Annotated in this window: 208 protein-coding genes, 1 tRNA gene and 3 pseudogenes (2 of these 212 running past the window's edge); 90 read left to right on the plus strand and 122 right to left on the minus strand. The window is 63.5% G+C overall.

All coding sequences use genetic code 11. The features are described 5' to 3' along the window. Window positions 1-714, plus strand: the 3' portion of a protein-coding gene (locus FAZ95_RS16745) for a porin (protein ID WP_137333470.1). It extends 435 nt beyond the left edge of the window; 714 of the gene's 1149 nt are visible here — the last part of the coding sequence; the start codon falls outside the window, past its left edge; it ends in the stop codon at window positions 712-714. A gap of 139 nt (window positions 715-853) precedes the next feature. Here FAZ95_RS16745 and FAZ95_RS16750 read toward each other — a convergent pair whose 3' ends face one another. Further along, entirely contained in the window at window positions 854-2095 is a 1242-nt protein-coding gene (locus FAZ95_RS16750) for a Bcr/CflA family multidrug efflux MFS transporter (RefSeq protein WP_137333471.1), read from the minus strand. 249 nt (window positions 2096-2344) lie between these two features. Here FAZ95_RS16750 and hemL point away from each other — a divergent pair, with 249 nt between their 5' ends. The 3 genes from hemL to FAZ95_RS16765 are packed head-to-tail and all read left to right on the plus strand — an operon-like array spanning window position 2345 to window position 5443. Beyond that, window positions 2345-3628 carry a glutamate-1-semialdehyde 2,1-aminomutase gene (gene hemL, locus FAZ95_RS16755; RefSeq protein ID WP_137333472.1) on the plus strand — a complete coding sequence of 428 codons (1284 nt, stop codon included), beginning with the start codon at window positions 2345-2347 and terminating at the stop codon, window positions 3626-3628. A gap of 33 nt (window positions 3629-3661) precedes the next feature. Further along, window positions 3662-4795, plus strand: coding sequence for a bifunctional diaminohydroxyphosphoribosylaminopyrimidine deaminase/5-amino-6-(5-phosphoribosylamino)uracil reductase RibD (ribD, locus tag FAZ95_RS16760; protein WP_137333473.1), 1134 nt, complete (start codon window positions 3662-3664; stop codon window positions 4793-4795). A gap of 18 nt (window positions 4796-4813) precedes the next feature. Then, the gene (locus FAZ95_RS16765) at window positions 4814-5443 is read left to right on the plus strand and encodes a riboflavin synthase (protein ID WP_137333474.1); all 630 of its coding nucleotides are present in this window, start codon (window positions 4814-4816) and stop codon (window positions 5441-5443) included. A 151-nt stretch (window positions 5444-5594) separates the two neighbouring features. Here FAZ95_RS16765 and FAZ95_RS16770 read toward each other — a convergent pair whose 3' ends face one another. Beyond that, window positions 5595-6065: a DUF6933 domain-containing protein gene (locus tag FAZ95_RS16770; protein WP_254699731.1), complete on the minus strand. Its 471-nt coding sequence runs from the start codon at window positions 6063-6065 to the stop codon at window positions 5595-5597. Window positions 6066-6219: 154 nt separating this feature from the next. Here FAZ95_RS16770 and FAZ95_RS16775 point away from each other — a divergent pair, with 154 nt between their 5' ends. From FAZ95_RS16775 to FAZ95_RS16785, 3 genes are all read left to right on the plus strand, one after another. Continuing rightward, window positions 6220-6564 carry a type II toxin-antitoxin system RelE/ParE family toxin gene (locus FAZ95_RS16775; RefSeq protein ID WP_137333475.1) on the plus strand — a complete coding sequence of 115 codons (345 nt, stop codon included), beginning with the start codon at window positions 6220-6222 and terminating at the stop codon, window positions 6562-6564. Then, window positions 6561-6875 (plus strand): helix-turn-helix domain-containing protein, encoded by a 315-nt coding sequence (locus tag FAZ95_RS16780; protein WP_137333476.1) that lies wholly within the window; start codon window positions 6561-6563, stop codon window positions 6873-6875. Before FAZ95_RS16775 ends, FAZ95_RS16780 begins: the two co-directional genes overlap by 4 nt. Before the next feature lie 391 nt (window positions 6876-7266). After that, window positions 7267-7458, plus strand: a complete 192-nt coding sequence (locus FAZ95_RS16785) for a hypothetical protein (RefSeq protein WP_137334596.1) — start codon at window positions 7267-7269, stop codon at window positions 7456-7458. 60 nt (window positions 7459-7518) lie between these two features. On the opposite strand, the gene FAZ95_RS16790 is transcribed toward FAZ95_RS16785, so the two are convergent. Beyond that, window positions 7519-8268, minus strand: coding sequence for a creatininase family protein (locus FAZ95_RS16790; protein WP_137333477.1), 750 nt, complete (start codon window positions 8266-8268; stop codon window positions 7519-7521). Window positions 8269-8426: 158 nt separating this feature from the next. Beyond that, entirely contained in the window at window positions 8427-9362 is a 936-nt protein-coding gene (locus tag FAZ95_RS16795) for a LysR family transcriptional regulator (protein ID WP_137333478.1), read from the minus strand. A 137-nt stretch (window positions 9363-9499) separates the two neighbouring features. On the opposite strand from FAZ95_RS16795, the gene FAZ95_RS16800 reads away from it, so the two are divergent. Further along, entirely contained in the window at window positions 9500-10804 is a 1305-nt protein-coding gene (locus FAZ95_RS16800) for an MFS transporter (protein ID WP_137333479.1), read from the plus strand. 141 nt (window positions 10805-10945) lie between these two features. Beyond that, window positions 10946-11377, plus strand: a complete 432-nt coding sequence (locus FAZ95_RS16805) for a hypothetical protein (RefSeq protein WP_137333480.1) — start codon at window positions 10946-10948, stop codon at window positions 11375-11377. Window positions 11378-11471: 94 nt separating this feature from the next. Here the strand turns inward: FAZ95_RS16805 and FAZ95_RS16810 are convergent, their stop codons facing one another. From FAZ95_RS16810 to FAZ95_RS16830, 5 genes are all read right to left on the minus strand, one after another. Beyond that, on the minus strand, window positions 11472-12761 hold the full coding sequence (locus FAZ95_RS16810; protein ID WP_137333481.1) for an HlyD family secretion protein: 1290 nt from the start codon (window positions 12759-12761) through the stop codon (window positions 11472-11474). A 34-nt stretch (window positions 12762-12795) separates the two neighbouring features. Beyond that, on the minus strand, window positions 12796-14304 hold the full coding sequence (locus FAZ95_RS16815; RefSeq protein WP_137333482.1) for an efflux transporter outer membrane subunit: 1509 nt from the start codon (window positions 14302-14304) through the stop codon (window positions 12796-12798). A gap of 51 nt (window positions 14305-14355) precedes the next feature. Beyond that, window positions 14356-14793 (minus strand): MarR family winged helix-turn-helix transcriptional regulator, encoded by a 438-nt coding sequence (locus FAZ95_RS16820; RefSeq protein ID WP_137333483.1) that lies wholly within the window; start codon window positions 14791-14793, stop codon window positions 14356-14358. A 107-nt stretch (window positions 14794-14900) separates the two neighbouring features. Then, entirely contained in the window at window positions 14901-16463 is a 1563-nt protein-coding gene (locus tag FAZ95_RS16825) for a DHA2 family efflux MFS transporter permease subunit (RefSeq protein ID WP_137333484.1), read from the minus strand. 89 nt (window positions 16464-16552) lie between these two features. Next, entirely contained in the window at window positions 16553-16990 is a 438-nt protein-coding gene (locus tag FAZ95_RS16830; protein WP_137333485.1) for a MarR family winged helix-turn-helix transcriptional regulator, read from the minus strand. A gap of 118 nt (window positions 16991-17108) precedes the next feature. Here FAZ95_RS16830 and FAZ95_RS16835 point away from each other — a divergent pair, with 118 nt between their 5' ends. Then, on the plus strand, window positions 17109-18365 hold the full coding sequence (locus FAZ95_RS16835; protein WP_137333486.1) for an aconitase X: 1257 nt from the start codon (window positions 17109-17111) through the stop codon (window positions 18363-18365). Next, complete coding sequence (locus FAZ95_RS16840) at window positions 18349-18834, plus strand: aconitase X swivel domain-containing protein (RefSeq protein ID WP_137333487.1); 486 nt, start codon at window positions 18349-18351, stop codon at window positions 18832-18834. Before FAZ95_RS16835 ends, FAZ95_RS16840 begins: the two co-directional genes overlap by 17 nt. Here FAZ95_RS16840 and FAZ95_RS16845 read toward each other — a convergent pair. From FAZ95_RS16845 to FAZ95_RS16865, 5 genes are all read right to left on the minus strand, one after another. Beyond that, on the minus strand, window positions 18818-20206 hold the full coding sequence (locus tag FAZ95_RS16845; protein ID WP_137333488.1) for a pyridoxal phosphate-dependent decarboxylase family protein: 1389 nt from the start codon (window positions 20204-20206) through the stop codon (window positions 18818-18820). The genes FAZ95_RS16840 and FAZ95_RS16845 overlap by 17 nt on opposite strands. Before the next feature lie 188 nt (window positions 20207-20394). Then, window positions 20395-21183 carry an SDR family NAD(P)-dependent oxidoreductase gene (locus FAZ95_RS16850; RefSeq protein ID WP_137333489.1) on the minus strand — a complete coding sequence of 263 codons (789 nt, stop codon included), beginning with the start codon at window positions 21181-21183 and terminating at the stop codon, window positions 20395-20397. Window positions 21184-21319: 136 nt separating this feature from the next. Beyond that, entirely contained in the window at window positions 21320-22057 is a 738-nt protein-coding gene (locus FAZ95_RS16855) for a PepSY-associated TM helix domain-containing protein (protein WP_437437707.1), read from the minus strand. Next, window positions 22054-22737 (minus strand): Fe2+-dependent dioxygenase, encoded by a 684-nt coding sequence (locus FAZ95_RS16860; RefSeq protein WP_137333490.1) that lies wholly within the window; start codon window positions 22735-22737, stop codon window positions 22054-22056. The genes FAZ95_RS16855 and FAZ95_RS16860 overlap by 4 nt, the downstream gene beginning before the upstream one ends. Before the next feature lie 84 nt (window positions 22738-22821). Next, window positions 22822-25008 (minus strand): TonB-dependent receptor, encoded by a 2187-nt coding sequence (locus tag FAZ95_RS16865; RefSeq protein ID WP_137333491.1) that lies wholly within the window; start codon window positions 25006-25008, stop codon window positions 22822-22824. Window positions 25009-25379: 371 nt separating this feature from the next. Between FAZ95_RS16865 and ribBA the strand changes: the two genes are divergently transcribed. From ribBA to FAZ95_RS16885, 4 genes are all read left to right on the plus strand, one after another. After that, a complete protein-coding gene (gene ribBA, locus FAZ95_RS16870; RefSeq protein ID WP_137333492.1) occupies window positions 25380-26540 on the plus strand; it encodes a bifunctional 3,4-dihydroxy-2-butanone-4-phosphate synthase/GTP cyclohydrolase II in 1161 nt (386 codons plus the stop codon). Window positions 26541-26615: 75 nt separating this feature from the next. Further along, window positions 26616-27131 carry a 6,7-dimethyl-8-ribityllumazine synthase gene (gene ribH / locus FAZ95_RS16875; protein ID WP_137333493.1) on the plus strand — a complete coding sequence of 172 codons (516 nt, stop codon included), beginning with the start codon at window positions 26616-26618 and terminating at the stop codon, window positions 27129-27131. Next, window positions 27128-27562 carry a transcription antitermination factor NusB gene (gene nusB / locus FAZ95_RS16880; protein ID WP_137333494.1) on the plus strand — a complete coding sequence of 145 codons (435 nt, stop codon included), beginning with the start codon at window positions 27128-27130 and terminating at the stop codon, window positions 27560-27562. The genes ribH and nusB overlap by 4 nt, the downstream gene beginning before the upstream one ends. Before the next feature lie 144 nt (window positions 27563-27706). Further along, window positions 27707-28903, plus strand: coding sequence for a pyridoxal phosphate-dependent aminotransferase (locus FAZ95_RS16885; RefSeq protein WP_137333495.1), 1197 nt, complete (start codon window positions 27707-27709; stop codon window positions 28901-28903). Between the two features lie 71 nt (window positions 28904-28974). Here the strand turns inward: FAZ95_RS16885 and FAZ95_RS16890 are convergent, their stop codons facing one another. Beyond that, complete coding sequence (locus FAZ95_RS16890) at window positions 28975-30111, minus strand: lytic transglycosylase domain-containing protein (RefSeq protein ID WP_137333496.1); 1137 nt, start codon at window positions 30109-30111, stop codon at window positions 28975-28977. A gap of 642 nt (window positions 30112-30753) precedes the next feature. Between FAZ95_RS16890 and FAZ95_RS16895 the strand changes: the two genes are divergently transcribed. From FAZ95_RS16895 to FAZ95_RS16910, 4 genes and pseudogenes are all read left to right on the plus strand, one after another. Then, a complete protein-coding gene (locus FAZ95_RS16895; protein ID WP_137333497.1) occupies window positions 30754-32337 on the plus strand; it encodes a UbiD family decarboxylase in 1584 nt (527 codons plus the stop codon). 40 nt (window positions 32338-32377) lie between these two features. Next, window positions 32378-33436, plus strand: a complete 1059-nt coding sequence (locus tag FAZ95_RS16900; protein WP_137333498.1) for an asparaginase — start codon at window positions 32378-32380, stop codon at window positions 33434-33436. A 19-nt stretch (window positions 33437-33455) separates the two neighbouring features. After that, window positions 33456-34133, plus strand: coding sequence for a LysE family translocator (locus FAZ95_RS16905; RefSeq protein WP_137333499.1), 678 nt, complete (start codon window positions 33456-33458; stop codon window positions 34131-34133). A gap of 356 nt (window positions 34134-34489) precedes the next feature. Continuing rightward, a pseudogene (locus FAZ95_RS16910) lies at window positions 34490-35610 on the plus strand (carbohydrate-binding protein). Between the two features lie 85 nt (window positions 35611-35695). Here the strand turns inward: FAZ95_RS16910 and FAZ95_RS16915 are convergent. The 3 genes from FAZ95_RS16915 to FAZ95_RS39360 all read right to left on the minus strand — a co-directional run bounded on the left by FAZ95_RS16915 (window position 35696) and on the right by FAZ95_RS39360 (window position 37696). Then, window positions 35696-36661, minus strand: a complete 966-nt coding sequence (locus tag FAZ95_RS16915) for a threo-3-hydroxy-L-aspartate ammonia-lyase (RefSeq protein WP_137333500.1) — start codon at window positions 36659-36661, stop codon at window positions 35696-35698. Window positions 36662-36822: 161 nt separating this feature from the next. Further along, window positions 36823-37119, minus strand: a complete 297-nt coding sequence (locus tag FAZ95_RS16920) for a hypothetical protein (RefSeq protein WP_137333501.1) — start codon at window positions 37117-37119, stop codon at window positions 36823-36825. Window positions 37120-37534: 415 nt separating this feature from the next. Continuing rightward, complete coding sequence (locus tag FAZ95_RS39360) at window positions 37535-37696, minus strand: hypothetical protein (RefSeq protein ID WP_175425631.1); 162 nt, start codon at window positions 37694-37696, stop codon at window positions 37535-37537. Window positions 37697-38065: 369 nt separating this feature from the next. On the opposite strand from FAZ95_RS39360, the gene FAZ95_RS16925 reads away from it, so the two are divergent. From FAZ95_RS16925 to FAZ95_RS16935, 3 genes are all read left to right on the plus strand, one after another. Continuing rightward, the gene (locus FAZ95_RS16925; protein ID WP_137333502.1) at window positions 38066-38992 is read left to right on the plus strand and encodes a Rossmann-like and DUF2520 domain-containing protein; all 927 of its coding nucleotides are present in this window, start codon (window positions 38066-38068) and stop codon (window positions 38990-38992) included. Between the two features lie 125 nt (window positions 38993-39117). After that, window positions 39118-39438 carry an EthD family reductase gene (locus tag FAZ95_RS16930; RefSeq protein WP_137333503.1) on the plus strand — a complete coding sequence of 107 codons (321 nt, stop codon included), beginning with the start codon at window positions 39118-39120 and terminating at the stop codon, window positions 39436-39438. A gap of 117 nt (window positions 39439-39555) precedes the next feature. Beyond that, window positions 39556-40119, plus strand: coding sequence for a YggT family protein (locus FAZ95_RS16935; RefSeq protein ID WP_137333504.1), 564 nt, complete (start codon window positions 39556-39558; stop codon window positions 40117-40119). A 124-nt stretch (window positions 40120-40243) separates the two neighbouring features. Here FAZ95_RS16935 and FAZ95_RS16940 read toward each other — a convergent pair whose 3' ends face one another. The 12 genes from FAZ95_RS16940 to FAZ95_RS16995 all read right to left on the minus strand — a co-directional run bounded on the left by FAZ95_RS16940 (window position 40244) and on the right by FAZ95_RS16995 (window position 52093). Beyond that, complete coding sequence (locus FAZ95_RS16940; protein WP_137333505.1) at window positions 40244-40699, minus strand: MaoC/PaaZ C-terminal domain-containing protein; 456 nt, start codon at window positions 40697-40699, stop codon at window positions 40244-40246. Between the two features lie 47 nt (window positions 40700-40746). After that, window positions 40747-42393: an AMP-binding protein gene (locus tag FAZ95_RS16945; protein WP_137333506.1), complete on the minus strand. Its 1647-nt coding sequence runs from the start codon at window positions 42391-42393 to the stop codon at window positions 40747-40749. Then, window positions 42393-43106 (minus strand): ABC transporter ATP-binding protein, encoded by a 714-nt coding sequence (locus FAZ95_RS16950; RefSeq protein WP_137333507.1) that lies wholly within the window; start codon window positions 43104-43106, stop codon window positions 42393-42395. The genes FAZ95_RS16945 and FAZ95_RS16950 overlap by 1 nt, the downstream gene beginning before the upstream one ends. Next, complete coding sequence (locus FAZ95_RS16955) at window positions 43103-43891, minus strand: ABC transporter ATP-binding protein (protein WP_137333508.1); 789 nt, start codon at window positions 43889-43891, stop codon at window positions 43103-43105. Before FAZ95_RS16955 ends, FAZ95_RS16950 begins: the two co-directional genes overlap by 4 nt. Next, entirely contained in the window at window positions 43888-44832 is a 945-nt protein-coding gene (locus tag FAZ95_RS16960) for a branched-chain amino acid ABC transporter permease (protein WP_137333509.1), read from the minus strand. The genes FAZ95_RS16955 and FAZ95_RS16960 overlap by 4 nt, the downstream gene beginning before the upstream one ends. A 24-nt stretch (window positions 44833-44856) precedes the next feature. Continuing rightward, the gene (locus tag FAZ95_RS16965; RefSeq protein WP_137333510.1) at window positions 44857-45729 is read right to left on the minus strand and encodes a branched-chain amino acid ABC transporter permease; all 873 of its coding nucleotides are present in this window, start codon (window positions 45727-45729) and stop codon (window positions 44857-44859) included. Window positions 45730-45742: 13 nt separating this feature from the next. Next, window positions 45743-46891 (minus strand): ABC transporter substrate-binding protein, encoded by a 1149-nt coding sequence (locus FAZ95_RS16970; RefSeq protein ID WP_254699732.1) that lies wholly within the window; start codon window positions 46889-46891, stop codon window positions 45743-45745. A gap of 34 nt (window positions 46892-46925) precedes the next feature. Beyond that, window positions 46926-47795: a MaoC/PaaZ C-terminal domain-containing protein gene (locus FAZ95_RS16975; protein WP_175425698.1), complete on the minus strand. Its 870-nt coding sequence runs from the start codon at window positions 47793-47795 to the stop codon at window positions 46926-46928. 4 nt (window positions 47796-47799) lie between these two features. After that, a complete protein-coding gene (locus FAZ95_RS16980; protein ID WP_137333512.1) occupies window positions 47800-48579 on the minus strand; it encodes an enoyl-CoA hydratase/isomerase family protein in 780 nt (259 codons plus the stop codon). Window positions 48580-48628: 49 nt separating this feature from the next. After that, window positions 48629-49828: an acetyl-CoA C-acetyltransferase gene (locus tag FAZ95_RS16985; RefSeq protein WP_137334599.1), complete on the minus strand. Its 1200-nt coding sequence runs from the start codon at window positions 49826-49828 to the stop codon at window positions 48629-48631. A gap of 67 nt (window positions 49829-49895) precedes the next feature. After that, window positions 49896-51203: an acetyl-CoA hydrolase/transferase family protein gene (locus FAZ95_RS16990; RefSeq protein WP_254699733.1), complete on the minus strand. Its 1308-nt coding sequence runs from the start codon at window positions 51201-51203 to the stop codon at window positions 49896-49898. Next, a complete protein-coding gene (locus FAZ95_RS16995; RefSeq protein WP_137334601.1) occupies window positions 51188-52093 on the minus strand; it encodes an SDR family NAD(P)-dependent oxidoreductase in 906 nt (301 codons plus the stop codon). The genes FAZ95_RS16990 and FAZ95_RS16995 overlap by 16 nt, the downstream gene beginning before the upstream one ends. Window positions 52094-52301: 208 nt before the next feature. Between FAZ95_RS16995 and FAZ95_RS17000 the strand changes: the two genes are divergently transcribed. The 3 genes from FAZ95_RS17000 (at window position 52302) to trmB (ending at window position 53762) form a co-directional block, all read left to right on the plus strand. Then, window positions 52302-52592, plus strand: a complete 291-nt coding sequence (locus FAZ95_RS17000) for a LysR substrate-binding domain-containing protein (RefSeq protein WP_254699734.1) — start codon at window positions 52302-52304, stop codon at window positions 52590-52592. Between the two features lie 155 nt (window positions 52593-52747). Beyond that, a tRNA-Gly gene (locus tag FAZ95_RS17005) sits at window positions 52748-52821 on the plus strand. Between the two features lie 164 nt (window positions 52822-52985). Next, complete coding sequence (gene trmB / locus FAZ95_RS17010) at window positions 52986-53762, plus strand: tRNA (guanosine(46)-N7)-methyltransferase TrmB (RefSeq protein WP_137333513.1); 777 nt, start codon at window positions 52986-52988, stop codon at window positions 53760-53762. Between the two features lie 54 nt (window positions 53763-53816). On the opposite strand, the gene FAZ95_RS17015 is transcribed toward trmB, so the two are convergent. The 3 genes from FAZ95_RS17015 to FAZ95_RS17025 all read right to left on the minus strand — a co-directional run bounded on the left by FAZ95_RS17015 (window position 53817) and on the right by FAZ95_RS17025 (window position 55737). Continuing rightward, window positions 53817-54650: an undecaprenyl-diphosphate phosphatase gene (locus FAZ95_RS17015; RefSeq protein WP_137333514.1), complete on the minus strand. Its 834-nt coding sequence runs from the start codon at window positions 54648-54650 to the stop codon at window positions 53817-53819. A gap of 96 nt (window positions 54651-54746) precedes the next feature. Next, entirely contained in the window at window positions 54747-55331 is a 585-nt protein-coding gene (locus tag FAZ95_RS17020) for a DUF1439 domain-containing protein (RefSeq protein WP_137333515.1), read from the minus strand. 109 nt (window positions 55332-55440) lie between these two features. Next, on the minus strand, window positions 55441-55737 hold the full coding sequence (locus tag FAZ95_RS17025; protein WP_137333516.1) for a YkgJ family cysteine cluster protein: 297 nt from the start codon (window positions 55735-55737) through the stop codon (window positions 55441-55443). Between the two features lie 199 nt (window positions 55738-55936). On the opposite strand from FAZ95_RS17025, the gene hemN reads away from it, so the two are divergent. The 4 genes from hemN (at window position 55937) to FAZ95_RS17045 (ending at window position 58963) form a co-directional block, all read left to right on the plus strand. Next, window positions 55937-57322 (plus strand): oxygen-independent coproporphyrinogen III oxidase, encoded by a 1386-nt coding sequence (gene hemN, locus FAZ95_RS17030; protein ID WP_137333517.1) that lies wholly within the window; start codon window positions 55937-55939, stop codon window positions 57320-57322. Window positions 57323-57442: 120 nt separating this feature from the next. Further along, window positions 57443-57700, plus strand: a complete 258-nt coding sequence (locus FAZ95_RS17035) for a hypothetical protein (protein WP_137333518.1) — start codon at window positions 57443-57445, stop codon at window positions 57698-57700. A gap of 195 nt (window positions 57701-57895) precedes the next feature. Next, on the plus strand, window positions 57896-58549 hold the full coding sequence (locus FAZ95_RS17040; protein WP_137333519.1) for a protein-L-isoaspartate O-methyltransferase family protein: 654 nt from the start codon (window positions 57896-57898) through the stop codon (window positions 58547-58549). 90 nt (window positions 58550-58639) lie between these two features. Next, window positions 58640-58963 carry a rhodanese-like domain-containing protein gene (locus tag FAZ95_RS17045; RefSeq protein ID WP_137333520.1) on the plus strand — a complete coding sequence of 108 codons (324 nt, stop codon included), beginning with the start codon at window positions 58640-58642 and terminating at the stop codon, window positions 58961-58963. Between the two features lie 27 nt (window positions 58964-58990). On the opposite strand, the gene aptA is transcribed toward FAZ95_RS17045, so the two are convergent. Then, the gene (aptA, locus tag FAZ95_RS17050) at window positions 58991-60325 is read right to left on the minus strand and encodes an omega-aminotransferase AptA (RefSeq protein WP_137333521.1); all 1335 of its coding nucleotides are present in this window, start codon (window positions 60323-60325) and stop codon (window positions 58991-58993) included. Between the two features lie 443 nt (window positions 60326-60768). Here aptA and urtA point away from each other — a divergent pair, with 443 nt between their 5' ends. The 12 genes from urtA (at window position 60769) to ureG (ending at window position 72332) form a co-directional block, all read left to right on the plus strand. Beyond that, window positions 60769-62064 carry an urea ABC transporter substrate-binding protein gene (urtA, locus tag FAZ95_RS17055; protein WP_137333522.1) on the plus strand — a complete coding sequence of 432 codons (1296 nt, stop codon included), beginning with the start codon at window positions 60769-60771 and terminating at the stop codon, window positions 62062-62064. A gap of 118 nt (window positions 62065-62182) precedes the next feature. Beyond that, the gene (urtB, locus tag FAZ95_RS17060; RefSeq protein ID WP_137333523.1) at window positions 62183-63817 is read left to right on the plus strand and encodes an urea ABC transporter permease subunit UrtB; all 1635 of its coding nucleotides are present in this window, start codon (window positions 62183-62185) and stop codon (window positions 63815-63817) included. A gap of 121 nt (window positions 63818-63938) precedes the next feature. Beyond that, complete coding sequence (gene urtC, locus FAZ95_RS17065; RefSeq protein ID WP_137333524.1) at window positions 63939-65141, plus strand: urea ABC transporter permease subunit UrtC; 1203 nt, start codon at window positions 63939-63941, stop codon at window positions 65139-65141. Further along, the gene (urtD, locus tag FAZ95_RS17070; RefSeq protein ID WP_137333525.1) at window positions 65138-65998 is read left to right on the plus strand and encodes an urea ABC transporter ATP-binding protein UrtD; all 861 of its coding nucleotides are present in this window, start codon (window positions 65138-65140) and stop codon (window positions 65996-65998) included. Before urtC ends, urtD begins: the two co-directional genes overlap by 4 nt. A 63-nt stretch (window positions 65999-66061) precedes the next feature. Beyond that, window positions 66062-66754, plus strand: coding sequence for an urea ABC transporter ATP-binding subunit UrtE (gene urtE, locus FAZ95_RS17075; protein ID WP_137333526.1), 693 nt, complete (start codon window positions 66062-66064; stop codon window positions 66752-66754). Between the two features lie 49 nt (window positions 66755-66803). Beyond that, the gene (locus FAZ95_RS17080; RefSeq protein WP_137333527.1) at window positions 66804-67676 is read left to right on the plus strand and encodes an urease accessory protein UreD; all 873 of its coding nucleotides are present in this window, start codon (window positions 66804-66806) and stop codon (window positions 67674-67676) included. Window positions 67677-67952: 276 nt separating this feature from the next. Then, entirely contained in the window at window positions 67953-68255 is a 303-nt protein-coding gene (ureA, locus tag FAZ95_RS17085) for an urease subunit gamma (protein ID WP_137333528.1), read from the plus strand. A 10-nt stretch (window positions 68256-68265) separates the two neighbouring features. Then, complete coding sequence (locus FAZ95_RS17090; RefSeq protein WP_137333529.1) at window positions 68266-68571, plus strand: urease subunit beta; 306 nt, start codon at window positions 68266-68268, stop codon at window positions 68569-68571. A gap of 22 nt (window positions 68572-68593) precedes the next feature. Continuing rightward, window positions 68594-70300 (plus strand): urease subunit alpha, encoded by a 1707-nt coding sequence (gene ureC, locus FAZ95_RS17095; protein WP_137333530.1) that lies wholly within the window; start codon window positions 68594-68596, stop codon window positions 70298-70300. A 37-nt stretch (window positions 70301-70337) separates the two neighbouring features. Continuing rightward, complete coding sequence (gene ureE / locus FAZ95_RS17100; protein WP_137333531.1) at window positions 70338-71000, plus strand: urease accessory protein UreE; 663 nt, start codon at window positions 70338-70340, stop codon at window positions 70998-71000. Continuing rightward, window positions 70987-71667, plus strand: a complete 681-nt coding sequence (locus tag FAZ95_RS17105; protein ID WP_137334603.1) for an urease accessory protein UreF — start codon at window positions 70987-70989, stop codon at window positions 71665-71667. The genes ureE and FAZ95_RS17105 overlap by 14 nt, the downstream gene beginning before the upstream one ends. Window positions 71668-71681: 14 nt before the next feature. Then, the gene (ureG, locus tag FAZ95_RS17110) at window positions 71682-72332 is read left to right on the plus strand and encodes an urease accessory protein UreG (RefSeq protein WP_137333532.1); all 651 of its coding nucleotides are present in this window, start codon (window positions 71682-71684) and stop codon (window positions 72330-72332) included. A 20-nt stretch (window positions 72333-72352) separates the two neighbouring features. On the opposite strand, the gene FAZ95_RS17115 is transcribed toward ureG, so the two are convergent. From FAZ95_RS17115 to waaC, 7 genes are all read right to left on the minus strand, one after another. Then, window positions 72353-73327, minus strand: coding sequence for a cysteine synthase A (locus FAZ95_RS17115; RefSeq protein ID WP_137333533.1), 975 nt, complete (start codon window positions 73325-73327; stop codon window positions 72353-72355). Window positions 73328-73472: 145 nt separating this feature from the next. Then, complete coding sequence (locus FAZ95_RS17120) at window positions 73473-73670, minus strand: hypothetical protein (RefSeq protein ID WP_137333534.1); 198 nt, start codon at window positions 73668-73670, stop codon at window positions 73473-73475. A gap of 89 nt (window positions 73671-73759) precedes the next feature. Then, entirely contained in the window at window positions 73760-74983 is a 1224-nt protein-coding gene (locus tag FAZ95_RS17125; protein ID WP_137333535.1) for a type II toxin-antitoxin system HipA family toxin, read from the minus strand. Further along, a complete protein-coding gene (locus FAZ95_RS17130; RefSeq protein ID WP_137333536.1) occupies window positions 74980-75288 on the minus strand; it encodes a helix-turn-helix domain-containing protein in 309 nt (102 codons plus the stop codon). The genes FAZ95_RS17125 and FAZ95_RS17130 overlap by 4 nt, the downstream gene beginning before the upstream one ends. 157 nt (window positions 75289-75445) lie before the next feature. Further along, window positions 75446-76750 carry a lipid IV(A) 3-deoxy-D-manno-octulosonic acid transferase gene (waaA, locus tag FAZ95_RS17135; RefSeq protein ID WP_137333537.1) on the minus strand — a complete coding sequence of 435 codons (1305 nt, stop codon included), beginning with the start codon at window positions 76748-76750 and terminating at the stop codon, window positions 75446-75448. A gap of 73 nt (window positions 76751-76823) precedes the next feature. Beyond that, the gene (gene kdoO / locus FAZ95_RS17140; protein ID WP_137333538.1) at window positions 76824-77708 is read right to left on the minus strand and encodes a Kdo hydroxylase KdoO; all 885 of its coding nucleotides are present in this window, start codon (window positions 77706-77708) and stop codon (window positions 76824-76826) included. Window positions 77709-77733: 25 nt separating this feature from the next. Then, window positions 77734-78735, minus strand: coding sequence for a lipopolysaccharide heptosyltransferase I (waaC, locus tag FAZ95_RS17145; protein ID WP_137333539.1), 1002 nt, complete (start codon window positions 78733-78735; stop codon window positions 77734-77736). Window positions 78736-79077: 342 nt separating this feature from the next. Between waaC and FAZ95_RS17150 the strand changes: the two genes are divergently transcribed. Next, window positions 79078-79842: a DUF2242 domain-containing protein gene (locus tag FAZ95_RS17150; RefSeq protein ID WP_137333540.1), complete on the plus strand. Its 765-nt coding sequence runs from the start codon at window positions 79078-79080 to the stop codon at window positions 79840-79842. 65 nt (window positions 79843-79907) lie between these two features. Here FAZ95_RS17150 and FAZ95_RS17155 read toward each other — a convergent pair whose 3' ends face one another. Further along, window positions 79908-81302: a phosphomannomutase/phosphoglucomutase gene (locus FAZ95_RS17155; protein ID WP_137333541.1), complete on the minus strand. Its 1395-nt coding sequence runs from the start codon at window positions 81300-81302 to the stop codon at window positions 79908-79910. A gap of 268 nt (window positions 81303-81570) precedes the next feature. On the opposite strand from FAZ95_RS17155, the gene FAZ95_RS17160 reads away from it, so the two are divergent. The 4 genes from FAZ95_RS17160 to galE are packed head-to-tail and all read left to right on the plus strand — an operon-like array spanning window position 81571 to window position 85892. After that, window positions 81571-82827 (plus strand): oligosaccharide flippase family protein, encoded by a 1257-nt coding sequence (locus FAZ95_RS17160; protein ID WP_137333542.1) that lies wholly within the window; start codon window positions 81571-81573, stop codon window positions 82825-82827. Beyond that, a complete protein-coding gene (locus FAZ95_RS17165; protein WP_137333543.1) occupies window positions 82824-83657 on the plus strand; it encodes a glycosyltransferase in 834 nt (277 codons plus the stop codon). The genes FAZ95_RS17160 and FAZ95_RS17165 overlap by 4 nt, the downstream gene beginning before the upstream one ends. Window positions 83658-83710: 53 nt before the next feature. Further along, a complete protein-coding gene (locus FAZ95_RS17170) occupies window positions 83711-84853 on the plus strand; it encodes a glycosyltransferase family 4 protein (RefSeq protein ID WP_137333544.1) in 1143 nt (380 codons plus the stop codon). Window positions 84854-84869: 16 nt separating this feature from the next. Next, window positions 84870-85892 (plus strand): UDP-glucose 4-epimerase GalE, encoded by a 1023-nt coding sequence (galE, locus tag FAZ95_RS17175; protein WP_137333545.1) that lies wholly within the window; start codon window positions 84870-84872, stop codon window positions 85890-85892. A gap of 805 nt (window positions 85893-86697) precedes the next feature. Here the strand turns inward: galE and FAZ95_RS17180 are convergent. The 5 genes and pseudogenes from FAZ95_RS17180 to FAZ95_RS17200 all read right to left on the minus strand — a co-directional run bounded on the left by FAZ95_RS17180 (window position 86698) and on the right by FAZ95_RS17200 (window position 92720). Next, window positions 86698-87823: pseudogene (locus tag FAZ95_RS17180) on the minus strand (IS110 family RNA-guided transposase). Between the two features lie 390 nt (window positions 87824-88213). After that, the gene (locus tag FAZ95_RS17185; protein WP_137333546.1) at window positions 88214-89050 is read right to left on the minus strand and encodes an ABC transporter permease; all 837 of its coding nucleotides are present in this window, start codon (window positions 89048-89050) and stop codon (window positions 88214-88216) included. Between the two features lie 31 nt (window positions 89051-89081). Next, entirely contained in the window at window positions 89082-90353 is a 1272-nt protein-coding gene (locus FAZ95_RS17190; RefSeq protein ID WP_437437708.1) for an ABC transporter permease, read from the minus strand. A 130-nt stretch (window positions 90354-90483) separates the two neighbouring features. After that, window positions 90484-91530 carry an ABC transporter substrate-binding protein gene (locus FAZ95_RS17195; RefSeq protein ID WP_137333548.1) on the minus strand — a complete coding sequence of 349 codons (1047 nt, stop codon included), beginning with the start codon at window positions 91528-91530 and terminating at the stop codon, window positions 90484-90486. Window positions 91531-91613: 83 nt separating this feature from the next. Continuing rightward, on the minus strand, window positions 91614-92720 hold the full coding sequence (locus tag FAZ95_RS17200; RefSeq protein WP_137333549.1) for an ABC transporter ATP-binding protein: 1107 nt from the start codon (window positions 92718-92720) through the stop codon (window positions 91614-91616). 152 nt (window positions 92721-92872) lie between these two features. Between FAZ95_RS17200 and pdxR the strand changes: the two genes are divergently transcribed. Further along, window positions 92873-94423, plus strand: coding sequence for a MocR-like pyridoxine biosynthesis transcription factor PdxR (gene pdxR / locus FAZ95_RS17205; RefSeq protein ID WP_137333550.1), 1551 nt, complete (start codon window positions 92873-92875; stop codon window positions 94421-94423). Window position 94424: 1 nt separating this feature from the next. On the opposite strand, the gene FAZ95_RS17210 is transcribed toward pdxR, so the two are convergent. Further along, a complete protein-coding gene (locus FAZ95_RS17210; protein ID WP_137333551.1) occupies window positions 94425-94652 on the minus strand; it encodes a hypothetical protein in 228 nt (75 codons plus the stop codon). An 87-nt stretch (window positions 94653-94739) separates the two neighbouring features. Beyond that, window positions 94740-95000, minus strand: a complete 261-nt coding sequence (locus FAZ95_RS17215; RefSeq protein WP_137333552.1) for a DUF1488 family protein — start codon at window positions 94998-95000, stop codon at window positions 94740-94742. A gap of 254 nt (window positions 95001-95254) precedes the next feature. Between FAZ95_RS17215 and amrS the strand changes: the two genes are divergently transcribed. Further along, on the plus strand, window positions 95255-96331 hold the full coding sequence (amrS, locus tag FAZ95_RS17220) for an AmmeMemoRadiSam system radical SAM enzyme (RefSeq protein ID WP_137333553.1): 1077 nt from the start codon (window positions 95255-95257) through the stop codon (window positions 96329-96331). 41 nt (window positions 96332-96372) lie between these two features. Continuing rightward, window positions 96373-97254 (plus strand): M20/M25/M40 family metallo-hydrolase, encoded by an 882-nt coding sequence (locus FAZ95_RS17225; RefSeq protein ID WP_137334604.1) that lies wholly within the window; start codon window positions 96373-96375, stop codon window positions 97252-97254. Window positions 97255-97308: 54 nt separating this feature from the next. Here the strand turns inward: FAZ95_RS17225 and FAZ95_RS17230 are convergent, their stop codons facing one another. Beyond that, window positions 97309-97629 carry a hypothetical protein gene (locus tag FAZ95_RS17230; protein WP_137333554.1) on the minus strand — a complete coding sequence of 107 codons (321 nt, stop codon included), beginning with the start codon at window positions 97627-97629 and terminating at the stop codon, window positions 97309-97311. Between the two features lie 13 nt (window positions 97630-97642). Further along, entirely contained in the window at window positions 97643-98680 is a 1038-nt protein-coding gene (locus FAZ95_RS17235; RefSeq protein WP_137333555.1) for a ribonuclease Z, read from the minus strand. A 272-nt stretch (window positions 98681-98952) separates the two neighbouring features. On the opposite strand from FAZ95_RS17235, the gene FAZ95_RS17240 reads away from it, so the two are divergent. Further along, window positions 98953-100869, plus strand: coding sequence for an SMP-30/gluconolactonase/LRE family protein (locus tag FAZ95_RS17240; RefSeq protein ID WP_437437744.1), 1917 nt, complete (start codon window positions 98953-98955; stop codon window positions 100867-100869). A gap of 17 nt (window positions 100870-100886) precedes the next feature. On the opposite strand, the gene FAZ95_RS17245 is transcribed toward FAZ95_RS17240, so the two are convergent. After that, a complete protein-coding gene (locus tag FAZ95_RS17245) occupies window positions 100887-101792 on the minus strand; it encodes a LysR family transcriptional regulator (RefSeq protein ID WP_137333557.1) in 906 nt (301 codons plus the stop codon). 144 nt (window positions 101793-101936) lie between these two features. Between FAZ95_RS17245 and FAZ95_RS17250 the strand changes: the two genes are divergently transcribed. The 4 genes from FAZ95_RS17250 to FAZ95_RS17265 all read left to right on the plus strand — a co-directional run bounded on the left by FAZ95_RS17250 (window position 101937) and on the right by FAZ95_RS17265 (window position 107026). Then, window positions 101937-103391 carry a M20 family metallopeptidase gene (locus FAZ95_RS17250; RefSeq protein ID WP_137333558.1) on the plus strand — a complete coding sequence of 485 codons (1455 nt, stop codon included), beginning with the start codon at window positions 101937-101939 and terminating at the stop codon, window positions 103389-103391. Beyond that, window positions 103381-104673 carry an MFS transporter gene (locus FAZ95_RS17255; protein ID WP_137333559.1) on the plus strand — a complete coding sequence of 431 codons (1293 nt, stop codon included), beginning with the start codon at window positions 103381-103383 and terminating at the stop codon, window positions 104671-104673. The genes FAZ95_RS17250 and FAZ95_RS17255 overlap by 11 nt, the downstream gene beginning before the upstream one ends. Window positions 104674-104699: 26 nt before the next feature. Further along, window positions 104700-105770 carry a serine hydrolase domain-containing protein gene (locus FAZ95_RS17260; RefSeq protein ID WP_137333560.1) on the plus strand — a complete coding sequence of 357 codons (1071 nt, stop codon included), beginning with the start codon at window positions 104700-104702 and terminating at the stop codon, window positions 105768-105770. 146 nt (window positions 105771-105916) lie between these two features. Beyond that, a complete protein-coding gene (locus tag FAZ95_RS17265; RefSeq protein ID WP_137333561.1) occupies window positions 105917-107026 on the plus strand; it encodes an MraY family glycosyltransferase in 1110 nt (369 codons plus the stop codon). A 63-nt stretch (window positions 107027-107089) separates the two neighbouring features. Here the strand turns inward: FAZ95_RS17265 and FAZ95_RS17270 are convergent, their stop codons facing one another. The 5 genes from FAZ95_RS17270 to FAZ95_RS17290 are packed head-to-tail and all read right to left on the minus strand — an operon-like array spanning window position 107090 to window position 112980. Continuing rightward, complete coding sequence (locus FAZ95_RS17270; protein ID WP_217497411.1) at window positions 107090-108235, minus strand: glycosyltransferase family 4 protein; 1146 nt, start codon at window positions 108233-108235, stop codon at window positions 107090-107092. Window positions 108236-108254: 19 nt separating this feature from the next. Further along, window positions 108255-110129 (minus strand): polysaccharide biosynthesis protein, encoded by a 1875-nt coding sequence (locus FAZ95_RS17275; protein WP_137333562.1) that lies wholly within the window; start codon window positions 110127-110129, stop codon window positions 108255-108257. A 5-nt stretch (window positions 110130-110134) separates the two neighbouring features. Continuing rightward, window positions 110135-111166: an MraY family glycosyltransferase gene (locus tag FAZ95_RS17280; protein ID WP_137333563.1), complete on the minus strand. Its 1032-nt coding sequence runs from the start codon at window positions 111164-111166 to the stop codon at window positions 110135-110137. 15 nt (window positions 111167-111181) lie between these two features. Next, window positions 111182-112138 (minus strand): UDP-glucose 4-epimerase family protein, encoded by a 957-nt coding sequence (locus tag FAZ95_RS17285; protein ID WP_137333564.1) that lies wholly within the window; start codon window positions 112136-112138, stop codon window positions 111182-111184. Next, window positions 112135-112980, minus strand: coding sequence for a glycosyltransferase (locus FAZ95_RS17290; RefSeq protein WP_137333565.1), 846 nt, complete (start codon window positions 112978-112980; stop codon window positions 112135-112137). The genes FAZ95_RS17285 and FAZ95_RS17290 overlap by 4 nt, the downstream gene beginning before the upstream one ends. 665 nt (window positions 112981-113645) lie before the next feature. Here FAZ95_RS17290 and FAZ95_RS17295 point away from each other — a divergent pair. The 10 genes from FAZ95_RS17295 to FAZ95_RS40700 all read left to right on the plus strand — a co-directional run bounded on the left by FAZ95_RS17295 (window position 113646) and on the right by FAZ95_RS40700 (window position 124984). Continuing rightward, entirely contained in the window at window positions 113646-115394 is a 1749-nt protein-coding gene (locus FAZ95_RS17295) for an HAD-IIIC family phosphatase (protein WP_175425633.1), read from the plus strand. A 42-nt stretch (window positions 115395-115436) separates the two neighbouring features. Continuing rightward, the gene (locus FAZ95_RS17300; protein ID WP_137333567.1) at window positions 115437-115682 is read left to right on the plus strand and encodes an acyl carrier protein; all 246 of its coding nucleotides are present in this window, start codon (window positions 115437-115439) and stop codon (window positions 115680-115682) included. A gap of 14 nt (window positions 115683-115696) precedes the next feature. Beyond that, window positions 115697-117115, plus strand: a complete 1419-nt coding sequence (locus FAZ95_RS17305) for an MBOAT family O-acyltransferase (RefSeq protein WP_137333568.1) — start codon at window positions 115697-115699, stop codon at window positions 117113-117115. A gap of 3 nt (window positions 117116-117118) precedes the next feature. Then, window positions 117119-118225 (plus strand): hypothetical protein, encoded by a 1107-nt coding sequence (locus FAZ95_RS17310; RefSeq protein ID WP_137333569.1) that lies wholly within the window; start codon window positions 117119-117121, stop codon window positions 118223-118225. Between the two features lie 221 nt (window positions 118226-118446). Then, the gene (locus FAZ95_RS17315) at window positions 118447-119895 is read left to right on the plus strand and encodes a hypothetical protein (RefSeq protein ID WP_137333570.1); all 1449 of its coding nucleotides are present in this window, start codon (window positions 118447-118449) and stop codon (window positions 119893-119895) included. Between the two features lie 17 nt (window positions 119896-119912). Beyond that, entirely contained in the window at window positions 119913-120698 is a 786-nt protein-coding gene (locus tag FAZ95_RS17320; protein ID WP_137333571.1) for a transketolase, read from the plus strand. Continuing rightward, complete coding sequence (locus FAZ95_RS17325) at window positions 120695-121600, plus strand: transketolase family protein (protein ID WP_137333572.1); 906 nt, start codon at window positions 120695-120697, stop codon at window positions 121598-121600. The genes FAZ95_RS17320 and FAZ95_RS17325 overlap by 4 nt, the downstream gene beginning before the upstream one ends. A 21-nt stretch (window positions 121601-121621) precedes the next feature. Then, on the plus strand, window positions 121622-123586 hold the full coding sequence (locus FAZ95_RS17330) for an NAD-dependent epimerase/dehydratase family protein (RefSeq protein WP_137333573.1): 1965 nt from the start codon (window positions 121622-121624) through the stop codon (window positions 123584-123586). Between the two features lie 74 nt (window positions 123587-123660). Then, the gene (locus FAZ95_RS17335; RefSeq protein WP_137333574.1) at window positions 123661-124587 is read left to right on the plus strand and encodes a class I SAM-dependent methyltransferase; all 927 of its coding nucleotides are present in this window, start codon (window positions 123661-123663) and stop codon (window positions 124585-124587) included. Then, window positions 124535-124984, plus strand: coding sequence for a GtrA family protein (locus FAZ95_RS40700; protein WP_137333575.1), 450 nt, complete (start codon window positions 124535-124537; stop codon window positions 124982-124984). Before FAZ95_RS17335 ends, FAZ95_RS40700 begins: the two co-directional genes overlap by 53 nt. Window positions 124985-125115: 131 nt before the next feature. On the opposite strand, the gene FAZ95_RS17345 is transcribed toward FAZ95_RS40700, so the two are convergent. Further along, window positions 125116-126915 carry a tetratricopeptide repeat protein gene (locus tag FAZ95_RS17345; protein WP_137333576.1) on the minus strand — a complete coding sequence of 600 codons (1800 nt, stop codon included), beginning with the start codon at window positions 126913-126915 and terminating at the stop codon, window positions 125116-125118. A gap of 443 nt (window positions 126916-127358) precedes the next feature. Between FAZ95_RS17345 and FAZ95_RS17350 the strand changes: the two genes are divergently transcribed. Then, complete coding sequence (locus tag FAZ95_RS17350; RefSeq protein ID WP_137333577.1) at window positions 127359-128123, plus strand: class I SAM-dependent methyltransferase; 765 nt, start codon at window positions 127359-127361, stop codon at window positions 128121-128123. Between the two features lie 123 nt (window positions 128124-128246). Here the strand turns inward: FAZ95_RS17350 and FAZ95_RS17355 are convergent, their stop codons facing one another. From FAZ95_RS17355 to rfbB, 13 genes are all read right to left on the minus strand, one after another. Further along, window positions 128247-128930: a class I SAM-dependent methyltransferase gene (locus tag FAZ95_RS17355; protein ID WP_137333578.1), complete on the minus strand. Its 684-nt coding sequence runs from the start codon at window positions 128928-128930 to the stop codon at window positions 128247-128249. A 67-nt stretch (window positions 128931-128997) separates the two neighbouring features. After that, window positions 128998-129549 carry a D-glycero-alpha-D-manno-heptose-1,7-bisphosphate 7-phosphatase gene (locus FAZ95_RS17360; protein ID WP_137333579.1) on the minus strand — a complete coding sequence of 184 codons (552 nt, stop codon included), beginning with the start codon at window positions 129547-129549 and terminating at the stop codon, window positions 128998-129000. Window positions 129550-129551: 2 nt separating this feature from the next. Then, complete coding sequence (locus tag FAZ95_RS17365) at window positions 129552-130259, minus strand: nucleotidyltransferase family protein (protein ID WP_137333580.1); 708 nt, start codon at window positions 130257-130259, stop codon at window positions 129552-129554. After that, on the minus strand, window positions 130256-130837 hold the full coding sequence (locus FAZ95_RS17370) for a D-sedoheptulose-7-phosphate isomerase (RefSeq protein WP_137333581.1): 582 nt from the start codon (window positions 130835-130837) through the stop codon (window positions 130256-130258). The genes FAZ95_RS17365 and FAZ95_RS17370 overlap by 4 nt, the downstream gene beginning before the upstream one ends. After that, entirely contained in the window at window positions 130837-131859 is a 1023-nt protein-coding gene (locus FAZ95_RS17375; protein ID WP_137333582.1) for a GHMP family kinase ATP-binding protein, read from the minus strand. The genes FAZ95_RS17370 and FAZ95_RS17375 overlap by 1 nt, the downstream gene beginning before the upstream one ends. Then, complete coding sequence (locus tag FAZ95_RS17380; protein ID WP_137333583.1) at window positions 131856-132818, minus strand: GDP-mannose 4,6-dehydratase; 963 nt, start codon at window positions 132816-132818, stop codon at window positions 131856-131858. The genes FAZ95_RS17375 and FAZ95_RS17380 overlap by 4 nt, the downstream gene beginning before the upstream one ends. Window positions 132819-132822: 4 nt before the next feature. After that, complete coding sequence (locus FAZ95_RS17385; protein ID WP_254699934.1) at window positions 132823-136071, minus strand: glycosyltransferase; 3249 nt, start codon at window positions 136069-136071, stop codon at window positions 132823-132825. Continuing rightward, window positions 136071-137453, minus strand: a complete 1383-nt coding sequence (locus FAZ95_RS17390; protein WP_137333584.1) for an ABC transporter ATP-binding protein — start codon at window positions 137451-137453, stop codon at window positions 136071-136073. The genes FAZ95_RS17385 and FAZ95_RS17390 overlap by 1 nt, the downstream gene beginning before the upstream one ends. Next, window positions 137443-138267 carry an ABC transporter permease gene (locus tag FAZ95_RS17395; RefSeq protein WP_137333585.1) on the minus strand — a complete coding sequence of 275 codons (825 nt, stop codon included), beginning with the start codon at window positions 138265-138267 and terminating at the stop codon, window positions 137443-137445. Before FAZ95_RS17395 ends, FAZ95_RS17390 begins: the two co-directional genes overlap by 11 nt. A gap of 30 nt (window positions 138268-138297) precedes the next feature. Continuing rightward, window positions 138298-139191, minus strand: coding sequence for a dTDP-4-dehydrorhamnose reductase (rfbD, locus tag FAZ95_RS17400; protein ID WP_137333586.1), 894 nt, complete (start codon window positions 139189-139191; stop codon window positions 138298-138300). Beyond that, a complete protein-coding gene (rfbC, locus tag FAZ95_RS17405; RefSeq protein WP_137333587.1) occupies window positions 139188-139739 on the minus strand; it encodes a dTDP-4-dehydrorhamnose 3,5-epimerase in 552 nt (183 codons plus the stop codon). Before rfbC ends, rfbD begins: the two co-directional genes overlap by 4 nt. Continuing rightward, on the minus strand, window positions 139724-140617 hold the full coding sequence (rfbA, locus tag FAZ95_RS17410; RefSeq protein WP_137333588.1) for a glucose-1-phosphate thymidylyltransferase RfbA: 894 nt from the start codon (window positions 140615-140617) through the stop codon (window positions 139724-139726). The genes rfbC and rfbA overlap by 16 nt, the downstream gene beginning before the upstream one ends. A 9-nt stretch (window positions 140618-140626) precedes the next feature. Beyond that, window positions 140627-141688 carry a dTDP-glucose 4,6-dehydratase gene (gene rfbB, locus FAZ95_RS17415; RefSeq protein WP_137333589.1) on the minus strand — a complete coding sequence of 354 codons (1062 nt, stop codon included), beginning with the start codon at window positions 141686-141688 and terminating at the stop codon, window positions 140627-140629. Between the two features lie 354 nt (window positions 141689-142042). Here rfbB and FAZ95_RS17420 point away from each other — a divergent pair, with 354 nt between their 5' ends. Further along, on the plus strand, window positions 142043-142888 hold the full coding sequence (locus tag FAZ95_RS17420) for a symmetrical bis(5'-nucleosyl)-tetraphosphatase (protein ID WP_137333590.1): 846 nt from the start codon (window positions 142043-142045) through the stop codon (window positions 142886-142888). A 281-nt stretch (window positions 142889-143169) separates the two neighbouring features. Further along, window positions 143170-143781 (plus strand): adenylyl-sulfate kinase, encoded by a 612-nt coding sequence (cysC, locus tag FAZ95_RS17425; protein WP_254699736.1) that lies wholly within the window; start codon window positions 143170-143172, stop codon window positions 143779-143781. On the opposite strand, the gene FAZ95_RS17430 is transcribed toward cysC, so the two are convergent. From FAZ95_RS17430 to FAZ95_RS17465, 8 genes are all read right to left on the minus strand, one after another. Next, entirely contained in the window at window positions 143731-144534 is an 804-nt protein-coding gene (locus FAZ95_RS17430) for a lysophospholipid acyltransferase family protein (protein WP_137333591.1), read from the minus strand. The genes cysC and FAZ95_RS17430 overlap by 51 nt on opposite strands. A gap of 24 nt (window positions 144535-144558) precedes the next feature. Continuing rightward, window positions 144559-145836: a dihydroorotase gene (locus FAZ95_RS17435; RefSeq protein ID WP_137333592.1), complete on the minus strand. Its 1278-nt coding sequence runs from the start codon at window positions 145834-145836 to the stop codon at window positions 144559-144561. Window positions 145837-145893: 57 nt separating this feature from the next. Continuing rightward, window positions 145894-146925: an aspartate carbamoyltransferase catalytic subunit gene (locus tag FAZ95_RS17440; protein WP_137333593.1), complete on the minus strand. Its 1032-nt coding sequence runs from the start codon at window positions 146923-146925 to the stop codon at window positions 145894-145896. Window positions 146926-147071: 146 nt separating this feature from the next. Then, on the minus strand, window positions 147072-147596 hold the full coding sequence (pyrR, locus tag FAZ95_RS17445; protein WP_137333594.1) for a bifunctional pyr operon transcriptional regulator/uracil phosphoribosyltransferase PyrR: 525 nt from the start codon (window positions 147594-147596) through the stop codon (window positions 147072-147074). Beyond that, window positions 147583-148023: a Holliday junction resolvase RuvX gene (gene ruvX / locus FAZ95_RS17450; protein ID WP_137333595.1), complete on the minus strand. Its 441-nt coding sequence runs from the start codon at window positions 148021-148023 to the stop codon at window positions 147583-147585. Before ruvX ends, pyrR begins: the two co-directional genes overlap by 14 nt. Beyond that, a complete protein-coding gene (locus FAZ95_RS17455; protein ID WP_137333596.1) occupies window positions 148020-148598 on the minus strand; it encodes a YqgE/AlgH family protein in 579 nt (192 codons plus the stop codon). The genes ruvX and FAZ95_RS17455 overlap by 4 nt, the downstream gene beginning before the upstream one ends. A 214-nt stretch (window positions 148599-148812) precedes the next feature. After that, on the minus strand, window positions 148813-150198 hold the full coding sequence (locus tag FAZ95_RS17460; protein WP_137334608.1) for a hypothetical protein: 1386 nt from the start codon (window positions 150196-150198) through the stop codon (window positions 148813-148815). Window positions 150199-150419: 221 nt separating this feature from the next. Further along, on the minus strand, window positions 150420-150590 hold the full coding sequence (locus tag FAZ95_RS17465; RefSeq protein WP_025527884.1) for a rubredoxin: 171 nt from the start codon (window positions 150588-150590) through the stop codon (window positions 150420-150422). Between the two features lie 240 nt (window positions 150591-150830). On the opposite strand from FAZ95_RS17465, the gene FAZ95_RS17470 reads away from it, so the two are divergent. Further along, window positions 150831-151694 carry a hydroxymethylpyrimidine/phosphomethylpyrimidine kinase gene (locus tag FAZ95_RS17470; RefSeq protein ID WP_137333597.1) on the plus strand — a complete coding sequence of 288 codons (864 nt, stop codon included), beginning with the start codon at window positions 150831-150833 and terminating at the stop codon, window positions 151692-151694. Window positions 151695-151825: 131 nt separating this feature from the next. Here FAZ95_RS17470 and groL read toward each other — a convergent pair whose 3' ends face one another. Continuing rightward, complete coding sequence (groL, locus tag FAZ95_RS17475) at window positions 151826-153466, minus strand: chaperonin GroEL (protein WP_137333598.1); 1641 nt, start codon at window positions 153464-153466, stop codon at window positions 151826-151828. 44 nt (window positions 153467-153510) lie between these two features. Further along, window positions 153511-153801 carry a co-chaperone GroES gene (groES, locus tag FAZ95_RS17480; protein ID WP_137333599.1) on the minus strand — a complete coding sequence of 97 codons (291 nt, stop codon included), beginning with the start codon at window positions 153799-153801 and terminating at the stop codon, window positions 153511-153513. 745 nt (window positions 153802-154546) lie between these two features. Between groES and FAZ95_RS17485 the strand changes: the two genes are divergently transcribed. Beyond that, the gene (locus tag FAZ95_RS17485) at window positions 154547-155707 is read left to right on the plus strand and encodes an NHL repeat-containing protein (protein ID WP_254699737.1); all 1161 of its coding nucleotides are present in this window, start codon (window positions 154547-154549) and stop codon (window positions 155705-155707) included. Window positions 155708-156172: 465 nt separating this feature from the next. Here FAZ95_RS17485 and FAZ95_RS17490 read toward each other — a convergent pair whose 3' ends face one another. From FAZ95_RS17490 to FAZ95_RS39365, 4 genes are all read right to left on the minus strand, one after another. Further along, the gene (locus tag FAZ95_RS17490; RefSeq protein ID WP_137333600.1) at window positions 156173-156682 is read right to left on the minus strand and encodes a glycine zipper family protein; all 510 of its coding nucleotides are present in this window, start codon (window positions 156680-156682) and stop codon (window positions 156173-156175) included. A 526-nt stretch (window positions 156683-157208) separates the two neighbouring features. Further along, a complete protein-coding gene (locus FAZ95_RS17500) occupies window positions 157209-157769 on the minus strand; it encodes a hypothetical protein (protein ID WP_137333601.1) in 561 nt (186 codons plus the stop codon). A 225-nt stretch (window positions 157770-157994) separates the two neighbouring features. Next, the gene (locus tag FAZ95_RS17505; RefSeq protein WP_137333602.1) at window positions 157995-158426 is read right to left on the minus strand and encodes a hypothetical protein; all 432 of its coding nucleotides are present in this window, start codon (window positions 158424-158426) and stop codon (window positions 157995-157997) included. A gap of 277 nt (window positions 158427-158703) precedes the next feature. Further along, window positions 158704-158847, minus strand: a complete 144-nt coding sequence (locus FAZ95_RS39365) for a hypothetical protein (RefSeq protein ID WP_175425634.1) — start codon at window positions 158845-158847, stop codon at window positions 158704-158706. A gap of 544 nt (window positions 158848-159391) precedes the next feature. On the opposite strand from FAZ95_RS39365, the gene FAZ95_RS17510 reads away from it, so the two are divergent. The 4 genes and pseudogenes from FAZ95_RS17510 to FAZ95_RS17525 all read left to right on the plus strand — a co-directional run. Further along, window positions 159392-160372, plus strand: coding sequence for a chromate resistance protein ChrB domain-containing protein (locus FAZ95_RS17510; RefSeq protein WP_137333603.1), 981 nt, complete (start codon window positions 159392-159394; stop codon window positions 160370-160372). Then, window positions 160369-161553, plus strand: coding sequence for a chromate transporter (locus FAZ95_RS17515; RefSeq protein WP_137333604.1), 1185 nt, complete (start codon window positions 160369-160371; stop codon window positions 161551-161553). Before FAZ95_RS17510 ends, FAZ95_RS17515 begins: the two co-directional genes overlap by 4 nt. Window positions 161554-161723: 170 nt before the next feature. Then, the gene (locus FAZ95_RS17520) at window positions 161724-162965 is read left to right on the plus strand and encodes an MFS transporter (RefSeq protein WP_137333605.1); all 1242 of its coding nucleotides are present in this window, start codon (window positions 161724-161726) and stop codon (window positions 162963-162965) included. 9 nt (window positions 162966-162974) lie between these two features. Next, a pseudogene (locus FAZ95_RS17525) lies at window positions 162975-163508 on the plus strand (YncE family protein); the annotation flags it as partial. A gap of 63 nt (window positions 163509-163571) precedes the next feature. On the opposite strand, the gene FAZ95_RS17530 reads toward FAZ95_RS17525, so the two are convergent. Then, window positions 163572-165050, minus strand: coding sequence for a YncE family protein (locus FAZ95_RS17530; RefSeq protein ID WP_137333606.1), 1479 nt, complete (start codon window positions 165048-165050; stop codon window positions 163572-163574). Then, window positions 165050-165544, minus strand: coding sequence for a DUF305 domain-containing protein (locus FAZ95_RS17535; RefSeq protein WP_137333607.1), 495 nt, complete (start codon window positions 165542-165544; stop codon window positions 165050-165052). Before FAZ95_RS17535 ends, FAZ95_RS17530 begins: the two co-directional genes overlap by 1 nt. A 320-nt stretch (window positions 165545-165864) precedes the next feature. Here FAZ95_RS17535 and FAZ95_RS17540 point away from each other — a divergent pair, with 320 nt between their 5' ends. Next, window positions 165865-166155, plus strand: coding sequence for a cytochrome c4 (locus tag FAZ95_RS17540; protein WP_175425481.1), 291 nt, complete (start codon window positions 165865-165867; stop codon window positions 166153-166155). Window positions 166156-166287: 132 nt separating this feature from the next. Here FAZ95_RS17540 and FAZ95_RS17545 read toward each other — a convergent pair whose 3' ends face one another. Continuing rightward, a complete protein-coding gene (locus FAZ95_RS17545) occupies window positions 166288-167370 on the minus strand; it encodes a TIGR03118 family protein (protein WP_137333608.1) in 1083 nt (360 codons plus the stop codon). Window positions 167371-167836: 466 nt separating this feature from the next. Here FAZ95_RS17545 and FAZ95_RS17550 point away from each other — a divergent pair, with 466 nt between their 5' ends. Continuing rightward, window positions 167837-168253 carry a plastocyanin/azurin family copper-binding protein gene (locus FAZ95_RS17550; RefSeq protein ID WP_137334611.1) on the plus strand — a complete coding sequence of 139 codons (417 nt, stop codon included), beginning with the start codon at window positions 167837-167839 and terminating at the stop codon, window positions 168251-168253. 37 nt (window positions 168254-168290) lie between these two features. Here the strand turns inward: FAZ95_RS17550 and FAZ95_RS17555 are convergent, their stop codons facing one another. Further along, complete coding sequence (locus FAZ95_RS17555) at window positions 168291-168938, minus strand: helix-turn-helix domain-containing protein (RefSeq protein ID WP_137333609.1); 648 nt, start codon at window positions 168936-168938, stop codon at window positions 168291-168293. Window positions 168939-169041: 103 nt separating this feature from the next. Between FAZ95_RS17555 and FAZ95_RS17560 the strand changes: the two genes are divergently transcribed. From FAZ95_RS17560 to nudC, 4 genes are all read left to right on the plus strand, one after another. Beyond that, window positions 169042-170328 carry an MFS transporter gene (locus FAZ95_RS17560; RefSeq protein ID WP_137333610.1) on the plus strand — a complete coding sequence of 429 codons (1287 nt, stop codon included), beginning with the start codon at window positions 169042-169044 and terminating at the stop codon, window positions 170326-170328. A gap of 15 nt (window positions 170329-170343) precedes the next feature. Continuing rightward, window positions 170344-171876, plus strand: a complete 1533-nt coding sequence (locus FAZ95_RS17565) for an amidase (protein WP_137333611.1) — start codon at window positions 170344-170346, stop codon at window positions 171874-171876. Between the two features lie 67 nt (window positions 171877-171943). Continuing rightward, window positions 171944-173191, plus strand: coding sequence for an NAD(P)/FAD-dependent oxidoreductase (locus FAZ95_RS17570; protein WP_137334612.1), 1248 nt, complete (start codon window positions 171944-171946; stop codon window positions 173189-173191). A gap of 104 nt (window positions 173192-173295) precedes the next feature. Continuing rightward, entirely contained in the window at window positions 173296-174240 is a 945-nt protein-coding gene (nudC, locus tag FAZ95_RS17575; protein WP_137333612.1) for an NAD(+) diphosphatase, read from the plus strand. A 69-nt stretch (window positions 174241-174309) separates the two neighbouring features. Here nudC and FAZ95_RS17580 read toward each other — a convergent pair whose 3' ends face one another. Then, window positions 174310-175071, minus strand: a complete 762-nt coding sequence (locus FAZ95_RS17580; RefSeq protein WP_137333613.1) for a glycosyltransferase family 2 protein — start codon at window positions 175069-175071, stop codon at window positions 174310-174312. 478 nt (window positions 175072-175549) lie between these two features. Between FAZ95_RS17580 and FAZ95_RS17585 the strand changes: the two genes are divergently transcribed. After that, the gene (locus FAZ95_RS17585; RefSeq protein ID WP_137333614.1) at window positions 175550-176041 is read left to right on the plus strand and encodes a YajG family lipoprotein; all 492 of its coding nucleotides are present in this window, start codon (window positions 175550-175552) and stop codon (window positions 176039-176041) included. Between the two features lie 96 nt (window positions 176042-176137). Here the strand turns inward: FAZ95_RS17585 and FAZ95_RS17590 are convergent, their stop codons facing one another. The 7 genes from FAZ95_RS17590 to FAZ95_RS17620 all read right to left on the minus strand — a co-directional run bounded on the left by FAZ95_RS17590 (window position 176138) and on the right by FAZ95_RS17620 (window position 187130). Continuing rightward, window positions 176138-177619, minus strand: coding sequence for a hybrid sensor histidine kinase/response regulator (locus tag FAZ95_RS17590; protein ID WP_137333615.1), 1482 nt, complete (start codon window positions 177617-177619; stop codon window positions 176138-176140). Beyond that, entirely contained in the window at window positions 177616-178068 is a 453-nt protein-coding gene (locus FAZ95_RS17595; protein WP_137333616.1) for a response regulator, read from the minus strand. Before FAZ95_RS17595 ends, FAZ95_RS17590 begins: the two co-directional genes overlap by 4 nt. A 33-nt stretch (window positions 178069-178101) precedes the next feature. Beyond that, a complete protein-coding gene (locus tag FAZ95_RS17600) occupies window positions 178102-180243 on the minus strand; it encodes a sensor histidine kinase (protein ID WP_137333617.1) in 2142 nt (713 codons plus the stop codon). Between the two features lie 148 nt (window positions 180244-180391). Further along, window positions 180392-181624, minus strand: coding sequence for an EAL domain-containing response regulator (locus FAZ95_RS17605; protein WP_137333618.1), 1233 nt, complete (start codon window positions 181622-181624; stop codon window positions 180392-180394). After that, window positions 181621-182889 (minus strand): response regulator, encoded by a 1269-nt coding sequence (locus FAZ95_RS17610; protein ID WP_137333619.1) that lies wholly within the window; start codon window positions 182887-182889, stop codon window positions 181621-181623. The genes FAZ95_RS17605 and FAZ95_RS17610 overlap by 4 nt, the downstream gene beginning before the upstream one ends. Window positions 182890-182891: 2 nt before the next feature. Beyond that, the gene (locus tag FAZ95_RS17615; protein ID WP_137333620.1) at window positions 182892-186581 is read right to left on the minus strand and encodes a PAS domain S-box protein; all 3690 of its coding nucleotides are present in this window, start codon (window positions 186579-186581) and stop codon (window positions 182892-182894) included. 234 nt (window positions 186582-186815) lie between these two features. Then, window positions 186816-187130, minus strand: coding sequence for a hypothetical protein (locus tag FAZ95_RS17620; protein ID WP_137333621.1), 315 nt, complete (start codon window positions 187128-187130; stop codon window positions 186816-186818). Window positions 187131-187651: 521 nt separating this feature from the next. Between FAZ95_RS17620 and FAZ95_RS17625 the strand changes: the two genes are divergently transcribed. From FAZ95_RS17625 to FAZ95_RS17635, 3 genes are all read left to right on the plus strand, one after another. Further along, a complete protein-coding gene (locus tag FAZ95_RS17625; RefSeq protein WP_137333622.1) occupies window positions 187652-188692 on the plus strand; it encodes an ABC transporter substrate-binding protein in 1041 nt (346 codons plus the stop codon). 28 nt (window positions 188693-188720) lie between these two features. Further along, complete coding sequence (locus FAZ95_RS17630; protein ID WP_137334613.1) at window positions 188721-189701, plus strand: ABC transporter permease; 981 nt, start codon at window positions 188721-188723, stop codon at window positions 189699-189701. 72 nt (window positions 189702-189773) lie between these two features. Continuing rightward, window positions 189774-190595, plus strand: a complete 822-nt coding sequence (locus FAZ95_RS17635) for a quaternary amine ABC transporter ATP-binding protein (protein ID WP_137333623.1) — start codon at window positions 189774-189776, stop codon at window positions 190593-190595. Window positions 190596-190800: 205 nt separating this feature from the next. Here the strand turns inward: FAZ95_RS17635 and FAZ95_RS17640 are convergent, their stop codons facing one another. After that, on the minus strand, window positions 190801-191895 hold the full coding sequence (locus FAZ95_RS17640; RefSeq protein WP_137333624.1) for a fimbrial protein: 1095 nt from the start codon (window positions 191893-191895) through the stop codon (window positions 190801-190803). Between the two features lie 528 nt (window positions 191896-192423). After that, window positions 192424-192855 (minus strand): rubredoxin, encoded by a 432-nt coding sequence (locus FAZ95_RS40525; protein ID WP_302674737.1) that lies wholly within the window; start codon window positions 192853-192855, stop codon window positions 192424-192426. 95 nt (window positions 192856-192950) lie between these two features. On the opposite strand from FAZ95_RS40525, the gene FAZ95_RS17650 reads away from it, so the two are divergent. Both FAZ95_RS17650 and FAZ95_RS17655 read left to right on the plus strand, forming a co-directional pair. Beyond that, a complete protein-coding gene (locus tag FAZ95_RS17650) occupies window positions 192951-193316 on the plus strand; it encodes a helix-turn-helix transcriptional regulator (protein WP_137333625.1) in 366 nt (121 codons plus the stop codon). Continuing rightward, the gene (locus FAZ95_RS17655) at window positions 193316-194674 is read left to right on the plus strand and encodes a type II toxin-antitoxin system HipA family toxin (protein WP_137333626.1); all 1359 of its coding nucleotides are present in this window, start codon (window positions 193316-193318) and stop codon (window positions 194672-194674) included. The genes FAZ95_RS17650 and FAZ95_RS17655 overlap by 1 nt, the downstream gene beginning before the upstream one ends. Before the next feature lie 26 nt (window positions 194675-194700). Here the strand turns inward: FAZ95_RS17655 and FAZ95_RS17660 are convergent, their stop codons facing one another. The 6 genes from FAZ95_RS17660 to FAZ95_RS17685 form a co-directional block, all read right to left on the minus strand. After that, on the minus strand, window positions 194701-195954 hold the full coding sequence (locus FAZ95_RS17660) for an MFS transporter (protein ID WP_137333627.1): 1254 nt from the start codon (window positions 195952-195954) through the stop codon (window positions 194701-194703). A gap of 7 nt (window positions 195955-195961) precedes the next feature. After that, entirely contained in the window at window positions 195962-196990 is a 1029-nt protein-coding gene (locus tag FAZ95_RS17665) for an aldo/keto reductase (protein ID WP_137333628.1), read from the minus strand. A gap of 130 nt (window positions 196991-197120) precedes the next feature. Continuing rightward, the gene (locus tag FAZ95_RS17670) at window positions 197121-198446 is read right to left on the minus strand and encodes a hypothetical protein (protein ID WP_254699738.1); all 1326 of its coding nucleotides are present in this window, start codon (window positions 198444-198446) and stop codon (window positions 197121-197123) included. A 9-nt stretch (window positions 198447-198455) separates the two neighbouring features. Further along, complete coding sequence (locus tag FAZ95_RS17675; protein WP_137333629.1) at window positions 198456-199241, minus strand: outer membrane lipoprotein-sorting protein; 786 nt, start codon at window positions 199239-199241, stop codon at window positions 198456-198458. 47 nt (window positions 199242-199288) lie between these two features. Then, window positions 199289-200734, minus strand: a complete 1446-nt coding sequence (locus FAZ95_RS17680; RefSeq protein WP_137333630.1) for an ABC transporter permease — start codon at window positions 200732-200734, stop codon at window positions 199289-199291. Further along, on the minus strand, window positions 200731-201438 hold the full coding sequence (locus FAZ95_RS17685; RefSeq protein WP_437437709.1) for an ABC transporter ATP-binding protein: 708 nt from the start codon (window positions 201436-201438) through the stop codon (window positions 200731-200733). The genes FAZ95_RS17680 and FAZ95_RS17685 overlap by 4 nt, the downstream gene beginning before the upstream one ends. Window positions 201439-201641: 203 nt before the next feature. On the opposite strand from FAZ95_RS17685, the gene FAZ95_RS17690 reads away from it, so the two are divergent. Continuing rightward, window positions 201642-202292 (plus strand): VC0807 family protein, encoded by a 651-nt coding sequence (locus FAZ95_RS17690; protein ID WP_137333631.1) that lies wholly within the window; start codon window positions 201642-201644, stop codon window positions 202290-202292. A 12-nt stretch (window positions 202293-202304) separates the two neighbouring features. On the opposite strand, the gene FAZ95_RS17695 is transcribed toward FAZ95_RS17690, so the two are convergent. From FAZ95_RS17695 to FAZ95_RS17730, 8 genes are all read right to left on the minus strand, one after another. Further along, window positions 202305-204416, minus strand: a complete 2112-nt coding sequence (locus FAZ95_RS17695; RefSeq protein WP_137333632.1) for a site-2 protease family protein — start codon at window positions 204414-204416, stop codon at window positions 202305-202307. Between the two features lie 10 nt (window positions 204417-204426). Beyond that, window positions 204427-205893: an efflux RND transporter periplasmic adaptor subunit gene (locus FAZ95_RS17700; RefSeq protein ID WP_137333633.1), complete on the minus strand. Its 1467-nt coding sequence runs from the start codon at window positions 205891-205893 to the stop codon at window positions 204427-204429. A gap of 10 nt (window positions 205894-205903) precedes the next feature. Continuing rightward, on the minus strand, window positions 205904-206578 hold the full coding sequence (locus FAZ95_RS17705; protein WP_367871521.1) for an efflux RND transporter periplasmic adaptor subunit: 675 nt from the start codon (window positions 206576-206578) through the stop codon (window positions 205904-205906). A gap of 176 nt (window positions 206579-206754) precedes the next feature. Beyond that, window positions 206755-208347 carry a TolC family protein gene (locus tag FAZ95_RS17710; protein WP_137333635.1) on the minus strand — a complete coding sequence of 531 codons (1593 nt, stop codon included), beginning with the start codon at window positions 208345-208347 and terminating at the stop codon, window positions 206755-206757. Next, window positions 208344-214631, minus strand: a complete 6288-nt coding sequence (locus tag FAZ95_RS17715; protein WP_175425636.1) for a DUF4347 domain-containing protein — start codon at window positions 214629-214631, stop codon at window positions 208344-208346. Before FAZ95_RS17715 ends, FAZ95_RS17710 begins: the two co-directional genes overlap by 4 nt. A 73-nt stretch (window positions 214632-214704) precedes the next feature. Then, window positions 214705-215325, minus strand: a complete 621-nt coding sequence (locus tag FAZ95_RS17720; protein ID WP_137333637.1) for a phage tail protein — start codon at window positions 215323-215325, stop codon at window positions 214705-214707. Window positions 215326-215364: 39 nt separating this feature from the next. Then, window positions 215365-215706: a DUF6916 family protein gene (locus FAZ95_RS17725; protein ID WP_137333638.1), complete on the minus strand. Its 342-nt coding sequence runs from the start codon at window positions 215704-215706 to the stop codon at window positions 215365-215367. Between the two features lie 115 nt (window positions 215707-215821). Next, window positions 215822-216313, minus strand: coding sequence for a GNAT family N-acetyltransferase (locus FAZ95_RS17730; protein WP_437437710.1), 492 nt, complete (start codon window positions 216311-216313; stop codon window positions 215822-215824). A 576-nt stretch (window positions 216314-216889) separates the two neighbouring features. Here FAZ95_RS17730 and FAZ95_RS17735 point away from each other — a divergent pair. Further along, window positions 216890-217654, plus strand: a complete 765-nt coding sequence (locus FAZ95_RS17735; protein WP_137333640.1) for a bestrophin-like domain — start codon at window positions 216890-216892, stop codon at window positions 217652-217654. A gap of 161 nt (window positions 217655-217815) precedes the next feature. On the opposite strand, the gene FAZ95_RS17740 is transcribed toward FAZ95_RS17735, so the two are convergent. The 7 genes from FAZ95_RS17740 to FAZ95_RS17770 all read right to left on the minus strand — a co-directional run bounded on the left by FAZ95_RS17740 (window position 217816) and on the right by FAZ95_RS17770 (window position 222665). After that, window positions 217816-218979 (minus strand): DUF1501 domain-containing protein, encoded by a 1164-nt coding sequence (locus FAZ95_RS17740; RefSeq protein ID WP_137333641.1) that lies wholly within the window; start codon window positions 218977-218979, stop codon window positions 217816-217818. Continuing rightward, the gene (locus FAZ95_RS17745; protein WP_137333642.1) at window positions 218976-220388 is read right to left on the minus strand and encodes a DUF1800 domain-containing protein; all 1413 of its coding nucleotides are present in this window, start codon (window positions 220386-220388) and stop codon (window positions 218976-218978) included. Before FAZ95_RS17745 ends, FAZ95_RS17740 begins: the two co-directional genes overlap by 4 nt. Before the next feature lie 93 nt (window positions 220389-220481). Continuing rightward, window positions 220482-220967, minus strand: a complete 486-nt coding sequence (locus FAZ95_RS17750) for a periplasmic heavy metal sensor (RefSeq protein WP_137333643.1) — start codon at window positions 220965-220967, stop codon at window positions 220482-220484. Continuing rightward, the gene (locus FAZ95_RS17755; protein ID WP_137333644.1) at window positions 220964-221401 is read right to left on the minus strand and encodes a hypothetical protein; all 438 of its coding nucleotides are present in this window, start codon (window positions 221399-221401) and stop codon (window positions 220964-220966) included. Before FAZ95_RS17755 ends, FAZ95_RS17750 begins: the two co-directional genes overlap by 4 nt. After that, window positions 221398-221964: an RNA polymerase sigma factor gene (locus FAZ95_RS17760; RefSeq protein WP_254699740.1), complete on the minus strand. Its 567-nt coding sequence runs from the start codon at window positions 221962-221964 to the stop codon at window positions 221398-221400. Before FAZ95_RS17760 ends, FAZ95_RS17755 begins: the two co-directional genes overlap by 4 nt. Before the next feature lie 29 nt (window positions 221965-221993). Continuing rightward, a complete protein-coding gene (locus tag FAZ95_RS17765; RefSeq protein WP_137333646.1) occupies window positions 221994-222290 on the minus strand; it encodes a YXWGXW repeat-containing protein in 297 nt (98 codons plus the stop codon). Window positions 222291-222452: 162 nt separating this feature from the next. Continuing rightward, the gene (locus FAZ95_RS17770; RefSeq protein ID WP_137333647.1) at window positions 222453-222665 is read right to left on the minus strand and encodes a DUF3820 family protein; all 213 of its coding nucleotides are present in this window, start codon (window positions 222663-222665) and stop codon (window positions 222453-222455) included. A gap of 217 nt (window positions 222666-222882) precedes the next feature. On the opposite strand from FAZ95_RS17770, the gene FAZ95_RS17775 reads away from it, so the two are divergent. From FAZ95_RS17775 to FAZ95_RS17785, 3 genes are all read left to right on the plus strand, one after another. Continuing rightward, the gene (locus FAZ95_RS17775) at window positions 222883-223098 is read left to right on the plus strand and encodes a DUF3311 domain-containing protein (protein ID WP_137333648.1); all 216 of its coding nucleotides are present in this window, start codon (window positions 222883-222885) and stop codon (window positions 223096-223098) included. Then, window positions 223095-224573: a sodium:solute symporter family protein gene (locus tag FAZ95_RS17780; RefSeq protein ID WP_137333649.1), complete on the plus strand. Its 1479-nt coding sequence runs from the start codon at window positions 223095-223097 to the stop codon at window positions 224571-224573. Before FAZ95_RS17775 ends, FAZ95_RS17780 begins: the two co-directional genes overlap by 4 nt. A gap of 139 nt (window positions 224574-224712) precedes the next feature. Continuing rightward, window positions 224713-227106, plus strand: a complete 2394-nt coding sequence (locus FAZ95_RS17785; RefSeq protein ID WP_137333650.1) for a ricin-type beta-trefoil lectin domain protein — start codon at window positions 224713-224715, stop codon at window positions 227104-227106. A 43-nt stretch (window positions 227107-227149) separates the two neighbouring features. On the opposite strand, the gene FAZ95_RS17790 is transcribed toward FAZ95_RS17785, so the two are convergent. Then, window positions 227150-228007: a hypothetical protein gene (locus tag FAZ95_RS17790; RefSeq protein WP_137333651.1), complete on the minus strand. Its 858-nt coding sequence runs from the start codon at window positions 228005-228007 to the stop codon at window positions 227150-227152. Between the two features lie 141 nt (window positions 228008-228148). Continuing rightward, window positions 228149-228236 carry the final stretch of a ShlB/FhaC/HecB family hemolysin secretion/activation protein gene (locus FAZ95_RS17795; RefSeq protein ID WP_137333652.1) on the minus strand. 1667 nt of this gene lie beyond the right edge of the window, so only the last 88 of its 1755 coding nucleotides appear in the window; the start codon falls outside the window, past its right edge — the gene reads right to left on this strand; its stop codon occupies window positions 228149-228151.

A 228236-nucleotide genomic window follows, 5' to 3' on the forward strand; every position in this document is an offset into this window, starting at 1 on the left:
GACAACGGCTTCCGTATCAACAACGCGGTCAAGTACGTCTCGCCGCGCTTCTACGGCGTGCAAGCCGAAGGCATGTACGCGTTCGGCGGCCAGGCTGGCAGCTTCAGCACGAACAGCACGGTCGGCGGCGGCCTGAACTACTCGGCCGGTCCGCTGTACATCGGCGCAGGCTACTTCTTCGCGAAGAACCCGGGTACCCAGTTCAACGACGGCAACTTCATCGCGAACCAGGCTCATCCCGCGACCCCCAACCCGCTCAACGGTATTTGGGGCCTGGTCGGCCAACCCACCAGCGAGCAAAGCATCAGCGTTGGTGGCACGTACACGATCGGCGCGGCGCAGCTCGGCCTCAACTGGTCGAACGTGCGCTTCGAGAACTCGAACGGCGTGGCGGGCAACACCGTGTACTTCAACAGCGCCGAAATCTGGGGCAACTACCACATTTCGCCGGCTTTGACGGGCGGTCTCGGCTACACGTACACGCAAGGCAAGGTCGACCTCACGGACAAGAAGCCGAAGTACGGTCAACTCAATGCGATCATCGACTATGCGCTGTCGAAGCGCACCGACGTCTCCCTGATGGGCATTTACCAGCACGCGATGAGCGGCGGCGTCACGGCCGACATCTACGCGGCGCAGTTCGCTGGCTCGGCAGGCGCGAGCTCGAACACGAACCAAGTCGCCGTCCGCGTCGGCATCCGCCACAAGTTCTAAAAGCAGTATCTGTTCGGCAAGATCCGGCGGCGCACGCGTTTGCCGGCTCCGGTTCCGATTGCAAAAGCCCCGCATTGCGCGGGGCTTTTTTTATGGCACGCGACAAGTAGCGAAAACGCCGCTCCCGCTCGACGCGCGACTACGCATCCCCCGCCGGTTTAACCGTGCCTACCGTCCGCACCGGCCACCCATGCCAGCGCACGACGAGCACCCGTCCGACGAAGCAAAGCGCGCCCGTCACCGCGATCGTCGTCCCCATGCCCCTCGGCGAGCCGTCATGAAATGCGCCGACCGCGATGCTCGCGAGCGCGCCGAGCGCGAGCTGCATCGCGCCGAACACGGCCGCGGCAGCGCCCGCGTTGTGCGGATAGCGATGCATCAAATCGGTCGTGCAATTGGCCGACAACAGCCCCACGACGCCCACCACGAAGAACAGGCACACGACGATCGACCACAGCCCGCCCCACCCCGTCAGGCACGCTAGCGCGACCGCAAACGACGCGGCGCAACTGACGAGCGCCGCCGCCTTGATGATCGCGAGCGATCCGAAGCGGCCGATCAGACGCGTATTCAAGAAGTTCGCGAGCATGATGCCGACGACGTTCAGGCCGAACAGAAAGCCGTAGTGCTGCGGCTTCACGTGGAAGTAGTCGATATAGACGAAGGGCGTCGCCGTGATGTAAGCGAACATCGAAGCGAACGCCATGCCGCCGCAGAGGACGTGGCCGAGCGCAACGGGATCGGTGATCAGGTGCCCGTACACCGCGAACGACTTCAGCACCGCGGCGCTCTTGCGCTTCTCTTTCGGCCACGTCTCGGGCACGCGGTAGAACGCGAGCGCGGCGCAAAGGGCGCCGAATAGCGTCAAAAACACGAAGACCGCGCGCCAGCCGCCGAAGAGCAACACTTGCCCGCCAACGAGCGGCGCGAGAAGCGGCCCGATCGCCGTGACGATCGCGACCATCGACAGCACGCGCGCGGCGTCGGTCGGCTCGTGCGCGTCGCGCGCAATGGCCCGCGCCAGCACCGACGCCGCCCCCGCGCCAAGCGCCTGCAGAAAGCGCACGGCGACGAGCACATCGATCGACCACGACACGACGCAGCCGATGCTCGCGAGCGTGAAAAGCGCAATGCCGCCGAGCAGCACGGGCCGCCGCCCCCAGGTGTCCGAGAGCGGCCCGTAGAGCAGCATGCCGAGCGAGAAGCCGAACATGAAGCTCGTGAGCGTGGCCTGCGCGGCCGACGCACCGACCGCGAACGACTGCGCGATCGACGGCAGGCTCGGCAGATACATGTCGGTGGAAATCGGCCCGCACGCGGCAAGCGCGCCGAGCAATAGGATCAGCCGGCCATCGGGCCGGCGCTTGACGACGTGAGACATGGGAAATCCGAAAGATGCGGCCCGGCAGCGGGCCTTGCGAAACGCTGACAACCAGCCGGCATTGTACTCGACGGTATAAATTACCCGACGGCGGCGCGGAAGGTGCGCTTGAGGGCGCTGACCGGCCAAACGGCCGAGCCCGGCAAGCCGGCACGACTCCGGTACAATTTGAGCCATCTTTTCGCGCGAGAAGCACCTCTTTGGGGCCGCTTGCGAGCGCTCCGCCTCTCATCCAGCAGATTTCATCCCATGTCCAAGAATCAAGCTCTGTTCGAACGCGCCCAGCTCACCATCCCCGGCGGCGTGAACTCGCCGGTGCGCGCCTTCCGTTCGGTCGGCGGCACGCCGCGCTTCGTCGAGCGCGCACAAGGCCCGTACTTCTGGGATGCCGACGGCACCCGCTATATCGACTACATCGGCTCCTGGGGCCCGATGATTCTCGGCCACGTGCACCCCGAAGTGCTCGAAGCGGTGCAGCGCGTGCTCGCGAACGGCTTCTCGTTCGGCGCACCGACCGAAGCCGAAATCGAAATCGCCGAGGAAATCTGCAAGCTCGTGCCGTCGATCGAACAAGTGCGGCTCGTGTCGAGCGGCACCGAGGCGACGATGAGCGCGCTGCGTCTCGCGCGCGGCTTCACGAACCGCAGCCGCATCGTGAAGTTCGAGGGCTGCTATCACGGCCACGCCGACAGCCTGCTCGTGAAGGCCGGCTCGGGCCTGCTCACGTTCGGCAACCCGACGTCGGCGGGCGTGCCTACCGACATCGCTAAGCACACCACCGTGCTCGAATACAACAACGTCGCGGCACTCGAAGAAGCGTTCGCGGCGTTCGGCGGCGAGATCGCGTCGGTGATCGTCGAGCCCGTCGCAGGCAACATGAATCTCGTGCGCGCTACGCCCGAGTTCCTGCAGGCGCTGCGGCGCCTGTGCACGCAGCACGGCGCCGTGCTGATCTTCGATGAAGTGATGTGCGGCTTTCGCGTCGCACTCGGCGGCGCGCAGACGCTCTACGGCATCACGCCCGACCTCACGTGTCTCGGCAAGGTGATCGGCGGCGGCATGCCGGCAGCCGCGTTCGGCGGACGGCGCGACATCATGGCCCATCTCGCGCCTCTGGGCGGCGTGTATCAGGCGGGCACGCTGTCGGGCAATCCGATCGCCGTCGCCGCAGGGTTGAAGACGCTGCAATTGATCCAGGCGCCGGGCTTCTATGAAAGCCTCGCCACGCAAACCACGCGCCTCGTGAACGGCCTCACCGCCGCGGCGCGCGAAGCCAAAGTGCCGTTCGTGGCCGATGCGATCGGCGGCATGTTCGGCCTCTACTTCACCGAGCAAATCCCCGCGAGCTTCGCCGACGTCACGCGCTGCGACATCGCGCGCTTCAACGCGTTCTTCCACAAGATGCTCGATGCGGGCGTGTACTTCGCGCCGTCCGCGTACGAAGCGGGCTTCGTGTCGATCGCGCACGACGACGCCGTGATCGACGCCACCATCGATGCCGCACGCGACGCGTTCGCTGCGCTGTCGGCTTAAAACAAACCTACATCAATCGAGGCACACGCCGCGATGTTTTCCGAAACCGACTTCATCCATATGCAGCGCGCGCTCGCCCTCGCGGCGCGCGGCATGTACACCACGACGCCGAATCCGCGCGTCGGCTGCGTGCTCGTGAAAGGCGGCGTCGTGATCGGCGAAGGCTTCACGCAGCCCGCCGGCCAGGACCACGCCGAAGTGCGCGCGCTCAAGGATGCCCGCGCGCGCGGCAACGATCCGCGCGGCGCGACCGCCTACGTGACGCTCGAGCCGTGCAGCCACTTCGGCCGCACGCCGCCGTGCGTGAACGCGCTGATCGACGCGCAGGTCGAGCGCGTGATCGCCGCGATGGAAGATCCGAACCCGCAAGTGTCGGGGCGCGGCCTCGCGATGCTGCGCGAAGCCGGCATCGACGTGCGCTGCGGCCTGCTCGCGAACGAAGCGCATGAGATGAACATCGGCTTCGTATCGCGCATGACGCGCGGCCGGCCGTGGGTGCGCATGAAGATCGCGAGCTCGCTCGACGGCCGCACCGCCCTGCCCTCGGGCGAAAGCCAGTGGATCACGGGCGACGCCGCACGCGCCGACGGCCACGGCTGGCGCGCCCGCGCGTGCGCGATCCTGACCGGCATCGGCACCGTGCGCGAGGACGATCCGCAGTTGACCGTGCGCGCGGTCGCGACGACACGCCAGCCGCAGCGCGTGCTGATCGACAGCCGCCTCGAAGTGCCGCTGACGGCGCGCATCCTCGAAGGCGCGCCGCCGCTCATCTTCTGCGCGGCGATCGACCAGGACAACGCCGATCACGCCGTCTCGCTCGCCGCGCGCGGCGCGGAGATCGTGCCGATCGCGAATGCGCACGGCAAGGTCGATCTGCCGGGGATGCTCAAGATTCTCGGCGCTCGCGGCATCAACGAATTGCATGTCGAGGCGGGCCACAAGCTGAACGGGTCGCTGTTGCGCGAAGGGTGCGTCGACGAATTGCTCGTCTATGTCGCACCGAGCCTGCTCGGCGCCGAATCGGCGGGGATGTTCGACCTGGCCGCACCCGCAACGCTCGACGCGCGCAAGCGCCTCTCTTTCCACTCGCTCGAGCGAATCGGCGATGACTTGCGCGTGCTCGCGCGCTTCGTGACCGCCGACGCTTCGCGCGACGCCACTCGCTAACTTTCAGGAATCCAATCGATGTTTACAGGTATCGTCGCGGCGGTCGGCCGCATCGAATCGATCCAGCCGCTCGGCGGCGCACCGGACGCGGGTGTGCGACTGACGGTGAACGCCGGCTCGCTCGGCCTCGAAGACGTCGCGCTCGGCGACAGCATCGCGATCCAGGGCGCGTGCATGACGGTGATCGCGAAAACGGCGCAGACGTTCGACGTCGACGTGTCGCGCGAAAGCCTCGATTGCACGGTGGGTCTCGCGCAGACGGGCGACGTGAATCTCGAGAAGGCGATGCGCGCGCATGATCGGCTCGGCGGACACATCGTGTCGGGGCACGTGGACGGGCTCGGCACGGTCACGCATTTCGCGCCGGTCGGCGAGTCGCACGAGTTGCGCGTGCTCGCGCCGCGCGAGATCGGCCGCTATCTCGCGTACAAGGGTTCGATTACCGTGAACGGCGTGAGCCTCACGGTGAACTCGGTGAACGATCGCGACGACGGCTGCGAGTTCTCGATCAACCTGATCCCGCACACCGTCGAAGTGACCACGCTCCAGCATCTCGCGCCGGGCGTGAAGGTCAATCTCGAGATCGATTTGATCGCGCGGTATGTCGAAAGGATGTTGTCGACGGCGTCGCCGATACAGGGTAGCTAACCGCTGCGGTCAGCCTCGCTGCACGACTTGTTCCGCTCCGCGACAAGTCGTCCATCGAGCACCTCTGTAATCCGGATGCGCTTTGCATCCGGCCGGTCGAGCATCAGCCCTCCGGCCCACTCACACAGGACTATGACGCGGCAAATCGCAATCAGGCGGCCGCTCCATGGTTCGTCAACTCTTTCAACGCCCGCTCGGGAGACACCGGTCCCTTGTAAAGCGGGCTACATGGCGTGCGCGCCAGTTTTAGCGACAGCTCGACGAGTTCGGTCGGTTTGTCGTGGACGCGGTAGCCTTCGGCGAGGCGTGCGAACTCCGTCATGATGCCGACAACGCTGCGACTTTGCGTCTTCCCGTATTTGACGACCTGCATTTCGCGTACTTCGGAGTCGATAAACGAACGCGGCACTCCGTGGGCGGCCAGTATATCTGTCAGAGCCGCCGGAAACCTAACCGCCAGGCTAGCCGCCGGAGCCAATGGTATCAGCACAGGCAATAGCGTTCGCTCATTTACAAGCATCGCAACCTGCGGCCGCCACGGCAAAACAGTTGCGTACCAGTTGCCAAGCTTCGCGGTGCTGCTTACGGTCTCGAGCACGTCGGGATTCAGGCGTTTGAGCAACTTGTGAGTGCAGTAAAGACACAGCATAGAAAAAGGGAACAATCCTGTACCAAGAGAAGGTGTACGTCCAGCGAACAAGCGTGGCTCGGCCCAGCCCAGCCCGTTCGCCGACGCATGCCCTTGCGATTATACGCAAATAGCGTATAATTCGACGATGCAAGCGACCTTCATCGAACTGCCGCCATTTTCCCGTGAACGCGAAAACTACCTCGCGGATGACGAGTACGCCGTCCTTCAGAAAGAGCTGCTGGCCAATCCCGAGGCTGGTGACTTGATCAAGGGAACCGGCGGTCTGCGGAAGTTGAGGTTCGCTGACAAACGCCGCCAGAAAGGCAAACGCGGTGGCCTACGAGTGATCTATTACTACTGGGTCAGCGGTTATCAATTCTGGTTGTTCACACTGTACGACAAGGATGAGATGGCAGACCTAACCAGTGACGAGCGGAAAGCCTTCGCGAAGCTACTGGAAAGAGAGGTCACGATACGGAGCAAGCAATGAAGAAGCGAAACCTGTTTGCTGAATTGACCGAGGGTCTCGACGCCCTTGCTGCCGAGCGCGAAGAGAAAATCACGCTGCGCAAGATCAAGGCCGAAGTGCCCGATGCGCTCGACATCTCGCCGGCCGAAATCAAGGCCGTACGCGAAGCCTCTCACGCGTCTCAAGCCGTCATGGCCCGAAGCCTGCGCATCAACGTGCGCACGTATCAGAATTGGGAACAAGGCAAGGCCAAGCCCAATGCGCAGGCTGCCACGCTGATCCGACTGGTCGCCAAGCACCCCGAAACGCTTCAGATGCTGGAAACGCTCTAAATGATGTCCGATTGCGGGCACCGTCCAGCATCGCATATCGTCTCTCGCTACGAGCAGCGGGACACCACGGTATTTGTGACGGCATACGGCCATTTTTTTAGTTCGGTATGTGGAGCGGATGCTATCGACGTCTCAGGACGGCCATAACCCGTTGAAATAATTCGGTCTTGGCGAACCGGCTGTCTACCGGCGTCTCGCCAAAACCAGCCAAATCCACGGTTCGGCGACGGTATACTTGACCGTATACCGTCACACCTCCCGAATTCGCCCTCTTCAACGTACCCAAATCGGCGGCCTGCCGCGCCATCATTGGCTTTGAGCGAGATTCAGTAAGACCGCTCCAGTGCGTTCGACACGACACCCACGATCCCCCTCAGCCTTGCTCAAGACCATGGACTACCGAGTCAGTTACGAACACAGCCTGAAGAGCGCCCCCGCCGCTTTCATCGTTCAGGTGCCATCGCAGCTCGTGCAGGACGTGCCTGCTGATATCCCGCGTGAGTTGCTGCCCGAGTACATCACGGACCTCATCCTCCAGCGCTCGCCGACGATCGGGCGAATTCGAAACCTTCGCATTCTCTGAAGAGAGCGTTTCTTCGGCGGACACGTCGCATGGTGGCCAATCTGGCGGAACTCGCCACGCTCACTTCGGCATCGCCTCGTCGCTGAACGCAGCCAATTCCCGCACCAGGCTCTGCGCCGCCAGCTTGACCAGTTCCCCACCCTTGTCCGGGCTCGCCTGCGCCGGGTCCGAACCGATGCGTCCATCCGGGTAGCGGGCACGGAACTCGAGCGCCTCGCGGATCGGGCCCGTCGGCGCAATTTGCGGCGTGTAGTCGGCCGATTTGATCGAGCCGGGCAGCGCCCACTGGGTGATGGCGATCTCGGACGGCGTGGCGTGAGAGCCATGACCGGTCGGAAACTGCTCGCGCGCCAGTTCGCCGACGCCTTCCAGGTCCCACCAGTTGCACAGCTTCATCGCAAATCCGGCCCGGCGCCCGGCGAAGCTGGCTTCGGCGTAGACCTCGGAGAAGGCCGCCTCGATCGACGCGATGTTGCCGCCGTGGCCGTTGAGAAACAGGATCTTCTCGAAGCCGTGGCCCGCCAGCGATCGGATCCAGTCGCCTATCGCCGCGATGAAGGTGGACGGGCGCAATGAAATCGTCCCCGGAAAGGCCAGATGATGTTGGGCCATGCCGATGTTGAATGTCGGCGCGACCAGAATATCGGCGGTCTTCTCCGCCTCGCGCGCGATGATCTCGGGACACAGCCAGTCAGTGCCCAGCAGGCCGGTCGGACCGTGCTGCTCGTTCGAGCCGATCGGAACCACGATAGTGCGGCTGCGCTTCAGAAACTGCGCGACCTCGGCCCAAGTCGAGAGGTGCAAAAGCATGGTGAACTCCTTTGTTTGGCCGGCTCCTGCGGGGACGCGAAGCGATAGCCGGTTTCGGTTTTCCGATGGTGTCAGCGTCCAGCGTATCGAGCAACAGCAACTAAGCTCACGTTCCGTTGCCCGGTGAGCAACGGTATCGGGCCACTGCGTTCAGCAGTCTAGCGGCCTTGCTCCGGATCGGCGGCATCGGCGAACATCGTCATGCGGCGCAGGATCCACTCGAGCAATTCGTGCGCGGCCGCGACGAGCGGCCTGCCCGATTTGACGATCACCTTCGCCTTGATGCCTCGAAACAGCGGATGATCGATCGGCACGACTGCAAGCTCGCCGGCCGCAATTTCCGTATAGGCCGCGAATTCCCCGATGAGCGTCACGAAGTTTTCCGATGCGACGAGGCGCTTCAACGCCATGAGCGAATTGGTGGTCACCGCCGGGCGGATCGCGACGTTCTCTGCGAACTCGAGGAGCTTGGCCGCGTGGCCGATGCCGTAAGTCGCGGGCATCAAGGCAAGCGGAAAGGCGAGCATGTCGTCGACGCTGGCGGGGCCCCCTCGCAGCGCCAGCGGATGGTCGCGCCGGACCAGCAGCACGATCGGCTGCGGCGAGCTTGCGCGAGATTCGATGGACGGATGCGGCGGCGGGTTGTAGGCGAGCCCGATGTGCGCGCGGCTTTCGGCGACCTCCGTCAGCAAGTCGTCGACAGGAAGCGCCTCCACGCCGATCTCCACCTTCGGATACCGCTTCCAGAACGGGATCAGCACTTCGTCGACCAAGGGATCGACATAGCCTTCGCTGACGGCCAGCTCGACGCGCCCCTGCTGAAGCCCCTTCAACGCAAGAAGCCGGTCTTCGAGTTTTTCCTGTTGCGACCGGTAGCCCCTCCAGAACTCCAACAGATGCGCCGCGGCCTCGGTCGGCTTGACGCCGCGCGCCTGGCGCTCGAAGAGCGTCGCGCCAAGCTCGTCCTCCAGCAGCTTGATCTGCCGCGTGATCACCGACGGCGACGTATTGAGACTGTCGGCGGCGCCGCGGATCGTGCCGTGCGTCAGCACCTCGTGGAAGTACCTCAGACGTTGCTGATTGATCTCCCGCATGCCAAATCCTCCCGATCCATGTCGTTGCCTTTACGGCAACGATACGTGAACTTAGTTGCTGTTGCTCGATACATCGAACGTCGCCACCATGGATTCACGCAAAAAGCGGAACGACACATCAACATCTGGAGACACGCATGTCAGCAATACCCAACGTCGCGGTAGGAGACGCCACGGCGGCGCTCTACAACCGGATCAATTGGCGGCTGCTGCCGTTCCTGCTGATCTGCTACCTCTTTGCTTATCTGGATCGCGTCAACGTCGGCTTTGCCAAGCTGCAAATGCAAAGCCACCTCGGACTCTCCGATGCGGCGTACGGCGTGGGGGCTGGCATCTTCTTCCTCGGCTACGTGCTGTTCGAGCTGCCGAGCAATCTGCTGTTGCCGCGAGTCGGCGCAAGAAAAACGTTCGGCCGCATTCTGGTGCTGTGGGGTATCACGTCGGCGTGCATGCTCTTCGTGCGCAACGTGCCGACGTTCTATGGCATGCGCTTCCTGCTCGGAGTCTTCGAAGCCGGTTTCGCGCCGGGGATGATCTATTACCTGTCGTGCTGGTACGGTCCTGCAGGAATGGCGCGGGCGATCGCGATCGTCTTTGTCGCGGGCCCGCTCGGCGGGATCGCGGGCGGGCCGATTTCGGCGTGGCTGATCACGGTGTTCGACGGCACCGCCGGCCTCGCCGGATGGCAGTGGATGTTTCTAGCCGAGGGTCTGCCATGCATCGCGCTCGGCATTCTCACGCTCTTCGTGCTGCCCGATCGGCCCCAAGACGCGCGCTGGCTGGACGAACAGGAAAAGCGCCTGCTCGCGGCGGAGCTCACCGTGGGCGCAGCACGTTCCCACTCGTTCAAGACCGTGCTTCGCGACGGCCGAGTTTATGTGCTTGCGCTCGCTTACTTCTGCATCATCGCGTCGATCTACGCGATCAGCTTCTGGCTTCCGACCGTGCTGAAAGCGCAGGGCGTCGCCGACACGATCGCGCTCGGCTGGTACTCGGCCATTCCGTATCTCGCCGCCGCCATCGGCATGGTCGCGATAGGCCGCCGGTCGGACCGGCTCGGCGAACGACGCTATCACTGCGCGCTGCCGGCGATCGCCGCTGCGCTGCTTCTGGCTTCATCGGTGCTGTCCGACGGCAACCTCGCCGTCTCGCTCGTTCTGCTGACGCTAGCCACAGCGGGGCTCTGGATGGCCTACACGGTGTTCTGGGCGATGCCTTCCGAATACATCAAGGGGCCCGCGGCAGCGGGCGGCATCGCCCTCATCAATACGATCGGATTGTCGGGCGGATTCTGGGGACCGGCGATCATCGGCTGGACGAAGACCGCGACCGGCAATTTGCATCTCGGGCTCCTGGTCATGGCGTGCTTGCCGATGCTCGCGTCGGTCCTGATTCTTGCGGTGCGGAAGGCGGACGCTGTCGCCGTTCCCGCGCGGCCGTGATGCCCCAATTGACCAATCCGCAAATCGACCGGCGACGTGAAGTTGTTCGACGTGTCGACCGAAGTTGACGACAATGTTCCAAGATGAACGAATGCGGGTCGTGCTCCTTCGCAGGAAGCGCCGCTGAATCTAAAAGGAAACATGAACCGACTTTTCTTCGCCGCGCTCGCTGCCACCTCTTTCGTGACTTGCGCTCATGCGCAAAGCAACGCATCTGGCCCGCTCGCCACACCCTCGGGTCAAGTGCAATTCGAGCGCTCTGATCACGATTTCGTCGGAATGCTCGACAAGAACGTTTTCGATCGCTTCAGCGCAAACGCGCTCACGCATTTCGATGACGTTGACGGCGCGAATGACAACGTCACGCGGATGCTCGTGCAGACTGATTCCGGCCCGGTGCTGTACGACTTTCGCCACCGTCCGCCACTTGTGCAACGCACGGGCAAGCGCATGACCGTGCGGCGCGTGTTCTGGCAAGGCGATGAGGCCGTAATGCAAAGCTCGCAAGGCTGGTTCCGGTTCAAAGGCGGCGAGCTGACGAAGCTGCAATCGTCTACCACGACGTACCATTGAGCGAGCGCGCACCAGCACACACAGTTGAATCCAAATGACCTAGACCGTGCTGGATCAGTGGCCGCTCGCACGCGGGCGGCCACTGCGCACCCGTTCAACCCTGCTTCGCTGCCTTCTTCGCCGATGACGCCGCAACCTTCGCCTGCTGCGCGGCCGTCTCGTTCTGCTCGATGATCTTCGCGATCTCGGCATCCGCTTGCGCGCCGTATTGCGCAAACACATCGGTGCGATACGTCGTGTTCACGGCCGCCGCGAGCTGCGTGCCCGAATCGTCGCGCGTGTCGGCGTCGACCGTCATCGACAGCCCGATGCGCAGCGGATGCGCTTCCAATTCCTTCGGGTCGAGTTGCACACGCACCGGCAGCCGCTGCACGATCTTGATCCAGTTGCCGGTCGCGTTCTGCGCCGGCAGCGTTGCGAACGCGCTGCCCGTGCCCGCCGAGAAGCCGATCACGCGGCCGTGGTACTTCACGCTCGAACCGTAGACATCCGCCGTCATCGTGACCGGCTGGCCGATCCGCATCCGGCGCAATTGCACTTCCTTGAAGTTCGCGTCGACCCACACGCCGTCGAGCGGCACGATCGACATCAGCGGCGTGCCCGGGCCCACGCGTTCGCCCACTTGCACCGAGCGTTGCGCCACGTAGCCCGTCACCGGCGCGGGCAGCGTGTTGCGCGCGTAGTCGAGGTAGGCGTCGCGAACCTTCGCGGCGGCGGCTTGCACGTCCGGGTGCCGCTCGATCGAGGTGCGGTCGGTCAGGGCGTGGTTCGATTGCGCCTGCTGGCGGGCGGCGTCGAGCGAAGCCTGCGCGGCGGCCACGGCGTCGCGGGCGTGCGAGACGTCTTCGGCCGACACCGCGCCGGTGTTCTCCACCGCAACGCGGCGCTTCAAATCGTCCTGCGCCTTGGAGAGATCCGACTCTCGCTGCGCGACGTTCGCCGCGTAGTAGTCGTTGTTCACGTAGAGCGTGCTCACTTGGCGCACGGCCTGCCCGAGCGCCGCCTCGGCGTTCAGGAGCGCGATTCTCGAATCGGCCGGGTCCAGCGTGACGACCGGGTCGCCTTCTTTCACGATCTGCGTGTCGTCCGCGTTGACGGCGTTCACCGTGCCCGTCACCTGCGGCGTGAGCTGCACGAGGTTGCCGTTGACGTAGGCGTCGTCGGTCGACTCGTGGTATTGCCCGTACGTGAAGTAGTACGCGCCGTAGGCCGCACCTGCCACCACGACGCCGATGCTCAGCAGCGCGAGCCACAGCTTGCGCTTGCCCGAGGCTTGCGGCGGCGTTGCCTTCGGCGCCGCGCCGGCGGGCGCATCGTGGGCACCGTTGCTGTTCGGTTGGGCCGATTCCGCGCTCGTGCGGTCGGACGTGATGGTATCGCTCATGTCAATTCTCCAGGGAGTTTGCGAACGTGCCGGTTCAACGCGCGGCGACGACGGGGTTGGACGTTGCAGCGGACGCTGCTGTATGGGTTGCATCGGACGACGTGTCGACGTAGCCGCCGCCGAGCGCCGAGGCGAGCGCGATCTGCTGGTCGCGCCGGTTCATCAGCAAGTTGGCGACGGACTGATCGGCCTGCAGCGCGTTCATGTCGGCATTGAGCACCGTCAACTGGTTGGTCAGGCCGCCCTTGTATTGCGTGATCGCGAGATCGTCGGCCTGGCGCGCGGCTTGTTGCGCCGCTTGCGCATCGGCGAGCTGCGCGTCGCTCGAGTGGATCTGCGCGAGTTGCGTCGCCACGTCGCTCAAGGCGGTGATCAGCGTCTGGTTGTAGGTCGCCACCGCCGAGTCGAAGTCGGCGTAGCGGCCCTTCAATTGCGCACGCAGCGCGCCGGCATCGAAGATCGGCAGATGGATCGCCGGACCTGCGGAAGCCGTCCGGCTTGCCGCGGTGAGGAAGCGGCCGAAGCCGAACGCGTCGAGGCCGATCGCGGCGCTCAGATTGATGTCCGGGTAGAACTCGGCCTTCGCCTCCTTCACTTCATGCGTGATCGAATCGACGCGCCAGCGGGCCGCGACGATGTCCGGACGGCGGCTCACGAGGTCGGCAGGCAGGTTGTCCGGCAGACGCACTTCGTCGCCGACGCCCAGCGTGGGCCGCGCGATCGTGAGACCGCGGTCGGGGCCTTCGCCCATGAGCGCGGCCAGCTGGTAGCGCGTGGTCAGGATGCTGCCGTCGAGGGCGGAGACCGTGGAGCGGGCAGTCGCGAGATTCGCCTGCGCCGTCTTGCGCTCGACTTCCGTATCGAGCCCGGTCGCGATGCGGCCGGCCGTGATGCGGTCGATGTCCTGGCGGCGCTCCACTTCCTGCTGCGCGATGTCGCGCAGCACGTAGAGCCGGGCGAGCTGGTTGTAGGTACGGGCGATCGTGGTCGTGAGCGTGAGCTTGACGACTTCCGCGTCAGCCTCGGTCGCCTGCAGATCGGAGATCGACGCCTTGAGCGCTTCGCGATTCTTGCCCCACAGGTCGAGATCGTACGAGGCGCTCAAGAGGCCGCTGTTCTCGGTTTGCCAGCTGCCGCCGTAGGGCGGCGGTACCAGCGCCGTCCCGCTGAATTGCTCGCGCTTGAGCGAGTAATCGGCGTTCACGCTCGGCATCGTGCTGGCCTTCGCGGTCTCCGTATAGGCTTGCGCCGCGGCGATGCGGGCGCGCGCCTGCGCGATCGTCGGGCTGCCCTTGAGCGCTTCGTCGATCAGCGCCTTCAGTTGCGCGTCGCCGAACTGATCGGCCCAATCGGCCGCCGGCCAGTGGCCGCTTTCCGCCGGCAGGCTCTGCGTCGTCTGGAACTGTTGCGGCTGCGCCATCTGCTTGTCGCTGTGAATGCCCGCGTAGTTGACACAGGCCGACAGCACTGCCACCAGGATCGCCGACAGCCCCACCTTCATCGCACGGATGCCGCGGCCTTGTTGAACAATCTGCGTTTGCATTGTCTGACTCGTCAGATTAATGGTTAAAAAAAGGGGGGAGCGCCGCGGCGCTCACTCTCCGATGAACTTATCGAGCAGGCGGCCCAGTTCTTCGAACTCCGCCCTCGTGAACTTCCGCAACCGGGCGTTCAGCACTACCGGGGCGATATTCGGAAGCTCGCCCGCCACTTCCAGACCTTTCTTCGTCAGCGCCAGGTTGACCACGCGGCGATCTTCCGCGCTGCGCGAACGCTCCAGCAATCCCTTCGATTCCAGCTTGTCCAGCATGCGCGTCATCAGGCCCGTGTCGACCGACAGCAGCTTCGAGAGCTCGAACGGCGTGGAAGCCAAGCCGCGCTGCAACGCCAGAACAATGCCCATCTGCGGGCTGGTGATGTCGAGCTCCTTGAGAGCGGCGTCCATTTCCGCGATGACCAGGTTACGCGCCTTGGTCAGCTTGAACCCGACGCTTTCGGTCAGCGCGAAGTTTTCGGGGGTGTAGTGTTTCATGGCGCGTCCTCGGTGTTGATGATCATCACAATAACTGCAAAGTCAGATTCTGGCAAGCGCAATTTTGAGATTTTTTCCGGCCCCGCCGACGCGCCCTATTCCCTCGCTCAGTGACCGCCCGCGCCCGCGGCGTTCGCCGCCCCGTCCTTGCTCGGCTTCGTGATCCAGATGAGCGGAATGATCACGATGAAGATTACGGCCGACAGCCAGGCGATATCGTTCAAGCCGAGCATCGCCGCCTGCGCGCTCATTTGCGCCTCGAAAAAAGCCTGGGCCTTGAAGACGCTCGCGTGGAGCGTCGTCTGAATATTGGCGATGGCTTGCACATAGGTCGGGTTGGTCGCGCTGGTCTGCTCGGCGAGCTGCGAATGGTGCAGGATCGTCCGGTTGTTCCAGGTGTTCTGCATGAGCGACGTGCCCACCGCGCCCGCAAAGACCCGCACGAAGTTCGACAAGCCCGCAGCAGCGGGAATCTTCTCCGGCGGCAAGCCCGACAGGATGATCGCCGTGAGCGGCGTGAAGAACATCGCCATCGGGATGCCCATCAGCAGGGTCGGCAGCACGAGCGTGTGGACATCGACGTCGGTCGTGTACAACGAACGCATCATGAACACGCCCGCAAAGGCGAGGAAGGCGACCGTCGCCAGCCTCCGCATGTCGGTCTTCGGCATGATCTTGCCCATCACCGGCGCAAGGATCACCGCGAAGATGCCGAGCGGCGCCGTCACGAAGCCCGCGTCGACGGCCCGGTAGCCGAGATACTCCTGAATCCAGGTCGGAAAGATCACGAGGTTGGCGAAGAACACCGCATACGAGACCGATATCGCGACCGTCCCGCCCATGAAATTGCGCTGCGTGAAGAGGCGCAGATCGATGATCGGCTTCGCCTCGGTCAGCTCCCAGATCAGGAAGAACAGGAACGCGATCAGCGCGATGATCGTGAGCACCCAGATCACCGGCGAATTGAACCAGTCGAGATCCTTGCCTTTGTCGAGCATGATCTGCAGCGCGCCGACCCAGACGATGAGCGAGAGCAGCCCAACCTTGTCGATCGCCAGCTTGCGCGAGGGCGTTTCACGCTTGTGGTAGAGCGCCCAAACCACCGCGGCGGCGAAGAGGCCGACCGGCACGTTGATGTAGAAGATCCACGACCAGCTGTAGTTGTCGGTGATCCAGCCGCCCAGCGCCGGTCCCGCAATCGGCCCGACGGTCGCGGTCATCGCCCACAGCGACAGTGCGCTCGAGCTTTTTTCGCGCGGAAACGTCGAGAGCAAGAGCGCCTGCGACAGCGGCACGAGCGGCCCCGCCACCGCGCCTTGCACGATACGCGCCGCGAGCAGGATGGGCAGGCTTGGCGCGATACCGCACGCCGCAGACGACACCACGAACAGCAGAATCGCGGCGACGAAGAGCTTGACGGTCCCGACCCGTTGCGTGAGCCAGCCGGTCAGCGGAATCGACACTGCATTGGCCGCCGAGAACAGCGTGATGACCCACGTGCCCTCGTCGACCGATACGCCCAGGTCACCGGAAAGCGTCGGGATCGCGACGTTGGCGATCGACGAATCCAGCACGTTCATGAAGGTAGCCAGGGCAACGGCGAACGCGCCCAGTGCGAATTGCCAGCCAACCAATGGCGCCGGGGCGCTCGCGTTATTCGGCGGGTTCATGTTGCGTCCTTTAAAGGGTTCGACGCCCGGCTGTCCTGGGGTCGTCGTCATTTATCTGATACGTCAGATATTTGGATAAAAAAAATGGCTCATCCGGCCAGCAACTTACTGAGGAGACGGCACAAGGTGTCGAACTCCAGCGGACTGAAGCCCGACAAGCGCCGGTTCAACACCGCCGGCGCGATTTCCGCGACTCGCGCGGCGGCTTTCCGCCCCGCTTCGGTCAACGTGAGGTTGACCACCCGCCGGTCCAGGCTGTTGCGAGCCCGGTGCACGAGGTCCTCCTTTTCCAGCCGATCGACCACACGGGTGACGAATCCCGCATCGACCGCAAGCAGCTTGGCCAACCCGACCGGCGTGCGCGCGGCGCCCCGGGCAAGCAGCAGCAGTGCGCCGGCATGCGAACTGGTGATACCGGTGCCCGCGAGCGCTACGTCCATTTCCGCCTGGAGCAGGTTGCGCGCCTTGCCGAGCGCGAAACCAATGTTCTGGAACGGAAGAAAACTGTCTTGGCTGTAGTAGTCCATAGCTGATTCCTCTGTTTCTGATTTTTACTATATCTGACTTATCAGATATGTGCAAAGACTTTTTTAGGATGAGCTGATATCGTGGCCGCGTCGGGACCATCCAGGAAACGAAAGCACCATGCTGAAGCTCGATGCACGCGACCGCGCCATGCTGAACGGCGAGTTCGGAGCCGGGGCCGCGCTCGCGATGCGCATCGTTGCGCGCACCGCGAATGTGATGCGAGCCCCACACCTGATCGACGTTTCCTCTGCTCATATCGACGGATGTCTGTATCACGGGCCCGTGAGCCTGGACTTCGTCGAGCGCTTTATCGAAAGCGGAACGAAAGTCGCGATACCGACCACGTTGAACGTCGGCTCGCTCGACCTGATCCACCCCGAGCTTTTCCACGGCGACACGAACGTCCGTCAAGCGGCGGAGCGCTTGATGAACGCCCACATCGAACTGGGCTGCGAGGCGAGCTTCACCTGCGCGCCCTATCAGTTGAAGCACCGGCCGAAGCTCGGCGACCAAATCGCCTGGGCGGAGTCCAACGCGATCGTATTTGCCAATTCGGTGCTCGGCGCGCGCACGAGCCGCTATGGCGATTTCCTCGATCTCAGCGCGGCCATCACCGGCCGGGCGCCGTACGCCGATTTGCATGTGAAGGCGCATCGCGCGGCACGAATCGTGTTCGACGTCGCGGATTTCGCCAAGCTGCCCGGACGCGATGTGTTCTTCGCCGCGTTGGGCCTGCTGCTCGGCAAAGAAGCAGGGGCCACAGTCGCCGCCCTCGTCGGCCTGCCCGCCGATACCACCGAAGACGAACTCAAGGCGCTCGGCGCCGCCGCGGCATCGAGCGGCGCGGTCGCGCTGTTCCATGCCGTCGGCATCACCCCCGAAGCGCCGACGCTCGACGACGCCACGCAAGGACACTCGCCGCTCAAGACCGTGCACGTCTCGCTGGACGATCTCGTGTCAGTGCGCCGCCGCTTGAATCAGGCGCAACCCGGCGATCCGCTCGTCGCGGTGAGCCTCGGCACGCCGCACTTTTCGATCGCCGAATTCGAGCGGCTCGCCGCCTGGTTTGCGCAGCATGCGGGCGAGCCGCGCTGCGATTTCTACGTCAACACGAACCGCTTTATTTTGTGGCAGCTCGAAGCATCGGGGATTGCGCAGCAACTTGCCGCACGCGGCGTGCAGATCGTCGTCGACACCTGCACCTACATCACGCCCGTGATGAAGAACATGACGGGCCTCGTGATGACGAACTCAGCGAAGTGGGCCCACTATGCGCCGGCCAATATCGGCGTGTCCGTGGCTTACGGCAGCATGGAAGAATGCGTGCGCTCCGCATTCGAAGGAAAGGTGTGCTTCGATGAACCCGCCCTTTGATACCCGCGCAGACGCAAAGCGCGACGGCGATCCCTCCGTGATCGTGCACGCCGAGGCGTTGGCCAAGGGCCACGCAGAAGGACCGAAAGTCGTACTTTCCGAACCGCTGAGCTTTTGGGGCGGCTACGACGCTGCAAGCGGCCTGATCCTCGAAAAGACGCATCCGGCGTTTGGCCGCAGCCTGGCCGGAACTATCGTGGTGATGCCGCGTGCGAAGGGATCGAGTTCGAGCAGCAGCGTGCTCGCCGAAGCGATTCGAAACGGCACCGGTCCTGCGGGCATCGTCTTGCGCGAGCGCGATCTCATCATTGCGATCGGCGTGATCGTCGCCGGCGAGCTCTACGGATTGTCGGTGCCGCTAGTCGTCGTGAAAGACCGGGACTTCGATACGGTCTGCCATCGAGGCGCGACGATACGCATCGACGCGCCTCACGAACAGGGACCCGCAACCGTCACGCTGACAACGTAGCCGCGAGCGATGCGGCGATGCGCTCGACGTCGCTCTCATTCGTGCGCCAATTGGAGAACGCGGCGCGCAACGCCCACGTCCCCGCATAAACCGTGCTCGAGACGAACACGTCGCCGCGATCGCGCACCGCTCGCATGAACGCGTTGACACGCTCCTCGGTCGGGTTCTCGGCGAGCGTGAAGCAGACGACGTTGAGCCGAGTCGGCGCGAGCAGCTTCAAGCCGGGCAACGCAGCGATCCGCTCGCCCAATTGCCGCGCCAGAAGGATATTGCGCTCGACGATGTCGGCGTGCCCCGCGCGTCCGTACGCCGTCAGCGAAAACCACGTCGCCAGCGCGCGCAGCCGGCGCGAGTTCTCCGGCGTCAGATGCACGAAATCGGGGTTGTCGCCCGGCGCCCCGAGATAGGCCGCGCTGTTCTGAAACACGCGCACTTGCAGATCGCGCCGCCGGCTGAACTGCACGGCCGCGTCGTACGGCACGTTGAGCCACTTGTGCAGATCGACGCAGATCGAGTCCGCTGCGTCGATTCCTTTGACCAGCGAAGCGTGCTCGGGCGAGAGCGCCGCAAATGCGCCGAACGCCCCATCGACATGGAGCCAGAACGAATAGCGCGATTTCAACGCGGCGATGGCTTCGAGGTCGTCGAAGTCGACCGTGTTCACCGTGCCCGCATTCGCAACCACGATGACGGGCTCGCCCTGCATGCGATCGAGCGCCGCTTCGAGCGCGGCCAGGTCGACGGCCTCGCGATCCGGCAGCGTCGCGATCTTTTGCACCGCCTTGCGTCCGATCCCGAGCATCGACAGCGCCTTGTAGACGCTCGAATGCGCCGCGCCCGACAGCACGTGAATCTTCGGCAGCGCACCGACTCCGTCTTCCGCGATGCTCACGCCCCGCTGCTCACCCAGCCACTCGCGCGCGATCGCGAGCCCGACGAAATTCGACATCGTTGCGCCGCTGACCAGCACGCCGCGTTGCGCATCGGAGAAGCCGAACAACTGCCGCAATTGCGCGACCGTCTCGCGTTCGAGATCGGGCGCGGAGCTGTCGATGCCCGCTGTCGGGTTCTGGTCGTAGACGCTCGTCAGCCAGTCGCCGGCAATCGACGCAGGCGTCGCGCCGCCCGTCACGAAGCCGAGATACCGTGGCCCCGCGCTGCCCGAGAAGCCCGGCGCCCAGCGCGCGGCGAACGCTGCGAGCGCGCCTTCAAGGCCGATGCCGTGCTCGGCGAGCGGCACCGGAGACGCCGCATGTGGGGCTAGCGCGACGGGCCGCAACGCCACGTCGTTCAATGCGCCAACGGCATGCTCGAGCGTGCGTCCGAGCAGGACGTCGAGATTGGCGAGATCGTGTGAGAGTTTCGCGTCCATACACATCCATAGGAAAGGCCCGGCGATACGAAGCGGCCCTTGGACCGATCCGTATCGCCGGACTGGATTTGCACTAAGAGAGGAGGTAACGCGAAGAGAATATCAGCGCCTCGCAAACGGCGCTGGAGCGGCGTTTGCGAGTACTTTGCGGAGGACGGAAGGGCCCGATTCGCCGCTATCAGCCGCGGTTAGCTGCGATAGCGCGGAGCCGCACGCTCCTCGCGGAAGCCCGGCAACATCGCGCGGCGAGCGGTCTCGAACGCTTCCCACTGGGCCGCGTCGTGGAGCGGCGGAATCGTCACGAGCTCACGCCGGTCGAAGCCGACCAGCGCCGCGTCGACAAGCTCGTCCACTTCCATGAGACCTGGGATCGTGTTGATGTCGCGGCCCGCGCGCTCCCAGATTTCGGTGCGGGTCGCGGCCGGCAGCACGGCCTGCACGTACAGCCCTTTCGGACCGAGTTCCGCTTGCATCGATTGCGAATACGTCAGCACATAGGCCTTGGTCGCCGAATAAACGCCGGACGGCGCCTCGGGCATCAGCGCCATCACAGACGCGATGTTGATGATCGAGCCACTGCCCTTCGCCACAAAACGCGGAACGACCGCTGCCGCGAGACGCGTCACAGCGGTCACGTTCAGGCGAATCAGGCTGTCCAGCACCTCGAGTTCCGTGCCCTCGAGTCCGCGTCCGGCCGAAGCGCCCGCGTTGTTGATGAGCAGGTCGATGCGCTCGTCTTCGGCGAGTCGCGCTTCGACGCGGCGCAGATCCGCCGCATCCGTGAGGTCCGCTTGGATGATGTCGACCGAGACGCCCGTCTCTTCACGCAGCCGTGCAGCGAGCGCTTCCATGCGCTCGCGATCGCGCGCGACGAGCACGAGGTCGTAGCCGCGCCGCGCGAGGCGGTCCGCGTAGGTCTTGCCGATTCCAGAAGAAGCGCCCGTGATGAGCGCCGTGCCGATTGCCTGCTTCGTCATAGCGGATCCCGATAGTCGATTGGAGCGGGATGTCGATCACTCGTTTTTACATGATCAACATCATGATTGCGATGATGATCACCATAATCTATCGTGTCAACCCTAAATTTTGGGTCGCGATGACGGCCTGCCGCGCTCACATCAGCCCCGCGTAGACTGCCGCCACGATCGAGCCGATGACGAGCACCGCACCAATCGTCTTGCGCCGATTCATCTCCGTCCATAGCAACACGCCCGTCAGCGAGAGCAGGACAATGCCGCCTGCGAGCGTGTCGACCAGCAGCACCCAGCCAACGCTCATGCCGACGCCTTTGTGCAGGTTGTTCAGCGTCGCGAGAAACGAGTTGTCGCTGCGCTTGATCGTCACGTACCCGTTGCCGACCCAGTACTCGGCCTGCGTGCTTTCGCGCGGCGCCGCAAACGTGATTTGCCAATGCTCGGGCTGGATCGCACTGCGATCGCCCCACGCCACCCGATGTGCGGGCTCTTTCTGCATGCGTCCCGGGGCGGCGGTCAATTGCAGTTGTTGCTTGAGCCACTTCGCCAAGTCGCGCGGCGTCTCGGGCGCGGGCTGCGGCAGCGGGACCTGAAGCGTCGATACCTCCGGTTCCCCGGACGGAATTCGCAGCGGGCCGGCGCGATGGTTGAGCAGGAAACCGCTCGTGCCGAACAGCAGGCCGAGCGCCGCGCCCCATAGCCCCATCCAGCCGTGCACTTTGCGCAGCCATTTGATGAAGGTGGCGCGACGCGAGCGTTTTTTCCGGGCGCGCAATTCCGGATCGTCGAGAACATCGCTCGCGGAAGTCATGTGGCGTTCGACGGTCGCGATATCCGTTCCGTTCGATTCGATCGCGATAGGTTCAGGTGCACTCACGTCTCGCTCCAGAGGCGCAACAAGTTGTGGTAACAACCAACGAGACTGCGGCGCGCGGCATCGTCGGCGTGCGTCGCGTTCAAGCGCTGGATGGCCGTGTCCATGTCGAACAGCAGCGCGCGCTGCGTATCGCTGCGCACGAGGCTCTGCACCCAGAAGAAGCTCGCGATACGCGCGCCTCGCGTGACGGGCGTCACTTGATGCAGGCTCGTCGCCGGATAGACGATCATGTCGCCCGCCGGCAGCTTCACTTGCTGGACGCCATATGTGTCCTCGATGACGAGTTCGCCGCCGTCGTATTCGTCGGGCGCGGACAGGAAAAGCGTCACGGACACGTCGGTACGCAGCTTCGCGCCGCCCGGCAAGAGACGCACCGCGCCGTCCACATGGCTGCCGAATGTCATCCCGCTTTCGTAGCGGTTGAAGAGCGGCGGATAGACCTGGTTCGGCAGCACGGCGCTGATGAAGAGCGGATGGCGTTCGATCGCCGCGAGAATCACGTCGCCGAGCTCGCGCGCGACGGGCGATTGCTCCGCGATCTGCTGGTTGCGCTTGACAGGCGCGCCCTGGTAGCCGGCCGTCGCGCGGCCGTCGACCCAGGCATCGCCCGCCGCGTCGAGCCGTTCGCGCACGAAGCGGAGCTGCTCCGCGTTCAGCACATTCGGGATTTGAAGAAGCATCGAGATTTCCTTTGGCCGGACCGGCGCGCCGTTGTGCATTGCGCTTGCACGCCAAGCCCGAAAAGTTGAAACACCATCGCGCGACTAGAACTTGTAGTCGGCCGTGGCGAGCAGCGTGCGGCCGATGCCGGGCACCGAGCGGCCGCCGTCCGACTGGATCAGCGCGTCGTAATAGAACTTGTTGGTGAGATTCAAGAGATTGAGACGGACGTCCCACTTCTTCTCGTGATACGCGGCCGTCGCATCCCAGCGCGTATAGCCGCCGACTTGGACGAGATCGTTGTTCGCCGCATAGCGCGCCGACATATAGGTCGGTCCGCCGCCCACCTCCCAGTGCGGCGTGATCTCATAGGTCGTCCACAGCGTGAGCGTATTGCGCGGCGTGTTGGCGGGCACGTTGCCTTGCGTGCCGTCGAGCGCCTTCACGATGCGCGCATCCATATAGGTGTAGCCGCCGAAGATTTGCCACTTGTCGGTGAGGTGGCCCGTCGCACCGGCCTGGAAACCGTTGACGCGGATATCGCCGTCGAGCGTGTATTCGGTCGCCGAGACCTGCGTGCGCGCGTTGTCCATCTCCTCCTGAAACAGCGCGGACGTCACCGACAGATTCCCGCCGAGCACATCCCACTTGCCGCCGACTTCATACGAACGCGTGGTTTCGGGCGCGAGATTCTGCGTGAGATTGGTGACCGTCAGCGATTCGAGCGAGGGATCGAACGACGTCCCGTACGACGCGTAATACGACTGCCAGTCGCTCGGCTGATAGATGACGCCGGTGCGCACGCTCGTGAAGTCGTTCGTCTGGCTCGCGTAACCGGGCAAGCTGACCGTGTTCGCGATGTGCGCCTGGAAGCGGTCCCAGCGCAATCCGCCGATCACCTTCCAGTGCTCGCCGAGCGACACCGTATCGTTGACGTACCCCGCGATTTCATTGGCCGACGATTGCGCGTGATTGCCGACGGTCGTCGTCACGTTCGAGGGCGTCGACAGATAGGCCGGATCGAGCAGCGACACGATCGGCAAGTTGTTGCGCGTGGTTGCCTGGTTCGTATAACTGTCGTGCCCGAGCTCCACACCGGCGATGAGATCGTGCTTGATCGCGCCGGTCGTGAAGGTGTACTCGAGCATCGTGTCGTTGTAGATCGAATGGTTTTCGATCACGCGATCGTGGCTTTGCAATTGCACGTAGAGCTGCGAAAGCGGCAGCGTCGTGTAATTGCCGTTCGAGAGTGCCGGGCTCGTTGCGAGCGGGCCGGTCAGCACCGCATGCGCGGCCGTCTCGCGCGCGTCGGTCATCGAATGCGAGAGCTGCGTTGCGTTGGTCAGCGTGAGCGCGTCGGAGAACTTGTGCTTGATCGTCGCCTGCCCGGTCTGCACGTCCTGAATCGTGCGGTCGCTCGTCAGGCCGTAAAACGTGTTGCGCGGCACCGGCGCCGGATGGCCGTTCAACGCCGGGATGCCGTAGTCGGGCATGTCGTCGTTGTGCTGGATCAGCGCGGACAGCGTGATCTCGGTCGGCGTGCCGATGCCGAAGCGCGCTTCGGGGGCGAAGCCGTAGTCCCTGTTCTTCATCACGTCGCGACCCGTTCCCATGTCCTGCGCGAATGCGTTGAGGCGGATGGCCGAGGTCGCGGCCACCGGGTGATTCACGTCGACGGTCGTGCGGTAGCGGTCGTCGGTGCCGAGCGTCGTAGAGACCTCGGCCGACGGCGTGAGATTCGCCTTCTTGCTGACCTGATTGATCACGCCGCCGGTCGAACCGCGCCCGAACAGCATCGACGACGGGCCGTACAGCACTTCGACCGATTCGAGATCGAACGTGTCGCGGTAGTACTGGTTGCGGTCGCGAAAGCCGTCGAGGTAGATGTCGTTTTGCGCCGTGAAGCCGCGCAGGTTGATGTTGTTGCCGATCTGCCCGCCTTCGGCGCCGCCGATCGTGATGCCCGGCGCGTTGCGCAGCGCGTCCTGAAACGACGTCGCGCCCTGCGATTCGAGCACCGCCTTGTTGATGACCGTGACCGTCTGCGGAATATCGCGCAACGCTTGCGGCGTCTTCGCGCCGACCGTCGAACGTTCGGCCTGGAAGTCTTGCGCAGCGGCATCGGCCTGGCCGGAGACGACGACCGCGGGCAGCGTCGAGCCGTCGGACGCCGCGGTGGTGGATGGGCTTTGCGATGTCGTTTGCGGTGCGGTCTGCGCTTTCGCAGGCGCAGCAAAAGGAATCGCGAAGGCGAGCGCAAGCGCTGCCGCAAGCGGCGTTCTGTTCAACATTGGAGTCCCGAGGAGTGGTTCGTGTCGGCCGGCGCCGCACCCGGCGCACGCGTGAATCAACGACACGTGAGCATTGGCTGGCTGGCCGCTCCTCCGCTTGGGACGAGAAGGTCGGTAGGCTGGCTTTCGATTTAAATGAGAATCAATATCATTTCATACATCTCAAATTGTTTCAACTTATGAAAGATACCGGCCCAATGTCTCCCATTTACTGGGCGAAATTGAAATAATTTAGTAAGTATTTTGTTTTTGGAATGCAAGATTCGGCATTTTGTATACCGGCGGCACCGCTTTGCATGCCGTGTCAGAACCAGCGACGCCCGCCCCCGCGTGGCGTAAAATACGCGCTTTCCCGCTCATCCCTACCGATAATGACCCTCGCCTCCACCCTCGAGATCATCGCCGAACTGAAAGCCGGCCGGATGGTGATCCTGGTCGACGAAGAAGACCGCGAAAACGAGGGCGACCTCGTCCTCGCCGCCGATTTCGTCACGCCGGAAGCGATCAATTTCATGGCCCGCTACGGCCGCGGCCTGATCTGCCTGACGCTCACGCAGGATCGCTGCAAGCAGTTGAACCTGCCGCTCATGACCTATAAGAACGGCACGCAATACGGCACGGCGTTCACGGTCAGCATCGAAGCGGCCGAAGGCGTGACGACCGGCATCTCCGCCGCCGACCGCGCCCGCACGATCGCCACCGCCGTCGCGCACGACGCGCGCGCCGAGCACATCGTGCAGCCGGGCCACGTATTCCCGATCATGGCGCAGCCGGGCGGCGTGCTCGTGCGCGCGGGCCATACCGAAGCGGGCTGCGACCTCACGGCGCTCGCGGGCCTCACGCCCGCCGCGGTGATCTGCGAAGTCATCAAGGACGACGGCACGATGGCGCGCCTGCCCGACCTGCTCGAATTCGCGCAGCAGCACGGGCTCAAGGTCGGCACGATCGCCGATCTGATTCACTACCGCAGCCGCACCGAATCGATCGTCGAGCGCGTGTGCGAGCGCACGATGCAGACCGCGCACGGCGCATTCCGCGCGGTCATGTATCTCGACCAGCCGAGCGGATCGCCGCATCTGGCGCTGGTGCGCGGCACGCCGTCGCCCGATCGCGATACACCGGTGCGCGTGCACGAGCCGCTGTCGATGCTCGACCTGCTCGAAGTCGGCACCTCGACGCACTCGTGGACGCTCGACGCCGCGATGCGCGAGATCGCCGCGCGCGATCTCGGCGTGATCGTGATGCTCAATTGCGGCGACTCGAAGGAACACCTGATCGACGTCTTCAAGGCATTCGATCAGAAAGACAAGGCCGCCGAACTCAAACGCCGCCCGGTCGACTTCAAGACCTACGGCATCGGCGCGCAAATCCTGCGCGAGCTCAACGTCGGCAAGATGCAGGTGCTGTCGAACCCGCGCCGCCTCGGCAGCATGTCGGGCTATGGGCTCGAAGTCACCGGTTTCGTCCCGATGCCGGGGAGCGTTGCCAAGCCTTGCGACACGGCGTCCGAGTCCTCGGACTCGCGCGCCTGACCGAACGCCTCATCGATCGACTCACTGATCCCACCACGCACTCTCGCGCATTCAACCAACAACCACGGACCTTTTATGGAAATCGGACAATATCAACCGAACCTCGACGGCGACGGCCTGCGCGTCGGCATCGTCCAAGCGCGCTTTAACGAACCGGTGTGCAACGGCCTCGCCGATGCCTGCATCGAAGAACTCGAACGCCTCGGCGTGACCGGCGAAGACGTGCTGCTCGTCACCGTCCCGGGCGCGCTCGAAATCCCGCTCGCGCTGCAAAAGCTCGCCGAGTCCGGCCAATTCGACGCGCTGATCGCGCTCGGCGCCGTGATCCGCGGCGAGACGTATCACTTCGAACTCGTGTCGAACGAAAGCGGCGCGGGCATCACGCGCATCGGCCTCGACTTCGGCATTCCCGTCGCGAATGCGGTGCTCACGACCGACACCGACGAGCAAGCCGTCGCGCGCATGACCGAGAAGGGCCGCGACGCCGCGCGCGTGGCCGTCGAGATGGCGAACCTCGCGGTCGCGCTCGAGCAGCTCGGCGGCGATGACGACGAAGATGAAGACGAGGACGAAGAAGAGGAACAGGCATGAAGAGCGCTCGACGACGTTCCCGCGAACTCGCCACGCAGGGGCTGTATCAGTGGCTTTTGTCGGGGGCGAGCTCGGGTGAGATCGACGCGCAGTTGCGCGGCGCGCAGGGTTTCGACAAGGCCGACAAAGAGCATCTCGATGCGATCCTCCACGGCGTGATCCGCGATTCGGATGCGCTGTCGGCCGACCTCGCGCCCTGCCTCGATCGCCCGATCGACCAGCTCTCGCCCGTCGAGCGGGCGGTGCTGCTCGTCGCGGCGTTCGAGTTCAAGCATCATCTCGACATTCCGTATCGCGTCGTCATCAACGAAGCGGTCGAACTGGCGAAGAACTTCGGCGGCGCGGACGGCTACAAGTACGTGAACGGCGTGCTCGACAAGCTGGCCGCCAAGCTGCGCGTCGCCGAAACGCAGTCGGGGCGCGGCAACTAAGCGCAACGGCGCCCGGCATAGCGGCGCCCGGCGCAACCACGCGCGGCGCGGCGCCCGGCGCTACGCGGCGGGCCGCCGCATGTGGCACGGCAGGCACCGCCGGCAGCGCCCTTCTCCCGCCGGCTATTGGATCTGGAAATCAGCATGAATAACGCGTCTGAACCGCTCGTGCGCCTCGCCGCCCGAGTCGACGCCATTGCACCGTTCTACGTGATGGAACTCGCGAAGGAAGCCCGGGAGCTCGAGATCGCGGGGCGCGACATCATTCACATGGGAATCGGCGAGCCCGATTTCACGGCTCCCGAGCCCGTGATCGAAGCGGCCGCCAGCGCGCTCAGACGCGGCGTCACGCAATACACCGGGGCGCTCGGCATCGCGCCGTTGCGCGAAGCGATCGCGGCGCACTACTTGCACACGTATGGACTGCGCATCGATCCCGCGCGCATCGTCGTGACGGCGGGCGCGTCGGCTGCCCTTTTGCTCGCTTGCGCGGCGCTCGTCGACCGCGACGACGAAGTGCTGATGCCTGATCCGTCCTACCCGTGCAACCGTCACTTCGTGGCGGCCACCGAAGGCCGCGCCGTGCTCGTCCCAAGCGGCCCCGCCGAGCGTTTCCAGCTGACGGCCGCCGATGTGGAAAACCGTTGGAACGAGAAGACGCGCGGCGTGCTGCTCGCGTCGCCGTCGAACCCGACCGGCACGTCGATCGAACCGGATGAACTGAAGCGGATCGTCGAAGCCGTGCGCGCACGCGGCGGCTTCACGATCGTCGACGAGATCTACCAAGGGCTCAGCTATGACGCACGGCCGGTGTCGGCGCTGTCGTTCGGCGACGACGTGGTGACCGTCAACAGCTTCTCGAAGTACTTCAACATGACGGGCTGGCGTCTCGGCTGGCTCGTCGTGCCGACCGCGATGATCGGCGCATTCGAAAAACTCGCGCAGAATCTGTTCATTTGCGCGTCCGCACTCGCCCAGCATGCGGCGCTGGCGTGCTTCGAGCCCGATACGCTCGCGATCTACGAAGCGCGGCGCCTCGAATTCAAGCGCCGCCGCGACTACATCGTGCCGGCGCTCCAGTCGCTCGGCTTCGGCGTGCCGGTGATTCCCGACGGCGCGTTCTACGTCTACGCGAATTGCACCGGCGTCGCGCATCCGGCGGCCGGCGACAGCGGCGCACTCACGAAGGCGATGTTGCACGACGCCGGCGTGGTGCTCGTGCCGGGGATGGATTTCGGCACCTGTGCGCCGCATGAGTACATCCGTCTTTCGTACGCGACGGCGTATACGCGGCTGGAAGAAGCCGTTGAGCGGTTGCGCGGGCTGTTCGCGCGCGCCTGACACCTTCCAACGCAGCAAACAAGAAGGGCACCCGAGGGTGCCCTTCTCTCATTCTGTCGTTCGCCTAACACTCAAGCGCCGAACTCCGGCCCGGCGTTGTGCTTCGTCGCGGTCGTGTTTGCGCTCGCATCATCCTGATCCGCTGCCGGCGCCGAAGCCGCAGCCGTCTTCGCCGCGCCGATCGCATGGCCGCCGTCGAGCGACACCTGCACGCGCTTGTTCGCCGTCGTCGCGGCCGCCGCTTGCTGCTGCGGCGCCTGCGGGGCATTGACCGGCACCTTGCGGCCGCGCGCCACGTCGCGCAGACGATCGCGCTCGGCCATCACCTTGGCGCCGTAGCCGCCGTCGTCCTGCGACGTCGAACCGACGTACAGACGCAGGCCGCCCGGCAGCGAACCGCCACGCGCGATGCAGTCTTTCAGCACCAGCGCGCCGACCTTGATGTTCGTCATCGGCTCGAGCGCCGCGCTCGTGCCGCCGAAATACTGGAACTTGTCCGAATGCACCTTCGACATCACTTGCATCAGGCCCTGCGCACCGACGCCGCTTTCCGCATACGGATTGAAGCCGGATTCGATCGCCATCACCGCGAGCAGCAGCAGCGGATCGAGGCCCACTTCACGGCCGGTGTCGAACGCCGCCTTCACGAGGTCGTTGACCGGCTCTTGCGCGACCCGATAGCGGCGCGCCAGATAGTTCGTGACCAGATTCTGTTCGCTCGTCGACGCAAACGCATGGTTGTTGCGCGCATCGGGCGCCACGCGTTGCGACGGGATCAAGTTAGCCAGCATGCCGACGGTCGGCTGCTGAGTATGCAAATCGAAACTGGCCGGAGCCTGATTGTTCTGATTGTTCTGACCGCTTCGGCCGCTGCCGTCGAAGGCGCCGTCGTAGCTCGTGGTGTCGACGGTTGGTGCGTTCGAGGCCAGCGATTCGTCGGTAGTGTGGGCCGGCCCGAAGGCGGGCAGCGGATGACCGCTCAACAGCCGCGCCGGTCCGGCCTGGACGGCCGCCGAAATGGCCGGCATCAGCTTCGCCGCGAGCGTGGTGCGCACGGTGGGCAACAGCCACAGCGCGAGTGCGGTAAGCACAGCAGCGCCGCCGACGACGCTGAACAGGTGGTGACTGACACGCGTCCCGCGACGCAGCGTGGCGCGTACTGCTTGCGCCAGGCGCTCATCGGGACGCCACGATAACCAAGTATTCATTCAGATCTCCCATGGATCATGGCCTCGCGACGGATACAACTGAGCAACATCTGGCTCGGGTCGCAAAGCCAAGACATCGCGCGCCTTGGTTGGGGCGGCTACGACGTCGGGATACGGCAACGTACCGTTACAACTGGCAACGTGCCGTTCGGAGCGCCACATCGGAGTAAAAAAATCCCGGCGGCATGCCCGTTCGGCATGCGCGCGGTGGCTCTCACGCAAAAAAACCAGCGGCGAACATGCGCTGGCGAGGACAAACTCTAAGCCGTTGGTGCCGTGCAGGAATCGGCAAACGGTGACGCGTAGCGTCGAAGGACCGGAGGTGTGGTAACGACTAGACTGCTGGGTCCCTGCTACCAATGTGGACGGATTCTAGCAGGGTTTTATAGATCGTCAACACTATGAAAATTGAAACCTATAACAAAATGTAATTATGAACAGTGTTCAGCGCCTCGAACCCCACGCACCCTGCGCGTTTCCAGCGATTTCGACCCAATCCGCGAAAGTAACCCCCTGTAACAAGAAAGGTAAAATCGCCCATCGCACGGACAGTCTGATCACGGCCAGTCTCGGCCTAACCGGCTGCCCGCCCCTTTCGCAGTCCCTTCGCCGCCCGTGCCGGGCGGTTCTAACCTGACCCGCATGAAATATAAAGACCTGCGCGACTTCGTCGGTCGCCTAGAGACGCTGGGCGAACTGCGCCGCATCCGGCAGCCCGTCTCGCCCGTGCTGGAAATGACCGAGCTGTGCGACCGCGTGCTGCGCGCCGGCGGCCCCGCGCTGCTGTTCGATGCGCCGCAAGGCTACGCGTTCCCCGTTCTCGGCAATCTGTTCGGCACGCCGCGGCGCGTCGCGCTCGGCATGGGCATCGACGGCGGCAGCGAGGGCGGCTCTGACGGCGATAGCGCCGCACTCGAATCGCTGCGCGACGTCGGCCGGCTGCTGTCGGCGCTGAAGGAGCCGGAACCGCCCAAGGGCCTCAAAGACGCCGGCAAGCTGCTCTCGCTCGCCAAGGCGGTCTGGGACATGGCGCCGAAGACGGTCAGCTCCCCGCCTTGCCAGGAAATCGTCTGGGAAGGTCAGGACGTCGACCTCGCAAAACTGCCGATCCAGACCTGCTGGCCCGGCGATGCCGGTCCGCTCGTCACCTGGGGCCTGACCGTCACGCGCGGCCCCAACAAGACGCGCCAGAACCTCGGCATCTACCGGCAGCAGCTGATCGGCCGCAACAAGCTCATCATGCGCTGGCTCGCGCATCGCGGCGGCGCGCTCGACTTCCGGGAGTTCGCGCTCGCCAACCCCGGCAAGCCGTACCCGGTCGCGGTCGTGCTCGGCGCCGATCCGGCGACGACCCTCGGCGCCGTGACCCCCGTGCCGGACACGCTCTCCGAATACCAGTTCGCCGGGCTGCTGCGCGGCGCGAAGACCGAGCTCGCGAAGTGCCTGACGCCCGGCGTCGACACGCTGCAGGTGCCCGCGCGCGCCGAGATCGTGCTCGAAGGCTTTATCTACCCGCAGGACGGCGCGCCCGCGCCGGCACCGAACGGCGCACCGCCGCGTCCGTCGAAAGGCGCTTCGGCCGCTTACGAGCACGCGCTCGAAGGCCCGTACGGCGACCACACCGGCTATTACAACGAGCAGGAGTGGTTCCCGGTCTTCACGGTCGAGCGCATCACGATGCGCCGCGACGCGATCTATCACTCGACCTACACCGGCAAGCCGCCCGACGAGCCGGCCGTGCTCGGCGTCGCGCTCAACGAAGTGTTCGTGCCGCTGTTGCAGAAGCAGTTCACCGAGATCACCGACTTCTATCTGCCGCCGGAAGGGTGCAGCTACCGGATGGCGATCGTGCAGATGAAGAAGAGCTACCCCGGCCACGCGAAGCGCGTGATGTTCGGCGTGTGGAGCTTCTTGCGGCAGTTCATGTATACGAAGTTCATCGTCGTCGTCGACGAGGACGTGAACATCCGCGACTGGAAGGAAGTGATCTGGGCGATCACGACGCGCATCGACCCGGCACGCGACACCGTGCTCGTCGACAACACGCCGATCGACTACCTCGACTTCGCGTCGCCGAAAGCGGGCCTGGGCTCGAAGATGGGCCTCGACGCGACCAACAAGTGGCCGGGCGAGACCGATCGCGAATGGGGCCGCCCGATCGTGATGGACGAAGCCGTGAAGACGCGCGTCGACACGCTCTGGGACGAACTCGGCCTCGGCCGCTGATGACACCCTCGGAAACCTTCGAAGACGGAGTGACGATTCGATGACCGCCAGCCAAGCAGCCATTGCCGCGACCGTGTATCGCGGCCCCGCGATCGAGAACACGCATCTTGCCCACGTCGCGGTCGTCGACGCGATGGGTCGCCTGCTCTATGCCTTCGGCAACCCGCACCGTCCGACGCTGCCGCGCTCGGCCGTCAAGCCCGCGCAGGCGCTCGCCGTGCTCGAGACGGGCGCGCTCGAGCACTTCGGCTTCGACGAGGCCGACCTCGCGCTGATGTGCGCGTCGCACAACAGCGAGGACGTGCACGTCGCGCGGGCCCGCTCGATGCTCGCGAAGGCCGGCGTCACCGAAGCGGATTTGCGCTGCGGCGGCCATCCGCCGATTTCGGACGACGTCTGGCGCGCGTGGATCAAGCGCGATTTCGCGCCGACGCCCGTTTGCAGCAATTGCTCCGGCAAGCATGCGGGGATGCTGGCGGGCGCGCAGGCGATCGGCGCGAGCATCGCCGACTATCAGCTCGACGGCCATCCGCTGCAGCAGCGCGTCAAGCAAACGCTCGCGCAACTCTGCGATCTGCGGGACGACGAGATTCAGTGGGGTATCGACGGCTGCAACCTGCCGACGCCGAGTTTCGCGCTCGATCGGCTCGCACGCCTTTTCGCGAAGCTCGCCGCCGCGGCGAACCATGACACGCCCGAGTCGCCGCGCGACGCGGCGCTCGCGCGCATCTATCGCGCGATGACCGCGCATCCCGATCTCGTCGCCGGCACCGGACGCTTGTGCACGGCGCTGATGCGTGCGTTCGACGGCGAGGTCGTCGGCAAGATCGGCGCCGATGCGAGCTATGCGATCGGCGTTCGCGACGCGGCCTACGGCTCGGAAGGCAAACGCGGACCACTCGGTATCGCGGTCAAAGTCGAAGACGGCAACCTGGAGGCCCTGATGGCGATCGTCGTCGAGCTGCTGCATCAACTGAACATCGGCACGGCGGAGCAACGCGCGCAACTCGATACCTTTCACCAGCCCGTGATGCGCAACACGGTCGGTCTCGTGACGGGACACCTCGCGCTCTCGGTCAAGCTCGAACCACAACACTAAAAACAAGCCTGGGGTGTGGATGCACGCAGTATCGATGTTGTCGGACGGTTTTTTTCTGTCGCTTTCGTTGTGCCTCGATATCGGTCTCGTCAATGTCGCGATTCTGTCGTTGACGTTGTCGCACGGTTTCAAGCCGGGCTTCTGGCTCGGGCTCGGTTCGTGTTTCGGCGATCTGATCTATGCGGCGCTCGCGCTGGCGGGCATGGCTGCGCTGCTCCAGTTCGACGCGGTGCGCTGGGTCGTGTGGATCGGCGGCGCGGCGATCCTGCTGTTCCTCACGTGGAAGATGGCGCGCGAGGCGGCGTTTCCGCAGACGGCTCCCGCAGTCGAGGGCGTTGCCGATGCCGCCACGCCGCATACGAGTGCGTGGCGCGGCTTCCTGCGCGGCGTGCTGCTCGCGGTTTCGTCGCCGTCGGCGATCCTGTGGTTCGCGGCGGTCGGTGGCGCGCTCATCGCCAAAGCCGGCGCGACGTCCGCGCCCACCGCATCGATCTTCCTGTCCGGCTTTTTTCTCGGCGGCCTCTGCTGGACGCTCTTCCTATGCGGGCTCGCAAGCCACGGACGCAAACGCGCGGGCGCCGGCTTGCTGCGCGGCTGTCACGTGCTCTCCGCCCTGCTCTTCGCGTACTTCTCGTACAGCGTGATCGTGAACGGCTACCGCGATTTGATCTTGCAGACGGTCCATAGCGCGGCCTAAGCCGACGAATAACCGTTTTGCATCGAAATGCAATGCGGATATCTCGCCCGCATTCCGATCAACCGAACAAATTACCAAATAAAAATAAATAAAAATTAGCCAGCCAAGAATAAAAAATTACCTATCAAACTAACCGGCGGCGCAAGTGTGATTCGACACCTACCCTATGCCCAGCGCCGGAACTGTATCCCTTTGTTTCAGGCGCCGTCTTCGTTACCAAAACAAGACGCATAGCCAAGATAGTTCTTACGCACGCTTATCGCCATAAATAATGTTTGCGCCCAAATCGGCTCGCTCGTTACGCAGCGATATGGGCATACGCAATCACTTATTTCGCTCATTACGTCGGAGACAATATGAACAAGAAACCGTTTTCTTCGCTCGTTCCGCGCCTGGCCGCAACAGCCTGCCTGCTCGTGTCGGCAGGCGCCTCACATGCGGCGGGCGTCTATGCGCCCTACGTCGACATGACCGCCTGGCCCACGCCGGTGCTCGACCAGATCGGCGTTCAGCAAGGCATCCAGCAATTCACGCTCGCGTTCGTCGTCGCCGGAAATTCATGCGTGCCGTCCTGGGGCGGCGTGCAAAACATCGGCGGAGGCGCGACCGGCGACCTCTTGACCTCGATAGCGACGTCCGTCACGAACTATCGCGCGAAAGGCGGCGAGGTGTCGGTCTCGTTCGGCGGCGCGAATGGCACGCCGCTGATGCAGGCATGCACGAGCCCGGCCGCGCTGCAGTCGGCCTATCAGACGGTGATCGACACCTACTCGCTCACGCACATCGATTTCGACATCGAAGGCGCCGCACAGGAAGATACTGCCGCCGTGACGCGCAACTTCCAGGCGGTCGCGCAGCTGCAATCCGCCGCTGCGGCACAGGGCAAGACGCTGCATGTCACGCTCACGCTGCCCGTCATGCCGACCGGTCTCACGCAGGACGGCCTGAACGTCCTCAACGCGGCGCTCGCCAATAACGTGTCGATCGATGCCGTCAACGTGATGGCGATGGATTACGGCCCCACGAACATCGACATGGGTAACGCGGCGATCAGCGCGGCGCAAGCGCTGTACTCGCAGCTCGCGTGCAACAGCCTTACGCGTTCGCCACGATCTTCAAGCAGTTGAACGGAAAATGGGGCGCCGGCGTGACGCAGGACCCGAGCTACGGCGGCTCGGGCAGCAGCGGCGGAACGCCGACGCCCGGCGCCGCGTGGTCCTCCGCTCAGGTGTACACGGCGGGCCAGACGGTCACCTACCAGGGCGCAACCTATCAGGCCCAATGGTGGACACAGGGCGACGTGCCGGGCCAGTCGGCCGCATGGAAGCAGGTCTCCGGCCCGACGCCGACCTGGTCGGCCACTGCCGCCTACTCGGGTGGCACCTGCGTGATGTACCAGGGCGCGAAGTACTGCGCGCAATGGTGGACGCAAGGTAACGTGCCGAGCGCCGGCGGCGTGTGGGTGGCGTCGAAGTAATGCAGCGGGCAGCCGAATCAGGCCGCGGCGGCGCGAACTCGCTTCGCGCCGCCGCGCGCCGCAAAGCGCGATCGATCAGGAGACCTTAGCTCAGAAACTCGGCGAAGCGGCTCAAATCGACATTACCGCCGCTGATCAACACGCCGACGCGCTTGCCCTTCACCGGCAAGATCCCGTTGAGCACAGCGGCGGCGGCAAGACACCCGGTCGGCTCGACGACCATCTTCATGCGTTGCGCGAAGAAACGCATCGTGTCGATCAGCTGCGCATCGCTCACCGTCTCGATCCGCTTGACCAGACGTTGAATGATCGGAAAGTTGTAGCTGCCGAGATGCGGCGTGGCGGCGCCGTCCGCGATCGTCTTCGGCACATCGATATGGACGATCTCGCCGCGCGCGAGCGACTGCTGACCGTCGTTGCCCGCCTCGGGCTCGACGCCGATGATCTCGCACGACGGGCTCAACGCCGCCGCAGAAAGCGCGCTGCCGCCGAGCAGACCGCCGCCGCCCAGGCACACGACGAGCATGTCGAGCGTGCCGACCTCTTCGATCAGCTCCTTGGCCGCCGTGCCCTGCCCCGCGATCACGTGCGGATGGTCGTACGGCGGGATCAGCGTCATGCCGCGCTCCTGCGCGAGACGGCGCCCGAGCTCCTCGCGATCCTCTTTATAGCGGTCGTAGGTGATGACTTCGCCGCCATAGCCCTTGGTCGCTTCGACTTTGGCGGCAGGGGCGTCGTGCGGCATCACGATCGTCGCGTGGATGCCCGCGAGCCGCGCCGACAACGCGATCGCCTGAGCATGATTGCCCGACGAGTACGTCAGCACGCCGCCCTTGCGCTGCTCGGCGTCGAAATGGGAAATCGCGTTGTACGCGCCGCGAAACTTGAACGCGCCCATGCGCTGAAAGTTTTCGCACTTGAAGAAGATTGAAGCGCCGCAGCGTTCATCGGCCGTGCGCGAGGTGAGAACAGGAGTCCGGTGCGCGACGCCCGCGATACGCGAGGCGGCGTCGGCAACATCGTCGAAGGTGGGAGAAGGAAGCGCTTGCATCGCCTGATGAGAGGTAGTTGGAGGGAACAAGCATTGTCCCAGCTTCCGGCGCGCTTTGAAAACCCAAAGCAAACGGCGCAACCCGGCGATCAAGCCGGCGTTGCGCCGTTAGTCAATCAACGGATCGAAGTGAGGGTTAAGCGAGCGCCTCCTCGAGACGCTTAACGGCGCCAATACCCGCCATGACCGTAGTAGCCGCGGTAATAGCCGTGATGCCAGTACGGATGGCCGTAGTAGCCGCCGACCACCACTGCCGGCGGTCCGTAATAGACAGGCGGCGGCGCGTAGTACACGGGCGGCGGCGGCTCGTAGTAGACGGGGGGCGGCGCGGCATAAACCGGATACGCCGGCGCGAACGGAACGCCGATACCGATACCGACCGACACGTGAGCCTGTGCGGCGCTGGCGAACCCCACGCCCAACGCTGCAGCGGCCAAAAACGAAATGAGCTTTTTCATTGCTGTTCTCCTGACGGCGCGGCGTGCGGCCGGCCGTATAACTGGCACTGCATGAAACTCAATGTATCGAAAAAGCCTCGAGCGGGTATTCCGCATTTGTTGCAAATTGCAATCGAGCCGATCCCGAGCCTTGAGCCTGTCAATTCGCGACAAACCCCTATCTCTGTCCGACACGTGAAAATCCAAGGAGTTGCGCGCTGCCAGCGCCTGCACCCGGTTGCTTTTACCGGTGGGCGTGAAGAAAGCTCGCGAAAATCGGAAATGTTTAATTACAAATTGACGGCGGTACCGTTGCGCGGACAACGCACCGGGAGAACGCGCGGGAAGCCGCGTGGCAAATAAGAAGCCCGGCTTCTAAGCCGGGCTTTCGTCCTGCAAGCGGGAAGCGGTTCGATGCCCGCTTTCCGGGCGCCCCTCAGCCTACTTTCACGTAGGTGAATTCGCGCGTCACGCTTGGCGGCACATAGGACCCGCTGATCTTCACGCGCGGCGTGAGACGCTTTTTCTGATCCCACCAAAGACGGCGCTGCGAATGGCTCAGGAACCGCAGGTGCTTCCGGTAAGAGAACATGCTCATCGTGACCTCCCGTAGGTGGCTAAGACACTGGAAAGAAACCGCAACTACGATCTGCATCTCCGACATCCATGACCCTCTGCGCGATACCTGGCGCAAGCCGCATACCCTGCGCCGGCCGGTCCGGTCCGCCCCGGCTCGCTCTCCATCCATCGTGTTGGAATTGTGACGGGCAATCGGGCCGGCGGGCATTGCGCCGCCGAATGACGCCCCGGGTGCTTCATACGACGCCCAATTTGATCCGATCAAAATCGGTGCGCGCCCGTGTTGCGCAATCGCGCGCGTTCGGAATGCCAGCCGGCGCATGCGCGGGGGCTTTCCGGATGCGCGATACTTCAGCTTTCGCCCAATCTTCCTTCGGATGCTGGAACCATGCCGCTTTCTTCCGCGCCACGGATCGGCTTCATCGGCGCGGGCCGGCTGGCCCGCTGCCTGGCGACCGGCTTCGCCCGTGCGGGCTACCCGGTCACGGCTGTCGCGAGCCGCTCGCCGCAATCGACGCGCGACCTCGTGCAACAGGTGGGACAAGGCAACGCCGCCGACGATCCGCAACAGGTGATCGACGCGGCCGACATCGTCTTTTTAACCGTCCCCGATGACAGCATCGGTACGATGGCCAACACATTGCGGTTCGATGCGGCAAACGCGCATTCGAAAGCACTCGTGCATTGCAGTGGTGCATCGCCTGTCGAACTGCTTGCACCGGCACGCGCCCAAGGCGCGCTCACCGGCGGGTTCCATCCACTTTACCTGTTCAGTGGCAGCCCTGCAGACATCGAACGGATCGCGGGCTGCTCGGTGACGATCGAAGCGGACAGCGAACTCGCGGGCGCGCTCTCGGCGCTCGCTCGCGCGATTTCCTGTCATCCTCTGACGATTCCGCACGGCACGCGCATGCTCTACCACGGCGCGGCGCACTATGCCGCGAGCTTCGCGCTGTGTGCGTTGAGCGAGTGCGTCGAGTTGTGGCGCACGCTCGGCTTCTCCGAAGACGAATCGCTGCGCGCGCTTTTGCCGATGCTCGCCGGCACGATCGAAACCGCGCGCGACAAAGGTCTCGCCAACGCGCTCGCGGGCCCGGTTTCGCGCGGCGATACCGGCGTCGTCGAAAAGCAGCTCGCGCTCTTCGAAACGATGGGCGGCGATCACGCCACGCTCTACGCGCTCCTGACTCGCCGCGCCGTCGCGCTCGCCCGCCAGCGGACGAAACCGCCGGCGTCGATCGACGCGATCGACGCCGCTGTCGAAGCGTCGCTCGAACGCTCGCTCCCGCAGGTACAAGCGCCAAGAAAGCCGTGATAAGGTGACGACCGGAAAACGATGGCGCAGCGCGCCGCCGGCCTGACAGCTTTGCATGGGGCCCGAGTAAGCGCTAAAGCGCTAACTCGGCCCGACAACGAAGACCAACCGACGAGAACGCAAAAATGATCAAGGTCAGCATCCTCTATCCGTATCGGGAAAACGGCCGATTCGACGTGAACTACTATTGCCGCACGCACATGCCGCTCGCGGTGCAGCGCTTCGGCGCGGCGTTGCGGGGCTGGTCGGTGGACGTCGGCATCAATGCCGGCCCTCCGGGGTCGCCGCCGCCTTACGTCGTCGTAGGCCACTTCCTGTTCGACTCGGTAGAAGCGTTCTATGACGTGTTCATTCCCGCGTCCGACGAGCTGCTCGGCGACATCCCGAACTACACGGACGGCGGCAACGGCACGATCCTGATCAGCGAGGTCAAGGTCTCGGCTTAGCGTAGGTTTTGCGCCGGTGTGCTTGTCGTTCGGCACACGCGCGCTTGACCGCCAACGCGGCGCCCTCTCGTCGACCCGCGCCGCGCCATTTAAAACTCAAGAAGGAAAGGACCCGAGATGTTCGGCGATATCGCCCGCTTTCTGCTCAATACCCTCTTCACGCTGTTCGGCGCCGCGCTGCTGTTGCGCGCCTGGATGCAGGCGGTGCGCATGCCGCCGTACAACCCCGTGTCGAACGCGATCTATCAGGTGACCAACTGGCTCGTCCTGCCGCTGCGGCATGTGTTTCATGGCAAGCGCGGCATCGATTGGGCGAGCGTCGTCGCCGCGCTGCTCGCGTCGATCGTCTATGTGGGATTGATGGTGACGATCGCGGGCGTCGACCCGTTCGGCCTCGCGCCCGTGCTGTTGATCGTCGCCGTGCTGACGCTCGTCAAGTGGGCGCTGAATCTCATCATCTGGCTCACGATCCTGATGGCGCTCTTGTCTTGGCTGAATCCGCGCTCGCCCGCGATGCCGATCCTCTATCAGCTGACCGCGCCGTTTCTGGATCCGCTACGGCGCTTCGTGCCGCAGCTCGGCGGCATCGATCTCTCGCCGATCCTGCTGTTCGTGATCGTGCAAATCCTGTTGATGATCGTCACGCGCGCGGCGGTGTCGTTGACGTTGTTCGGAATTTGATCTCGGGCTGCGGCAGCGTGGCGGCAAGATGCTCGGATGCACGATCAGGTTGACCGCGAACGCCGCTGCGAACCTTCGGCGAGTCGCGTTTCGATTTCGGTGAGCCACGCATCGAGTTGCGTGTTCATTGGGTACCCCGCTTCCGAATTAGCATGTCGCTTCTGCCGTCCTGCACGATTTCGTCGCGCTGGTTGAGCACCACGAACCGGCGTCCGAGACGGCCGACCCGCTCGCTCTTGCCAGCATCGAGTTCGAGAATTTCGAGCCGCAAGCGCAGCGTGTCGCCGACGAAAATCGGCGCGACGAATTTCCATTCGTTCAGCGACATCATCGCCACGGCGCTGTCATGAAAGATGCCTAACTGATGCAGCAGTCCGGTCGCGATCGCAATGCCGAGCGCGCCGTGCACGAGGCGCTGTTCGTAACGCGTCTTGCCGGCGAATTCGGCGTCCGCGTGAATCGGGTTCCAGTCGCCGGAGAGCATCGAGAAAAACGTCAGGTCGCTTTCCGTGACTGTGCGGCCGCCGCTTTCGAACGATTGGCCGATCTGGAAATCTTCGAAAAATAGTGAATTGGACATTGTAAGCATTCCTTGCCGCAGCGCCGCCGCGGCGAAAAGCCGTTGAATCAGCCCAATCGCGCCGTCGCCGCTTCGTCCTGCACGCGTTGGATCGCCATTTCGCGTAGCCGCGCGCGCTGGATCTTCACCCCGTTCGAGCTTTGTGTGACAGGAAACGCATCGACGAACCAGACCCGCGCCGGCACCTTGAACGCGGCCACGCGCGCCTTGAGCGCGCCGCGCACGGTTTCCGCTTCAGGCGCGTGCGCCGGGTTCGCAATCACGAACGCCACTGGGCGTGGCTGGCCATCAACTTCGACGGCCACCACCTGCGCATCGTCCACGCCGTCCACCGCCTTGATCTCGTCTTCGATCTCGACTGGATTGACGAGAAAGCCCGCAAGCCGAATCGCGTCTCCCTTGCGCGTCTGGTAGACAAAACTGCCGTCCTCGCGCAGAAGGCCGACGTCGCGCGTGCGGAAGAATCCGTCGGGCGTCAGCGCCTCGGCAGTGGCTTCGGGGTTGTCGAGGTAATGCACGAAGTTGCCCGGCGCGGAGATTTCGATTTCTCCGCTCTGTCCCGGCGGCAGCAATTGACCGTTTTCCAGATCTCGGATGCGGATACGCGCTGTTGCCGCCGCCGGATAGCCGCCGCCTTCGATACGCGCCTCGAACGCGGCATTGAGTTTTTGCAGGGAGAACAGCGCTTGCACTTCGCTAGAACCGTAAAGGCCCGTTAGCGGCACGCCGCGCTTTTGCGCGTGCTCGGCGAAGCTCGAGAAACCCGGCTGGAACGCCGCAACCCCGAACACGCGCGCCGATGGAAATGGCTGCTCCCCTTCCGCCGCTTCGCACAGGCGCCGGTACATTTCGTCACTGCCGAAGGTATGCGTTACGCGATGCTCCTGCACCAGCCGCGCCGCTTGCGGGCCGTCGAAGGTGTTGATTAGCACGATGGGGGCGCCGCCGGCAAACGCGGCGAGCGCCCCGTTCAGACCGAACACGCCGCAAAACGGCAGCGCCGCGAGCATCACGGCATCGTCGGCATCGAAGCCATAGGCGCGCGCGGCACATTCGCTGTGGCCGGTCACGGTATGCTGCGTATGGACGACGAGCTTCGGTGCCTGGGTGGTACCGGACGTGGTGAAAAGAATCAGGGGCGCGTCACGCAATTCCCCGGAACGCGTCATACGATCGGCGGGAATGACAGCCGTGGAACCAGACCCGGATTCGGGCGTGGCAAAATCGCACGCCACGGCGGTTTTACCGAGCAGTGCGGCAGGCATCGTGGCATCTGAATCGATGACCGCGATCTTCTCCAGCGATGAGATGGCTTCGTCCGCAATGCCCTCTAGTTCTGCTGCGAAATCGATCTTGCGGAAATTCAGTTGCAGCACGAGTAGTTTCGCGCGCGACTTGCCGAGAATGTGCTCGATCTCCGCGCGGCGGTAACGCGTGTTCACCGCCACCACCGCTGCGCCGATACGCGCCGCGCCGAACAGCAGCACGAGCCACTCGATGCGGTTCACGAGCCACACCGCGACGCGGTCGCCGGCCACGATGCCTTGTCCCTCGAGCCAACGCGCCGCCTGTTCGGCGAGCGTATCGAACTGCGCATAGCTGATCGTGCGTTCGCCGTCGATAAAAGCGGGCCGGGTCGCGCCCGCTGCGAGCTGGGCATCGACAAGCGCATTGAGTGTGGCGGATTCGGACATTAGTAGAGCTCCATGAGTTTCGCGTTGGTGTCGAGTTCGAAGGGCAGCACTTCGCGGATCAGCGTGCCGGATTTCATCACGGCGACGCGGTCGCTCACCTTCAGCGCTTCGCGCACGTTCTGCTCGACCAGAAGGATCGACATACGCGTGTCCTTTTGCAGTTGGCGGATCGGGCCGAGCAGATCCTGAAACAACTTGGGCGCGAGACCGATCGACGGTTCGTCCATCAACAGACAGCGCGGACGCGACAGCAGCGCGCGCCCGATGGACACCATCTGCTGCTGACCGCCCGAGAGTGACCCCGCTCGCTGGCGATATATGCGCTTGATGTCCGGCAACACCGACATCACCCAGTCGAGGCGCGACGCGTGTTCGGCAGCATGCACGTCGGCGGACCAGAGACCCAAGCGCAGCACTTCTTCCACGCTCAGACTCGGGAATACGCCGCGTCCTTCCGGCACCAGCGCGATGCCTGCAGCAGTCGACGCGCGCACGCTTTGACGGTTACGCTTCGCGCCGTCGACCATGACATCGCCGCCGCTTGGCGCGATCAGCCCGAATAACGTTTTCACGAGCGTCGACTTGCCTGCGCCGTTATGGCCTAGCAAACACAGCACTTCGTTTTCACGCAGCTCGATGTCGATACCGTTGAGCACCGCGCGGCCGCCGTAACCGGCGGTCAGCGCGCGCGTCTTTAGAATGGGAGCGCTCATGCGGTCTCTCCGAAATAGATCGACGCAAGGCGCGGATCGTCGAGCACTTCGCGCGGCGTGCCTTCGGCGAGCAGGCGGCCCTGATCGAGGAACGCCACGCGATCCGACACGTTCGACACCACGTCGAGGTTGTGCTCGATGATGCAGACCGTCACGCCGCCCTGCACCTGGGCCCGCAGCAACGCGACGAAGCGCTCGTAAGAACGCGGGTCCAGCCCGGATGCGGGTTCGTCGAGCAGCCAGATTTTCGCGTTGCTCGCAATCAGACGCGCAACGCTCAGAAACTTGCGTTCCGCATAGGCGAGATCGATGGCGCGCGATCCGCGCAACCTGTCCAGATGCGCAGTCTCGAGAATTTGCCTCACTTTCTCGGCACGTGCGTTGCGCGCGGCGCGGCCGCCCGGCTGCCACAGCCACGAGCTCTGCTCCATCGCCGTGAGCACGTTCTCTTGCACGGTCATCTGCGAAAACAGACGCAAATCCTGGAAAGTACGGCCCACGCCCGCACGCGCGATGCGCCACGGGTCCATGCCGAGCAGCGATTTCCCCTGAAACAGCACGTCGCCGGACGTGGGTTTCAGGTGTCCGGTGATCAGGTTGAAGAGCGTGGTTTTGCCCGCGCCGTTCGGCCCGATCAGCGTGGTGACGATGCCCGCACGCAGCGACAGGGACACGTCGGACACTGCCTGCAAGCCGCCAAAGCGCTTGCCGAGCTGCCGCACCTCGAGCAGAACCGGATGCGTGACCGCCGCCAGCTCCGGCATGAAAACTGCGGGTGCGTTCATTGCGCACCTCCCTTTTTGACCAGGTTCGCGCTGCCTTGCGCTCCGATCTGCGCCGTGACCGCGCGGCTCTTGCGCCCGCGCGCGCCGACGATGCCGCCCGGCCGGTAGATCATCAGCAGCACCATCACGAGACCGTAGACAGCCTGCTGCACGAGGCCCACTTCGGCTTGCGGCAAACCGGGCACGAAGCTCAAACCGGCCGGCAGCAGCATCAGCAGCGCCGCGCCGATCAGCGGACCGAACAGCGAGCCGGTGCCGCCAATGATGACCATTGCCATCAATATAACGGAGAGGTCGAGCGTGAAGCCTTCCACGTTGATGAAGCTGAGATAGAACGTGTAGACGACACCCGCCGTCGCGGCCAGCGCCGTGGCCACGACTACCGAAAGCGTCTTGATCGCCTTCACGTTCTTGCCGAGCGCCTGCGCGGCGGATTCGCTGTCGCGGATCGCCCGGAGATTGCGGCCGAAGCTGGAGCGCACCAGCAGCCACAACGCCAGCGCCACGACGATCAGATACGCGACCGCCAGCAGAAAGAAACCGTTCGACGATTCGATTGACACGCCGAACACCGAAGGCGACGGAATGTTCGTGATGCCGCCGAGCCCGCCCGTCACCGAGCGCCACTCCGAGAACACCGTGACCGCGAGCATCTGCAAGCCCAGCGATGCGGCGACGAAATACTCGCCGCGCACCCTGAGCGCCGGTAAGGCAAGCGCGAGCGACAGCGCGCCCGAGAGCGCCATCGCCGCAATCGTGCAGACGAAGATGGACGGGCTGACGTGCATCGACACAACCGCCGCCGTATAGGCCCCGACGCCGAAGAACACGGCATGCGCGAGCGAGAAGATGCCCGCGTAGCCCATCAGGAAGTTGAGCGTCATCGCGAGGATCGCGTTCACGCAGATGAGGACCGCCAGATTCTGCAAATAAGCCAGCATGGAAGCGTCTCCGGTGAGCGATCATCAATGAACCAGCACGCGTCCGAAGAAGCCGGACGGGCGGAACAGAATGAACAGGAATAGCACGACGAACAGCACCGCTTCGCTCCATTGCGAGCTGAACCACGCGAGCGCAAGGCTTTCGGCAAGCCCGAGCAGCAGGCCCGCGCACGCGGCGCCGCGCAGACTGCCCACGCCGCCCACGATGGTTGCCGCAAGACTGATCAGCATGACGTGACTGCCGACCGAAGGATTCAGGCCCGCGCTCGCGCCGCTCAGGATGGCGGCCGGCACGACGGCCAGCGAGCCTAGTGCGAATGCCACCTGCGACAGCCGTTGCGGCGACATGCCGAACGCACGCACGAGTTCCGGGCTATCGGCGAGCGCACGCAGCGCGATGCCGGTCTGGGTGCGCGAGAGAAACGTGTGCAACGCGCCGAACGCGACCAGCGTCGTCACGACGGCAATGCCCGCGAGCGGCGACATGTAAAGGCCGCTCATCACCTGCACGCCCTTGGAAAGCGGCGTCGGAATCGCGACGAAGCCGCGGCCGAAGAAAAACGCGATCAGGTTCTGCACGATGATGCCGACGCCGAATGCACCCGCAAACAGCGTGAAAAACGCGTTCTCGTGGCGTTTGATTGGCGTGTAGACGAGCCTATCGAGCAGCACGCCGAAGGCCACCGTCACCACGGCGGCGATCAGGAGCGCGACGTACCACGGCCAGTGCAGCTTCGCGTAGATCTCGTAGAAGCCGTAACCGGCGATCATGAAAGCCGCGCCGTGCGCGAAGTGAAAAATCCGCGTGGCGCCGAAAATCAGCGAGAAGCCGCCTGCGGTGAGCGCGTAAAGCGCACCGAGCTGAATCCCGTTGACGAGCAGTTGAACGATCAGCATGCGGTCGCCTCCGTCATTGCGTGGTCGAGACGACCGTGCCGCCCGCACCGTCGATCTGGTTGATCTGGATCGGCGCGCGCACCGTGCCGTTCGGATCGAAAGACACGCTGCCGCCGACGAGATCGAAGTGCTGCATCTGCTGGCGCGCTTCGAGCAGGTTCGCTCCCGTCACCCGCTTTCCCTCGTGTTCGAGCTTCGCTGCGAGAATCGCAAAGAGGCGCACCGCGTTGTAGGCGTTCGCCGCATACGCCGTCGGCTTGCGACCATACTTCGCCTGGTAGTCGGTGACGAAGCGCTGCGTGAGACGGTCCGGCGCATTCCAGTCGAAGCGTTGCGTCGTGTAGAGCGCACCCTTCGCCTCGGGCAATGCGTTGATCGCTGGAATGCTGAAAGCCGAATAACTGGCGATCTGCTGGTTCACGCCGTTGTCGCGCAACTGCTTCACGATCTGCGATTGCTGCGCACCGTATGACGCGATAAAGATCAGATCGGGTTGCGCATCGCGCACGCGCGCCACGACGCCGGCGAACTGCTGCGCGCCGGCCGGCACCGCAAACGAAGAAACGAGCGAGCCGCCCGCCGGCGGTAGATCGAGCGCGAGTTCTTCGTTGATCGACTGGCCGAGCGGATCGTCCACGTAGATCAGCACGAAACGCTTCAACTGTTTTTGCGTGACGAGATACGGAATGATTGCACGCACTTCGGCGTTCGCGAGCGGAATCACATTCCAGAAGTACGAGCCGAGTTGTGCGAGATCAGGACCCACGCCGCCGCCGTTCACGGCGACGGTTTTCGTGCGGCGCGCGAGCGGCGCGATGGCTTTCGATACGCCGGTGAAGCCTGTCAGTACGAACGGCGTTTCGTACACGTTGACGAGCTTGTTCATGCCGAGCACGCCTTGCATCGGCAAGGCCTGGCTGTCTTCGTAGGTGAGCACGAGCTTTTCGCCGAGCAGCCGGTCGTCGTTCACATGCGCAACCGACAGATCCGCGCCGGACCCGAAGGTCTGCCCGTATTCCGCGTTTGGTCCGCTCATCGGCAGCAAGGCGCCGATCTTCAGCTCTCCGGACGGTTCGGCCATTGCACCTCGCGCGCCGATACCCGCCAGCGCGAGCACACTCGCGCAAAACACGATTGCCAGGGTTTGCCTGGTGGATGACATGATGTCGTGTCTCCTTGTTCTGATACAAGACGAATCAGCGCAACTCGGCGCGGCCGTTGTTCAGTACGACCACGTCGCGTTCGAGTGCGCGCGAACGGAAGCCGACTGTCTTGCCGTCGATCCACAGTTCGGTACGGATGGTTTCGCCCGGATATACCGGCGCTGTGAAGCGCGTGAAAAACATTGCGAGGCGTTCGGGACGGCTTTCGCAGGAGGTTTTCAGCACCGCGTGGGCCGCCACACCATAGGTTGCGAGGCCGTGCAGGATGGGCCGCTCGAAACCCGCTGCGCGAGCGGCGTTGGGGTCGGCGTGGATCGGGTTGTAGTCACCCGAGAGGCGGTAGATGAGCGCGCTTTCGGGTCGCGTCGGCAGATCGCAGACCGCGTCGGGCCCGCGCTCCGGGAGAGGCGGCGGCGAAGGCAGCGGCCCGTCGCTCGGCTGGCCGTTCGCGCTGTAGCCACCGTCACCGCGTAGAAAATTGAGTTGCTCGACAGTGGCGAGCAGCGTGCCGCTTTCCTTCTCGCGTATCGTGCGCTCGATCAGCAGCAACGCGCCCTTACCCGCGCCCTTGTCCACGATGCGCGCGACACGGGACTGGCCGATCACGGTCGCGGCCGGCGGCAACGGCTGGTGAATGTGCAGCGTTTGTTCGCCGTGCAGCAGCTTGACCCAATCGATGCCGGTGCGTGGATCTTTCGCCCAGAAGCCTGGATAGCCGAGAACGTTGGCGAAAGTGGGCGAAACGCGCAATTCCCTTTCATGCACGTAATGCAGGTCGTCGCGATCAAGTGGATCGATGCCGTAGCCAAGACCGAGCGCATACAGCATGGCATCGCGTGCCGTGTAGGTGTGTTCGAGCGATTTGAACGGCCAGTTCTTAAGTGTGTCGTAATGGATCATGATGGGCTTAGGAGGTAGGCCAGTTGAAAAGCGGTGTCGCCTTGTTGCGGAAACGCTGCACGGCCTCGCGATGAAACACCGTGCTGAAAACCACGCCTTGGCCTATCGATTCGAGTTCCAACATCGTGCGCAGATCGCTGTTCAGGGACATGTTCAGCGCGCGCTTGGTAAGCGCGAACATGGTGGGCGACGCATCGGCGAGCGAGCGTGCGATTGTCTTGCTGCGCGCTTCCAGCGCATCCGGTTCGACTACTTCGAGCACAGCGCCGAGCGTCCTGGCTTCGTCGGCTTTCACTTCGCGCGCCGTGAAGATAAGCTCGCGAGCGCGCGCCATGCCGACGATGCGTGGCAACGTGTAGAGCGCGCCGCAATCGGGCACGAGGCCGACCTTCATGAACGGCATGCAAAAGCGCGCACGCGAGGTAGCAATCACGAAGTCGGCAGCGAGCGCGAAGCTGAAGCCCGCGCCGTAAGCCACCCCGTCTACTGCGGCGATCACAGGACGGTCGAGGTCGACCAGTTGCGCGATCCAGCCGTGCAGATCGTCCACGCGGTTGCGGCCCGCTTCGGCGCTTTCAACGTTCATGCCGCGCACGTCGCCGCCCGAACAGAACTCCGTGCCCGCGCCGCGCAAGACGACCGCGCGCACGCTACGGTCCTGACGGATCGCGTAGATCGCTTCCCGCAGCGCCGCGCGCATCGACATGTCGAGCGCGTTTTTGGCTTGCGGGCGGTTGAGGGTCAGTGTGGTGACACCGTCGTCGTGATCGATCAAGACTTCACTCATTGCGTTTCGCTCCTTCTGTCTATCGAGGGCTCGATCAGCCTTTACACCCTCACGCCGCTCGCTCGAACACCGCTGCAATGCCTTGGCCGCCGCCGATGCACATCGTCTCCAATCCATAGCGTCCGTTGCGCCGTTTGAGTTCATGCAGCAGCGTGGTCATGATGCGCACGCCGGTCGCGCCGATCGGATGGCCAAGCGAGATGCCCGATCCGTTCACGTTCAGACGCTCGTGATCGCTCCAGCCCCAGCCTTTGAGCACTGCCAGCACCTGGCACGCGAACGCTTCGTTGAGTTCGACCAGATCGAAATCGTCGAAGGAAAGGCCGGCTTTCGCCAGCAGCTTGTGGACGGCCGGCACCGGACCGATACCCATCATCGCGGGCTCGCAACCGCTCGCCGCCCAGCCGACCAGATAGCCCATCGGCGTGAGGCCGAGTTCATCGAGCTTGTCTTCGGCGACGATCAGGCACGCCGCGGCGGCGTCGTTCTGCTGGCTAGCATTGCCCGCGGTCACGGTGCCGTCCTTCATCAGCGTGCGTAGCTCTCCGAGCGACGCGGCAGTGGCGTCGGCGCGAAAGCCTTCATCGCGGGCGAACGTGAGTGGATCGCCCCTTTTTTGCGGCACGGTGACCGCCACCACTTCTTCGTCGAAACGGCCCGCTTCCCACGCTGCCGCCGCGCGCTGATGGCTGCGCGCCGCGAACGCGTCGGCCTCTTCGCGCGAGATGCCGTATTCGCGGGCAAGGTTTTCGGCGGTCTCGATCATCCCGGAGATATAGCCGAAGCGACGCTCCGGCTGCGAGCGTTCGCGGCCGCGATCGAGCCGGTCGTGCAGCTTCACGGAGCCGGCGCGCGAACCCCAGCGCATGTCGGTCGAGTAGTACTCGATGTTGCTCATGCTTTCGACGCCGCCCGCTACCACGACGTCGGCGGCGCCGCTTTGCACCATCATTGCGGCGGTGACGACGGCTTGCAGGCCGCCGCCGCAACGGCGGTCGAGTTGCATGCCGGGCACGTGCACCGGCAGGCCCGCTTCGAGCGCGGCCCAGCGTCCGACGCACGGCGTCTCGCTGTTCGCATACGACTGCGCGAACACCACGTCTTCGATACGTTCCGGATCGATGCCGCTGCGTGCCAGCGTCGCGCGCAACGCCGTGGCGGCGAGCGCTTCGACGCTCACCGGACGCAGGCTGCCGCCGAACGTGCCGACCGGCGTGCGCACCGGCGCGACGATCGCCGCTCTTCTGATCTTCGTGTCCATCTTCTTGTCTCCGTGATCGGTGCCGCGCCGCGCGATGCGTACGCAGCACGCGGGGTCATGACTTGAGAAGGGTGTGGCGGTGAGCGTCGTCTTCGAGCGACGCGCGGAACTCCGACGGCGCGATCTCGATCATGCGGCGCACGCGCTGCGCGAGCGTCAGGCCGCGCAGATCCGCCGCGCCGAATTCGGTGACGATCACACCAGCGTCGGCGCGCGGCGTGCTCGCGGGTCCATGCAGTTGCGACACGATGCGGCTCGCGTCACGGCTGCGCGCGGGCAGCACGATCATCGGCACGCCGCCGCGCGAACGGGCCGCACCGCGCAGAAAATCGACACCGCCGCCCACGGCGCCGAGATAGCGGCCGTTTACCGCTTCCGCATTTACCTGGCCCGTCAGATCGACTTCGAGCGCGGAATTGATCGCCACGAAACGGTCGATTCGCGACAACACGCCGATGTCGTGCGTATAGCTCGTGCCGCGCATTTGCAGCGCCGGATTGCGATGCGCGTAGCGATACGCGATCCCGGTGCCCATCACGACGCCCGCCACTGACACGCCTCTGTCCACGGTCTTGCGCGCATTGGTGACGATGCCGCGTGTTGCGAGATCGGCGGCGCCATCGTTGAAAAGCCCCGTATGCACGCCCAGATCGCGTCTGTCCTGCAGCGCCGAGAGAATCGCTTCGGGCAATGCGCCGAGACCGAATTGCAGCGTCGCGCCGTCTTCGATGAAATCCGCCGCGTGACGCGCAATGGTCAGTTCGGTTTCGCCGGGCGCCGCTCGCGCGCTCGTGAGCAAAGGGCGGTTCGTGTGGACCAGCACGTCGAAGCTGTCGGCGGTCAGCGCGTACGGTCCGTACGTCCACGGTGCTGCCTCGTTGACTTCGGCGATCACCGTGCGCGCGTGTTCGAGAAACGGCAGCAGATATTCATACGCGACCGAGAGGCTGTAATGGCCGTGTTCGTCGGCGGGCGCGACCTGAACGAGCAGCACGTCCACGTCGATTGCATGCTCGAACTGCGAATAATGGCTCGGCACAATATGCAGCAAGCCCGCATGCGCGAGCGCGCGATTCTGGCCGCCGCCGCTGTACGCGATGAAGTCGATCGCATCGGCATGTTCGGGTTTGAGCGTGTCGGACCAGGCCGTACCGAGAAATACGCTGAAGCGGCCGCCTATCGCACGACGCTGCGCGACGAGTGTCTCGGTCAGCGTGCACGGCTCGCCGCCGCTTTGCCCCCACGCCACGAGATCGCCGGGGCGCACATGTTTCGCCAGGTCGAGCGCCGCTGCGTCGACGTGCTGCCCCGCGCGTTTCATGTCCGCTGCCGATGCGCTCGCGGCGCTCACACCGGGTCCCACGAGAACACGTCGGCGGAAACGTCGAGCGAGTGGAACGACGGACGCAGCGCCGGGATCGCATGCTCGGCGATGCTTTGCGGCGTCCAGCCTTCGCTGCGCTGCACGGAACGCACCGGACGCGGCTGGCTCATCAGGAAGATTTCGTTGTTGCGCACCGCGAAGATCTGGCCGTTCACGTCGCGTGCGCTGTCGCTCGCGAGAAACACCGCGAGCGGCGCGATCTTGGCCGGCGTCATCTGCTTGATCTTTTCGACGCGCGCCGCCTGTTCGTCGGAATCGACCTTGATCGAGCTGATCATGCGGCTCCACGCGAATGGCGCAATGCAGTTCGAACGCACGCCGAATTTGTCGAGGTCGAGGGCGATCGATTTCGACAGGCCGGCAATGCCGAGTTTCGCCGCGCTGTAGTTAGCCTGCGCCAGATTGCCGATTAGGCCCGACGTGGACGTCATGTTCACGAAGGCGCCAGAGGCTTGCGCTTTCATCGGCTCGGCGGCCGCACGCGACACGTAGTAGCTGCCGTACAGATGCACCTTCAGCACGGCGTCCCATTCATCGTCGCTCATTTTGTGGAAAAAGCGGTCGCGCAGAATGCCAGCGTTGTTGACCACGATGTCCACGCGGCCGAACGCGTCGAGTGCGTTCTGCACGATGCGCTTCGCGTTTGAGGCATCGGCCACGCTGTCGGTGTTGGCTGCCGCCACGCCGCCGGCCGTTTCGATTTCCGTGACCACGCTCTGCGCCGGGCCCGCGTTCCGGCCTTCGCCGCCGAGAGACGCGCCCACGTCGTTGACCAGCACCTTGGCGCCCTGCTGCGCCATCAGCAACGCGATATCGCGGCCGATACCGCCACCTGCGCCCGTTATGATCGCCACCTTGCCTTCGAGCATCTGCTGCACTGTCATTCGAATCGTCTCCGCAATATGTTCCGGATCAGGTTGACCTAAACCTTTGCGGGCGACAATTTGGAATTACCGAAGACGCATTTCGTCTCCTATTAACCCGTAGTTTCGCCAATGGTGCCGGGCCGCGTTGCGGCGCAATACTTTTAATGCCCCCTTTGCAAACTGCATGCACGAGCGCCTTAGCAGCGACGTCGTGCGTGCGGTGCAGGAAGGCACCGTCGATATCGGTCTCGCAGCCGGCACCGTGCGCACGGACGGCTTGCAGGCGATGCCGTACCGGCGCGACCGGCTCGTGTTGGCCACGGCGCTGAGTCGTCCGGTGGCGGAATCAAAGAAGATCGCATTCGCCGACACGCTAGAGAACGACTTCATCGGGCCGACTGTGGAACCAATTTACCGACAATTGGGTGCGAACGATCAGACGGCAAAGGGCACGCAATGCCTCGCAGCATTGAAAGCGAAGCTTTCAGAACAATTTCCTTGAATCCATTAGGTCGCTGTTGCCCCTCGTTGCTGGCGTCGAAGCGCTCATTGCGCCGAGATGCCAGCAGGAACTTCGGGAGTGGACACACTTTTCATGCCATTCAGCCCGATCCCGACTCCCCAAAGCGCGGAAACCCCTGTAAAATAGCGCGCTCTGCGGGCGTCGTATAATGGTAATACCCTAGCTTCCCAAGCTAGAGCCGTGGGTTCGATTCCCATCGCCCGCTCCACTTTTGGCAGTGATTACGTCGAAGCCGCCTCGTCGAAGGCGGCTTTTTAGCATCCGCGGCGAGCGGCGCATGCCGCCGCATCGCCACTGAAGCCTCACGGCGCGCTGCGCTTTCGCCGTGCGAACCGCAGCGCCGCTCCTCCTCAGTAGTCAACGCAGTCACCGATGATTCACGATCCGAACGAAGACGGTCTCCCGCGCGAATCCGGCGCAGCCGACGACGCCGACGCGTCCACTCCCATCGACGGCGATACGCCCGAGAATCCGCTGCATCTGCGCCGCATCCGCAGCTTCGTCACGCGCGCCGGCCGCGTCTCGACCGGCCAGCGCCGCGCGATGGACGAACTCGGCCCGCGCTTCGTGGTCCCCTACGCAGCCACTGCGTTCGACTGGAACGCTACCTTCGGCCGTCCGGCGCCGCACATCCTGGAGATCGGCTTCGGCATGGGTGCGACGACCGCTGAAATCGCCGCGCAGCGTCCCGGCGACGACTTCATCGGCGTCGAAGTGCACGAACCGGGCGTCGGCGCGCTCTTGAAGCTGATGGGCGAACAGACGCTATCGAACATCCGCATCGTCCAGCACGATGCGGTCGAGGTGCTCGAACAGATGATCGCGCCGGAAAGCCTCGACGGCGTGCACATCTTCTTCCCCGACCCGTGGCACAAGGCGCGCCATCACAAGCGCCGCCTGATTCAGCCGAAGTTCGTCGCGCTTCTGGTCTCGCGCTTGAAGCCCGGCGCGTATCTGCACTGCGCAACCGATTGGCAGAACTACGCCGAGCAAATGCTCGAAGTGCTGAGCGCCGAACCCGCGCTCGCGAACACCGCCGACGCCTACGCGCCGCGCCCCGACTATCGTCCGGTGACGAAGTTCGAGCGACGCGGCCTGCGTCTCGGGCACGGCGTCTGGGATCTCGTGTTCAAGAAACGCGCCGCGTAAAAAGAAAAGGCTCGCATCAGCGGCGAGCCCCTAGCCCATAGCGCGGCGCCTCAATCAGCTCCAGTTCAGCCCGCCGCTGTAGCCGACGATCAGGACCAGCAACCCGAAGCCGATCCGATACCACGCGAACACCGTGAAATCGTGCGTCGCGATGTAGCGCAGCAGCCAGCGCACGCAGATGAACGCGCTCACGAACGCGGCCGCCATCCCGATCGTGAACAGATCGAGCATCTGGACCGGCGTCGCGTGCCAGGTCTTCACGATCTCGTAGAGCGTCGCGCCGACGATGATCGGGATCGCGAGAAAAAACGAAAACTCGGTGGCGACACGCCGGTCGAGCCCGAAGAGCATCCCGCCGATGATCGTCGACCCCGAGCGCGACACGCCGGGAATCAGCGCACAGCATTGCGCGCAGCCGACTTTCAGCGCGTCGAGCGGCGTCAAGGCATCGATCGACTGAACGCGCGGTGGCGCATCGCCGCGTTCGCGCTGGCGCGACTCCGCCCATAGGATGACGACGCCGCCCACCACGAGCGCGAGCGCCACCGGCACCGGCGCGTAGAGCACGGCCTTGATCGACTTTTCGAACATGAGCCCTAGCACGACGGCTGGAATCGTCGCGATGACGACATTGAGCGCAAAGCGCCGCGCGGCCGTTTGCGTCGCGAGGCCGGCGATCACCTCGCCGATGCGCCGCCGGTACTCCCAGCACACCGCGAGGATCGCGCCGAACTGGATGACGACATGGAAGGTCTTCGAGCCTTCGTCGGTGAAATCGAGCAAGCTGCCGACGACGATCAAGTGGCCTGTGCTCGACACCGGCAAAAACTCGGTCAATCCCTCGACGATGCCGAGGATCACCGCCTTGCAGATCAATATCCAATCCATCGATGGCCCTTTTGCGGATGTTGCCGCTCTCCGGCGGCATGGCGGAACGGACGGGAAAGGGCCCGGGAAACGCGCGGCCCCACGGCCGCGCGCACCTCACTTTTCGAGGATCTGCACGCGTATGCCGTTTGTAAGGATGGTGATTGTACCGGGTTCGTAGTTCACGCCGGCAAATTGAAGTTGCTCGGGCTTGAACGTGTAGATCGGATAGTTGGTGAGCAGCTGCGTCGCGAGCAATCCGGCAGCCGCGCTGATCTGCTGCGCGTAGGCGTGGCCCTGGCCGTCCACGCTGACGTTGTCGACGGTCGGCTCCTTGAGCACGACCGATCGGCTCGGGCCGTCGTACGCGAGCTGGCTCGACAGCGTGAAGGTGGCGTCCACCGGCTGCTGCAGGAACGGGCTCGCGAAGTGCGCGTCGAGCCGCACGCTCACGCGATTCGTGTCCGGCAAGAGGCCGACGACGGGATTGGCGAGCGTGACGTTGAACACCTGGGAGACCGTGCGCTGGAACGGAAACTTGCGCTGCACGGCTTCCTGCACCTGATCCCTCGAGAACGTGTAGTGATCCGGGATGAACGGAAACGTGGCGGTAGCACAGGCGCCGAGCGACACGCCGATGCTTGCCGCCGCAAACGCCGCGATCAGAAACCGTCGCCGCGTGGACGCTCTCGCGTGAGTCATGCAAAACCTCCTGCTCTTCGATGCTTCGATGTTTTGGATCGCTTGGGCACGCTGGCCCGCGCAAAGTTCTACCGCGGCGGTTCGCGGGCTTCCTTCGTTTTACCTTCGATTAGCGGGCGGCGGGCCGAGTCGCGGCTTCGAGCTGCGTGAGCCAGGCGATGGCATGCGCGCGCGACGTGCCGCACATCTCGGCCTGCGGCTGCAATCCGGAGCAGCAGGCGGGCCGCTCGGGACGCCCGAAGACCGCGCAGCGGTGATCGTCGCCGAGCTGCGCGCAGCGCACGCCTGCGGGTTTGCCGTCGGGCATGCCGGGGATCGGGCTCGTGATCGAGGGCGCGATGCAGCACGCGCCGCAATCGGGACGGCACGCGTGATCGGCAACGACGGGAGCGGCAACGGCATTCACGGCTAAATCGGGTCCTGGGTAATACAGCAGCGACGACAGCGAATTGATGCGACAAATCGAGCGGCAAGCCACGCAGCCCAACCGCACGGAGCCCGTATTGTGCCTGCATTGCGCAATTTGTCGCATGCGGCGCTATTACACAAGGCGCCAAGACGGCACCCGCTTACACTGACTGCGCTCCCGCTAACGAAGGCTTCCCATGGATTCCGTCGACTCCCTGTTTCATCCCGACCTGCTTGCCAAATACAGCGCGAACGGCCCACGGTACACGTCTTATCCCACCGCCCTTCAGTTCCGCGACGATTTCGACACCGCCGACTACTTCCGCGCCGCACGCGACTCCGGCGCGTCCGCGAGCGAATTGTCGCTGTACTTTCACATCCCGTTTTGCGACACCGTCTGCTTCTACTGCGGCTGCAACAAGGTCGTGACCAAGAACCGCGCCCGCTCGGTGCCCTACCTCGAGCGCATGAAGCGCGAGCTGGCGTTGCAGGCGTCGCGCTTCGACGTCACGCGGCCCGTCACGCAGTTGCATCTGGGCGGCGGCACGCCCACGTTTTTCAACGACGGCCAATTGACCGAGCTGATGGCCGCCGCGCGCGAACACTTCGTGCTCGTGCCGGACGTCGACGCCGAATATTCGATCGAAGTCGATCCGCGTGAAGCGGACCCGAAGACGATCGTCCATCTGCGCACGCTCGGCTTCAATCGCCTGAGCCTCGGCGTGCAGGACTTCGATCCGGTCGTGCAGGCCGCGATCAACCGCATCCAGCCGCTCGAGATGACCGCCGACGTCATGCGCGCCGCGCGCGCGTCGGGCTTCAAATCGATCAGCGTCGACCTGATCTACGGGCTGCCGCATCAAACCGTCGACAGCTTCAGCCGCACGCTCGACACGATGCTCGCGCTCGCGCCGGACCGTCTCTCGGTTTTCGGTTACGCGCACATGCCGCAGCTCTTCAAGATGCAGCGTCAGATGGACGCATCGGCGATGCCCTCGCCTGCCGAGCGGCTCGCGATCCTGCGCCACGTGGTCGAACGGCTGACGAGCGCAGGCTATGTCTACATCGGCATGGACCACTTCGCCCTTCCCACCGACGAGCTCGCACTCGCGCAAGCGAAGCGCACCCTGCATCGGAACTTCCAGGGCTACAGCACGCATGCCGATTGCGATTTGATCGGCATCGGCGCGTCCTCGATCGGCAAGGTCGGCGACGTCTACGTGCAAAACGCGAAGGACCTCCCCGGCTACGCGGCAGCGATCGACGCCGGCGAGCTCGCCATCCAGCGCGGCGTGCGCCTCACCGCCGACGACCGCGTGCGGCGCGACATCATCACGCAGCTGATGTGCAATCTGGAGTTGCGCTACGACGAAATCGAGGTTGTGTACGGCATCCGCTTCGCAGAGGCGTTCGCGGCGGAGCTCGAGCGCCTCGCCGCCTTCGCGGCGGACGGTCTGATTGCGCTCGGCAGCAACAAGCTCGAAGTCCTGCCAGCCGGACGGATGCTCGTGCGCAACATCGCGATGGTGTTCGACCGCTATCTCGGCCAGCAGCCGATGAAGCGCTTTTCGCGGACCATCTGAGCACGGCAAACCCGCCTCGGGCTGGGACCGCCGCTCGCCCGGGGACCCGCCCCATCGGTCCCGGCAAGACAGCGTTGTTGGTAAAGTAAGCGTCTTTTCCCGGATCGAACAGGCAACATCATGCGCGGCACCAAGGCTATCCATGCGGTCGAGCGGCTCAAGACCCGCAGCGCCAACGCACTCTACGCGGCCGTGAGCATGCCGGGCGGGCTCTACTATCTCGTCGACAAGACCGGCGGCGGCAGCAAGAAACTCTGCGAGCCACTGCCCCTCGAGGAATTTGTCGCGTTTGTCGATGCCCAGTCGCCGGCCAAGCCGCGAAAAGCCAGCAAGCTCGACGTCGCGTTCGAGGAACAGATCAAGAAAAGCCGCAGCTGAGCGGCTAGCCAAGCCCTCCGCCGCCGATACACCGCCATACGCTGCGTTACAGCGCCGCGCCGCGCGCGGCAAGGGGACCGATCCGTAGCCGGTTTGGTACAATCCCGCAGTTCCCCTGGGCCATCAGGCCCGGACCGTTTGGTCTCGGACCGCCTGGTACCGTTCGGACCACCCAACCCGCCAGAACATCGCGCCATGAACATCGAACAAGCCCGTTTCAACATGATCGAGCAGCAAATTCGCCCCTGGGACGTGCTGGACCAGGACGTGTTGAGTCTGCTGGCGATCGTCAAACGTGAGAATTTCGTCCCCGCCGCTTACCGCGACATCGCCTTCGCCGACCTCGAAGTGCCGCTGCCGCGCGGCCAGCACATGCTGGCGCCGCGCGTCGAAGCGCGCGTCCTGCAGGAACTGGCGGTGAAGAAGCACGAAACCGTTCTGGAAGTCGGCGCCGGTTCGGGCTACATGGCGGCGCTGCTCGCGCATCGCGGCCAGCACGTGCTGACGGTCGAAATCGATCCGGAACTCGCCGAGCTCGCGAAGCAAAACCTCGCGGCCAATGGCGTGACGAATGCGGAAGTCGCGCTCGGCGACGGGTCGCGCGGCTGGCCCGCTGCCGGCCCGTACGACGTGATCTGCGTGTCGGGCGGCCTGCCGGTGCTGCCGCAGGACCTCCTCGAGCAACTGAAGGTCGGCGGCCGGCTCGCCGCGTTCGTCGGCACGGCGCCGGTGATGAAGACGCAAATCATCACGCGCATCGACGACAAGCAATTCCGCCTGGCCGACGTGTTCGAAACCTATGTCGAGCCGCTCGTGAACGCGGTTCAGCCGCCGCGCTTCAAGTTCTGATCGTCGCCGCCATCCCCCGTCGGCCGCGCTCGCGGCCGATGTCGCTTTATGGCACGCTAACCTGCCCCTGTCGATTTCACCGAGCCCGAGATGCAAAACCTGACCGCCCCCGCCCTCGCCGAATGGCTTGCCGATACTTCGCGCCCTGCGCCCGTACTGCTCGACGTGCGCGAACCGTGGGAAGTCGAAACGGCGAAGATTGCAGGAAGCGTGTTCATCCCGATGCGCGAGATCCCGGCACGCAGCGAAGAGCTCGACGACGAAGCGCAAATCGTCTGCGTGTGCCATCACGGCGCGCGCAGTGCGAATGTCGGCATGTTCCTCGAAGGGCGCGGTTTCAAGCAGATCTTCAATCTGCAAGGCGGGATCGACGCCTGGTCCAAGCTCGTCGATCCGTCCGTGCCGACGTATTGATCCCTCTGCGCCCCTTCTCCGGGGGCGCTAGTCCGTCTCCCTCAACACCTGCGCGACGGTCGTGAAGATTTCGTCGATCTGCTGCTCGTCGACGATCAGCGGCGGCGAAAACGCCAGGATGTCCCCCGTGTAGCGCGTCAGCACGCCTTTCTCGAAGCATTTGACGAACACCTCGTAAGCTCGCGCGCCCGGCGCTCCGTCGCGCGGCTTCAATTCGACGCCGCCCACGAGACCCAGATTGCGCACGTCGATCACGTGCGGCTCGCTGCGCAGCTTGTGTATCGCAGTCTCGAAGACTGGCGACATGCGCGCCGCGCGCTCGAACAGCTGCTCGCGCTCATAGAGATCGATCGTCGCACAGGCCGCCGCGGTCGCGATCGGATGGCCCGAGTACGTATAGCCGTGGAAGAGCTCGATGCCGGCGGGCGCGCCGTTGACGATCGTGTCGTGAATCGCGTGGCTCGCCGCCACGGCGCCTAGCGGCGCGGCGGCGTTGTTCGTGCCTTTCGCCATCGTCAGCAAGTCCGGCGTCACGTTGAAGTATTGCGCGGCAAACGGTGCGCCGAGCCGCCCCCAGCCGGTGATCACTTCATCGAAGATCAAGAGGATGCCGTGCTTGTCGCAGATCTCGCGCAGGCGCTGCAAATAGCCTTGCGGCGGAATCAGCACGCCCGTCGAGCCCGCGACCGGCTCGACGATGACAGCCGCGATCGTCGAGGCGTCGTGCAGCGTGACTAGGCGTTCCAGTTCGTCGGCGAGATGCGCGCCCCACGCCGGCTGCCCTTTCGAAAACGCCGCTTCCGCGATGTTCAGCGTGTGCGGCAGGTGATCGACCGATGGCAGCAAGCCGCCCGAATACGCCTTGCGATTCGGCGCGATGCCGCCGACGGAGATGCCGCCGAAACCGACGCCGTGATAGCCGCGCTCGCGTCCGATGAAGCGCGTGCGCTGCCCTTCGCCGCGCGAACGGTGATACGCGAGCGCGATCTTCAATGCCGTATCGACCGCCTCCGATCCCGAGTTCGTGAAGAAGATGTGCTTGAGGTCGCCCGGCGTGTGCTTCGCGATCTTCGTCGCGGCCTCGAACGCCTTCGGGTGTCCCATCTGGAAGGTCGGGGCAAAGTCCATCTCCTCGGCTTGCTCCCGAACGGCGGCGACGATCTCGTCGCGGCAATGGCCCGCGTTCACGCACCAGAGCCCGGCGGTGCCGTCGAGAATGCGGCGGCCGTCGTAGGACGTGTAGTACATCCCCTTCGCCCCCGACAGCAGCCGCGGCGCGCTCTTGAACTGACGATTCGCCGTGAAAGGCATCCAGAACGCTGACAGATCGAGCGAACCGCTGTTCGCTTCGCGCTGGTTCATGATGCCTCCCGCCGGGCCGCCCCAAGGGAGGCATCCGCCCCCTTGGGGGGCAGCGAACGATAGTGAGCGTGGGGGTAGTCCATATTGCCTCCTTGTCTTGTCTCGTTTCGAGTCGGCCAAGAGACGGCCGGGTTACCAGTCTAGGCACCGATGTGCCTATGCACAACCGCGCGGCACGCGTGCACCGCTACAGCTATCGACACCAAACGCGGCGCTTCGTTGCGGCGCAGCGCGCACCGGCGCGAAGCGCGACGAAGCGCCCTGCACCAATAACGTCTTCCGCCGCGCGCCGCCGCGACGCGTCTAACCGCGCCGTCACAAGCCCTGCCAGCAGCGCTTCGATTGGCACAACCTTTGCAGTATCCCGTCGGCTATTCATGCAGCACAGCATTCGCGCGTACTCACAACCATAACGTTCACCATCCTACGGCAAGGGGAATGACATGAAGCGTCGCAGTCTGTTGAAGCTCGGTTCGATGTCCGGCGCGCTCGCGCTGGCCGGGCAGAGTCCATTTGCAAATGCGCAGTCGTCGGGGCCGATCAAGGTCGGCATCCTCCATTCGCTATCGGGCACGATGGCGATTTCCGAAACGTCGCTGAAAGACACCGCGTTGATGACGATCGCCGAAATCAACGCGAGCGGCGGCGTGATGGGCCGCAAGATCGAGCCCGTGGTCGTCGACCCCGCTTCGAACTGGCCGCTGTTCGCCGAAAAGGCCCGGCAGCTGCTCACGCAGGACAAGGTGGCGTGCGTGTTCGGCTGCTGGACGTCGGTGTCGCGCAAATCGGTGCTGCCGGTGTTCGAGGAGCTGAACGGCCTGTTGTTCTACCCCGTGCAATACGAAGGCGAAGAGATGTCGCGCAACGTGTTCTACACGGGCGCCGCGCCGAACCAGCAGGCGATCCCCGCCACCGAATATCTGATGAGCGCCGAAGGCGGCGGTGCGAAGCGCTTCTTCCTGCTCGGCACCGACTACGTCTATCCGCGCACGACGAACAAGATCCTGCGCGCGTTCCTGAAATCGAAAGGGGTGCAGGAGACCGACATTCAAGAGGTCTACACGCCGTTCGGCCACAGCGACTATCAGACCATCGTCGCGAACATCAAGACCTTCTCGCAAGGCGGCAAGACCTGCGTGATCTCGACCGTCAACGGCGATTCGAACGTGCCGTTCTATAAAGAACTCGGCAACCAGGGGCTGAAGGCGACGGACGTGCCCGTCGTCGCGTTCTCGGTCGGCGAAGAAGAGCTGCGCGGCATCGATACGAAGCCGCTCGTCGGCAACCTGGCCGCGTGGAACTACTTCATGTCGCTGCGCAATCCGACCAACGAGAAGTTCAAGAAGAAATGGGCCGACTGGGTGGCGTCGCAGAACCTGCCCGGCGGCACGAAGCGCGTGACCAACGATCCGATGGAAGCGACCTACGTCGGCATCCACATGTGGAAGCAGGCGGTCGAGAAGGCGAAGAGCACGGAGGTCGACAAGGTGCGCGTCGCAATGATCGGCCAGAAGTTCGCGGCGCCTTCGGGCTTCGAGCTCGAAATGGACGGCAACCATCACCTGCACAAGCCGGTGATGATCGGCGAGGTCCGTGCGGACGGTCAGTTCAACGTCGTGTGGCGGACCAAGACGACCATTCGCGCGCAGCCGTGGAGCCCGTTTATCGCGGGCAACGAGAGCAAGCCCGATGTCGTGAGTTCGATTCCGGCGTTCTTGCGGCGCTCGCGCGTCGCGTAACTGCTACTCGTTAGCTCGCCTATGAGCACGGCGCGGCGGCCGTAAGTCAAACGCGCGCAACGGTCTTGAACGATCGTTGCTGCCGCCGCGCCGGGTCCGACTCCACGCAAAGGTCATCATGGCGTCTCCCTTTTTTCGCTGTATCCGGCACTGCGTCTCGCTCGCGGCGCTCGCAACGGCGGGCTTGCTGCCGCTCGCAGCGTTCGCGCTGACGACGCCCGACGTCGCCCCGCTCGCCGGCGACGACTTCGACGCGAAGTCCGCCGCCATCGACAAGCTGATCGCGAACCACGACGCGCCGTCGCTCGCGCTCTTGAAAGCGCTTTCCGAAGACAGCGCACTCGCGACCGACGCGGGCGAAGTGCTGATTCAAGACAACGACACCGCGCGCGATGCGGTGACGGGCAAGACCGTGGCGGCCAACGTCGCGTCGAGCGCGCAGCCGGTCACGCTGAACAATCTGCTGCGATCGAAAGTATCGGGCGCGCTCTCGGGCCTGCAGCTCGATTCACCCGATCTCGAAACGCGCCGCGCCGCCATCGGCGCCTTGCTGAAGAATCCCGACCCGGCGATGAAGCCGATGATCGATCGCGCCCGCGCCAAGGAAGCCGATCCGCAGCTGAAGAAGCGCCTCGATACGCTGTGGGCGATGACAGCGCTGTCGGACAAAGACCCCGCGAAGCGCCTCGAAGCCGCTCAGCTGGTCGCCGCGCGCCACGATCTCGACATGTACGAGCTGCTGCGTCCGCTCGTCGCGAAGCAAGCCGACGGCACCTTCGCCGAAAGCGACCCGCGCGTGCGCGCCGCCGCACAGCAGGGCATCGACGCGCTCGATTCGATCCAGCGCCGCAGCGAAATCGCGGGCACGGTGTTCGCGGGGCTCTCGCTAGGCAGCGTGCTGCTGCTCGCGGCGCTAGGGCTCGCGATCACCTACGGCCTCATCGGCGTCATCAACATGGCGCATGGCGAGTTCCTGATGATCGGTGCGTACGCAACCTATGTCGTGCAGAACCTCGTGCAGCGCTTCGCGCCCGGCGCGTTCGATTGGTATCCGTTGATCGCGGTGCCCGCTTCGTTCGTTGCGGCCGCCGTGGTCGGCATCGTGCTCGAACGCCTCGTGCTCAAGCACTTGTACGGCCGTCCGCTGGAAACGCTGCTGACGACGTTCGGCGTGAGCCTGATCTTGATTCAAGCGACGCGCACGATCTTCGGCGCGCAGAACGTGCAGGTCGAAAATCCCTCCTGGATGAGCGGCGGCGTCACCGTCATGCAGAACCTGATCCTGCCGTACAACCGGCTCGTGATCCTCGCGTTCTCGCTCGCCGTCGTGCTGATCGCGTGGACCGTGCTCACGAAGACTCGCCTCGGCCTCTTCGTGCGCGCCGTCACGCAGAACCGCCGCATGGCCGCGTGCGTCGGCGTGAAGACCGCGCGCGTCGATTCCTACGCGTTCGCGTTCGGCGCGGGCATCGCGGGCTTGGGCGGCTGCGCCCTCTCGCAGATCGGCAATGTCGGCCCCGATCTCGGCCAGAACTACATCATCGATTCGTTCATGGCGGTGGTGCTGGGCGGCGTCGGGCAGCTCGCGGGCACGGTGATCGGCGGCTTCGGGCTCGGGCTCGTCAGCAAGGCGATCGAACCGTTCTGGGGCGCGGTGCTCGCGAAGATCGCGGTGCTGGTGCTGATCGTCCTCTTCATCCAGAAGCGTCCGCAAGGCATGTTCGCCTTGAAGGGCCGCAGCGCGGAGGCTTAATGAAACTACCCCCACGCTCATTTCGTTCACTGCCCCCCAAGGGGGCCGATGCCTCCCTTGGGGCGGCATGGGACCCGAGTAAGGCGCTGAAGCGCCAACTCGGGTCGACACGGGAGGCATCATGACATCCGCCACTTCGTCCGTCGATAGGCACGGCACGCCAGAGGCGACGTCGCCGTCCTCCGGACGCGAGGCGTTCAAAGACCTCGCGCTCGGCCTGCCGCCGCGTCCCGCGCTGCTCTCGCGCGGCGCATGGCTCGCGCTCATCGCGTTGATCCTGGTGATCGGCATCGGCGTGCCAGTCAGCGCGCTCGTGCTGCCGCAATCGAGCGCGTTGCATGTGTCGGCCTATGCGCTGACGCTTGCCGGCAAACTGATGTGCTACGCGATCGCGGCGCTCGCGCTCGACCTCGTCTGGGGCTATTGCGGCATTCTGAGCCTCGGCCACGGGCTGTTCTTCGCGCTCGGCGGCTACGCGATCGGGATGTACCTGATGCGCGCGATCGGCCACGACGGCAAGTACGGCAGCGACCTGCCCGACTTCATGGTGTTTCTGGACTGGCACGCGTTGCCTTGGTATTGGCACGGCACGCAGCATCTCGCGTACGCACTCTTGCTCGTCGTACTCGTGCCCGCCGTCGTCGCATGGGTGTTCGGCTTCTTCACGTTCCGCTCGCGCGTGAAGGGCGTCTATCTCTCGATCATCACGCAGGCGCTCACGTTCGCGGCGATGCTGCTCTTCTATCGCAACGAAACCGGCTTCGGCGGCAACAACGGCTTCACCGATTTCAAGCGCATCGCTGGTTTCCCGATCACGCATCCGGGCACGCGCACCGTGCTGTTCCTGCTCACGTTCGCGGTGCTCGTCCTGTCGTTCATTGCGGCCCGCGCGATCGTCACTTCGAAACTCGGGCGCGTCGTGACGGCCGTGCGCGACGGCGAGGCGCGCCTGATGTTCCTCGGCTATAGCCCGCTTTCGTACAAGCTCTTCGTGTGGACCGTGTCCGCCATTCTGTGCGGCATCGCCGGCGCGCTCTACGTGCCGCAAGTCGGCATCATCAATCCGAGCGAGATGTCGCCGGGCAATTCGATCGAGATGGCGATCTGGGTGGCCGTCGGCGGACGCGGCACGCTGATCGGACCGATCATCGGCGCGTTTGCCGTGAACGGCGCGAAGAGCTTCTTCACCGCGTACTTCGCCGAGTATTGGCTGTTCTTTCTCGGCGCGATCTTCATGCTGGTGCCGCTGTTGCTGCCCAACGGAATCATGGGGCTGATCGACCTGGCGATCGAGCGGGTGAAGAAGCGGAGGACGTCGCCATGAACGAGAACCCGATGGTCCCCGACATCGCCGCCATCGAAGACGACGGACGCGCGTTGAGCGGCGTGGCCTCGATGGGCCATGCGATCAAGCCTGACGAGATCGACATCTCGCACGGCACGATCCTCTATCTCGACGACGTGACCGTGAGCTTCGACGGCTTCCGCGCGCTGAACGCGCTATCGCTCACGATCGACGCGGGCGAACTGCGCTGCGTGATCGGCCCGAACGGCGCAGGCAAGACGACGATGATGGACGTCATCACCGGCAAGACCGCGCCCGATGCGGGCAAGGTGTTCCTCGGCCAGTCGATCGACCTCACGCGCATGAGCGAACCCGCGATCGCGCGCGCGGGCATCGGCCGCAAGTTCCAGAAACCGACCGTGTTCGAGAATCATCCCGTGTGGGAGAACCTCGAGCTCGCGATGAAGACCGACAAGGGATGGTGGGCGTCGCTGCGCGCGCGCCTCGATGGCGCTGCGCAAGCGCGCATCGAAGCGACGCTCGAGCTGATCCATCTGGAAGGTGAGGCGCGCCGCCTCGCTGGCGAGCTGTCGCACGGACAAAAGCAACGGCTCGAAATCGGCATGCTGCTCATGCAGCAACCGGCGCTGCTGCTGCTCGACGAACCCGCCGCCGGCATGACCGACCACGAGACGATGGAGCTCGCCGAGCTACTGAACAAGCTGCGGGGAACGTGCTCGATGATGGTCGTCGAGCACGACATGGAGTTCGTCGCGGCGCTCGCGGGCGAGACCGGCCGCGTCACCGTCATGGCCGAAGGCCACGTGCTCGCGCACGGCACGCTCGACGAAGTGAAGCGCGACGAGGCCGTAATCGAATCGTATCTCGGCCGCTGAGTCTCGGCCGCTGGGTTTCAGCCGCTTAAGCACGCGCATGCCCTCGATGCAAGGAAACACACGATGCTCAAAGTAGAAGCGCTCAATCAGTACTACGGCGGCAGCCACATCCTGAGAAACGTCACGCTCGACGTGCCGGAAGGCACGCTGACGGTCCTGCTCGGCCGCAACGGCGTGGGCAAAACGACGCTCCTGCGCTGCCTGATGGGCGTCGTGCAGGCCGAACGAGGGTCGATCTCGTGGCGCGGCAAGCCGCTCGACAAGTTGCCTCCGTATGCGCGTGTCGCCGAAGGTCTGGCCTATGTGCCGCAAGGACGCGACATCTTCCCGCGCCTCACCGTCGAGGAAAACCTGCTGGTCGGCGCGGCGAGCCGCAAAGCGCCCTCGAAGATTCCCGACCACATCTATGCACTCTTTCCGGTCCTGAAGGAGATGCGTGCGCGCCGCGGCGGCGACCTCTCGGGCGGCCAGCAGCAGCAGCTCGCGATCGGCCGCGCGCTGATGAGCGAGCCGCAGCTCTTGATTCTCGACGAGCCGACCGAAGGCATCCAGCCTTCGATCATTCAGGAGATCGGCCGCACACTGCGGCGGCTCGTCGACGAGATGGGGATGACCGTGCTGCTTGTCGAACAGTATTACGATTTCGCGCGAGCGATCGCGGACCGCTACTGGGTGATGAGCCGCGGCGAGATCATTGCGGGCGGCGCGGGCGCGGAGATGGAGGCGAACGGGGTGCGGGAGCTGATCGCGGTCTGAAGCGCGGCAGTATGTTCGCTCGCCGCGCCGCGTGGCATCATGCTCAGCCATGTCCCTTCACGAACAACACGCCACCCTCGCAAACGTCGCGCACGACGAATGGCAAGCCAAGCTCGAACTGCGCTTCGAAAAGCATGGCTCGCGCACGACGCTCGTGCATCGCCTGCATGACGGCCCGCTGCGCGTTCAGCGGCCGCTCTACCCGGAAGGCGAAGCGATCTGTCATACGGTCATCGTGCATCCGCCGGGCGGCGTGGCGGGCGGCGACCGGCTGTCGATGGATATCGCGCTCGGCAACGACACGCACGCGGTGCTGACGACACCCGGCGCGACCAAGTGGTACAAGTCGAACGGACGCGATGCGTTACAGCGCATTCACATCGCCGTCGGCGCCAGCGCGAAGCTCGATTGGCTGCCGCAGAACAACATCGTCTTCGATCATGCGAACGCGTCGCTCGATTTCACGCTGACGCTGGCTGCGGGCGCGACCGCGCTCGGCTGGGACGCGACGCAGCTCGGCCGGCAGGCGGCGGGCGAGCGCTGGTCGGCGGGTACGCTCGCGAGCGTGGCGAGGATCGTGGGGCCTTCGGGCCAACTGCTGTGGCTGGAGCGCGCGCAACTCGATGCCCTAGACCTTCTGCGCGATGCGCCCCAAGGGCTCGCCGGTTTTCCGGCGTACGGCACGCTGTGGGCCGTCAGCCCCGCTTGCACGGATGCGCTTGCCGAATCGTTAAGCGCGCAACTGCCTTTCGGCGGCACGCAGCGCGCAGGCGTAACGTGCGTGACGCCGGGCGTGATGCTCGTGCGTGTCGTCGCGCGTTCAATGGAAGCGCTGCAAAACACGCTGACGCATTGCTGGCTGCAATTGAGGCCCGTCGTGCACGGCGTCGACGCCAAGCCGCTACGGCTCTGGACCACTTGAATGTCGTTGCTAACGCACCAATAGCAGGCACTCGCCCACGCTTTCACGCGCCATATCGGTGCAATCCTTCTCGCGAGCACCCGCCGGATCGGGCCGATTCGACGAATCTGACCCTATGGCATGCCCCTTGCTCCATTGGCGGCGACTTCTGTCGATGCCTATAGCGCTTATAAGCCACGCGGACCCAATCCATCTAGCGCGGTGCTACGATAGCCTCGCGACAAAATTAGGCCGCTGTACTAATTAATTATTACGTTTCCCCATTTTCAACCCTTCATGAAGCTGACGCCCAGAGAGAAAGACAAGCTCCTGATCTTCACCGCGGCGCTGCTCGCCGAGCGCCGCCGTGCACGCGGCCTGAAGCTCAACTATCCGGAAGCCGTGGCCTACATTTCGGCGGCACTGATGGAAGCCGCGCGCGACGGCAAGACGGTCGCCGAAGTGATGCACTACGGCACGACGCTGCTCACGCGCGACGACGTCATGGAAGGCGTGCCGGAGATGATCCCGGACATCCAAGTCGAGGCCACGTTTCCCGACGGCACGAAGCTCGTCACCGTTCACCACCCGATTCCGTGAGCACCCACCCATGATCCCCGGCGAAATCCTCACCGACGACGGCGAACACGAACTGAACGCGGGCCGCGAGACCGTGACGCTGACCGTCGCGAATACGGGCGACCGCCCCGTGCAGATCGGCTCGCACTACCACTTCTACGAAGTCAACGATGCCCTCTCGTTCGATCGCGAGAAAGCGCGTGGCTTTCGGCTGAACATTGCGGCGGGCACCGCCGTGCGCTTCGAGCCGGGCCAGGAGCGCACGGTCGAACTGGTCGCGCTCGCGGGCAATCGTGCCGTCTACGGATTCAACGGCAAGGTAATGGGGCCGCTGTAACTCTTCTTCTGGACGTTCAACCATGACTCTACGCATCGGACGCCGCGCGTACGCGGAGATGTTCGGCCCCACGACCGGCGACCGCATCCGGCTCGCCGACACCGAGCTCCTGATCGAGATCGAGCGCGACTACACCGTCTACGGCGAGGAGGTGAAATTCGGCGGCGGCAAGGTGATCCGCGACGGCATGGGCCAGTCGCAGCGGCGCGCCGCCGACGTCGCCGACACCGTCGTCACGAACGCGGTGATCCTCGATCACTGGGGCATCGTGAAGGCGGACATCGGCATCAAGAACGGCCGCATCTGGGCGATCGGCAAGGCGGGCAACCCCGACATCCAGCCGGACGTGACGATCGCGATCGGCGCCTCGACGGAAGTGATCGCGGGCGAAGGGCTGATCGTGACGGCGGGCGGCATCGATACGCACATCCACTTCATCGCGCCGCAGCAGATCGACGAAGCGCTCGCATCGGGCGTGACGACGATGATCGGCGGCGGCACCGGGCCGGCCACGGGCACTAACGCGACGACCTGCACGCCGGGCCCGTGGCATATGGAACGCATGCTGCAAGCCGCCGACGGCTGGCCGATCAACATCGGCTTTCTCGGCAAAGGCAACGTGAGCCTGCCCGAGCCGGCCACCGAGCAGATCGCGGCGGGCGCGATCGGTCTCAAGCTGCACGAAGACTGGGGCTCGACGCCCGCCGCGATCGACAACTGCCTCTCGGTCGCCGACGACACCGACACGCAGGTCGCCATCCACACCGACACGCTGAACGAAGCGGGCTTTGTCGAAGCGACGGTTGCGGCGTTCAAGGGCCGCACGATCCACACGTACCACACCGAGGGTGCGGGCGGCGGCCACGCGCCGGACATCATCAAGGTCTGCGGCGAAGCGAACGTGCTGCCGTCGTCGACGAATCCGACCCGCCCCTACACCGTCAACACGCTCGACGAACACCTCGACATGCTGATGGTGTGCCACCACCTCGACCCGTCGATCGCCGAAGACCTCGCGTTCGCCGAATCGCGCATTCGCCGCGAGACGATCGCGGCCGAAGACATCCTGCACGACTTGGGCGCGCTGTCGATGTTGTCGTCGGACTCGCAGGCGATGGGACGCGTGGGTGAAGTCATCATTCGCACGTGGCAAACGGCGCACAAGATGAAGGTGCAGCGCGGCGCGCTGCCGCAAGACAACGCGCGCCACGACAACTTCCGCGCGAAACGCTATGTCGCGAAGTACACGATCAATCCGGCGATCACGCACGGCATCTCGCACGAAGTCGGTTCGATCGAAGTCGGCAAGTGGGCCGATATCGTGTTCTGGGAGCCCGCGTTCTTCGGCATCAAGCCCTCGCTGATCCTGAAGGGCGGCATGATCGCGATGGCGCAGATGGGCGACCCGAACGCTTCGATTCCGACGCCGCAGCCGGTTCACTATCGCGAGATGTTCGCGACGCGTGCAGGCGCGCTCGCGCGCACGTCGCTCACCTTCGTCTCGCAGATGGCCGCCGACGCCGGCATCGCCGAGCGCTACGGCCTGTCGAAGCGCCTCGTGCCGGTGCGCAACTGCCGCGACGTCACGAAGGCCGACATGATCCACAACGCCTGGCAGCCGTCGATCAGCGTCGATCCGGAAACGTATCAGGTGATCGCCGACGGTCAGTTGCTGACGTGCGAACCGGCCAAGGTGCTGCCGATGGCGCAGCGTTATTTTCTGTTCTGATTTTCAGTTCTACCGCGGCCGCCCGGCATGCACGGATATGCGCACGATCGACAAACGCATCGCCCCCAACGTGAAGCTCGCCGCCACGCTCATCGCGCGCGCGCCGACGCTCACGCTCCCCTTCGACGCGCGCCGCAAGAGCCGGCTCGCGGCCACGCTCGATAGCGGCGAGGACGTCGCGGTCGTCTTGCCGCGCGGCACCGTGCTCGCCGACGGCGACGTCCTGGTCGCCGACGATGGCGCGCTCGTGCGCGTCGTCGCCGCGTCGGAAGACGTCCTGCTCGTGCGCGCGCCCGACCGGCTCACGCTCACGCGCGCCGCGTACCACCTCGGCAACCGCCACACGCCGGTAGAAGTCGGCGTCGACTATCTGAAGCTCGAAGCGGACCCGGTGCTCGAAGACATGCTCAAGCGCCTCGGCGCAAGCGTCGAGAAAACGTCGCTGCCGTTCCAGCCCGAAACCGGCGCGTACGGCGGCGGCCACCGGCATGGTCACGACGAAACGTTCGCCGAAGACTACGCGCTCGCGCAGCAGGTGTTCGACGAGCATCACGGGCATGATCACGGCCATTCGCACGATCAGCACGCCCATCACGATCACGCGCATGGTCACGACCATTCGCACGAGCATCCCCACGACCATGACCACGACGATTGCGGTCACGATCATGGGCACGGCCACGGTCATGCGCATCGCTGAACTCACGGCGCTGTTGCACCTCGCGTCGCCTGCGCTACCGATCGGAGCGTTCAGCTACTCGCAAGGGCTCGAAGCGGCGATCGAAGCGCAACTGATCACCGACGCCGACAGCGCGCGCGACTGGATCGCGAGCGGCCTCGCCAACGTGCTCGCGCGCGGCGAGCTGCCGTTTCTTGCACATCAGATCGAACGCTGGCGCGCGCACGACGCCGCGGCGCTCGCGCAAGCGGACGCCGAATTTCTCGCCAGCCGCGAGTCGGCGGAGCTGCGCCGGGAGACCGAACAGATGGGCTGGTCGCTCAAGCAACTGTGCGTGTCGCTCGAATGGGGTGAGGAAGCACGGCGCGCGACGCTCGCCGCACTGACGCCCCTCGCGCAGCCGACCGCCTTCGCATTCGCCGCCCTCGCCCACGACGCCGCCACCGATGCCGCGCTCGCCGCCTACGCCTTCAGTTGGGTCGAGAACCAGGCCGCTGCCGCCTTGAAGGCCGTGCCGCTCGGCCAGCTCGCGGGACAGCGCATCATCGTCGCGCTGCGCGCGGCCATCGACGAAGCCGTCACGCGCGCCATGCAAACGCCGCCCGAAAGAATCAACACCTTTGCGCCGCAGCTCGGCATTCTGTCGGCGCGCCACGAGTCGCAGTATTCGCGGCTCTTTCGCTCATAAGCTGCCCACCGATCATGAACGCTCCTACTCCTGTTGCTCCCTCACGCCGCACCAAGACCCTGCCGCCGCTGCGCGTGGGCGTCGGCGGCCCGGTCGGCTCCGGCAAAACGACGCTGCTCGAAATGCTGTGCAAGGCGATGCGCGATACCTACGACCTCGTCGCGATCACCAACGACATCTATACGAAGGAAGACCAGCGTCTCCTGACCGTGGCGGGCGCGTTGCCGGCCGAACGCATCATGGGCGTCGAGACGGGTGGCTGCCCGCACACGGCGATCCGCGAGGACGCGTCGATCAATCTCGAGGCCGTCGACCGGATGCTCGCTCGCTTTCCCGACGCGGACATCGTGTTCATCGAATCGGGCGGCGACAACCTCGCGGCGACGTTCAGCCCGGAATTGTCGGACCTCACGATCTACGTGATCGACGTGGCGGGCGGCGAGAAGATTCCGCGCAAGGGCGGACCGGGAATCACGAAGTCGGACCTGCTCGTCATCAACAAGACCGATCTCGCGCCGCTCGTGGGCGCCAACCTCGACGTGATGGCATCGGACGCGAAGAAGATGCGCGGCGAGCGGCCGTTCGTGATGTGCAATCTGAAGGCGCTCGACGGGCTGAAGGACGTGATCGCGTTTATCGAGCGCAAGGGGTTGTTGAGGGTGTAGCGGAGGAAGCCCCTTGCCGCTCAGGCTGGGACCAGCCCCTTTTCCTTCAGCCAATCCGGATTGAAAAGACGGGCGCGATACAGTTCGCCGCGATCGCACAGCAGCGTCACGATCGTATGGCCCGGCCCCATCTGACGGGCGAGCCATACGGCCGCCGCAACGTTGATGCCCGTGGAACCGCCGACGTAGAACCCTTCTTCGCGCAGCAACCGGTACACCATCGTGACGCACGACTGGTCGTCGACACGGTAGGCGTCGTCGATCGGCGTTCCTTCGAGGTTTGCAGTGATGCGAGAGGAGCCGATGCCCTCCGTAATCGAGTTGCCTTCCACCTTGATTTCTCCCGTTTTCACATAGCTGTACAGACCGCTGCCATGCGGGTCCGCGAGAACGATTCGGACGTCAGGGTTCTTTTCCTTCAAAAAGCGCCCTACCCCGGCGAGTGTGCCTCCGGTGCCGGTCGCGCATACGAATGCATCGACCGTGCCTGCGGTGTCACGCCAGATTTCGGGACCCGTGGTCTCGTAATGCGCCTGCCGGTTGACGAGGTTGTCGAATTGATTGGCCCAGATCGCGTTGCCGAGCTCCTGCGCCAGACGCCCCGCGATCTTCTGGTAGTTGTTCGGATCTTTGTACGGGGCGGCCGGCACGGGCCGCACCTCCGCGCCGAGCACGCGTAAAAGCTCCATTTTGGCGGGCGATTGCGTGTCCGGAATCACGATTACGCAGCGATAGCCGCGAGCCGCGCAGAGATGAGCGAGGCCGATGCCCGTGTTCCCCGCGGTGCCCTCCACCACGGTGCCGCCAGGCTTGAGCACGCCACGCCGCTCGGCATCCTGAATGATGTAGAGCGCCGCGCGGTCCTTCACCGAACCGCCCGGGTTCATGAACTCGGCTTTGCCGAGAATCTCGCAGCCGGTCTCCTTGCTGAGCGCCGCGAGCCGGATGAGCGGCGTGTTGCCGATGCAGCCGACAAAACCCTCCGTTACGCTCATGATTGCGCCTCCCTTCAACCGATTGGCAACAGGCTGTCGCCATACCTCAAGGATAGACGCCCTCGCAGGGCCTCCCGTCGGTCCATCTCTTCGCCGACTTGCTGCACGCTTCGATCAGGGATGCCGAGCGGGGGCTTTTCGCCCCCTATTCCAGGTAGGTGATTTCGTCGGCTAGCTTGTCGATCAGTGTTCCAAGGTATTTGGCATCGGTGGTCGCATGGGCTGCCGCGACGCCGACTTCGGATGCGCTTCCCATCAGACGAATCGATCCGCTCTGCACTGCCGCTTTCACGATTTCCGCTGCGATCGTCGCGGCATCTCCGCGATTGAACAGGTTTGCCATTCGCCTTCCCCAATTGGTCAAGGAATCACCATCGTAGCAAAGCGGATCGTCGATTTCATGCAGATCCAGCGACTTTCCTCCTCCTGCCGCTACAGCATTCGAGAGCGGTTCGCTTCGACCTCACGCTCGATCAGGCCGAGCGTGTCCGGCAGGATGGGCAGCGCCTGCGCGAAGCGCCGAAGCTGGCCTGCCACGCTCGCAATGCGCTCGATCGCTTGCTTCGCATCGCGTTCGGCAATGCCTGTCATTCGGGCCAATTGCAGCAGATGCTGACGCGCAGGCGCGCGTGCCTCGCCGCAAATGTCCATTTGATGCTCTCCGCCCGGCCCTTCGTTGAACGTCAAGTCGTAGGCGGGTGAAAACTGCCAGCGTCCGTCGGCGCCCAGCAGGAAGGAGAAGTTCTTTGCGTGATCGTCCCGGTTATTGAAGATCACGTTGAACACGCAGCGCTCGAACGCCTGCCGCACTTCACGTGCGTCACGTGTCATGAATTGCGTGAGCCTCAAGAGCGCGACATAGTCGACCTGCGGCACCCGGAAGTCGACGTGCATCGCGCCGGCGGCCGTATGCATCGGCACACGCAGTCCGTTGACGCGGTCGAACCGCTCGATCCCGAAGGCCGATAGTCCGGACCCCAAGTCGAAATGCACCGTCGCCGGCATGCGAAGCTCACAGGCGGTCGCAAGCGCACCATACAGCGCCTCCACTGCGCACACTTCTGCATGCTCGTGTTGAGCGGGAAACTTGACGAGCCATGGCGTGCCGGCACCCTGGTCCGTATTCCACATGCGGTTCGTCTGCCGATCGAAATTGACGAGCACCTTCGGACGCGCGCCGTGTGGCGAGCCCCCCATGAGCGCAAGCTCGCGCAACAGCGCTTCACTGCCGTCGCTCATGACCTGGCGTACCTCGTTGGCGAGTTCGAGCAGTTGAACATCCGCCGGTACGAGGCTGTCGCTGTCCGCGGGCTCGAACAGTAGCGCGCCCATCGCCTTGTCGCCGATGAAGGCGAGCCGCTCGAGCGGGGACATCCGTCCGGGCTCGCGCCCCTCCTTGCGGAACAGCCGGTCCATGAGCAACATGCCCCAGCCGTCGGGAAGCGCATCGCTCACCAGCCCGGGCAAGCGGAGTTGATGGGCGGGAAACGCGCCATACGTACTGGCAGCCAGCGGCAATTTGAGCGGCGAGAGCTCGAGTCCGCGTTGCAGCGCTTCGGCCGAGTACTCGAACAGCAGATCGTCGCCGTCATCGGCGAGCTGGCCGAGCACGAAGCGCTCGCCCCATCCCGCGTACACCACGTTGATCTTCTTCACGAGCCTTTCCTCGAGGCACGTGCGCGCGTGACGCTGGCCTGCTCCATCTCCTTGATGGTTTTCGGCGTCGAAGCGAACAGCGAAGACAGGCTCCCGGACAAGCCAAGGCTTGCGGCGACACGCAAGAAAGTGTCGAGCGTACCTCGGCCGGTCAGCTCGAGATTGCGCAAGGCGCGTTCGGATACTCCAGCGCGCGCCGCCAACTCGCTTTGATGGAAGTTTTGCGCAAGACGGTGCGCCCGAAGACGATGGCCGAGTTCGCTCGCGACCTCGTCAGTGGTAGCCAACTCAAACGGTATTTTCATGCCGGTTAACCGCTAAATTTGGATTTAACCGGTTGTATTTTACCGGTTAGCCAAAAATAGGCAAAGCCATATAACCAGCAAAATTCTGCCGATTATGTTTTTTAATAACCGGCAGAAATTTACCGATAAATAGAAGGAGCGCTGCGCTCCACCCAGCCTAGTCGCCCAACAGCGCCATCAACACCTCGACCGTGCGCGCCGTCGCCCCGCTATGCCGCGCCGCAAACGCGGAGGCCGCGGCCGCCATGGCGGTGCGCCGCGGCTTGTCGGCGAACAGCTCGCCGAGCACCTTCGCGAGTTCCGCCGGGTCCGCCACCTGCACGGCAGCGCCCGCCGAGACCGCATCGGCCGTCGCCTGCGAGAAGTTGAACACGTGCGGCCCGATCAGCACGGGGGTGCCCACGCCGCACGCCTCGATCAGATTCTGTCCGCCGAGCGGCAGCAGGCTCCCGCCGATGAACGCGACGTCCGACGCCGCGTAGTACGCGCCCAGCTCGCCCATCGAATCGCCGAGCAGCACGGTCACGTTCTCGGGCAAGCGGCGGGGCGTCGCCGCCTGCGCTGCCGCGGCAGCCGCCGGCTCCGCCCACTGCGAGCGCCGCTCGTAGCGCAATCCGCGTCGTTCCAGCAGCGCCGCCACTTCATCGAAGCGTTGCGGATGGCGCGGCACGAGAATCAGCAGCGCATCTTCGGTCGCGAGCGCCGCGAGCGCATCGAGCACCAGCGGCTCTTCACCTTCGCGCGTGCTCGCCGCGACCCAGACCGGCCGCGTGCCGATCGCCGCGCGCCACGCATGCCCGCGTGCGACGAGTTCCGGCGGCGTCGCCATATCGAACTTCAGGTTGCCGAGCACGGCGAGGTTGCGCGCGCCGAGCGCCGTCAGCCGCTCGGCGTCAGACGGGCTTTGCGCCAGCACTCGCGCAAAGCCGCCGAACACGTCGCGCGTCGCGCGGCCGAAGCGCGACGCGCGCTTGTACGAACGCGCCGACATCCGCGCATTCGTGAGCACGAGCGGCACACCGGCGCGCCGGCATTCGTCGATCAGCGTCGGCCAGACTTCCGTTTCCATCACGAGACCCAGCGACGGACGCCAAGCACGCAAAAACCGTTGCACGGCATGCGGCATGTCGTAGGGAAGGTAGCAGCGCCGCACGCGGTCGCCGAAAAGCGCCTCGCCGGTCGCGCGGCCGCTCGGCGTCATATGCGTGAGAAGAATGCGCGCGTCGGGTCGCGCCTTCATCAGCGCGGCGATGAGCGGCTGCGCGGCGCGCGTCTCGCCGACCGATACCGCATGCACCCAGATCAGCGGCGCCGCGTCTTCGGGCAAGCGCCCTTTCGCGCGGCCGAAGCGCTCGTCGATATGCTCGCGATAGCCGCGCTCTCGGCGCGAACGCAGGAATAGCCGCAGCACCGCCAGCGGCGCGACGATCCACCAGAGCGCGCGATAGATGACCCTCAGCATGCTGCCCGCTCCACACGCCGGAGCAACGGCACGCGCGAGGTCCGCACCGCGGACGCCGGAAAATCCGCGGCGCTCAAACCAGCGCCCGGCCCTTGAGCCGCTCGAGAATGCCGAGCGGCGCGCATTCGGGCTGCACCATCGCTTTCACCGGCAGGAAGAACGTCTGTTCGAGCATGAATTGGCCGGACATCACCGCATGCGACGTCTGATCGGAGAAACAGACCCACACGCTGCCCGTCGGAAACGGGATCGTCTCCTGCGGGCTCGTCTTCTGATAGTCGAGATCGGCCTTCATGCCGTCGTGCAAATGGAGCATCAGATGGTCGTATTCGCTGCGCGGCGACTTCGTGACATGCAGCAGATTGAGCAGCCACGCCGAGCCCGGCATTTGCGGCTTGATCTCCGGAAGAAAGCGCTTCGCCATGTCTTCGAAGGGCTCGCCGACTCGCCACACGCGCGGCACGCCCTTCGGATTCACGTTCGTGAATACGCGCAAAATGCGCTCGCCGTAGTTGGGCCGCGACGGAAACGCGTCGACGTGCAGACGGCTGTCGTCCTTGCGCCAGGACGTTTGACGCGTCTCCACTTGGTGCAGGCGCAGGCTCGTCGGCGCGACGCGCAGCTTGCCTTGATACTCGGGAAAGAGGCCGTCGACCAGCGTGCGCGCGTTGCCCTGATAACGCGCGATCAGCGCCCGCACCGCCGATTGCGTGACGGCGTCGCCGAGCACGCCATGGAGCGCGCCGCCGTTCGCTTCGAGGCTGATGTTCTTGCGCTTCGGATCGGCGATCGACGGATCGAGCAGTGCCTGCTCGCCGCCGTCGATCGCAAAGCGCAGGTTCGGGAAATAGAGCACTTTGCCGCGCTCGACCGCGTCGCGCAATTGCTCGCGCGGCACGGAAAGATTTTGCGCCTGCCAATCGGCGGACGCGACTTCGACGATCTGGGATTCGTTCATGGTGGGTGACCCCGGGGTCTGGCGATTACAGCAGGCCGAATCCGGCGAGCGCGGACTTCACTTGTTGAAGAGTCGGCGGCTGCCCGGCCGTGCCGAGATTGACGACGTTCGGCGACCAATAGCCGCCCGTGCGCCATGCAGTCGCGAAATTGTACAACTCGACCGTCGGCCGCTTGAGCGCTGCGGCGATATGCACCAAGCCGGTATCGACGCCCACGGTGGCCGCCGCCGAATCGATGAGCCCGACCACCGCCGGCAGCGACAGGCGCGGCGGCACGATCGCCGCGTCGCCGAATTCCTTCGCGAGCCGCTCGCTCGTCGCACGCTCGGCGTCGCTGCCCCAGGGCAACACGAGCGACGCGCCGCGCCGCACGAGCGACTGGCCGAGTTCGATCCACGCGGCGTCCGGCCATTGCTTGTCGGCGCGCGAGGTCGCGTGGACGAACACCACGTACGGCACCGGCAGGTTCAGCCCGAGCGCATTGACCGCGATCGCGGCGCGGCGCGTGTCGAGACCGAACTCGATGTCGTCGGTGGGCTGCGGCTTCGGCTCGCCGAGCGCCGCCGCGACGAGCTGGCGCGTGCGCTCGACCACGTGCGTGCGCGGCTCGATCGGCACGCGCTTATCGTAGAAGAAACGCACCGGCCATTCGTAGCCCGCGCCGTCGGTGCGGTTGCCGAGCCCGACGAGCGGCCCGCGCGCCCAGCTCGCCACCCAGGCGGTCTTGATGAGCCCCTGGCAATCGATCACGAGATCGTATTTCTCGGCCGCGAGCGCGCGCTTGAACGCGCGGATCTCGCGCCAGTTTTCGGGTGACGTGAGCCGCTTGCGCCAGCGTCTGAGCGAAAACGGAATCGCGCGGCGCACGCCGTCGATGAGTTCGACGAGGCCAGCGAAACTCTCCTCGACCAGCCAATCGATCTGCGCGTCCGGGTATTTGCGGCGAATATCGGCGATGACCGGCATGTTGTGGACGACGTCGCCAAGCGACGACACCCTCACGATTAGTATTTTTTGCACGCTCAATGGAAAGGCCGGCAAGCCAGTTCGAAGGGAGTTCTAAAGGGCAGCAATTCTACCTCGCCGTGCGCGCGGGTTCGTCGGCGCACGTGCGGCTTTGATCTGACGCACGCTTTCGAAAATATTTCTTTTTGCCTACAGAAATGGCGCGACGGGACGATTCGAAGCGCGAAAGCCCATGCTATAAGCGCCAAAACACGCGCGCCGCCGAGTACTTTGTCCGCCAAACACCGCGCCTTCAGGTCTGGCGTTTTTGTAAATCCTTGTTGCACAAGCGTTTTGTTTCTCCCGCGCCAACCGCACTACAATGCTTGTCGTTCGTCGTTGAGCAGTCTTATTCCTCAGACCATGCCTACCCCGTTTTTCAACGCCCGCGCCGCGTGTGCCGTGGCCGCGCTCGCTGCACTGGCCGCTTGCTCCAGCACCCCGAAGCCACAGAAGTATCAACAGGAAATGTTCGATACCGGCGTGAGTCAGTTCGCCCGCAACTTCAACGCGAGCGCCGACGATGCCTGCGAGGCCGCGCGCCGCACCTTGCTGAATCAGGGCTATGTCACGAACGTGCCGCGCCCCAACTCCATCGACGCCACCAAGGACTTCCAGCAGGACGGCGATAAGCACACCCAAGTCGAGTTTCACGTCGTCTGCGTACCGGGCGAGGAAACGAGCGATACCAGCATCGTCTACGCGAACGCCGTGCAGAACGGCTTCGCGGTCAAGAAGAGCGATACCTCGGCGACCGTGGGCTTGAGCATCATCGGCTCGATTTCGATGCCGATCCGCTCGAACAGCGATGAAATGGTCAAGGTGTCGACCGAGACGATTCAGTCCGACAAGTTCTACGATCGTTTCTTCGAGTTCGTCGAACGCTACTTGAAGACCGTGATGCAGAAGGCCAACCGGGTGCCCGCTGCGGCGATCTCGAGCACTGCCATTCCCGGTACGCCGCCCGCTGTGGCGCCGGCATCGCAAGCCGCGGCGGCGGCAGCCGCGGCAGTGGCGGCGTCTGCGCCGATCCCGGCGCTTGCCGATCAGGTCAAGGCACCCGTCGGCTTGCAGCCGCCCGCAGCGCCCGCGACCGCCGCATCCGCAACCAGCCCAACCACGCCTTGATCTTGATACCGGCGCGGAGGGCTCCTGAGCCCTCCGCGCCGGTCACGCCTCGCCGGCCGCGCGTTTCAGAACGGCAGCTTCGCGTCCGGCTTCGCCGCGACGATCACGCGCCGGAAATCTTCCTGAATCCGCTTGAGCGCCGCTTCGTTGTCCGCCTCGAAGCGCATCACGACCACCGGCGTCGTGTTCGACGAGCGGGCGAGACCGAAGCCGTCCGGATACTCGACGCGCAGGCCGTCGATCTTCACAACCTCGTCCGCGCCCGTAAACTGAGCCTCTTTTTGCAGGCGCGCGATCAGCGCGAAGTTCTCGCCTTCTTCGAGCTTCAATTGCAGCTCGGGCGTGGAGAGCGAATTCGGCAGGTCGTTCAGGAGCTGGCTCGGGTCCTGCACGCGCGACAGGATTTCAAGCAAGCGCGCACCCGTGTACAGGCCGTCGTCGAAGCCATACCAGCGGTCCTTGAAGAACACGTGGCCGCTCATTTCGCCCGCGAGCGGCGCGCCCGTCTCGCGCAGCTTCGCCTTCACGAGCGAGTGGCCCGTCTTCCACATGAGCGGCTCGCCGCCCTGCTCGCGCACCCACTTCGCGAGATTGCGCGTGCACTTCACGTCATAGATGATCTGACCGCCCGGGTTGCGCGAGAGCACTTCCTGCGCGAACAGCATCAGTTGGCGGTCCGGATAGATGATCTGGCCGTCCTTCGTGACGACGCCCAAGCGGTCGCCGTCGCCGTCGAAGGCAAAGCCGATTTCCGCGTCGGTTTCCTTGAGTGCGCGAATCACGTCCTGGAGGTTCTCGGGGTGCGCCGGGTCAGGATGGTGATTCGGGAAGTTGCCGTCGATCTCGGTGAACAGTTCGACGAGCTCGCAGCCGAGCGCCTTGAACAGCCGCGGCGCGAGACCGCCCGCCACGCCGTTGCCCGTATCGACGACGATCTTGAGCGGCCGCGCGAGCTTGATGTCGCTCGTGACGCGCTGCAGATAGGTATCGGCGATGTCGTACTGCTCGAAGCTGCCGCTGCCTTCCGCGAAATCACCGTCGACGATGCGCTTGTAGAGCGCTTGAATCTGGTCGCCGTAGATCGCCGCGCCGCGCAGCACCATCTTGAAGCCGTTGTAGTCGGGCGGGTTGTGGCTGCCCGTCACGACCATGCACGAATCGACTTTACGCTCGCCGCCCGCGAGCGCGAGCGGCACGCTGGCCGCGAAGTAGCCGACCGGCGTCGGCACCATGCCGATGTCGACCACGTCGACGCCCGCCGAGCGCAAGCCGTCGGCGAGCGCCGCAATCAGCTCCGGTCCCGACAAGCGGCCGTCGCGCGCCACCACGACGGCATCGCCGCCCTGCGCGCGGATTTCGCTGCCGAACGCGCGGCCGATCTGCCGCGCGGCATCCGCGTCGAGCGTCTTGCCGATGACGCCGCGAATGTCATACGCCTTGAAGATGGATTGGGAAATCATGATTAGGCTCTCAGTTGCTTGCGAAAGATGGGATAGGAATAGGAACGGTGGAACATTCCCCCAGGCACGATGACCATCGCCCTTTGGGCGGCACACCGTAACGGCTCACCGTCATGGCCGCGCGGCAGGCAGGCCGTGCTCCGTCAGCGCCGGAAACGAGCCGGTTCCAACTTATAATTGCGGTTTTTAGAGAAGCGTCAGACGCGCCCATTTTAATGCTTAGAAGCCCTCCTGCCGCAACGTTGCCGACGCAATTTACGTACCGCGCATGTTGAAGCGCTTCGCCAATCAGGACGTCGCGAAGGCCGTCGCGAACATCGTCTGGCTCGGGCTCGAGCGTCTCACGCAAATCGGCGTCGCGATCGCGATCAGCGGCATGCTTGCGCGTTACCTCGGTCCCGACGTGTTCGGCAAGTGGCAGTACGCCAATACCTTGCTGCTCGTGCTCGCACCGATCACCTGGGTGTGCGGCGCTGAAATCCTCGTGCCGACCATCGTTCATCGTCCGCCCGCGCAGCTCGGCACCGTGCTCGGCAGCGCGTTCGTGCTGCGCCTGAGCGTCTCCGCCGCCGCATTGCTCATCACGTGGGCCGGCATTGCAGCGGGCGTGACCGATCCGCTCGTCGGGGCGATGCTCGCCGGGCTCGCCGTCACGATGCTGTTTCGCGAGCCGTTCGTCGGCGTGATCAACTCGTGGCTGCAGAGCATGACGTACAGCAAGCCGCAGTTGCTCACGAGCATGACGACGGCGCTCATCAAGGCCGCGCTCGTCTACGTGCTCGTGCGCGCTGCCGCGGCGCCCGCGCGCTTTTCGTGGCTGTGGGCCGCGGAATCGGCGGCGATCGGCATGGTGCTGATGCTCTATTACATCCATAGGAATGGCGGCAAGCTCGGCTGGCACGTCGATCGCTCGCTCTTTCGCCACTTCGCGACCGCGGGCACGGTGTTCTGGATCGGTCTCATCTGCATGTATCTGTTCCTCAAGCTCGACCGGCTGATGCTCGAGCGCGCGATCTCGTTTGCCGATCTCGGCCGCTACTCGGCCGCGCAGCAGATCAACGAGAACTGGATCGCGCTCGCGCTGATGCTCGCGCAGACCATCGCCCCCGCGTTCGTCTATCGCGTGCAGGACATCGCGCAATTGCGCCGCAATATGTGGCGCCTCACGCTGATGGCCGCCGCGCTGATGATCGCGGGCGCGTTCGTGCTCGACCTGCTCGCGCACGTCATCATCACTGGCGTGTTCGGGCCGAACTTCGAAGCCGCGATCGATATCTTCCGCTGGGCCGTATGGCTTTCGGTGCCGGCCGGCGTCGAAGCGATCGGCAATCTCGTCGTGCTCAAATACCAGGCGAAGTTCGTGCTGCTGTCGAAATGGCTCTTCGCGCTTGCGGTCGCGTTCGTCGTGAATCTGCTGCTGATCCCTCGCATCGGCTCATACGGCGCGCTCGCCGGGCTCGCGGCCGGCTATCTCGCCGCCGCCTCGGTCAACCTCTACTACATCCGCTACAAGCTGCGCTCATGACGACGCCCTTCCCTTCCACCGTCGTGAATGTCGTGCTCGACGACGTCGCCGTGCTGATGCCCGCCTACAACGGGCAGCAAGACGTCGAGCGCACGCTCGCGTCGTTCGTCGAAAGCGCGCCCGTGCACGTGCTGATCGTCGACGACGGCAGCACGCCGCCGATCGTCGCGCCGACGCTGCCGGGCGTGTTGATCGAAGTGCTGCGCATGCCGGTCAACGGCGGCATCGAGCGCGCGCTGCAAGCGGGCATCGACGCGCTCGCCGAACGCGGCTTCAAGTACGCTGCGCGCATCGACGCGGGCGACCTCGCCGCGCCGGGACGGCTCGCGAAACAGCGCGCGTATCTCGAAGCGCATCCGCGCGTCGCCGCCGTCAGCATGTGGACGCAGGTCGTCACGCGCGACGGCAGGCCGCTCTTCATGCTCACGCCGCCCGCAGAGCCGCGCGCGCTTCGACGCACGCGCTTCTTCCGCGTGCCGCTCATTCATCCGGCGACGACGCTGCGCATCGACGCCGTTCGCGAAGTCGGCAACTATCGCGCGAAATACCGCGCGGCCGAAGACCTCGATCTCTTCCTGCGCCTGATGGAGCGCTACGACTGCGCGAACCTGCCGGAGCTCGGCCTCTACTACGAGCTGAACGAAGGCGGCATCAGCGCGACGAAGCGGCGCCGCCAAGTGCGCTCGACGCTCGCGCTGCAGCTGCGCTACTTCAATCCGCTCAACCTGTACGATTGGCTCGGACTCGCGAAGAACCTGCTGCATTTCTTGACGCCGTACACGATGCTGCAACGGATCAAGCGCTCGCTCTTCACGGCGCACACCGCTTAAAGCTTGCGGCACCGCATTCACTCATGCCGCCGCGCCCTTACCCCATGGACCGCATGAAGCCTGACCACAAGCCGCTTGCCATCAGCCTCGTCTGCAACACCGCGTGGGCGATCTATACCTATCGGCACGGCCTGATCAAGATGCTCGTCAGCAAGGGCGCCGAAGTGACGGTGCTCGCGCCGCGCGACCGGACGTTCCCGCTGCTCGAACAGATGGGCTGCCGCTGCGTCGACCTGCCCGTTTCTTCGAAGAGCACCAATCCGCGTGACGATTTGCACACGATGTTCTCGCTCTATCGCCTATACCGGACCATCAAGCCAAATCTCGTCTTCCACTACACGATCAAGCCGAACATCTACGGCTCGGTCGCCGCGAAGCTCGCCGGCGTGCCGTCGGTCGCCGTGACGACCGGGCTCGGCTACGTGTTCATCCAGAAGAGCCGCGCGGCGCAGGTCGCGAAGCAGCTCTACCGCTTCGCGTTTCGCTTCCCGCGCGAAGTCTGGTTCCTCAATCGCGACGACCAGGCGGCCTTCATGAACGAGCGCCTGCTCGCGCATCCGGAACGCGCGCGGCTCTTGCACGGCGAAGGAGTCGACCTCGATCATTTCGCGTACCAAAGTCTGCCGGAAAAAAAATCAGAATTTATTTTTGTATTAATTGGGCGCTTGCTTTGGGATAAGGGCGTCGGCGAATATGTCGAGGCCGCGCGGCGCCTGCGCACGAAATATCCGCAGGCGCGCTTTCAGCTGCTGGGGCCGGTCGGCGTCGCGAATCCGAGCGCGATCTCGCAAGCGGACGTCGACGCTTGGCAACGCGAAGGGCTGATCGAATACCTGGGCGAAGCACACGACGTGCGCCCGCACATCGCCAACGCCGACTGCGTCGTGCTGCCGTCGTATCGCGAAGGCGTGCCGCGCACGCTGATGGAGGCATCGGCGATGGGCCGCCCGATCATCGCGACCGACGTGCCGGGCTGCCGCGAAGTCGTCGCCGACGGCGTCACCGGCCTCTTGTGCGAAGCGCGCAGCGCGGAAAGCCTCGCAGCCAAGCTCGCGCAAATGCTCGACATGAGCGCCGACGCGCGGCGTGCGATGGGCGAGAACGGCCGACACAAAGTCGCGGCAGAATTCGACGAGGCCGCGGTAGTCGAACGCTACAAGGACACCCTGCGCACGTGGACTGGCGCATCACTCTGACTGACGGAGAACATCAATGGCAGACAAGGGCACGATTCTGGTGACGGGCGGAGCGGGTTACATCGGATCGCACACGGCGGTCGAATTGCTCAATAGCGGCTACGACGTCGTGATCGTCGACAACCTCGTCAACAGCAATCGCGAAGCGGTGAAGCGCGTCGAGCAGATCACCGGCAAGCCGGTCGCGTTCCATGAAGCCGACGTGCGCGACGAAGCCGCGCTCGCGCGGATCTTCGATGCCCATCCGATCACCGGCGCGATCCACTTCGCGGCGCTCAAGGCAGTCGGCGAATCGGTCGCGAAGCCGATCGACTACTACCGCAACAACATCGACAGTCTGCTCGTGCTGCTCGACGTCATGCGCGCGCGCAATGTGAAGCAGTTCGTGTTCAGCTCGTCGGCCACGGTATATGGCGTGCCGAAAAGCTCGCCGATCGATGAATCGTTTCCGCTGTCCGCGACGAATCCGTACGGCCAGAGCAAGCTGATCGCCGAGCAGATCCTGCGCGATCTCGAGATCTCGGATGCGAGTTGGCGCATCGCCACGCTGCGCTACTTCAACCCGGTCGGCGCGCATGAAAGCGGCTTGATCGGCGAAGACCCGGCCGGCGTGCCGAACAACTTGATGCCGTATGTCGCGCAAGTGGCGGTCGGCAAGCTCGCCAAGCTGCGCGTATTCGGCGGCGACTACGACACGCCGGACGGCACCGGCGTGCGGGACTACATCCACGTGGTCGATCTCGCGCGCGGGCATATCGCGGCACTCGATGCGCTGAAGACGCGCGATGCGAGCTTCGTCGTCAATCTCGGCACGGGCCAGGGGTATAGCGTGCTCGACGTCGTGCGCGCGTTCGAAGCGGCGTCGGGTCGTCCGGTGCCGTACGAGATCGTCGCTCGACGGCCCGGCGATGTGGCCGAGTGCTACGCCAATCCGGCTGCCGCCGCGCAATTGCTTGGCTGGAATGCGGAGTACGGGATCGAGCGCATGTGCCAGGATCACTGGCGCTGGCAGGAAAAGAATCCGCGCGGGTTTGCCTGAAGGTCCCGCCGGCATGGCGGGTTAGGGTCTGTCTGTTCACGCTAAGGCGCGCTAACGATGCTTGTCATCCGATGGCGATGGATTGCAAGTTTGAGGCTTTCTTCGCGACAACTTTGAATTCGCGCCGTTCCGTATGGTCCGTCCCTCCCCGGGACCGGGGTCACTTTTGTCCTTGCCAAAAGTAACCAAAAGCGCGTCCTCGCCGGACGGCCTACCCGGAGGCACTCAACCCTGTTAGTACCGGCGTTCCGGGCGCAACCGTGGGAAACCGTTATTGCTCGCCGTACGTCCCGTTTACACGCGGCACAGAATTTTGTCCGTTCGCGTCGAATCGGCGATGCAGGTCAGGAAAGACCTGAAAGTGCTTGTCTTGCGGTGGGCCCATGCGCTTGGGCTTGGGCTTGGGCTTGGGCTTGGGCTTGGGCTTGCTTCCAATCGTAGGCAACGGGGGGCACAGCCACATCGATAGCGTCGATTTATTTCGTATCGGCGCCATTCCGTGCCGCGTACTGATATGACTCCCGCTGTCAATCGGGATCGGTTTTCCAGTTTTCAACTGCATGTTGTCCGAATTTCCTGAGGGCGGCGTAGCAGTAAGTCTCGACGGTGGATCACGCTGATATCCGCGGGTTGGCTACCGCATTACAGATGTCCGCCCAATAAGCCTACCGCTATCTAACGCCGCAAGTCGGATGCAATCCGTTGCGTAGTACGCTCGCGGGTTACTCAGGTGCCGGGCTACGCCGCCCTCAGGAAACACCTTCTCAAGTGGCCAGGGTAATTCAAGCGTCGCGCAGGCGTTGCGTCACGCCATGCGCACCTCGGGCCGCGCGGCGAGCGACATCGCGAGCCGGCTGATGTCCCAGATGAAGCCGCTCAGTTCCCGGGCGAGCGCGACGACCGCAATGTTCTTTGGCTTGCCACGTGCGACAAGCTTGCGATAACGCCCACACAGGCGCACCTGCGCATCCCAGGCACGATCAACGATGGGTTTGGGGATGCCCTCGTGGCGACGCTGAATCTCCGGACTCACACGGGCCGGATGCTGGTAGCTCCAAGCGGCTTCGACAAGCAGCTTTCTCGCATAGCTGTTGCCGTTCTTGGTGATACTGCCTTGACGGCGCTTCTCGCCCGACGAATGCTCGCATGGCGTCACCCCCAGCCAAGCCATCAACTGGCGTGGCTGGGCAAAGCGCGATAGATCGCCCAGTTCGGCAAGCAGGCCCACCGCCGTAGTGAACTGCACGCCGCGCATGGCCTGCAGGCACAGCACCGCTGGATAAAGCGCCAGTCGACGGCCGCCTCGCGCAACGCGGTCTCCAACCGTTCGCATTGCGCGAGACGATCCTCGATCGTGCGCCGATGTTCCTCGAACGCCAGTTGCTGCCAGGCGCTGTCGAACGCAAATGTGCTCAGCCAGCGCCGGTGCGCAGGTCCCCAGTCGGCTCGGCCGGCATAACGCACATCGTGCGAGTAGAAAGCCCTTCAGGCGTTGCCGTGCACGTTTCAGATCGTCCTGGCGCTGGCCCACGCGCGGGCCAGATCGCGAAATGCTTCGTCTTCGACGCTGGGCACATAGACCGCTGACAGGTCGCCGGCACGCAGTGCCCGCACCAATTTGATCGCATCGCGCCGATCGGTCTTCACGCGCTCTCCCGGCTTCCTGGGAATCAGGACGGAGCGCACACCATGCAGTCGAACCCCTTCTGCGCGAGCTGGCGGTAAAGCGCGTAGCCGCACGGCCCCGCTTCGTAGACGATGCCGATGCGCCGCGCCTTCGACTGCAGGCGCTTGCACAGGCGATCGATATCCGTCTTGGTCGTACCGATCTTGCTAAGCAGTTCGACCTCGCCCGCGCCAAGCGCATAGGCGACCGTGATCGAATCCTTATGGACATCAAGACCGACGTACAGAGTGCTATCGTGTTCCATGCTGGCCTCCGCGGTGGACATCGCCGGGTGTGGCCCTGTCCACACCGTGCGGCTCTGGCAGCGATGCTAACCCGCGTTTGATGCCTCGCGGCGGGCCAGCCTCTACCTCACGGGAGTCATACTGACTAACCGGACGCGCGGCGAGCAATAACGGTTTCCCACGGTTGACCTTGGAACGCCGGTACTAACAGGGTTGAGTGCCTCCGGGCAAGGCCGTCCGCCCAGGACGCGCTTTTGGTTACTTTTGGCAAGGACAAAAGTAACCCCGGTCCCGGGGAGGGACGGACTATACGGAACGCCGCGAATTCAAAGTTGTCGCGAAGAAAGCCTCAAACTAGCGATCCAACGCCATCGGACGACAAGCATCGCTAGCAAACCGAAGGGAAGCGATCAAGCCGTAGCCCGCGCCGCGTTGCGCCCACGCAGCCATTCGAGCGCAAGCAGCAGGCACGTCGAAAACACGATCAGAATCGTGGCAAGCGCAGCGATGGTAGGGCTGATGTTCTCGCGAATGCCGGTGAACATCTGGCGCGGCAGCGTGACCTGGTTCGCGCCCGCGAGGAACAGCGTCACGACCACTTCGTCGAACGACGTCGCAAACGCGAACAGCGCTCCCGAAATGACACCCGGCGCGATCACGGGCAGCGTGATCCTGAAGAACGTCGACACCGGATTCGCCCCCAGCGACAAGCTCGCGCGCACGAGGTTGTGATTGAAGCCCTGCAGCGTCGCGCCCACCGTCGTCACGACGAACGGCACCCCGAGCGCGGCATGCGCGAGGATCAGGCCCACATAGGTGTTGGCGAGCCCGAGCGGCGCGAAGAACAGATACATCCCGACGCCCACCACCACGACCGGCACGATCATCGGCGAGATCAGCACGGCCATCAGCAGGCCCTTGCCACGAAAGTTCGCCTTGGAAAGACCGATCGCGGCCAGCGTGCCGAGCACCGTCGCGACCACCGTCGCGGACGGCGCGACGATGAAGCTGTTCTTCGCCGCCATCCGCCATTCGTCGGCGGCGATCAGGTTCTGGTACCAGCGCAGCGACCAGCCCGGAATCGGATACACGAGGAACGTGCTCGACGAAAACGACAACGGCACGATCGCGAGCACCGGCAGGATCAGGTACAGCAGCGTGAGCACGCACAGGCCGCGCAGCGCGAAATACCAGGCGCGCTCGGCAAGCGACATGTGCGGCGCGAACATCGGTCGAGAGAATTTCATCGGTTGACCCTTTGGTTGCCGTAGCGATCGTTCAGCCGAGGCTCAGGCTCGAACGGGTAAAGCGTCCGTACACGAAGTACAGCGCAAGCGTCGCCGCAAGCAGCAGGCCGCCCAGCGCGCACGCCATGCCCCAGTTGATCGTGACGTTCGTGAAATAGGCGACGTAGTAGCTCACCATCTGATCGTTCGGCCCGCCCAAAAGCGCGGGCGTGATGTAGTAGCCGATCGCCAGGATGAAGACGAGCAGCGCGCCCGCGCCGATGCCCGGATAGGTCTGCGGCACGTACACGCGCCAGAACGCCGCGAACGGATGGCTGCCGAGCGACACCGCCGCGCGCTGATACGTCGACGGAATCGACTTCATCACGCTGTACAAAGGCAGGATCATGAAAGGCAACAGGATGTGCGTCATCGAAATGTAGACGCCCACGCGGTTGAACAGCAGCGTGAGCGGATCGTGAATCAGCCCGCTGCCGATCAGCGCCTTGTTGACGAGCCCTTCGCTTTGCAGAATCACGATCCACGCCGCGACGCGCACGAGGATCGACGTCCAGAACGGGATCAGCACCAGGATCATCACGAGGTTCGCGCGGCGCTCGGGAAGCGTCGAAATCCAGTAGGCGAGCGGATAGCCGAGCAACAGGCAGAACACCGTCACCGCGGCGCTGATCGCGAACGTCCGGCTGAACACGGTGAGATAGATCTGTTGATCGGGGTCGCTCGCCACGATATGGCCGAACGCATCCTGCTTGTGGTCCAGCGATGCGAGCAGATAAAACGGCGAATACGCGCTGCCGTTCTTGGCGATGGCCTGCCAGTACGCGACATCGCCCCAGCGCGAATCGAGCTCGAGCAGCTTGGCCTTGATCTGCGCAGGCGGCAGCGCGTGACCTGCGTCATCGTTGAGCGGCATCGCGCGCGCCGTCTTCGCGGCAAGCGAGCGATAGCCGGGAATTTCGGTGTTCAAGCGGCGCGCCAGCGCACCGAGCACTTCGCCATCCTGGTTCGCGGTGAGGTCGGTTGCGAGCGCCGCGTAGGCAGCGTCGGCCGGCGGCGACTTGCGGTCCCAGTCGCGCAGCGCGTCGATCGTATGCGGCAATGCTGTGGCGATCTCGGGGTTCTGCACGGCCCGCGTCAATAGCGCGCCGATCGGCACGACGAAGATCAGCAGCAGAAAAATGGCCAGTGGCGCGACGAGCAAAAGCGCCATCGTGCGCTTTCTGGCTTCGGCGGCCTTCAGCTCGCGCTTGAGCTTTTGCGCCGGCGCTGTCGTCGAATCAGCGGCGATTGTCATCGTGGTCACTCCCCTCTCCCGTGTCGATCAGAGTTAGCGCTTCAGCGCTTACTCTGATCCCATGCTGAGGTTGCTTGGAGTTAGTGCTTCAGCACTTACTCCAAGCCCTCAGCGCGCACTCTAGTCCCATGCAGAGCACTTACTTCGCAGCCCACGAGGCGAAGCGCTGCTCCAGCTCGTCGCCGTGGTCGTTCCAGAACGTCAGGTCCTGCAGCACCGCGTTCTTGCCGTTCGCCGGCGAATTCGGCAGGTTCGAGAGCGTCTTCGCGTCGAGCGACTTGATCGCGGCGACATTCACCGGCCCGTACGCGATGTGCTTCGCGTAGTCCTGCTGCGGCTGCGACGACAACGAGTAGGCGATGTACTTGACCGCCAGATCCTTGTTCGGCGTGCCCTTCGGAATCGCCCAGTAGTCGAGGTCGTAGATGCTGCCGTTCCAGACGACCTTCAGGTTCTTGCCTTCCTTCTGCGCGGCGTCGATGCGGCCGTTGTACGCCGTCGACATCACGACGTCGCCCGCCACGAGGAACTGCGGCGGCTGCGCGCCGGCTTCCCACCATTGGATGTTCGGCTTGAGCTCATCGAGCTTCTTGAAGGCGCGATCCTGGCCTTCCTTCGTCGCGAGCACCTTGTAGACATCCTTCGGTGCGACGCCATCGGCCATCAGCGCGAACTCGAGGTTGTAGCGCGCGCCCTTGCGCATGCCGCGCTTGCCCGGGAACTTGGAGACGTTCCAGAAATCGGCCCAGCTCGTCGGCGCGGTCTTCAGCTTGTCGGCGTTGTAGGCGAACACGGTCGACCACACGAAGATGCCCGCACCGCACGTTTGCGGCGCTTCGGGAATCAGCTCGCCCTTCTTCGCGATCTTCGACCAGTCGAGCTTCTCATACAGGCCCTCGTCGCAGCCGCGGCCGAGATCGCCCGACTCCACTTCGACGACGTCCCAATTCACGTGCTTCGCTTCGACCATCGCCTTGACCTTGGCCTGCTCGCCGTTGTACTCGACGGCCGTCACCTTGTTGCCGGACTGCGTTTCGAACGGCTGGTTGAACGCGGCTTTCTGCGCATCGCCGTTCGCGCCGCCGAAGTTGACGACGGTCAGCTCCGCAGCGCCGGCCTGCGCGGCACCCAGTGCGAGCGCCACGCCGACAGCCAATGCACAGCGCGATTTTCCGAACTTCATCATGATGTCTTCCTCTCTTGTGTGGTGATGCGCCAAATAAGGTGGAACGGGGTGGTCATGCCGCAGCATCGAGCCGCCTGTGCGGCTCAGGCTGCCTCGGCGAAGATGCGCAAATGCTCTGCCGCGAACTCGAGGGATACCGGTGCGCCGGGGGCGAAGGCATCGAGCGCTTCGGTGCCGAGCGGCACCTTCACGAAGCATTCGTCCTGCTCACGCACGCCGCAGCGCATGCGCACGTGATCGCCGAAATAGATCAGGCTGCGCGCCTCGCCGGCGAGCGCATTCGCGCCGTTCAGCGCGCCGTTCACGCGGCTCGCGAGCCGCATCCGCTCAGGACGAATGCACGCGACAGCCTTGGCCCCGGCCCGCGCGCCGCCGATGTTGCGCCCGACGAGACGCGTGCCGTCGAGCAGATGGAACTCGCAGAACTCGCCGTCGACGTTCGCGATCGTGCCGCGCAGCCGGTTGCTGTCGCCGATGAAGTTCGCGACGAACTCGTTGCAGGGCGACTCGTACAGCCGGTCGACGGTATCGAGTTGCTGCACGATGCCCTTGTCGAACACGGCGACGCGATCGGACATCGTCAGCGCCTCGCCCTGGTCGTGCGTCACGTAGACGAACGTGACGCCGAGCTTCTCGTGCAGCGATTTCAGCTCGTACTGCATGTGCTCGCGCAACTGCTTGTCGAGTGCGCCGAGCGGCTCGTCCATCAACACGAGCTTCGGCTCGAACACGAGCGCGCGCGCCAGTGCGATGCGCTGCTGCTGCCCCCCGGACAGCTGCGCGGGGTAGCGCTTCGCGAAGCTTTCCATGCGGACCATCTTCAGCGCGTTGTTCACGCGATGGGCGCGCTCGTCGGCAGAGCACTTCCTGACGGTCAGCGGATAGGCGACGTTCTGCTCGACGGTCAGGTGCGGAAACAGCGCGTAGTTCTGGAACACCATGCCGATGTTGCGCTTGTGCGGCGGCACGGTATTGAGCAGCGTGCCGTCGAGCCAGATCTCGCCGCCGGTCGGGAACTCGAAACCGGCCAGCATCATGAGGCACGTCGTCTTGCCGGAGCCCGACGGCCCGAGCAGCGTCAGGAACTCGCCCTGATAGATGTCGAGGTCGAGCTGCTTGACGACGAGCGTCTCGCCGTCATAGGTCTTGCGCACGCCCCGAAAGCTGACAATTACGTCTTCCGTCTTCATCGTCCAAGTCTCCTTCCGCATTCCTTTCCGGGTATTCCCTTAGCTTACGACCGGCTCTATCGAAAACGAAGCCAGGCAACAAACATGGGAGCCACTATAGACCGTCACGGTTCTACAATACGGAACCATTTCAATATTCTGGATAGAACCACTTGGATACGGTGATCTTGTCGGACTCGCTCGCCGCCCAGCTCGACCGGGGCTCGACCGAGCCCGGCTACCGGCAGCTGCTGCGCCTCATGCAGCAGGCGATCCTGACGGGCCAGCTCGCGCCGGGCACCAAGCTGCCCAGCTCGCGAACGCTGGCGACCGATCTGCGGATCGCGCGCAATACGGTCGTGCACGTGTACGACCAGCTCACGGCCGAAGGCTACGTGCTCTCGACGACCGGCAGCGGCACCTATGTCGCGGACACGCGGCCGGACACCGCGGCGGTCAACGCGCGCAAGCTCGCGCCCGATCCGGATCTGCCGGCAGTAACGGCACCAACGGCCTCGCCGGCCGCGCCAGCCCGCTGCGAACGAGGCGACTTGTCGGCGCGCGGACAACGCCTGATCCACAAGGCCGGCGTGGCGCCGAAACAATGGGGCGCGTTCATGCCGGGCGTGCCCGACGTCGCCGAGTTCCCCGCGCGCACCTGGAGCCGCCTGCAGGCCAAGCTCTGGAAAGACGCGAATCCCGACCTGCTGACTTACGCGCCGGGCGGCGGCTATCGGCCGTTGCGGCGCGCGCTGTCGGACTATCTGCGCGTGGCCCGCTCGGTCAAATGCACGCCGGACCAGATCATCATCACGACGGGCATCCATCAATCCATCGATCTCGCCGTGCGCCTCCTGACCGACGTCGGCGATCGGGCGTGGGTCGAGGAGCCGTGCTACTGGGGCGCGCGCAGCGTGCTCGAATCGCTGGGCGTGAGGCTCGTGCCGGTGCCGGTCGACGACGAAGGGCTCAACCCGCGCGAGCACGACCTGCGGGACCCGCCGCACCTCGCGCTCGTGACGCCGTCGCACCAGTATCCGCTCGGGATGGTGATGTCCCTCGCGCGCCGCCGCACCCTGCTCGAATACGCGCGCCAGCACAGCGTGTGGATCATCGAGGACGACTACGACAGCGAATTCCGCTATGGCAGCCGCCCGCTCGCGTCGCTGCAGGGCCTCGACGACGCGGGCCAGGTGATCTACGTCGGCAGCCTCGGCAAGATGCTGTTCCCGGGCTTGCGCATCGGCTACATGATTGCGCCCGAGCATCTGGTGGACAGGTTCCGCACGGGCGTCGCCGAGCTGTATCGCGAGGGGCAGCTGATGCATCAGGCGGTGCTCGCGGAATTCATCATGGACGGCCATCTGACCTCACACGTGCGCCGCATGCGCGCGCTGTACGGCGAGCGCCGCCAGATCCTGATCGACGCGATCACCGCGCACTTCGGCACCGAGCTGCCGGTGATGGGCGACGAGGCGGGACTGCACCTCGTGCTCGGCCTGCCCGCCCACGCGAACGACCGCGAGGTGACGGCGGCGGCCTACGACGCGGGCGTGATCGTGCGCCCGCTCACGGCGTACTACCACAACGAGGCGCACGTCAGGCAAGGCCTGCTGCTCGGCTATGCATGCGTGCCGAACGAGCGGATCGGCAAGGCGTTTTCCGCGCTTGCCCAGGTGATCGAAAGAACAGTGGCTGCATCCGCGCGACTAGTCGGCAGCTAATCTAGGTTGACGGCGCGGCAGGCACATCCGTGTCGAACGCGTCGAGTTCCAGCAGCAGACCGTCTATCGCGCAAAGCTGCGCTTTCGTCAGCGACGGCGCGTCCCGGAGCTGCTGGACGCGTTTGCGCCAGTATGAGGACGGAAGAATCGGGCCTGCTAGGTCCCCGAGCAACGACACCCGTATCATGCGGGCAACATGGGTGATGTCTTGATCAATCAGTTGCTTCATAGCGTCCCCGTCGATACTTTTCTCTTTTTTCAGCGGTCTAGCCGCATTGACGTGTGAACGATAGCATCCGCACCAACACATCGCCACTCAGTCGAAATCACGCGTCTCGAGTTCGACTGACTGGCCGCCATTTTGCTCGAGCACGCGCCGCGCGGCGTCCTCGATTCTCAGTCGATTGGCCTCGAATGTCTTGATCAGTTCATGCGAAGACGTTCCCGTGTTGCCGAAATGGTCGTTCAACGCGTCCATGGAGATGCTGCACCATACATCCTTGCCCTGAACGCTAGCTTCGAACGCAACACGCGCGGCCGCGACCGCATGGCGCCGGCCCGTAAATTCGATCGACATTTCACTTCTCCATGCTTGCGCAAAACGTAGCGCTCCGTTTCCGTTGCGCTGTTCCTGTCCGGAACGGCGGCAACCCGCGAGACACGCGCCGCGCGGCGCTTTTCGCCGCAGGGCACGACGCCATTGTGTAGCAAGCCGCACTCAAAAGGCGGAGCATCGAAGCGTTCCTCCCGATGCAACCATTCGGCGAGGGCGGGACGCACCAATTGGATTGATAATGGACAGTTGGAGCGATCATCGAACCCGCCACTGGTATGAAGGATACGTCCTACCCCGGCCGGTACTGGCACTTTCTGAATGACGGACGCATCGAGTGCGACCTGTGCCCGCGCAACTGCCGCCTCCACGACGGCCAACGCGGCGCCTGCTTCGTGCGCCAGCGGATCGATGACGGCATGATCCTGACCACATATGGCCGCTCGTCGGGGTTCTGCATCGATCCAATTGAAAAAAAGCCGCTCAACCATTTCTACCCCGGCACAAGCGTGCTTTCCTTTGGGACCGCCGGCTGCAATCTGGCCTGCAAGTTTTGCCAGAACTGGGACATCAGCAAGTCGCGCGAGATGGATACGCTCGCCGACGCGGCCACTCCGGAGGCGATCGCCGAGGCTGCGGAGGCTTGTGGCTGCAAAAGCGTCGCCTTCACCTATAACGACCCGGTGATCTTCGCAGAATACGCGATGGATGTGGCCGACGCCTGCCACGCCCGCGGCATCATGGCTGTCGCGGTGACGGCCGGTTACATGGGGGCAGAGGCGCGGCGTGATTTCTACGCGACCATGGACGCAGCCAATGTTGACCTGAAGGCGTTCACCGATGATTTTTATTTCAGGGTCACGGGCGGACGCCTGGCGCCGGTCCTGGAAACGCTACGCTATCTGCGGCATGAAACCGGCGTCTGGCTGGAAATCACCACTCTGCTCATTCCCGGCAAGAACGACAGCGACGCTGAGATCCGCGCCGAGGCGCAATGGCTCGTGAAGGAACTGGGTGACGACGTGCCACTGCACTTCACGGCATTTCACCCCGACTACAAGATGACCGATGTGCCGCCCACGCCGGCAGCCACCCTCACCCGTGCGCGCACGATCGCGCTCGCGGAGGGCTTGCAATACGTCTATACGGGCAACGTGCACGACATCGGCGGCGGCACCACCTTCTGTCCCGCTTGCGGCGCCGCGCTCATCGTACGAGACTGGTATCGCATCGACGACTATCGGCTCACGGCCGAGGGCCATTGTCCCTCTTGCGGAACGCCGGTGGCCGGCAGGTTCGCGCAGTTCAGTCGACCCTTCGGTGCGCGGCGAATTCCCATCCGCATCGACATGTAGTCCTCGCGGCGCCATACATAGTCGAGAAAGGAGTGAAACGCATGCTGGCCCTGGGCGTTTCCAACTTGCCCGCAGGATTGGAGCGTCATGTAAGCGTTCTGGCAGGCGAAATCGGGGAACGCAATGTTTTCCGGCCCGACGCGCTGCACGCGGCAGCCGACTATATCGAGCGTCAATGGATTGCGTACGGCTACACAGCGACGCGTCAGGAATATACGGCTTACGGCGTCCCATGCGCCAATATCGAGGTTGAGGCCGCGGGCCGCGTTAAGCCTGACGAACTGATCGTGCTGGGTGCGCACTACGACACCGTTCGGCACAGCCCCGGAGCTGACGATAACGCCAGCGGTGTCGCGGCGCTGCTCGAGATCGCGAGGATGCTCCGGACACACGCGCCCCCCTATACCGTGCGCTGCGTCGCGTTTGTGAACGAAGAGGCGCCGTTTTTCTTCCGCGGTGACATGGGCAGCCTCAGATACGCTCGTGCCGCGCGTCTGCGTGGAGACCGCATTCGCCTGATGCTTTCGCTCGAAATGCTTGGCTTCTACCGGGACGAGCCGGGCACTCAAAAGTATCCGCCTCTGCTGCGTTACTTCTTTCCGGCGCAAGGTAACTTTATCGGCTTTGTGTCGAATCTTCGCTCAGCGCGTCAACTGCGATGGATTGTCGACGCGTTCGAGGCCTCGTCCAGTTTTCCGCTTGAAGCAGCGTCGCTGCCGTGGTGGGTGCCGGGCGTCGCATCGAGCGACCACTCGTCATTCTGGCGCCAAGGTTATCCCGCCGTGATGGTGACGGACACGGCTTACCTTCGCAATCCGCACTACCACACTGCGCAGGATGTCCCGGCGACGCTTGATTTTCGCCGCCTGAGCGACGTGACGCTCGGATTGACCGCGAGCGTCGTGTCGCTGCCGCCTTGGTAGCGAGCAGCCACGAATCCAGCGAGACTTCCAAGTCCCCGCACTGCGGTCAAAACATCACGAACGGCTGCGCGTGCGGGCCGCCGCCAACACACGATCGACCATCCGATCATGCTGCCGCAGCGCCTCACTATACGTCCCGGACGGGACCGCCACGCTTTGCTCGCGACCCTCGATGATGCTCGTCGAAAATGGTGATTTCGATCCATCTGAGGTGGCAGTCCCCTCGAATCGAGTCAGCACGCTAATGCCCAGGCTCTCGAATTCCGTCAGTCGAAGAACCGTGTCATTGTCTGCCATCCATTGAGACCACGCCTCCGGATCGAATACTTCAACCATGCGGCGACGTTCGCCCAGAATGAAATACCGTGTGGACATGCAAGTCCCCAGTCTAATCAGGACCTTGCCCAGCCAGCCCCGATGTACCGGACCATGCCGCCTGCACTTCGGCGATCAGCGCTGCCGAGCGTCCTTCGTAGCGCGGCGAAAAGTGGAACGGCACAACCGCCCGGGCGCCAATCCGGCGCGCGATCAGACCTGCCTGACGGGCCGTCAGATGATTCTTGCGCAGACCGTGCGCCTTGTCCTCGTCAAGAAATACGCTCTCGATAAAAAGCAGGTCCACATCGTGCATCAACTGCGACAGGATCTCTGCATTCGATTCCGTGTAGCGCAGGTCCGTTACGTAGCCAATGCGCCGCCCAGGAATAACCGCGAGGATCAAGTGACGCAGTTCGCCGACCTGTCGAATCATGGCGTGTTCGCCATCCCGATCGCGCCACAGCACCTGAATTGGCGCGTCGTCAGGCGCGCCAGTCAGCACGGCGTGTTTCAGTTCGCGCAGCCACGCTCCCGCCGACACCCCCAGCGTCGCGAGCCCGTCCTTTGCGACGGCGATGCGGGCCTTCTCTTCGATCAGGTACGCAACACACGGGATGTCATGATCGACAAAGCGGCCGCGCACGCGAAAGGTTGCTTCGTCATGCACCACGTCGTCAGATCGTTCGAAGGACGGGCCGGCCTCGCGGGCAAACTGTCTTCGACTTGAAAAGAGCGCGCGCCGGACGCCACCGCCCACTCCGATTTCGCGCGCGTCGACCACCAGCTCGACCTCGTAGCGATGCACAACGTTCCAGGTATAGGCGCGCAGCTTGTGTTCGATTTGTTCAAGGAAGTTGGGGCCGCCAAATATCACAATGCCTGCCTTGCGCCCGAGTATCACGCGCAAGAGGTGATCGAAGCCGCAAAAATGGTCGAGGTGCGCATGGGTAACAAACACATGCGACAAACGCATCAGCTGGCGCGGCAGCAGCCTGCTGATATCGCCAAGATCGAAAAGGAGAGCGCGCCGTTCGTCGCGAAAGTCCACATACAGACCTGGGTCGCCGAACGCGTCGTTGACAAGCGAGGGTTCGAATAGGGCGTGCATGGATTTTTGACATCCTCCCCGTCCTAAAGGGTCCCTAAAGGGCGGAGAAACCGCTCCGCGAACAGTTCAACCTTTTCCGCACTTCGCCGATATACCGCTCGAATGCATCGTTGAGTCAGACGGACGCAACGCTTGCATGACATCGCGACAAGGAAGGCAGCCACAGGAACTCTCACCCGGTCCCCATGCAAAGCCCGTCAGGTCGTCAACGCCGCAGGCATGGGCCAACCCGCAATCCCGCAATTCAGGTGCCTCCGAAAGGCAGCTTCACGATCATGAAACGAATCTATGCCGCGTTCCTCGCCGCGCTGCTAGTCGCTACCCTTGCGCCGGAGTGCCAGGGACAGTACACGACTGACTGGGTGGCGAACACATATGGGACCAACGCTACCCGCGTGGGTAGCGTCGCGCGCTCCATGTGGGTAGCACCCGAGGGCGTCATCTACACGGCTTCCATGTGGGACGAAAACGAAGGCGGTGTCGCGATATACCAAAACGGCCAAAGCCTGGGGTCCATAGGAGGTCACGGCGAGTTTCAGGGCAGCGCCATTACGGGCAATGCAACGTCGATCTTCGCCGCCCTGCAATTCAATAGCACTTACGGCAGCGGCACAGTGGGGCGGTACAACCGAACCACTCAAAATCGCGACTTTCTCATCTCGGTCAGCGCGGCGGCGACTGAGCAGCAGGTCGATATCATCACGGGACTCGCGACGTCGGGTTCGCTCCTTTATGCGAGCGACTTCCCTGGTAATCGCGTCCGCGTCTATACCACCGACGGCGTCTGGCGGCAGGATATCGCCGTCTCGGGCCCTGGCGCGCTGGCGGTGGACAGCGCAGGAAACCTCTGGGTTGCGCAGAAGAGTGCGGGCGCGATCCTCGAATTCAATCCGGCCGGCGTGCTCGTCAACACCATCCAGCTGTCCGCCACCTCGCGACCGGCCTCGTTGTATTTCGACGCGTCGACGGGGCGTCTCATGATCGGCGACGAGGGCCCCGACATGAACATCAAAATCTATAACATTTTGAGCATTCCATTTCTGGTCAGCACATTCGGCATTCAAGGGGGATATCTCGATACGACAACGGGGATCAAAGGCCAGGTTGGCGATCTGCGTTTTGCCCGCGTTGCCGGCATCGGCAAAGACGCTGCCGGCAACTTGTACGTGCTCAACAACCCGTGGGGCGGAAGCTGGGATTTCGGCCGGGACGGCGGCACCGACATCCGCTCCTACGACGGTTTTGGCCACCTGCAATGGAAGCTCCAGTCTCTGAACTTCGAGGGGGGCGCCGCGCCGGACCCGAGTACCGACGGCGCGTACTTCTATGGGGGCACCAACATCTATACCGGCACCGCCGGCGGGACCTTCGTAGCGAACACCGTCGATCCGTTCGACTATCCATCCGATCCACGGCTCAACATGAGCGATCGCTCACGCGATGAGCACTTCAGTGAGCTTGCCGCCGTCGGCGCCAACCGGATCCTCGTGGCGTCGGGCCAGAATCCCGATACCTTCTACTTCTTCCACTTCAATGCTGCGAATGGCTACATCGCCATACCGGACGCCACGATTCCCGGTACAGCGTTCAATACGACCGCGCCGGTCAGGGACGGATTCTGCCTCGACAGCAAAGGGGACGTCTGGGCCGGTTTGGACAAGACGAATGCCCTCTGGCACTTTCCGCTGATCGGCTTCGATGCCAACGGTAAGCCGAGTTGGGGAGCAGGCATTGCCACTCCGATTCCCGGCACGATCACGCCATTGACACGCATCATCTACCTGCCCGAAAGCGACACGATGATCCTGGCACAGGGCGTTGTCGGGAGCGCTGACTGGACGTCGATCGGAACACGGATCGAGGTGTATCACGGCTGGCTCGCAGGCAACACGACCGTTCCCAATCCGGTGATCAACCTGACCAGCGCCAATCCCAAGTCGATCACGGCGGCCGGCAACTATCTCTTCGTGGGATACGTACACACGGTGCCCAACATCGATGCCTTCAACCTGACCACAGGCAGCCTGGACACCACGTTGATCAACAGCACCCCCAACACCGTGTACGTCGGCAATGACGTGGATTCGATGTACGGCCTCAGATCGTACCGTCGGTCGACCGGACAGTACGTGATCACGAAGGACAACTACAACGGGGCCAGCGTCATCCTTTATCGCTGGACACCCTGAACAGAGGCACAAGCGCGTCAATCGACAATGACGGGATCGTCGATCGCGCGCGTGAGCAGATCGATAAACGACTCGATCGCCTGCGGCAGGGTGCGTCCCGCCATGGTCTGAACCTGCAAGGTGCGCTGGTGCAGTGCCGGGTTCGTGATCGGCACGGCCGCGAGCCCGTCCGCCTCGAGGCGGCTGCGCACCGTCAGATAGCCGGTTAGCGTGACGGCGTCGGTAAGCCGTACGAAGCTCTGCAGCGCCGCGTGATAGTTGCTGACGAACGCCGGCTCGAAGACGAGCCCCGCCAGGCTGCACGCAATGTCGAACAATTGACGGATCGTGACGCCCTGATTGTCCATGGCGAGCGGCCACGGCGCCAGATCCTTCAGCGACACCGACTCGCGCGAGGCAAGCGGATGGCCGCGCCGCACGAGCGCGTAAATCGGCGCACGCTGCGAGTAGTGCACGTTGATTTCCTTTTCGGGCGCGATGCTGAAGCACACCGCAATATCGGAGGTGCCTTCCCGTACACGCTGCGTCGCCACCGCCGGTGACGAGACGTCGAGCTGAAAATGCGTCGCCGGATGCGTCTTCAGAAAATGCGCAAACACTTGCGGCAAAAAATGCGGCGCGACGCCCTCGGAACTCGCCACGCGTATCGTGGCCCGGCCGCCCTCGTGCAGGCCGCGAATCTCGCTGACCACGCGCTCCGACTCAAGCAGGCTGCGCCGCGCGTGCTCGGCAAGCAGCCGCCCCGCTTCGCTCAACACCATGCCGCGCGGACGGCGCTCGAACAGCGGCGTGCCCAGCTCCTCTTCCAGCTTCCCGATTTGCCGGCTCAGCGCCGACACGGCCACGTAGAGCCGCTCGGACGCCTTGCTCAGCGATCCGCTTCGAGCCACTTCGAGAAAGTAGCGCAGTGCTGTGTGGTCCATGTCGATAGGCGCAGTCGCTTTGCCGTTTCGGCAACGATAGCTGAGAAATATTGTAATTGTGCAGAAATATCGGCGGCTTCACGATCGTTTCGACTGCTTGCCGCGCCCCGCGCGCCCATTCGTACGACGCAAGGAGAAACCCCGTTGACTCGTGAAATCGCCATCCAAAACGCGGCCGCCGAGTACGACTCCGGCCGCCTCCTCGATGACCTCCGGCGCCGCGTCGCGTATCGCACCGAGAGCCAGGAAGCCGAGAGCGGCGCGCGCCTGCGCGACTATCTCGAGCGCGAGCTGACGCCGCTCCTGACCGGCTGGGGATTCGCGTGCCGCATCGTCGGCAATCCGTCGGCGGGCGCCGGCCCGTTCCTGATCGCGCACCGCCACGAAGACGACCGGCTGCCGACCGTGCTCGGCTACGGCCACGGCGACGTCGTGCGCGGCTACGACGCCCAGTGGCGCGAAGGCCTTTCGCCGTGGGAGGTCACGGTGGACGGCGAGCGCTGGTACGGCCGCGGCACCGCCGACAACAAGGGCCAGCACAGCATCAACCTGGCCGCGCTGAAGGCCGTGCTCGACGCGCGCGCCGGCAAGCTCGGCTTCAACCTCAAGCTGCTGTTCGAGACCGGCGAAGAAGTCGGGTCGCCTGGCCTGCATGCGCTCTGCGAGCAGTTGCGCGACGAGCTCGCGGCCGACGTGCTGATCGCCTCGGACGGCCCGCGCCTCAGCGCCGATCGGCCGACCGTGTTCCTCGGCTCGCGCGGCGTCGTGAACTTCAAGCTCGAAGCGAAGCTGCGCGACGGCGGCCATCATTCGGGCAACTGGGGCGGTCTGCTGCGCAATCCGGGCATCGTGCTCGCGAACGCGATCGCGTCGCTGGCCGACGCGAACGGACGGATTCTGGTCGACGGACTGCGCCCGCCGCCGATCTCCGACTCCGTGCGCCGCGCGCTCGCAGGCCTGCAGGTCGGCGGCAATCCGGGCGAACCGGCCGTCGACGCGGACTATGGCGAGCCCGGCCTCACCCCGGCCGAGCGCGTGTTCGGCTGGAACAGCCTCGAGGTGCTCGCGTTTCGCACCGGCAATCCCGACAAGCCCGTGAACGCGATTCCGCCGCATGCCGTCGCCTTCATGCAGCTGCGCTTCGTCGTAGGCACGGATTGGCAAAACCTCGAGTCGATGGTGCGCCGCCATCTGGACGCGCAGGGCTTCGGCACCGTCGAGATCGACGTGGAGCGCGGCGTGCCCGCCACGCGCGTCGATCCCGACGACGCGTGGGTCCAGTGGGCGCTGCGCTCGCTGCGCCTGACGACGGACCGCGAACCGGTGCTGCTGCCGAACCTCGGCGGCACGCTGCCGAACGACGTGTTCGCCGAGGTGCTGGGCATGCCGACGCTATGGGTGCCGCACTCTTACCCGGGCTGCTCGCAGCACGCGCCGGACGAGCATTTGCTCGGCCCCGTGGCGCGCGAGGCGCTGCGCATCATGGCCGGGCTCTTCTGGGACCTCGGCGTTCAGGCGTCCGACGCGACCCGCCCCGCATGCAACCCCGCCCCGCCTGCTGCCGCCACCCTTGCACGAGGACGCCGCCATGAGCACTGAAACCGCCGCCGCCAGCCACGCCGTTGCCTCGTCCGCGTCCGGCGCGGGCGTCTCGCGCCTGATCGTCGCGACCTCGATCGGCAACGCGCTCGAGTTCTACGACTTGATGGTCTACGGCTACTTCGCGACCACGCTGTCGAAGCTGTTCTTCCCCACGCATGACGCGACCGTGTCGCTGCTGCTCGCGTTCGGCACATTCGCGCTGTCGTATCTGGCGCGACCCGTGGGCGCGATCGTGCTCGGCTCCTATAGCGACCGCAAGGGACGCAAGGCGTCGCTGACGCTCTCGATCGCGATGATGACGGTGGGCACCGGCCTGGTCGCGCTGATGCCGTCATACGCGACGATCGGCCTTTTCGCGCCCGTCGGCATCTTTGTGTCCCGCCTGCTGCAAGGCTTCTCGGCGGGTGGCGAGTTCGGCAGCTCGACCGCGTTCCTCGTCGAGCATGCCCCCGAGCGCAGCGGCTTCATGTCGAGCTGGCAGTTCTCGAGCCAGGGTGCGAGCACGTTGCTCGCGTCCGCCTTCGGCGCCGTACTCACGGGCGCGCTGACGCAGCCGCAGCTCGAAGGCTGGGGTTGGCGCGTGCCGTTCCTGTTCGGCATGCTGATCGGCCCAGTCGGCCTGTATATCCGTCGCCGCATCGACGAATCGCCCGAGTTCGAGCGCAGCGAAAAAGCCGCCTCGCCGGTGCGCGAGCTGCTCGCCGATCAGAAGTCGCGCGTGCTCGTATCGATCGGCGTGCTCGTGCTCACGACGTCGGCCCAGTACATCCTTCTCTATATGCCGACGTATGCGGCGCGCCAGTTGGGGCTCCCGCCCGCGTCCGGCTTTATCGCGACCTTCCTTGCCGGATTGATCGTGACGCTGCTCACGCCGCTCGTCGGACACTGGTCGGATAAGGTCGGCCGCACGCGCATCATGCTCGGCGCGGGTGTGCTGTTCTTCCTGACCGTGTATCCGGCCTTCGTGTTCATGAATGCGCATCCAACGCTGCCCTCGCTGCTCGTCGCCGTCGTCTGGGTCGCCTTGCTGAAGACGATCTACTTCGCGCCGATTCCCGCGCTGATGGCGGGGCTGTTTCCGGTCCGCACGCGCACGACCGGCATGGCCGTCGGCTACAACATCGGCACGACGCTGTTCGGCGGGTTCACGCCGCTCGTGGTGACGTCCTTGATCGCGGCCACGGGCAACAACCTCGCGCCGGGTCTGTATCTGATGTTCGCCGCGGTCGTGAGCCTGTTGACGATTCTGTGGGCGCGGGCGCGGCTGCGCGCGCGTTGAATCGATCGAAACCCAGGAAGTGACCCATGCAAGACGCTCTTGCGCAGGAAATCAGAGACGCCATCCAGTTTTCCGTCGACCATGAATCGACGTGGGATCGCCACACGGGAGGCGCGTTCGGCGTGCACGTCAACGATCCGCCGCCCTGGAACCGGCTGCTCGGCCCGCTGCACGATCGCGGTCCGGTGTCGGGCGCGCTTGCCGTCGACGGACGCCCGCTCGCAACCTGGGGTGAGCCCGATCGCGCGGACCTGACTTTCAGCATTGCGAAGACGTATCTCGCACTGCTCGCAGGCGTCGCGCACGATCGCGGCCTGCTGCCCGATCCCGACGAGCCGGTGCGCGTCCGCGTGCCGGGGATCGGCTTCGACGACGAGCACAACGCCGCGGTCACGTGGACGCACCTGCTCCAGCAGACGAGCGAATGGCGAGGCGCGTGCTTCGGCTTGTCCGACCAGGCCGACCACTACCGCGCGGTCACGTTCGCCGCGCCGCCCGGCGGCCGGAAAGGCGACCTGCGTCCTCTGCAGCGCCCCGGCACGTACTGGGAGTACAACGACGTGCGGATCAATCAGCTCTCGCTCGCGCTGCTGCATCTGTTCGGCCGGCCGCTGCCGGACGTGTTTCGGGAAGCGATCATGCGGCCCGTCGGGGCGAGCGAGCACTGGCAATGGGTCGGGTATGACGATGCCTGGGTCGAGGTCGGCGGCAGGCGCGTGCAGTCGGTGCCGGGCGGCTCGCACTGGGGCGGCGGGATGTCGGTCAGCGCGAACGACCAGCTGAAGGTCGCGCAGATGCTGCTCGACGACGGCCTCGCACAAGGGCGGCGCGTCTTGTCGAGCGCATGGATCGCGCGGATGCGCACCCCGTGCGCCATCGCCCCGTTCTATGGCAGTCTGGTCTGGCTCAATACCGGACGGCGCGTGTTTCCGAGCGTGCCGGAGTCGAGCTTTTTCGGCGTCGGCGCCGGGAGCTCGTTCATGTGGATCGAGCCCGAAAGGAAGATCGCGCTGATCGTGCGCTGGCTCGATCCGCAGGTCGCGGACGAGTTCTTCGGCAGGATGCTGCGGGCCATCGACGCGGTATGTTTGAGGTAGATAGCGCCGCGGCGGCGAGCTCATGGTTCCGGCGCGGTGCGTTCTGCCGCCGCGATCGGCTCGATCTCCCGCTCTGCGTGCGGTGCGGCCCGATGGACAGCCCTGATTCGTTTGTATAATTCGGCGTCCGTCTTCAGGCCACTTCAATGCTTAGCTTTGCGCTTGGTTTTCTCGTTTCGCTGCTGATCACGCTGTTGATCGTGCGCTATGCGCATCTGCACGAAAAATTCTCGACCGATACCGACCTCGCCGGCGTGCAGAAATTCCACGCCCGGCCGGTGCCGCGCGTGGGCGGGATCGGGATCCTGGCTGGGCTCGTCGTCGGCGCGGTCCAGCTGCATCCCACCTATCCGGCCGTGTCGGGCGGCATTCTCGGGCTCATCGCCTGCGGCATCCCGGCGTTCGCGTCGGGACTCATCGAAGACCTCACGAAGCGCGTCTCGCCGTTCGCGCGCCTCGTCTGCACGATGGGCGCCGCCGCCCTCGCCTATTTCGCGCTCAATATCGCCGTCACGCGCATCAGCGTGCCGCCGCTCGATTTCCTGCTGTCGTATGCGGTGATTTCGTGCGCCGTGACCGTGCTCGCGGTGGCCGCGCTCGCGAACGCGATCAACATCATCGACGGCTTCAACGGCCTTGCGTCGATGGTCGCGTTCATGATGTTCGCGTCGCTCGCCTACGTGGCGTTTCAGGTGCACGACCCGATCGTGCTGTCCGCGTCGTTCATCATGATGGGCGCCGTGATGGGCTTTTTCATGTGGAATTTCCCGGCCGGGCTGATCTTTCTCGGCGACGGCGGCGCTTATTTCATCGGTTTCATGCTCGCCGAGCTGTCGATCCTGCTCGTGATGCGGCATCGCGAGGTGTCCGCGTGGTATCCGGTGCTGCTGTTCATGTACCCGATCTTCGAGACGTGCTTTTCGATTTATCGGAAGAAGTTCGTCCGCGGCATATCGCCGGGGATTCCGGACGGCGTGCATCTGCACATGCTCGTCTATAAGCGGTTGATGCGCTGGGCGGTGGGGGTGCGCACCGCGCACGAACTCACGCGGCGCAATTCGATGACGTCGCCGTACTTGTGGCTGCTGTGTCTGATTGCGGTGATTCCGGCGACGCTGTTCTGGCGCCACACGGTGCACCTCTTCTGCTTTGTCGTCGTGTTTGCCGCGACGTATGTGTGGCTCTACGTCAGCATCGTGCGGTTCAAGTCGCCGCGGTGGCTTGTGTTTCGCAAGGGCCATCACCACCGGCCCTAGCATTTCGCACTTGCCGCGATGCCGGACGTCTCGCTCCTGAACGGCCGGACCACGGCCCTCGCCTTAGCGGTGGTGCGCCATCAGCCCAAGCAGCGTCGATGTGTTCAACTCGACAGAAAATCGGCCGCGCACGTCGGCACGGCCGCGCTCGGCCATGACGCGCATCGTCTCGGGACGGGCCAGCGCGAACTCGATGGACTCGGTCCATTTCCGTACGTCGCCTGGAGGCACCAGCATGCCGGTCTCCAGATGGGACACGGTCTCGGGAATGCCGTCAACGTCGCTCGCAAGCACCGGGATGCCTAGCCCGAGCGCTTCGATTTGCGCCATGCCGAGGGGCTCGGCCAACGACGGCATCAACAGCACATCCGCCTGCTTCAGCAACGGCGCCACGGGACGCACCTCCCCGACCCAAACCGCCGCCCCCAAGCCCAGCGCGCCGATCTGCGCGCGAATTTCGGCCTCCAGCGGGCCGCTGCCCGCTGCGACGTAGCGCAGATTCGGCAGATGCCGGCGCGCCTCGGCAATCGCCTCGAGGGTCACGTGATGACCCTTTTCCCGGCGGAACATGCCCACCTGAACCAGCAGCGGGCCGTCGCCGGCATCGATCCATTGCTGCAGATCGGCGGGCAGCGGGCGGTCCAGATCGGCATCCAGGCCGTCGAAATCGACACCCGGATAGACCGTCTTGACGCGGTGGGCCGCGATGCGCTGGTTCGCCAGGATTTGCCGGCGCAGGTGCTCGCTCGGCACCACGGTCGCGTCGACAAAATGGTTGTACGTCCACGAGGACGCTCGCCCGCAGTGGTAGGTGCGCGAGCGGATCAATCGCGGCCGGCGCTGCAGGGTTCGGGCGGCAATCGACAGGTTGTTGGTGTCGTGTCCGCTATGGCACACGCACGCGACCGGACGCCTCGATTTGAGAAAGTTGTGCAGCCCAAGCAGTGTCGATGGATTCGTACTGTTGCGAAACGGCAGCGTCAGCGTCTCGACGGATGCCTTCCGCGCCGCGAGCGCAATCAGGCTATCGGGCCGGCACGCGAGCACGCTGTCCATCCCCGAAGAACGCAACGCCTGAATCTGCTGGAGGAGCTGCCATTCCTGGCCACCCATGTTGCGCGAGCTCTCGGTAAAGAGCACGAGTCCGCGCGGGCTCGCCGCCCTATCTCGAAATTCGGGCGAACCATGGGGCAAAGCAGGTCTCTTCATGCGTGGGGTTCTGAGTGTGTTAGCGCGCGGCAGCCGACGGCACGCTCTGCAGCACCGGCGCCATCGTGGATTGATATTCCGGTACCCAGCGCCGCAGATCGCGGCGCACTTCGTCGTCGGGCAGGACGCGATGCTGCATCAGCCACGGCAGCAGCTCGTCGAGCAGATGGTCCGGCACTTCACGAGCCTTCGCGATGCGCAACTTGGGATGCGGCGTGCGGGTGGTCGTTTCGTCGTCGGCGAGCAGCTCTTCGTAGAGTTTTTCACCGGGACGCAGACCCGTGAAAACGATGCGGATCTGTTCTTCCGTGTAGCCGTAGAGACGAATCAGGTCGCGTGCCAGATCGACGATCCGGACCGGCTCGCCCATGTCGAGAATGAAGATCTCGCCGCCGTGCCCCATGCTCGAAGCTTGAAGCACGAGTTGCGACGCTTCGGGGATCGTCATGAAGAAGCGCGTGATTTCCGGATGCGTGACCGTCACCGGACCGCCCTTGCCGATCTGCTGCTGGAACTTCGGAATCACGCTGCCCGCGCTGCCGAGCACGTTGCCGAAGCGCACGGTTTCGAACTGGATGTGCCCGCTCGTCTGCTGCAATGCCTGGCAGGCCATCTCCGCGAGACGCTTGCTCGCGCCCATCACGTTGGTCGGGTTGACGGCCTTGTCGGTGGAAATCAGCACGAAGTGCTTGACGTTGTGCCGGATTGCCGCGCGCGCAACGCGATAGGTGCCGAGCACGTTGTTGCGGACCGCCTGCCACGTGTTGAGCTCCTCCATCAGCGGCACGTGCTTATACGCCGCCGCATGAAAGACGATGTACGGCACGTAGCGCGACATGGCTTGATCGAGCAGCAGCGAGTCTTTCGCGTCGCCAATGATCGGGATCACCGACAAATCGGGGAAGCGCTCCTGCAGTTCCTCGGTGAGCCGGTACATCGCGAATTCGGACACGTCGTACGCGACCAGCTGGGCCGGCGCGAAACGCAGAATCTGGCGGCACAGCTCCGAGCCGATCGAGCCGCCCGCGCCCGTCACCATGACTACGCGACCGCGCAGCAGCGCTTCGACGTGCGGCATGTCGATCTTGACGGGATCGCGGCCGAGCAGGTCTTCGAGGTCGATCTGACGCACGCGGGACAGGAACGCCTGCCCTTGCGTGAGCGTGGTGAGCGCGGGCAGCACCATCGCGCGCACGCCGGCACGCACGCACAGCGTGGCGACGCGGCGCTGCGCGTCGACCGAGGCCGACGGGATCGCGATGATCGCGTGCTCGGCGCGCAGGGTCGTGGCCCATTTCGAGAGATCGCTGATCGGGCCGAGCACCTTGTGGCCGTAGATTTCGCGGCCTTGCTTGGCGGGGTCGTCGTCGAGGAGGCCGACGAGGCGCCATTCGCCGGAGCGCGAGAGTTCCCGGGCAAGGTTGGCGCCGGCGTTGCCGGCGCCGAGGACGATCACAGGTTTGCCTTCGCCGACGAGGCCGCCGTATAGGTAGAACTCTTTCGTCGCGCGGTAGAGCGCGCGGGCGCCGCCCATCACGAGGAACAGCAGGATCGGGGAGACGATCAGGACTGAGCGCGGGATGATCGGAAGCGGCTGCACCATCACGGCGGCCACCATGACTACGACGCCGCCCGTGAACACCGACTTGGAGATGCGCAGCAAGTCGGGGAGGCTCGCGAAGACCCACATGCCGCGGTACAAGCCGAAAATGCGGAACATCAGGCCATATAACGGAAGCACCCAGACTAGCGCGTGCAACGCGCCATGCCAGAACTCATCCGGAATAGCGCCGTTAAATCGAATCAGATAAGCGACGAGCCATGTGCCCAATACGGCGCACAGATCGAAGAGAAAAGCGCTGAACGACAGCCACGAGGCTTTGTGTCGAAGCATCGGCGTCACACCTCAGGTTGTTCAGAAACTGTTGTTTGAAAACGACGCCAGCGGACATCGATTGCGGCGCCAATCAGCACGAGTATGACAACCCATACGGAAACGAGGCTCCACTGTAAGGCAATGGAACGGTCCAGCGCCCACAAAGCAAGCATTATGCCGACGAGCATCACGGCATACCAGCATTGGGCGGTTCGCGCGTGGCCCATGCCGGAGCGCACCATCCGTTGATAGTAGTGCTCCCGATGCGCCTGCCAAAATTTTTCTCCGCGGGCGAGTCGCCGCGCGAGCGTGACCGATGCGTCGCCGATAAACGGTGCAAACGCCATCGCTGGAAACCAGATCGGCCACGTGCCCTCGCGCCAGCCCCAATAGCCGAGGGCGCCGGCGAGAAACCCCAAAGGGATCGATCCCGCATCGCCGAGAAAAATTCGCGCGGGATGGAAATTGAAAAGCAGAAACCCCGCCGCTGCCCCGACCACGGCCGCACAAGCCAGCGCCAACTCGGGCGCGGGATGCGCGCTCATCAGCGCCGCCAGCGCATAGCCCCCGAATCCGAACAGCGCCATGCCGCCCGCCAGACCATCGGCGCCGTCCATGAAGTTGTAAAGATTGACCAGCCATAGCATAAGAAACGCGATGCAGGCGAGCGCCCACCAAGGCGTCGCTGCCGGATAGACCGCGAGCAATGCCACGACCGCGGCAAAGTGCGCGGCAAAGCGCACCCGCGCCGGCAGGCCCCGCCGGTCGTCGATCTGCGATACGGCGGCGAGGACGAGCGCACAGGCGGCTACGAGCCACAGCCCGGGCGCCACCCAAGCGATCGCCGCGATGCATACCGGAACGATGCCCCACCCGCCCACTCGCGGCGTCGGGCGCACGTGGAGCGAGCGATCGTTCGGGATGTCGGTGGCAAGACGCCAGGCCAGCCCGGTTTTCAAGAGCGCCCCAAGGATGGCGGCGCACACGAGCGCCGCCATCACGGCAACGAACAAAACCGCAGTCCAGGAAGGTAGCCAGTTGAGGTAAATGGGCATATGGCTGAAGTGGTCTCAACGCGTCGACAGGTACCAGCGCGCTGTGGCGGCCAGACCATCGTCGACGGAATACGGTGGCTGCCAGGCAAGCACCGCGCGGATGCGCGAGATATCGACGCGCAGGTCACCGACCAGTCGCTCGACCTGCGCCGAGCGCCCCGTCAGGCGCCCCGCCGTGCGCAGCAGACGCGCCGGCATCGGGATGAGTCGCGCGGGCTTATTCAAATGCTTGCCCAGTGCTTGTGCGAGCTCGGTCACGGATGGGTCGTGGCCGTCGGCGACATGAAACAGGCCATGCGCTGCACGCGGATCCGTCGCGCAGCGCAACAGCGCGTCGGCGAGGTTATCGACGTACACGAGGCTGCGCCGCGCCGAGATCGCGCCGAGCGGTAAAGGCCGGCCCTTGGCGATCGCGTTCATCAGTTGCAGGAAGTTGGCGCGCACGCCGGGACCGTAGACGAGCGGCGGACGGACGATCACGACGTCGAGCCCTGATGCTTCGCCGAAATGAACAAGCGCCTGCTCAGCTTCCAGTTTCGAGCGGCCATACGGGTCCTGCGGCCGCGGCGGATCGTCTTCGCGCAACGGCAGGCCCGAATCGGCTTCGCCGACTGCCTTGATGCTGCTGACGAAAACAAAGCGCGCCGCCCCGTTGCGCCGCGCCGCTTGCGCCACGCGCAACGCGCCTTCGACATTCGTTGCCCGGAAAGCCCCCAGCGGATCGGCCGCGCGATCTTGCATCACATGAACGCGTGCCGCCAGATGGACGACCGAGTCGACTTGCTGCCCGGCGGGCCAGGCGGCATCGAGACCGATAAAGTCCTGGCTCTGCTGGACCCATTCCCTCACGCCCATCGTGCAGCCGCCTGCGTGCCTCACGAGCCCGGTCACCGCGTGCCCGCGCTCGATCAAGGTACGGCACAGCGCCTGTCCGACGAAGCCGTTAGCGCCGGTGACCAAGACGCGGCTCATACCCACTTCCAGCCGAAACGATTGAAGAACTTGAAGGCCGACGCGGAGAACATCCGGATATGTGCGTGCCCCTTGCGCGCCGCGCCGCCGCCGTGATGCATCACCCTCACTGAAGGGGCATACGCGATGCGAGCGGTGTCATGCGTGCGCAGGCTCAGGTCGTAGTCTTCGAAATACAGGAAATATCGATCGTCGAAGCCGGCGAGCTGCTTCAGCACGTCCGTGCGGAACAGCATGAAACAGCCGCTGACGATCGGCGGGTCCCAGACAACGTCGCGCTCGTTGATCAGGTCGCGCATTTCATAGCGCGCAAGGCGGCGTGCGAAGAGCCGGCGCACGGACGCCGGAAGGAAGCCGCGCACGAACAGGTCGAGCACCGTGGGATAGCGACGGCAGAGGTACTGGATCTGCCCTTCGTCGTCGCCGATGCACGGGCTCAGAAGACCGACGTCCGGATGCTCGGCGAAGAAATCGAGGGCCGCGACGAGCGCGTGCTCGTCGAGGTCGATGTCGGGGTTCAGCACGAGGTGATAGCGGCTCTCGGCGTGCTGAATCGCCAAGTTGTGGCCTCGGCCATAGCCCACGTTGCCGTGGCCGCTGACGACCGAGTTGGCGACGCCATGTTCGCGCAGCGCCGCGAGTTCGGCGGACACGTCCGGCAGCCCGCCGTTGTCGACCAGGCAAAAGCTGGCGGCAAAATCCGGATGCTTCGCGCGGACTGCCGCGCACGCAGCGGCCAGGCTCGCCATCGTGCGGGCAAGAAGCGCCGAATCCGGCCGGTAGACCACGACGGATACGGACAAGCCGTGGGTTACGCCGTTCGGCGCGCTTGTAGCGTTCATAGGGAAACTTGCGATGTCGTCTGAAGCGACACTTTTGTCTGTGATGAGGCCCTCAATAGGGCTGTATTGTTGCTCAATCAAGCGTGTGCGGGCAACTTGGCGCCCGTCAGTTGAACAAATCGCAATTTTACCGGCATCAGACGGTGGTCCGCGTCGATTTGCGGTATCGGCGGCACGGAGCGAGCCGGTATTTGGCGGATCAAACTCGTGTGACGGCCGAATTACGGACGCTTCCGGACCGAATGTATTCATCCAACTGCCGACAGAATCCGCGAGGTTGGCGCATATTCTGTGCGTAATAGCCCGAGTTGCGATACGCCACCTCCACGCCGCCCAAACGCGCGGAGACCTGGCGAACAAGTAACTTCATGCCCCAAGAGAATTGAATCGAATGCGTTTGGTGATTGTGCATTACCACCTGTTCAAAAATGCCGCCCGGCGCCCCAGCCCGATAAAAAAAGGCTTTCGACATCGCTTATTGCAGGTGCTGCGGACAGCCTAGCCGGACCTGTCTCAAAATCGACGTACTCCCATGGTATAGTTCGCTGTTTTTTCGTACGTAGTGCGGTCGGCATATTCAGGCCCAGCCCATTCGAGAGCAACACCGCCCGCGCTAGTCTCCTCGCCTACGACACATGTCTACCCAGCCCAATCAGCAGATGTCCATGGATGCGCTTGACTACGCTACGCTGCGTCGTCGCGCACAGACCTTCACCGCCGACGAGCGACTCAAACCGGTAAGGCTCGCACTGCTCGCCGATTGCGCGACTCAACATATTGTTCCCTTATTGCGGGTTCTGGCGGCTGACCGCGGGTTCAATTTGAGCGTTTACGAGGCGCCGTACGAAGGCATTGGCGCGGAAGTCTCCGATCCGGAATCCGGCCTGTACAAATTTGCGCCCGATTTCGTCTCGATCCTCAACATGACCGAAAAGGCAAAGCGCCGACTCGGTCCCGACCAGCCCGAACGCGGCTGGTCCAACGAGGCATCGAGAATCGTCAGCATCTGGGACGCAATCGCCAATAAGCACGCTTGCAAGATCATTCAGTCGACGATGGTCATGCCGGCGGAACGCGAGTTCGGCAACTATGAAAGCCTGATGACAGGCTCGCTCGGCTATGCCGTGTCGTCGGTGAACCGGCATGTCGCCGAGGCGGCGCGCGAACGCAAGGACGTGTTCGTCAACGACGTCGAATACCTTGCGGGCGAAGTCGGCCGTATGCGCTGGCGCGACGAAAAGCTCTGGCTGATGGCAAAGATTCCGTGCGCGCTCGACTACCTGCCCCGTCTCGCGAAAAACATCGTCGATATCATCGCGGCCTCGATGGGCAGCATCGTGAAATGTGTTGTCCTTGATTTGGACAACACGCTATGGGGCGGCGTGATCGGCGACGACGGACTCGACGGCATTGCGCTGGGAGACCTCGGCGAGGGCCAGGCGTACTGCGACCTTCAGCATCATCTGTTGAACCTCAAGAAGCGCGGCATCATCCTTGCGGTCAACAGCAAAAACGAACACGCGAACGCCATTCTGCCGTTCCGCGAGCATCCGGACATGGTGCTCAAAGAAGACGACATCGCCGTTTTCCGAGCGAACTGGAACGACAAGGCGAGCAATCTGCACGCTATCCGCGACACGCTCAATATCGGCTTCGATTCGATGGTGTTCCTCGACGACAACCCGTTCGAGCGCAATCTCGTGCGCGGCCTGATTCCGCAGGTCATCGTCCCGGAACTGCCCGAGGACCCGGGCAAGTATCTCGCGACCATCGCGGAACTGAACCTGTTCGAGACGACCACGCATTCGCGCGAGGACGCCGAGCGGGCGGACCTCTACCGGCAGGAAGCGAAGCGCCAGGAAATGCAGAGCGCCTTCGGGAGCTACGAAGAGTATTTGCGCTCGCTCGAAATGACGGGAACGATTTCGCGCTTCACGCCGTTCAATCTGCCCCGTATCGCTCAACTGATTCAACGCAGCAATCAGTTCAATCTCACGACGCGCCGCTATGGCGAAAGCGAGTGCGCCGCGCTCATGGAAGACGAGGCGAATTGCTACCCGTTCACCGTCACGCTGGCTGACAACGTCGGTTCGCACGGGCTGATTTCCGTTATCGCCCTGAAATTCGAGGGCGAAGTCGCGCGCGTCGATCTGTATCTGATGAGCTGCCGCGTGTTGCGCCGCGGAGTGGAAGACTTCGCGATGAACCATATCGTCGAGGTTTGCAGCAGCCGGGGTATCCGCACGATCGTCGGCGAATATATCCCGTCGAGCAAGAATGCCATGGTCGAGCGCTTTTACGAGCAATTCGGCTTTACGCCTCGCCCGGTGCCGGATACCAATACGACAGAATGGGTGATCGACGTCGCCGACTATACGAAACGGCCCCATTTCATTACCGCGGCACAGGCTTGAGTTTGTCTCTCGAATTGACCGTTACTTAAGAGTTCCACCAATATGTCCAGCACCGATATCTATACCGCTCTCGAATCGATTTTCAGTGATGTCCTCGGCCGCCCCGGCATCAAACTGACCGAGGCAACCACGGCGCAAGACGTCGAAGGTTGGGATTCGCTGACGCATATCGACCTGATCTCGTCCATCGAATCGCACTTCCGCATTCGCTTCAACATTCGCGAAGTCCAGCGCCTGCCGAACGTCGGAGCGCTCGTCGGGCTAATCGAGAACAAAGTCACGACCTGACCGGCGACACGTTCATGTCTTACCTTCAGAGTTCCTTTTTCAGCGCGCTGATTGTGCTGCTGCTGGTGACGTGCATCAGCACACAGCGCGCGCGCCCCTACGTCGTACTGGCCGGTTCTTTACTGTTCTATGCCACGTGGAGCATACCGTGCCTGTTCATCATGCTGGCCGCCATTGCGGTGACCTATGTCGGCGGGCGTTGGATCGGAACTTCGTCGGATCCGCAGCGCCGCAAGTACGCGTTGCTAGGCTCGATCGGATTGTTGCTCGTCAGTTTGATTTTCTTTAAGACCGTCGAGGTCATCCCTGCCGGCGCGGACGGCTTTACGCTTCGCTGGCTGATCCCGATCGGCGTCTCGTATTACACGTTCAAAGCAATTAGCTACTTGCTCGAAGTCCATTGGGAAAACGTCAAACCACAGGACGACATCGTCAAAGTTGCGCTGTATGTGAGCTTCTTTCCGCAGATGCTCAGCGGCCCGATCCAGCGCCCTGACGATTTTTTCGCGCAGCTCGAGCAGAAAGGCAGCCTGAAACCGAGTGCCGAAACGCTCACGCGCGCGATTCCCCTGCTGCTGCTGGGCGCTTTTGAAAAAGCGGTGCTGGCCGACCGTATCGGGCCATTCGTTTCGGCGCTCGACAACCAAGCCGGCCCAACAAGCTTCTCAGCGTTGCTTGCCGACTACGGCTATACGCTGCAGCTCTTCGCCGACTTCTCAGGACTGACTCATATTGCGCTGGGCCTTGGCGCCCTCTTTGGCGTTATGGGGCCGCCCAACTTCAACGCACCGTTTTCCGCGTCTTCCATCCCCGACTTCTGGCGCCGCTGGCACATGAGCCTGACTACCTGGCTCGGCGACTATCTGTTTCTGCCGCTGCGGATGGCGCTTCGCGGGCTGGGCGCGCGCGGACTGCAGTTGAGCCTGCTGATCAATATGATCTTGATCGGTCTGTGGCATGGATTCAGGCCGACGTATTTCGTATTCGGCGTTTATCACGGTCTTCTGCTGGTCGCGTCAACGATCATTGCACCCAAGATCGACGCGGTGAATAAACGCAACCCGACGTTCAAATCAGCGCACCGTATCATCGCGCCCATTGTCACCTTCCATTTGGTGGTGCTGGGTCAGGTATTTTTCCGCGCGCCGGACCTGGGTTTCGCCTGGAATAACTTGCGTACCGTCTTCAGTTTCCATGGGCCCGTCTTGCAGACATTCGCGCTCATTGACCCGGCGATTTGGAAAACGGGGATTGCCGCTGCCCTGATTTCGCTGGGTTTGGGGACTGGCGTGCTAAACAAGCTATTCAACGGGCTGACGTCTTCCATCGCCAAAAGCGAAGCGATTCGCTGGACAGTTTTTGGCGTACTGGCTCTTGTCGTTGTTCTTGCCGCAAGCCCGACGGGCGGGCAGTTCATGTACGCGAAGTTTTAAGCTATGAGTGCAACGCGTAAAATCCTAATCGCCCTTGTTGCGGCAATCGTGTTCGACCTGCTTGTGTTCCGCAGCGGGTGGTACGCCTCGATTACGACGACGGAGTCCATGCAGGGCTTCAGCCTGGCCGTCCTCAACGCGCTCAAGAAGCGGCCGCCGGGACCCGAGACGGACGTGCTGATCACGGGAGATTCACGCGCTTCCGAGGGATTCAGTGCGGACGTCGGCAACCAGATAGCCAAAAGCCAGCACCTGGATCTGATCAATGCAGCCGTGCCGGGCTCGGATCTGCGTGACTGGTACTACTTTCTGCAAGCCGTCGATCCGCATTGCGACCGCTACCGCGCGATCGTGCTGACGCTACCGACATTTCGTGCCGCGCCGCCCGTCGTCGCGCGCATGGACCAAGTCTATCATGCCGCGTTTCTGGTCCCGCTAGTCAGCGCGCCTTCGTACGTCGATTTCGCCATGACTCAACGCGATTGGCGTTCGCGCTTCGATGTCTTGGCGCAGTGGGTATTCGATCCCTTGAGCTACCAGGCCGACTTCAGCAATCTGCTGTCTGGTCCGCTCGCGCGCAAAAGTAACTACCACTGGAAGCAAAAGGTTGGCATCCATTTTGGCGACGGATACACAGGCCACACCGGATCAATGACGGGCCTGGCGATCGATCCGGCAACCGGTGCGATCACCTATCCGACGTGGCTGAACGATACGCAACGCCAAGAGATCGACGCCGATTTCAAGCGTCCGTATACGAATCTGCGTTTCGATGCGGACGAGTGGAACAGCCGTTGGTTGACACGTATAGAAGACCGCTATGCGGGCTCGAAAACGCGCGTGTATGTGCTCCGCTTGCCATCTACGCCGCTGCCCGCGGCGATTCATGACAACAGCTATGAGCTCGCCGCATTTTTCCAGCAGAACGGGCGTCCTGACAATGTTCGCGTCATTCCCGAACCATTGCTGCTGAATCTCGAGCAACCGCAATTTTTCTTCGACAATCGCCATTTGAATGCAGTCGGGCGCCTGAAAATGACGCAGCAGCTCACCGACTACCTCGCTTCCGATCTGGCGCAATCGGGCTCTAAAGTTGCGAGCGGCAATTGAGACGAAGAGGACTGAGGCGGCCAGAAAGGGCTGCTTGCGGTTGGTCATGCCGCTGGGCCGGCGCGGCGTTTTGATGGCCCAACTCATTCGTTTCCGCGCTGCCTTATTCATATTCGCCTAGTGACCCTATGCAGAATCCGCTAGAGAAACAATCGCCGGCTATACCGTCTATGGCACTGCGCCAGCCTGCAATACGTGCCACGACGCTTCTTGGCGTAGCAGTGATTCTGATTCTGGCGGCTGCCAGCTATTGGCGGTTCATTCCGTGGGAACCGACCGTATTCTACGGCGACGACCTCTACAACATATTGGCAACGCTGAAAGATCACGAATTCATCAGCGAGTGGCATCAGGCATTCACGGCTCAGTTTTACGAAAAATATCGACCGGTCTTCGAGCTAACGTGGCTCGCGCTCGCAAAGGTGTTTCAGTTCGATCTCCGCGGTTTCCTTGCATTCAATTTCTGCCTGCACGTACTGAACGCGACTATTTTCTTCGCGATCTCAATGCTGTTGTCGAAAGGCAATAGGTTGGCCAGCCTGGCTCTGGCTCTGGCGTTCGCGTGCTCACGCTTTGCTTTGTATCAGGTGACCGTGGCAACTGGCCCGGTCGAGGGGCTTGCCCTCACCATGTTCCTTTTGGTCGTGGCCTTCGCCGTGATGGCCTGCCGCCAGCCTGGGGAAAAGCGCTGGCAATGGCTTGCAGTGATTGCGTTTGCTCTATGCGTCCTGACGCACGAGCGATACCTCTCCATCACTCCCCTGCTCGCTCTGACGCTCGCACTCTCACGCAGCCGTCAAAATTCGGGCGCTTTCGACCGATATGGGGCTGCCGGCGCCTGTTTCGCAATAGCGCTGCTTAACGTCCTCATCAAGACCGTTCTGCTTCATTCCGCCTTCTTCGTTGGGACAGGTGCGACTCATCTCGACCTCAATGTCCCAAGAATTATTGATCAATCCGAGCAGGCTTTGCTGTCGGTCTTCGGTTTCAACTACGGTCCTGACTATCTCGCCGGGCATTCTATTGTGTTCGATTCCCCGCTGCCTGGGGACGATCTGGCTCGCGCCTTAGCAAGCATCACCGTCTTTTGCGCGCTCGTCGCTACGATTTACGGCTTTACGGCCGGAAAACAGAGTCCGAATGGGCAGCGTTGGTATCCAGCTTTCGCGCTGATGCTCATTATTTTGCTGCTGGTGCCGCCGGTCCTTACGATTCACGTCGAGCAGCGTTGGCTCTACGCACCGCTCGCAATCTTTCTGTCGATATTTGCGTGGTCTATCGGACTGGCCCAAGGCCGGCGCCTTGTGCCCACCATCGTTTGTCTCGCCGCATGTGCGTCGCTCTTGACGATGGATATACTGCTTAGCCAATACATCCCCAACATTTTCTTTTCAAGCTCCGCAACTGCTGCGCGCCTTGCAAAACGAGACATCGTCGATACTCACGCCGCCCCTATCGGTGCTGAACTGGTCCTGCGTGCATCTCAAGACGTTTGCGGTTGGGCTTTGATAAAGGGACGCTTCTTCGAACTCTACGAAGGAACTGCTCGAAAATTGTACTGCGCGGACACCGATGACACTTTTGCAGCCCTCCGGCGCGAGCACCCATTGGCCCACGCGTTCACCTACAACCACGGCGTGTCTTTTTCCCCGGCGAACGAAAGCAAGTAACTTAACTGAGAATTCCAATGAATACCCTTCAAAAACTGGACGAGCCGCGCCTATTGGAAATCCGCCGACGGTTGATTCGCATGCACTATGAGAGCGGCGTCGGCCATGTTGGCGGTAACCTTTCGTCGATCGACGCACTCGCGCTGCTCTTTAATGAATACATGGGTCCGTCGGATCATTTTGTATTGTCAAAAGGGCATTCGGCTGGCGCACTGTACACCGCGCTTTGGAGCGCGGGCAAACTCGACGACAGTCAACTTGCCACCTTTCACAAGGACGATACGCTGCTCGCCGGGCATCCTCCCGCCTCCGGCATCCCCGAAATCATGTTCGCAACCGGCAGTCTCGGGCACGGCCTTTCACTTGCCGCGGGCACGGCGTTAGCCGACCGCATGCATGGCAAGAACAACCGCGTGTTTTGCCTGACGTCAGACGGGGAATGGCAGGAAGGATCGACGTGGGAGGCTCTGATCTTCGCAAGTCACCAGCAACTGGCGAACCTCACCATACTCGTGGATCACAATCAGCTACAAGGCTTCGGGGCAACGGATGCGGTGGCATCGATGGCGCCCTTGTGGGAAAAGATTCGCGGCTTCGATGTCGAGATCGAAGTGGTTCCAGGCCATGACCTACCGTCTATCCGGAAGGCATTGGACAAACGCCACGCCCGTCCTCACATCATCGTGCTGCAAACCACGAAAGGCAAAGGCGTGTCGTTCATGGAGAACCGCATGGAATGGCACTACCTGCCTATCAACGAGACTCAATACAATCAGGCCATTGCGGAGTTGACCCAGTCATGAGAAAGCAGCTGTGTGATTCCCTGGTGGAACGCGCAAATAGTCCGAAGATGGCGTTCCTTACCGGGGACCTTGGCTTTATGGCGCTGGAGCCGCTACGCGACGCAATGGGAGCGCGTTTCATCAACGCCGGCGTCGCCGAACAGAACATGGTTTCCGTCGCTGCGGCAATGGCTCGCCAGGGGTGGGAGACTTGGGCCTACAGCATCGCACCGTTTTGCTATGCGCGGCCGTTCGAACAAATCCGCAACGACGTTACGTTCCATAAGCTTCCCGTTCGCCTAATCGGCAACGGCGGTGGCTACGGCTATGGCGTCATGGGGCCCACCCATCACGCGATCGAAGACTATGGAATTCTGCTGACGCTTCCCAACATCTGCGCGTTCGTTCCTGCCTTTGACGAGGACGTTTCCGCTGTAATCGCGCGCGCCGGCGCGTCGCCACTCGCGGCGTATATCCGGCTAGGCCGGGGCGAAGCGCCCAAGGGCTACGAAGTTCCCGCCTATGCGCCATGGCGCCAGCTCGTCATCGGAAAAGGCATGCCGATCATCGCCGTCGGCCCGCTAGCCGGCACTTATATCGAAGCGATATCTGCCCTTCCTGATGCGATACGGCCGAATCTTTGGGTGCTTGGCGAATTGCCTTTGTCTCTCAACGCTCCGCCAAAGGCGTTAATGCAGCAAATCGAAGAGGCCGGCAAGCTTTGCGTAGTCGAAGAACATGTCGCTCGCGGCAGCTTCGGATCGGAGCTTGCGCTACACCTGCTCTCCAACGGAGTATTCGCCAAGCTGCACCACCTGCACGCCAAGGCCCATCATTACCCTCGCTACGGCTCGCAACGTTACCTGCGCGAAGCCTCCGGCCTGGACCCCAAATCACTACTCGGCTCGCTCGGCTTGGCCTGACCCGTATTCACGATAACGACTATGACCCACTCGACTCCGGACATCAGTTCGCTGCGGGGACCGATTCTCATCACCGGCGCGTCCGGTTTTGTCGGTGCGAACTTGTTCCTCAAGATTTTTGCGGCAAGAAACGATGTCTATGCTGTCGTTCGCCGCGATAAATCATGGCGACTCGCCGACGTGCCTGACACGCATGTGATCACCGTCGACGTCAACGATCCGGCGGCGGTCACCCATATGCTCGACACGATCGCCCCGCAGACCGTATTCGACTGCGTTGCATACGGGGCCTACTCGTTCGAACAGGATCCGGGGCTGATCTATCAAACGAATTTCAATTCGATTGTCACGCTGACGAGCTTGCTCGCCCGACGCTCTGTTAGCGCGTTCGTCCACGCTGGCAGCTCGTCCGAATACGGAACCAACAGCGCAGCTCCTGCCGAAGACGGCAGATGCGAACCGAACAGCCATTACTCCGTTTCGAAGGTGGCCGTTGGCGAATATCTGAAGTACATGGGCAAGGAACATCGATTCCCTTGCGTGAACCTCCGCCTGTACTCGGTTTATGGTCCCCTCGAAGACGGCTCGCGTCTCATTCCGAACCTGCTGCGCAAGGCGACTTCGGGGACGCTTCCGCCCTTCGTCGCACCCGATACGTCACGGGATTTCATCCACGTGGATGACGTGTGCACCGCATTCATCAGCGCCGCAGTCAGAATGAACCCCTCGCTTTATGGGGAAAGCTTCAATATCGGTACGGGACGGAAAACGACCATCCGCGAGCTCGCCGAGCTGACATGCGACTTATTCGCCGTCAAAGAACAACCTGACTTCGGTTCCATGGAAGGCCGTGCCTGGGACATGCCGGACTGGTATGCGGACCCAGGCAAAGCTAAGGCTCTGCTCGGCTGGGAAGCTACGATGCCCCTATCTGAAGGACTGAGTTCGACGGCAAACTGGGTGCGCACGCTAAGCGAAGAAGAACTAGCGCAGCGCTCAAAAAAGACCGCGCACAAGCGCAAGCGCAGCGTCTCGGCGATCATTGCATGCTACAAGGACGAACCGGCGATACCGATCATGTATCGGCGCCTTACCGACACGTTTCTCAAGCTTGGCATCGACTACGAAATCATCTTCGTGAACGACTGCAGCCCCGATAACTCGGCAGAGGTCATACGCGAAATATCGTCGAAAGATCCCAAGGTCATCGGGATCTCGCACTCACGCAACTTCGGGTCGCAGATGGCTTTTCGCAGCGGCATGGAATTGTCGACGAAAGACTCCGTCGTGCTGCTCGACGGCGACCTTCAGGACCCGCCGGAGTTGATCGAAGCGTTCTACGCCGAGTGGGAGAAGGGATATGACGTCATCTACGGCAATAGAGTGCGCCGAGAGATGCCTTGGCATTGGGGATTACTGTACAAGGCGTTTTATCGCGTATTTGCCGCGTTCAGCTACGTGAACATCCCGCTGGATGCGGGCGACTTTTCGCTGATCGATCGCAAAGTCGTCAATTGGCTGTTGAGCTGCCCCGAGCGGGACCTGTTCATGCGCGGTCTGCGTGCATACGTCGGGTTTCGTCAAACGGGTGTTCCCTACGAGCGCCCCGAACGGATGTTTGGCCGCACCACGAATTCATTTACCAAGAATATCGACTGGGCTAAGAAGGGAATTTTTTCGTTCAGCAATGTGCCGCTGACCATGCTGACGACGGCCGGTCTGGTGCTTTTCAGCCTCTCCGTGCTGGCGGCTGTAGTCATCGGGGTTCTCCGGATCGCCGTTCCTGATATCGCCCCGCGAGGCGTGACAACCATGCTGATCGCGATTCTGATGTTTGGATCGATGAACCTGTTTGGAATCGGACTCGTGGGTGAATATATCGGGAAGATCATGATCGAAGTGAAAGGCCGGCCCAGACTCATTCGCGCCGCGCTGATCAGACACGGCACGATAACCGAGCAACTGGCGAAGCCGTCTCAAATCTGAATTTGCAAACGCCCCGCTCCGCCGCCCTCGTGAACCGGGGCGGGAGCGCTTTAACTACTACCGAAGCACCAAAAATGCAACTTCTGGAACGAGCGCAGCGCAACTGTCCGGTTTGTGGCAGCTCCCCCGATCGGGCGAAGATATTTTTCGACGAGCACATCGATTCGTCGAAGCTCAACGAGTTCAGCTTTGCCTCTCGGAAAGAGCCTGAGTACCTTTGCTATCAGATGGTGCAATGCTCCTCGTGCGACTTGGTCTACGTAGATCGCCCGCCATCGCAACAAGCTCTCGCAGAGGTTTATCACGCAGCCGACTATGACAGTAGCGAAGAAGCCGACGATGCCGCCTCCGCCTATGCGCGCGTGATCCGGCCCGCCTTGCGCCAACTGAAACTTGGTCGTGCATTGGAAATCGGCACCGGCACGGGCGTGTTTCTAGACAAGCTCAAGCAACTGGGTTTCGAAACTGTGGCAGGCATCGAGCCTTCGACAGCCGCGATTGCTGCGGCCCCCGCACATCGTCACGACTGGATTCGCGAAGGGATCTTCGTCGAAGGTGATTACGAGCCCGAGTCGTTTGACTTGATATGTTGCTTCATGACGCTCGAACACGTACGGGAGCCTGCAGAAATCACCCGGTCCGTCATGCGACTGCTCAGACCGGGAGGAGCATTCGTCACAGTCACGCACGACTACCGCAGCATCGTGAATCGATTGATGGGCCGGCGCTCGCCCATTATCGACATCGAGCATATGCAACTCTTCTCCGCGCGCAGTATCGCGGCGCTCTTCGACAGAAACGGCTACACAAATGTCCAAGTGAAACCGTTCGTGAATCGATATTCCCTCAGATACTGGACGCGTTTGGCGCCCTTGCCCTCCGGTATCAAGAGCTTCGCTCAACAGACCATCGCCACACTCGGAATTGCCGGCATTAAGATTCCGATGAATGTCGGAAACACCGTTGCCTTGGGCTTCAAACCGTCAAATCAGCGTGCTTAAATTTTTCTCCGGACCATCAGGGCGTATCGCGCGGTTTGTGGCCGTCGGAGCGCTCAATACGGTCTTTGGTCTCGCGGTCTACACATTGTTCGTTTGGTTCGGCAGTGCGCCTTGGCTCGCGCTGATAGGCGGCAATCTCGCAGGCGTCGCATTTAACTTTCTGACTACTGGCGGACTTGTCTTCGCTGATCTCTCCCCTCAGCGAATACCAAGGTTTGTGGCAGCGTACGTCGGAACCTATTTGCTCAACCTTGGACTCATTCATCAGTTGACGCCCCGGGTTGCTGGTCCCATAGTCAGTCAGGCCATCCTTACGCCAATTATGGCCGTCATCGCCTATTTGCTTATGTCGAAGGTCGTGTTTGTGGGGCGAGCAAACAGCGAACCTGAACCTTGAATGTCGGCCAGGATAGCGCCGCGTAATAGCGCTGCGCGCAAGTTTGTTGGCATTTCTAATAGTCGTCCACCAATGGCACAAGGCGCCAGTCCGGCGCCCACCACGTAGACATTTCGTGCGATTAGAAAGAATTATCTAATTCTATCCAGCGCTTTCTGAAAAGCCGGATTCGGAGACGCTGCTTGTGTTTCTACAGCCTTAAGATACTCGCCGCGGGCACGATCTATGTCGCCTTGACGCTCCAGTGATTTCCCAAGAAAGTAATGTGAATATGGGTTCTCTGGTAACAACGCTTCTGCCCGACGCAGATAGATTTCTGCAAGCGAAGGACGGTTGTAGTCCAAAAACAGGGTTCCATATTTTAGATATGTATACCCATCGACTGACGAATTGTCAGACTTAGAGGCGTCAAAGACGTCCAGCAAGCCTGGAAAAGCCAGGATTTCGGCCAAGGCAAAATAATTCGGAATAGGCGTCGCAATTGAATATGGAGGCTGCAATCGCATAATTACGTCCCCATCATTTCGAACTAGCCATGCCTCATTGAAGGCCATTTTCGGAACATCTTCCGGACTAATAAAAGTAATCAAATCTTCTGGCTTATCCGCGCCATTCTGAGTCTGGTGAATCTTCTCGGCATCGTACGAGACTACAAATAAATGTGTTCCCGATGGCACCCCAAACGAATAAACCGAGTTTTTATTCTCAAAAATATTAGATGGGAAATTCACGCCTGAGATGAGGATATTTTGATCATCTGACGGAATTTCCTTGATGAGATCGCCAAACCTCTTCATGAATTTTTTCTGGTGCTGTTGGTCCGCGATAATCCAATTTTGCCCTGCATAGTCCCCCGCAGACAAAACCGGAGAATAAAGCGCAACAATCCCAATTGCAATTGGGATTGCTGTGAAGAATCGGATTTTTCGTGATGCAACGCATAACATTATGACGGGGGCGTACATCAAAAACGCAGCGTTCCACGTATAGGACTCGCTATGATGGTTTGGCAACAAAGAATTTGGGAGAAGAGCCAATGCGCCTGCGATCGGAAGCGAAAATGCCCAAAGGAATTCTCTACTCCACAAACCAGTTCCAACAGCTACAGCAATAATCGAAAGGAATACCACGCAAAGCGTGGCGGCGTTTACTCCCTCTGAGAGATAGCGAAACCATTCCTTTGAAACTGAACTTACGGAAAGTACGACGTGGTACGCGCCCTGTGGATCCGCGCCATTCGTAAATGGGGATGACACAAAATGCTCAAAAGCGAGCGCCACCACTCCCGCCACTCCGATCGCTAGACCTGGAATTAACGACTTCATCCGAAATCTATTTTCAACCGCCCAGACAGCACATAAAAATATTGCAGAAAGAAGGTAGGTTTCCTTTGCAAGCGGCGCTAACAATACAAAAATTGCGGCAAGCCACGGTGTCGCGCCATTCGAGATGAAAACAAAAGCAATAAGAAAGAGAAAAAACGATAGCTGGGAAAAGGAATCCCAGGTGGACATTTGATATTGGTACGGGTGCGATGATATCAGGAACGCAAACAATAACGCACACGCAATTGCGTTCACTCCAATGGATATCTTGAATGCACGCCTAAGCGACATCACAATCAGTGCATAGTTTATCGCCACCAGCAAAAGATTTGCAACGATCGACCCTCTGATCCCAAGATTTCCTGTCAGCCACATATAAGCTATCCCTAGGGGGCGAGGAAACATGAGAAGACCCCAAAAGGAATATGGTGAATTTTTTATTGCTGATGCCGAATAAAAATCCGAATTTTGAGGCCAGAATGGATCAATAAACCCTGGAAATACATACCTCAGGACTAGAAAATCCACAGCTATAAAGATTGCAATCAAAGCCGCCATTTCTGATAGGTAACAAATGGCGGTGCGCCGAGCCTCAACACCTGTCATGTTCTTCTCTTTCCTTAGGATGACCTGGATTTTACCGCAAAGAGGCTTGTCGCCACTGACGGCTGCGATCTAAACACACGCACCCGGTACCCCGACATCAGCACACGCGTCGCGCGCCGAATCGCGGGATATGTCCTCGACGCACTCAACTGTCCGCCATTCGAAACATGCCTTTAAGCCCGAAGTATTTATAGCTGACGTCCAGCTCGTTGCCTCCAAGTACGCCCAACTGCCGGCCCCTTTTCGACGTCGCTCAGAGTCAGACTTTCCTGACCCGTTACGCCACCCTGTTCCGCCAGGAGGTCGGACATGAAAAGTTCGCTTTCCGCGAGCGAGAATCATAGAATCCTTACAAACCCTTACCCAAGGAAGGCAGCGCGACATGCGGCGGCTTCCACTCGGATTCGCCATTCGTCTGCCCAAATATCCAGGCTTGGCTCTCCATGCAAGAACGGTTTCAGCCAATCGCGGTCACGTCGCCGTGTCAGCACCCTTGGCTCTTCAAATTGCGTTGCCTAGTTGATGTACAGCTCGGCTCGATTGTCAAGCATCTGCGACCGGCGTTGAGTCGCCTGCGTGGGCGCGTTCTGGACGTCGGAGCCGGTGAATCGCCGTGGCGCGACTGGCTCCCACGGGGCACGACCTACCAAGGAATCGATATCGGCAATGCCGCCGATTTCGGAATGTCAGGCGGGCGCAACGATATCAAGTACTACGACGGGACAAGAATCCCTTTCGACGATGCCGAATTCGATAGCGCCATTTGCATCGAGGTCCTCGAGCACGCACAAAATCCGGAATTGCTCCTTCGGGAAATCGCCCGAGTGCTCAAGGAACAAGGCGTTCTGTTGCTGACGGTACCTTGGTCGGCCCGCAGACATCACATTCCGTATGACTATCACCGCTTCACCCGCGAGCGTTTGCAAATCTTGATTGGTGAGGTCGGGTTTGGCGATATTCAAATTATCGAACGAGGCAGCGACATTGGCGTAATTGCCAATAAGTTAACTGTTCTGACCGCCAGGCTAATCAAGCCAGCGAGTGCGCGCAGTTTGCTCTGGACGGCTCCACTCGCTGTTGTCTGCGCGCTTTTGGCTGTCATGTTTCTGATTGCTGCGCATTGTGCTGACCCGCTGGGCAAGGGTTCGGTCGAAGACCCTCTTGGATATTTCGTGTCTGCGGTACGGCGTAGACACGGTCCCGCTTGACGTCGAAGCTCCCCGTTGTCCCGCGTGATGACTTGGTGGGAGCGAGCGACAGAGTGACCTGCACAGCCACGCCACTCACTCTACGGCGGGCCATGACAGATTAGAAAGGCCAGATATACGGCTCTACGATTTACGAGCTAGGAATGCCGTCGCAGCCGGATACTCGACAGCAAAGATCTGCACGCTGTCAAAACCCGCTTCCATCAAATACGTCCACGCATCTGCACCGAATTCATTCTGAACGACAAAGTCGTATCCGGAAGTCGACGGATTCCCGTGATAGCTGTTCTTCAATCCTTGACGGTTTCGCGTTAGCCGACCCACGATAGTAGGCACGGTATAGCACAGTGCTCCGCCTGGCTTAAGCACGCGACGGCATTCCCTAAGTGCGTGCACCGGGTTCTGAACGTGCTCGAGCGTATCCGAATGAACCACGATGTCGAATGCGTTGTCGGGGTACGGAATCGCGTGCATGTCCACTTCCGGATACGCGCCGAACAAGTAGCCAGGGAACTTGCGCAGAACTGGCGTGAGGTTTCCCGCTTCGTTGATCTCGAGGATCGAAATACCCTTCATGTTCTCGAACTCAGGGACTTCGTTCAACTTCGCTTCCGTGCCCAATGCCGCACGCAGCGCATTGGCAAGCGCGATGGAACGCAAGTTCGCGCCACAAGAATTACAGCTCTCGCCTTGCTGACGATTGACGTAAGCTTCTTCCGCCTGCGACAACTGCCAATCGTTGACTAGCTCTTCCCACAGAACACGCTTGGAAGTGAAGCTCTCTCCACCGCAAACACTGCATTTCATTGTGTTCCTTCCTGCGCCGCATCTATCGCCGCGCTCAAATATCGTAGCCCCAAATCCCTACTGGGTTTCAAATCCAATGGAGACTCTTTGCGACCTGACTCAACTCGGCAATTGAAATAAAGTCTCCAGATACTTGCGCTTTATTTTCGCCGCCTATCAAGAATCGGTGCTTCACGCCGGCGGCCTTTGCCGCCTCCATATCGGAAACCGAGTCACCAACCATGACAGAAGCGTTCACATCGACCGCGTGCTCGGCGACAGCCCTCAGCAACATCCCCGGCGCCGGCTTCCGGCATTCGCACTCGCGCTTGTACTCGCCAATTCCCGCCGTCGGATGATGCGGGCAGTGATACACCTGCGTAATCGGCGCACCTTCAGCAGCAAACTTCTCGAGCATCCACGCCGTGAACTCGGCAAACGTCTGCTCGCTGTAGTAGCCGCGCGCGATCCCGGCCTGATTGGTCACGACGAACACGTCATAGCCAGCCTGCCTCGCGTTGCGCACGAGTTCAAAAATCCCCGGCAAGAACACACAATCTCCCGGCCGATGCAGGTAACCAATATCGACATTGATCACGCCATCGCGGTCGAGAAACAGCGCGCGCTTCAACTCGGCCATCGTCACGCCACCATTTGCGGCACGACGGTCTGCGCCAACGCGTAGTCTTCGGGAACACCGATGTCAATCAACTGGCTCACCGCAGGCACCGCGTGCACATGCAATTCGCCAAGATGCGCGTGCAGATAATCCTGCTCGAACGAAAAGCGTTCCGGCATCGCGTAGCGCTCGAAAGCCTCGCGCTTCAACAAATAGACCCCCGCGTTGATGAAACCTGCGCCGGTCTGCCCTTTCTCGCGAAACGCCGTCACCCGGCGCGGCGGCTCCGCATCGAAATCGACCGCGCCATACCGGGCAACGTCGTCGAGTTTCGCGACCGCCATCACCAGGTCGGCGCCCGGCGCCACCGCGGCCGAACTGAGCTCGGAGAACTCGACGATGGTCATCGTGTCGCCGTTCAGGACGAACGCTTCATCGCCGTCGATCGCCGCCATCGCCTTCGCGATCGCGCCGCCTGTTCCCAGCGGCTCGTCCTCGACGACGTAGTGCACCTTCAGCGAGCCAAACGCAGCGCCGAAGTAACCTTCGATCACTTCGCGCTTGTACCCGACCGACAAGTACACGCTCTCGATCCCCTGCTGCTCCAGCCGCCGCAGCACCCACCAGAGAAACGGCTTGCCGGCCACCTCGGCCATTGGCTTGGGCAGGTCCGGGACTACGGAGCGAAGACGCGTGCCGAGGCCACCCGCTAAGACGATCGCCGGAATCATGCGCGCGTGAAAATGCTGGATTCGACAAGGCCGCAAACGATGTGGCCGAGCAGGATGTGCCCTTCTTGAATCTTGGGCGTTTCGCGCGACGGCACTTCGATGCACACGTCCGCCAGCTCGAGCATCGCGTTGCCGCTCGCGCCGGTGAAGCCGGCCACGTACAAGCCCTTTTCACGAGCCTCGCGCATGGCGTTGATCACGTTTGGCGACTTGCCCGAGGTCGAGATACCCCAAAAGATGTCGCCCTTCACGCCGACGGCCTGAACCTGACGCGAGAACAGCTTTTCATAGCCGTAGTCGTTGCCGATCGCGGTCATGACCGACGTGTCGGTGGTCAGCGCAAAGGCCGGCAGACCCGGGCGATCGAAATTGAAGCGGCTAACGAATTCGCCGGCGATATGCTGCGCATCCGCTGCACTGCCGCCGTTGCCCGCGATCAACACCTTGTTGCCGGCGTTGAGAGCAGCAACGATCGTTTGCGCGAACCCGGCGACTTTGTCTAGCAGCGCTTCGTCAGCGTGAATGGCGTTGAAGATCTCAATCGCCTTCGAGATTTCACTGCGGATGATGTCCTTCATTACGTTCTCCAGGAAAACGCACCGTGTTCGGTAAAGTTGCACGTAAAGACCTGGCCATTGAACTTGGCAAGCTCACGCATGACATTCGGGCGGCGAGCCGGGTCGACGAAGAACATCATGAATCCTCCTCCGCCTGCACCGGACACCTTGCCGGCAAGCGCGCCGGCTCGGATCGCCGCATCGTAGATTTCGTCGATAGACGAATTGCTGATGGCATCGGCGGTCTTTTTCTTCGACTCCCAGCCCGCGCGCATCGACGCTGCCAACGCTTCGATATCGAATTTGAGAACCGCTTCTTTCATCGCCGTCGCTTCTTCCTTGACGTGATGAAGTGCGTCGATCGACTTCTGGACGTTTCCGCTCACACCGGACGACTGTTGTTCGATGATCTTCGCCGACTCCCGCGACACGCCCGTATAGAACAGCACGAGCGACGACTCCAGCTCGGCCTTCACGTTAGCCTTCAGCCGAAGCGGGTTCACGATCACACGATCGCCGTAGAACTCCATGAAGTTCAGGCCGCCGAATGCAGCCGCGTATTGGTCCTGCTTTCCGCCCGCCATGCCGAGATCGACACGCTCGATCTCGTAAGCAAGATGAGCGACCTCGTACTCGCCCAGAGGAAGCGACATCAATTCGGAAAATGCATGGACGAGCGCGACCACCATCGTCGAGGACGAACCCAGGCCCGATCCCGGCGGCGCTTCCGAATGCGTCGTGACGGTCACCGAAATCGGTTGTCCATGGTTGAAGTCTTTGACGATCCGGTTGTAGACGCCCGCGTGGAGATCGAGCCCGCTGACCCGCTCGAGCACCGGCTGCGCCTTGCCCGACCACACACGCCCGGTATCCGCGGCGACAAATTCGACCAGCCCGTCCTCGCGCTGCTCGATCGTCGCATACGCGTACTTGTCGATCGTGACGTTCAGCACATGGCCGCCGAACCGCTCGGTGTAGGGGGAGACGTCGGTTCCGCCGCCTGCAAGGCCGAGCCGCAAAGGGGCGCGAGAACGAACAATCATGCCTGTGCTCCTGCTGCCAATTGTGCGCGCCAGTAGGCGAGCATGTCGCCCACGGTCTGCGCAAGGGAAATTTCCTGCTTCCAGCCAGTCGCGGCGACGAGCCGGCTCGAGTCGCCGAAGATCACCTTTTCGTCGCTCGGACGCAGAAGGGCCTGGTCGACTTCAAGCGAGAACGGCGTCTTTGCGGCAGCCTGAATCAGATCGACGATTTCGCGAATCTGGTACGTGCGCGAGCCGCTTACGTTATAAACTTCGCCCGGCGCACCGCGATCGGCCAACAGCTCGAGGGCACGAGCGAGGTCTCGCACGTCCGTGATCGCACGGTGCGTTTCCAGGTTGCCCACGTGCAATGCGGGTGGAATCTGGCCGGCCTCGATTCGCGCGGCGCGGTAGGTGAAATCGGCGCAGACGTCTCCGGTTTTACGCGGACCCGTCGTGTTGAAAATCCGGGCGCAAACGGTGCGCAGCCGATAGTTCGACCAGTACTGAAGCGCGAGCATCTCGGTGGCGACCTTGCTCACGCCATACGGATGCAGCGGATGCATGGGATGCGACTCCTTGACCGGCACGGCATCCGGTGACACTTCGCCGTACTGTGCGCTCGAGCAGGCGACCACCACGACCGGGTCGATCTTCGCGGCCCGGATCGACTCGAACACATTGGCTGTGCCGACCACGTTCGTCTCGAGCGTCTCCGACGGCGCGCTCCACGAAAGCGCAGGATAGCTTTGAGCCGACAGCAGATAGACGACGTCGGGGCGAGTCTTTGCAATCACCGCGTCGGTCTGTTCGCGATAACGGATGTCGCAGCGCGTCAGGCGGTCGGCAAAGCCCATCCAATCGCGCGTGTCGACCGTGGCGTGGTAGTGCGTCCCAGCGACCTCATGGCCGGCGGCAATGGCACGCTCCATCAAGTAGCTGCCGACAAAACCAGTCGCACCAAGAATCAGTATCTTCATGAATTTATGTCTCACACGTTTGAACGCCGGCACCAGCAGCTCGACGGCTTTCCAGATTGGGATACGGCGCGGGATCGACATCCTCTGCCACGACACGCCACAGCGCCTCCGCCGAAAAACGCTCGCGCGCGAACGCCTGGGAGCGGCGCGAAGCGTTCAGCCACGCATCGTCATCCTTAAGCAGGCCGATCACTTTCTCCGCAAACGCGGCAGGATCGTCGGCAACGGCCAGGAATGCCTCCGCATCGGCCAGCCCTTGTGCGCCAGCCGGCGACGTGACACAGGGCAGCGCAAAGCGCATCGCCTCGACGACCTTACCCTTCATACCGCCGCCGAATCGAAGCGGAGCCACGGAAACGCGGCTCGTCCGGTAATACTCACCGAGCACTTCATCCGACACGAAGCCCGTCACGGTCACCGAATCGCTTGCCAGCGCGCGCACCTTTTCCGTCGGATTGGAGCCCACCAGATACAAGTGAGTCCCCGGTATCGCGGCCTGGATCTTCGGCAACACGTCGCGCACGAACCACTCGGCCGCATCGGCATTCGGTGCATGAGCAAAGCCCGCCACGAACAACAAATGCTTACGCTCGCTCAAATTCGCCCAGGGCTCGTCAGGAAACTGATCGAACGCATAGACGGGAATCGTAAACGCCTTGCCTGCCGCTCCGTGCTGGCTTTGCCAGTCGCGCACACACGCAGTCTCTGCGTCCGCCGGGTAATAGACGGTGTCGACTTTGCCCCAGAGTTCGCGCTCGATCTCGCGCACGGATTCCAGTTCGGTCTGAACCGACGCGCTATGCTTGATCTTCTGCTGATCTTGCAAGCGCAGATAGTGAATGTCGTGGCCGTAATAAAGCACGGTCGCCTTGCTGAAGCGGCGAATGTGGTCGATGAAGTCGGCTGAAACGTGAGGCCGGCTCAGCAGCACGTAGTCCAGATAGCGGCCGTTCTGCTCGATCCATTGCTCGAATTTGCCGCTGTATTCCGGCCCGTGGAACACCTCGACGCCCGCCTGCTCCAGCCTGGTTGCGTACACCGGGTCGTACCACAGGTTATGCGGCCAGAACTTCACGCTCATGCCGTGTTCGCGGAACAACTGCATGAATTGCCACATCGTGCGCGAGCCTGCGTCGCGGTCCGGCTGCGGCACATAGTGATCGACGACCAGAATCGTCTTGCGTAGCGAAGAGCGGTCATGCGCAAGAAATACGGCTTCGGCATTCGCAAAATGCTCGCGCTCCAGCACCTCTTTCCAGCGGGCGACGAACTTCTGCTGATTCGTGACTTGATACGCCTTGATTCCCGTCGACGTATCCGTCCCATTCGAAATTCCCTCGTAATGGATCACGACCGACAGCGGCTGATAAAGAACCTTCAGGCCGTGCTGACGAACACGGAAAGCCAAGTCCGCATCTTCGCAATAGGCGGGAACGTAGAGTTCGTCAAAACCGTTCAGCTCTTTGAAAAGCCCGGTGGGAATGAGCAACGATGCGCCGGAGCAGTAGTCCGCTTCCTTCACGTAGGTATAGTCGCTGCGCTTCGGGTCATCCAGGCGGCCGAAATTCCAAGCGGAGCCGTCGCGCCAAAGAATGCCGCCACCTTCCTGAAGCCGGCCATCCGGATAGACCAGCATCGAGCCGACCATGCCGCAGCCCGGCTCGCTTTCGAACAACGCAAGCATGCTGTCGAGCCACCCAGGGGTGACTTCGGTATCGTTGTTCAGGAAATAGACGTACTTCCCGCGCGCCTGTGCGGCAGCATGATTGCACGAGCGAACAAAACCGAGGTTCGTTTCGTTGACGTAGAAACGCAAGCCCGGCACATCTTTCAAGCGAAGTATTTCCTTATCGCCGGAAACGTCTTCCGCGACGATCACTTCGATCGGCGCCGATGGAAGGTGAGCGGCAATGGATCGCAGACACGAAAGCGTATGTCCGATGTTGCCGTAGGTCGGAATGACGACCGATACCACGGGCTCCGCGACACTTTCGAAACGCAATGCGCTCAACACGCCATCGACTTCGTGTGGGGCCACCGGCCCCAGGCCGCGCGGAATCAGCTTCACGCCTTCTCGATGACGCTTCCAGATCTCATAGTGAACCACGCCTTCGAATAGCCGCCCGCCGAAGCGGTAAGCGACCGACACCGCGCGATCCTTCCACTTCTTCGATAGCGGCGCCTTCCGGTACAGCGCCCGCGAGAGCCCGATGGCTCGCGCGCGATTGCGCTCGTCGAGCGCCGAGCTGAACTGGCCTCGCGCGAGCCGAACCGCAAAGCGCAATGGTGCAGTCACCCGCCATGATGTGGAGCGGTGCATCTCGTCGAGCTGTTGGGACAGTTTGTCGGCTCGCTGGGACAACTTATCGGCATCAAAACGCAGTTTGGAAATCTGACGATCGAGATCAAGCGCCCAGGCCGAGCGCGCTTCGAACTCGCGCTGCAATTCGCCGAGACGCGCGCGTACGTCCGCCTCTTCCTCACTCAGCTTGGACGCCCAGCGACCGATGTCTTCGCGCTCCTGGTATAGATCGACACCCTCCTCGAAGAAGAGCGACGCACGCGCGCTCTTCAGCGAAATAGGCTTGGCCGAACACACCGCCACGAAATACATCACGTTGTCGGCCCGAACGCTCCGGTCGGAAATCTCATTCGCTTCAAGCGTCAGCGCCTGATATTGCGGCTCGGTCGATTCGAGCGGCAACAACACCGAGCCCGTCGCAAGCCGCTGTCCGTAGTATTCGATCTCGCCGAACTGTTGACGGAGCAGCGCATCGAACTCGTCGAAGTACAGTTCCTTGACGTGAAACTCGTTCGAGTAGCCACGATCGTCCGAATACACTTTCTTGTTCGGAGACGAAATCACCAGCACGCCATCCGGCCGCAATACCCGGCGGATCTCGGCGAGCATCTGTTCCTGCTCGGCCAGATGTTCGATCGTCTCGAACGAAACCACCACGTCCACGCTTGCCGCATCCAGCGGAATCGCCGTCGCGCTGCCAACCTCGAAACGCAGATTGGCCGTGCCCTTGTAGGCTTCCCGTCCGTGCAGGACCGCACTCTCGGAAATGTCGACGCCGACAACCGAGCGCGCCCGCGTCGCCAGCAATGCGGAGCCGTATCCTTCGCCACACGCGATGTCGAGCACATCGCGTCCGGCCGCCATCGCGAGCGCCCAGCCATACCGATGCATGTGCTCGTAGCGAATCACGCCCCCTTCCGTGGGGATAAACCGCTCGCCAGTAAACTCCATCACGCCATTGACCTCTCTTTCTCTACGCTGATCCGCAGCATCGGGACGCCAACGAGTCCGTGACTCAATGGACTCATAAGAGCACGGAATTGCAACGCGTCGTGAACCCAATGTTGCTGGGTATGATCGTCCTGTGTCCCCGAGGCCACTGCTGCATCGATCGAGTACGCGCCAACGGGCAGGTAAGGCATGCGGAATTGGAACGTTGCATGGAGTTGGTCGTTCGCAACGCCTTCGATCACGTTTTCGTGGCTCAAGTGGGTATTTGCCCCGAATAGCCGCTGACCCAGCCGGTCCTTGAGGTAGAAGCCGATGATCAGGCCGGAAAGTGCCGTGTGAAGCTCGACGGCGATGTCCAACGTCACGAGTTCGCCGCCTTGCACCATCGGCATCGCACGCGCGTCCTCATCGATCATTGCGACGCCGGTAATCGTGGCCCCGCCCGCGCCAAACGCGCTCTCGTGAGCGTCCGGGTCGAACTCGAAGACTTTGATCGAATTGCTTCCCTTCAGCTGTTCGGCATTCTGGTCGACCACGTCCATCTGGGCCATCTTTGCGCGCGCTCGCTCCACCTTGATTGCGCTGACCTCGACCCCCTGCGCCTTCCGATCCAGCACGTGCTGCTCGGCCAGATACGCCTCGACGACATCCTTCGCCGGCCCATCCAGGCGCACCGAGCCGTGATCGAGCCAGACGGCGCGCGAGCAGAGGCTCGTCACCGCGCCGACATCATGACTGACGAAGAGCAACGTGCCGTTCTTCTGAAACTGGCGCAAAAAGCGCATGCACTTCTGGGTAAAGCGAACGTCGCCGACCGAGAGTGCTTCATCGACCACGAGCACATCCGCGTCGACGTGCGCCGCAATCGCGAACGCGAGGCGCACATACATCCCGCTCGAATACGTCTTGACGGGCTGCGATACGAAATCACCGATCTCCGCGAACTCGATAATCGAGTGATAGCGTTCCTGCAGTTGCTTCTCGGTCAGCCCGTAGAGCATGCCGCTCAAGTAGACGTTTTCCTCGCCGGTGAATTCAGGATTGAAGCCCGCTCCCAATTCGAGAAGCGCAGCAATACGGCCGTTGCGCTTCACTTCGCCTTGCGTCGGCGTCAGCGTCCCGCAGACGAGTTGCAAGAATGTCGACTTCCCCGATCCGTTCTGGCCGATGATCGCCACGGTCTCGCCGCGCTCGACCGTCAGATCGACGTTGCGCAGCGCCCAAAACTCACGGAAATATTCCTTGGGCTTGGCGCCCACCGCACGCGACAGCCGCGGCAGCACCATCTGCTTCAGGCGATCCTGAGGCGCGGCATAGATTTCGTAACGCTTGCCGAGGCCATGCACCTCGACAGCGGTTTGCTTGACGCTGTCAGAGCACATCGGCGAACCCCTTGCGAGTCTTCTGGAACCAGATCAGACCCAGCGATGCGATGACATACGCGACGACCGAGTAGATCAGCCAGCCGGTCCAATTCACCTGGTGGCCCCAGATCGCGACATTGCGGAATTGATCGATGATGAAGGTCAGCGGATTCAGCATGATGATCGCCTGCAGCTTGGGCGGCACCGAGCTCAGCGGATAGAAGACCGGCGCCATGAACATCAGCAGCGACGATACGATCCCCATCACCTGCCCGAGGTCGCGCATGAACACGCCGAACGAGGCGAGGAACCAGACGAGCCCCGCAATCAGCACGACAAACGGCAGCAGGATCACCGGCACGTACACGACGGTCCAGGGGATATGGCCTTGCCACAGAAAAATGGCGACCAGCAAGATCACGAACGCGACCAGCATGTGGAAAAGCGCGGTGCCGACCGCGATCCAAGGAAGCGTCTCCAGCGGAAACACGACCTTCTTGACGTAGTTCGGATTGCCGACCACGAGCATCGGCGCACGCGTCAGGCACTCGGAGATCAAGTTGTGCGACAGCACCCCGACGAACATCACGACCGCAAATTCGATATGGTCCGTCGAATCCGCACGCCACCTCGACTTGAATACGAAGCCGAAGACGAACGTGTAAATGCTCAGCATCAGGAGCGGCGTAATGAACGACCAGAAGAGGCCGAGAAACGAACCCTTGTAGCGCCCCGCCACTTCACGCTTCACAAACTGCACGATCAGCGGCCAATTTCCCGCGAGCGACTGCACGACTGCCAAGGGATGCAGCAGCCGATTCGATGTTCCCATACGTGTTCCCATATTCAATGCGAGACCTGCCTATTGCGCCCAGAGATCGTCGAGCGCGAGCGCGAGCCCTTCTTGCCAATCCGCGCGGTTGAGCTTGAAACGCCGATCGAACTTCCCGTTGTCCAGCATCGAGTACTGCGGACGGCGAGCCGGCGTCGGATAGGCATCGGACGGAATCGGCTCGACCTGCGTCGTCTTGACTGCGAACTGCTCCGAGGCCCGAGCGGCCGCGATGATAGCGCTCGCAAATCCATGCCACGTCGTCTCACCCGCGGCCGTCATGTGGAAAAGTCCGGATTCGAACGCTCCCGCAGCGCGCTCGCGCTGCGCCTGCGCCACCACATGCGCGGTCAGGTCGGCGATCATGCGCGCCGGCGTCGGGACGCCGATCTGGTCCGCCACGACCCGCAACGTCTCCCGCTCGCCCGCCAAACGCAGCATGGTCTTCAGGAAATTGCGTCCGCGCGTCGCGTAGACCCAGGTCGTGCGCAAAGTCAGCCAGTCTCCACCAGCGGCTTCGATCGCCTGCTCGCCGGCCAGCTTGGTGCGGCCATAGGCATTGAGCGGCGCGACCGGATCGGTTTCGACGTACGGCTTGCGCGACGCCCCATCGAAGACGTAGTCGGTCGAGTAGTGAATCATCAGCGCGCCGTGCTTGCGCGCCGCTTCGGCGAGCACGCCAACCGCTTCCGCGTTCACGCGCAATGCCTGCGCTTCTTCGCTTTCCGCCTGGTCCACGGCCGTGTAGGCGGCGGCATTGACAATCGCATCCGGCCGCACAGCGGCGACGAGCGGGCCGAGAGTCTCGGGTTTCGTCAGATCGGCTTCGCTCCGGTCGAGCGCGACGACTTCACCGAGCGGAGACAACGCACGACGCAGCTCCCACCCAACTTGCCCGTTGCGGCCGGTCACCAGAATCTTCACTCGAACACCTCTGCGTTGGCGAGCAACAGGCCGGCGGCATCTTTCGCGGCGACCTGCGGTTCGCCTTCGAGCGGCCATTCGATCCCGAGCGCGGGATCATTCCACAACAGACTGCGCTCGTATTCCGGATACCAGTAGTCGGTGGTTTTGTAGAGGAATTCGGCGCTATCGGACGTCACGCAAAAACCGTGTGCGAAGCCGGGCGGCACCCACAATTGGCGCTTGTTGTCGGCCGACAGATAGACCCCTTCCCACTTGCCGAAAGTCGGCGAGCTGCGGCGCAAATCGACGACGACGTCGAACACCTCGCCGGCCACGACGCGCACAAGCTTCCCTTGCGGGTGCTGGATCTGGTAGTGCAAGCCGCGCAGCACGCCCTTCACGGAACGGGAGTGGTTGTCCTGCACGAAATCGACGGTGACGCCCGTCTCTTTCGCAAACTCGCGCGCATTGAAACTCTCGTAGAAGAAACCGCGTGCATCGCCGAACACCTTCGGCTCGATGATCTTCACGTCGGATAGCGCGGTTTGGATTACGTTGATGGCCATGCAAGCGGGTCCGAAAGTAGGTTCTGCAAATAGCGCCCATAGGCATTCTTCGCGAGCGGCGCAGCCAGAAGCTGCAATTGCTCGGCATTGATCCAGCGCCGACGGAACGCAATTTCTTCGGGGCACGCGACCACCAGCCCCTGCCGCTTCTGCAGCGTCGCGATAAAGGTGGCCGCGTCGATCAGCGAATCGTGCGTGCCGGTGTCGAGCCACGCATAGCCGCGCCCCATGATTTCGACGTTCAGCTGTCCCGCACTGAGATAGCGCGAATTGACGTCGGTGATCTCGAGTTCGCCGCGGGCCGAAGGCTTGATATCGGCAGCGATATCGCAAACTTGATTGTCGTAGAAATAAAGGCCGGTCACGGCATAGTTGGAGCGCGGCTTGGCAGGCTTCTCTTCGATCGACAACGCCTTGAAGCTCTTGTCGAATTCGACCACGCCGTAGCGCTCGGGGTCGTGCACGTGATACGCAAATACCGTGGCACCGTCCGCGCCGGCGCTCGCACGCTCGAGTTGCTTGGCGAGATCGTGGCCGTAAAAGATGTTGTCGCCGAGAATCAGCGTGGACGGATCGTTGCCGATGAACTCGCGGCCGATCAGAAATGCCTGTGCCAGCCCGTCCGGCGAGGGCTGCACCGCGTATTGAATATTCATCCCCCACTTCGAGCCGTCGCCGAGCATAGACGAAAAGCGCGGGGTGTCTTCCGGGGTCGAGATGATGAGCACGTCGCGGATGCCGGCCACCATCAACGTCGACAGCGGGTAGTAGATCATCGGCTTGTCGTAGACCGGCAGCAGTTGCTTCGACACCGCATGCGTGATCGGGTACAAGCGCGTCCCCGACCCGCCCGCCAAAATAATGCCTTTACGCGCCATGGCTATACCTCACGCGCGCTGCGCGTAATTGGTCTCCACCCACTTCCGGTATTCTCCGGAAGCCACCTCATCGGCCCACTCCTGGTTGTCCAGATACCAGTGCACCGTCTTCGCCAGACCCGTTTCGAAAGTCTCGGCCGGCTTCCAGCCAAGCTCGCGCTCGAGCTTGCGCGCGTCGATCGCGTAGCGGCGGTCGTGGCCGGGGCGATCCGTCACATAGGCGATCTGGTCACGATACGAGCCCTGCGCCTTCGGACGCGCCGCATCGAGCAGATCGCACAGCGTGTGCACGACTTCGAGATTCTTCTTCTCGTTCCAACCGCCGACGTTGTACGTCTCGCCCGGCTTGCCGCGCGCCAGCACTTCGCGGATCGCACTGCAATGGTCGCCGACGTACAGCCAGTCGCGCACATTCTGGCCGTCGCCGTACACCGGCAATGCCTTGCCCGCCAGGGCGTTTGCAATCATCAGCGGAATCAGCTTCTCCGGGAATTGGTACGGGCCATAGTTGTTCGAGCAGTTCGTCGTCAGCGTCGGCAAGCCATACGTGTGGTGATACGCGCGCACGAGATGGTCGGAACCCGCCTTGGTCGCCGAGTACGGGCTATTGGGCGCGTACGGCGTGATCTCGGAGAATTGCGGGTCCGTCGCCGACAGCGAGCCGAACACTTCGTCCGTGGAGACGTGCAGGAAGCGGAACTCGGCCTTGCCGGCGTCGCTCAGGGTGTTCCAATACTGGCGCGCGGCTTCCAGCAGCGTGAACGTGCCAACCACGTTAGTCTGGACAAAGTCCGCCGGACCATGAATGGAGCGGTCGACGTGGCTCTCCGCTGCGAAGTGCAGTACCGCGCGCGGCTTGTGTTCGGCAAAGAGGGCGTCGAGAGCAGCCCGATCGCAGATATCGGCTCGTGCAAAAATATGCTTCGCGTTGCCCTGCAACGACTTGAGCGTACGCAAATTGCCTGCGTACGTGAGTTTGTCGATGTTCAGGACTGCTTCATCGGAAGCGCGCAGCCAATCAAGCACAAAGTTGGCGCCGATAAAACCGGCGCCGCCCGTTACCAGGATCATGGGGTTCCCTTATGAGGTCGCGGCCGGCAGCAAGATGTCTGTAAGCCGATCACAAAAAGCAGTAAATGTCTTCAGGTCTTCGCAAAGCCGGTAATTTTAACCGGCCGGCCACCGGGTGGGCGCGCAGATTTTTTGAGACTGCAATTATAAAGCCGCTGAGGGCAAAAACCAGACCTCTAACAACTCGAAACAGCTTGACAAAGCTTGCCGCCGTATTTATGGAAACCAGGAAACCTTTTCATTTTTTTGCATTTTTAGGCAAAATCTGTTGCCTTAATGCAGAATGAATACCGAATTGCAAGCCGAGCCGACCGCGCCGCAGCCTGCCACCGGTGGCAGGCGCCCCACCCAGCCATGACCGAACAGATTCCCCCGCCCTTCGCCTTCGGCGACCTCCAAGGCTGCCGTAACCCGTTCCAGCGCTTGCTTGGACAGCTGTCTCCCAGCGACAACACTCCGCTCTGGTTCGCCGGCGATCTGGTCAACCGTGGTCCGGAGTCTCTCGCGACGCTGCGCGACGTCGTCGGGTTCGGGGAACGCGCGGTAGCCGTGCTCGGCAACCATGACCTTCACCTTCTCGCTGCTTCCGCCGGCATTCGTCGCACCAAGAACAGCGACACGCTCGACGACATCCTTGCGGCCCCCGACGCCGCTGAGCTGATCGAGTGGGTCCGCCACCGTCCATTCGCCCATTTCGAGAACGGAATGCTCTTGGTGCATGCGGGCGTTCTGCCGCAGTGGGATGTGACGTTGACGCTCGAACTGGCCGATGAGCTGCAGCGGGCGCTGCGCGCACCGACATGGATTGAGACGCTCAAAGACCTTTATGGAAACGAGCCTCGCCGCTGGAGCCCCGATTTGAAGCGCGCGGACCGCCTGCGCGTCGCGTTCAATGCGTTGACGCGAATCCGGTTCTGCACGGCCGACGGCGCGATGGAGTTCGCGGCGAACGGCGGGCCGAACGCGGCACCGGAAGGGTACTTGCCGTGGTTCGACGCGCCGGATCGTCAAACTGAAAATGTCACCGTCGTATTCGGACATTGGGCCGCGCTCGGTCTGATGCTGCGAGACAACTTGATCGGGCTTGATTCGGGTTGTGTTTGGGGCAACCGTCTGTCGGCAGTTCGACTCGCAGCCAGTCCCGCTGAACGCAACGTTGCGCAGGTCGATTGCACGGAATGCAAAGCACTCGGTAATTGATACCCACGGAATACCGATCAACAGGAAGAAGTTGCTTCCTATCGCCTGAAAAAGCACTGCCTTCCACAGATTCGCCTGACGCCTCGCCAACCTTCCCTGACACCCGCATGTCATCAATCGGACGTCCACCAATATTCCGTAACATAGGTTGTAACGAGTTTTACAGTTTTGCTTAAGACTCCCAATATAATTCGCTCCATGCGTTATGGCCCTTAAGCTTCTCTTCAGGAGGGCCGAGCTGGAGAAAAGTCTTGGGAAACACCGCACCGTCGCCATCCGAGTTGCAGGCCAGCGCCGCAACGGTCCGCTGGGGCACCCTCGAAACCCGCACCCATGTCGCCGTGCTGCCGCGCGATTATGGCGGCGTGATTTGGCTCACCGGCATGTCGGGCGCCGGCAAATCCACAATTGCGAACGGTTTGAAAGAGCGCCTGCAGACGGAGCGTTGCATGACGGTCGTCCTGGACGGCGACGCACTTCGAACGGGCTTGAACGCCGGTCTCGGTTTCAGCTACAACGATCGCCTCGAAAACGTCCGGCGCATGGCCGAAGCCGCCGCGCTATTCAAGGCCGAGGGTTTCCTCGTTATTTGTTCGCTGATCTCTCCCCTGATCGTCCACCGCAAGCTGGCACGCGAGATCATCGGGGATCGCTTCTTCGAGGTTCATATCAGCAGCAATCTCGCGTGCTGCGAGGCGCGCGACCCGAAGGGGCTCTATGCTCGCGCGCGTCGAGGCGAAATCCCCGAATTCACCGGCGTATCGTCGGCATACGAACTGCCGCCGTCACCGAATCTGGCAATCGACACCGCGGGCGAAGCCATCGCAACCTCAGTCGCGAAGCTAGAAGCGTTCGTCCGCGGCAACATCCGCTTCGCGCGGTCGCAACGCTGAAACCGAGCCGCGTCCAACCGCCGCTTGCATTTCGGCGAGCGCAGCGCCCACCGAGTCCTGCGCCAGCGCAGCCAGCGAACGCCTATCCGGTCCAGCCATAATCGGCGCTCCCACGTACAGGTGCGCCGTGAGCGGCCCACCGCGCAACAGCGCGTTCAGCGAATCGGCAAGCGACAAGTCATCGATATACGCGGGCGCCGTCGATTGCCGGCCCTGCGCGTCCTCGTACATCAGGCAAATCGGCTGCACCGCACACCCCGCCGACACCGCCGCCTGAAACATGTTTGCGTGAAACGGCAGCAACGCGAGCCCGTCGGACGTGGTGCCTTCCGGAAACACGCACATCAGCTCGCCCGCGCTCAGCCTATCCGCCAGCTCGTGCATGATCCGCTTCGCGTCGCTGCGCTTTTCGCGCTGGATGAACACCGTGCCGAGCTGGTGCGCGAGCCAGCCCACCACGGGCCAGTTGCGGATCTCGGCCTTCGAGACGAACGGCGTCGGCCGCCACGCGTTGATCACGTAAATGTCGATCCACGATATGTGATTGCCGACCACCAGCGCGCCGTGATCGAGCCGCGCTTCGTCGTTGTGCACGACGAGGCGCATGCCCGCGAGACGCAGCATCTTCAGCGACCACTTGCGATTCATTTCGAGCTTCTGCTCGTCGGTCGCACGTGGGAAGCGTGTAGCGACGATCCACATGCCATGCAGCAGATGCGTGACGAGCCGAAGCTTGCGAAGCGCGATGTTCATCGTGAGATTCCGTGTATGCGTGCGTCAGCGCGATTCGAACGCGACGTGTCCCGAGACGACCGTCGCGCGCACGCGTGCCGGCAGTTCGTACCCAAGAAACGGCGTGTTATGGCCCTGGCTCTTCAACACGCGCGGCTCGACACGCCAGTGCGCGCCCAGATCGAACACGCACAGGTCGGCGACTCCGCCCGCAGCGATACGTCCGGCAGGCAGCTTCAGCACGTCGGCGGGCGCATTGGTGATCCGGCTCAGCGCCTTCCCGAGCGGCACGCCCGCCTCGCTCGCCCACTTCACGGTCAGCGACAGCAGCAGCTCCAGGCCCGTCGCGCCCGGCGTCGCTTCGCCGAACGGCAGCAGCTTCTCGTCGTCGTCGACCGGGGTATGGTCCGAGCAGATCGCATCGATGGTGCCGTCGACGAGGCCCGCGCGAATCGCTTCGCGGTCGCGCTGGCCGCGCAATGGCGGGTCGAGCCGGAACTGCGCATCGAAGTAACCGATGTCGACGTCGATCAAGTGGATGTGATTCATGGCGACGTCGCACGTCACGGGCAGCCCTTCGGCCTTCGCCTCGCGCACGAGCGCGATGCCCGCCGCCGACGACAGATGCGACAGATGCACGCGCGCGCCGGTCACGCGAATCAATTCGAAAATCGTATGGAGTGCGATCGTTTCGGCCGACACCGGTACGCCCGACAAACCGAGCCGCGACGCCACCGCCCCGCTCGCCGCTACGCCGCCCTTCGCGAGATACGCGTCCAGCGGACGCAGCCACACCGTATAGCCGTAGGTGCTCGCGTATTGCAGCGCGCGCAGCATGACTTGCGTATCGACAATCGGATTGTCCGCCTGCGAAAAACCAATGCACCCGGACTCGGTCAGCGCGACCATCTCAGTGATGACCTGCCCCTTGAGCCCGACCGTCAGCGCGCCAAGTGGGTACACATGCGCCTGATTCAGATTGCGCGCGCGGTATTTCAGCATTTCGACAAGGCCGGGTTCGTCGAGCACCGGATCGGTGTCCGGCGGGCAGACCAGGCTCGTCACGCCGCCCGCGAGGGCGGCGGCCATTTCAGAGACGAGCGTCGCCTTGTGCTCATAACCGGGCTCGCGCAGCCGCGCCGATAAATCGACGAAACCCGGGGCCACATAGAGGCCCTTTGCGTCGACCGTCTTCGCCGCATTGAAATCGGCCGGCGCGGCGCCGATCGAAACGATCTTGCCCGCCGCAATAAATACGTCCGCCTGTTGTTCGGTGCCGGACGCCGGATCGATCAGCGTGCCGCCTTGGATATGGATCTTCATGCGCTGCCTTTTTTCTGCGTTGCTTGTCGCTTCAGTGCTCTTAACTGCGGCCGGGGTTCAGTCGTTGTTACCTGCGACGATGCCCATCACGGCCATGCGCACGGCAATCCCGAACGTCACCTGATTCAGGATCACCGATTGCGGACCGTCGGCGACTTGCGAATCGATTTCGACGCCGCGGTTCATCGGGCCCGGGTGCATGACGATCGCATCGGGCTTCGCGAGCGCGAGGCGCTCGGGCGTCAGCCCCCAGCTCTTGAAGTACTCCTGCGCCGACGGCAAGAGCGCCCCGCTCATCCGTTCGTTCTGCAAGCGCAGCATGATGATCACGTCGACGTCCTTCAGCCCTTCGTCGAGGTTGTGAAAGACGCGCACGCCCATCTGCTCGAGACCGCCCGGCAGCAAGGTACGCGGGCCGACCGCGCGCACTTCGGGCACGCCGAGCGTGGTCAATGCATGGATGTCGGAGCGCGCAACGCGCGAATGCAGGATGTCGCCGACGATCGCCACGCGCAGGTTCGTGAAATCGCGCTTGTAGTGGCGGATCGTGTACATGTCGAGGAGACCCTGCGTCGGATGCGCGTGGCGTCCATCGCCGGCGTTGATCACGTGCACGTGCGGCGCGCAGTGCTCGGCGATCAGGTACGGCGCACCGCTCGATGCATGACGCACGACGAACATGTCGGCGTGCATCGCCGAGAGATTGTTGATCGTGTCGAGCAGCGACTCGCCTTTGCTCGTCGACGACGCGTTGATGTTCAGATTCAGCACGTCCGCCGAGAGGCGCGTCGCGGCAATCTCGAACGTCGTGCGCGTGCGCGTCGAGTTTTCGAAGAACAGATTGAACACCGATTTGCCGCGCAACAGCGGCACTTTCTTGATTTCGCGGTCCGTCACGCTGACGAACTGTTCGGCGGTATCGAGGATGTGCGTGATGATCGAGCGCGGCAGGCCCTCGATCGTCAGCAGGTGCTTGAGCTCGCCGTTCTTCGTGAGCTGCGGGTTGCCCTTTAGAAAGCCGTGGCGAAAGCGCTCGCCTTGGGTGGCTTCGCCGGTGTTGTCGGCCAAGCCCTGGGTGACGGTGTTCATGATGTGCTGTGCCTGATTCAAACGTGTGCTTGACGTGATTCGCAAGTTGCCCGCGGCAGCCGAGTAGGCTGGCGCGCGCTGCGAGAGAGCGCTGCACCGCGTCCGTCCCGCGACTTGCTGCATTGGGAATTGCGTTGCCGCGTCACTTAAGCGCGTGCTTCGGTGTGAAACGTAAGGTGTCCGTCGTCGCCGCGCGCGAGCACGAGCGTCGTGTCGGCGCCCACCTCGACCACGCCGCCGACGAAGCGCGCGGCCACCGGCATCTCGCGTCCGCCGCGATCGGCGAGCACGGCGAGCTCCACGGCTGCGGGACGTCCGTAGTCATACAGCTCGTTCAAGGCGGCACGCACGGTGCGGCCCGTGTACAGCACGTCGTCGACGAGGACGATGCGGCGATCGTTCACGTCGAACGGCAGCGACGTCGGGCTTGCCTGGATATGCAGGCCCTTCTTCGCGTAGTCGTCGCGATGCAGCGCGATGTTGACGACGCCGAATTCGGCCGCGCCCAAATCTTTCGCGAGCCGCTCGACGAGCCACGCGCCGCCGCTGTAGATGCCGGCGAGCACAGGGCCATCCGCCGCGCCAAACGAAGCGCCCGGCGAACCGGGATACGCCGCGCGGATCTGCTCGAGCAACGCGCGATAAAGCGCCTCCGCATCAATGAAGCTCATGATCGTCGGAAAGTCCGTCCAGATATTGTTGAAGGATGATGCGAGCCGCTTCGGCATCGAGCATGTCGGCACGCGCAGCGCCCTGGCGGATATCGGCCTCCGCCTCGACCGACGAATAGCGCTCGTCGACCCAAGTCACAGGCAGATTGAAACGGCCGTTCAACTGATTGCCGAAACGCTTCGCGAGCTGCGTCATTTCGTGCGGGGTGCCGTCCGGATGGCACGGCAGGCCGACCACGAGCGCATCCGGCCGCCACTCGCCGATCAGCTTGCCGACCGCTTCGAAGCGGTATTCGCGATTGCGGTTTTGCAGGACGACGAGCGCGCGCGCATGGCGGGTGAGGGAATTGCCGATGGCGACGCCGATGCGCTTTTCACCGTAGTCGAACGCAAGCAGCGTCGCCTCACGTCCGACCACTTTGTTCATGCGTGACCTGCTTCGCCGGAAAGCATCGACAGCGTCACGCCGAGCAGCGCGAGCGCAGCCTCCAGGCGGTCTTCGGCGGGCACATCGAAAACGATTTTGGGGTCTGCCTCGACGGTGAGCCAGCCGTTCTTCGAGATTTCCTCTTCGAGCTGGCCTGCGCCCCAGCCGGCATGGCCGAGCGTCAGCAGAAAGCGTTCAGGACCCTTGCCGCTCGCGACGGCTTCGAGCACGTCCTTCGACGTGGTCATCTCGAGCCCGCCCGTCACCACCATCGACGACGTGTACGAGCTGCCCTCGACGGGCTCGTGCAGCACGAAGCCGCGCTCGGTTTGCACCGGGCCGCCGAAGTAGACAGGGACATGCAGGAGAGGCTCGATCTCGAGCTTGAGATCGATGCGATTGAAGAGCGATTCCAGGTCGATGTCGGTCGGCCGGTTGATGACAAGGCCGAGCGCGCCTTTCTCGCTGTGATCGCAAAGGTAGACCACAGTCCCTGAAAACGTGGGATCCACCATGTTGGGCATGGCGATCAGGAACTGATTGGTCAAATTGATGCGATCGGTACTCTTGGGCATGGTTCGAATTTTATAGCAAAGACGAGGCGGAATGGCCGACAAGACCGCGCGTCAGACGGCTTTTGCCTGGATTCACGGCTTGAGGGCGATACTGCACTCTATCACGCGCTTACGCTTTGCCCACGGCCGGTTCGGCGCGGCTCACACACGCCGGCCTAGGGTCGCGGCGAACCATGGCGGGAAAGCGTCGGAAAGATATGGAACGGCGGGGGCGCTACCGTGTCGCGTGGGAAGCGGAAGGCCCCTCGCGGCCGCGCTCGATCGCCTGCGTCAGCGCCGCAACCGCCTGCTGCGAATCGGGCGGCGCGACGCCGGCAGCCACCCGCAGCAGCATCGCGCGCAGCGCCTCGGTTGCCCGTGAAATCGACGCGCCGTCGGGCGCGTCGATCACCGCGCGCGAATGCACTTCGGGCGCCGCGGCGCCCGCGTGCGCACGGCGCCGCCACGCGAGACCCAGCGCGTCGGAAAGCAGCGCCACATGGCCGAGCCCGAGCGCGCACGCGGCGGCGCCGAGCCGGTACGCCGCGTCGCTAGCCAGGAGCGCGCCGCCGGCATCGTCTTTCGCGGTGCTCGCGTGTTTCGACAGCACGTCGATCGACGCGTCCGCGGTCTGCAGGAAATCCTCATACGCATTGGCGTTGACGCTCAATACGCCCAGTTCACGCGTGAGCGACACATGACCCGTCGCCTGCTGTTCCGCCGCAGCCGCGCCTGCCTCCCACAACGCCTCGGAAGCCTGCGTGCCGGCGACGTGCCAGTCGACGGTCAAGCCGTAGTCGTTGAGCAGCGCGACCTGGTCCGCGTCTTCGGCGGCGGCGCCGTAAAGCGCGTAGTCGCGCCACAGGATCGCAAGCGACGCGCGCACGAACGATCGCGGCGCCATCGCAATGCCGCGCGCCTGGTCGGCGAGGAGCAGATTGCAGCGCGCGTAGAAGCGCTTGGCGTCGCCAGCGCCCGACTCGGCCCGGCCGCTCGCGCGCAACGCCTTCGAACAGCCGGCAGCCAAACGCCAGACATCGTAGGGATCGGGGCCCGCGAGCTCGGCCATGCACGCCTCGATTTCGTCGAGCGCGCTTTGCGCCGCCGAGTGGCCGCGCAATATGAAGAGCAGCGCGGCCTCGTAGCTCGCCCTCAAGAGCGCAAGCCGTTGCGCGGGCACCGCCCGCAACGTTGCCGGCGGGATCGGCCGGTGGGCGAGCGCGAGGTCTTCGTAGGCGACTTCGAACGCGTGCGTATGCTGCGCGAGGCGCACGCTCAGCTCGCGGTAGTGATCGAACAGGGTCGCGGAACACGCGAGCTCGCGCAGATTGCGCCGCTCGATTGCCGCCTGAAAGTCATAGAGCGCGATGCCGAAGCGCCGCGCGAAGTCGCCGCCGGCAAACGGCGACGCGAGCACGAGCGTGTCGGCAAAACGCTGGGCCGCGTGCCAGCCGGCCTGGCGCAGCGCCGCGGCCGCGTGGATCAGCGGGGCGGTGATGTCAGCGTGCGCGCTGAATCCGCGTTGCGCGTCGATCAGCGCCGTCTCGGCCGCGCGCACCGCCGCGCCGCGCGGATTCGGCAGCGCTTCGAAACTCGCGGGAACGGCGGAACCCTGTGTCATAGGCATGCGATACGACCACTCTCGGACCGCGCCTTCGTGGCGCGGACAAGCTGACGTGCCGTGCGGCGACGCGGTTTGACGGATACGGCCTGCGGAATCGACTCTCCAGCAGACCGCCTCGATGGTGAAACGAACAGCTGCGGCGAAAATGCGAAAGCATCAGCGCTTGACGGGGGGCGCGCACAACGTATGCGCCCGGCCGCCGCTTGGCGCCGAACCGATCAGATCTGGACCATCTCGAAGTCTTCCTTGCGCGCGCCGCATTCAGGACACGTCCAGTTGATCGGAACGTCTTCCCAGCGCGTGCCCGGGGCAATGCCTTCTTCCGGCAAGCCGGCTTCTTCGTCGTAAATCCAGCCGCAAATCAGGCACATCCAGCTTCTATATTCCATTCTTATGCCGCGTCGAAAAATCCGTTGATCAAAGAGCCATGATGGTACCGTTTTGGCGCCCGGCTCGCTAGCAATCCAGCCCCTAACGGGCCTGGCGCGTTCGACTCGGGCGATCAGGATCAAATACGGAAAAAACGGCGCAGCACGCAAATTAAGCCGCATAATTGAGCCACCCGCACGCTATGTGCCCGCTTAACACCGCAGGTCCATGGCGAGATCTACCCTTCTTCCACACCGTTCATGTCCAGCGAGACCCTTCCGATCGTCCTTACCTTTGGCCTGTCCGACCCGACCGGCGGTTCCGGCTTGCAAGCCGACCTGCTGACGCTGGCGAGCATGGGCTGCCACGGTGTCTCCGTGCTCACCGGCTACACGGTGCGCGATTCGGCGAGCTGCGACGAAGTCACTGGCCTCGATCCCGATACGGTCGCGACGCAAGCGCGGATGCTGCTGGAAGACATGCCGATCGCCGCGTTCAAAATCGGGGCCGCGACGCGTGCCGAGGTGGTGAGCGCGATCGCCGAAGTCGTCGCCGACTATGACGACATCCCGCTGATCCTCGCCCCCGATTTCACGCTTGACGACGAGCACGTGCTCGCAGCCGACGAACTGCGCGAATCGATCGCCGATTTGCTCGCGCCGCAAACCACGCTGCTCATCGCCGATCACGCCACGCTGCTCGCGCTCGCTCAACCGGACGGCGATGCCGATACGCCGACGCTCGACGCGGCGATCTCTCACCTGCTGTCGCAAGGCGCCGAATACATCTTGTCGACCGAGACCGGCACGCACCGGCTCGTCAACACGCTCTTCTCCGAAGACGGCCAATTGCGGCAGGACATGTGGGATCGCCCACCCCATCGCATCATGGGCATCACCGACACGCTCGGCGCAGCGATCGCGGCATTGCTCGCGAATGGCCAGGAGCCGGCGGAAGCGGCGCGCGAAGCGCAGGAATACCTGTATCAGGCGGCGCGCAACGCGTTCCGCCCTGGGATGGGCGCGTATCTGCCGGACCGTTTCTTCTGGGCGCGCAACGACGAGGATGAGCAAACGCCGCCTGCCAGCGAGCCTGATGCGCCACCGGGCGAAGCTCGGCATTGAGCGCACTCGCACGTAACGTACAGACGTAAAAAAACCCGCATCGCTGCGGGTTTTTCTTTGAGGGTACGCGCCTCGCGACGCGCCCCTCCATGCATTTCCAGCCGGGCCGCGAGCGCGGCCCGACACGGAATTTACATGTCCATGCCCATGCCGCCCATGCCGCCGGGCATGCCGCCAGGCATCGGAGCATCTTCCTTCGGCAGCTCGGTAACGGCTGCGTCGGTCGTCAGCAGCAGGCCTGCCACCGATGCCGCGTTTTGCAGCGCGGTGCGCGTGACCTTCGTCGGGTCCACGACGCCGTCTTCGACCAGGTCGACGTATTGGCCGGTGGCTGCGTTGTAGCCGAAGTTGCCCTTGCCTGCTGCAACTGCTGCCACCACGACGCTGGCTTCTTCGCCGCCGTTGATCACGATCTGACGCAGCGGCTCTTCCATCGCGCGCAGCACGATCTTGATGCCGGCGTCTTGGTCGGCGTTCGCGCCCTTCAGGCCGACGATTGCCGAGCGAGCGCGGATCAGCGCAACGCCGCCGCCTGCCACGATGCCTTCTTCAACGGCTGCGCGCGTGGCGTGCAGTGCGTCTTCGACACGTGCCTTCTTTTCCTTCATTTCGACTTCGGTCGCAGCGCCGACCTTGATCACTGCCACACCGCCGGCCAGCTTGGCCACGCGCTCTTGCAGCTTTTCACGGTCGTAATCCGACGTCGCTTCTTCGATTTGCGTGCGAACTTGCTTCACGCGCGCTTCGATGTTCTTCGCTTCGCCAGCGCCGTCGATGATCGTCGTGTTTTCCTTGCCCACTTCGATGCGCTTCGCTTGGCCCAGTTCAGCCAGCGATGCCTTCTCGAGCGTGAGACCGGTTTCTTCGGCGATCACTTGGCCGCCCGTCAGGATCGCGATGTCTTCGAGCATCGCCTTGCGACGATCGCCGAAGCCCGGAGCCTTGACCGCAACGGTCTTCAGGATGCCGCGGATGTTGTTGACCACGAGCGTAGCCAGCGCTTCGCCTTCGACGTCTTCTGCGATGATCAGCAGCGGACGGCCAGCCTTCGCGACTTGCTCGAGCACCGGCAGCAGATCACGGATGTTCGAAACCTTCTTGTCGTGCAGCAGCACGAACGGGTTTTCGAGCACGGCGACTTGCTTTTCCGGGTTGTTGATGAAGTACGGCGACAGGTAGCCGCGGTCGAATTGCATGCCTTCGACGACGTCCAGCTCGTCCGACAGCGACTTGCCGTCTTCGACCGTGATCACGCCTTCCTTGCCGACCTTGTCCATTGCTTCAGCGATGCGATCGCCGATCGACGTGTCGCTGTTCGCCGAGATCGCGCCGACTTGTGCGATTTCCTTGTTGGTCGTGCAGGGCTTGCTGATCTTGCGCAGCTCTTCGATCGCTGCGGTGACGGCCTTGTCGATGCCGCGCTTCAGGTCCATCGGGTTCATGCCCGATGCGACGTACTTCATGCCTTCGCGAACGATCGATTGTGCGAGGACCGTAGCGGTCGTCGTACCGTCGCCGGCGTTGTCGCTGGTCTTGGAAGCCACTTCCTTGACCATTTGCGCGCCCATGTTCTGGAGCTTGTCCTTCAGCTCGATTTCCTTCGCGACCGACACACCGTCCTTGGTGACCGTCGGGCCGCCGAAGCTGCGCTCGAGCACCACGTTGCGGCCCTTCGGACCCAGCGTGACCTTCACTGCGTTGGCGAGAATGTTCACACCCTCGACCATCTTGGCACGAGCGGAATCGCCGAATACGACGTCTTTAGCTGCCATCTTCTAACTCCTTGAAATCTTTTGAGAATACGAACCGGGGCAAGTTACTTCTGGACGACTGCCATGATGTCTTCTTCGCGCATCACGAGCAGTTCGTTGCCGTCGACCTTGACGGTCTGGCCAGCGTACTTGCCGAACAGGACGCGATCGCCAACCTTCACGTCGAGGGCGATTTGCGCACCCTTGTCATCGCGCTTGCCGGGGCCGACGGCGAGCACTTCGCCTTGATCCGGCTTTTCAGCCGCTGCGTCAGGGATCACGATGCCCGATGCGGTCTTGGTTTCTTGATCCAAACGCTTCACGATGACGCGATCGTGCAAAGGACGAAGGTTCATACACACTCCTCTCTAGATTGAGACTGAAGAACGCTGAGTAAGCCCGCCCGGCAGAAGGCCAAGCGGAAATCTTGTTAGCACTCACGTGCAGCGAGTGCTAATTATATGGACGGGTTTTGACAAATTCAAGGCGGGGTGTCGAGATTCACCTAACTTGGAACTTTGTTCACTTAACTTGGAACCCGGCGCCTGCAGCGGAAACCCGTGAGATAAAATTTATCACATAAAATCAAATGGTTACATTTATCGCCTTACGCTTTCGCACCTCGGCAGAAGCGAAGGCGCGCCGAGTCTCGTACGATTTGAGCCACGTGGTAGCCCCCCGATCCAAACATAGGGAAATCCCGCAGATCCCATACAAATTTCATGGAAGTTCTGCAAGTCAGCCAAGAGCCTCCAGAGTCAGTCGGGCCTCGCGGGGCTGAAGACTGGCAGCGGCTTCAGCAGAAGGCGGTCGCTCGTCAAGCGTGGGGCACAAGCTGGCGCGAACGTCAGCAAACTTTGTCCTGCTTCATAACACCGATCCGTTCGAGATGCTGCGCACGCAGACCTTATCGCAGGCTGCTCTGGAGCACCCTTACCCCGCTGACAGTTTTCTGCGGTTCCGCGCAGACAGGAACGGAATAAATGAGGCGCTCGCACGTTTACGTCCTAGCGGCTTTTCGTGTTGAAGAATTGCAGACTCTCAGAGCTTTCCCCAGCCGCGCCAGCAGCTGGGGTGGTCCGCAAGGGAAGGAGGTGCCCTATGAAAGCTTCGCCGCAGTTGTCTGCCCGTGAATCACCCACCGCGCTCCTACGTCCACCGAAACCCCGTCGCCCGTTCCGCTTCACCCCGGTACATCTGCGCGCCGCCATAAGCGGCATCGGCCTCGCCGTGCTGTCGTTTGGATTCTCGATTGCTAGCGGGGAGCCGATTATTCCGCCGACATCGACAGTCGCTTCGACGGTTCCAACCAATCTTGATCTCAATCCGTACGGCATTGCTTTCGTGCCCAGCGGCGTGCCGTCGGGCAGCGCGCTGCAGCCTGGGGACGTTCTGGTGTCCAACTTCAACGCCGCGTCGAACCAGCAAGGCACGGGAACGACCATCGTGAAGCTTGTGACCGACAGCAAGCCGGTAACCTTCTTCCAGGGACAAAATCTGGGTCTCACCACCGCACTCGCGGTGCTCAAGAGCGGCTTTGTGCTGGTCGGCAATCTTCCGACCACAAACGGCGCGATCACCTCAACCGGCTCGCTATTGGTGATCAATCCGCAGGGCGGACTTCTCAGCGAACTGAAAGATCGAACTCTCCTGGACGGTCCGTGGGACATGACGGTCATCAGCGATCAGGGGTCGCAGGTCACCGCGTTCGTCTCGAACGTCCTGAACGGAACCGTGGCAAGGATCAATATCAGCATTGGCACGAGCGGCGCGACGCTCTTGATGAATAGCTCGCGCATCATTGCCTCCGGCTACATGCACCGGCCCGATCCCGCCGCGCTCGTTCTCGGCCCCACGGGACTGGCCTATGACGCTGCCCACGACGTGCTTTACGTCGCATCAACCGCCGACAACAAGGTGTTCGCAATCTTGGGCGCTGCGGCGCGCAAGCACGATAACGGTCCAGGAACGGTGATTTATCAGGATAATGATCACCTTCGCGGGCCACTGGCATTGGCGCTTGCGCCGAATGGAGATCTGGTGACATCGAATGGCGATGCGATCAATCCTGACCCGAACCAATCGAGCGAAATCGTCGAGTTTACGCCCAACGGGCAATTCGTCGCGCAGATGCAGGTCGACCCGACGCCAGGCTCCGCATTCGGCCTCGCATTCGGGTTGAGCAGCAGTGGTCAGTCACAGTTCGCGACAGTCAACGACAACACGAATTCGGCGACTGTCTGGACATTGCGTGGCAATTGACCTTCGGGAAGGACGGTTCCACCAGTATCTGGCGTGCATTAGCGCCGAACCTTGTCTGCCCTATCTGCCCAGACACGATGAAAACTCGTTGAAGACGACCCGGCGACGGACTCCGTCGCCGGGCGAGTCAATTGCCAACTACGCATGACTCGGTGACAACGTGGTTTGCTAGACCTTCGTTGTAAGAGACTTGCTGTCAGTGCGGCTTATTGCGCGCGGTAATCGGCCACGCGCTCGGCCGCCCCCGAGTCCGTCTTCAGCCAAATGAGCGTGGCTGCGCACTTCGTGACGGACAATTCATTGTCGGCAAACGCCGATAGCAGCCGTAAATCTCGCTCGGCCAAGTCTCGCCCGCTCCGGTCCCTATCGTTGTTCATTGCTTGATTGGAACCTCCCCCGTGCTCGATAGAGTTCTGAGCGAACTCGTCGCAATCCGATTCCAGAATGCCAGCCCACTTATCAGCCTCAACTTGCCGGCGGTGGCGGTGGCGGTGGAGGCACGCTTGGGGGCGGCGGCACATAGGGCCGCCCCGCGGGCGCAACCATCATGTGCCCGCGGACCGGGACCCGATTGCCCGCGGCATACATGCACTGGACATACGCAAAGTCGTAGCGGCGCTGCACGTTGTAGGCTGAGCTTTGTGCGGCGCCGACCCCGAACGCGCTCCCGACGAGCAGGCCGGCGCCTGCGCCCACGGCCGCGCCGGTCCCTCCATTGAACGCCGCGCCCGCAGCCGCGCCGAGTGCGGTTCCGACGGCGGCGCTCCCCACCGCGCTCGCTGTTGCCGCCTGGTTGGTCGACACGCCGCCCACCTGGCTGAACGCATATTGCCGGCATGAGGCATCGTCCGCTCGGAACTGGTCGAATGTCTTTCCGGTACCGGGCAGCGCCATCACGCTCGGAGCGGTCGGCAGGACGGAGCACGCGCTGGCACAAGCCAGCGAGGCAAGCAAGGAAAGCCTGGAATATTTCATGGCGCTTTGAACATCCAGTTGATCGTCAACGGGAAGACGAGGGCTGCGAAGGCACCTCTCGCCACCCGCCAGGGCACTGCTTCGCGTAGGGGTAGTAGGCCCTGGATGCATCGCAGTAGTACCAGGAGCCGCTGGGTTGGCCCGGACCGGCTGACGACTGCCCTTGTTCGACATAGCGCACAGGAGCGACCGGCACGGCGACGACGGGCGGATAGTAGTACGGGAACGGAGCGAACGGATAGAAGAAAGGGGCGCCCACACCGACAAAGACCCGGACGCGTCCGGCATCTGCCGACCCTGACGCACAGGCGGCGGCCAGCGCCACCAACATGACGAAAATCTTCCGGCTTTTCACGACGGACTCCTGAATGGATGGGTTTGCCGTTAGCGCTGAGCCGACGTTTTTGTCGGCTTAGCGCGCCGGCTGCACTACCGCCCGCCGGACGGCCCGCGTACCGCGTTTCTGAACGGTCCCATAAGACGATCTCACGAGGGTTTCCGCAGGCGCTTCTGGATGCAGATTCGACTAGTGTCGATGCATTCCGCCGAATCCATGCATGCCGCCGAATCCCCTCATCCCATCGAATCCCCTCGCACCACCGAATCCCCTCGCGCCACTGAAGCCATGCACAACTCCGAAGCCGCGCACACTACCACCCGGAAACGGGCCATGGTGAAAGCCCGCTCCGATTGGCGTACCGAAATGGCCGTGATCCATCTGATGGAAATGATCGAAGTCGTGAAAGTGATGGAAATGATGAAAACGATCGACAAAGATCAAGCTCACGCCCGCGCCGATGAAAACCGGCGGCCCCCACCACCACGGGTCGGGATAGGGATAGGCCGCGACCGGATACCACAGCACGCTACCACCCTGGCTTTGCTCGAACTGCCAAGTACCGTCACTCTGCAGGCACGCGCGTCCGACCATCTGCTGCATCGTGCCATCGATTTCCGCCTGCCCTACGACGGCGCGGCAATTCGCGCCGTAGGTCGGCACGGGTGGCTCGTCGTATGTCTGCGCGAGCGCAGGCGCCGCTAAGCCGAGACAGACGAGCAATGTCCCGAAACGAAGCAGGTTGTCCATGATGTATGGTCACATGAAACCCCGACGTTTTCGACGTCGTGTCAGCGGCGTCGCCTAGCACATCGGTGTGCTTGCTCAAACTCGCGCCGCGGGGATAGCTGCCTTACCGGCTTGCCGCTCGGGACGTGGTTGCCTGATGAGTAAACGATGTCACTCACCGGTTTGTTCCAGGGCCGCGCGTTCGAGTGGAGGATTGGGGAGGTGCTGTCCGTTGCGTGATTCCGCTTATTTGTGCACACCACCTCCGTGCGATCCGCTCGCTCCCGACGGTTGGAAGTCGCTACCGAAACCGCTTGAGCCGTGCCCGCCGCCGTGGCCTTCGCCGCGCCCTCCGCCGCGCAAGCCGCCAGCTATAGCGCCGCCATGATGAAAGTCGTGGTCATGGTCATGGCCGCGATGAAAATCGAAGTCATGGTCATGGTCATGGTCATGATCGTGGTGATGGTGAAAGTGGTCGATGTCGACAAAGCCGATAAAGCCTCCCCCGTAAGGGTACCCATAGTCGGGGCCACAGTAGTATTCAGCGCCCGCAGGATTAGTCATCATGTACTCCTGATCACAGGAGTACATCGACGTGTCGTAAGGCACCGCGGTACAGGCGCCCAACACCGCGGCTGCAAACACCCCTGTCAAAGAGGGCAATATCACGTGCTGCACGGTAAGACCTCATCTGATGTTGCGGAACGACTCCGCTAGAAATTTAGACCGCGGCGCGACCTGCATGTCCGCCGGCAGTGAAGCGGAAATTCATTACCGCGTGTGACAGAACGAGGTCGTTAGCGCTCCTCAATCCTCGCGCGCGCTCATCGCCCTCGCGCAAGCAACGGCTTAAACTTCCAGCACTTTTCTCACGAATCGCATTGGTCAGGAGTCCGTTCCAGACAGCTGGCGTCCGAATCCCGACGACATGCGGCTTACAACGTGCCCGTAGTGATCAATATCCGCCACCACTGCTGCTTTCGCTGGCGCTACTAGCCGCCGCCGCACTGTTGTCATGCGTGCCCGCGTTTGAAGGGGATGCCGTAAAGGTGACCGCCAAAACCATTAGGATGGCGACTAACAGCTTGATTGCATTCATTTTGGTCTCCTGTAGGCGCGACTAACGCCCATTGCCCGACTGCGGGCCTCTTCATGTGTCATATGCCGGTGAGGCATTCATCCTTCGCGGCTTCTAGACCGAGGTTAACCAGAACAGAAGTACTCGTTTGCTCACTGGCGCTTCTTGACGCTCATATTCATCAAACTACAGGCCGGGGTTGCCTTTGCTAATTGCGTCGGCGCCCGCCGTAGCGCATTTCGCGTCGAGGGTGCCGTCGCTCGAACTTCGCCAGACACAATTGCCGAGCCGAAAACGTGAAGGCCTCCGCAGTCTTCGTTGATCCAAGTTTCCGTCATTCCGCCTTGTGCGCACTCGTCAAACGCGTGGCATCAAAACCCGTGCGGCAGTCAGCAGGATCGGCGCGCTCGGTGTAGGGTTCCTTCGAGTTCGGCAACCAACGCCGGCGCAGCACACCGCCCGATGAGTGGCAGGACTACAACTGGTAAACGTTCTTCGCCACCAGGATATTCCGCCTTCGATGGTTTACTTGTAGACTATGCTACAAGCGAGTAGCTTACTCTACATGAACGTTTATCTGACCTGGTCGATCCTCGTCCTGACACTTCCCACCGAGAGCGCGACGGCGCGCATGCGCTTCTGGCGCGCACTTAAAGCCAAAGGCTGCGCCGTTCTGCGGGACGGTATCTATCTGCTGCCTTACACCGCTGAACGAGAAGGCATGCTGCGCGAGCTAGCCACCGCCATTGCTGAAAGCGGTGGCACCGCTCATCTGCTGCGCGCGCCCAGCCTCGATGCCTCGCAGGAGGCGGAATTCCGCACGCTGTTCGATCGCGCCGACGAGTACGACGGGCTCATCCACGCGCTTGCCGATGCTCGCAAGACCGTTTCCGACCAGTCCGCCGCCGATTTGACGAAACTGCTGCGGCGGCTGCGCAAGGACTACGAAACCATCGTCGCGATCGACTATTTCCCAGGTGAAGCAGCCACTCGCGCCGGGGTGGCCTGGCAGGATTTCGTGGCGCACGTCGACACGGTGCTGTCGCCGGGAGAGCCGCACGCGGCGGACCGTGCAATCCGATCGTTAGCGATCACCGACTATCAGGACCGCACATGGGCAACGCGCAGGCGCCCATGGGTCGACCGCGTGGCAAGTGCTTGGCTGATCGGCCGCTTCATCGACCGCAACGCACGCTTCATCTGGCTCACATCGCCGGATGCCTGCCCGGCCGATGCGCTGGGCTTCGATTTCGATGGCGCGGCCTTCACCCATGTGGGCGAGCGCGTCACGTTCGAGGTGTTGCTCACGAGCTTCGGCCTGGACCAGGACCCTGCGCTGCTGCGGCTCGGCGCGATGGTCCATGCACTCGACGTGGGCGGTGCGCCCGTGCCGGAGGCAACCGGCTTTGAAGCCATCATGGCGGGTGCCCGCGAGCGCACGGCCGACGACGATCAGTTGCTGGACGAAATGAGCCGCGTGCTCGATTCGATCTACACGCATTTCGCAGCGAACGCGAAGAACAGCGATACGGGAAGCCGCTCATGAGTACGACGACCGCGACCGCACCCGGCTACTCGCTCGGCCAGATGGCGCTTTACATGTTGAAGCTCGGCACCTTCGGGTTTGGCGGCCCCGTGGCGCTCGTCGGTTATATGCGTCGCGATCTGGTGGAACAGCGCGCCTGGATCACCGAAGCGGACTACCGCGAAGGGCTGGCACTGGCTCAGATGATGCCGGGCCCGCTTGCCGCGCAGCTCGGCATCTACCTCGGGTACGTGCACTACCGAATTCTGGGCGCAACGGTAGCCGGTATCACCTTCGTGCTGCCGTCATTCCTGATGGTGGTTGCACTCGGTTGGGCGTACGCGCACTTCGGCGGACTATCGTGGATGCAGGCGGCCTTCTATGGCATCGGTGCGGCGGTGGTCGGCATCATCGCCATGAGTGCGTACAAGCTCACGACCAAGACGCTCGGCGCTGACAGGTTGCTGTGGGTCATCTATTTGACCCTTGCGGCCGTGACCGTCGCCACTGAATCCGAAATCGCTTGGCTTTTCATCGCGGGCGGTCTCGTCAACGGGTTCCGTCGATCGCCACCCAAATGGCTGGACAAAGGCGGGCTCAACGCGCTCGTAATCGCGCAAGCGCCGGGACTCGCCGGCGTGCTGAGCGGACTGGATCTTTCGCTGCTCGGCCAGATCGGCGTCTTCTTCACAAAGGCGGGTGCGTTCGTGTTCGGATCGGGCCTCGCAATCGTTCCGTTCCTGTACGGCGGGGTCGTGACCGAACACCACTGGCTGAACGACAAGCAGTTCGTCGATGCGGTGGCCGTCGCGATGATCACGCCGGGTCCCGTCGTCATTACGGTGGGTTTCATCGGCTATCTGGTCGCGGGATTGGCCGGTGCCTGCGTCGCAGCACTCGGCACGTTTCTGCCATGCTATCTGTTCACGGTGCTGCCCGCGCCGTACTTCAAGAAGTATGGCCGGTTGCCCGCCGTCAAGGCATTTGTCGACGGCATTACGGCGGCGGCCGTCGGTGCGATTACCGGTTCGGTGATCGTGATCGCGAAGCGTTCGGTCGTCGACTGGCCGACCGCGCTAATCGCGCTCGCAACCGTGTTGCTGCTGTGGCGCTTCAGGAAACTTCAGGAGCCTGTGATCGTCGTGGCAGCCGCCCTGATCGGTCTCGCTGTCTATCCGCTCGTTCACCTGCACGCCCTGTGACTGAACGCGTGCGCGAAAACGTCGAGGAATGCACATGGCAACACGTCGCACCTTTCGACACAACACCGCCGCGGTCGGTGCAGGGATGAGGCTGGCTCAAGCGCAAGCAGCGTTACCTGCTCGACGGCTGACATAAGACATGTTGCACGCCGATACCTGAGGCCACAGCCATGCTTCCCGCCAGGACTTCACTATCGGCGCTATTCCTGCCGGCGGGTATCGACCGAAGCGCGTGGATGCTTCTGGCCTCACGTGGGCTGCGTGGATTTTGCGACGGCTTTATCGCAGTCCTACTGCCCGCGTATCTGCTGGCCCTCGGCTTCGGGCAGTTGGCGGTCGGTCTGATCAGCACTGCAACGCTGATCGGATCGGCTATCGCGACGATTCTGGTGGGTCTGTTGAGCAGCCGCTACCCGCTGCGCGCACTGCTGCTCTTTGCGGCAAGCCTGATGGCTGCCACCGGCCTTGGATTCGCCAGCCTGTCGTCGCTATGGCCGCTGGTCGCGGTCGCCTTCGTCGGTACGCTGAACCCGAGTTCGGGCGACGTCAGTCTGTTTCTGCCGCTCGAGCACGCGCGCCTTGCCGAATCGGCGGAGTCCAATGCCCGTACCGCGCTGTTCGCCCGCTACAGTCTCGTGGGTGCGTTGTCGGCTGCATTGGGCGCGCTACTCGCCGGGTTACCCGACTGGATTGCCTTGCATTCCGGCATTGCCGTACTTTTTGCCATGCGCGCGATGTTCCTCTTCTATGGAGTGACGGGTTTCTTCATCTGCCTGCTGTATCTGCGTCTCCCAAAGCCCGAATCGCACGCCGCTGTTGCTCGGGTGCCGCTCGGCCCGTCGCGGGGGATCGTCACCCGCCTCGCGATGCTTTTCAGCGTGGACGCTTTTGCAGGCGGGCTACTCGTGAACTCGCTATTGACGCTATGGCTCATCCAGCGATTTGGCCTTTCACTTGCTGCAGCCGGACAGTTCTTCTTCTGGGCAGGCCTGCTGAGCGCGGGTTCGCAACTGGCCGCCGCACCCATTGCCCGCAGGATCGGCTTGCTCAACACGATGGTGTTCACCCACATTCCTTCAAGTGTGTGCCTGATCACTGCGGCCTTCACGTCTTCCTTGCCACCGACGTTGGTGCTGCTGCTTCTGCGCAGTGCACTTTCGCAACTCGACGTGCCGACCCGAAGTGCATACGTGATGTCCGTCGTCACGCCACCCGAACGGCCGGCTGCGGCGAGTTTTACCGCGGTGCCCCGCAGTCTCGCGGCGGCCGTCGCCCCGACGATCGCTGGTGGACTGCTTGGCGCCGGCTGGCTTGGCGCGCCACTGATCGCATGCGGGGCGCTGAAGATCGCCTACGATCTTGCGCTGCTCGTCGCATTTCGTCACGTCAGGCCGGGCGGAGGCTCATCATGAATCACGTGCGACGCCTCGACAAACCAGCGTGTTGCAACGATTCCGCTTGGCGGTGAAGTGGGTAACACGCAATACGACCCGGTCTCGCGGCATATCTTTGTCAACGTGCAGACGCGGCAGCAATTGGTCGAGATCGATCCAGTCACCGATGCGGTCGTTGCCCGCATCGACCTGCCCGAAGCGCGAGGCAATCACGGCCTGCTCATCGTTCCGGAGTTACGCCTAGCGTTCATCGCATGTGAAGACAACGACCGACTGCTGGTCCTCGATATGCGCACGATGAAGGTTAGCGGGTCGTTTGCCATTGGCGGCGATCCGGACGTCCTCGCGTTCGATCCTGGCTCGCACACGGTATATGTCGCCGGGGAGGCCGGCATCGTGTCGATGTTCGACGTTGCCGGTTCCCGCGTGTCTAAAATCGGCGATGGCCGGGTGGGGCCGAATGCGCATGTCGTCAATGTCGATGGGGCGACGCATCGGTCCTACTTTCCGCTGAAGAGCGTTGGCGGACGGCCAGTGCTGCGGGTAATGGCGCCTCGATAGAGATATCGCCTTCGACAGCAGCGTCATGCGCCGTCGCCAATGTAAGGCGACGGCGGCAGACTTTTACAACGACTGCACCTGTACCGGTGTCCCCGGCTTGCCTGACGCCTGCGGCGCGATCACGAGATAGCGACGCTTGTCACCGGAGGTGTTCGCGTCCGGTGTGACCAGTTGGCGAATCTGACCAAGCGCATTGACAATCGCGGAGCCCGCCGGATTGGTCATGAAGTTCGCGAGAATTTGCACGTTGCCGGTGCCGTCGGGATTATCGGCAAGGCCCAGCACATAGGGCTGCTTCGGTTGCAAGCCAGTGACGGCTGCCTGAAGGACCTGCACGAGACCCTGATCAAACAACGCGACCGTCGTAGGTGCATGTGCGGCGTCTGTCGACTCGCCCGACCCCACAGGCACTAATACAATGTGAGCAGTCTGGCCAGCCAGGCCGAGTGTCTGCAGGTTCTGCGTGCCATCGCCTTCCGGCACCGCGTTCGGCACGTAGGTGACAGCCTGCGGCGCCTGCCCGATGGGCACGGTTGCGATGACCTTGTTGCTCAGCGTATCGATAGCCGTCATCGCGTCGGCATTCTCGAGACCGATGTAGATGCGGCTACCGTCACCCGACGGCCAGAGCCCATGCGGCAGGTTACCGACCGGAACTGTCGCGACCTGAGAAAAGTCGTCGGTTCGGAACACCTTGACGACATTCAGGCCACCGACCGTCACGTACGCGAACATGCCCTTGGCGTTATGCACGATGTTCACGTGATTGGTGATCGGGCCCGTGTCGAGTGTCTTGATCAGCGCGAATGGCGGCCTCGCATCGAACACCTGGACCTTACCCACGTCCTTGAGCGTGAACCAGACTTGCTTGCCGTCGGGCGTCGCGGCGAGATCCGGGCAGAAGGGGCTTGCCTGCTTGACCGTGCCGACGATCTTGTGGTCGGCCACGGAAACCACCTCGGTCTCCGGGTTGAAAGACGAGCAGACATAGCCATACTTTCCATCCGGTGAAAAGATCTGCATGCCGGGGCCGGCCGGGACGGTGATGCGGGTGATTTCCTCGTACGTCTTCCCGTCGAGTACGTCGACATAGTTTTCGCCGCGCACGGTCACCCAGACTTCCCTTCCATCGGGCGTAAAGAACGCTTCATGAGGTGATCGGCCTACGTACGTGACATGCTTGACCGTGTTCGTTTGCGTATCGATAAACGACACCGAGTTCGATCCGATGGAGACAACCGCTAACGTGCGATGGTCCGGTGAATAACCCATACCATGCACGAGCAACTGGCCCTTGTACAACGGGCTGAAATTGCCCGGCGCCGGGTCGCCGAGGCGAATCAGGCCGACCAGTTTGTTTTCGGCCGGGTCGATCACCGACACCGTGTTCGAAAATTGCTCGGCAGCATAAACGCGATCGTGGTGGCTCACGGGAATGTCAGGATCGGCCAGCGATCCGGGGGCTTGCCCGGCCCAAACAAGTTGCGCAGTAGCCAGTGCGGCCGCCGACAACACGATGTTAAAAATGGACTTGCGCTTCATCACTTCTCCTCTTGCGTGTGGGTCGGCATGTTCATTTGCATGCCACGATGGGACGTCGGGTCGGAGTGGGCAGCCGGGACGGACACGGGTTTCTGCTGGTCGGGAGCGGGTGCCGATGGCGGCAATGACTGACCAAGCGCGAGCCGCATGGCGGCAATTTCCTGCTGTTGTTCGACTACGATCTCTTGTGCGATGCGGCGCAGTTGCTCGTTGTGTCCATAGCGCAATTCGGCCTGTGCCATATCGATGGCGCCTTGGTGGTGCGGCACCATCATGGCAACGAAATCGCGATCGACGTCGCCTGTCGGCTTCACGGCCATGTCTTCCATCATCCGTGTCATGGCCCTATCGTTCTCCGCCACGAACGGCGCTTCGCCGGAACTATCGGTCTGCAAATCCGCACTGAAGGCAGGCGAATCGCAAAGTGCCGAGATCGCAAGGACAATGACCACGCTCAGAATTGTTCGGGCGCTACAAGGAAATTGAGCTCGCACGATGATTCTCCTCTTGTGGGTAACGCGTGTCTCGTTGGGGTGAACACGACGGATGCGAGGTTATTCCGACCACCGCGCACTTTATTTTTAGAACAACTGCGGAGCCGAGCGCCCAGCGGGCCGGAGGAGACGATGGCATGACTAGGGTCTTCCGTGCGCGTCGCCGGCTTCTACGCAGTTGGATCCTCGCAGTCGCGGCTCTCTGCCTGCTGCACGCCTCTTCCGTTCGGGCGCTCCCTATATTCCCACGTCAAACGGGCCAAAGCTGCGTGGCTTGTCACGCCGGTGGACAGTTTCCTGAACTGACTCCCTATGGGCGAATGTTCAAGCTGAACGGCTACATCCGGTCGGACCCGGATGCGAAACGGTTCATGTGGGGCTTTACGCATCTGAGCGACGCGCAGATCGACGAGCTTGCCGCATACTTTTCGAGCCGGACACCACCCGTGGGCGTACCGGGCGATCGTCTTCTGGTTGACGATGGCAGAAAAATATTCATCTCCGGCATACCGGACAAGGGCGTGCCGTCATGCAGTGCCTGTCATGGCGCACGCGGCGAAGATGACAGCCGCGCAGGAGCGGCATTTCTCGAAGCGTCCTCGCCACCATGACAACGATGAAGATGACGCCGAGTCACTGCGACCCGGCGGCCAAGACCCATGGTTGATCCGCGACGGATAAGCGGATCAACCCTGGCGGCGCAACACTCGCTAAACGCTGATCGTGAGAAGGAGCACGTCTCCTCACATTTTCAAATCGAGGCGACCAAAGACACCATCCGCTTCCTGATTCGGACCCGCGGCAAAAAACAACGTGTTCGTGGGCTGGTTTTGGAGCCCATTGCCAAAGGCAATACCCCAAAGCCCATCTTGCTTGAACACCGTGTTGTTGGACAGCGTGACGCTCGTAATGAACGCGCCGTTCACCGAGTTGAACACGTTGATCAGCCCATCGCCGAAGTTGCCGATCAGGATGTCCCCGCTAAGGTTGCCGAAATTGCCTGGCGCCTGCGCGATCCCCCATGGCGCATTCAAATGACCGCCGGACACAAAATGCTGAAGCAGATTTCCGGCCGTGTCGTAGACGTCGACGAACCCCAGTCCTGCACCAGCGACGTCGTCATGCTTCGCGGCATTCTGCATCGCGTAGGTTACGAAGAGCTTCGACCCAATCAACTGAATGCCGAACGGAGCGAAGCCCGCGGGCAATGACGGATCTTGAAATTTCCCAGGCATCGCGACTTTTGCAAAGTTGGTGTCGAACACGTCTATCTTGTTGTTATGGAAATCGGTCGCATAAAGAAAGTTCGCCCCCCCGTTAGCCGCCAGCGCGAGGCCTTTGTAGACTGCGCCGCCACTGCCGTCGTCGTATGCAATGATTGCCACGGTCGGGTTGACCGCTGGCGACCACGCCGTGATCGTGCCACCCTCGCCGTCGAAGATGAACGCCGGAACACCGGTCTTGCCGCCCTGACTGACGCTGAAGCCCTGGGTGCCGTTGAACACAATGCCGGTAGGGTCCGCGGGTCCGCCAATGCCCGGCGGAATGGTGACCACGAGCGTTTGGGGCACACCGTTGCCGTCATACAGTGTCGCAACCGACGTGCCATTGTCTGCAACCCAAAAAAAGCCTGCCGGGTTGAATGCAATGCCCCACGAATTCTGCAGGTTCGGATCAGTGTGCGCGGCGGGCACCGCGCCATCGGAAACCAGCGCAGTCTCCGTGAACAACGTTGGGGTAGAGGAGCTGCCACCGCCGCACGCAGCGATCGTCGCCAGCGCGACGCCCCCAGCAATCAGGCCAAATACCGTAGCTACTGATTTCATCCTGCCACCTCCTGCATCGCGGCATGCCGGTCGCACGCACTAAACGATTGGCGCCGGCGCGTTATTCCCCGACGGCGACGATTCCGTCGCAAGGACAGCGAGGCAATACGCAGCGCCGCCGAAGATTCTGTCTCAAACTGCGGCAAGTCATAAACGATCCGCAGTGCGCTTTATTCCACGCCGGCTCTGCTCTCGGCGCGGGCAGTTGACGTCCTACGCGCAACCATGGACTCTCCAGGCTCACCAACCAGGTAGCCGCTGTATTGATGTTTTATCAGCAGCGACAAGTCGTGGTTCGCCTTCAATGGACTCGGAATAAGTCACACGCCCCACTCGTTTAGACGGAATGGAATTCACGTTCAAAGCTGCCCGCGCAACGCTGTTACTCGCGTATGCATGGAAGCGCGTACCGTTGTGCACGATAAGTCGAAGGCAGAACGTGACCACTTCAATGAAAGGTGCTGCCATGGGTCGTGTTCGTCGCATGATCATTCTCGTCAGTGCGGTTATGCTCGGCGTCTCTTCGGGTTACAGCAATGCGCAACAGCTCATAAAAGCGACGCTGTTGTCGAACTCGATTCACCTGGACCCGAGCCAAGTAAAAGCGGGGGCAGTGACGTTCGATGTCCATAACGTCGCCGATAACAACATGGTCCACGAGCTCGTCGTGTTAAAGACGCCCGTCGCCGATGACGCACTTCCAGTACACAAGGGCCAGGTGCCTGAACAAAAATTCCGAAAGATGGGCGAAGTCGAGGATGTTGCTCCCGGCAAGAGTCGGCGCCTGACGATCACGCTCCTTCCCGGTCACTACGTGCTCGTCTGCAACAAGACTGGACACTATTCGATGGGGATGCATACCTCGCTGATTGTCACACCGTGATTGGCGCTATTCTGCCGCCACCGGCCGAGACAGCCGGTCAGATCGCACCACTCGGCCGATACTCATCCGTATCCACGCAGCAAACCAACACCTCCGCATCGTCCTTGCTGAGGCTCAGGTAAACATGCCCGACCGAGCTGTCGAAATACAGGCTGTCGCCGGGCGTCAGCCTGAACGCCTTGCCATTCTCGAAGCGCAATTCGAGCTTGCCGCTCAGCAGGAACACGAACTCCTCGCCTGAATGGCGGATGTACTCGGGAAAGTCCGACACAGCGCGCGCGCGGATGTGCGCGCGCATCGGCACCATGCGCTTGCCGGTCAGATTGTTGGCAAGCATGCCGTACTCGTAGTTCGGCGTGTCGTAAATCTCCTGCTTGCCCGACGCCGTGAACGACGGTTTCATTGCGCCGGTCGCCGGCTTGCGGCGCCTCCCGAAAATGGCGTCGAACTCCAGGTCGAGCGAGTGCGCGAGCGCCGCGAACTTGTCGTAGGTCAGCGCGATATCGCCACGCTCGGCCTTCGAGATCGTCGACACCGCAATGCCGGAGCGCTCCGACAGCTCCGTGAGCGTCAGCCCGCGCGCCTTGCGCGCCTGCCGCAAATGCCCGCCCACCAGTTTGTGGTCGAGCACGGGCGCTGCCTCGTGCGCGTTCGCGACCGGATCTTTCGTCACTGCTTTGACCATCTCACTCACTTCCACGGGAAATTTTCTCACTTACGAGAATTTATTTTTTTCTCGTATATGATAACTCACGCCGATTCCACCTTTCTCCTGTGGGAACCCTATCGTGTCTACGCTTGCTTTCAGTAAGTCCGGCCTGACGAAAACCCACGTCATTACCGCCACGACGATCGGCACGGCGCTCGAATTCTACGACTTCACGATCTACAGCTTTTTCGCCATCCAGATCGGCCAGTTGTTCTTTCCGGGCGCAACGCCCGTCAACCAGTTCCTGCTGTCGATTGGTGTGTTCGGCGTGGGTTTCGTGGTGCGGCCGCTCGGCGGCATCGTGATCGGAGCCTATGCGGACCGCGCCGGGCGCAAGAAAGCGATGGTCCTCACCATCATGCTGATGGCGCTGAGTTGCGCCATGATCGCCTGTGCGCCGACCTACGCGGTCGCCGGACTCGCCGCGCCGTTGATCGTGCTGACCGCGCGCCTGATCCAGGGTTTCGCGGCGGGTGGCGAATTCGGCCCCGGCACCACGCTGTTGGTCGAATACGCGACCGACAGCACGCGCGCCTACTTCGCCAGTTGGAACTTCGCGGCCACGGCGGCCGGCCTCGTGCTCGGCTCGCTCGTCGCCACGTTGATCAACACCACGTTGCCCAAGCAGGCGATTCTCGAATGGGGGTGGCGTGTTCCGTTCCTGCTCGGCATCGTCGCCGCGCCGGCCGGCATGCTGATCCGCAAGCGGCTCGAAGAAACGCTCGCCGAGCGCAAACCCGGCGAGGCACCGCCGCGCGGTGCGTTGAAAGCGGCGCTGACCACCCATCTGAATCTGACCATTCTCGGCACCTTCGCCGAACTGGGCGGCTCGGTATCCGTCTACGTCACGGCATTTTTTCTGCCGAGCCATGCGGTGCGCTCGCTGCATCTTTCGTCCACCGCCGCCGTCGTGTCGGGGATTGTCAGCTCGCTCGTGCTGTTCGCCGCGGCGCCGCTGGCGGGCATGCTCGCGGACCGCTTCAGCCGCAAGCGTGTGCTGGTCATTTCACGCATCGTCATGCTGCTGCTCGTCTATCCCGCGTTCGCCTTTCTCAGCGCACATCCGTCGATGACCGCCCTGTGCATCGTCTCCGCCGTGCTCGCGGTGTTCGTCGTCGGACAGATCGTGCCGGTGCTCGTGATGATCCCGGAACTCTTCCCGAAGCATGTCCGCGCAACCGGTATCGCGCTGACCTACGTGGTGAGCGCGTCGTTCTTCGGCGGCTTTTCGCCGTTTATCGCAGGCTGGCTGGTCGCGCAGACCGGCAACCCGCTCGCGCCGGCCTGGTACGTAGCCGCTGCGTGCGCCATCTCGCTGGTGCCGGTGATCTGGCTGAAGGACCGTACGGGCGAAGCGCTCCCCTGATGAACCGAGGACCCAATGAGTCAAGACAACGATAACGAACTGGTCGGCCGCAGCGCCGTCGAACTGCGCCGGATGATTGGTGCAAAAGATATCTCGCCGGTCGAGCTGCTCGATGCCTGCATCGCGCGCATCGAGGCGATCAATCCCGCGGTGAACGCGGTGACGGCGACGGATTTCAAGGCCGCGAGAGAAGCCGCGAAGCGCGCCGAAAAGCAGGTATTCGATGGCGAAGCGCTCGGGCTCTTGCACGGCTTGCCGCTCGGCGTGAAGGATCTGGAAAATACCGCAGGTCTCCTGACGACCTATGGCTCGCCGATGTCGCGCGGCAATGTCCCCGCGCGCGACGTGGTCCTGGTGGAACGCCTGCGCGCCGCCGGTGCGATCGTCACGGCCAAGACCAACGTGCCGGAACACGGCGCGGGCGCGAACACGCGCAACCCGGTTTGGGGCGCAACGGGCAATCCGTTCAACCCGGCGTTGAATGCAGGCGGCTCGTCGGGCGGCTCGGCCGCTGCGCTCGCGTGCGACATGCTGCCGGTCTGCACCGGCTCCGACACCGGCGGGTCGCTGCGCATTCCGGCGTCGAAATGCGGCGTGGTGGGCTTTCGTCCGACGCCCGGCCTCGTGCCGAACTCGCGCAAGCTGGTCGGCTGGACGCCGATCTCGGTGGTCGGGCCGATGGGCCGCACCGTTGCCGATGCCTGCCTGCAGCTTGCCGCCACAGCGGGCCTCTCCGCGGGCGATCCGCTCAGCTTTCGCGCCGATCCGCTGAGCTTCGCGCGGCCCGACGATATCGACCTCGGCTCGCTGCGAGTCGGCTGGACCGAAGACTTCGGCAGTTGCGACGTGGACGACGAGATCCGCAAGGTGTTCCGCGAGCGCATCGCGCTGATTGCGCCGTCGTTCCGTTCGTGCGAGCCGATCGACTTCGATCTCGGGGATGTGCACCGCTGCTTCGACGTGATCCGCGCCGAGAGCTTCGTCGCCGGTCTGCACGATGCCTACAGACGCGACCCGGACCAGCTCGGCCCGAACGCGCGCGCGAACTACGAGCTGGGCGCGAGCATGAGCCTCGCCGACAGCGCGTGGGCACAAGCCGAGCAGACCCGCATTTTCAAACGCTTTCAGAGCGCGTTCGCCCCATACGACGTGATTCTCTCGCCGACCACGCCGGTCTCGCCGTTTCCGTGGCAACACCTGTACGCGGCGCAAATCGGCGGACGCGAGCAGGACAATTACTACCGCTGGCTCGCGCTGACTTACGTCGTCACGCTGACGACGCATCCGGCCGTGTCGCTGCCCTGCGGCGTCGACCATGCGGGCATGCCGTTCGGCTTGCAGATCGTCGGCCCGTTTCATGGCGACCGCAAAACGCTCGCTGTCGCGCACGCAATGGAACAGGTTTTCGATCAATCGCCGGTATTGCGCCGCCCGCGACCCGATCTTTCGAAGCTCACGCAACCGGACCCGTCGCTGAAGTCGATCGTGACGGCACCGCCTCTTTTCGACGAGTCCGGCTCGAATGGCGCCGGCACTTCAACGGTCTAAAGTCGAGGTCGCCGTGACGGCACTGCCGGCGTAGTCATTAGAATCAGCCAGTGAGTTCGCGAACATGATGAAATTCGATACCGTCGTACTGGGTGCGGGCATCGTCGGCGTGTGCGTCGCCGTCCATCTGCAGAAACGCGGCTACCGGGTCGCGCTGGTCGACCGCAAGCCGCCCGGCAACGAAACTTCGCTTGGCAACGCGGGATTGATTCAGCGCGAAGGCGTCTATCCGTATGCGTTTCCTCGCGAACTCGGTACGTTGATGCGCTATGCGCGCAACCGCTCGCCGGACGTTCGGTACCACCCCAATGCCATGCTCAAGTCCGCGCCGTTTCTGTGGCAATACTGGCGTAATTCTCATCCCGTGAAGCATGCGGCAATCGCGAGATCCTATTCGACGCTGATCCGGCATTGCGTGAGCGAGCACCGCGTGCTGGCCGCCGCAGCCGGAGCGAGCGAGTTATTGCGCCCGATCGGCTGGATGAAGGTGTTTCGCACCGTTGCGGTTCGCGACAGCGAAACGCAACTGGCTGAGCAGTGGCATCGCGAATACGGCGTCGAATACGAATCGCTCGACGCCGCCCGCCTGCAACAGATGGAGCCCGACCTCGACCGCAGCCTGATTGGCGCATTGCGCTACACGGCGTCCGATTCCGTCAGCGATCCGAACGCGCTTGTCACGGCCTACGCAAAATACTTCGCACAGCTCGGCGGGCTTTTTTTCATCGGCGACGCGAATTCGCTGCGCGATCATTGGCAAGTGGATACGGCTGCGGGCACGCTCACGGCGGCGTCGGCGGTGGTCGCGTTGGGTCCGTGGTCGGATCAGGTGAGTTCACGGCTGGGCTATCGGCTGCCGCTCGGCGCCAAGCGCGGGTATCACATGCACTATGGCGCGCAGCCGGGCACGCGGCTGAATCATCCGGTCCTCGATGTCGAACGCGGCTACATGCTGGTGCCGATGACCAAAGGTATCCGGCTGACGACCGGCGCCGAAATCGCGCGGCACGACGCACCCAAGACGCCCATTCAGCTTGCTGCTGTCGAGCCCGTTGCCCGTACGCTGTTTCCGTTGGCCGGGCGTCTGGACGCCGAAGCGTGGATGGGCCGGCGCCCATGTACGGCCGACATGCTGCCGATCATCGGCCCGGCGCCCGATCACAAGGATTTGTGGTTCGCGTTTGGTCATGCGCATCACGGACTGACGCTGGGTCCGGTGACAGGACGGCTGATCGCGGAGATGATGGCGGGCGAGGACACCCTTGTCGATACGCGGCCGTTCAGGGTGGATCGCTTTTTGCCGCCGCTGCGGTGAATTCGGATAAGTCCAGTCGCGATAGCGTGTTTGAGACTCGCGGCACCTGACAGAATGTCGTGCCATACTTTCACGTCACGTCTATCCGCAACGCCACCTTGGTGATGACTGCATCTTCCGCATCCATCGGCTTTAACGACAACCCGCTCGATCGCCGCTCCGAAAGACGCGACGATCACGCCTTCATCGAGTCTCTCCGCGGCGCCCCGTCCGCGCGCTTTCTCGTGTTCGAAGCCGATATCCCCTTGCTCAAACGCGGCAGTGAGCACGACGCGTGGTTCCTGGCGAGCGAAGCGGCCACTTTCGGCGAACCGCTTCACAGCGTCTTCCTCGGGCAGGAAAGCGATGGCAGCGGACGTTTCGCGCTCGGTTTCAAGCTCGGCCTCGAACTGGCGGACCCATCGCCAGGCACGGTCCACCATCGGGTCGACCTGCGCTCGATCGCACTGCAAGGGCTCGTCTCCCCTGCGGTCCTGGGAATGCTGGGCCAGGCGAAGTCGATGCTCGACTGGCATCGCCGCCATTCCTTCTGCGCCAACTGCGGCTCCATGAGCCGCGTCACGGCGGCCGGCTGGCAGCGAATCTGCGATGCCTGTGGCGCCCGCCACTTTCCGCGGGTCGACCCGGTCGTGATCATGCTGGGGATTGACGGCGAGCGCTGCCTGCTCGGACGTCAACGCCAATTCGCCCCTGGGATGTACTCGGCGCTCGCGGGCTTCGTCGAGCCAGGCGAGACGGTGGAAGACGCGGTGCGCCGCGAGGTGCTCGAGGAAGCTCGAGTGAAGTGCTCACAGGTCGTCTACTTCGCGTCGCAACCGTGGCCGTTTCCTTCGTCGCTCATGATCGGCTGCTTCGCTCAGGCGAGCGATACGGAAATCGTCGTCGATACCACGGAACTCGAAGACGCCCGCTGGTTCTCCCGCTCCGAAGTCGCGGCGATGCTCGCTGGCACGCATGCGAGCGGACTTTCCGCGCCCAAGCCATTCGCCATCGCCCATCATTTGCTGCAGGCGTATGTTGCGCAAGGTCCCTCAATATTGCGTAGCTGACCACGGAAAGTCGACAACGATGCGGACCGCCTTCCTTGGCCAGCCGATGTTCGATCGGGTCTGAATGACTCAGGAATTGGTCAACAGAATCGCTTTGCGATATTTACGATGTGTGTATTTGAGGGCGTACAGCCCCAGTGCCAATCCCACCCGACCGTCGCGCCAATTTCCACTGCGAACATACCATTTTACGAACGCGCCAACGGGACTGGTCCATTGCTTTAATAAAAGCAAACCGATCCACTTCCGTCTGGCCAGCAAATCGGTTGCGGCCAGATCGGTGTAAAAATCAAGCTTACGCATTAACTCGGATTTGGTCTCAAAAGTATGGTGGACCATGGGGGATTCCACGCGGCCAACACTCTCATAGCCAATAGGCGTTTCATGCACGCTGTGTTCCGTAAAATCGGTTTTATCTCGGTGACATATCCGAATTGGATAGTCAGGGCAACCAATCGGCATGAGAGCGTGGACACGCGTGCCCATTACAATCCAATCGCGACGAACAACGTACGCATCGTGCGAAAACCCGGACGCTTTTAGCGCCGTTATTTCATCTATCAGTGCTTCGCTGGCGATCTCATCGCTATCAAAAAACATCACAGCCTGATGCAGGCATAAGCTGTTGGCAAAGAGTCTCTGCGCGCGAAAATTGTCAAAGGTCCGGTGCGCTATTCTAGCCCCGTGTTTGGCAGCAATGGCTAAAGTTGCGTCTTTGCTGCCGCTATCTACAACCAACAGATCGTCCGCAATACGCTTCGCAGCTGCCAGAACCTTGTCTAAGTGCCGTTCACTATTGTAAGTGAGAATATATACCGAGAGTGGCGTCAACTTTTTATCATCCTAGCGTCATTATTTATAAAGCGGCACCACTTAATCCCCGCAATCGGTCGAGTTATATTGTCGACCGATTTCCCAATTATTGGGGCAACCATAGTCCATCAAATATATTGTCGGCATTTGCGAGGAAATCTTGAATGTCTGCGGTCAGACGTGGAACCGCCGCTGGACGCTCTTACGGCAATGAACCCGGCAAGTGCGTCCTATCCGCGAGCGCCACGCCATAAGCGGCGGCAGACGCTCCGGGCCTGAAAGCCGTCTTCGAAGACCCGACTCGGACGAAAGAAAGTCGAGCGCAGATCTAAAGCTTTCTCTTTTTGAATCCGATATCACTTGTAGGCTGGTAGCGCGCCAGCCTCCGGCGGACCACGGCCGAACACGACTCGAGCTTTCGCTGAACCGGCACCTCGCGGATCTGGGGTAAAGAAATATCCTGTTAAACGCTGCAATAATAAAAATTGGAAATCACATGAATACGAAAAATATCGTCGCTATCGGTCTTGCAGCCGCACTGTGTGGCTGCTCGGCGTTGCAACAAACTTCATCGCAACCGCAGACTACGCCGACGGCCTCGCCATCCACATCAGCTACAGCAGGAAACGTACAGCAGTCCACTTCAACCGCCGATGGCCGCAGCATCCAGAAAATCCAAGCCGGAAAAATCGAAGGTGAAATTATCGGCACACCTGCGAAGAACAGCAAATTTGCGAAAGTTCGGATTGGTATGGGGCAGAAGCAAGTTGAAGACTTGATCGGCGCTCCGAATGACTCGCACTCTTACACTACGGGGAAGGCATTTATTCCGTTTTATTTTGGAAAGGACGCTTATCGTGTTGAAACGTTTTACAAGAAAGAAGGTTCTCTTACCTTCCAGGGCGGCGGTATCACTGGAACCAGCGGAGTGCTCATTCGCGTGAGTGTCGATACCACAGCGGACGGCTATGCACATAACGGCCAATAAATAATCATTGTGATTCCGGAGGCGCTCCAGAATATTCAAAGTTAAATGAGCCGGCCTCCGGATAGTTCAAACCAGGGAAAGCCCTTTCAGTCAGCTTCAAGAATTAGGTAGCAATTGAGCCTCGACGGTCGCGAGCGGCAAGGTGATCGTCAACCCAAACCCCTCCCCGGGCGCCGTGCGGATGCCGATCTGCCCCCCGAGCCGCGCGGCGCGCTCGCGCATCCCGAGCAAGCCGAACGAATTCGGGCCCGGCCGCGCGTCGCGTGCCGTTCCTCGGCCGTTGTCGGCGATCCGCACGATGCAGTGCGGATCGTCGCGCACGATCTCGAGCGTCGCTTCGGTGGCGCGCGAATGGCGCGCGATATTCGTCAGCGCTTCTTGGACCATGCGAAACACTTCTGTTGCGCTGTCCCGGCTGAACGCGATGTCGTTCGCGTCGACGCGCGTGGTCACGCGCACGTCGTAGCGTGCCGAGAACTCCGTGACGAGCCAGTCGATCGCCGGCATCAGGCCAAGATCGTCGAGGATCACGGGCCGAAGGTCCGTCGCGATTCGCCGCACGGAGTGAACCAGCTGATCGATCAGCGCGTAAACGTTCTGCAGGATCGCGCTCGACGCAGCGGCTTCGGCACGCTTGAGCTCGTCCTCGGCAAACATGACTTCCATTTTCAGCGCGGTCAGCTGCTGACCGAGATCGTCGTGCAGTTCGCGCGCAATGCGGGTCTTTTCCTCTTCGCGGATGTGCTGGATGTTCGCGGACAGGCGCTGCAGTTCTTCGCGAGAGCTGCGCAATGCCTCGTCGGCGCGCTTGCGATCGGTGACGTCCATGATCCAGCCCACGATGCGATAAGGTTCGCCCGATACCGTCCGTAGCGCCTGCCCGCGCGACTGAATCCAGTGGAATTCACCCGACTTGGTGCGCACCCGATATTCGACGTTGTAGTCGCGTTTGTGCTCCATATGCGCCTTCAGGTTCGCCGCGACCAATTCGACGTCGTCCGGGTGAATGGCGTCCTGATGCGCTTGGGCCACATTGGGCATTTCATGGTCCTCGTAGCCGAGGATTTCCTTGAAATGAGGCGAAAAGTACATCGTGCCCGTTTGCGGATTCCAATCCCACAGGCCCGCCGTGGCGCCGCTCACGGCGAGTTGAAACCGTTCTTCGCTCGCCGCCAGCGCCGCTGCCACGCGGTGCCGCTCGATCGCGTAGCGAATCGCGCGGCCCAACAGCGACGCGTGGATTTCCTTCTTGAGCAGATAGTCCTGCGCGCCTTCCTGGATCGCCAGCAAACCGACCGACATGTTGTCGAGCCCGGTCAGCACCAGCACCGGCACCTCGGGCGCGTGCCGGCGAAACGTGCGGAACGTGTCGACGCCTTGCGCGTCGGGCAGCCCCAGATCGAGCAGCACGACGTCGAGGTGTGCCGCCTGCGCCTCCGCCAAAGCTTGCGACAGCAGCTCGGCACGAATCAGCTGGTGCTCGAAATCCGTTACGTCCGCGAGCGCCTCGCCGATCAGCAAAGCATCGGTGACACTGTCCTCGACCAGCAGAATCCGGAGGGTTCGGGGCGTGCTCAAGGCTGATCCGGAGGCAGTGTGACGACGCCGAACCAGAAGTCGTTGATGGTCCGCACGACGTCGATGAACTTTTCGAAATCCACGGGCTTGGTGATGTAGCAATTGGCATGGAGCCCGTAAGATCGCGCGATGTCCTCTTCCGCCTTCGAGGTGGTCAAGATGACGACGGGGATGTTCTTGTACTCGGGATCGGTCTTCAACTCTTCGAGCACTTCCCGGCCGCTCTTGCGCGGCAGATTGAGATCGAGAATGATCAGCCCCGGCCGGCGCGCCGAACGATACTGGCCCTCGCGCCGCAGGAATTCCATCGCCGCCACCCCGTCGTCCACGACGTGAAGCGGATTGAGCACCTTGTAGTGCTCCATGGCTTCACGCGTCATCATGACGTCGGTTGGACTGTCCTCCACCAAGAGGATATGAACCAAATTTCCGGATTCGTCGACGATCATCGGCTGCTCCTTAGATTTATGTCGTTATCCTGACTACTCCATGAAATCCCTGCGCAACGTAAAGAGGAATGTCGTCCCGTCGCCCTGGCCGGACTCGACCCAGATCCGCCCGCCGTGCTGCTCGACGATGCGCTTGCATAGCGCGAGCCCGATCCCCGTGCCGGGGTACTCGCGGCGGGTATGCAGACGCTGGAAGATCAGGAAGATCCGCTCGAAGTATTGCGAATCGATGCCGATTCCGTTGTCCTTCACCCACAGCAGCCACATGTCGTCCTGAGAGCGGGCGCCGACGTGGATTTGCACAGGGCTGTCCGGGCGCCGGAACTTGATGGCGTTGCCCACCAAATTCTGAAACAGCAGCAACAGCTGGGTCGGGAGGGCCCGGACGACAGGCAGCGCATCGCGGGTCACTCGGGCGCCGGACTCCTGGACCAAGGCACTCAAGTTCTTGAGCGCCTGATCGAGCACCTGCGAGCAGTCGGTCGGCTGGCGCGCATCGTCCGGCCGCCCCACGCGCGAATAGACGAGCAGGTCGTCGATGAGCGCCTGCATGCGCGTGGCGCCGTCCACCGCGTGCCCAATGAACTCGTCGGCCCGCGTGTCGAGCTGGCCCTGGTAGCGGCGCTGCAGCAATTGCAACGGCCCCGCCACCGCGCGCAGCGGCTCTTGCAGGTCATGCGAGGCCACGTACGCGAACTGCTCGAGATCCTCGTTGGAACGCGCCAGCTCCTCGGTCCGCCTGCGCAGGTCCAGCTCGGCGCGCTTTCGCTCGGTGATATCGGCGATCGCGCTCAAGACAAACATGCCCTCCGAGGTTTCGATCGGATTGAGGCCGATTTCAATCGGCATCTCGGTGCCGTCGCGGCGCAAGCCGTAAAGGTCGCGCCCGACTCCCATCGGGCGGCTGTGCGGGGCGTGAAAGAATGCCCCGCGATAAGCGGGATGCTGAGCGCGGAAGCGCTCGGGCACGAGCGTCTCGATGCGCTGGCCCATCAGTTCCTCGCGCGCATAGCCGAACATTCTTTCGGCTTGCGAGTTCACCAGCACGATGCGGCCTTCGCTATTCACCATGATCATCGCGTTGGGCGCGGCTTCCACGGCGAGCCGGAAGCGTTCCTCGGCACGCTCGCGATCGGTGACGTCCTTGAACACCTGGACCGCGCCGACCAGCTTGCCCGTCGAGTCGAAGCACGGCGCGCCGCTCGCTTCCACATGCGTTTGCTTGCCGTCGGGACCGATCAGCAGGGTGTGGTTCACGAGACCGACGACGCGTTGCTCCTCGAGCGCGGCGAGCGCCGGATTGGCCGCCCGCTGCCGGTTCGGCCCTTGCAGGAAAGTCAGCACCTCGTCGATCGGCCGGCCCATCGCGGCTTCGCTCGTCGACCCGGTGAGGTCCTGCGCAACGCGATTGAAAAACGTGACGCGGCCGTCGATGTCCGTTGCCACGACGCCGTCGGCGATCGAGGCGAGCGTCACGTGCAGCAGCTCTTTCTGTTCGAACAGATTTTCGGCGGCGCTCGCCTCGGACAGCAGCATGCGCCGTGTCACGTATCCGAACGAGACGCACACCAACAGCGTCAGCGCACCGGACGCGAGCCCGGTCGCGATCGCGAGGTTGCGTGTCCTGACGGCGGCCTCGCGCTGCAAGGCCAGTTCGCGCCGGGCGGACAGCTCCATGTCGTGTGCAACCACGCGCGCACGGTCCATCACGACCTTGCCGGTGTCGTTCAGCACGATCGCTTGCGCGGCGTCGAAACCGCCCGTTTGACGGGCCGCGATGACGGCCGCCAGCTCCGCCTGCTTCGTCGCCAACAGCGAGCGCAGCTCGGTGAGACGCACCTGCTGAAGCGCATCGCCGCTCAGCAGCCCTGCCAGGCGATCGAACTGCTGCCCGATATTCGGCAGCGCCGCCGTGTAGGGTTCGAGGTAGCTCGGCCGGCCGGTGATGACGTACCCGCGCTGACCGGTCTCCATATCCTTGGCCAGCGAGAGCACCTGTTCGAGACCTGCGATGACCTCGTTCGAGCGGGACGCCTCGGCCTCGCTGTCGTAGAGGCGCACCGTGCCGAGCGCGCCGACGCCGGCGGTCAGCAGCAATAGAGCGGCCGCGGTCCACAGGCCGATATCGATCCAGCGCGATGCATTTTTCCCCAGCCGCTTGACGACGATGGCCATCTCAACTTCCCCCGAGAGCTGGCGTTACAGGCGGACGCATGCGTTGTGCGTGATGCGTTGTGCGTGGCAAGCTTCGATGCTAGGTCGGGCACGCGCGGCCGGATACTGTCATTGTTGGCAGGATGTCTCGACGCAGGCCCCCCCCGTTCTAAATGGCGGCTTCCGCCAAGAGATCCGGCAGCCGAATCCGCCAGTCCGCGGCCCAGCGCGGCAGGTCCTCCGGCGGCATGGGCCGGGCGATGAAAAATCCCTGCGCGATTTCACACGAGGTGGTTCGAACGAACGTCCAATCCTCCGCATTTTCGACGCCGGTCGCGACCGTTCGGATGCCGAGCCGATTGGCAAGGGCAAGGCTCGCCTCGACGATCGCCCGCTGCGACGCATCGCGCAGCGCGCCTTGCACGAAGCTCCTGTCGATCTTCAATTCGTCGAACGGCACGTCGCGAAGCTGCGCCAATGAGGACTGGCGAGTGCCGAACTCGTCCATCGAGACGCTCGCCCCCTTCAGGCGCAGCCTCGTCAAGACATCGAGCGACGCCACGCGGTCGCTCGTGAACCGCGTTTCGGTCACTTCCACGACCAAGTCGGACAGCTCGGCGCCGGCGCCCTCCGCAATGCGCACGACCGCCTCCGGAAAATGCAGCGTCTTCACGCTGTCCATCGAGCAATTGATGGCGATCTTGAAGTACGGCGAGAACTGCTTCTTCCACTCGCGCGCGCAAGCGAGCGCCGATTTGAGAAGGCCCTGCGTCAGATCGTCGATGAGCCCGTGCTCCTCGGCCATGCCGATGAAGCAAGCGGGTGCGATCAAGCCCAGCCTGGGATGCCGCCAGCGAACGAGCGCCTCGGCCCCCACGATGGCGCCCGTTGCCGTTGCGACCTTGGGCTGGTAGTAGTTGACGATTTCGCCGTTCGAAATGGCCGCTTTGAGGGCTTCCGGCTCGAAGTCGAACGCACTGCTGTTTTCCGCCTGCCTGCCCACGCTTTGCGGGACGCCGCTCAGGCACTCCCGCAACTGTTCCTGCGTCAGCGGCTTGGTCAGCGATCCGAGCACGCGCAGCCCTTGGGCCGAAGCGAGCCGCTCGGCGGTTTTCAAGAGCCGCGGGTTCTCGCCGCTCACCAGCATGAGCGTGCCTTCATAGCGCGCTTTCGCAAGCTGCCGCACGAATTCGATGCCATCCATTTCCGGCATTTGCAGGTCGCTGCAGACCAGGTCGATCGATTCGCCGCCCGCTTCGAGCATCGCGAGCGCCTCCTGCGCACGCTCGCATGAAAACACCTCTTGGAAACCGAGCTGATTGAGTTGCCGCGACAGCAGCTTCAAGGCGAACGGCTCGTCGTCGACGATGAGGACCTTGGTGGTGCGCTCGGGCGTGTTCATGCTGTCGGCCGGCTGGGGTTGCCGTTATCGGGCTCTCGCGCCTCGGCGTGGCGCGGCAACGGCGCCACCGATGCGTCCGGACGGGCGGTCATGCCGCCGTCGGGCTGAGACGATCCGTCGACGCTGCCGGGCAGGAACGTCCTGAGCTTGTCGAGCAGATGCGCGCGATCGAAGGGTTTGACGAGAAAATCCGCGGCGCCGGCCGTCAGGCTTTCCATCACGATCGCCTTCTGACTGTGTCCCGTCGTGATGATCACGGGGATCTCGGCGAATTGTTCGACCGCCTTGAGCCGCCGCGTGACTTCGACGCCGTTCAGATCGGGCAGCTCCACGTCCATGAGCACGAGATCGGGGCGCTGCTTCCACATCATCGCGAGCGCTTCCGTGCCGCTCGCCGCCCACGCCAGATCGACCTTGGCTCCGGACAGCAGCTTGTGCAGCAGCTTGCGCTGGAAGTCGTCGTCGTCCACGGCGAGGACCACGGGGCGCATGCGTTCGGCGAGCCCGCGCATCGTGCGCGCCGCCTCGAGTTGCGGCGCGATGGCGCTCGACAAGTCGCCGATGACCCGGCGCAGCGCTTCGACCGACGCCCCCACGGAGCGGAACTGCCGCCGCAATTCGTCGGCGTTCGGGGCGAGTCCGTTGCCTTCGCCGAGCGCTCCGGCGCCGCGAGCCGATCCGTTCCTGGCGTCAGGCGTCAGACCGAACGCGACGTCCAGCGCACGCTCGGCGGCTCGCGCAGCGGCACTCGTGCTGTCGATTTCCTGCGCGAAATGCCGCGTGAACTCGGCCAATTTCGGTTCGAGCGCCGACATGCGCCGCGCCTGGGCCGCCAGCTGCCCAGGCATTACGGCATCGGGGGCGAGCGGCTCCAGCAAGCGCACGGCGTGATGCACGGCCATTCGCAGCCGAGGCGCGTCGTTCGTCGCCGGCCAGAACAGCACGTAGTCGTCGAATTGCTGCTTCTTGCACAGGTCGTAGACGCGCCACAGATCGTCCTTGTTGCACAAGATGATCGTCTTGTGCGGGACGGTGGGGATGACCTTGCTGAGCCGGTACAGGCCGAGGTAGTACCGCTCGGCTTCCACGAGCGTATCGAAGCTCAGAATCAGGATCGACGGCAGATGCTTCTCGAAGTCCGACACCGCATATTCCGGTTTCGTCGAGGTGTGGACATTGTCGAACTCGTCGCCGAGCAGGCGCGCGACCAGATCGGCGTCGGCGCTCGCATGGGTTGCCACCAGGATCGAGGGACTGGCTTTCATCGTCACGCTCCTGTCACGGTTTGCAATAGCCGATGCACCTCGTCGCTCACGCCGCTGAAGGCGGTATCGAACTGAGCAACGAGTTCGGAAAGGGGCTCGGCGTCGCCTTGTCTCGCGACGGTCTCGAGCTCGGCGCAAAGGTCCCCGAAGCCCAGGGCGCCGATCGAGCGCGACGACGATTTGAGCTTGTGCGCGACGGCGGCGACCTCACGAGGCAAGGCGTCCCGCGCGTGCCGGCGAAGATCGTCCGCCAGGCCGCCCGCGGAATCCAGATACTCCTTCAGCAGCTCGCCGACGATCTCGGCGTCGTCGCCCACGATGCCCTTCAGGACGCCGAGATCCACCGTCGAGGCCGCGGACGCCACGCAAGACGACGGCGCACTCGGAGACTGCAGCGCGTCCGGCGGCACGATCCAGCACTCGAGGACCTGCTGCAGCTGATTCAGCTTCAGCGGCTTGGTCAGGTAGCCGTCGAAGCCCAGTTGCCTGACCCGGTTGGCTTCTCCCTGAATGGCGTTGGCGGTGAGCGCGACGATCGGCAGGCGCGGATGCTGATGCTGCTCCTCCTCGCCGCGGATGGCCTGAGCCAGCTGGTAGCCGTCCATGTGCGGCATGTGCAGGTCGGTCAGCAGCAACGCGTAGCGCCCTGGCTGCCACATGCGCAAGGCTTCCTTGCCGTGGGACGCGATCTCAGCGGCATAACCGAGCAGCGCAAGCTGTCTCGAGATCACCTTCCGGTTGATCGCGTCGTCTTCCGCGACAAGGATGATCGCGCCGGCGATATTCGGAGACCGCCGCACGGGCTCAGGCGGAGCGCTGCGTCCGCGCTCGCCCGGCATGCTGCCGGCCGCGTGCCAGAGCATCCCGCCGCTCGCCATCGCCACCGCATCGAGCAGCGTGCGGCGGCGCAATGCCTGCCTGCCGATGGCAATCACGTTCTCGTCATGAGCGGCGGGCGCGAGCGTGTACCCGGCCGTGATCAGCACTTGGCTGAACGGCCGGGCCGCGAGCTCGACGCCGAACGATTCCGGCTCGACGCTCCCGCCGCGGCCATCATGCAGGAGGACGGCCGGCCCGCGCGTGGCCGGCAACTCGCGCCCCGCGAAATCGAGATCGCTCAGCACGCTGGCCGCCGCGCCGGCGCTTTGCAGATAGCTGACGATGTCGGCGCTTTCGAAGTCCGGCGACGCGGCCACGAAGCACGTGACTCCGCTCAAATCCGGCAAATTCCGCCGCGCCGGCTGCTCCGGCGCGCGCAGCAGCGGCAAGCGCACGATGAAGGTGGAGCCGCTGCCGAGTTGGCTCGTCACCGAAATGTCGCCGTTCATCAAGTCCACCAGCCGTCGGCAGATCGCGAGGCCCAGGCCGGTGCCGCCGAAGCGTCTCGTGGTGGACGCTTCGGCCTGGCTGAATGGGCGGAACAATTTCGCGAGCGCCTCGGGCGACATGCCGATGCCGTTGTCGCGCACTTCGAAATGCAGTTCGGGCGGCGCGGCCTCGAGCCGTGCCTGAACCCAGACTTGGCCGCGGTCGCTCGCGCGGTTGCCGCAAAACTTGATCGCATTGCCGACGAGGTTGTACAGGATCTGACGCAGCCGCGTGTCGTCCGACAGGACGAGGGCCGGCAGGTCCGGCGACACGAACGTGCGCAGCGCGACGGCGCGCTGCTCGGCGACCGTGGCGAGCGACATGCACACGCCGTCGATGAGCTCTTCCACGGACAGGGGCGCGTACTCGACTTGCAGCTTGCCCGCCTCGATCTTGGAGAAGTCGAGAATGTCGTCGATGAGCTTGAGCAGCGCGTTCGCGGAATCGCGAATCGTGCAGACCATGTCTTTCTGATCGCCGGACAGCTCGGAGCGGGTCAGCACTTCGATCATGCCGATCACGCCGTTCATTGGCGTGCGGATCTCGTGACTCATCATGGCGAGGAAGGCGCTCTTCGCGCGCGACGCGGCTTCGGCGTCCGAGCGCGCCTGCTCGATCTGCAGCTGGGCGTTGCGCCTTTCCGTCACGTCGCGCGCGGTCGCATAGGCGGTGCCGTCGGGCAAGACAACGGCATTCCAGGCGAGCCACCGAACGGAGCCGTCCTTGCAAACGAAGCGGACTTCCAGGTGCTCGATCGGCGCTCCGGAACGGTGCTCTTGAATCGCCTGGCTCGTGGCTTGCCGATCGCTCGGCACGACGAAATCGATGAACGGACGCGACAGCAGCTCGTCCGCGGTCCACCCCAGCACCTCCGAAAACGCCGGATTGACGCGCGTGAAGTAGCCGTCCGGCGAGGTGATGCAGATGAGATCCAAAGAAAGTTCGAAAAGCTGGTCGCGCTGGGCCTCCGCCTGCTTGCGCCGGGTCATGTCGTGCAGCAGCACGATCGAGCCGGGCTCGCCGTTCTCGTCGTAGGGGACCGCCGTCACTTCCACGAAGATTTTCGATCCATCCAGACGAACCCACGTTTGCTCCAGCGCTTCGGCTGCGGCGCCTGCTTGCCTCCTCGGCTTGCTCCGGCCGCCGACGCTTGAGAGGTGGTCGAGATGCACGAAATGCTCGAAGCGGGCGATCGGCTGGCCCAGCAACTCGGCTTCGGACGTCGCACCCAGCGTAGACAGGGCTTTCGGATTGGCAAACGTAACGATGTCGGCGCGCTGTACCAGGACGGCGTAGGGCGAGCGCTCGATCAACTGGCGATAGCGTCGTTCGCTGTCCACGAGCGCCGCGGCTCGCCGCGAGGTCCGGCGGTCGGTGATCAGGATCAGCGCGGTGAGCAGGATGGCTGCGGCCAGCAGGAAAGCGCTTCGCGTGCGCCATGCCGACAGATACTCATCGGTCGAATAGCCGACTGCCACCGCGAGCGGAAAGTCCTTGAGCGTTTGATAGCCGATGACGGTGTCGGCGCCGTCGACGAGCGACCGCATGCGCAACGTGCCGGACGGCGATTGCTGAAGCGCTCGGCGCAGGGCGTCGTCGGGCGGCAGCGTCGCGCCGAACGCGTTGCCGCGGCTGGAGCCGGCCCCCCCTGCCCGGACGATGAAATCGTTCGTGCCGAGCACGAGAACGAGCCCGTTCCTGCCGACGCGCAGCCCTTTGTAGAGCTCGGTGAAGTAAGCGGGGTCGACCGAAACGATCACCACGCCGAGAAAGCTGCCATCGCGGCCGTCGATGCGCTGCGACAGCTGGAACTGCGCCTTCCCGCTAGTGCGGCCGATCAGCGGCTTGCCGACCACCGGCGCCGTGCTCGGGTCGTGCAAGTGGATTCGGAAGTTCTCCCGGCCGGAGAGATCGATCGTCTTGAAGCCGGGAAGCGTCGAGGCTCGCAGCACGCCATGCGCGTCGATCACGCCGACTTGCACGAACGCGTCGAGCTTCAAAATGCCCTCGTCGACAAATTGAGCGAGCGGGATCGCGACCCCGTCGTTGCGCACCTGCATCGCGACGACCGCAGCCACCTGCTCGGCTTCGCGCAGCACGCGGGCTGTGTTGGCGGACAGCGCATCGGCCAGCGCGGTTGCGCCGGCACGCGCCGTTCGGATTTCGCTGCCGGCGTCCCATGCAATCAGCGCGCCCAACGCCATCCAAAGCGCCGCGATCACGATCAGGCTCGCCAGCTGAATGCGGGCGAAGCGGCGCCGCAATATCGCGAACGCCTGGCTTGCGCGCCTGACGAGCGGCAACGGGTTTGGCGTTACGTCCATAAGCCATGCTCCAGGCCCGTAGGCCGTGAAACGAAAGGCCGGCACGCACGAGCGGGCGCCGTGGCTGGATTATCGGCGCTGCCCGTCTATTCTTCATACGTATTTTTCCCGACCAGCCCGGAGCTCGGGATGGCCGGTTTGTTGCTTGTGAGATCTCTACGCTTGGGCGGTGCGGGAAACTCAAGCGCGGGAATCGCCGATGCATGGCTCAATCACGCCCTTGCCCGGCCGCCATCAATTCTTGCCGGCGGTCACCCAGTCCGGATGGCAGGTGAAGGTCAACGTCGCCTCATGCGTCTCCATCGCGCCAAAGCCGGACGTGCTCGCCAACTTGGTCGACGCCAGCATGCCGCGCTGCTTGCAGAACTCAGCCGCGCGGTCGTTGGCCTGATTCCAGGCCCTGCCCCACGCCAACGACCCTCCCGCAGCCTGAGTGGTGATCACGTAGGTATTGGCCTGCCCCGTGGGCGTAATGACCGGGCCGCTCGCGCATGCGCCGAGCAGCGCCGCCGCGAAAACAGCCGTAGTGAATTTTGCGTATCTCAGCATTCCATTGCTCCGAAAGGCTGTCGCCCAATGAAGGCAACCGGACCACAGGCGGTCGGCCGATGAGGCGACTGCCGCCGTCAAAGCTAGTCCAGCAGCGTTAAAGAATTGCGAGATAAGGACGATCCAAACGCATTCAAGTTTCAGAATTTGCAACAGTTCGTTGCATCGTGATGGTCGTGCACGAAGTTTCGATCGATCGCAGCCTAAATAATAAAAAAGCGCTGCCGATAACCAGACACGGCGCATTTTTTTCGCGGTCGAACTTACATGCAGAGCACGTACAACTTTTGGCTGGTCGCACTATCGCTTGCCGTTGCCAACAAGACAGCGGACGATGTCCGCCCCCACTCCGTAGAAACCCGAAATTGAGCCAGGCTCATACCCAACCCCACAAAAAATCCATTCTTCGGGAACCGGGCTCGACAGCACAATCACAAAACCTGCTTTACCCGTAACGGGTCAGGGTGCGGTCGGTACAAATACAAGTCCTAGAACGACATTCATATTGGAGACGGTCAACGATGCGATTCAAACAACTTCGCGCGGCGCTCTTCGCCGCTGCAGTACTCGCCGCGAGCGGCGCGGCTCACGCGGCCAGCCCGAGCGACTGGTGCGCCTCCGGCAAGACCGTGCACTTTGCCGGCATCACCTGGGAAAGCGGCGCGTTCGCCACTGAAGTGCTGCGGCAGATTCTCGAGAAGGGCTATGGCTGCAAGACCGACGTCGTGCCCGGCAGCACCGCGGCCACCGAAACCGCGCTCGCTCACAACGACATCCAGGTCTGGGCCGAGCAATGGACGGGCCGCAGCGAGATCACCGCGAAGGCCGTCGCTTCGGGCAGCGTCAAGCTGGTCGGCGATACGCTGCCCGGCGGCACGAAGGAAGGCTGGTTCGTTCCCGAATATGTCGTGAAGGGCGACGCCGCGCGCGGCATCAAGCCGTCGGCGCCAGGGCTCGCTTCCGTCTCCGATCTGCCGAAGTACAAGAACCTCTTCACCGACGACGAAGAGCCCAACAAGGGCCGCTTCCTGAACTGTCCGTCGGGCTGGGACTGCGAGCGCGTCAACACGCGGCTCCTGAAGGTGCTCAAGCTCGACGATTCGTATACGAACTTCCGCCCCGGCACGGGCGCGGCGCTCGATGCGGCGATCGCGTCGGCCTACGAGCGCGGCAAGCCGATCCTCTTCTACTACTGGGGCCCGGCCGCGCTGATGGCGAAGTACAAGCTCACCGAGCTCAAGATGCCGCCGTACAACGACGCCTGCTGGCAGACGCTGCGTAACGAAAGCAGCACGTCGCAATGCGCGTCGTCGTACATGGTCTCGCACATCACGGTGGGCGTATCGACGCCGTTCTACCAAGCCGACCCGCAGCTGATCACGATGCTCCAGAAGGTCCAGTTCCCGATGGACTTCCTGAACTCGACCATCCTCGAGATGAACACGAAGAAGCTCGACGGCAGCACGATGGCCACCGACTTCCTGAAGACGCATCCCGAGATGTGGAAACAATGGGTGCCGGCCGACGTGGCGTCGAAGATCCAGGCGAGCCTGGCGAGCTAATGGCTGTTAGCTGATACGCGAGCTGATGATGAATTCGTTTTTCCTACACTTGTCGATCGCCGATTGGGTGAACGACGTCGTGCAATCGTTCGTCGCGCAGTACGGCGACAGCTTCCACGACTTCAGCACCACGCTGCTGCGGTATCTGCTGGTGCCGCTCGAAGGCGCGCTGCGGGCCGTGCCGCCGTGGCTGCTGCTGATCGCGATCGGGCTGCTCACCTGGAACGCGACGCGGCGTCTTTCCGTCGCCGGCTTCTTCGTGCTGCTGCTCTACGCGATCGGCTGCTTCGGGCTGTGGGACAAACTCATGCAGACGCTCGCGTTGATGCTGGTGGCGACCGCGCTGTCGGTCGTGCTCGGCGTGCCGCTCGGCATTCTGACGTCTCGCAGCGCGTGGCTCAGGCGCATCCTGCTGCCGATCCTCGACATCATGCAGACGCTGCCGAGCTTCGTGTACCTGATTCCGGTCCTGATGCTGTTCGGCCTCGGTAAAGTGCCGGCCATCTTCGCGACGATCATCTATGCGCTGCCGCCGCTGATTCGCCTGACCGATCTTGGCATCCGGCACGTGGACGCTGAAGTCGTCGAAGCGGCTCGCGCGTTCGGCACCACGCGCTGGCAGTTGCTTCTGAACGTCCAGTTGCCGTTGGCGCGGCCGAGCATCATGGCCGGTATCAATCAGACGACGATGATGGCGTTGTCGATGGTCGTGATCGCATCGATGATCGGCTCGCGCGGGCTCGGTGAAGACGTGCTCGCGGGCATTCAAACGCTCGACGTAGGCAAGGGCATGCAGGCCGGTATCGCGATCGTGATTCTCGCAATCGTCATCGACCGCATCAGCCAGGGCTACGGCCAGGACCGCCGCGCACGCCGCCTGCTCGCGCTGAAGAAGCGCTCGAAAGCGGCCTCGCGCGTGCCGTATCGCGTGGCGGCAACCGAAACGGCCGCCGATCAAACCGCCGGCGATGCCGAAGAGAACGGCCTCGAAGTGCGGCCGGCAAAGTAACGCGCCGCGGGCTAGGAGTCAGTGCTGAAGCACTAACTCCTAACAACCTCAGCATGGGACCAGGAGAACGAAATGGCAGCGATCGAAGTCAAGCACGTCTACAAGCTCTTCGGCCACGAAAGCGGTCACGCGCGCGTGCTCGACCTGCTAAAAAGCGGCAAAGGCAAAGCCGAAGTGCTCGCGCAGACCGGCTGCAACGTCGGCCTGAACGACGTGAGCCTGCATATCGGTTCCGGCGAGATCTTCGTGATCATGGGCCTCTCGGGCTCCGGCAAGTCCACCCTCGTGCGGCACTTCAACCGCCTCATCGAGCCGACCGCCGGCGAGATCGTCATCGACGGCAACGACGTCATCAAGCTCGACCCCAAGGGCTTGCGCGAGCTGCGCCGCTACAAGATCAGCATGGTGTTCCAGAACTTCGGGCTGCTGCCGCATCAGACCGTCATCGACAACACCGCCTACGCGCTCAAGACGCGCGGCGAGGCCAAGGCCGAGGCGCTCGAGAAAGCGCAGCTCTGGCTCGGCCGCGTCGGCCTCGACGGCTACGGGCAGCATTACCCCGATGAATTGTCGGGCGGCATGCGCCAGCGCGTGGGCCTCGCGCGCGCGCTCGCCGCCGACACCGACGTGCTGCTCATGGACGAAGCGTTCTCCGCACTGGACCCGCTGATCCGCACTGAAATGCAGGACCAGCTGCTGCAGCTGCAGGAGAAGCTGAACAAGACGATCGTGTTCATCACGCACGATCTCGATGAGGCGCTGCGCATCGGCGACCGCATCGCGATCCTCAAGGACGGCCAGCTCGTGCAAGTCGGCACACCCGACGACATCGTCCACCGCCCCGCCGACGAGTACGTGCGCCGCTTCGTCGAGCGGCGCGCGAGTATGCAGTGACCAGGCCGCACCGCGAGCAGCCTGTCACCGGCTGGCGGCCGAACGATTCAGGCGTTCCTGATTTGAAAGGAAGGGCCGGTAAAGCCCGCCGGCAATCGGACAGTCAGCCTTTTTCCGCATAACGAAGAAATGAAAAAAGGCCAGTCGCTACAGACTGACCTTCTGACAGTTGCGTCGGCCGGCGTGCTTGTGCGGTCCTGACCGGCTACTGGTACGAGAACGTGATCGTTGACACGGCATTGACGCTGCCCGGTGTGATCGTGCTCGCGGTCTGGATATATTGTGCCGAGAATGGGATCGTGTAGTTGGTTGCAGCAGAACTGGCGTTGCCGCCGACATACCACTGATTGCGAGTACCCGCCTGGCTACTATCGGGACCGAACGAGACGGGTCCTGTCCGGCCACCGCAATAAGAGGCGCTTGTACAGGCTATCTGGATGCCCACCCCTTTCGCGGTTGACGAAGACGAAAGGCTGAGCGTGCTGCCCGTATTCGAGGGAGTACTCACATCGGACATGGTGGCATACAGGCCAACGCCTGCCGGGCAGCTCAAGCCGATACGGAAGTCTGCCGGGGTTCCCGCGGTTGCACCGACTCCTCCGAAACCGCCACCCGCAATCCTCAATGACGGCAAGGGAACGGTCTTGGCCCTGTCCCCCGCGTTGATCGTACAACTCGAGCTTTTGACCGTAATGTTGCTGCTGGAAATGGAGAAATTGGGCCGGACATAACTGGCATTATATTCCCACTCTGTATCAGAGTACACATCGTACAAGCGGAAATGCCCGGAAAAATTTTTCGGCGTAATGGTATAGCTGCCGGGGGTCACCGGACCCGTTGCCACGTAGATCGCCTGCATGTCAACGCCGAGTGCGCTGGCAGTACGTTTTCTGGAAGCAAACAGATATACGCCGCCGTATATAATGGGTGTCCACTCCTGAGGTGGATTCCTGGCTACGACTGAAAAAGCGATATTGGGAACATTGGTCTCGTACAGCTGAAGCTTTCCGTATTGCGAATCATAGGTCCGGCCTGTAGGGGGGCTATTGGCGGTAAGCACCAGCCCCATTCCCTTAACGCAATCCACATATTGATATACATTTGACTGTGGTGCGTGAGCAGACCCGAGAACACGCGGGTATGTTGCGTTGACCGGGAGGTCTATTATCTGGGTGAGTGCGGGAATCGTTATATCGCTACCGACGGAGGCTGAGCACTTTGCAGAGGCATTTCCCACCAGGCCAAACATCATCATGAAGCCGGCCGGAAACGTGGCGAAAATCGTAACGAAAATTTTCATAATTGAATAAACATAGCCGAATGATTATGAATCATTTTCGCACCTGACCAGAATTCCGACCATAGGACACGTCCGATTTTGGATGTGTCCGTATATTAATCCGGGGCAATCGCATGACGCTGCCATTGAAATCCATGGGCGGGCGCTAGTGTCATGCCGGGGGCCGCATGCACGAAAGTCGTGCGCGAAACGCGCCTGACACGGCTGCTCTATACGAGCGTGACGGGCCCCGCATGATCGAATGCTCGAAGTCGTCATCGACGGCGACGACGCCATCAAGCTCGATCCGAAGGGCCTGCGCGAGCCGACCGATGCCAAGGCGTTCCTGATTTGAAAGGAAGGGCCGGTAGCATGTCGCAACCGGCCGGCTTTCGTTGCGACGATGGCGGGCTCATGCAACTGCGGAATGGCGAGTCATCGAATTGGAAACCTACGTCTTGCTTGGCATCGGCTTCGGCCTCGCGCTCCTGATTGCGATCTGGGGCCTCTGGAAACTCAAGTAACGCGCGCGGCCGCGCCGGCGGCCGATCAGAATTCGACCAGCGCGAAATCTTCCTTGCCCACGTCGCACAGCGGGCAGCGCCAATCGGCCGGAACGTCCGCCCAGCGCGTTCCCGGCGCAATGCCTTCTTCCGGCACGCCGGCGGCTTCGTCATAGACCCAGCCGCAGATCACGCACACCCATTGCTTGAACGTCTGCCCTGCCGGCTCCGGCTCGCCGGCTGACGGGGCTTCGTTTGCAGCCGGCGCGGCTGTCTCCCCATTGGGCTCATCCAGGCTCACGACGAGCGGCGCGGCTGTGCTCTCGATATTCGCAGCCAGTTGCGTCTGCAGCGCGTTGAGCAGCCGTCGCGCTTCTTCGACGGTCAAATCGATCCAGTAGGGATCGCCGGCGCCGTCGTTGAGCCGGAGTGTTTCCTGGTGGTCAACGAGAATACAAGCTAAAAGCTGTAAATCCAATTAACAACTTATAGCCTGTTTTCCTTATTTACAGCCCAACGCCTGTTTTCGTAGAATACAGGCCACGAACTGTACCCCACAAGCGGGAGCACAAGGTGGACTACCCGATCAAGACACTCAGCCAGCTACGCCCCATTCTTCAAGGTTTTCGCAAGGCCGCCGGCCTCACGCAAGCCGCCATGGCCAGCCAGTTGGGTATCACGCAGCAGAGCTACGCTCAGCTCGAGGCCAACCCCGCCGCCGCCAGCATGGAAAGACTCTTCAAAGTCATGCGCATGCTGGATGTCGAAATGCGGCTGGCGCACGAAGATTTACCTGCGAGCAAGGCAGCGCCAGCCGGCACCAAGAATGACAGCAAACAGTCCGGTACAGCGGAAAGCTCGAGCAGCGCACGAAAAACGCCTGACACCAACCGCCTTCGCCGCGGCGGCGCCGCCCCGAAGAAGAGGGAGGATTGGTAATGAGCCGCCGCACGCAGACACGAAGACTCAACGTATGGATGAACGGCATCCCGGTGGGTTACTGGGAAAGCGCGCGGGACGGCGAGCGTCTCGGCTACTTCGATGAATGGCTCGCCGATGAGCAAGGTCGTCCGCTTTCTCTTTCGCTGCCATTCGCGCCAGGCAACCCGCCTTATCGCGGCGATCTCGTCACCGCGTTTTTCGACAATTTGCTCCCTGATAGCGATGCCATCCGCAGACGCCTGGCGCAACGTCACCACACGGGAAGCACGAAGCCGTTCGATCTGTTGTCCGCCCTGGGCCGGGACTGTGTCGGCGCGATTCAACTGCTCCCGCCGAACGAAGCGCCCACCGATCTCCGCGAAATCAAGGGAGAGCGGCTGACCGAACCGGACATCGCTCAGCTGCTGCGCAACACAACCGCGACGGCACCGCTTGGCTTGCACGATCGCGATGACGATTTGAGGCTATCGATCGCGGGGGCCCAAGAAAAAACCGCCTTGTTGCGCCGCGATCAGCAATGGATCAAGCCGGCCGGCAGCACGCCGACCACGCATATCTTCAAGCTGCCGCTGGGCCTCGTCGGCAATATGCAGGCCGACATGCGCAGCTCGATCGAAAACGAATGGCTGTGCTCGAAAATCGTTGCAGCCTACGGGCTACCTATCGCGAACTGCGAGATGGCCAACTTCGAGGATCAGAAGGTGCTCGTCGTCGAGCGCTTCGATCGTAAGCCGGCGAGCGACAAGAAGTGGATAGTCCGCCTGCCGCAAGAGGACATGTGTCAGGCAACCGGCACGCCCCCATTACTCAAGTATCAGCAGGACGGCGGCCCCGGGATCGCCGCGATCATGGACGTGCTGCTCGGCTCAGAACAGGCGCGCGAGGACAGACGGAATTTCTTCAAGACCCAGCTCGTGTTCTGGCTGCTCGCAGCCACCGACGGGCACGCGAAGAACTTCAGCCTCTTCCATTTGCCGGGTGGCCTCTACCGAGCCACGCCGCTTTACGACGTGCTTTCCGCTCACCCGATCATCGGTCGCCGCCGCAACCAGATCGCGCCGCAAAAAGCGAAACTCGCGATGGCGGTAAGAGGCAGCAGCAACCACTATCAGATCGACAAGATCCTGCCGCGACATTGGTTTCAACAAGGGCGGCAGGCCGGGTTGGGCGAGGCCGCGGTGCAGGACATCATCGCCGAGGTGGTCGATCGGACGGAAAGCGTCATCGACGTTGCGAACGACGGGTTGCCTCCCAGCTTCCCCGCTGCCGTAGCCGACGCGATCTTGTCGGGCTTGAAAAAGCAGAGCGGCAAGCTCGCCGCGCTCATGACGTACGGCGCGGGCTCGGAAACCTAACCCCCTGCGAAAGAAGCGCCGCCCACCTACACCAACGGCTCCGCCGAACCGTTCGCCGCCCCCTCCTCGCGCCTCGCCGGCATGAAATACCACACTGCCCCCGCGATCTGCATCGCAATCAACATCGCCCATACGCCTCGATGTGCGAGCGCCGGATAGTGCCCGTCGTGCATCGGCCAGAGACCCAGCACGGCACCGATCGCAATTTGCAGCGCGAAGATCGCCAGAAAAATCACGAGCGTGAAGGTCGTGTTCACACGGCCGATCATGCGCGCGGGGAAGTACTCGGCCATCACCGAATAGCTCAGGATGCCGGTGCCGCCCAGCGCGCCATACGCGGCCCACAGCAGCGGCTCGGGCAACGGCACGCGAGCGGCGATCATCGCCTGCACGACGACGAAGAGCCCCATCGTCACGCCGGAGAACGCGTACACGGTCACGCCCCGGCGCTCCAGTTCACGCGCCAATGCGCCGAAGCCGATATTGCCCGCGATGAACGCGGCGCCGAGCACCGATACCAGCGATGCAGCGCGCGCCGCGCCATGGGCAGCATCCGCCAGCACGACGTCGCGCAGAAACGCGCCCACCCACAGCGATTGCATCGCGTAGAACACGCTTTGCGTGAGCCCCGAGAACGTCGCCACCTTCCAGAACGCGCGGCTCCTCAACACATGCCAGGTGCCCTTGAATTGCTCGAGCACGCCGGCCTGCCGGTGCGTATCGCGCGCGGCCGGCGCGAAGCACCAGATCGCCACAGCGACCGCCACAGTAAAGATCGCGAGCGCGAATGAGAGCGTGCGCCAGCTCGTGAACGACAGCAGCCACGAGAGCGGCGCGCCGACCGCGACGCCGCCCAGCCCGCCCGCCGCCATCACGAGACCGTTGACGAGCGTGAGCTGCGCGACCGGAAAATGCTGCGCGGTCGCCTTGAACGCGCCGCCAAGACAGACCGACACCCCGACGCCGATCAGAAAGCGGCCGATCATCATCGTGCCGAGATCGTGCGCGGCGCCGAACAGCAGCACGCCGACCGCGGCGATGAGCATCACGCACGCCGTGACGCGCCGCGCCCCGAAATGATCGAGGAGCACCCCGCCCGGAATCTGCGCACCCGCGAAGCCGAGGAAGTACAAGCTCGTGAGCGTGCCCAGGTTCGCGGCCGACAAGCCCAAGTCGTGCGTGAGGAACGGCGCGAAGCCGAGATTCACGCCGCGAAACAGATACGACACGAAATAGCCGAGCGAGAAAACGGCGAGCACGCGCCATCGGGTGGAAGTCATGAAAAACTCACACCGGCTGCGGGTTGCGCTCCGTGAACCCGCGCTGGTGCCAATACGGATATGCGGGCGCCACCGCGCTTGCCGCATCGAGCTTCGCGACCTGCTCGGGCGTCAGGTTCCAGCCGACCGCGCCGAGATTCTGGCGCAGCTGCTCTTCATTGCGCGCGCCGATCAGCACCGTCGAGACCGTGGGCCGCTGCAGCAGCCAGTTGAGCGCGACTTGCGGCACCGTCTTGCCGGTTTCCGCCGCCACGGCTTCGAGCGCATCGAGGACGCGGAACAAGTAGTCGTCGGGCACCGGCGGCCCCATGTCCGCGGTCTTGTGCAAGCGGCTCGTCGCGGGCAGCGGCTGTCCGCGCTTGAGCTTGCCCGTGAGGCGACCCCAGCCGAGCGGACTCCACACGATGGCGCCCAAGCCCTGATCGAGCCCGAGCGGCATCAGCTCCCACTCGTAGTCGCGGCCGATCAGCGAGTAGTAGGTCTGGTTCGCGACATAGCGCGGATAGCCATAGCGGTCCGCGACATCGAGCGATTTTTGCAGATGCCAGCCGGAAAAATTCGACACGCCCGTGTAGCGGATCTTGCCGGCGCGCACGAGATCGTCGAGCGTCGACAGCACTTCCGCGACCGGCGTCTTCGCATCGAAGCCATGCAGTTGAAAGATGTCGATGTAGTCCGTCTGCAAACGCTTGAGCGACGCATCGACCGCTTGAATCAGGTGAAAGCGCGACGAGCCGACGTTGTTCGGCGATTCGTCATCGAACCGGAAGGTGGCTTTCGTCGAGATGATGGCGCGATCGCGCTTGCCCTTGAGCGCCTCGCCGAGCACCGCTTCCGACGCGCCCCGCGAATAGATGTCCGCGGTGTCGAACATCGTGACGCCCGCGTCGAAGCAGATGTCGAGAAGGCGCCGCGCTTCTGCTACGTCGGTCGCGCCCCACGCCTGGAAAAACTCGCCCTTGCCGCCGAACGTCGCCGTGCCGAAGCTCAAAACCGGAACCTGAAAACCCGATGCACCCAGATGCCTGTATTCCATCGAACATTCTCCTTGCGCTGACAGATGATGAGCCCAGGATGGACTCCGCCAAAGACGAGGGGTTCAAGTCTACGCCCGAGCGTCGAATCGCGCCGGACGCCGCTCGCTTTTTGCTTGGGCAGCTTGGGCATCAGTAGAAGAACGTGAGCACGCCCTGGAGCACCTGCTTTTGAGGCGCGTCGCCGTAAGGGCTGCGAGCCCAACCGTGATTGGTTTGCCACTGCACGGCGAGGTCCACGCGCGTCCAGTGATAGCGCGCTTCGAGCCACGTGAAGTAGCTGTGCGCGACGAGATCGTAGCGGCCCATCGCCGTCAGATCGAGATGGACCACGAAGGCGTCTTGCCAGGTGACATACGTGAAGAGCGAATGCCGCGTCGGCAGTTCCTGCTCGGTGCCGACCGCGTCGAGATATTGGCCGAAGCGCTCGCGATTGGCGGCCAGCGCATCCCACGTCGCGCGATTCGCGCTTGCGCCGTCGTAGTCGTATTCGAGCGTCACCGACACTTTGTTCGGAAACGTTCGCGTGAGACCGGTCGCGACCTTCGAGTGGAAACTCGCCTGGCCCGCCGGCCCCTGTAGTCCATCGGCCAGCGCGTTGCTGCGGCCGCCCGAATACTCGAGGAAGCCGACCGTGGCGTTGTCGAGCAAGGTGGTGGCGTCCACCCCGAATTGCGGCGAGATGCCCGCGCCGCCATAGACGAGCCATTGCGGCGCAAAGCCGCCGAACAAGCGCTGCGTGCCGCTCAGCATGTAGCGCCACTGTTGGTTCGTCGCGCCGAAGTCGGGATTGAAGGTCGCATGGCTCGGCGTCGAGGCAAGCGGCGGCGAGACGAGCGCGGTCACCGAACCGCCGTCCCAGATCGCCTGGCCGCGCAGCATCACGCTGCCCAAGCGGTTTTCGCGCAGGCTCTCCGGGTCGATCGACGTGACCGCGCGCAAGGCCCCCGACTTGAAGTAATCGGTCGGATTGAAGCCCGACGCGACGCCCTCGCGCAAGTTGATGCGACCCGCGTCGAGGATCGTCGACGTGGTCGGACGCCAGCTCAAATACGCCTGCTTCAGCGTATCGACCGCGTTGTATTGATCGGTGCCGCCGCGCCATCCCGCGTCGAACTGGTTCGAGAACACAGCGCGCCAGCCGGGCGCGAACGCGCCGTCGTAGGCGAGCGACGACGAGACGCGCAGGTTGTCGTTGAGCAAGACGCTGCCGGTCTGGCTGGCCGCGGTGTAGTTGCCGACCGCGAATTCAAACGAGCGCCGCCAATTGCTGCGCGCCGACGGGGTGGCGTTCGCCGTATCGGCGAGCTGCAACGCGCCTTCGTCGCCCGCGGCGAGCGGCGGGAGATCCGCGCCGCCGGCCGTGTCGCCGCTGGTGTCGCCGGCTGCGAGCACGTGACCCGCCACGCCCAGGCTCACCCCCGCCGCGACGATCATCGAGGCCAGCCGCTTGCTCATCGCCTTCGTTCATTCGGGTTTGAAGCGCGCGAGATACGCCCGTTGCAGCCACGCGTCCGGCACGTCGCGCCATGCGTAATTCGAGTAGCGCATCACCGTCACCCAGTTGGGGTCGAGCCCGTCGATGATGACGGTTTCGGTCGGCCGCTCGGCGCCGAGCTCTGGCTGGAACTTGCGGTAGTAGGCGACTTTCAGCAGCGCGCCGCTTTCCGTGTAGAAGCGTGCTTTGACCGGACGCGCGTTGCTCGCGTCGAGCCACAGGTCGATCGCGTGATAGGTCACGTCGGGCGTGCGCGCGGTCAGCGCGAGCTTGTAGCAGTGCCGCGACTGGCGGTCGCCGTCGGTCACGTCCTCCTCGCCCGCGAGCGTCGGCACGTAGTCTTTCGCCCAGTTCACGGTGACGACATCGCCGTTCGCCGCCTGCCCCAACAGACGCTGCTGCGGCGAGATGCGCACGCTCGCCTGGCTCGACGGATCGTAGAACCATAGATCGTTGCCGTTCTTGAGCAACAGCTTGTTGGCATCGCGCGCGGGCTCGTCGAATTGCACGAGATCGCGGTACTGGCCGTCGCCCGAATCGGGCTTCGAATAGACGGTCAGCACGTCGGTGTCGGTCTGCTGTCCGTTGCGGAATTCGATCAGCGTGTTGGTCAGGCTGAACGATTGGGCCGGGTTGCGAATCGCGTCGCTTTGCTCGAGCAATTGCGTCGCGGTGGGGGCGGCATACGCCACGTGAGCCATCAGCGTTGCACACACCAGCGCGCCCGCCGCCCCGATGAAGGAATGCAGTTTCATGATGGAGGTCCTCGCTTTCGACTCTCGATAAAAGGCGGTCATGCGCGTCACGCAAAGCGCAGCGAATCGACGATCAGCATCCGCGCCGCGCGCCGCGCGGGCCACCACGCGGAGAACGTCGCGACCACGATCACGCCGAGCGCGTTGCGCACGATCATTCCTGTCTCGCCCCACACGCGCACGGTCAGCGCGACGGGATCGGTCTGCCCCGGCGGCGTCCAATGGAGCCCCGAGTGATTGATGAGCGCGGCGGCAAGCAGCGCGAACAGCGTGCCGAGCACCGCGCCGCACGTGCCGAGCAGAAACCCTTCGCACAGGAAGATGTTGCGGATGCCCGAGCCGCGCACGCCGATCGCGCGCAGCGTGCCGATTTCCTTGGTGCGCTCCATCACGGCCATGTTCATCGTGTTGCCGACCGTGAACATCACGATCGTCGCGATCATCACGGCGATGAAGCCGAACACGGCGGCGAACATGCCGGTGATCTGGCCGTACTGCGGATTGAGCGTCTCGAAGTCGAGCACTTCGAGCGGCTGGCCTTGCAGCGTCGTGTGCAACAGCGCGTTCAGGCGCTCGCGCGCCACGCCCAGCTGCGACGTATGTTTCAACTGCACGACGATCGACGTCACTTCGGGCTTGCCGCCGCCATAGACGAGCCGCTGCGCCTGCGCGAGATGCAGTTGCACGAACATATCGTCGACATCCTTCACGGCCTGCTTCTGCGCCTCGACGATTTTCAGCTCGGCGACATTGGGCGCGCCGTAGGCGTTCGACGTCAGCAGCTCGATGCGAGCGCCGTGCGGCTCGGGCGCCTTCGTGTTGGCGTTCGCTTCGAGCGTTGCCAGTTGCGCGATGTCCGACGGCGCCGCGACGGGTTGTGCGCCCTCTGCCTCTGGCTCATGGTCCCCCTGCGAGGACTTTCCAGGCCACCCCGCTGGGGCGTCCTGCGGGGCGCAATCGGACACCTTGAGCGGCCCGCACAGCCGCAGCACGCGCGCGACGCCCGTGCCGATCAGCGCCGAGTCCGGGCTCGTCGCGGTGAGGGCGAGATCCTTCGGCGTGCTCGGAAAACCGTAGTCGTTCCACAAGCGCATGCGGTTCTGATCCGCCACGACGATGCCGGAGCCGAACACGGTCCGCGACACGCCTGCCGCGAAGTTGCCTGCAATGCCGTTGACCGCGAGCACCGGCGTGACGACGGTCACGAGCCGCGCGAGCTCGGGATCGCTTTTGACGGCTTCGATGATGTGCTCGTAGTCGGCAAGGCCGTACGACACCGGGTCGCCGCTGCCATAGAGGAAGTAGTTGCGGTGCTGAATCTGCAGATGTCCGCCATGCTGCACGAACTGCGTCTGCAAGCCGTAGTTGATGTTGCCCGCATAGCCGCCGAATACGAGCACGGACGTGAGGCCGATCACCATCGCAAACAGCGTCGTCATCGAACGCCGCCGGTTGCGCAGCAGGTTTCTGAATGCCAGGAGCCAGTTTTTCATGATGTTGTGACCTCGGTAAGCGAAGTGCGTCTGACATCGACGATGAGACCGTCCCGAATCACGACGACATCGTCGGCCGAAGCGACCACTTGCGGGTCGTGCGACGAAAACACGAACGACGTCGCGCGCTCGCGCTGCATGCGCCGCATGAGGTTGATGATGGCGGCGCCCGTGGCGCTATCGAGATTGGCGGTCGGCTCGTCGGCGAGCACGAGCGCGGGCTGGGTCACGAGTGCGCGCGCAATCGCGACGCGCTGCTGCTGTCCGCCGGAAAGCTCGCCGGGCAGGCGAGCCGCCTTGTCGCCGACGCCCACTTCGTCGAGCAGCGACAGCACCGCTTCGCGGCGCTCGGCCTTCGGCACGCCGAGCAGCGTCAGCGGGTACTCGACGTTTTCATAAGCGGAAAGCGCCGGCAGCAAGTTGAACGACTGAAACACGAAGCCGATGTGGCGCGCGCGGAAATCGGACAACGCGTTGTCGCTCATCTCGGCAAGCGGCTCTCCGGCCACGGCGACACTGCCATACGACGCGCGATCGATCCCGCCGAGCAGGTTGAGCGCCGTCGTCTTGCCGCTGCCCGAGGGGCCCGAGAACACCGTGAAGCGGTTGCCGACGATATCGACCGACGCATGGCGCAAGGCGGCGACGGCAGCGTCGCCGTCGCCATAGATCTTTGTCACGTCCTTCAAGCTGGCGGCAATCACAGGCACCTCCGTCATCCGAATCGATGAAGCGACTGTAGTGGCGAGGCCGGCGGTGCGGGGAACGTTGCGACGAACCGCTTGCTACGGCGATCAATCGCATTGGCAGGCGACGAAGCACGGCGAAAAGCCAGCGATTTCGGCGCAAAATACGCGGCAGGTCCAGCCCGGATCCAGTCCGATCACCGCTGCGGAACTCCGCTCCTATGAAGCATCCTTTCCGTTACTTGTCCGCGCTCTGCATCAACGTGCTGCTGCCGTGGCTCGTGTACCGGCTCGTCTTGCGGGATTCGGACTACGTCCACGCCGTGGCCGCATCGGCGCTGCCGCTCATCGCGTGGATCGCCTGGGACTACTTCCGCCTGCGGCATTTCGATGCGCTGAGCGCCACGGTGCTGGCCTGCGTCGCGCTGTCGTTCGTGCTGACCCTGCTCGGCAGCGCGCCTCAGAATCGTGCGATCGAAGCGCCGATGATTTCGGGGGCGGTCGGCGTCGTCCTGCTGCTGACGTTCTGGCTGCCGCGCCCGCTCATGTTCTATCTAGCGCGATCGACGCTCGCGCGCGAAGACCACGACAGCGCGCTGCGCTTCGAGGAACGCTGGCGCGCGCATCCGGAAATGGCCGTGCCGATCAAGCGGATGACCGTGGTCTGGGGCGTCGGCCTCGTGCTCGAAAACCTGCTGCGCTGCTGGATCGTGTGGACGTGGACGGACAAATCGCGAGCGGCGCTGATCTCGGTGACGGTGAGCTATGCCGCCTATGGCGTCTTGACGCTCTGGACGGTCTTGTATCGGCGGCGGATACGCAAGCACCCGCTGGCGCAGGCCCAGGAACTCGGCGAAACGCCAGGCTCGTAGCGTCAAGCGCGCCTACGCCCCGCCCTCGCGCTCCAGCACCGAAACGAGCCGCCTCAATCCGCGCATCGCAAAGCTCTCTCGCGCGCCCCCAAGCGTCGCGGTCCCGGCGATCTGTCTCGCCAGCGCCTTGTTGCCCTTGCACTCGCCGATCCGCACGCGGTAGGTCGCCGCGAGCGGCACGAGCTGCTTCGTCCCGGGCTGCGTTTCAGCGGGCACCGGCCCGCCGTACACGCTCGCGATCGCGGGCTCGTCGAGCGTCGCGATGTTCACGCGGTCGACGGCCGTCACGCGGCAGTGCAGCGTGCTCATCTCGGCGACCGACGCGACGAACCGCGCGGCGTCGCCGGGCGCGATGCGCCCCACGTCATCCTCGCCGACGAACGCGGCGCCCTTCACGCCGTTCGGGCCGACCACGTCGAACAGGCGCTCGCCGCGCGGCAGCCACGTGCCGGGCGCGAGCTCGTCGTCCGCTTGGACGGTGCCGTCGAACGGCGCGCGCAGCGTCAATTGCGCGCCCTGTGCTTCCAGCCCCGCCACCGTTTCGCGCGCCGCGTCCCAGCGCTTTCGCAGCGCGACGCCCTGTTCCAAGAGGCGCGGATCGAACGACTGCTGTTCGACTTCCCAGCGCAGCTGCGCCTCGTCCGCCTGCGCCGCCTTCAAGCGATGATCGAGGTCGGGCGACTCGAGCACGGCCAGCACGTCGCCCGCATGCACGCGCTCGCCGTCGCGCGCGAGCGCGGCCTGCGTGGACACGTAGCCCGCTTCCGGCGCGTAGAGCCCTTGTGCGTGCAACGGACCGAACACCGCGGGCGCGTTGACGCCGCCGTGCCACGGCAGCACGGCGATCGCCAACACCACGTCGCCGAGCATCGCGGCGCGCACGGTCTCCCGGCACCAGCGCAATTCATGCCGGCGGCGCAGACACGTCATGACTTCGCGCACCACGGGCCGCACGATGAACCAGCCGAACTCGACGCAAAACAGCATCACGCCGAGCGCCTTGAAGAACGCGTGATAGACGACGAGCGCAATCGACAAGAACACCGCAAGCCGGTACAGCCACGTCACGAACGAAAACACGATCAGAAAGCGGCGCCGCGACGGCGCGCACGGCTCGGGTTGCGGATCGCCGAGGCCGAACAGCCACTCGCGCATGCGCCAGCGGCCGAACGCGAACGCGCGGTCGTGCAGGTTCGGCATGCTGAGCCAGTCCGACAACAGGAAGTAGCCGTCGAAGCGCATGAACGGGCTGGCGTTGATCGTCAGCGTGCCGATCCAGGTCGTCGTCGCGAGCAGGAACGCGCCCGCGCGCAGCGGGCCGTCGGGCAAGAGGCTCCAGGCGAGCGTCGCGAACGCGGCGAGCGCGAGCTCGGCGAGCATGCCCGCCGCGCCGATGCGCAGACGCTCCGCGCGGCCGGGGACCTTCCACGCGTCGGTGGTGTCGGTGTAGAGCACCGGCAGCATGACGAGGAGCGCGACGCCCATCGTCGGCACGCGGCAGCCGTAGCGATAGGCGGTGAACGCATGGCCGAATTCGTGCAGCACCTTGGCGAAGGCGAGCGCGAGCCCGATCGCCAGCAGGCCGCGCAAATCGGCGTAGCGATGGAACGTGTGCACGAACTCGTCCCATCGGCGCGACACGAGCCCTAGGCCGACCACGGCGGCGAGCACGACCACGGCCCAGAACGCCGGCCGGTAGGCGATGTCCGCATGGCGCGCGAAGCGCTTGAGGAACGCCATCGGATGCCAGAGCGGGATGCGGATCATCAGGTAATGCTTGAGGAGCCACATCGCGTGCGAGAGACGGCTCGCGTCGGCGACGGCGGCGAGGCGTCCAGTGTCCGACGCGCTCGCCGACACCAGCAGGTTCTGCTGGCGCAGCGTCTTGACGAGCGCTTCCATGTCGGAGACGCCGACGTTCAACGTCGTTTGCTCGTTGACCGACGCGACGATCGCTTGCGGATCGTCGAGCGCCCAGCGCGACAGCATCTCGAACGCGGGCCAGCCGATCTGGAAGAAGCGGTTGCCGGCGGGATCGTGCAGCATCCAGGTCGGCGCGCCGTCGGGCGTCGCGGCGCCGCGCGTCAATGTCAGCTCCTGGCGCAGTTGGGGAAGACGGGTCATGAGATCGCGTCTACCAGCCGAGCCACTGCCGCGCGGTCGTCAGCGGGCGCCGCAATACGTAGTACGCGAGCGGCACCCATCGACCGTGAATCCGCGCGGTCCCCATCACGCCGAGCACGGGCCGCGCGCCGCCGTCCGTGAACGCCGCCTTCACGCGATACGCGAGCACGCCGTCAGGCGTCGGCTCGGCGCGATAGGCGACGGTATCGATGCGCGCGTCGTAGGCGGAGAGCGGCGAGCTCTTCGGATACAGCGTAAGCGTCGCGCCCGGCTTCACGTCGATGTCGTCGGCCACCGGCAGGTAAACGGTGAGTTCGACATTCGCGGGATCGGCGAGCAGCATCACCTTCTCGCCGACCGACACCGCCTTGCCGTTCCAATCGTTCGGATCGGCGAACACGGCGACGCCGGCGCGCGCGGCCGTCACGCGCACGCGCGCAAGCTCGCGCGCGGTGTAGTCGAGTTCGACCTGGCTCTCGTCGAGCTTACCCTTGCGCAACGCCATGTCGAGGCGGTCCTTGTCTTCGATGACCGCGAGCTGCGCGGTCTGCCGGTACTCCTCCTGCGCCGTGTCGAAATTCTTGTTCGCGACCGCGTAGCGCGAGGCGAGCGTCGTCGAATCGAGCGCGAAGAGCGGCGTGCCCGGACTCACGCGCTGGTTCGGCTGCGTGTAAAGGCGGTCGATCACGCCGTCGAGCGGCGCGCGCACGACGAATGGGTCCTTCGCGGTCACTTCGGCGGGCGCCAACACGGAAAGCGGCACCGGCACCACGCACACGAGTGCGAGCGCCGCGAGCGCGCGGCGCCGCACTTTGCCGGGACGCAACAGGAGCTTCGCGCGCGCCGTCCACGTCGCGCGCGGCGCGAACGCGGAGAGGGCGTGCGCCCAGACCTGCGCGAGCTCCGCGAGCATCACCTCCTCGGTATGCGTCCATGCGTTGTCGCGGACGAACACGACGCCGCCGAACGAGCGGCCCGAACGATCGACGAGCGGCACCCACAGCGCGTGCATCGGCCACCACGCGCTCCAATCGGCGGCGACGGCAGCGCTCAGATGCGCGGACGTGAAGGCGAACGGATGCGTGGACGGCGCAGTGGGGCTATCGCCGTTTGCCGCGGGCGCCGCAGCCGAGCCCGGCGTTTGCGCGTCATCCGGCGACGCGCCTGGCCCGGCGCCGCCCCCGGTTCCGCTCGTCTCTTGCGCGGCCCGCTTCACGAGCGCGCGGAACATCTCGCCGAGCCACTGCACGTAGGGCGCGCCGGGATCGCTCTGCGGCAAGCCGGACACCGCCGCGACGGCACCCGGCGCAGGCAGCGGCGCGCGCCACCAGGCGGCTTGTCGATACGGAATGAGCGACAGCGTCTCGTTGACGATCGTGAAGCCGAGCGTCTGCTCACTGTCGGCCTCTCGCGCCCGCGCCGCGAGCTGCCACAACAGCGCGAGATCGCCCGCTTCGATGCGTACCGGGGCGTTCATGTCATTGCGCTCATTTCACATTCGCGAAGCTCGCCCAGCCGCTCATGCCTGGCAGGAGCTCGGGCGCACGGCCGTCGAGCGCGGCGGTCACGTCGACGGTCTGCGTGACCGGATCGACGCGCGCGCCGATCCGCGCGACGCTCGCCGGATACGTCTTGCCGACCTCGTCGACATGCACCGTGAGCGGATGCCCGGGCCTGAGCCACGCGAGCCACTTCGACGGCACGATCATCTTCAGTTCGAGATGGCTCGTATCGACGATCGTCATGATCGGCTTGCCCGCCTCGGCGAACTGATCGGCGGCCGCGCTGCGCTTCGCGACGCGTCCGTCGAACGGCGCCGAGATCACGCATTTGTGGACCGTCGCCTGCATGTAGGCGACTTCCGCCGCACTCGCCTTGGCCTTGGCTTCGGCTTCTTCCACGTCGATCTCGCCGATCGAATGCAGTTGCGACAGCTGCTCGTCGACGTGCTTGAGCTTCACCGCCGCGTCGGCCTCGGCCTGCGCCTTATGCAACTGCGCAGCGAACAGCGAGCAATCGAGCGACACGAGCGTCTGGCCGGTGCGGAACGCGTCGCCGTCGCGAAACGGCAGCGATGCGATCTTCGCGCCGATCTCGCTCGAGATCTCAACCTCGTCGCGCGACACGAGCTGAATGCGGATGTGCCCGTCGTCGCCTTGCATGAGCGATGCGCCCGGTGCCACCGCCATCGCGGGCGCGATGGCAGGTGCATTCGCCGCTGCATTAGTCGTCGCTTTTACCTGCGCATTCGCACTAGATGCCCCCTGCGTTGCGCTCCAAACCGGTTGCGCGCACAACCCAACCGCCAACCCCCCTACCCCCGCCAGCCGCCATGACTTCATTGCGTCTTCGCTCCACTTGCTCCGCTTGCCTGACCCAGTTCGGTCCAGCGCTTTTCTTCCATTGCAATCGACTGCTCCACCGCCGCGAGATCGTTACCCTCGACCTTCCCCGGCAGCGGATCGAGCCCGAGCGACGCGAGCAATTGCCCATACGCGCTTTCGAGCTCGCCGTAGCTCTGGTACAGGCGCAGCTCCGACATCATCGCGCTCGTGGCCGCGCGAATCTCTTCGAGCTTGCCCTGGGCATTCGCGACGGTCGCGTTGTGCGTGTGCTGGAGAATCTGCTGATCGACGTCGTTCATGTCCTTGAACAGCTCGAACTGCCGCTGCCGTGCGCCGAGTTCGGCACGTGCGACGTGCACTTGCGTGAGCACCGCCATCGACAGCGCGAGCCGCTGCGCGTGTGCGACGTCGAGCTCCGCATTGGCCATGCCGCGGATATTCTTCGCGTTCAGCACATTGAGCAGGTTCCAGCTCACGTTGATGCCGGCCGACTGCCACCAGTGGTAGTAGAGGAAGCTGTTGCTGTCGTAGTGGGTGCCGAGCTGAAGCTCGATCCCGGGCAACAGCTTCGCCATCGCCTTGTGCGTCTCGTTGACGCTGATGCGTTCGTTATAGCGGGCCTCGACGAGTTCCGGCCGGCGCTCGAGCGCGGTCTCCTCCATCTGGTCGACCGGCATGCCGAACGACGGCACGTTGAAGTCCTGCGGCGGCGCCAGCGTGAAGTCGCTGCCCGGAGGGACGTTCATCAGCGAGGCGAGGCGCGGCTTCGCTTCCTCGAGCTGGTCGCGCACCAGCTCGAGCTGGCGCATGATGTCGAGCAGCGCGTGCTGGTAGTTGAGCGTGTCGAGCGGCGAGCGCAGGCCCTGCTGCTGCGAGCGGCGCGAATCGTCGAGCGCTTGCTTGGCCTGGTCGAGCAGCGGCCCGATGCGGTCGTGCAGCCGCTGCGCGCCGGCCGCCTCCCAGTAGGCCTCGCGCACCTGCTGCATCATCAGCTCGACCACTTTGCGCCGCCGCTGCTCGAGCACGAGCACGCGGTCGGCCTGCTCCTTCGCCTCGAAGTAGCTGACGCCGAAATCGAGCACGTTCCACGAGAACCCGAGATCGAAGGTCTTGTCGGTCTTGTCCGTCGAGTACGACTGGGACAGCGTCTGCTGGTTCGTGAAAAGCCCCTGCGACGAGGACGAGAGCGGCACGCTGCGCGCCGTGTAGCCCGCCGCGGTCGTGAGCTGCGGCAGCATGTTGAAGTTGTCGATGCTGAGTTGCTCCTGCGCAAGCGCCTCTTCCATCATCTTCACGCGATGGTCGAGGTTGTAGCGGATCGCGCGCGCCATCGCCTCGTCGAGCGTGACGGGGCCTGCAAGCGGCGGCTGGTTCGCGAACATCGCCTCGTGGTCGGTATGCGCGGCCTCGGCGCGCTCGGCGTCGGTGAACGGCGACGGATGGATCGCACAGCCGGACAGCCACAACGCGGCGACGGAAAGCGCGATCAGCGAAAGACGCGGTGCGCAGGAAACAACGGTCGAAGACTTCACTTCGGCGACTCCCTTTGTCGAGGGTATTGGTGTTGAAAAACTGAGACGGGTCATGCACGGTGCTCCGTCGCGGCGGGCACGGCCGCCGTGGCGGCGGGGACCGGCCGCACGACGTGCAGCGCGGCGCGCGCCTGCGCGAACTGCTGCGCGAGCGACGGCTTGCCGGCCGGCAGAGGCGCCTGGTCCCGCTCGCGCGCGACGAGCGGCGCAAGCGCGTTGCGCGAGGCGTGCGCCGGCGCATGCGTGCCGTGGCCGTGTCCGTGGCCGGGCGCCTCGTGGTCCGAATGGCGGCCGCTCGGCGCCAGCACGACTTCGTTCTGCATGACGTGACCGTCGGCATCGCGTTGCAGCACGACGACGCGGACGTCGTGCGCGCCGGCCGGCAGCGCGCCCGTCAGCACGCCGTCGGCGGCGTCGTAATGGAGCCAGGTGGGCAGCGGGCGGCCGTCGGCGAGCCGCACGGTCACGTCCGACATCGCGTTCAAGCGCATGCCGTCGGCGGTCGGCAGCAGGTTCGACAGATTCATCACAAACGCGTGATTCGGCGAGATGTCGTAGTCCACCACCACGGACTGCGGCTCGAAGGTCGTGGAGATCGACAGCGAAGCGTCCTCAGACGCCGCCGCCGTCACGCTCGTGTGATCGAGCGAGAACTGTCCATGGCCCGCATTCGGGTCGGTTAAGGTGAAGGTCTGCACGAAGGGCGTCCCGCCGACCGAGGCAGGGTGATCGAGTTCGATGAGCACGGGCGGCAGATCCGAGTCGGCGTCGGTCGACGTATCCGGGGCCGTGCTTGGCGGCGTGGCGAAGGGCGGCGGCGGGGGCGGCGCGGCGGTCTGGCCGATATCGCTGGTCGTGCTGGTCGCGGTGGTGGTCTGCGAGGCAGGCGGCACCTGGACGTCGACCGTGGAGGTCATCGATCGGCTGATCTTGACGCCGTCGCTGACGGTCACGCTGATCGTGCGCTCGCCAGCCACGGGCTTGCCCGCCTCCGAGAACGTGATCGATCCGAGTGCGGCTTCCATCTGCGCGGACGTCGCGTCGCCATGCAGGGTGAGCACACCCGTTGCCGCATCGAACGAGGCGGTGAGATCGCCCGTTGCCGCGCCGGGCGTGAACGTCAGCACGTCCACGCCCGGCACGTAGTTGCCGCTCACCGCGACGGTCGCCGTCGTGAGCGTCGCGTTGCCGCGATCGCTCACCGTGATGCCGGAGCCCAGCGTCACCGGCGTGCCGCCGCTGCCGCTATCGACATAGGTGACGGCGGTGGAGCCGCTGCTGCTGACGATCGGCGTCTGATCGGTATCGGCAACCGTGACGCTCTTCGTTGCCAGCGCCGAATTATCCGTGCCGTCGTTGACCGTGAAGCTGATCGTGCGCGCCGTGTTGTCCGGCGTGATGGCGCTGTCGGTGTAGAGGATCGAATCGAGCGCCGCGCGCCATTGCGCGAGCGTCGCGCTCGAACCCGCCGAGCTCAGCGACAGCACGCCCGTTCCCGCGTCGTACGTACCGGCGATGTTGCCCATCGTCGCGCCGTCGTTGGCGAAGCTCAGCGAATCTTCGCTCGCGTGGAAACCGCCCGTGATCGACACCGTCGCCGTGGCGAGCGTGCCGCTGCTCAGGTCCGTGACGGCGAGGCCCGAATCGACCGCCACCGAGGTCGACGTGACGTTGTCGCCGGCGACGAACGAGGTCGCGCCCGTGCTGGTCGTGAGGATCGGCGTCTGGTACGTATCGGCAACGGTGACCGTTCGCGTCGCCGTGTTGCTCGTGTTGCCGTTGCTGTCGACCGCGGTGAAGCTGATCGTGCGCGTCGAGTTGTTCGGCGTGATCGCGGTGTCGGTGTAGGTCACCGCATCGAGCGCGGCCTTCCATTGCGCGGTGGTCGCGGAAGCGCCGCTCGAGGTCAGCGTCAGCACGCCCGTGCCCCCGTTATACGTCGCTTGGATGTTGCCGAACGCCGTGCTGTTCGTGTTCGTGAACGAGAGCACGTCCTCGCCGCTGTGGTAGTTGCCCGTGATCTGCACCGTCGCCGAGGCGAACGTCGAGGCGCTGCCGTCGCTCAGGCTCAGCCCCGAGTCGATCGCGACCGGCGTCGACGCGACGTTGTCGCCCGCGACGAAGGCCGCCGAGCCGGAATCTGTGGCGATCGTCGGCGGACCCAGCACGTCGACCGTGTGGGTCGCGGCCGCGCTGTTCTCGATGCCGTCGTTGACGACGAACGAGATCGTGCGGTTGCCCGAAATGGCAGTCGATCCCGCCGAGAACGTGATGGCCGAGAACGCGTGCGCCCATTGCGCATCGCTTGAGGTCGCGCCTACGGAGGTCAGCGTCAGCACGCCCGTGGCCGCGTTGTACACCGCCGTGATGTTGCCGAACTGCGCGCTGCTCGTGTTCGTGAACGACAGCGTGTCGCCGCTACGGAAGCCGCTCGTGATCGAGACCGTGCCCGTCGATTGCGTCGTGTTGTCGAGATCGCTGACCGTCACACCGCTGTCGATCGTGACCGCCGAGGTGCCGCCGACGTAGTTCGTCGTGCCGCCCGTGGTCGCGACGATCGGCGTCTGGTCGACGTCGGCCACCGTCACCGTGCGCGTCGCCGTGTTGCTCGACTCGCTGCTGCCGTCGACCGCCGTGAAGCTGATCGTGCGCGTCGAGTTGTTCGGCGTGACGGCAATATCGGTGTAGGTCACCGCATCGAGCGCGGCCTGCCATTGCGCCGTGGTCGCGGTGGCGCCGCTCGAAGTCAGCGTCAGCACGCCGGTTGTCGCGTTGTACAAGCCCGTGATGTTGCCCATCGTCGTGCCGTTGTTCGTCAACGTGAGCACGTCCTCGCCGCTCTGGAAGTTGCCCGTGATCCGCACCGTCGCCGAGCCGAACGTCGAGGCGCTGCCGTCGCTCAGGGTCAGCCCCGAGTCGATCGCGACCGGCGTCGATGCGGCGTTATCGCCCGCGACGAACGCCGCCGAGCCGGAGTTCGTGGTGATCGTCGGCGGACCCAGCACGTCGACCGTGTCGGTGGCCGCCGCGCTGTTCTCGATGCCGTCGTTCACCACGAACGAAATCGTGCGGTTGCCCGGCGTCGCCGATGTGCCCGCCGAGAACGTGATGGCCGAGAAGGCATGGGCCCATTGCGCATCGCTTGAGGTCGCGCCCGACGAGGCCAGCGTCAGCACGCCGGTGCCCGAGTTGTACGAGGCAACGATGTTGCCGAACTGCGTGCTGCTCGTGTTCGTGAACGACAGCGTGTCGCCGCTTTGGAAGCCGGTTGTGATCGTCACAGCGCCCGACGCCATCGTGGTGTTGTCGAGATCGGTGACCGTCACGCTGCCGTCGATCGTGGCCGCCCCGGTGCCGCCGACGTAGTTCGTCGTGCCGCCTGTCGTGCCCACGATCGGCGTCTGATCGGTGTCCGCCACCGTCACCGTGCGCGTCGCCGCGCTGCTCGTGTTGCTGTTGGCGTCGGTGACCGAGAAGCTAATCGTGCGCGTCGCGTTGTTCGGCGTGATCGCCGTATCGGTGTACTTCACCGCCTCGAGCGCACTCTGCCATTGCGCGAGCGTCGCCGAGTTGGCCGACGAGGTCAGCGTCAGCACGCCGGTTGCCGAGTTGTACAAAGCCGCGATATTGCCGAAGGTCGTGCTGTTCGTGTTCGTGAACGACAGCCGGTCCTCGCTGCTTTGGAAGTTGCCCGTGATCGACACCGTCGCCGAGGCGATCGTCGACGTGCCCGGGTCCGTCAGCGTCAGGCCCGAATCGACCGTGACCGGCGTCGATGTCGTGTTGTCGCCCGCGACGAACGCAGCCGAGCCCGAATCGGTCGTGACGACGGGGGCGGGATTGGTGACGTCGACGGTCTTCGTCGCGGCCGTGCTGTTGTCGGTGCCGTCGTTGACGACGAACGAGATCGTGCGGTTGCCGTAGGTCGTGCTCGTGCTCGAGAACCTCACCGCCTCGAACGCGCTGGCCCATTGCGCGTCGGTGGCAAGCGCGCCCGCCGAGCTCAGCGTCAGCACGCCGCCGCTGAACGACGCCGTGATGTTGCCGAACAGCGTCGAGTTCGAGTTCGTGAACGACAGCGTGTCGTGCGCACTGTCGAAGCCGCTCGTGATCGACACCGTGCCCGACGCCTGCGTCGTGTTGTCGAAATCGCTGACCGTCACACCACTGTCGACGTCGACGGCTGCCGTGCCGCCGACGTAGCCCGTCGTGCCGGCCGTGGTCGTCACGACCGGCGGCGCATCGACGACGTCGACGGTCTTCGTCGCCGCCGTGCTGTTGGTGGTGCCGTCGTTGACGACAAACGAGATCGTGCGGTCGCCGTGGGTCGTGCTCGTGCTCGAGAACGTGACGGCGTCGAGCGCGTGCTCCCACTGCGCGTCGGTGGCCGTGCCGCCCGACGAGCTCAGCGTCAGCACGCCCGTGCCCGAGTTGTACGAGCCCGTGATGTTGCCGAACGTCGTGGCGCTCGTGTTCGTGAACGCGAGCGTGTCGCCGCTCGAGAAGCCGCCGCTGATCGACACCGTGCCCGAGTGCTGCGTGGTCTGGCTCGGATCGGCGACGGTCACGCCGCTGTCGACGGTCGTGGCGCTCGCATCGTCCGTGTAGCTCGTCGTGCCGCCCGTGGTCGTAACGGACGGCGGAGAAACCACGTCCACCGTCTTCGTCACGGTGGTGCTCGAGCTAATGCCGTCGTTGACGCTGAAGCTGATCGTGCGCGCCGACGTGTTCGGCGTGGCCGCGGTATCGAGGTAGGTCACCGACTCGAGCGCCGCCTGGTATTGCGCGATCGTCGCCGTGCCCGTCAGCGTCAGCACGCCGGTCGTCGCGTTGTACGCGCCGGTGATGCCGTTCTGGCTCGTAAAGCCGAGCACGTCCTGGCCGGATTGGAAGCCGCCCGTCATGGCCACGCTCGCGCTGCTGATCGTGGTGCTTTCAATATCGGAAACGGTCACGCCGGAATCGACCGTGACCGGCGTCCCGGAATGGCTGTCGGCAGACGTGAACGTCGTCGCGCCGCCCGTCGCCGTGATGCCCAGCGCCTCCTCATAGACGAGATGGCCGAGATTGATGATCGAGCCGCTGTCGAACGTGATCGTGATGCTGTTGACGCTGTTGAACGCCGAATCGGTGGTCAGATCGACGGTCTGCGTGACGTACACATTGTTCGAAGCCAACGAAATGTCGTTGTTCGTGCTGCCGTTCGCCTCGATGAGGACGTTTGTATTCGCGACGACATCGATGTCGAGACTCGACATCTTGAAGTTCTCGCCGTCCGCCATCGTGATCGTGATCGACGTCAGGCCCGTCACCCCGTCCTGGTTCACCACCAGGGACTCGCTCGACCCGTTCTCGTCGCTGAGCAATTGCAGGTTGCTGTCGGGCCCCACCGTCGTGTTGTTGGCGATGTTGTAGGTATACGTGATGCCGTCGAGCGTGAAGCTCGTCACGTCGCCCGTGTTGAGGCTCGTCGCGGCTGCGCTCGTGTAGTCCTCGACGGTCTGCGACAGCACATAGTCGTAGCCCTGCTCGGCCGTGCTCGAGAGCACGACCGGGGTATGCACGTTGCCGACGTCGTAGTTCAGCGTCCAGCTGCCGCCGAGCGCGGCGGAGCCGACGAGGTTCGTCGAGGCCGCGACGTTCAGGCCCGAGAGCGCCGAAATCTCGTGGACGAGCGATGCGCCATCGCTGCCGGCGGCCACGTCGCAGCCGTAGATCAGGAAGTCGCCGTTCGGCTTCATCGCCGCGCCGATCTTCGCGAGCACGGCGCTGTACTGCGCGATGTCGCCTTGATCGAGCAGCACGTTGCCGACCTGCACTTGTCCTTCCGCGCCATGCGAAATCAGGTTGATCGCGTCGATGCCGGGATGCTGCTGCACATACTGGGCGATCTGCTCGAGGCCGTTGCTGTTCGGATTCAGCAGCACGACCTTCACGTTGGCGGGCAGGCCCGTCAGCAGCTCCTGGTAGTTGGTCACGTTCGTGTCGACGAACACGACTTCGTTCTCCGGCTGCGAACCGCCTTGCGCCCCGCCCGTGAGCTGCGTCTTGTGGTTCACCTCGCTCGCGCGATGCACGGGGGCATTGCTTGCGTTGCCCGTATTGCCCGTGGGCGTCACACCCTCGCCCGGCACCGTGGGCGATGGCGTTTTCTGCGCCTCGTAGGGGCTGTGATGATGACTCGCCTCGGCATGATGGGCGGCGGGCAACGCCGCCACCGACGCCTCATAAACGATGCGTGGCTCGAGCGCGAGCATGAGCGGCGCGGGCGCGACAGCCGGTGCGCGCGGCGCCGGCCGTGCGGCGAACCACTTGAGGAGTTGCTGGGCAAGTTTCATCTTTCGAAATCTCCGAAGCCGGCAGCCGGCACCCGAAGGCGCCGGCTTCACGGCCATGCCTAACCGGCCGTGCCTAACCGCGCGTCGGGTAAATGCCTTGCAGCGCGATGATGCAAGTCAGGCCCAAGTAAGGATTGCGCAACTCGAAGGGCTGGCCGAGGCCGGCCGTGCCGATCGTCACGTTCGGCGCAGCGCCTGTGCCGGTGGACGTGACGCTGAACGGCGCGAGGTTGGTGTTGGCCGTCGCCGTGCTGTACAGCTCGCCCGCGCGCCCGCCCTGGGTGATCGGCCCGAGCACTGTGGTGGGTCCCGGCAACTGGCCTTCGCCGGTCAGGCTCGTTGTCGCCGGAATCGACACTTGGCCGGTCACGCTCACTGCGCCGCCCGTCGACGTCGCCGTATGCGTGTGCTGCGGCAGCTGGGTGTTGGTCAGCTGCATCTCCTCAGTGCCGGCTTTCTCGCCCGGCACGATCGTCGAGAGGCCCACGCCGGTGCCGGTGCCTACCGGGCTGCGGCCCTGGAGATCGGGCAGGTTGAAGTACGTCTGCCCGTTGCCGCCATACGTGGTGCCGAGCAGCGCGAACAGCGCCTGATTTTGGTTGACGGACACCGCCTGACCTTGGCACAAGGCCCAGCCAATGGGCGCGAAGGTGAACCCGACCATACGGATTTCACCCAGATACGGATCGCTCATCACAGCCTCCTATCGAGAAGAATCGAGAAGAAAGTTGAACTACGTGATGCGATGTGGCTCGCCGGCTTGCTCGGCCGGGATGGGGGAACGCAGGCAGTGCATGACCGCGGTCATCATGGCGTGAACGCCCTCGGGCCGCGTCGGCGTGGCGAGCAGGTCCCATGCGTCGCCATTGGGCGCGGTGATGCGGAAGACTTCTTGGGGAAGACGGACGCCCTCGGGCAGCTCGAAGATGGCCGAGTAGCAGACGTAGGTCTCGTCCATCGGAATGCCGTCGGGCGCCGCGGCAAGGCGCGCTTGAACGGAGCGGCCATCCGGCGTGCTGAGCACGAATGGCTGCCCGATCGCCGCGAGGAGCGCGGCGTGGGTGGGTACGGTCATCTCGAAGCCCCGGTTCTCTCGGACCGGAAGCGGCTCCGGCCTTGGTTATTCGGTGTTGTGTTCACGCGCGGCGCGGTTCGATGCTCCTGGCCGCCGCGCGCGGAAGGGTACGACGCTATGCCGCGCTCGCCTCCAGCCCGGCGAGCGGTACTGCGGGTTCTTCATCGAACGGCTCGGCGGCCCGGCGCATCTGCTCATAGACGCCGTTCTCGCCCACCGCCACAAAACCAAGCCTGCGATAGAGCGCACGCACGGGGTTGTCGAACTCGACATACAGACACATCGGCATCTCACGGCGCGCCGCCTCGGCCACGAGCGCGCGCATCAGCCGCGTGCCGATGCCCGCGCCGCGATACGCCGGCAACAGCGCGATGTCGATCACGCGCGCGTCGCTGCCGCTCCAGTCGTGATAGAGGCGCCCGACCGGCGTCTCGCCGACTTGCACGACATCGAAGCGGCCGTGCGGATAGTGGCGGTGGTAGTACGTGTCCTGCGTCGTGAACTGCCCGGCTAGCAGCGTGTGAACCTCGTCCGCACTCCAGCCCGCGCTGAGGAACTCGGCCGTGCGCGTGCTTGCATAGACCGCATGCAGAAAATCCCGGTCCACCTCCATTGCCGCACGTAGGCAGACATTTCCGTACGAACCGTCGACGGAATTACCGGATGCTGCAATAGGGGAACCGATGGGATCGACCGTGCAATAGTTCATTGCGATCAGGCGTTATTCACGCTTGCCGATGGTTATTCATTGTTCGTTTTGTCTGATGTTAGCTGACCCGTTATGGCGCTGCAATGACGACGGTTTAAATCGAGGTACGGAAATACCCGCACGGGGCTTGAAATGCCGTGATGCCGTAATACTTCGCAACGACACACCGACGAAACCTGGAGCCGTAAGAGCGTAGTGCCGGGGCCCACACCCAATATCAAAAGCTATTTGAAAGAATTCAGAAAGCGAAGGAAATAACGAACGTGCGCTTTTTATTACGCCATCAGATAATACGCATCGAATAATGATCCACAAAGGTTTGTGCGGAAGAATGTCATTTGGCTAAGACGTGAAAAGCTGTTACGCGCGGGGCCGGGGTTCCGGGTATAAGCCCGGCAATACCCGGAGTTCGGCCGGCGAACAAATAAATGCAATGGCAATAATTGCGGGGCTTCTCTCTATCGTCATAAAAAGATGATCAATATTACGGACTACCCCTCGCTCGTCTTCGTGATTTCCTTGGTGCTGCAGTGGGGCTCGGCCCGCATCGGTGCGGTGCTCGCCAAACGTCGCGGCAACATGGACAGCGACTCGCACGAAGACTTCGGGGTGGTTCAGGCGGCGACGCTGACGCTGCTCGCGCTCATCATCGGCTTCAGCTTTTCGATGGCGACGAGCCGCTACGACCTGCGCAAGAGCTACGAGGAGAACGAGGCGAATGCAATCGGCACCGAGTACGTGCGGGCCGACCTGCTGCCGCCGGCGCAGGCGGCCGCGGTGCGCGCGCTGCTCGCGCGCTATACCGATCTGCGCATCCACTTCTATCAGACGCGCGACGCGCAGCAGCTGCAGCAGATCAACCTGACGACGGCGCAAATGCAAAACGACCTGTGGGCGGCGGTGCGCACGTCGGCCGCTCAGCAGCCGACGCCCGTCATGGCGCTCGCGGTGTCGGGCATGAACGACGTGCTCAACACGCAGGGCTACACCCAGGCCGAGTGGTGGAATCGCCTTCCGCTGGCGGCATGGACGTTGATGCTGCTGATGGCGGTCTGCTCGAACATGCTCGTCGGCTACGGCGTGCGCAGCAACAACGGCCGGAAGCTGCTGGTCGTGCTGCCGCTCGTCGTATCGATCGCGTTCATGCTGATTGCCGATATCGACAGCCCGCGCGGCGGCGTGATTCGCGTGAAGCCGCAAAACCTGATCGCGTTCGCGCAATCGCTGCCGCCGCACTGAAACCCGTCGCGCCCGCAGCCGCCATAAAAAAGCCTCGGCTGGTCCGTGCCGAGGCTTTGAGAAACGGTCCTTCCTGCATTGCCACCCGCCTCTTTTCGGTCCGCCGTCTCGGCCATGCCATTGATGCGACGGTATGTTTTATGAACCCCCATTAGCCCACGTCAGCTTCTTATCAACCCCTCCATCGGCTTGAAGCCGCTGGTTTCTCCAAACAACGCCGACGCCGTGCGCTGCGGATCGAGCCGCAAGCTCTCGCTTGCCGCGCTCGCGATCACCGTGTCGAGCGCGGTGGTCGGTCTCAGGTCGCGTCCCTGGTAGAGATCGCCCGGCCGCAGCCCCGGCCAATCCGCCACGACGCGGCCGCCCTTCACCGCGCCGCCGATCAGCATCGACGCAGAACCCGTGCCGTGATCCGTGCCGCCCGTGCCGTTCGCGGAAGCGGTCCGGCCGAACTCGGTGGCGACGAGCACCGTCGTCTTGTCCCACACCGGCCCGAGGGTGTCGCGCAGCGAGGCGAGCATCGTGTCGAGCGACTTCAGCTGGTTGGCCAGCCGCGCGTTCTGCGCGCTGTGCGTATCCCACCCGCCCGTCTCGATCATCGCGATGCGCGGGCCGTCGTCCTTCGCGAGAAAGCTCGCCGCGAGCTTGCCGAGGCTCGCCGGGTCCTGGCGCGCGCTCGCATCGCCGGCGAGGCCGCGCGCCATCATCGCTTCCTGCCAGAGCGGACGCAGCTGCGCATCCTGCTCGTAGAGCTGCGAGACGCGCGCGAGCAGATCGTCAGGCGCGGCCGGCAGCGCGGACGGTGCATACGACGCCACCTCGACCTTGCCGCGCAACGCCATCGGCACGGTCGGCGCGAACGCGATCGCGCTCGCACTCGCGCGGCTCGCCGGCATCAGCCCGACGAGCCGGTTGAGCCAGCCGTCCCGGACCTGATACGGCGCGGTGCCGCCCGTCTCGAGCACGTTTTGTCCGTCGAAATGCGAGCGATCCCGGTACGGTGAAGCTACGGCATGCACGAACAGTGCCTGCCCCTGCGAATACATCTGCGCGGTCTGCGCGAGCGACGGATGCAGCGCGAACGTGCCGTCGAGCTTGGCCGCCGCAGCCGTATCGATCGCGAGCGCGCCGCGCAGCCCCGCGTAGGCCGGATCGGCGTACGGGACGACGATGTTCAAGCCGTCGGCAGCGCCGCGCTGGATCACGAAGATAAAGCGCCGGTCCGTCTCGACGCTGGCGAACACGATCCGCGGCGCGACCAGCATCGCACCGGCGCCGGCGGCCGTGAGACTCAGGAATTGTCGGCGGGAAGTCATCGTCGTCATCTCCGTTGAAAGTCGGGCGACACGAGCACGAGCGCAACCGCGGTCGGCACGCTCTCGGCGCGCGAGACCGCGAGTTCGGTCGGCTCGGAGAGCGAACCGGCCATGAGCGTCTGTCCGAACACGCGCGGGTCGAGGGTGTCGCCGGCGCGCGCGGCGAGGCGCTGCGCGAGCTCGACGCGGCGCACGAGCGCGTCGGGCGCTGCCCAGCTCGCGGCGATGTCGTCGTAACCGGCGGGCGAGCCGGGGCGCCAGACGGGCTGCCCGAGCTGCGTGAGCATCGGCGCGGCCTGTACGCTGCCCATGTCCTGGCGGCCGAGCCCCCGCAGCGACGAGATCGTCCAGTCCCACGGCGTCTTGAACTTCGACGCGACCGGCGACCAGGCTTCCGGCGAGTCGATCAGCGCGCGGTAGACGGTGGGCAGATCGCCGCCGCTTTGCTGGAATGCTTGCGCGAGCCGATCGACCATCGGTTGAGGCGGGTTGTCCGACGCGAAGTGGCGCGCGAGCTTGCCCGCGATGTGCCGCGCCGTGGCAGGCGACGCAGCGAGGTCATGCAGGATCGCGCGCGCCTGGCCTTCGCCCGCCTCGCCATAGGTGCGGCCCATGATCGTGCGCGCACCGGGCTCGTGGAGCTGCGGGCGAAACACGAAGCTGCCCGGCTCGCCTTCCGGTCCCAGGCGCTGCGCGGCTTCGGTGCCTCGCGGCGGCACGATGCTCCAGCCGGTGAGCGCGCGCGCGAACTCCGTGACGTCGGCTTGCGTATAGCCGGTGCGCACGCCGAGCGTGTGCAGCTCCATGATTTCGCGCGCGAGGTTTTCGTTGAGGCCGCGCTTGTTGTCGGGATTGCGCGCGGCGGCTCGCAGCGCGGCGGGGCTGTCGGGACCGACCGAGCGCGCCTGGTCGAGAAAGACCTCCATCGCCGGATGGCGCTCGACCGCGACGAGCATGTCCTCGAAGCGGCCCAGCACGTGCGGGCGGATCGCCTCGGCTTCGAATGCGCCCGCGAGCGCGGCGACTTGCGGCTTCTCGGTCGATACCGCGAAGTGATTCGCCCAGAAGTGGACGAGCCGTTCGACGAACGGCGTTGGCGTGGTGAGTGCGCTGTCGACACGCGCGTTCACTGCTGCGCGGTAGAGGTCGAGCACCGTGCCGCGCAGTTCTTTGCGCGCAGCGACCTTCGCGCTCGCGTCAGACGCTGCGCGCGTTTGCATCTGCTGCTGGCCGAACTGCTCTGCGAGCGCGAGCGTACCGGGCTGGGCGGACCATGCGGACGGCATCGGCTCGTACACCTCGAATTGCCGCATCAGCCACGCTTTCGGATCGGCGGGCGGCACATCGTCGAGGCGCGCGCCGAGACCGAACCGGTTCAGCGCGATCGCCGCCGGATTCATGCCGGGGGAATTAGCCATGCTGCCCTCTGCGAGCGGTGAATACGTTTGTTAAACGTTGCTCGGGTCGGTTTTCCGTCGCGGCGGAGCGTCCTTCATCCGTTACCGCTCGTTTCAATGGCTCGCCGGTTTCGGAGCCTGCGCCTGCCGCCACTGGCCGATTTCCTTCAGGCTGTCCGCGAACTTCACCCGCTCGTCGGGCGTGAGCGTCGCCGCGAAATCGGCGACGCCCTGCTCGACGCGCGTGCGCAGCGCGATGTCCGCGTTGCGCGTCTTGGCGAGCGCGGCATCGAGCGCAGCGCGGTCGAACTGGGGCGCCGCGAGCGCGCGCAACACTTCGCGGCGTCCTTCGCGGCCTTGGCGCGCATAGTCGCGGCCGTCGCGGCGGGCGTCCGTCAGCGCATCGACGAACTCCTGCTCGCGTTCGTCGCCCAGGTTTTCGGCTGCGAAGCGCAGCGCGCGCGGCGGCTGCTGGGCCGCCGTCTTTTGCTCGCGATGCGCGGCGAACAACTGATACGCGCCGCCCGCGACGCTGCCCAGCAAGAACACGTTCAAGACGAGCGAGCCGATCATCACGGCCTTCCATGAGCAGCCAGTCATTCGCCGCTCCAGTCGGCGGCCGAGCCGCCGAAACTCGTGCTCAGAAACGGCGACTCGTGCTCGGGCGGCGGCACGCTGCCCGTCACCACGAAGAACGACACCGCGAGCGCACCGGCCAGCCCGCCCGCGAGCCCGACGCCCGCGAACGCCGCGCCCGACCACCAGACCCATCGGCGGCTCTTCTTTGCGGCGCTCCGGCGTCCGGCCGACGCAGGCGCGAGCGCGACGACCCGCGCCACGAGCGCGTCGCTCGGCTGCGGAGCCGGATCGCTCGCCAGGCAGGCGTCGAGCCACGCCGAGTCGGCCATCAGCGCATCGGCCTCCTGACGGTGCCGCTCGGCCCACGCCTGTGCGCTCGCGCGCTCGGCAGCGGGCCAGCGGCGCGAATCGGCGCCGTAGGCTTCGACGATGGCTTGGAATCTTTCGGGTGTCATGAAATTTCCTTGCTTGATGCGCCTGGGCCCAGCTGCGCGCGCAGACTGCGGCGCGCGCGGGCCAACAGGCTCTCGAGGGCGTCGACTGAAATGCCCATCAGTCCGGCCGCCTCGAGGTTCGATAGTTCCTGGTAGTAGGTAAGCACGAGCGCCTCGCGCTGCCGCGCGGGCAGCGCCGCGAGCGCGGTCCGCACCTGCTCGCCGCGCGAGCGCGTTTCGAGTTCGGCATCGGGCGCGGCTTGCGGGTCCGCTTCGTCCGGGATCTCGTCGACCAGGGTCTCGCGATGCGCGCGCAACCGGTCGTAGCACAGGTTCAGCGCGACACGATGCAGCCACGTGTCGAAGCGGGCTTCGCCCTCCCGCCAGTGGGGCGCTTGTTTCCAGGCCCGCATGAAGGTCTCCTGCGCGACATCTTCTGCCTCGTTGCGATCGCCGAGCAGTCGCGCCGCCAGCGCGAGCACGCGCGGCAGCTTGCGCGCGACGAGCGTGCGCACCGCCGCGGGGTCCGCCTGGCCGACTCGCTCGATCAGCGCCGCATCGGGGTCGCCGTCTTCCTGGTCCAACGGGCGTGTTCTCTTGAGGGTCTCTCGCGTCAAGCCCAGTGCCCGGGTATCCAGCGCCAGGTCCCGCGGTACGGCGCCCAATGACCCGGCACCCACCTCACGCCCGGACGCACCGGCTGCCAGTGGCCCCCTACCCAGACATAGCGGCCGCCGACCCAGCGCCAATGGCCCGGGTCCCACACATAGCCCGCCCGCGGCCCCGGCACGACCTCGACGCGAGGCGGCGGCGGCGCCATCGGCGCGATGACGACTTGCGCAAACGCGCCGGATGCCGCGAACAACGTCACGGCCGCGGCCACGAGCCGCGCGACGGGGGAAAGTCTCATGCGTGTTCTCCGCTGGAATCGGTTGCCGAAGAGCCTCGTTGTCTGTTGAACGGACGAGGCGGAAAAAACCGTCGCTTGCTTTGAAAAATTTTCTTTACGCGTTTTCCCTCAGGAGCCGAGCGTGACCGCATCTTGCTGCGTGTTGCCGCCGGCCGGCTTGCGTCACTTCTCCCGCAGCGGATCGAGCAGCGGCTTCAGGCCGTTGTGGTCGAGCTCATGCATCAGCGCGAGCAGGCTGCCCAGCTCGCCGCGCGGGAAGCCCTCACGCGCGAACCAATTCAGGTAATGCCCAGGCAGGTCGGCAATGAGCCGGCCTTTGTATTTGCCGTAAGGCATGACTCTTGTGACCAGCAGTTTCAAGTGTTCAGGGTTCATCGTTTCGTCGAATTATTGCGCCATCGCGCGCGGGCTTCATCCGCGTTTCGTCATTCCGATAGTGCTACGCAGCACTTTCAAATCGCCTTCAGGAATATTGACAGCCTTTACGCGCCAAATACTTCCGGACTAGAGTCACGGGGTCTGTTTTAAGTACCAAGGCCCAGAAAAGACCGACTACGCGAGACGTCATCACACGTTCGAGGAGACCCCCACCATGTTGCTCCGGCTGCTCGCCGCCTTGCCGTTCATCGGCATTCTGCTAGGTGTTCCGTTCTTCAACCAAGTCGAACCGCTCATTCTCGGCATGCCGCTCGTGCTTGCCTGGATCGTGATGTGGGTCGTGCTGACAGCGTGCATCATGGCGCTCGTCTACCGGCTCGACCCGGCCAACCGCAAGGGCGCCGGAGTTGCCGAGGAGGCCCGCTCATGAGCAGCGCACTCATCATCATCGCGGGCGCCGCGCTCCTCGCGCTCATGCTCGGCGTGCGCGCCAAGCGCGGCCACGACATGAATCTCGAACAGTGGTCGGTGGGCGGACGCAGCTTCGGCACCGCCTTCGTGTTCCTGCTGATGGCAGGCGAAATCTACACGACGTTCACGTTCTTGGGCGGCAGCGGCTTCGCCTACGGCAAGGGTGCGGCGGTCTTCTACATCCTGCCGTACGCGACGCTCGCCTACATCCTCTCGTACTGGCTGCTGCCGCCGATCTGGCGCTACGCGAAAGCGAACCGGCTCGTCTCGCAGCCGCACTTCCTCGCGAGCAAGTACACGAGCCCGGCGCTCGGCGTGCTCGTCGCGCTTGTCGACGTGGCCGCGCTGGTTCCGTATCTCGTGCTGCAGTTCAAGGGGCTCGGCATCATCGTGTCGACGACCTCGTACGGCGCGATCTCGTCGACGGCCGCAGTCTGGATCGGCGCGATTGTCGTCACGGCGTACGTGATCGTCTCGGGCGTGCGCGGCTCGGCGTGGAATTCGGTCGTGAAGGACCTGATGATCCTCGGCGTCGTGCTGCTCCTCGGCATCTATCTGCCGATCCACTACTACGGCAGCCTCGGCAGCATGTTCCATGCGATCGACACCGCCAAGCCCGGTTTCCTGACGTTCCCCGACAAGGGCATGAGCGTCACCTGGTTCCAGTCGACGGTGCTGCTCACCGCGCTCGGCTTCTTCATGTGGCCGCATACGTTCGGCTCGGTGTTCACCGCGAAGGACGAGCGCATCTTCCGCCGCAACGCCGCCGTGCTGCCGATCTATCAGCTGATCCTGCTGTTCGTGTTCTTCTGCGGCTTTGCGGCCGTCCTCAAGATACCGGGCTTGAAGGGCAGCGATATCGACTTGTCGCTGTTTCGCCTGTCGCTGCAGACCTTCGACCCGTGGTTCGTCGGCGTGGTCGGCGCGGCGGGCGTGCTGACCGCGCTCGTGCCCGGCTCGATGATCCTCATCACCGCCGCCACGCTGATTGCCAACGACGTCTATCGCGGCGCGCTCAACCGCCAAGCCGACGACCGTCAAGTCGCGAAGCTCGCGCGCGTGCTCGTGCCGGTGATCGCGCTCGTGGCGGTCGGGTTCACGTTGAAGGGCGGCGAGACGATCGTCGCGCTCCTCCTGATGGGCTACAGCTTCGTCACGCAGCTTTTCCCGGCTGTGGTGTGCAGTCTCTTTGCGCATAACCGCGTGACGAAGCAAGGGGCGTTCGCGGGGATCGTCGCGGGTGTGGCGATGGTCACGTACACGACGCTCACGAAGGCGAGCGTCGGACAACTGTTCCCGTTCCTGCCGGACCGCTTGAAGGACCTCAACATCGGCTTTCTCGCGCTCACGTTGAACATCATCGTGCTGCTCGTGGTGAGCGCGATCACGCAACCGCGCTCGGCGGCGCAGCAGACGCATGCGCCTACGCATTGAGGCATTGAGGCATTGAGCTCGAACGGGTGCGCACTTTCATCGGCCCTCATGTATGACGAAAGTGCGCTCGCCCACGTACAACGTCGATGCCCCCCGGTAAGCTTAGGGCCGAACGGCCAAACGCCAGTCCGGGGAGCCAATGCGGTCCACGAAGTCCTCACTGATCTCACTGCTGCTCTGGGCGCTGGCAAGCCTCACGGCCCTCGCCCCGCGCGCCGCTCACGCCGCCGATGCCGATTGCCGGGCCGGCACGCTCGTCACCGTTGTCGCCCACCTCGACGACGACCTTCTCTTCGTGAACCCCGGCATCAGCGAGCACATCGAGGCGGGCTGGTGCATCGTCACCGTGCATCTGATCGGCGGCGCGGACAGCGGGCCGTTCGACTACGTCCTCACGCGCGAGAAAGCGATCCGGCAAACGTACGCACGCATGGTCGGCGTGGCCAACGACTGGGACCAATCGACGGTGACCATCGCCGGCAAGCCGGTGCATCAGATGGTGTTGAAACAGCAGCCGCGCGTGAAGCTGCTCGAAATCCGCCTGCCGGGCGGACAGGTGCGCGGCGGCCGCGTGCCGCTCGGACTTCTGTGGGACGAGAACGCGACGATCGCAAGCTACCCGATGAACGACGACGGCTCCGGCGCCACCCACTACAGCCGCGCCGATTTGATCGCGACGCTCGGCGAGATCCTCAAGCCCGCCACCGAGATCTACACGCTGAACCCCGACACCGTGCCGTTCATCGAGCACCCCGACCACATCTACTCCGCGCGCATCACCCGAAACGTCGCCCAAAGCCTCGGCTTGAACGTGCCGATTCGCTACCACCTCACCTATCCGACGGGCGCCCTGCCGATGAACGTGCCCGCCGCCGAGGTGCAGCAAAAGCGCGACGAGGTGGCGAGCTACTTCACGATCGACGGCAACCAGGCGACGCACGTGTTCGGCGAGTATCAGTGGAACGGCAACTGGGTCGCGCGCCGCTATTCGTTCGGAGGACAAACCCATCATCCGGAGCCCGACTTCGAGCCGCGCAAGCTCAATCTCGTCAACGCCTACACGAGCCAATGCCTGACCTCGGGCGGCGCGGGCAAGCCGCCCTATCTCGCGGCCTGCGACGAAAGCCCGGCGCAGGATTGGCGCTGGCAGCCCGTCATCAGCTACCCGGGCAATCCGCACGACGCGACGCTTGTGAGCGAATCGTCGTGGCTGTGCGTCGCCGAGCGCGGCGCCGGACTCGTCGAAGAAAAGTGCGACCCGTCGGCGATCGCGCAACGCTGGACGCCGTGGGACTTCGGGCTCGTCTATACGCCGTTGCGTCACTGTCTCGGCGAGAAGGACGGTCAACTCGCGATCGGCGCATGCGCGCCGCTCACGACCGAATACCGCTGGGCGCCGACGCCGCATTCGCAATGGACCGACCTGCGGCTCGCGGGCGCGATGTACGGCGACGTGACGGGCAGCGGCAAGCCGAGCGCGGTGGTCGTCGAGCGACGCCACGACGGGCCAGGCTTCGACGTCTGGGTCGCGGACCTCGCGCCCGGCGCGCACGCCGCGCCCTGGTACGTGAACGCGGTGCCGTTCGACTACACGTCGATCCAGCCCACCTGCACCGGCGACACGCTCTGCTTCGACAGCACGCGCTTCCTGATCGCCGATTTCGAGGGCACCGGCCGCGCCGACTTGATGGCGATTGCGCCGCGTAACGGCGGCACGGCGTTCTGGCTTATGCGCAGCACGGGCAAGGGGTTTGAAGCACCGCGTCTGTGGTACCAGAGCACCTCGGCACTCATGCCCGCGCTCGCGCAGCAATACGTCGCCGCCGATTTCAGCGGGCACGGCCGCGCCGACGTGATGGTCGCGCAACGCCATGCGTCCGGACTCGATTTGTGGGTGCTCGCGGGCAACGGCCTGACGGGCGGCGATCCCGCGCTCTGGATGGCGGCATCGGGCCTCTCCAGCGGCACGCAGTTCCTCGCGGCGCGCATCGCCGGTTCGCCGCGCACGGGTCTGCTGGCGCTCGAACGTTCGGATTCCGGCCTCGCGCTAACGCAACTCGCGAGTTCAGGCAGCGCCTTCAGCGGCGACATCCGCGCGCAGCAGTTCAGCGGCTTTCCGGCATCGCTCGCGAAAGCGACCACAGGGGACATTGACGGCGATGGCATCGACGATCTGCTCGTGCTCTCGGCGCGCAATCCGAGCGCCGGGAATCACGCGAATATCGATGTGTGGATGATGAAAGGCGGGGCGCGCTTTGGCGAGCCGGTACGTGTGGCGACGCTCGATGACGTGTCGTGGGCCGATGAGATTCCCGCGCTAGTCGAGCATGCAGCCGGCGTTTACGCGGGACAAACGCTCGTGCTCTTCAAGCGCGTGAATGCGGTCATCGGCGACTACTACTTCACGGGCGGCGCACCGGGCCTGATCGGCTACGCGATCTCGCGCGACCCGAAGCTCGGCCCCGCCGACGACTGGGGCAGCCTGCCCGGCCTCTTCACGGAGACGATGCGGCTGGATCGGTTGCGGCAGTGAAATCGAAAGACCATGCCGACGATCCAGTGCTATCTGGCGCTCGTCACTTGCACGACAACACCATGACGCCACCAATCCCCACTGTATTCGGCAACGTGGCCGAGTAACCAACGGCAATCAACGGCTGTGTCGCATCGTGGCCTACGACGACCGACTGAACGGACAGTTGCCCGGTCGTCGAGACGCCGTTTAACGGCGCCTGGGTGTTCGTCAGCGCGTACTGAGTATTCGCGAGATTGATCGACAGGCTCAGATTGTTGAGCGTACGCGTCCCGAGATCGAGCGTAGCCGAGCTCGTTCCGAGCGTGCCCGTTGCGCCACCGTCATTGCTCGCCACCGTGTCGGCGATCAACTGCGTACAGGCGAGTGTGCCGCTCGTCGCCGACAGCGAGAGGGGCGTACCCACCGCGTAGTGAACACCTTGCTGGCTGGTATAGGTATTGCCGTCCGTGTCCTTCGCCTGATTCCACCGGCCGATCGCCACATCGGTTCCGACGCTCTGGATCTCCGACACTGTCCCGTGGTCGAGCCCCAGACAATCGGTTGCCGCCGCCGAGGACGCGAGCGTAGTAAACGCGCCGCTTGTCTGCTGAACCTGACTCGATGCGGGCGCGTTCGGCGCCGTCATGTGTCTGCCCTTCGAAACATCGCTCGGCAAACTCGGCACGACTATCACGGCCAGTTGGCCGTTGTTCGCCGCGACTTGAGAAGCGGAACCCGAATAAGCGAAATTGCCGTTCGGCCGACATGCTGCTTGAGCAGCAGGTTGCGCTGGTGACGGCGCTGGTGCCGATGCCTCAGCACCAGACGGACTGACATCGTCTCCGCCGCCACAGGCTGAAAGCGCCGACACGATAAGTCCAGCTGAAAACAGGCAGGTCGAGCGAAAGGTTTTTTTCATGGTATCGGTCTCCAATTTCTCCCGATTTCATCGGGAAGATGGGTTTAAGAAAGGGGGTTATTCGCGAACGATTGGGCGATCGTTACAGGCGCCGCGATGACATACGAAACATATCGGGAGTATTTCCTGTTGATTGAAAAGTCAGAACTGGGCCGTTCCTTGAAAACCAAACGTGACGCGCGTGGTATCGAAGCCCGAGGGCTTGTAGACGGGCGTGCCGGCGAACAGG

It is taken from the genome of Trinickia violacea, assembly GCF_005280735.1.
In the GTDB taxonomy this organism is placed as follows: Bacteria; Pseudomonadota; Gammaproteobacteria; order Burkholderiales; family Burkholderiaceae; genus Trinickia_A; species Trinickia_A violacea.

Bases quoted from the DNA above. Each gene is read 5' to 3' on its own strand.
- FAZ95_RS17660 (WP_137333627.1), bottom strand. From the start codon at position 195,954: ATGACTTCCACCCGATGGCGCGTGCTCGCCGTTTTCTCGCTCGGCTAT.
- FAZ95_RS17360 (WP_137333579.1), bottom strand. From the start codon at position 129,549: ATGGCCGAGTTGAAGCGCGCGCTGTTTCTCGACCGCGATGGCGTGATC.
- FAZ95_RS17420 (WP_137333590.1), top strand. From the start codon at position 142,043: ATGACCGAACAGATTCCCCCGCCCTTCGCCTTCGGCGACCTCCAAGGC.
- FAZ95_RS17275 (WP_137333562.1), bottom strand. From the start codon at position 110,129: ATGCTTCGACACAAAGCCTCGTGGCTGTCGTTCAGCGCTTTTCTCTTC.
- rfbA (WP_137333588.1), bottom strand. From the start codon at position 140,617: ATGGCGCGTAAAGGCATTATTTTGGCGGGCGGGTCGGGGACGCGCTTG.
- FAZ95_RS17740 (WP_137333641.1), bottom strand. From the start codon at position 218,979: ATGACGACGATGACTTCCCGCCGACAATTCCTGAGTCTCACGGCCGCC.
- FAZ95_RS17515 (WP_137333604.1), top strand. From the start codon at position 160,369: ATGAGTACGACGACCGCGACCGCACCCGGCTACTCGCTCGGCCAGATG.
- FAZ95_RS16750 (WP_137333471.1), bottom strand. From the start codon at position 2,095: ATGTCTCACGTCGTCAAGCGCCGGCCCGATGGCCGGCTGATCCTATTG.
- FAZ95_RS17735 (WP_137333640.1), top strand. From the start codon at position 216,890: ATGATCAATATTACGGACTACCCCTCGCTCGTCTTCGTGATTTCCTTG.
- FAZ95_RS16800 (WP_137333479.1), top strand. From the start codon at position 9,500: ATGTCAGCAATACCCAACGTCGCGGTAGGAGACGCCACGGCGGCGCTC.
- FAZ95_RS17390 (WP_137333584.1), bottom strand. From the start codon at position 137,453: ATGTGCTCTGACAGCGTCAAGCAAACCGCTGTCGAGGTGCATGGCCTC.
- FAZ95_RS17625 (WP_137333622.1), top strand. From the start codon at position 187,652: ATGCGATTCAAACAACTTCGCGCGGCGCTCTTCGCCGCTGCAGTACTC.
- FAZ95_RS16885 (WP_137333495.1), top strand. From the start codon at position 27,707: ATGAATAACGCGTCTGAACCGCTCGTGCGCCTCGCCGCCCGAGTCGAC.
- FAZ95_RS16820 (WP_137333483.1), bottom strand. From the start codon at position 14,793: ATGAAACACTACACCCCCGAAAACTTCGCGCTGACCGAAAGCGTCGGG.
- FAZ95_RS17120 (WP_137333534.1), bottom strand. From the start codon at position 73,670: ATGGCAAACCTGTTCAATCGCGGAGATGCCGCGACGATCGCAGCGGAA.
- FAZ95_RS16835 (WP_137333486.1), top strand. From the start codon at position 17,109: ATGCTGAAGCTCGATGCACGCGACCGCGCCATGCTGAACGGCGAGTTC.
- FAZ95_RS17605 (WP_137333618.1), bottom strand. From the start codon at position 181,624: ATGAACACGCCCGAGCGCACCACCAAGGTCCTCATCGTCGACGACGAG.
- FAZ95_RS17395 (WP_137333585.1), bottom strand. From the start codon at position 138,267: ATGGGAACATCGAATCGGCTGCTGCATCCCTTGGCAGTCGTGCAGTCG.
- FAZ95_RS17655 (WP_137333626.1), top strand. From the start codon at position 193,316: ATGAGCCGCCGCACGCAGACACGAAGACTCAACGTATGGATGAACGGC.
- FAZ95_RS39360 (WP_175425631.1), bottom strand. From the start codon at position 37,696: ATGAGCATGTTCTCTTACCGGAAGCACCTGCGGTTCCTGAGCCATTCG.
- FAZ95_RS17565 (WP_137333611.1), top strand. From the start codon at position 170,344: ATGAGTCAAGACAACGATAACGAACTGGTCGGCCGCAGCGCCGTCGAA.
- FAZ95_RS17270 (WP_217497411.1), bottom strand. From the start codon at position 108,235: ATGAAGAGACCTGCTTTGCCCCATGGTTCGCCCGAATTTCGAGATAGG.
- FAZ95_RS16850 (WP_137333489.1), bottom strand. From the start codon at position 21,183: ATGACGAAGCAGGCAATCGGCACGGCGCTCATCACGGGCGCTTCTTCT.
- FAZ95_RS16935 (WP_137333504.1), top strand. From the start codon at position 39,556: ATGTTCGGCGATATCGCCCGCTTTCTGCTCAATACCCTCTTCACGCTG.
- ureE (WP_137333531.1), top strand. From the start codon at position 70,338: ATGCGCACGATCGACAAACGCATCGCCCCCAACGTGAAGCTCGCCGCC.
- FAZ95_RS17300 (WP_137333567.1), top strand. From the start codon at position 115,437: ATGTCCAGCACCGATATCTATACCGCTCTCGAATCGATTTTCAGTGAT.
- FAZ95_RS17670 (WP_254699738.1), bottom strand. From the start codon at position 198,446: ATGAGCAAGCGGCTGGCCTCGATGATCGTCGCGGCGGGGGTGAGCCTG.
- FAZ95_RS16920 (WP_137333501.1), bottom strand. From the start codon at position 37,119: ATGAAAAAGCTCATTTCGTTTTTGGCCGCTGCAGCGTTGGGCGTGGGG.
- FAZ95_RS17635 (WP_137333623.1), top strand. From the start codon at position 189,774: ATGGCAGCGATCGAAGTCAAGCACGTCTACAAGCTCTTCGGCCACGAA.
- FAZ95_RS17455 (WP_137333596.1), bottom strand. From the start codon at position 148,598: ATGCCCAAGAGTACCGATCGCATCAATTTGACCAATCAGTTCCTGATC.
- FAZ95_RS16815 (WP_137333482.1), bottom strand. From the start codon at position 14,304: ATGCAAACGCAGATTGTTCAACAAGGCCGCGGCATCCGTGCGATGAAG.
- FAZ95_RS17520 (WP_137333605.1), top strand. From the start codon at position 161,724: ATGCTTCCCGCCAGGACTTCACTATCGGCGCTATTCCTGCCGGCGGGT.
- FAZ95_RS17745 (WP_137333642.1), bottom strand. From the start codon at position 220,388: ATGGCTAATTCCCCCGGCATGAATCCGGCGGCGATCGCGCTGAACCGG.
- rfbC (WP_137333587.1), bottom strand. From the start codon at position 139,739: ATGGCCATCAACGTAATCCAAACCGCGCTATCCGACGTGAAGATCATC.
- FAZ95_RS17185 (WP_137333546.1), bottom strand. From the start codon at position 89,050: ATGAAATTCTCTCGACCGATGTTCGCGCCGCACATGTCGCTTGCCGAG.
- FAZ95_RS16845 (WP_137333488.1), bottom strand. From the start codon at position 20,206: ATGGACGCGAAACTCTCACACGATCTCGCCAATCTCGACGTCCTGCTC.
- FAZ95_RS17040 (WP_137333519.1), top strand. From the start codon at position 57,896: ATGAACATCGAACAAGCCCGTTTCAACATGATCGAGCAGCAAATTCGC.
- FAZ95_RS17195 (WP_137333548.1), bottom strand. From the start codon at position 91,530: ATGATGAAGTTCGGAAAATCGCGCTGTGCATTGGCTGTCGGCGTGGCG.
- FAZ95_RS17170 (WP_137333544.1), top strand. From the start codon at position 83,711: ATGAAGCCTGACCACAAGCCGCTTGCCATCAGCCTCGTCTGCAACACC.
- trmB (WP_137333513.1), top strand. From the start codon at position 52,986: ATGATTCACGATCCGAACGAAGACGGTCTCCCGCGCGAATCCGGCGCA.
- amrS (WP_137333553.1), top strand. From the start codon at position 95,255: ATGAAGGATACGTCCTACCCCGGCCGGTACTGGCACTTTCTGAATGAC.
- FAZ95_RS16890 (WP_137333496.1), bottom strand. From the start codon at position 30,111: ATGAATACTTGGTTATCGTGGCGTCCCGATGAGCGCCTGGCGCAAGCA.
- FAZ95_RS17790 (WP_137333651.1), bottom strand. From the start codon at position 228,007: ATGAAAAAAACCTTTCGCTCGACCTGCCTGTTTTCAGCTGGACTTATC.
- FAZ95_RS17150 (WP_137333540.1), top strand. From the start codon at position 79,078: ATGCCTACCCCGTTTTTCAACGCCCGCGCCGCGTGTGCCGTGGCCGCG.
- ureG (WP_137333532.1), top strand. From the start codon at position 71,682: ATGAACGCTCCTACTCCTGTTGCTCCCTCACGCCGCACCAAGACCCTG.
- FAZ95_RS16790 (WP_137333477.1), bottom strand. From the start codon at position 8,268: ATGCTTTTGCACCTCTCGACTTGGGCCGAGGTCGCGCAGTTTCTGAAG.
- FAZ95_RS16980 (WP_137333512.1), bottom strand. From the start codon at position 48,579: ATGAGTGAAGTCTTGATCGATCACGACGACGGTGTCACCACACTGACC.
- FAZ95_RS16960 (WP_137333509.1), bottom strand. From the start codon at position 44,832: ATGCTGGCTTATTTGCAGAATCTGGCGGTCCTCATCTGCGTGAACGCG.
- FAZ95_RS17725 (WP_137333638.1), bottom strand. From the start codon at position 215,706: ATGACCGTACCCACCCACGCCGCGCTCCTCGCGGCGATCGGGCAGCCA.
- FAZ95_RS17310 (WP_137333569.1), top strand. From the start codon at position 117,119: ATGAGTGCAACGCGTAAAATCCTAATCGCCCTTGTTGCGGCAATCGTG.
- FAZ95_RS16785 (WP_137334596.1), top strand. From the start codon at position 7,267: ATGGACTACCGAGTCAGTTACGAACACAGCCTGAAGAGCGCCCCCGCC.
- FAZ95_RS17165 (WP_137333543.1), top strand. From the start codon at position 82,824: ATGACGACGCCCTTCCCTTCCACCGTCGTGAATGTCGTGCTCGACGAC.
- FAZ95_RS17720 (WP_137333637.1), bottom strand. From the start codon at position 215,325: ATGAGCGATCCGTATCTGGGTGAAATCCGTATGGTCGGGTTCACCTTC.
- FAZ95_RS17595 (WP_137333616.1), bottom strand. From the start codon at position 178,068: ATGATCGTCGACGAATCCGGAAATTTGGTTCATATCCTCTTGGTGGAG.
- ribH (WP_137333493.1), top strand. From the start codon at position 26,616: ATGGAAATCGGACAATATCAACCGAACCTCGACGGCGACGGCCTGCGC.
- FAZ95_RS16925 (WP_137333502.1), top strand. From the start codon at position 38,066: ATGCCGCTTTCTTCCGCGCCACGGATCGGCTTCATCGGCGCGGGCCGG.
- FAZ95_RS17770 (WP_137333647.1), bottom strand. From the start codon at position 222,665: ATGAACCCTGAACACTTGAAACTGCTGGTCACAAGAGTCATGCCTTAC.
- FAZ95_RS17440 (WP_137333593.1), bottom strand. From the start codon at position 146,925: ATGAACACCGTCACCCAGGGCTTGGCCGACAACACCGGCGAAGCCACC.
- FAZ95_RS17610 (WP_137333619.1), bottom strand. From the start codon at position 182,889: ATGAAAGCCAGTCCCTCGATCCTGGTGGCAACCCATGCGAGCGCCGAC.
- FAZ95_RS17510 (WP_137333603.1), top strand. From the start codon at position 159,392: ATGAACGTTTATCTGACCTGGTCGATCCTCGTCCTGACACTTCCCACC.
- nusB (WP_137333494.1), top strand. From the start codon at position 27,128: ATGAAGAGCGCTCGACGACGTTCCCGCGAACTCGCCACGCAGGGGCTG.
- FAZ95_RS17350 (WP_137333577.1), top strand. From the start codon at position 127,359: ATGCAAGAACGGTTTCAGCCAATCGCGGTCACGTCGCCGTGTCAGCAC.
- FAZ95_RS17330 (WP_137333573.1), top strand. From the start codon at position 121,622: ATGACCCACTCGACTCCGGACATCAGTTCGCTGCGGGGACCGATTCTC.
- urtD (WP_137333525.1), top strand. From the start codon at position 65,138: ATGAACGAGAACCCGATGGTCCCCGACATCGCCGCCATCGAAGACGAC.
- ruvX (WP_137333595.1), bottom strand. From the start codon at position 148,023: ATGAACAAAGTGGTCGGACGTGAGGCGACGCTGCTTGCGTTCGACTAC.
- FAZ95_RS16775 (WP_137333475.1), top strand. From the start codon at position 6,220: ATGCAAGCGACCTTCATCGAACTGCCGCCATTTTCCCGTGAACGCGAA.
- FAZ95_RS16940 (WP_137333505.1), bottom strand. From the start codon at position 40,699: ATGTCCAATTCACTATTTTTCGAAGATTTCCAGATCGGCCAATCGTTC.
- FAZ95_RS17570 (WP_137334612.1), top strand. From the start codon at position 171,944: ATGAAATTCGATACCGTCGTACTGGGTGCGGGCATCGTCGGCGTGTGC.
- FAZ95_RS17255 (WP_137333559.1), top strand. From the start codon at position 103,381: ATGAGCACTGAAACCGCCGCCGCCAGCCACGCCGTTGCCTCGTCCGCG.
- FAZ95_RS16965 (WP_137333510.1), bottom strand. From the start codon at position 45,729: ATGCTGATCGTTCAACTGCTCGTCAACGGGATTCAGCTCGGTGCGCTT.
- FAZ95_RS17550 (WP_137334611.1), top strand. From the start codon at position 167,837: ATGGGTCGTGTTCGTCGCATGATCATTCTCGTCAGTGCGGTTATGCTC.
- FAZ95_RS17700 (WP_137333633.1), bottom strand. From the start codon at position 205,893: ATGAACGCCCCGGTACGCATCGAAGCGGGCGATCTCGCGCTGTTGTGG.
- urtB (WP_137333523.1), top strand. From the start codon at position 62,183: ATGGCGTCTCCCTTTTTTCGCTGTATCCGGCACTGCGTCTCGCTCGCG.
- FAZ95_RS17290 (WP_137333565.1), bottom strand. From the start codon at position 112,980: ATGAACGCTACAAGCGCGCCGAACGGCGTAACCCACGGCTTGTCCGTA.
- FAZ95_RS17695 (WP_137333632.1), bottom strand. From the start codon at position 204,416: ATGACCCGTCTTCCCCAACTGCGCCAGGAGCTGACATTGACGCGCGGC.
- hemL (WP_137333472.1), top strand. From the start codon at position 2,345: ATGTCCAAGAATCAAGCTCTGTTCGAACGCGCCCAGCTCACCATCCCC.
- FAZ95_RS17335 (WP_137333574.1), top strand. From the start codon at position 123,661: ATGCAACTTCTGGAACGAGCGCAGCGCAACTGTCCGGTTTGTGGCAGC.
- FAZ95_RS17015 (WP_137333514.1), bottom strand. From the start codon at position 54,650: ATGGATTGGATATTGATCTGCAAGGCGGTGATCCTCGGCATCGTCGAG.
- FAZ95_RS16970 (WP_254699732.1), bottom strand. From the start codon at position 46,891: ATGTCATCCACCAGGCAAACCCTGGCAATCGTGTTTTGCGCGAGTGTG.
- FAZ95_RS17320 (WP_137333571.1), top strand. From the start codon at position 119,913: ATGAATACCCTTCAAAAACTGGACGAGCCGCGCCTATTGGAAATCCGC.
- aptA (WP_137333521.1), bottom strand. From the start codon at position 60,325: ATGAACCAGCGCGAAGCGAACAGCGGTTCGCTCGATCTGTCAGCGTTC.
- FAZ95_RS17265 (WP_137333561.1), top strand. From the start codon at position 105,917: ATGCTTAGCTTTGCGCTTGGTTTTCTCGTTTCGCTGCTGATCACGCTG.
- FAZ95_RS16840 (WP_137333487.1), top strand. From the start codon at position 18,349: ATGAACCCGCCCTTTGATACCCGCGCAGACGCAAAGCGCGACGGCGAT.
- FAZ95_RS17540 (WP_175425481.1), top strand. From the start codon at position 165,865: ATGTTCAAGCTGAACGGCTACATCCGGTCGGACCCGGATGCGAAACGG.
- FAZ95_RS17675 (WP_137333629.1), bottom strand. From the start codon at position 199,241: ATGAAACTGCATTCCTTCATCGGGGCGGCGGGCGCGCTGGTGTGTGCA.
- FAZ95_RS17640 (WP_137333624.1), bottom strand. From the start codon at position 191,895: ATGAAAATTTTCGTTACGATTTTCGCCACGTTTCCGGCCGGCTTCATG.
- FAZ95_RS17385 (WP_254699934.1), bottom strand. From the start codon at position 136,071: ATGGAGTTTACTGGCGAGCGGTTTATCCCCACGGAAGGGGGCGTGATT.
- FAZ95_RS17430 (WP_137333591.1), bottom strand. From the start codon at position 144,534: ATGAACATCGCGCTTCGCAAGCTTCGGCTCGTCACGCATCTGCTGCAT.
- groL (WP_137333598.1), bottom strand. From the start codon at position 153,466: ATGGCAGCTAAAGACGTCGTATTCGGCGATTCCGCTCGTGCCAAGATG.
- FAZ95_RS17615 (WP_137333620.1), bottom strand. From the start codon at position 186,581: ATGGACGTAACGCCAAACCCGTTGCCGCTCGTCAGGCGCGCAAGCCAG.
- FAZ95_RS17295 (WP_175425633.1), top strand. From the start codon at position 113,646: ATGGATGCGCTTGACTACGCTACGCTGCGTCGTCGCGCACAGACCTTC.
- FAZ95_RS17470 (WP_137333597.1), top strand. From the start codon at position 150,831: ATGTCCAGCGAGACCCTTCCGATCGTCCTTACCTTTGGCCTGTCCGAC.
- urtC (WP_137333524.1), top strand. From the start codon at position 63,939: ATGACATCCGCCACTTCGTCCGTCGATAGGCACGGCACGCCAGAGGCG.
- FAZ95_RS16950 (WP_137333507.1), bottom strand. From the start codon at position 43,106: ATGAGCGCTCCCATTCTAAAGACGCGCGCGCTGACCGCCGGTTACGGC.
- FAZ95_RS16830 (WP_137333485.1), bottom strand. From the start codon at position 16,990: ATGGACTACTACAGCCAAGACAGTTTTCTTCCGTTCCAGAACATTGGT.
- FAZ95_RS39365 (WP_175425634.1), bottom strand. From the start codon at position 158,847: ATGAATGCAATCAAGCTGTTAGTCGCCATCCTAATGGTTTTGGCGGTC.
- ribBA (WP_137333492.1), top strand. From the start codon at position 25,380: ATGACCCTCGCCTCCACCCTCGAGATCATCGCCGAACTGAAAGCCGGC.
- FAZ95_RS17485 (WP_254699737.1), top strand. From the start codon at position 154,547: ATGAAAGCTTCGCCGCAGTTGTCTGCCCGTGAATCACCCACCGCGCTC.
- FAZ95_RS17225 (WP_137334604.1), top strand. From the start codon at position 96,373: ATGCTGGCCCTGGGCGTTTCCAACTTGCCCGCAGGATTGGAGCGTCAT.
- FAZ95_RS17380 (WP_137333583.1), bottom strand. From the start codon at position 132,818: ATGAAGATACTGATTCTTGGTGCGACTGGTTTTGTCGGCAGCTACTTG.
- FAZ95_RS17500 (WP_137333601.1), bottom strand. From the start codon at position 157,769: ATGGACAACCTGCTTCGTTTCGGGACATTGCTCGTCTGTCTCGGCTTA.
- FAZ95_RS17305 (WP_137333568.1), top strand. From the start codon at position 115,697: ATGTCTTACCTTCAGAGTTCCTTTTTCAGCGCGCTGATTGTGCTGCTG.
- FAZ95_RS17130 (WP_137333536.1), bottom strand. From the start codon at position 75,288: ATGAAAATACCGTTTGAGTTGGCTACCACTGACGAGGTCGCGAGCGAA.
- FAZ95_RS17115 (WP_137333533.1), bottom strand. From the start codon at position 73,327: ATGAGCGTAACGGAGGGTTTTGTCGGCTGCATCGGCAACACGCCGCTC.
- FAZ95_RS16865 (WP_137333491.1), bottom strand. From the start codon at position 25,008: ATGTTGAACAGAACGCCGCTTGCGGCAGCGCTTGCGCTCGCCTTCGCG.
- FAZ95_RS17680 (WP_137333630.1), bottom strand. From the start codon at position 200,734: ATGAAAAACTGGCTCCTGGCATTCAGAAACCTGCTGCGCAACCGGCGG.
- ureA (WP_137333528.1), top strand. From the start codon at position 67,953: ATGAAGCTGACGCCCAGAGAGAAAGACAAGCTCCTGATCTTCACCGCG.
- FAZ95_RS17375 (WP_137333582.1), bottom strand. From the start codon at position 131,859: ATGATTGTTCGTTCTCGCGCCCCTTTGCGGCTCGGCCTTGCAGGCGGC.
- nudC (WP_137333612.1), top strand. From the start codon at position 173,296: ATGACTGCATCTTCCGCATCCATCGGCTTTAACGACAACCCGCTCGAT.
- FAZ95_RS17285 (WP_137333564.1), bottom strand. From the start codon at position 112,138: ATGAGCCGCGTCTTGGTCACCGGCGCTAACGGCTTCGTCGGACAGGCG.
- FAZ95_RS17365 (WP_137333580.1), bottom strand. From the start codon at position 130,259: ATGATTCCGGCGATCGTCTTAGCGGGTGGCCTCGGCACGCGTCTTCGC.
- FAZ95_RS16810 (WP_137333481.1), bottom strand. From the start codon at position 12,761: ATGAGCGATACCATCACGTCCGACCGCACGAGCGCGGAATCGGCCCAA.
- FAZ95_RS16955 (WP_137333508.1), bottom strand. From the start codon at position 43,891: ATGAACGCACCCGCAGTTTTCATGCCGGAGCTGGCGGCGGTCACGCAT.
- FAZ95_RS16805 (WP_137333480.1), top strand. From the start codon at position 10,946: ATGAACCGACTTTTCTTCGCCGCGCTCGCTGCCACCTCTTTCGTGACT.
- FAZ95_RS17465 (WP_025527884.1), bottom strand. From the start codon at position 150,590: ATGGAATATAGAAGCTGGATGTGCCTGATTTGCGGCTGGATTTACGAC.
- FAZ95_RS17355 (WP_137333578.1), bottom strand. From the start codon at position 128,930: ATGAAATGCAGTGTTTGCGGTGGAGAGAGCTTCACTTCCAAGCGTGTT.
- waaA (WP_137333537.1), bottom strand. From the start codon at position 76,750: ATGCTGAGGGTCATCTATCGCGCGCTCTGGTGGATCGTCGCGCCGCTG.
- FAZ95_RS17665 (WP_137333628.1), bottom strand. From the start codon at position 196,990: ATGGAATACAGGCATCTGGGTGCATCGGGTTTTCAGGTTCCGGTTTTG.
- FAZ95_RS17160 (WP_137333542.1), top strand. From the start codon at position 81,571: ATGTTGAAGCGCTTCGCCAATCAGGACGTCGCGAAGGCCGTCGCGAAC.
- FAZ95_RS16915 (WP_137333500.1), bottom strand. From the start codon at position 36,661: ATGCAAGCGCTTCCTTCTCCCACCTTCGACGATGTTGCCGACGCCGCC.
- FAZ95_RS17280 (WP_137333563.1), bottom strand. From the start codon at position 111,166: ATGCCCATTTACCTCAACTGGCTACCTTCCTGGACTGCGGTTTTGTTC.
- FAZ95_RS17105 (WP_137334603.1), top strand. From the start codon at position 70,987: ATGCGCATCGCTGAACTCACGGCGCTGTTGCACCTCGCGTCGCCTGCG.
- FAZ95_RS17370 (WP_137333581.1), bottom strand. From the start codon at position 130,837: ATGAAGGACATCATCCGCAGTGAAATCTCGAAGGCGATTGAGATCTTC.
- FAZ95_RS17630 (WP_137334613.1), top strand. From the start codon at position 188,721: ATGAATTCGTTTTTCCTACACTTGTCGATCGCCGATTGGGTGAACGAC.
- FAZ95_RS17585 (WP_137333614.1), top strand. From the start codon at position 175,550: ATGAATACGAAAAATATCGTCGCTATCGGTCTTGCAGCCGCACTGTGT.
- FAZ95_RS17460 (WP_137334608.1), bottom strand. From the start codon at position 150,198: ATGACACAGGGTTCCGCCGTTCCCGCGAGTTTCGAAGCGCTGCCGAAT.
- rfbB (WP_137333589.1), bottom strand. From the start codon at position 141,688: ATGATCCTGGTAACGGGCGGCGCCGGTTTTATCGGCGCCAACTTTGTG.
- FAZ95_RS17775 (WP_137333648.1), top strand. From the start codon at position 222,883: ATGTTGCTCCGGCTGCTCGCCGCCTTGCCGTTCATCGGCATTCTGCTA.
- FAZ95_RS17090 (WP_137333529.1), top strand. From the start codon at position 68,266: ATGATCCCCGGCGAAATCCTCACCGACGACGGCGAACACGAACTGAAC.
- FAZ95_RS17780 (WP_137333649.1), top strand. From the start codon at position 223,095: ATGAGCAGCGCACTCATCATCATCGCGGGCGCCGCGCTCCTCGCGCTC.
- galE (WP_137333545.1), top strand. From the start codon at position 84,870: ATGGCAGACAAGGGCACGATTCTGGTGACGGGCGGAGCGGGTTACATC.
- FAZ95_RS17765 (WP_137333646.1), bottom strand. From the start codon at position 222,290: ATGAGACTTTCCCCCGTCGCGCGGCTCGTGGCCGCGGCCGTGACGTTG.
- FAZ95_RS17755 (WP_137333644.1), bottom strand. From the start codon at position 221,401: ATGACACCCGAAAGATTCCAAGCCATCGTCGAAGCCTACGGCGCCGAT.
- FAZ95_RS17705 (WP_367871521.1), bottom strand. From the start codon at position 206,578: ATGCAAGGCGACGACGGGCACATCCGCATTCAGCTCGTGTCGCGCGAC.
- FAZ95_RS17200 (WP_137333549.1), bottom strand. From the start codon at position 92,720: ATGAAGACGGAAGACGTAATTGTCAGCTTTCGGGGCGTGCGCAAGACC.
- FAZ95_RS16900 (WP_137333498.1), top strand. From the start codon at position 32,378: ATGACCGCCAGCCAAGCAGCCATTGCCGCGACCGTGTATCGCGGCCCC.
- FAZ95_RS17555 (WP_137333609.1), bottom strand. From the start codon at position 168,938: ATGGTCAAAGCAGTGACGAAAGATCCGGTCGCGAACGCGCACGAGGCA.
- FAZ95_RS16765 (WP_137333474.1), top strand. From the start codon at position 4,814: ATGTTTACAGGTATCGTCGCGGCGGTCGGCCGCATCGAATCGATCCAG.
- FAZ95_RS16895 (WP_137333497.1), top strand. From the start codon at position 30,754: ATGAAATATAAAGACCTGCGCGACTTCGTCGGTCGCCTAGAGACGCTG.
- FAZ95_RS16945 (WP_137333506.1), bottom strand. From the start codon at position 42,393: ATGTCCGAATCCGCCACACTCAATGCGCTTGTCGATGCCCAGCTCGCA.
- FAZ95_RS17035 (WP_137333518.1), top strand. From the start codon at position 57,443: ATGCGCGGCACCAAGGCTATCCATGCGGTCGAGCGGCTCAAGACCCGC.
- FAZ95_RS17530 (WP_137333606.1), bottom strand. From the start codon at position 165,050: ATGAAGCGCAAGTCCATTTTTAACATCGTGTTGTCGGCGGCCGCACTG.
- FAZ95_RS16825 (WP_137333484.1), bottom strand. From the start codon at position 16,463: ATGAACCCGCCGAATAACGCGAGCGCCCCGGCGCCATTGGTTGGCTGG.
- pyrR (WP_137333594.1), bottom strand. From the start codon at position 147,596: ATGAGCTTCATTGATGCGGAGGCGCTTTATCGCGCGTTGCTCGAGCAG.
- FAZ95_RS17260 (WP_137333560.1), top strand. From the start codon at position 104,700: ATGCAAGACGCTCTTGCGCAGGAAATCAGAGACGCCATCCAGTTTTCC.
- FAZ95_RS17785 (WP_137333650.1), top strand. From the start codon at position 224,713: ATGCGGTCCACGAAGTCCTCACTGATCTCACTGCTGCTCTGGGCGCTG.
- FAZ95_RS17345 (WP_137333576.1), bottom strand. From the start codon at position 126,915: ATGACAGGTGTTGAGGCTCGGCGCACCGCCATTTGTTACCTATCAGAA.
- FAZ95_RS17715 (WP_175425636.1), bottom strand. From the start codon at position 214,631: ATGAAACTTGCCCAGCAACTCCTCAAGTGGTTCGCCGCACGGCCGGCG.
- FAZ95_RS17045 (WP_137333520.1), top strand. From the start codon at position 58,640: ATGCAAAACCTGACCGCCCCCGCCCTCGCCGAATGGCTTGCCGATACT.
- FAZ95_RS16995 (WP_137334601.1), bottom strand. From the start codon at position 52,093: ATGCTCGAAGGCAAGGTGGCGATCATAACGGGCGCAGGTGGCGGTATC.
- FAZ95_RS17210 (WP_137333551.1), bottom strand. From the start codon at position 94,652: ATGAAGCAACTGATTGATCAAGACATCACCCATGTTGCCCGCATGATA.
- kdoO (WP_137333538.1), bottom strand. From the start codon at position 77,708: ATGAACGAATCCCAGATCGTCGAAGTCGCGTCCGCCGATTGGCAGGCG.
- FAZ95_RS17155 (WP_137333541.1), bottom strand. From the start codon at position 81,302: ATGATTTCCCAATCCATCTTCAAGGCGTATGACATTCGCGGCGTCATC.
- FAZ95_RS16780 (WP_137333476.1), top strand. From the start codon at position 6,561: ATGAAGAAGCGAAACCTGTTTGCTGAATTGACCGAGGGTCTCGACGCC.
- FAZ95_RS17490 (WP_137333600.1), bottom strand. From the start codon at position 156,682: ATGAAATATTCCAGGCTTTCCTTGCTTGCCTCGCTGGCTTGTGCCAGC.
- groES (WP_137333599.1), bottom strand. From the start codon at position 153,801: ATGAACCTTCGTCCTTTGCACGATCGCGTCATCGTGAAGCGTTTGGAT.
- hemN (WP_137333517.1), top strand. From the start codon at position 55,937: ATGGATTCCGTCGACTCCCTGTTTCATCCCGACCTGCTTGCCAAATAC.
- FAZ95_RS17545 (WP_137333608.1), bottom strand. From the start codon at position 167,370: ATGAAATCAGTAGCTACGGTATTTGGCCTGATTGCTGGGGGCGTCGCG.
- FAZ95_RS16930 (WP_137333503.1), top strand. From the start codon at position 39,118: ATGATCAAGGTCAGCATCCTCTATCCGTATCGGGAAAACGGCCGATTC.
- FAZ95_RS16860 (WP_137333490.1), bottom strand. From the start codon at position 22,737: ATGCTTCTTCAAATCCCGAATGTGCTGAACGCGGAGCAGCTCCGCTTC.
- FAZ95_RS17215 (WP_137333552.1), bottom strand. From the start codon at position 95,000: ATGTCGATCGAATTTACGGGCCGGCGCCATGCGGTCGCGGCCGCGCGT.
- FAZ95_RS17750 (WP_137333643.1), bottom strand. From the start codon at position 220,967: ATGACTGGCTGCTCATGGAAGGCCGTGATGATCGGCTCGCTCGTCTTG.
- FAZ95_RS17690 (WP_137333631.1), top strand. From the start codon at position 201,642: ATGAAGCATCCTTTCCGTTACTTGTCCGCGCTCTGCATCAACGTGCTG.
- FAZ95_RS17710 (WP_137333635.1), bottom strand. From the start codon at position 208,347: ATGACCCGTCTCAGTTTTTCAACACCAATACCCTCGACAAAGGGAGTC.
- FAZ95_RS17435 (WP_137333592.1), bottom strand. From the start codon at position 145,836: ATGAAGATCCATATCCAAGGCGGCACGCTGATCGATCCGGCGTCCGGC.
- ribD (WP_137333473.1), top strand. From the start codon at position 3,662: ATGTTTTCCGAAACCGACTTCATCCATATGCAGCGCGCGCTCGCCCTC.
- FAZ95_RS40700 (WP_137333575.1), top strand. From the start codon at position 124,535: ATGTCGGAAACACCGTTGCCTTGGGCTTCAAACCGTCAAATCAGCGTG.
- urtE (WP_137333526.1), top strand. From the start codon at position 66,062: ATGCTCAAAGTAGAAGCGCTCAATCAGTACTACGGCGGCAGCCACATC.
- FAZ95_RS17325 (WP_137333572.1), top strand. From the start codon at position 120,695: ATGAGAAAGCAGCTGTGTGATTCCCTGGTGGAACGCGCAAATAGTCCG.
- FAZ95_RS17020 (WP_137333515.1), bottom strand. From the start codon at position 55,331: ATGACTCACGCGAGAGCGTCCACGCGGCGACGGTTTCTGATCGCGGCG.
- FAZ95_RS16795 (WP_137333478.1), bottom strand. From the start codon at position 9,362: ATGCGGGAGATCAATCAGCAACGTCTGAGGTACTTCCACGAGGTGCTG.
- FAZ95_RS17245 (WP_137333557.1), bottom strand. From the start codon at position 101,792: ATGGACCACACAGCACTGCGCTACTTTCTCGAAGTGGCTCGAAGCGGA.
- urtA (WP_137333522.1), top strand. From the start codon at position 60,769: ATGAAGCGTCGCAGTCTGTTGAAGCTCGGTTCGATGTCCGGCGCGCTC.
- FAZ95_RS17600 (WP_137333617.1), bottom strand. From the start codon at position 180,243: ATGGCCATCGTCGTCAAGCGGCTGGGGAAAAATGCATCGCGCTGGATC.
- ureC (WP_137333530.1), top strand. From the start codon at position 68,594: ATGACTCTACGCATCGGACGCCGCGCGTACGCGGAGATGTTCGGCCCC.
- FAZ95_RS16905 (WP_137333499.1), top strand. From the start codon at position 33,456: ATGCACGCAGTATCGATGTTGTCGGACGGTTTTTTTCTGTCGCTTTCG.
- FAZ95_RS17620 (WP_137333621.1), bottom strand. From the start codon at position 187,130: ATGCTGAGATACGCAAAATTCACTACGGCTGTTTTCGCGGCGGCGCTG.
- FAZ95_RS17230 (WP_137333554.1), bottom strand. From the start codon at position 97,629: ATGTCCACACGGTATTTCATTCTGGGCGAACGTCGCCGCATGGTTGAA.
- FAZ95_RS17235 (WP_137333555.1), bottom strand. From the start codon at position 98,680: ATGCACGCCCTATTCGAACCCTCGCTTGTCAACGACGCGTTCGGCGAC.
- FAZ95_RS17080 (WP_137333527.1), top strand. From the start codon at position 66,804: ATGTCCCTTCACGAACAACACGCCACCCTCGCAAACGTCGCGCACGAC.